At 34.7% G+C, this 190,698-nt stretch carries 170 protein-coding genes, 2 tRNA genes, 1 pseudogene and 2 riboswitches; of the genes and pseudogenes, 64 read left to right on the top strand and 109 right to left on the bottom strand.

The window, feature by feature from the left end:
* Positions 1-2,893: SusC/RagA family TonB-linked outer membrane protein (locus H7350_RS16550; protein WP_204347036.1), on the bottom strand; the 2,893-nt coding region annotated here is incomplete at its 3' end.
* 203 nt (positions 2,894-3,096) lie between these two features.
* Here H7350_RS16550 and H7350_RS16545 point away from each other — a divergent pair.
* The 5 genes from H7350_RS16545 (at position 3,097) to H7350_RS16525 (ending at position 9,480) form a co-directional block, all read left to right on the top strand.
* Entirely contained in the window at positions 3,097-3,678 is a 582-nt protein-coding gene (locus tag H7350_RS16545) for a ribonuclease HII (RefSeq protein ID WP_204347035.1), read from the top strand.
* A gap of 48 nt (positions 3,679-3,726) precedes the next feature.
* A complete protein-coding gene (locus tag H7350_RS16540) occupies positions 3,727-6,162 on the top strand; it encodes a ribonuclease HII (RefSeq protein WP_204347034.1) in 2,436 nt (811 codons plus the stop codon).
* A gap of 121 nt (positions 6,163-6,283) precedes the next feature.
* Positions 6,284-7,840 carry an OmpA family protein gene (locus H7350_RS16535; RefSeq protein ID WP_204347033.1) on the top strand — a complete coding sequence of 519 codons (1,557 nt, stop codon included), beginning with the start codon at positions 6,284-6,286 and terminating at the stop codon, positions 7,838-7,840.
* Between the two features lie 121 nt (positions 7,841-7,961).
* The gene (locus tag H7350_RS16530; RefSeq protein ID WP_204347032.1) at positions 7,962-9,011 is read left to right on the top strand and encodes a nucleoid-associated protein; all 1,050 of its coding nucleotides are present in this window, start codon (positions 7,962-7,964) and stop codon (positions 9,009-9,011) included.
* Between the two features lie 85 nt (positions 9,012-9,096).
* The gene (locus H7350_RS16525; protein WP_204347031.1) at positions 9,097-9,480 is read left to right on the top strand and encodes a hypothetical protein; all 384 of its coding nucleotides are present in this window, start codon (positions 9,097-9,099) and stop codon (positions 9,478-9,480) included.
* On the opposite strand, the gene lipB is transcribed toward H7350_RS16525, so the two are convergent.
* Genes lipB through H7350_RS16510 form a run of 3 tightly spaced genes read right to left on the bottom strand, consistent with a single transcriptional unit; the run spans position 9,481 to position 11,144 of the window.
* Positions 9,481-10,179, bottom strand: a complete 699-nt coding sequence (gene lipB / locus H7350_RS16520) for a lipoyl(octanoyl) transferase LipB (RefSeq protein WP_204347030.1) — start codon at positions 10,177-10,179, stop codon at positions 9,481-9,483.
* A gap of 2 nt (positions 10,180-10,181) precedes the next feature.
* Positions 10,182-10,946, bottom strand: a complete 765-nt coding sequence (locus H7350_RS16515) for a hypothetical protein (RefSeq protein WP_204347029.1) — start codon at positions 10,944-10,946, stop codon at positions 10,182-10,184.
* Positions 10,947-10,985: 39 nt separating this feature from the next.
* Entirely contained in the window at positions 10,986-11,144 is a 159-nt protein-coding gene (locus H7350_RS16510; protein WP_204347028.1) for a YqaE/Pmp3 family membrane protein, read from the bottom strand.
* A 161-nt stretch (positions 11,145-11,305) separates the two neighbouring features.
* On the opposite strand from H7350_RS16510, the gene H7350_RS17145 reads away from it, so the two are divergent.
* The 5 genes from H7350_RS17145 to H7350_RS16485 all read left to right on the top strand — a co-directional run bounded on the left by H7350_RS17145 (position 11,306) and on the right by H7350_RS16485 (position 16,471).
* Entirely contained in the window at positions 11,306-12,364 is a 1,059-nt protein-coding gene (locus H7350_RS17145) for a helix-turn-helix domain-containing protein (RefSeq protein ID WP_338105787.1), read from the top strand.
* A gap of 110 nt (positions 12,365-12,474) precedes the next feature.
* Positions 12,475-12,930, top strand: a complete 456-nt coding sequence (locus H7350_RS16500; protein WP_204347027.1) for a DUF1573 domain-containing protein — start codon at positions 12,475-12,477, stop codon at positions 12,928-12,930.
* 5 nt (positions 12,931-12,935) lie between these two features.
* Complete coding sequence (locus H7350_RS16495) at positions 12,936-13,823, top strand: tetratricopeptide repeat protein (protein WP_204347026.1); 888 nt, start codon at positions 12,936-12,938, stop codon at positions 13,821-13,823.
* 104 nt (positions 13,824-13,927) lie between these two features.
* Positions 13,928-15,619, top strand: coding sequence for a lysine--tRNA ligase (gene lysS, locus H7350_RS16490; protein WP_204347025.1), 1,692 nt, complete (start codon positions 13,928-13,930; stop codon positions 15,617-15,619).
* Positions 15,620-15,724: 105 nt separating this feature from the next.
* Positions 15,725-16,471, top strand: a complete 747-nt coding sequence (locus H7350_RS16485; protein ID WP_204347024.1) for a glycosyltransferase family A protein — start codon at positions 15,725-15,727, stop codon at positions 16,469-16,471.
* Here the strand turns inward: H7350_RS16485 and H7350_RS16480 are convergent.
* Both H7350_RS16480 and H7350_RS16475 read right to left on the bottom strand, forming a co-directional pair.
* Positions 16,461-18,530 (bottom strand): glycosyltransferase family 9 protein, encoded by a 2,070-nt coding sequence (locus tag H7350_RS16480; protein ID WP_204347023.1) that lies wholly within the window; start codon positions 18,528-18,530, stop codon positions 16,461-16,463. The two genes, H7350_RS16485 and H7350_RS16480, sit on opposite strands and share 11 nt — an antisense overlap.
* A gap of 42 nt (positions 18,531-18,572) precedes the next feature.
* Positions 18,573-18,791, bottom strand: a complete 219-nt coding sequence (locus H7350_RS16475; protein WP_204347022.1) for a hypothetical protein — start codon at positions 18,789-18,791, stop codon at positions 18,573-18,575.
* Between the two features lie 287 nt (positions 18,792-19,078).
* Here H7350_RS16475 and H7350_RS16470 point away from each other — a divergent pair, with 287 nt between their 5' ends.
* Both H7350_RS16470 and H7350_RS16465 read left to right on the top strand, forming a co-directional pair.
* Positions 19,079-20,614, top strand: a complete 1,536-nt coding sequence (locus tag H7350_RS16470; protein ID WP_204347021.1) for a fibronectin type III domain-containing protein — start codon at positions 19,079-19,081, stop codon at positions 20,612-20,614.
* 166 nt (positions 20,615-20,780) lie between these two features.
* Positions 20,781-23,273, top strand: a complete 2,493-nt coding sequence (locus H7350_RS16465; protein ID WP_235989377.1) for a zinc-dependent metalloprotease — start codon at positions 20,781-20,783, stop codon at positions 23,271-23,273.
* Positions 23,274-23,323: 50 nt separating this feature from the next.
* On the opposite strand, the gene H7350_RS16460 is transcribed toward H7350_RS16465, so the two are convergent.
* The 6 genes from H7350_RS16460 to H7350_RS16435 form a co-directional block, all read right to left on the bottom strand.
* Positions 23,324-24,148 carry an alpha/beta hydrolase gene (locus H7350_RS16460; RefSeq protein ID WP_204347020.1) on the bottom strand — a complete coding sequence of 275 codons (825 nt, stop codon included), beginning with the start codon at positions 24,146-24,148 and terminating at the stop codon, positions 23,324-23,326.
* Positions 24,108-24,986, bottom strand: a complete 879-nt coding sequence (locus H7350_RS16455) for an alpha/beta hydrolase (RefSeq protein WP_204347019.1) — start codon at positions 24,984-24,986, stop codon at positions 24,108-24,110. Before H7350_RS16455 ends, H7350_RS16460 begins: the two co-directional genes overlap by 41 nt.
* Before the next feature lie 93 nt (positions 24,987-25,079).
* Positions 25,080-26,729, bottom strand: a complete 1,650-nt coding sequence (locus H7350_RS16450) for a dipeptidyl-peptidase 3 family protein (protein ID WP_204347018.1) — start codon at positions 26,727-26,729, stop codon at positions 25,080-25,082.
* 183 nt (positions 26,730-26,912) lie between these two features.
* Positions 26,913-27,395, bottom strand: a complete 483-nt coding sequence (locus tag H7350_RS16445; protein ID WP_204347017.1) for a hypothetical protein — start codon at positions 27,393-27,395, stop codon at positions 26,913-26,915.
* A 41-nt stretch (positions 27,396-27,436) separates the two neighbouring features.
* On the bottom strand, positions 27,437-27,904 hold the full coding sequence (locus H7350_RS16440; protein WP_204347016.1) for a hypothetical protein: 468 nt from the start codon (positions 27,902-27,904) through the stop codon (positions 27,437-27,439).
* A 1-nt stretch (position 27,905) separates the two neighbouring features.
* Positions 27,906-28,064: a hypothetical protein gene (locus H7350_RS16435; protein WP_204347015.1), complete on the bottom strand. Its 159-nt coding sequence runs from the start codon at positions 28,062-28,064 to the stop codon at positions 27,906-27,908.
* 149 nt (positions 28,065-28,213) lie between these two features.
* Here H7350_RS16435 and H7350_RS16430 point away from each other — a divergent pair, with 149 nt between their 5' ends.
* The 3 genes from H7350_RS16430 to H7350_RS16420 all read left to right on the top strand — a co-directional run bounded on the left by H7350_RS16430 (position 28,214) and on the right by H7350_RS16420 (position 30,738).
* Complete coding sequence (locus tag H7350_RS16430; RefSeq protein ID WP_204347014.1) at positions 28,214-29,725, top strand: hypothetical protein; 1,512 nt, start codon at positions 28,214-28,216, stop codon at positions 29,723-29,725.
* Between the two features lie 104 nt (positions 29,726-29,829).
* Entirely contained in the window at positions 29,830-30,297 is a 468-nt protein-coding gene (locus H7350_RS16425; RefSeq protein WP_204347013.1) for a Spy/CpxP family protein refolding chaperone, read from the top strand.
* Between the two features lie 111 nt (positions 30,298-30,408).
* Positions 30,409-30,738, top strand: a complete 330-nt coding sequence (locus tag H7350_RS16420) for a hypothetical protein (RefSeq protein WP_204347012.1) — start codon at positions 30,409-30,411, stop codon at positions 30,736-30,738.
* Positions 30,739-30,789: 51 nt separating this feature from the next.
* Here the strand turns inward: H7350_RS16420 and hemL are convergent, their stop codons facing one another.
* Genes hemL through H7350_RS16405 form a run of 3 tightly spaced genes read right to left on the bottom strand, consistent with a single transcriptional unit; the run spans position 30,790 to position 33,786 of the window.
* The gene (hemL, locus tag H7350_RS16415) at positions 30,790-32,076 is read right to left on the bottom strand and encodes a glutamate-1-semialdehyde 2,1-aminomutase (protein WP_204347011.1); all 1,287 of its coding nucleotides are present in this window, start codon (positions 32,074-32,076) and stop codon (positions 30,790-30,792) included.
* Between the two features lies 1 nt (position 32,077).
* Positions 32,078-32,893: a glucosaminidase domain-containing protein gene (locus H7350_RS16410; protein ID WP_204347010.1), complete on the bottom strand. Its 816-nt coding sequence runs from the start codon at positions 32,891-32,893 to the stop codon at positions 32,078-32,080.
* A 5-nt stretch (positions 32,894-32,898) separates the two neighbouring features.
* The gene (locus H7350_RS16405; protein ID WP_204347009.1) at positions 32,899-33,786 is read right to left on the bottom strand and encodes a 1-aminocyclopropane-1-carboxylate deaminase/D-cysteine desulfhydrase; all 888 of its coding nucleotides are present in this window, start codon (positions 33,784-33,786) and stop codon (positions 32,899-32,901) included.
* A 277-nt stretch (positions 33,787-34,063) separates the two neighbouring features.
* Between H7350_RS16405 and H7350_RS16400 the strand changes: the two genes are divergently transcribed.
* Both H7350_RS16400 and H7350_RS16395 read left to right on the top strand, forming a co-directional pair.
* Positions 34,064-34,495 (top strand): hypothetical protein, encoded by a 432-nt coding sequence (locus tag H7350_RS16400; RefSeq protein WP_204347008.1) that lies wholly within the window; start codon positions 34,064-34,066, stop codon positions 34,493-34,495.
* A 72-nt stretch (positions 34,496-34,567) separates the two neighbouring features.
* Positions 34,568-39,316 (top strand): CUB domain-containing protein, encoded by a 4,749-nt coding sequence (locus H7350_RS16395; protein WP_204347007.1) that lies wholly within the window; start codon positions 34,568-34,570, stop codon positions 39,314-39,316.
* On the opposite strand, the gene H7350_RS16390 is transcribed toward H7350_RS16395, so the two are convergent.
* Positions 39,317-39,619: a hypothetical protein gene (locus H7350_RS16390; protein WP_338105786.1), complete on the bottom strand. Its 303-nt coding sequence runs from the start codon at positions 39,617-39,619 to the stop codon at positions 39,317-39,319.
* A gap of 68 nt (positions 39,620-39,687) precedes the next feature.
* Here H7350_RS16390 and H7350_RS16385 point away from each other — a divergent pair, with 68 nt between their 5' ends.
* The 3 genes from H7350_RS16385 (at position 39,688) to H7350_RS16375 (ending at position 44,238) form a co-directional block, all read left to right on the top strand.
* A complete protein-coding gene (locus H7350_RS16385) occupies positions 39,688-41,859 on the top strand; it encodes a urocanate hydratase (RefSeq protein WP_204347005.1) in 2,172 nt (723 codons plus the stop codon).
* 20 nt (positions 41,860-41,879) lie between these two features.
* Complete coding sequence (locus H7350_RS16380; RefSeq protein WP_204347004.1) at positions 41,880-42,431, top strand: DUF4136 domain-containing protein; 552 nt, start codon at positions 41,880-41,882, stop codon at positions 42,429-42,431.
* Between the two features lie 130 nt (positions 42,432-42,561).
* Positions 42,562-44,238, top strand: coding sequence for a SulP family inorganic anion transporter (locus tag H7350_RS16375; RefSeq protein ID WP_204347003.1), 1,677 nt, complete (start codon positions 42,562-42,564; stop codon positions 44,236-44,238).
* A 51-nt stretch (positions 44,239-44,289) separates the two neighbouring features.
* On the opposite strand, the gene H7350_RS16370 is transcribed toward H7350_RS16375, so the two are convergent.
* The 17 genes from H7350_RS16370 to H7350_RS16290 all read right to left on the bottom strand — a co-directional run bounded on the left by H7350_RS16370 (position 44,290) and on the right by H7350_RS16290 (position 62,090).
* Complete coding sequence (locus H7350_RS16370) at positions 44,290-44,661, bottom strand: hypothetical protein (protein WP_204347002.1); 372 nt, start codon at positions 44,659-44,661, stop codon at positions 44,290-44,292.
* Between the two features lie 66 nt (positions 44,662-44,727).
* A complete protein-coding gene (locus H7350_RS16365) occupies positions 44,728-46,800 on the bottom strand; it encodes an alpha-ketoacid dehydrogenase subunit alpha/beta (protein WP_204347001.1) in 2,073 nt (690 codons plus the stop codon).
* Positions 46,801-46,868: 68 nt separating this feature from the next.
* Complete coding sequence (locus H7350_RS16360; protein ID WP_204347000.1) at positions 46,869-48,182, bottom strand: dihydrolipoamide acetyltransferase family protein; 1,314 nt, start codon at positions 48,180-48,182, stop codon at positions 46,869-46,871.
* A gap of 136 nt (positions 48,183-48,318) precedes the next feature.
* On the bottom strand, positions 48,319-48,915 hold the full coding sequence (locus H7350_RS16355) for an acyltransferase (RefSeq protein ID WP_204346999.1): 597 nt from the start codon (positions 48,913-48,915) through the stop codon (positions 48,319-48,321).
* A 268-nt stretch (positions 48,916-49,183) separates the two neighbouring features.
* A complete protein-coding gene (locus tag H7350_RS16350) occupies positions 49,184-49,936 on the bottom strand; it encodes an enoyl-CoA hydratase/isomerase family protein (RefSeq protein WP_204346998.1) in 753 nt (250 codons plus the stop codon).
* A 56-nt stretch (positions 49,937-49,992) separates the two neighbouring features.
* Positions 49,993-50,277 (bottom strand): GIY-YIG nuclease family protein, encoded by a 285-nt coding sequence (locus H7350_RS16345; RefSeq protein WP_204346997.1) that lies wholly within the window; start codon positions 50,275-50,277, stop codon positions 49,993-49,995.
* A 59-nt stretch (positions 50,278-50,336) separates the two neighbouring features.
* Positions 50,337-52,874, bottom strand: coding sequence for a phenylacetic acid degradation bifunctional protein PaaZ (gene paaZ, locus H7350_RS16340; RefSeq protein WP_204346996.1), 2,538 nt, complete (start codon positions 52,872-52,874; stop codon positions 50,337-50,339).
* 232 nt (positions 52,875-53,106) lie between these two features.
* Positions 53,107-54,318, bottom strand: a complete 1,212-nt coding sequence (pcaF, locus tag H7350_RS16335) for a 3-oxoadipyl-CoA thiolase (RefSeq protein ID WP_204346995.1) — start codon at positions 54,316-54,318, stop codon at positions 53,107-53,109.
* 245 nt (positions 54,319-54,563) lie between these two features.
* Positions 54,564-54,968, bottom strand: a complete 405-nt coding sequence (locus H7350_RS16330) for a PaaI family thioesterase (RefSeq protein ID WP_204346994.1) — start codon at positions 54,966-54,968, stop codon at positions 54,564-54,566.
* A gap of 81 nt (positions 54,969-55,049) precedes the next feature.
* Positions 55,050-56,225, bottom strand: coding sequence for a 3-hydroxyacyl-CoA dehydrogenase NAD-binding domain-containing protein (locus tag H7350_RS16325; protein WP_204346993.1), 1,176 nt, complete (start codon positions 56,223-56,225; stop codon positions 55,050-55,052).
* Positions 56,226-56,278: 53 nt separating this feature from the next.
* The gene (locus H7350_RS16320) at positions 56,279-57,061 is read right to left on the bottom strand and encodes an enoyl-CoA hydratase-related protein (protein WP_204346992.1); all 783 of its coding nucleotides are present in this window, start codon (positions 57,059-57,061) and stop codon (positions 56,279-56,281) included.
* A gap of 302 nt (positions 57,062-57,363) precedes the next feature.
* Positions 57,364-57,864: a 1,2-phenylacetyl-CoA epoxidase subunit PaaD gene (gene paaD / locus H7350_RS16315; protein ID WP_204346991.1), complete on the bottom strand. Its 501-nt coding sequence runs from the start codon at positions 57,862-57,864 to the stop codon at positions 57,364-57,366.
* Between the two features lie 51 nt (positions 57,865-57,915).
* A complete protein-coding gene (paaC, locus tag H7350_RS16310) occupies positions 57,916-58,671 on the bottom strand; it encodes a 1,2-phenylacetyl-CoA epoxidase subunit PaaC (protein WP_204346990.1) in 756 nt (251 codons plus the stop codon).
* A gap of 52 nt (positions 58,672-58,723) precedes the next feature.
* On the bottom strand, positions 58,724-59,014 hold the full coding sequence (gene paaB, locus H7350_RS16305; protein ID WP_204346989.1) for a 1,2-phenylacetyl-CoA epoxidase subunit PaaB: 291 nt from the start codon (positions 59,012-59,014) through the stop codon (positions 58,724-58,726).
* Between the two features lie 95 nt (positions 59,015-59,109).
* A complete protein-coding gene (paaA, locus tag H7350_RS16300; protein WP_204346988.1) occupies positions 59,110-60,066 on the bottom strand; it encodes a 1,2-phenylacetyl-CoA epoxidase subunit PaaA in 957 nt (318 codons plus the stop codon).
* A 311-nt stretch (positions 60,067-60,377) separates the two neighbouring features.
* Positions 60,378-61,451 (bottom strand): FAD-binding oxidoreductase, encoded by a 1,074-nt coding sequence (locus tag H7350_RS16295; RefSeq protein ID WP_204346987.1) that lies wholly within the window; start codon positions 61,449-61,451, stop codon positions 60,378-60,380.
* Positions 61,452-61,520: 69 nt separating this feature from the next.
* The gene (locus tag H7350_RS16290; RefSeq protein ID WP_204346986.1) at positions 61,521-62,090 is read right to left on the bottom strand and encodes a TetR/AcrR family transcriptional regulator; all 570 of its coding nucleotides are present in this window, start codon (positions 62,088-62,090) and stop codon (positions 61,521-61,523) included.
* Positions 62,091-62,136: 46 nt separating this feature from the next.
* On the opposite strand from H7350_RS16290, the gene H7350_RS16285 reads away from it, so the two are divergent.
* A complete protein-coding gene (locus tag H7350_RS16285) occupies positions 62,137-62,442 on the top strand; it encodes a rhodanese-like domain-containing protein (RefSeq protein ID WP_204346985.1) in 306 nt (101 codons plus the stop codon).
* Here the strand turns inward: H7350_RS16285 and H7350_RS16280 are convergent.
* From H7350_RS16280 to gldB, 3 genes are all read right to left on the bottom strand, one after another.
* The gene (locus H7350_RS16280; RefSeq protein WP_204346984.1) at positions 62,437-63,051 is read right to left on the bottom strand and encodes a DUF4230 domain-containing protein; all 615 of its coding nucleotides are present in this window, start codon (positions 63,049-63,051) and stop codon (positions 62,437-62,439) included. The two genes, H7350_RS16285 and H7350_RS16280, sit on opposite strands and share 6 nt — an antisense overlap.
* Before the next feature lie 143 nt (positions 63,052-63,194).
* Positions 63,195-63,533 (bottom strand): gliding motility protein GldC, encoded by a 339-nt coding sequence (gene gldC / locus H7350_RS16275; RefSeq protein WP_204346983.1) that lies wholly within the window; start codon positions 63,531-63,533, stop codon positions 63,195-63,197.
* On the bottom strand, positions 63,533-64,492 hold the full coding sequence (gene gldB, locus H7350_RS16270) for a gliding motility lipoprotein GldB (RefSeq protein ID WP_204346982.1): 960 nt from the start codon (positions 64,490-64,492) through the stop codon (positions 63,533-63,535). Before gldB ends, gldC begins: the two co-directional genes overlap by 1 nt.
* A 105-nt stretch (positions 64,493-64,597) precedes the next feature.
* Between gldB and nadE the strand changes: the two genes are divergently transcribed.
* Positions 64,598-65,386: an NAD(+) synthase gene (gene nadE / locus H7350_RS16265; RefSeq protein WP_204346981.1), complete on the top strand. Its 789-nt coding sequence runs from the start codon at positions 64,598-64,600 to the stop codon at positions 65,384-65,386.
* A 135-nt stretch (positions 65,387-65,521) separates the two neighbouring features.
* Positions 65,522-66,151: a response regulator gene (locus H7350_RS16260; protein ID WP_204346980.1), complete on the top strand. Its 630-nt coding sequence runs from the start codon at positions 65,522-65,524 to the stop codon at positions 66,149-66,151.
* Here H7350_RS16260 and dnaG read toward each other — a convergent pair.
* The gene (gene dnaG, locus H7350_RS16255; RefSeq protein WP_204346979.1) at positions 66,148-68,115 is read right to left on the bottom strand and encodes a DNA primase; all 1,968 of its coding nucleotides are present in this window, start codon (positions 68,113-68,115) and stop codon (positions 66,148-66,150) included. The genes H7350_RS16260 and dnaG overlap by 4 nt on opposite strands.
* A 171-nt stretch (positions 68,116-68,286) precedes the next feature.
* Here dnaG and H7350_RS16250 point away from each other — a divergent pair, with 171 nt between their 5' ends.
* The gene (locus H7350_RS16250; RefSeq protein ID WP_235989375.1) at positions 68,287-69,576 is read left to right on the top strand and encodes an aryl-sulfate sulfotransferase; all 1,290 of its coding nucleotides are present in this window, start codon (positions 68,287-68,289) and stop codon (positions 69,574-69,576) included.
* 73 nt (positions 69,577-69,649) lie between these two features.
* Here the strand turns inward: H7350_RS16250 and H7350_RS16245 are convergent, their stop codons facing one another.
* From H7350_RS16245 to H7350_RS16230, 4 genes are all read right to left on the bottom strand, one after another.
* Positions 69,650-70,726: a hypothetical protein gene (locus H7350_RS16245; protein ID WP_204346978.1), complete on the bottom strand. Its 1,077-nt coding sequence runs from the start codon at positions 70,724-70,726 to the stop codon at positions 69,650-69,652.
* 27 nt (positions 70,727-70,753) lie between these two features.
* Positions 70,754-71,548, bottom strand: a complete 795-nt coding sequence (locus tag H7350_RS16240) for a hypothetical protein (protein ID WP_204346977.1) — start codon at positions 71,546-71,548, stop codon at positions 70,754-70,756.
* Positions 71,535-72,101 carry an RNA polymerase sigma factor gene (locus H7350_RS16235; RefSeq protein ID WP_204346976.1) on the bottom strand — a complete coding sequence of 189 codons (567 nt, stop codon included), beginning with the start codon at positions 72,099-72,101 and terminating at the stop codon, positions 71,535-71,537. Before H7350_RS16235 ends, H7350_RS16240 begins: the two co-directional genes overlap by 14 nt.
* A 73-nt stretch (positions 72,102-72,174) precedes the next feature.
* Positions 72,175-73,152: a polyprenyl synthetase family protein gene (locus H7350_RS16230; RefSeq protein ID WP_204346975.1), complete on the bottom strand. Its 978-nt coding sequence runs from the start codon at positions 73,150-73,152 to the stop codon at positions 72,175-72,177.
* 157 nt (positions 73,153-73,309) lie between these two features.
* Here H7350_RS16230 and H7350_RS16225 point away from each other — a divergent pair, with 157 nt between their 5' ends.
* Positions 73,310-74,974, top strand: a complete 1,665-nt coding sequence (locus tag H7350_RS16225; protein ID WP_204346974.1) for a T9SS type A sorting domain-containing protein — start codon at positions 73,310-73,312, stop codon at positions 74,972-74,974.
* A 46-nt stretch (positions 74,975-75,020) separates the two neighbouring features.
* Here the strand turns inward: H7350_RS16225 and rlmN are convergent, their stop codons facing one another.
* From rlmN to H7350_RS16140, 17 genes and pseudogenes are all read right to left on the bottom strand, one after another.
* A complete protein-coding gene (gene rlmN, locus H7350_RS16220; RefSeq protein WP_204346973.1) occupies positions 75,021-76,061 on the bottom strand; it encodes a dual-specificity RNA methyltransferase RlmN in 1,041 nt (346 codons plus the stop codon).
* Positions 76,062-76,288: 227 nt separating this feature from the next.
* Positions 76,289-77,338, bottom strand: a complete 1,050-nt coding sequence (queA, locus tag H7350_RS16215; protein ID WP_204346972.1) for a tRNA preQ1(34) S-adenosylmethionine ribosyltransferase-isomerase QueA — start codon at positions 77,336-77,338, stop codon at positions 76,289-76,291.
* Between the two features lie 155 nt (positions 77,339-77,493).
* Positions 77,494-78,720, bottom strand: coding sequence for a 3-phosphoshikimate 1-carboxyvinyltransferase (locus H7350_RS16210; RefSeq protein ID WP_204346971.1), 1,227 nt, complete (start codon positions 78,718-78,720; stop codon positions 77,494-77,496).
* A gap of 27 nt (positions 78,721-78,747) precedes the next feature.
* Positions 78,748-79,074, bottom strand: coding sequence for a nucleotide pyrophosphohydrolase (locus H7350_RS16205; RefSeq protein WP_204346970.1), 327 nt, complete (start codon positions 79,072-79,074; stop codon positions 78,748-78,750).
* A 1-nt stretch (position 79,075) separates the two neighbouring features.
* The gene (locus H7350_RS16200) at positions 79,076-81,001 is read right to left on the bottom strand and encodes a DUF3857 domain-containing protein (RefSeq protein ID WP_204346969.1); all 1,926 of its coding nucleotides are present in this window, start codon (positions 80,999-81,001) and stop codon (positions 79,076-79,078) included.
* A 114-nt stretch (positions 81,002-81,115) separates the two neighbouring features.
* Positions 81,116-83,065 (bottom strand): DUF3857 domain-containing protein, encoded by a 1,950-nt coding sequence (locus H7350_RS16195; RefSeq protein WP_204346968.1) that lies wholly within the window; start codon positions 83,063-83,065, stop codon positions 81,116-81,118.
* A 2-nt stretch (positions 83,066-83,067) separates the two neighbouring features.
* Positions 83,068-84,972, bottom strand: coding sequence for a DUF3857 domain-containing protein (locus H7350_RS16190; protein ID WP_204346967.1), 1,905 nt, complete (start codon positions 84,970-84,972; stop codon positions 83,068-83,070).
* A gap of 91 nt (positions 84,973-85,063) precedes the next feature.
* Positions 85,064-85,586: pseudogene (locus H7350_RS16185) on the bottom strand (metal-dependent hydrolase).
* Positions 85,587-85,588: 2 nt separating this feature from the next.
* Complete coding sequence (gene dtd / locus H7350_RS16180) at positions 85,589-86,038, bottom strand: D-aminoacyl-tRNA deacylase (protein ID WP_204346966.1); 450 nt, start codon at positions 86,036-86,038, stop codon at positions 85,589-85,591.
* A 1-nt stretch (position 86,039) separates the two neighbouring features.
* Positions 86,040-86,990 (bottom strand): ribosome small subunit-dependent GTPase A, encoded by a 951-nt coding sequence (gene rsgA / locus H7350_RS16175; RefSeq protein ID WP_204346965.1) that lies wholly within the window; start codon positions 86,988-86,990, stop codon positions 86,040-86,042.
* Between the two features lie 83 nt (positions 86,991-87,073).
* On the bottom strand, positions 87,074-88,588 hold the full coding sequence (locus H7350_RS16170) for a DUF6770 family protein (protein WP_204346964.1): 1,515 nt from the start codon (positions 88,586-88,588) through the stop codon (positions 87,074-87,076).
* Between the two features lie 19 nt (positions 88,589-88,607).
* Positions 88,608-89,966, bottom strand: coding sequence for a M48 family metalloprotease (locus H7350_RS16165; protein WP_204346963.1), 1,359 nt, complete (start codon positions 89,964-89,966; stop codon positions 88,608-88,610).
* 66 nt (positions 89,967-90,032) lie between these two features.
* Positions 90,033-90,683: a carboxypeptidase-like regulatory domain-containing protein gene (locus tag H7350_RS16160; RefSeq protein ID WP_204346962.1), complete on the bottom strand. Its 651-nt coding sequence runs from the start codon at positions 90,681-90,683 to the stop codon at positions 90,033-90,035.
* A gap of 131 nt (positions 90,684-90,814) precedes the next feature.
* Positions 90,815-91,897 (bottom strand): bifunctional 3-deoxy-7-phosphoheptulonate synthase/chorismate mutase type II, encoded by a 1,083-nt coding sequence (locus tag H7350_RS16155; protein WP_204346961.1) that lies wholly within the window; start codon positions 91,895-91,897, stop codon positions 90,815-90,817.
* A 9-nt stretch (positions 91,898-91,906) separates the two neighbouring features.
* The gene (locus H7350_RS16150; RefSeq protein ID WP_204346960.1) at positions 91,907-92,758 is read right to left on the bottom strand and encodes a prephenate dehydrogenase; all 852 of its coding nucleotides are present in this window, start codon (positions 92,756-92,758) and stop codon (positions 91,907-91,909) included.
* A gap of 3 nt (positions 92,759-92,761) precedes the next feature.
* Complete coding sequence (locus H7350_RS16145) at positions 92,762-93,907, bottom strand: pyridoxal phosphate-dependent aminotransferase (protein WP_204346959.1); 1,146 nt, start codon at positions 93,905-93,907, stop codon at positions 92,762-92,764.
* A complete protein-coding gene (locus tag H7350_RS16140) occupies positions 93,904-94,731 on the bottom strand; it encodes a prephenate dehydratase (protein ID WP_204346958.1) in 828 nt (275 codons plus the stop codon). The genes H7350_RS16145 and H7350_RS16140 overlap by 4 nt, the downstream gene beginning before the upstream one ends.
* A gap of 369 nt (positions 94,732-95,100) precedes the next feature.
* Between H7350_RS16140 and gldA the strand changes: the two genes are divergently transcribed.
* The gene (gene gldA / locus H7350_RS16135; RefSeq protein WP_204346957.1) at positions 95,101-95,994 is read left to right on the top strand and encodes a gliding motility-associated ABC transporter ATP-binding subunit GldA; all 894 of its coding nucleotides are present in this window, start codon (positions 95,101-95,103) and stop codon (positions 95,992-95,994) included.
* A 4-nt stretch (positions 95,995-95,998) separates the two neighbouring features.
* Here the strand turns inward: gldA and H7350_RS16130 are convergent, their stop codons facing one another.
* The 17 genes from H7350_RS16130 to H7350_RS16050 all read right to left on the bottom strand — a co-directional run bounded on the left by H7350_RS16130 (position 95,999) and on the right by H7350_RS16050 (position 113,845).
* Complete coding sequence (locus H7350_RS16130) at positions 95,999-96,748, bottom strand: head GIN domain-containing protein (protein ID WP_204346956.1); 750 nt, start codon at positions 96,746-96,748, stop codon at positions 95,999-96,001.
* A complete protein-coding gene (locus H7350_RS16125) occupies positions 96,745-97,842 on the bottom strand; it encodes an acyloxyacyl hydrolase (RefSeq protein WP_204346955.1) in 1,098 nt (365 codons plus the stop codon). Before H7350_RS16125 ends, H7350_RS16130 begins: the two co-directional genes overlap by 4 nt.
* A 78-nt stretch (positions 97,843-97,920) precedes the next feature.
* The gene (gene metF / locus H7350_RS16120) at positions 97,921-98,877 is read right to left on the bottom strand and encodes a methylenetetrahydrofolate reductase [NAD(P)H] (protein WP_204346954.1); all 957 of its coding nucleotides are present in this window, start codon (positions 98,875-98,877) and stop codon (positions 97,921-97,923) included.
* A gap of 173 nt (positions 98,878-99,050) precedes the next feature.
* Positions 99,051-101,735 (bottom strand): methionine synthase, encoded by a 2,685-nt coding sequence (gene metH / locus H7350_RS16115; RefSeq protein ID WP_204346953.1) that lies wholly within the window; start codon positions 101,733-101,735, stop codon positions 99,051-99,053.
* Positions 101,735-102,736, bottom strand: coding sequence for a homocysteine S-methyltransferase family protein (locus tag H7350_RS16110; protein ID WP_204346952.1), 1,002 nt, complete (start codon positions 102,734-102,736; stop codon positions 101,735-101,737). Before H7350_RS16110 ends, metH begins: the two co-directional genes overlap by 1 nt.
* A 51-nt stretch (positions 102,737-102,787) precedes the next feature.
* A riboswitch (SAM riboswitch) is annotated at positions 102,788-102,907 on the bottom strand.
* A gap of 76 nt (positions 102,908-102,983) precedes the next feature.
* Positions 102,984-103,277 (bottom strand): rhodanese-like domain-containing protein, encoded by a 294-nt coding sequence (locus H7350_RS16105; RefSeq protein WP_204346951.1) that lies wholly within the window; start codon positions 103,275-103,277, stop codon positions 102,984-102,986.
* Between the two features lie 24 nt (positions 103,278-103,301).
* Positions 103,302-104,351 carry an NAD(P)/FAD-dependent oxidoreductase gene (locus H7350_RS16100; protein WP_204346950.1) on the bottom strand — a complete coding sequence of 350 codons (1,050 nt, stop codon included), beginning with the start codon at positions 104,349-104,351 and terminating at the stop codon, positions 103,302-103,304.
* A 1-nt stretch (position 104,352) separates the two neighbouring features.
* A complete protein-coding gene (locus H7350_RS16095) occupies positions 104,353-104,928 on the bottom strand; it encodes a precorrin-2 dehydrogenase/sirohydrochlorin ferrochelatase family protein (protein ID WP_204346949.1) in 576 nt (191 codons plus the stop codon).
* Positions 104,929-104,934: 6 nt separating this feature from the next.
* Positions 104,935-105,702 (bottom strand): uroporphyrinogen-III C-methyltransferase, encoded by a 768-nt coding sequence (gene cobA, locus H7350_RS16090; RefSeq protein ID WP_204346948.1) that lies wholly within the window; start codon positions 105,700-105,702, stop codon positions 104,935-104,937.
* A gap of 8 nt (positions 105,703-105,710) precedes the next feature.
* Complete coding sequence (locus H7350_RS16085; protein ID WP_204346947.1) at positions 105,711-107,801, bottom strand: HEPN domain-containing protein; 2,091 nt, start codon at positions 107,799-107,801, stop codon at positions 105,711-105,713.
* Between the two features lie 9 nt (positions 107,802-107,810).
* Positions 107,811-108,431, bottom strand: coding sequence for a phosphoadenosine phosphosulfate reductase domain-containing protein (locus tag H7350_RS16080; protein WP_204346946.1), 621 nt, complete (start codon positions 108,429-108,431; stop codon positions 107,811-107,813).
* Positions 108,428-108,688 (bottom strand): DUF2061 domain-containing protein, encoded by a 261-nt coding sequence (locus tag H7350_RS16075; protein WP_204346945.1) that lies wholly within the window; start codon positions 108,686-108,688, stop codon positions 108,428-108,430. The genes H7350_RS16080 and H7350_RS16075 overlap by 4 nt, the downstream gene beginning before the upstream one ends.
* Positions 108,689-108,814: 126 nt before the next feature.
* Entirely contained in the window at positions 108,815-109,225 is a 411-nt protein-coding gene (locus H7350_RS16070) for an RrF2 family transcriptional regulator (protein WP_204346944.1), read from the bottom strand.
* A 23-nt stretch (positions 109,226-109,248) separates the two neighbouring features.
* Positions 109,249-110,418 (bottom strand): trans-sulfuration enzyme family protein, encoded by a 1,170-nt coding sequence (locus H7350_RS16065; protein WP_204346943.1) that lies wholly within the window; start codon positions 110,416-110,418, stop codon positions 109,249-109,251.
* A 3-nt stretch (positions 110,419-110,421) separates the two neighbouring features.
* Positions 110,422-111,495 (bottom strand): homoserine dehydrogenase family protein, encoded by a 1,074-nt coding sequence (locus tag H7350_RS16060; RefSeq protein WP_204346942.1) that lies wholly within the window; start codon positions 111,493-111,495, stop codon positions 110,422-110,424.
* Positions 111,458-112,477: an alpha/beta fold hydrolase gene (locus H7350_RS16055; RefSeq protein ID WP_204346941.1), complete on the bottom strand. Its 1,020-nt coding sequence runs from the start codon at positions 112,475-112,477 to the stop codon at positions 111,458-111,460. Before H7350_RS16055 ends, H7350_RS16060 begins: the two co-directional genes overlap by 38 nt.
* A 75-nt stretch (positions 112,478-112,552) precedes the next feature.
* Positions 112,553-113,845, bottom strand: a complete 1,293-nt coding sequence (locus tag H7350_RS16050; protein ID WP_204346940.1) for an O-acetylhomoserine aminocarboxypropyltransferase/cysteine synthase family protein — start codon at positions 113,843-113,845, stop codon at positions 112,553-112,555.
* A 121-nt stretch (positions 113,846-113,966) separates the two neighbouring features.
* A riboswitch (SAM riboswitch) is annotated at positions 113,967-114,091 on the bottom strand.
* 391 nt (positions 114,092-114,482) lie between these two features.
* Between H7350_RS16050 and metK the strand changes: the two genes are divergently transcribed.
* Positions 114,483-115,739 carry a methionine adenosyltransferase gene (gene metK, locus H7350_RS16045; RefSeq protein WP_204346939.1) on the top strand — a complete coding sequence of 419 codons (1,257 nt, stop codon included), beginning with the start codon at positions 114,483-114,485 and terminating at the stop codon, positions 115,737-115,739.
* Between the two features lie 150 nt (positions 115,740-115,889).
* Here metK and H7350_RS16040 read toward each other — a convergent pair whose 3' ends face one another.
* From H7350_RS16040 to H7350_RS16025, 4 genes are all read right to left on the bottom strand, one after another.
* Positions 115,890-118,640: a carboxypeptidase regulatory-like domain-containing protein gene (locus H7350_RS16040; protein WP_204346938.1), complete on the bottom strand. Its 2,751-nt coding sequence runs from the start codon at positions 118,638-118,640 to the stop codon at positions 115,890-115,892.
* 69 nt (positions 118,641-118,709) lie between these two features.
* Positions 118,710-119,624: a GLPGLI family protein gene (locus H7350_RS16035; RefSeq protein ID WP_204346937.1), complete on the bottom strand. Its 915-nt coding sequence runs from the start codon at positions 119,622-119,624 to the stop codon at positions 118,710-118,712.
* Positions 119,625-119,746: 122 nt separating this feature from the next.
* Positions 119,747-120,595 carry a GLPGLI family protein gene (locus H7350_RS16030; RefSeq protein ID WP_204346936.1) on the bottom strand — a complete coding sequence of 283 codons (849 nt, stop codon included), beginning with the start codon at positions 120,593-120,595 and terminating at the stop codon, positions 119,747-119,749.
* 11 nt (positions 120,596-120,606) lie between these two features.
* Positions 120,607-120,975 carry a hypothetical protein gene (locus tag H7350_RS16025; protein ID WP_204346935.1) on the bottom strand — a complete coding sequence of 123 codons (369 nt, stop codon included), beginning with the start codon at positions 120,973-120,975 and terminating at the stop codon, positions 120,607-120,609.
* 123 nt (positions 120,976-121,098) lie between these two features.
* Between H7350_RS16025 and H7350_RS16020 the strand changes: the two genes are divergently transcribed.
* The 4 genes from H7350_RS16020 (at position 121,099) to H7350_RS16005 (ending at position 124,901) form a co-directional block, all read left to right on the top strand.
* On the top strand, positions 121,099-122,664 hold the full coding sequence (locus H7350_RS16020) for a sensor histidine kinase (protein WP_204346934.1): 1,566 nt from the start codon (positions 121,099-121,101) through the stop codon (positions 122,662-122,664).
* Positions 122,657-123,334, top strand: a complete 678-nt coding sequence (locus tag H7350_RS16015) for a response regulator transcription factor (RefSeq protein WP_204346933.1) — start codon at positions 122,657-122,659, stop codon at positions 123,332-123,334. Before H7350_RS16020 ends, H7350_RS16015 begins: the two co-directional genes overlap by 8 nt.
* A gap of 167 nt (positions 123,335-123,501) precedes the next feature.
* Positions 123,502-124,284, top strand: a complete 783-nt coding sequence (locus H7350_RS16010; RefSeq protein WP_204346932.1) for a hypothetical protein — start codon at positions 123,502-123,504, stop codon at positions 124,282-124,284.
* Positions 124,285-124,286: 2 nt separating this feature from the next.
* Entirely contained in the window at positions 124,287-124,901 is a 615-nt protein-coding gene (locus H7350_RS16005) for a deoxynucleoside kinase (protein ID WP_204346931.1), read from the top strand.
* Positions 124,902-125,022: 121 nt separating this feature from the next.
* Here the strand turns inward: H7350_RS16005 and H7350_RS16000 are convergent, their stop codons facing one another.
* The 5 genes from H7350_RS16000 to H7350_RS15980 form a co-directional block, all read right to left on the bottom strand.
* Entirely contained in the window at positions 125,023-126,018 is a 996-nt protein-coding gene (locus H7350_RS16000) for an App1 family protein (protein WP_338105785.1), read from the bottom strand.
* Between the two features lie 54 nt (positions 126,019-126,072).
* Positions 126,073-126,591, bottom strand: a complete 519-nt coding sequence (locus tag H7350_RS15995; protein WP_204346930.1) for a hypothetical protein — start codon at positions 126,589-126,591, stop codon at positions 126,073-126,075.
* A gap of 114 nt (positions 126,592-126,705) precedes the next feature.
* Entirely contained in the window at positions 126,706-129,441 is a 2,736-nt protein-coding gene (locus H7350_RS15990) for a T9SS type A sorting domain-containing protein (protein WP_204346929.1), read from the bottom strand.
* A gap of 146 nt (positions 129,442-129,587) precedes the next feature.
* Entirely contained in the window at positions 129,588-132,008 is a 2,421-nt protein-coding gene (locus tag H7350_RS15985; RefSeq protein ID WP_204346928.1) for a sodium-translocating pyrophosphatase, read from the bottom strand.
* A 116-nt stretch (positions 132,009-132,124) separates the two neighbouring features.
* A complete protein-coding gene (locus H7350_RS15980) occupies positions 132,125-132,652 on the bottom strand; it encodes an inorganic diphosphatase (RefSeq protein ID WP_204346927.1) in 528 nt (175 codons plus the stop codon).
* 292 nt (positions 132,653-132,944) lie between these two features.
* Between H7350_RS15980 and H7350_RS15975 the strand changes: the two genes are divergently transcribed.
* Positions 132,945-133,568 (top strand): hypothetical protein, encoded by a 624-nt coding sequence (locus H7350_RS15975; protein ID WP_204346926.1) that lies wholly within the window; start codon positions 132,945-132,947, stop codon positions 133,566-133,568.
* Between the two features lie 120 nt (positions 133,569-133,688).
* Here H7350_RS15975 and H7350_RS15970 read toward each other — a convergent pair whose 3' ends face one another.
* Both H7350_RS15970 and H7350_RS15965 read right to left on the bottom strand, forming a co-directional pair.
* Positions 133,689-136,199, bottom strand: coding sequence for a DUF5686 and carboxypeptidase-like regulatory domain-containing protein (locus H7350_RS15970; RefSeq protein ID WP_204346925.1), 2,511 nt, complete (start codon positions 136,197-136,199; stop codon positions 133,689-133,691).
* 154 nt (positions 136,200-136,353) lie between these two features.
* Complete coding sequence (locus H7350_RS15965; RefSeq protein ID WP_204346924.1) at positions 136,354-137,331, bottom strand: pyruvate dehydrogenase complex E1 component subunit beta; 978 nt, start codon at positions 137,329-137,331, stop codon at positions 136,354-136,356.
* Between the two features lie 320 nt (positions 137,332-137,651).
* Here H7350_RS15965 and H7350_RS15960 point away from each other — a divergent pair, with 320 nt between their 5' ends.
* The 6 genes from H7350_RS15960 to H7350_RS15935 all read left to right on the top strand — a co-directional run bounded on the left by H7350_RS15960 (position 137,652) and on the right by H7350_RS15935 (position 143,560).
* Positions 137,652-138,398: an electron transfer flavoprotein subunit beta/FixA family protein gene (locus H7350_RS15960; protein ID WP_204346923.1), complete on the top strand. Its 747-nt coding sequence runs from the start codon at positions 137,652-137,654 to the stop codon at positions 138,396-138,398.
* A gap of 22 nt (positions 138,399-138,420) precedes the next feature.
* Complete coding sequence (locus H7350_RS15955) at positions 138,421-139,383, top strand: electron transfer flavoprotein subunit alpha/FixB family protein (protein WP_204346922.1); 963 nt, start codon at positions 138,421-138,423, stop codon at positions 139,381-139,383.
* A gap of 115 nt (positions 139,384-139,498) precedes the next feature.
* The gene (locus H7350_RS15950; RefSeq protein WP_204346921.1) at positions 139,499-140,107 is read left to right on the top strand and encodes a bifunctional nuclease family protein; all 609 of its coding nucleotides are present in this window, start codon (positions 139,499-139,501) and stop codon (positions 140,105-140,107) included.
* 10 nt (positions 140,108-140,117) lie between these two features.
* Positions 140,118-141,929, top strand: a complete 1,812-nt coding sequence (locus H7350_RS15945; protein WP_420825372.1) for a NupC/NupG family nucleoside CNT transporter — start codon at positions 140,118-140,120, stop codon at positions 141,927-141,929.
* Between the two features lie 282 nt (positions 141,930-142,211).
* The gene (locus tag H7350_RS15940) at positions 142,212-143,036 is read left to right on the top strand and encodes a thymidylate synthase (protein WP_204347038.1); all 825 of its coding nucleotides are present in this window, start codon (positions 142,212-142,214) and stop codon (positions 143,034-143,036) included.
* 8 nt (positions 143,037-143,044) lie between these two features.
* Positions 143,045-143,560, top strand: coding sequence for an energy transducer TonB (locus H7350_RS15935; protein ID WP_204346920.1), 516 nt, complete (start codon positions 143,045-143,047; stop codon positions 143,558-143,560).
* Positions 143,561-143,617: 57 nt separating this feature from the next.
* On the opposite strand, the gene H7350_RS15930 is transcribed toward H7350_RS15935, so the two are convergent.
* Positions 143,618-143,917, bottom strand: a complete 300-nt coding sequence (locus H7350_RS15930) for an isoamylase early set domain-containing protein (protein ID WP_204346919.1) — start codon at positions 143,915-143,917, stop codon at positions 143,618-143,620.
* 300 nt (positions 143,918-144,217) lie between these two features.
* Between H7350_RS15930 and H7350_RS15925 the strand changes: the two genes are divergently transcribed.
* From H7350_RS15925 to lspA, 5 genes are all read left to right on the top strand, one after another.
* On the top strand, positions 144,218-145,147 hold the full coding sequence (locus tag H7350_RS15925) for a dihydrofolate reductase (RefSeq protein WP_204346918.1): 930 nt from the start codon (positions 144,218-144,220) through the stop codon (positions 145,145-145,147).
* Positions 145,148-145,669, top strand: a complete 522-nt coding sequence (locus H7350_RS15920; RefSeq protein WP_204346917.1) for a hypothetical protein — start codon at positions 145,148-145,150, stop codon at positions 145,667-145,669.
* A gap of 91 nt (positions 145,670-145,760) precedes the next feature.
* Positions 145,761-147,320 (top strand): NAD(P)/FAD-dependent oxidoreductase, encoded by a 1,560-nt coding sequence (locus H7350_RS15915; RefSeq protein WP_204346916.1) that lies wholly within the window; start codon positions 145,761-145,763, stop codon positions 147,318-147,320.
* A 76-nt stretch (positions 147,321-147,396) separates the two neighbouring features.
* A complete protein-coding gene (gene fabD / locus H7350_RS15910; protein ID WP_204346915.1) occupies positions 147,397-148,290 on the top strand; it encodes an ACP S-malonyltransferase in 894 nt (297 codons plus the stop codon).
* A 5-nt stretch (positions 148,291-148,295) separates the two neighbouring features.
* Positions 148,296-148,796 carry a signal peptidase II gene (gene lspA, locus H7350_RS15905; protein WP_204346914.1) on the top strand — a complete coding sequence of 167 codons (501 nt, stop codon included), beginning with the start codon at positions 148,296-148,298 and terminating at the stop codon, positions 148,794-148,796.
* A gap of 31 nt (positions 148,797-148,827) precedes the next feature.
* Here lspA and H7350_RS15900 read toward each other — a convergent pair whose 3' ends face one another.
* From H7350_RS15900 to H7350_RS15885, 4 genes are all read right to left on the bottom strand, one after another.
* A complete protein-coding gene (locus tag H7350_RS15900) occupies positions 148,828-149,019 on the bottom strand; it encodes a hypothetical protein (RefSeq protein WP_204346913.1) in 192 nt (63 codons plus the stop codon).
* Between the two features lie 169 nt (positions 149,020-149,188).
* Positions 149,189-150,466 (bottom strand): metal-dependent hydrolase family protein, encoded by a 1,278-nt coding sequence (locus tag H7350_RS15895; protein ID WP_204346912.1) that lies wholly within the window; start codon positions 150,464-150,466, stop codon positions 149,189-149,191.
* 10 nt (positions 150,467-150,476) lie between these two features.
* On the bottom strand, positions 150,477-151,499 hold the full coding sequence (gene galE / locus H7350_RS15890) for a UDP-glucose 4-epimerase GalE (RefSeq protein ID WP_204346911.1): 1,023 nt from the start codon (positions 151,497-151,499) through the stop codon (positions 150,477-150,479).
* A gap of 1 nt (position 151,500) precedes the next feature.
* Positions 151,501-152,655, bottom strand: a complete 1,155-nt coding sequence (locus H7350_RS15885; protein ID WP_204346910.1) for a DegT/DnrJ/EryC1/StrS family aminotransferase — start codon at positions 152,653-152,655, stop codon at positions 151,501-151,503.
* Between the two features lie 89 nt (positions 152,656-152,744).
* Here H7350_RS15885 and H7350_RS15880 point away from each other — a divergent pair, with 89 nt between their 5' ends.
* The 3 genes from H7350_RS15880 to H7350_RS15870 all read left to right on the top strand — a co-directional run bounded on the left by H7350_RS15880 (position 152,745) and on the right by H7350_RS15870 (position 154,716).
* Complete coding sequence (locus tag H7350_RS15880) at positions 152,745-153,971, top strand: 3-deoxy-D-manno-octulosonic acid transferase (protein ID WP_204346909.1); 1,227 nt, start codon at positions 152,745-152,747, stop codon at positions 153,969-153,971.
* Positions 153,972-154,082: 111 nt separating this feature from the next.
* A complete protein-coding gene (locus tag H7350_RS15875) occupies positions 154,083-154,454 on the top strand; it encodes a hypothetical protein (protein WP_204346908.1) in 372 nt (123 codons plus the stop codon).
* Positions 154,455-154,461: 7 nt separating this feature from the next.
* Positions 154,462-154,716, top strand: a complete 255-nt coding sequence (locus tag H7350_RS15870; RefSeq protein WP_204346907.1) for a hypothetical protein — start codon at positions 154,462-154,464, stop codon at positions 154,714-154,716.
* A gap of 63 nt (positions 154,717-154,779) precedes the next feature.
* On the opposite strand, the gene H7350_RS15865 is transcribed toward H7350_RS15870, so the two are convergent.
* The 4 genes from H7350_RS15865 to mutS form a co-directional block, all read right to left on the bottom strand.
* Positions 154,780-155,439 (bottom strand): hypothetical protein, encoded by a 660-nt coding sequence (locus H7350_RS15865; protein WP_204346906.1) that lies wholly within the window; start codon positions 155,437-155,439, stop codon positions 154,780-154,782.
* 378 nt (positions 155,440-155,817) lie between these two features.
* A tRNA-Leu gene (locus tag H7350_RS15860) sits at positions 155,818-155,901 on the bottom strand.
* A gap of 22 nt (positions 155,902-155,923) precedes the next feature.
* Positions 155,924-155,995: transfer RNA gene (locus tag H7350_RS15855), tRNA-Gly, on the bottom strand.
* A gap of 103 nt (positions 155,996-156,098) precedes the next feature.
* A complete protein-coding gene (mutS, locus tag H7350_RS15850) occupies positions 156,099-158,711 on the bottom strand; it encodes a DNA mismatch repair protein MutS (protein WP_204346905.1) in 2,613 nt (870 codons plus the stop codon).
* 109 nt (positions 158,712-158,820) lie between these two features.
* Between mutS and H7350_RS15845 the strand changes: the two genes are divergently transcribed.
* On the top strand, positions 158,821-159,363 hold the full coding sequence (locus H7350_RS15845; protein WP_204346904.1) for an RNA methyltransferase: 543 nt from the start codon (positions 158,821-158,823) through the stop codon (positions 159,361-159,363).
* Positions 159,364-159,398: 35 nt separating this feature from the next.
* Positions 159,399-160,013: a class I SAM-dependent methyltransferase gene (locus H7350_RS15840; RefSeq protein ID WP_204347037.1), complete on the top strand. Its 615-nt coding sequence runs from the start codon at positions 159,399-159,401 to the stop codon at positions 160,011-160,013.
* Here H7350_RS15840 and folK read toward each other — a convergent pair.
* Positions 160,008-161,153 (bottom strand): 2-amino-4-hydroxy-6-hydroxymethyldihydropteridine diphosphokinase, encoded by a 1,146-nt coding sequence (folK, locus tag H7350_RS15835; protein ID WP_204346903.1) that lies wholly within the window; start codon positions 161,151-161,153, stop codon positions 160,008-160,010. The two genes, H7350_RS15840 and folK, sit on opposite strands and share 6 nt — an antisense overlap.
* Positions 161,154-161,223: 70 nt before the next feature.
* Between folK and H7350_RS15830 the strand changes: the two genes are divergently transcribed.
* The 5 genes from H7350_RS15830 (at position 161,224) to H7350_RS15810 (ending at position 166,619) form a co-directional block, all read left to right on the top strand.
* On the top strand, positions 161,224-161,928 hold the full coding sequence (locus tag H7350_RS15830) for a queuosine precursor transporter (protein WP_204346902.1): 705 nt from the start codon (positions 161,224-161,226) through the stop codon (positions 161,926-161,928).
* Between the two features lie 101 nt (positions 161,929-162,029).
* A complete protein-coding gene (locus H7350_RS15825) occupies positions 162,030-164,669 on the top strand; it encodes an AsmA-like C-terminal region-containing protein (RefSeq protein WP_204346901.1) in 2,640 nt (879 codons plus the stop codon).
* Positions 164,670-164,811: 142 nt separating this feature from the next.
* Positions 164,812-165,675 carry a sigma-70 family RNA polymerase sigma factor gene (locus tag H7350_RS15820; RefSeq protein WP_204346900.1) on the top strand — a complete coding sequence of 288 codons (864 nt, stop codon included), beginning with the start codon at positions 164,812-164,814 and terminating at the stop codon, positions 165,673-165,675.
* Between the two features lie 28 nt (positions 165,676-165,703).
* Positions 165,704-165,898, top strand: coding sequence for a 30S ribosomal protein S21 (gene rpsU / locus H7350_RS15815; RefSeq protein ID WP_033957818.1), 195 nt, complete (start codon positions 165,704-165,706; stop codon positions 165,896-165,898).
* Between the two features lie 100 nt (positions 165,899-165,998).
* The gene (locus tag H7350_RS15810; RefSeq protein ID WP_204346899.1) at positions 165,999-166,619 is read left to right on the top strand and encodes a LysE family transporter; all 621 of its coding nucleotides are present in this window, start codon (positions 165,999-166,001) and stop codon (positions 166,617-166,619) included.
* Here H7350_RS15810 and H7350_RS15805 read toward each other — a convergent pair.
* Entirely contained in the window at positions 166,616-167,410 is a 795-nt protein-coding gene (locus H7350_RS15805) for a DUF2797 domain-containing protein (RefSeq protein WP_204346898.1), read from the bottom strand. The genes H7350_RS15810 and H7350_RS15805 overlap by 4 nt on opposite strands.
* A gap of 43 nt (positions 167,411-167,453) precedes the next feature.
* On the opposite strand from H7350_RS15805, the gene H7350_RS15800 reads away from it, so the two are divergent.
* On the top strand, positions 167,454-168,974 hold the full coding sequence (locus tag H7350_RS15800; protein WP_204346897.1) for a GH3 auxin-responsive promoter family protein: 1,521 nt from the start codon (positions 167,454-167,456) through the stop codon (positions 168,972-168,974).
* A 320-nt stretch (positions 168,975-169,294) separates the two neighbouring features.
* Here H7350_RS15800 and clpX read toward each other — a convergent pair whose 3' ends face one another.
* The 6 genes from clpX to H7350_RS15770 all read right to left on the bottom strand — a co-directional run bounded on the left by clpX (position 169,295) and on the right by H7350_RS15770 (position 174,628).
* Positions 169,295-170,527 carry an ATP-dependent Clp protease ATP-binding subunit ClpX gene (gene clpX / locus H7350_RS15795; protein ID WP_204346896.1) on the bottom strand — a complete coding sequence of 411 codons (1,233 nt, stop codon included), beginning with the start codon at positions 170,525-170,527 and terminating at the stop codon, positions 169,295-169,297.
* A 56-nt stretch (positions 170,528-170,583) separates the two neighbouring features.
* Positions 170,584-171,258 carry an ATP-dependent Clp endopeptidase proteolytic subunit ClpP gene (gene clpP, locus H7350_RS15790; protein WP_204346895.1) on the bottom strand — a complete coding sequence of 225 codons (675 nt, stop codon included), beginning with the start codon at positions 171,256-171,258 and terminating at the stop codon, positions 170,584-170,586.
* A gap of 88 nt (positions 171,259-171,346) precedes the next feature.
* Entirely contained in the window at positions 171,347-172,669 is a 1,323-nt protein-coding gene (gene tig / locus H7350_RS15785; RefSeq protein WP_204346894.1) for a trigger factor, read from the bottom strand.
* 107 nt (positions 172,670-172,776) lie between these two features.
* A complete protein-coding gene (locus H7350_RS15780) occupies positions 172,777-173,127 on the bottom strand; it encodes a phage holin family protein (RefSeq protein WP_204346893.1) in 351 nt (116 codons plus the stop codon).
* A 17-nt stretch (positions 173,128-173,144) separates the two neighbouring features.
* The gene (locus tag H7350_RS15775) at positions 173,145-173,918 is read right to left on the bottom strand and encodes an alpha/beta fold hydrolase (protein ID WP_204346892.1); all 774 of its coding nucleotides are present in this window, start codon (positions 173,916-173,918) and stop codon (positions 173,145-173,147) included.
* Complete coding sequence (locus H7350_RS15770) at positions 173,915-174,628, bottom strand: pyridoxine 5'-phosphate synthase (RefSeq protein WP_204346891.1); 714 nt, start codon at positions 174,626-174,628, stop codon at positions 173,915-173,917. Before H7350_RS15770 ends, H7350_RS15775 begins: the two co-directional genes overlap by 4 nt.
* Positions 174,629-174,717: 89 nt before the next feature.
* On the opposite strand from H7350_RS15770, the gene H7350_RS15765 reads away from it, so the two are divergent.
* From H7350_RS15765 to murI, 8 genes are all read left to right on the top strand, one after another.
* On the top strand, positions 174,718-175,374 hold the full coding sequence (locus tag H7350_RS15765; protein ID WP_204346890.1) for a CBS domain-containing protein: 657 nt from the start codon (positions 174,718-174,720) through the stop codon (positions 175,372-175,374).
* A 2-nt stretch (positions 175,375-175,376) separates the two neighbouring features.
* Entirely contained in the window at positions 175,377-176,252 is an 876-nt protein-coding gene (locus tag H7350_RS15760) for an NAD kinase (RefSeq protein ID WP_204346889.1), read from the top strand.
* Positions 176,253-176,387: 135 nt separating this feature from the next.
* Positions 176,388-177,056, top strand: a complete 669-nt coding sequence (gene porG, locus H7350_RS15755) for a type IX secretion system protein PorG (protein ID WP_338101651.1) — start codon at positions 176,388-176,390, stop codon at positions 177,054-177,056.
* 1 nt (position 177,057) lies between these two features.
* A complete protein-coding gene (locus H7350_RS15750; RefSeq protein WP_204346887.1) occupies positions 177,058-177,798 on the top strand; it encodes an isoprenyl transferase in 741 nt (246 codons plus the stop codon).
* Positions 177,770-180,352 carry a BamA/OMP85 family outer membrane protein gene (locus H7350_RS15745; RefSeq protein ID WP_204346886.1) on the top strand — a complete coding sequence of 861 codons (2,583 nt, stop codon included), beginning with the start codon at positions 177,770-177,772 and terminating at the stop codon, positions 180,350-180,352. Before H7350_RS15750 ends, H7350_RS15745 begins: the two co-directional genes overlap by 29 nt.
* 165 nt (positions 180,353-180,517) lie before the next feature.
* Complete coding sequence (locus H7350_RS15740) at positions 180,518-181,561, top strand: OmpH/Skp family outer membrane protein (RefSeq protein WP_204346885.1); 1,044 nt, start codon at positions 180,518-180,520, stop codon at positions 181,559-181,561.
* Between the two features lie 33 nt (positions 181,562-181,594).
* The gene (locus H7350_RS15735) at positions 181,595-182,104 is read left to right on the top strand and encodes an OmpH/Skp family outer membrane protein (RefSeq protein ID WP_204346884.1); all 510 of its coding nucleotides are present in this window, start codon (positions 181,595-181,597) and stop codon (positions 182,102-182,104) included.
* A gap of 69 nt (positions 182,105-182,173) precedes the next feature.
* Positions 182,174-182,953: a glutamate racemase gene (murI, locus tag H7350_RS15730; RefSeq protein WP_204346883.1), complete on the top strand. Its 780-nt coding sequence runs from the start codon at positions 182,174-182,176 to the stop codon at positions 182,951-182,953.
* Between the two features lie 41 nt (positions 182,954-182,994).
* Here the strand turns inward: murI and H7350_RS15725 are convergent, their stop codons facing one another.
* From H7350_RS15725 to H7350_RS15710, 4 genes are read right to left on the bottom strand one after another with little or no spacing between them, the layout of a single operon-like run.
* Positions 182,995-183,507, bottom strand: a complete 513-nt coding sequence (locus H7350_RS15725) for a gamma carbonic anhydrase family protein (protein ID WP_204346882.1) — start codon at positions 183,505-183,507, stop codon at positions 182,995-182,997.
* Between the two features lie 12 nt (positions 183,508-183,519).
* Positions 183,520-184,050 carry a hypothetical protein gene (locus H7350_RS15720; protein WP_204346881.1) on the bottom strand — a complete coding sequence of 177 codons (531 nt, stop codon included), beginning with the start codon at positions 184,048-184,050 and terminating at the stop codon, positions 183,520-183,522.
* A gap of 1 nt (position 184,051) precedes the next feature.
* The gene (locus tag H7350_RS15715) at positions 184,052-184,786 is read right to left on the bottom strand and encodes a LytR/AlgR family response regulator transcription factor (protein ID WP_204346880.1); all 735 of its coding nucleotides are present in this window, start codon (positions 184,784-184,786) and stop codon (positions 184,052-184,054) included.
* Positions 184,787-186,955, bottom strand: coding sequence for a histidine kinase (locus H7350_RS15710; RefSeq protein WP_204346879.1), 2,169 nt, complete (start codon positions 186,953-186,955; stop codon positions 184,787-184,789). It lies immediately after the preceding gene.
* Between the two features lie 213 nt (positions 186,956-187,168).
* On the opposite strand from H7350_RS15710, the gene H7350_RS15705 reads away from it, so the two are divergent.
* Entirely contained in the window at positions 187,169-188,185 is a 1,017-nt protein-coding gene (locus H7350_RS15705) for an SIMPL domain-containing protein (RefSeq protein ID WP_204346878.1), read from the top strand.
* Between the two features lie 38 nt (positions 188,186-188,223).
* On the top strand, positions 188,224-189,378 hold the full coding sequence (locus H7350_RS15700; protein WP_204346877.1) for a vWA domain-containing protein: 1,155 nt from the start codon (positions 188,224-188,226) through the stop codon (positions 189,376-189,378).
* A gap of 178 nt (positions 189,379-189,556) precedes the next feature.
* On the opposite strand, the gene H7350_RS15695 is transcribed toward H7350_RS15700, so the two are convergent.
* A complete protein-coding gene (locus H7350_RS15695) occupies positions 189,557-190,564 on the bottom strand; it encodes a PorP/SprF family type IX secretion system membrane protein (protein WP_204346876.1) in 1,008 nt (335 codons plus the stop codon).
* A gap of 7 nt (positions 190,565-190,571) precedes the next feature.
* On the bottom strand, positions 190,572-190,698 hold a 127-nt coding region (locus H7350_RS17190), incomplete at its 5' end, for a T9SS type B sorting domain-containing protein (RefSeq protein WP_204345722.1).

Here is a 190,698-nt window from a genome sequence, read left to right as displayed (position 1 = left end):
ATCCGATTTTGTCTAATACTTTTTTAGGTACATTGTATCCAAACTGGATAAAACGTAATCTTAAGTAATCTGACTCTCTAATATTTCTATCAGATAAGAATTCATCACTTGCATTTGTTGCATTAAGTGAAGGAACATCTGTAATATCTCCTGGTTGTGACCAAGCTCTTAAGATATCTCTTGAATGTCTAAACTGACCAATCGCTGTTGGATCTAAGAATCCGTTTAAATCAAAATCTGAACGGTAAACACCTATCGTATAATTGAACTGTGTTGTAAAGAAGAAATTCTTATAATCAGCATCAAATCCGAAACTACCCTGATAATCTGGGAAGATATTCTTTCCTGTTGCTCTTTGATCGTTTGTTGTGATATCTTCTGTTAAGTTTCCATCAATATCTAAGAACAATAAGTTACCATTTGCTGGATTAACACCCATATATGGCGCTACGAAAAGCTCTCCAATAACACCACCTTCTCTAATTGTAAGTGGTACATCACCTCCAGCACCTAAACTGATAATCTCTTGCTTGTTGTAGTTACCTACTAAGTTAAGTGTCACATTTAAACCGTCTTCTTCTTTAGACTTGAAAAGATCATAGTGTAATTCTAAATCAAAACCACTGTTTTTTAACTCACCTACGTTTGCACTTAAGTTTGTTACACCACCATTTAATGATGGAGCAATTGGAGTTCCGAAGAATAAATCTTCTGTGGTTCTTTCATACACATCAAAAGCACCTCTTAATCTATTATTGAAAAGCGCGAAATCTAATCCGATATTGGCCTGTACAATAGTTTCCCATTTTAAGTCATTGTTTCCAATCTGACCTACTGTTAAACCATTTACACCACCATACTGTCCTCCTGTATTGAAGAAGTTCTCTGTTAAATCTGGTGCAGCAAAGTATGCAAACTGTCCTGCTACTGCGATAATTCTCTGGTTACCTGTTGTACCATAAGACGCTCTAAGCTTTAATTGATCGAAGACTGAATCTTCCATAAACGCTTCGTTTGAAATATTCCAACGTCCTGCAACAGACCAGAATGTTCCCCAACGGTTTGACGCTGCAAATCGGTAAGATGCATCTCGACGTAAAGTTGCTGAGAATCCATATTTTGAATCGTAATCATAATCCACAAATCCAAAGTATGAGAATAAACCAGCATCTCTTACTGTTGCTCTACCTGTATCTACATAGTTATCATTATCTGCATTATCATTTACAAACGATGCTCCATCTCCTGGTGAGAATGTTGCTGGATCAAAACCTAATTGTCTAAATCCGAAACTACGTCTGTGTGCTTTAAAGTATTCTGAAAATAATGATACCTCTAAAGAGTGCTTATCTGCAAATACTTTACTCCATGTTAATGAGTTATTGAAGTTCATCGCTACAGATCTGAATGAATCCTGATCTGAGAATCCTGGCGTATTATCTCCATCTGCAGCAAATAATGCAGCATTAAATGAGAACGGAGCCTCAACACGTAATAATTGCTCATCTGTAAAATCACCACCAAAAGAAGTTCTAAAGGTTAGGTTATCTGTAATCTTATAACTTGCATTTACGTTTGCGATAATTTTAATCTCATCCTCACGTCTTGTATAAGTATCTCTTCTATCTAATAAGAATAAAGGCGTATTTGCAAATACAACTGGAATGTTAGCACCTTCTCCTGGCACATAAGATGCAGGTGAAATGTAAGGTACCGATTGGTTGGCTCCTAATACGAAGTTTCTGTTAATTGCTCCTGAACCAATACTGTTTGGCTCATTAGACTCAGAATAGTTTAAAGTAAATGATGTTCCGTAGTTGAACTTATCATTACTTGACTTACCAGAAATATTACTTCTGAAGTTAAAACGCTTAAGCGTACTTGCCTTCTTTAAGATACCTTCCTGATCTGTATATCCAAATGATGTGAACGAGTTAATGTTCTCTCCACCTGAAGCTAAATTAAGCGTATGACTCTGTGTTAATCCTGTTCCAAAGAATACATCTAACCAATCTGTGTTAGTTTGTTGTGCTCTTATCTCAAGCTCTGCATCTGATAACGTTGCTCCAAATCCTGATCCAAAATCTTTCTCTAACTGTAACTGCTCTCTCGAGTTCATTAAGTTATAATCGTGATTTTGTAATGTTGAGAACGCCGTTGTTCCAATGTAGTTGATTTTAAGCCCAGAGTTATAAGAACCTCGTCTTGTTTTAATAAGTACAACACCATTTGCACCTCTATTTCCATAAATAGCAGTTGCTCCAGCATCTTTTAAAACAGATAATGACTCGATGTCATTTGGGTTTAAACTTCTAAAGTTATCCTCATCTACTGGCACACCATCGATAATGAATAAGGGCTCAGTATTACCTGATAACGAAGATACACCACGTAAGTTAATGGTACTATCTCCACCTGGCTGTCCATTTCCTGTTGTAATGTTAAGTCCCGCAACCTGACCTTGTAAGGTCTGTGCAAAAGATGCATTTGGTCGGGCTTCAACCGTTTTTGATGTAATCGTTGTAGAAGAAATATTTGATTTCTCTGCTGTTGAAGTCCTGTAGGCTTCAATTACAACTTCATCTAAAACACCAAGATCTTCAGCCATTGCGACATTGATAGTAGCGTTACTTCCAACAAGTCTTTCAACTGTTTTGTTTCCTACATAGCTAAATACTAATGTTTCGTTAGCACTAGCTTTGATAGAGTAATTACCATCAAAATCTGTTTGAACTCCACGCGTAGTCCCTTTTACTATAATACTTACACCTGGCAACGGTAATCCGTCAGCCTGAGATGTAACTGTTCCTGTGACTGTTTTCTCTTGCGCGAAAGAGAACTGCATCACAAACGCCATAAAAAGCGTCATTAACCATGTTAACTTTAATTTCATAAAACAATTATTTGAGTTAGTCTAGCGCAAACATCTTAATAATATATTAAATATACAAGTATTTATAATAAAAAAATGTTAACAAGTAATTAATGGCTGACAATCGATTTTTTGCATGCTAAGCCTTGTAATTACTAGTTATTAGATACATAAACACTTCATTGGTTGCGTTAAAATTTTAACTTTGTTCAAACTTTAACATTTTGAGTCTAAAATCATCATTTTCAAATTTCAAACTAGAATGTGGCACAGACGAGGCTGGGCGTGGCTGCTTAGCTGGTCCAGTAACAGCTGCAGCAGTCATTTTGCCTGAATCATTTAGCAACAGCCTATTAAATGATTCTAAGCAACTTTCAGAAAAAAAGAGAAACACTTTACAACCCATACTTATTAAAGACGCCGTCTCTTACGCCTTTACACATATTTTCCCTGAAGATATAGACACTATAAACATTTTAAATGCCTCAATCCTGGCAATGCACAAATCTATTGAAGCCCTTAAAACTGCTCCTGAATTTATAATTGTAGATGGTAATAGATTTAAACCTCTAAATGACATCCCGTTTAAAACTATTGTAAAAGGAGATAGTAAATACTTATCAATCGCTGCTGCTTCTGTTTTAGCAAAAACTTTTAGAGATGAGTATATGGATCAAATCCATTTAGAGTTTCCTATGTACAACTGGAAACAAAACAAAGGGTATCCAACTAAAGAACATCGTGCAGCAATTAAAAAATATGGTCCCACAAAATACCATAGAAAATCTTTTAGATTGTTACCCTAACAATTTAAATTAGATATATAACTTTTTATATTTGTAAAAACCTTTTAAATGAAAAACATTTGGTGTATAGTTTTCTGTTTGCTTTGCCTGTATAATTGTGAAAACTCCAAGTCATCATCGACTAACCCTTTATCACTTGTTCCTGACCAATCTGAAATCATTATTAAAATAAACTCTGCCGAAGGACTTGAAAACGGATTAAAAAACAATGCTTTAATCAAAGCAATCACCTCTTACAAGCAAGTTGAAGGTATCAACGATTTAATTCTTCCTGTACACCATATAAATAAGGACTATAGTTTAATCACATTATCTAAAGACAAGAATGATAGTCTAGCCATTTGTTTTATCGTTCCTTTGTCTCAAAAGAAATTACAACTGGATTCCATTTCAGGCTTAAAAATTGACACCATATATAATAACAGAAATGGCATTTCTAAATTATACTATAAAGGCAATCCTTTTTTCTCTAGAATTATAGACAGCACTTTTTTTGTTTCTAACACACTGAAATTTACTCAAAATGCTACTGCAAACAAAGCCATGACCTCTGGATTAGAATTACTTGAAGACATCTCTAATACTGACAAAATGGTTTCAATTTATGTAAATCACACACGTAAACAATTTAACCCTGTAATATTTAAAGATTCTACACTAAATCGTACACAATTTTCAAATTATACCATTCTTGATAGTGACATCTCTCAAAACGCTATATATATTAATGGTGTAACAAAGGCAATTGATTCAACAAAAAGTTTAATTAATGTTTTCAAAAACACTATTCCTCAGGAGAACAAAATTGCTTCTATAGTACCAAGCAATACCGAAAGTTTTAAAAGCTTAACGTTTAATGATTTTGAAATATTCAGACAAAATTTGATTCGTCATAGGTTTCAGGATTCTACGACAACTCAGCACAATACATTTCAAAATACTGTTGAAATCGGACAAGCCAGCGTCGATAATCACAACATCTTCCTTTTGCGCTCAATTGACCCTGAATCGATGTTAAATAGCTTTGACACTCAAACTGTTGAAGATGAATTTAGGTCTATAAACATTTATACACTTAAAGAAATAGACGTCCAAAATCTTTCAGAGTTTACGCCTTTTATGAGCAATATAACGGCCACAAATTTTATTCAAATAAATGATTTTTTTGTGTTCTCTGATAACAGCAATATTTTAAAACACTTCATCACAAATTACCAAAACAAAACCACACTTACCAGCACTGAAGATTACCAAGACTTACAATTAGAATTGAGCGATGAAGCGTCACTACTTTTATTTGGAAATTCTGATGAACTAAACGCCTTACTCAACCTGAATTTTACTGACGATAAAAACCTGAACATTTCTGATTTTAAAACATCAGTTATTCAATATGTTTACGATACAGATTTCGCCCATATCAATGCCATATTTAAGACTTCAAAAGGCAGAAAAACCAAACATTCTGTAGCAGAAGAATTTAATATTTCAATCGATGCCAACCTGGCTACTAGTCCGCAGTTTGTAAAAAATCATACTACAAATCAAATGGATATTGCAGTACAAGACATCAATAACAACCTTTACCTCATTTCAAACAAAGGCAAGGTGTTTTGGAAAAAACAAATAGACGGCAAAATCCTGGGAAAAATAGAGCAAATTGACACTTACAAAAACGGTCGATTACAATTGGTCTTTAATTCTTCTAAACGTCTCTATGTTTTAGATAGAAATGGTAAAGACGTCAATAATTTCCCTCTGACATTTAATGATGACATTACACAACCCGTCTCTGTATTTGATTACGACAAAAAGAAAAATTACAGATTGATGGTTACTCAAGGAAAATCAGTTTTAATGTATGATAAAAACGGTAAAATCGTAAAAGGGTTTACCTATACATCTGCCCCAAATACCATTACATCACAACCTAAACATTTTAGAATTAACAGAAAGGATTTTATTGTGTTTTCATCAGGAAATCAGCTTGAAATACTGGATCGTGTTGGAAAAACAAGAGTCAAAGTCAAAGAGAATATAAGCTTCTCAAACAACAATATTTACCTATACAATAATAAATTTACAACATCTAATACTAACGGTGAACTTTTGGAGGTAAATCAGTCTGGTCGTATAGACCATAAAAATTTAAATGTAAATTCTGATCATAAGTTAGCAACCACAAGTAAAACACTTGTAGTCTTAAATGACAATAAACTCACGATAAAATCAAAAACTATTGAGTTAGATTTTGGTGATTATACGGCTCCAAAGATTTTTTATATCAATGATAAAATCTATGTTACGGTTACAGATTTACAATCTAAGAAAGGCTATCTTTTTGACAGTCAAGCTAAACCTATTGCAAATTTCCCTGTATATGCCAATTCTGAATTAGAATTAAGTAATATAGACAAAGACAATGCCTTGGAGGTCGTCACCAAAGGTGATGATAACTCTGTAATTGTGTATGAAATTCAATAAATAATTATCGGTAACAACTAGCCAACTACACATTTAAAGTAACAATCTATACATCATTCTTTGCCAATTGAATAGGATTATTTACCTTTAAACAAGCTATTAATCAACACATTAAATCTTCATGCATTGTAAACCTTCATATGCTAAGCTTGTAGCAATTGTTTTCGCTATTCTCATATTTTGCCCACAATTACATTCACAAACAAAAAAATTAAAACGTCCGAAAAGCCGAGTTGGTATTTCAAGTGTAGATACTTTTGTAGGAGAATCTTTTGATCTCTATGATAAGGTTTACAAATATGATGGATATGCTCAAGCAGGAACACCATTAGATGATGACGATATTGATGTACTTGAGGAAGCACTTGTTGAAATGACTGCTCTAAGCGAAAGTGCTCCAGAAATAATTTCCGATTTAGATGGTGTTGGTGTTCTAAAACAAGGAAAAGCCACGCTTCAAATTAATAAAGCAAAAAAAGCTCTAAAATATAGTATTAAGACTGCTAAAGAACTTCTTTTAGGTGAACGAGAACGAAAAGATAATGATGATAATGAATCAGAATCTTCTACTACAAAAGACGAATCATCTGAAGATGAAAATGACAGCACTACTGATGATAGTGATGACAATCAACAACCTGAAGATTCTAAAAACATATCTGACGACTTAGAAATACTTAGTAAATATGATTTTGTTCCAGGAGATGAACTTATTTTCTTTGATGATTTTTCTCAGGATTTCATTGGTGACTTCCCTTCAAAATGGAATACTAATGGATCTGGAGAAACTGTCAAAATAAAAAATGAAAATTGGTTAGAATTAAAATCAGGATATGGTATTTTTTTCATTCCAGATGTGAACCAACTTCCTGAAGACTACACTATTGAATTTGATATTCTTACAAGTGGCATCTCACAGCAAACTTCGTCAACAGCACGATTGCATATTTATTTGAGTGATAATTTAAAGTTTAACGCAGGCTCAGAGCACCATGTGATGACATCGCTTCCGTTTGGACAATATTCGGCTTTTGCAATTAAAAACATGAATTTCTTTAACCGAGGAGGAGGAGATATCAATTCTTCTATTGAAGCAGATATTAGAGATGAAGTGTTAAACCAGCCACACATTGCAATTTCTGTAACAAAAAAGCGCTATCGCTTATGGGTAAACGAGGTGAAATATGTAGATATTCCTCGATTTATTGAAGTTCCTAATGTATTAAATCACATCAAGTTTCACATTAATAATTTCAAAGATGGAAAAGAACGTATTTTCATCAAAAACCTTAAAATTGCAAAAGGTGGTGTAGACCTTCGTCGCAAACTATTAGCTGAAGGTAAGATTTCAACTAACGGCATATTATTTAACTCAGGTTCTGCTACTATTCAATCACAATCTTATGGTATAATCCGTCAAATTTCACAAGTATTGCAACAAGACAATACCATTAAGCTTAAAATTGTTGGGCATACAGATGCCGATGGAGGTGATGATACAAATATGAAACTATCAAAATCGCGTGCTGAAGCAGTTAAACAGGCTCTTATTACTGTTTATAAAATAGATGCAAGCAGGCTCATTTCTGAAGGAAAAGGTGAAAGCGAACCAGTAGCTGATAACACTTCCGAAGAAGGTAAAGCACAAAATCGACGTGTAGAATTTATCAAGCAATAAGATATTTACAGCAACCAAATCGATGCCTCAGTCTAAATGAAGGCGCCAAAGAGTTTTCTTTGGCGTTTTTTTTATATAATGAAGTCAAAATTTAGTAGTATTGTGACTTTAATTTTTCATCATGATTAAACGTAATAAAGCCTCCATATCTAAGTGTATTCTCCATAAAGTAGGCAACAAATTTAACAGTACAAAAAATGCTTTTTCTGAGCAGGTCATCGACTTTGAAGAAATTAGTTATGACCTGATACTTCCGTATTTATTACGACCATTTACCAGCCTGGCAGAATCCTACAGATTTAACCATCATTCTAATGTTGATCTCAACGAAATTAACAGTTACAGCTCTCAACTATTGAATGACGACAGTAATTTTGTGGAAGTTTCAAAACATATCGTCACACATTTATTTGAACAATCAAATTCTGCTCAAATCAAAACCGGAGATGTTATTGTGTGTATGTTTCACGACATTCAATACGAAGATTACCAAACTGATGCAGTAGGTATATTTAAAATTGAAAATAAATCTCATTTTTTTCAGACGTATTTAGAAAATGGCAGCTACGATATCATCACTCAAAAAGGGATTGCAACAAAAAAAGTAGATAAAGGCGTACTCATCTTAAATGCTGCTGATACTGAAGGTAAGATTGTGTTAAGTGTTGATAATAATAACTACGACGCCCAATATTGGATTAAAAGCTTCTTGAATGTTAAATATCCTGATGATTCTAATCAACACACCAAGAATTATATTGAAATGTGTCGAGAATTCTCAAAAGAGGTTGTTCAACCTCAGTTTGGCGGACAAGAACAAAGTCAGTTTTTATCTAAAACCGTAGATTTCTTTAAAGAAAATGAAGTCATAAATATCGAATCTTTTAAAGAGGAAGTTTTTGAAAAAGAGGATGCGCTTCAGCTATTCGAAGACTATAAAAAAACCTACGAAAATGACCATAACATCCTCATTAGAAATCAGTTTGATGTTTCTGAAATAGTCTTAAAAAAGCAAAAACAAAAAATTAAAACTGAAATAAAACTCGATACTAATATTCAGATAAAACTCGATGTTGATGCTCCAGATGCTTCCGCAGAATATCTAGAACGCGGCTATGACGAAGAAAAGAAAATGCATTATTATAAAGTATTTTTTAATCAAGAAGGCTAGGATTCATATCTTACAACTTTATTCATAATTTAACGCAACCATTTCGAAAATTTGCATCTTATAATTACACCTAACAAAGTAAGAAATGAAAAAAACACTGTTTTTAATATTTGTAATCGGCTTTTTATCTTCTTGCAATAACACTGATGAGTCAAGCAATACAATAACAAATGAATTAAATGGAGAATGGAATTTAGTTGCGGTAAGCTGTTTTTGCGAGCCTATTCATTTAGAAGCCGGTGATCATATCTGGACTTTCAATCTTTCAGCCAATATGCTCAATATTCTAAATAATGTCACAGAAGACCTTCATACCATTCCTGATACGGGAGTATACGAGATTAGTTTTTCTGAAAACACAGTTACTCTGCTTGATGTAGAATACGATTACTATTTTGAAAATGACAGGTTGTATCTAGCCAATCAGCCAGAAGCAGATGGACCATTAATTGAATTTATAAGAGAATAATTAGATAAACTCTGCCTCAAAAAGCGATTTAAAATGCTTAAGAAGTTTGGTCTTGACCTCTTGCTCATCAATAGTTTCAACACCAAGCTCAACATGTAAAGACGTTACAGCTTTTCCTCTGATTCCACAAGGAATAATATTATCAAAATACCCCAAATTGGCATTGACATTTAACGCAAATCCATGCATAGTTACCCAACGGCTTGCACGAACTCCCATAGCACATATTTTACGTGCAAACGGTGTTCCAACATCGAGCCAAACTCCTGTCTCTCCTGGGCTACGCTCAGTTTTTAATCCATATTCGGCTAGTGTGAGAATAATCACTTCCTCTAAAAAACGCAAATACTTATGAATGTCAGTAAAAAAATTGTCTAAATCTAAGATTGGATACCCTACAATCTGCCCTGGACCGTGATAGGTGATATCTCCTCCTCTATTAATTTTATAAAATGTTGCTCCCTTTTGAGTAAGCTGTGATTCTGACAGAAGTAAATTAGAAACATCGCCACTTTTACCAAGCGTATATACATGAGGATGCTCTACAAACAGAAAATAATTATCTGTTTCTAATCCAGCATCCTCACGTCTATTTTTGATTTTAGTATCTAAAATACCTTTAAATAATTCTTCTTGGTAATCCCAAGTTTTTTTAAAGTCTTTAGTTCCTAAATCTTCAACTTTTATTTGTTTATTCAATACTATTTATCTTCTAAAACGACTTCAAAATCTAGTAATTCAGGATCTTTAAGCACGTCCATAAATCCAACTTCGAGTGTCACTGTTTTGCGATCTTCACTGTACATCGCACCTTCTTTTGATATAGACTTAATTGCCCTCGGAAAATGATAATTGATTTTATATTTTGAAGACCCAAACATCATTGCAGCTTGACCCAAACTATCGACAGTTTGTGCATGTTTTTCACTATCAATAATCTTTGCTGATCGCTTAAAAACTGATCCGTCAAATGAATACTGAACATCTGTTGTGCCATCGGCTCCCATTCCAGCCATAGGATTACCTCCAGGGCTTGCTGCACCTTTCCCATTCAAATCACCAACTTGATTCATCGCTTTAAACATATCCTGAAGTTCATTGGCATTTTTAAAATCGGTAGATAAATCAAAGACCATTTTCTTGGTCTCAGGATTCATTACCATATGCATTTTAAAATCTTCTAGTGCTTTAATTTTTTTCTGATCTTCAGCAGATAATTTAGAAATACTATCTCTATGTTCTTCTATAAAATCTTTAAAAACAATAGTAGAATCCATGGCCTTATCCATTCCTTTTGAAGTTTCCCCATCTCCCATTTCAGCGACCATTTCCATCATTTCAGATGCATCCATAGTAAATTCCATTTTACCACTTCCATCTTCATTTATATAGATGTTTTCAGAAAATTGGCAACTGTTTAGCAGTATCATTAAAGCACATGCTATTAGCGTAAAAAATTTTTTCATGTTAAATAAGTTTAATTTTAATAACACAAAGATACGCTTTTATCTTTCAGGATTATTAAGAATTACCAGTGCAGCGATTACGCCAGGAACCCAGCCACAAATCCATAATAAAAAGACAATAAAAAAAGATCCGCAACCTTTTCCTAAAACAGATAAAGGCGGAAAAATGATAGCTAGAACAGCTCTCCAGAAACTCATGATGTATATTTTGATTGATTGATGTACTTATAAGACCTCATATTTTTCAAGATGTTACACTTTAAACCAGACTTTAACACTTTATTTCTATGAGATACATTTAAGGCTCAGTTTTTAGTCTGAAATAATCAGATTAAAATAAAAAATACTAGTTTAGTGCTGTGAGATTTTATAAATACATTATAGCCTGTATTCTCGTTGGAAATTTTACCAATGCGCAACATCAATTTAAGGGACATATTGATAATGAGCGCTGGCAAAATGAAGTATATTTATCTGTAATTGAAGATTATCGCACACTTGAAGGTATAAATGATGAGCAAATTATTTCGAAAACAACGACAAACAGCGAAGGCTTTTTTCAATTTGTAGGCAATCAGTTAGAACCAGAGCAAAAAATATATAAACTCCACGTTGATAATTGTACGTCTTACAATCAAGGTAGCAATCATTTTGAAGGGCATTGCGAAGACAGCAAAGACATTTTATTTATCGCCAAAAGCACTGACACTATAACCTTTCCGTTATCCTTTGATGCACAAATGTTTTGTGATATTATATCTAATAATCCAAAAACCGCTGCGTTTATTAAAATCGATTCTCTAAAGGAGGAAATGAAGTTCGCTTTTTCAGAATTTAGAAGTCAGGCCAACCGTCAGCTCAACAATAAAAAGTGGTTTAAAAAGCTCCAAGATTATGGTGAAAACTTAAATGAACCGCTGGCCGAACTGTATATTTACACCTTTTTATCAGACCGAAGCCATCAGTTCCATAACTACTACCTTAAAGATATAGAAGATAATTCGTATTATGACGACTTATTAGATCGCCTGAAGTCCAGCTATCCTAATTCGAGCTACGCTAAACAGTATGAAGCCGAATTAACTTCAGATAAATTTATTGTCTCATCTACCGACAAACACAAGGATGAGTTCTGGATTTACATGCTGATCCTACTAACTCTCGTGTCTTTACTTCTTAACCTTTGGTTTCTATTTTCTGCTATGAAAAGAAAGAAAAAAAAGCATTCTAACGCCATAGAGCAATTGACCAAACAAGAGCAAAATGTATTAGACCTCTTATTGACTGACAACACCAATAAGGCTATTGCTGAAACTCTTTTTGTAAGTGTGAGTACTGTAAAAACACATGTAAATAATATATACAAAAAACTTAATGTCAATTCCAGAGACGAATTAAAGTCACTGTTTAACAAGTAGTTACAAAATTCAACCTAAGGACTAGTACTCATTTCCAACCGTAAATAAACACTGTTTTTACTTACTTATCATGATGTTTGTGATTGTATTAATCATAAAAATAAATCATCATGAAACATTTTACATGTCATCACAATCCATCAAAAAAGAACAGTCTAATTTTATCAATCGCTCTATGCATTGCACTATTATACTCAGCTTTTAGTTTCTCTCAGGAACTATCGTCAAATGACGCTGTTGGTGTATTCGTTTTTGAAAGTGAAACCATAGATTATGGTACGATTCAACAAAACGACAATGGGATAAGGACCTTTAAGTTTAAAAATAGAGGTCGCGCACCAATAGTGATTTCTAAAGTAAAAACAACGTGTGGATGCACTGTACCAACCTATCCTAAACAAGCTATTTTACCAGGAGAATCGGCAACAATAGATATCAAGTACGCAACTAGCAGACTTGGTAAATTTTCAAAGTCAATTACTGTGTTTTCTAATGCCGACCAGCCTCAAAAACGTCTACAAATAAAAGGCAATGTTGTTGCCAAAGCGTCTAAAACCATCAAGTAAATCCTATGAAAAATTATATTATTTACATGGCTTTCAGTCTATTTTCGATAACCGCATTTGCACAAGACATTAATACTGAAATTGCGTTAGATGGCGAAACGCCTTTCTTACTGGGAAAAATTAACAAAGCAGGTTTGATGTCAGAAAACTATAAAGAATGGTTTATAAAAAACTATAAAGCTTATGATCCTGACCAAACTACAATAGATGCAATTGGTTCTCAACTTAACAACTATCAAATCACGCTTTTTATGGGTACTTGGTGTGGAGATAGTAAACTAGAAGTACCACGATTTTATAAAATTTTAGAAGCTTGCAAGTTTCCTGAAGCCCAGCTAAAAGTCATAGCGCTAAGTCGAAAACCTGACATGTACAAACAGAGTCCGAAACATGAAGAAGCGGGTTTAAATATTCATCGTGTACCAACGTTTATTTTTTACAAAGACGGAAAAGAAGTTAATCGCATTGTTGAACATCCTGTTAAAACTTTAGAGGCAGACCTCTTAAACATCATCACGTCAAATGACTATAAATCAAATTATCAGATTGTTAGTAAAGTGCATTCCATTTTAAAAGAAGACGGATTAAATGGTTTAAGAAAACGAAGTCGAAAATTGATTAAAAGTTTTGACGGAAAAGTCTCCAGCATGTATGAATTAAACACCTACGGTCGCATCTTGTATGGCAACAATGAGATAGATGAAGCCATAACGGTTTTTAAACTCAATGCGAAATTATTTCCAGATCAACCAAGAGCATATATGAGTTTGGCAAACACTCTAGGTATCAATGGCAATTTTGAGGAAGCTGTAAAAACCATTGAAAAGGCAATACAGCTATTTCCTGATAACGAGGACTTGGTCAAAAATCTCGAGGCTTTAAAAACAAGATAGATTCAACTTTAGTTATTTATACCGTTAGGTTGATAAAACCTAGCGGTTTTTTTGTTCTAATTCTTGTAAATAATGTAATTTTGCACCTCAAAATACATTTTAGCATGCAGCTTTCAGAACAAGAACAAGTACGACGCGAAAAACTCGCCAAATTAAGAGCCTTAGGTATTAACCCTTATCCTGCAGATTTATATCCTGTAAATCATACTTCTAAACAGATTAAAGACATGTTTGAAGAAGGTAAAAAGGTGATTATAGCTGGTCGATTAATGTCTCGTCGAATTCAAGGAAGTGCAAGTTTTGCTGAATTACAGGACAGTGCTGGAAGAATACAAGTGTACTTCAATAGAGATGAAATCTGTTCGGGAGACGACAAAAGCAAATACAACGATGTTTATAAAAAACTACTAGATATTGGCGATTTCATAGGTATTGAAGGTGAACTCTTTACAACTAAGGTTGGTGAAAAAACGGTTATGGTAAAAGATTTTACACTGCTAAGTAAAGCTTTAAAACCATTACCTCTTCCTAAAACAGATGGAGAAGGCAATACTTTTGACGAATTTAATGATCCTGAATTGCGTTACAGACAACGTTATGCCGATTTAGTTGTAAATCCGCATGTAAAAAACGTATTTATTAAGCGAACAAAGCTTTTTAATGCCATGCGTGAATTCTTTAATAATTCTGGATATTTTGAGGTCGAAACGCCAATACTTCAACCTATTCCTGGAGGTGCAGCAGCACGACCGTTCATTACGCATCATAATAGCTTAGACATTCCGTTATACATGCGAATTGCAAACGAGTTATATTTAAAACGTCTTATCGTTGGAGGTTTTGATGGTGTTTACGAATTCTCTAAAAACTTCAGAAATGAAGGCATGGACCGCACACACAATCCAGAGTTTACTGCCATGGAAATCTATGTATCCTACAAAGACTATAACTGGATGATGGATTTTTGTGAACGACTCCTAGAACATTGCGCCATGGCTGTTAATGGAACAACCGAGGCTACGTTTGGTAAACACAAAATCGACTTTAAAGCACCATATGCTCGTGTGACTATGGCTGACTCAATAAAGCATTTCACAGGATTTGATATCACTGGTAAAACTGAAGCTGAAATCCGCCAAGCTGCAAAAGACTTAGGTGTTGAAGTTGACGATACTATGGGTAAAGGAAAATTAATTGATGAGATTTTTGGTGAAAAATGTGAAGGCAATTACATTCAACCGACATTCATCACTGACTATCCTAAGGAAATGAGCCCGTTATGTAAAGAACATCGCGACAATCCTGAATTAACAGAGCGTTTTGAATTAATGGTCTGCGGAAAAGAGATTGCCAATGCCTATTCAGAATTAAACGATCCGATAGACCAACGCGAGCGCTTTGAGCACCAGCTAAAATTAGCGGCTAAAGGTGATGATGAAGCTACAGAGTTTATAGATCATGATTTTTTAAGGGCTTTAGAATACGGAATGCCTCCTACTTCTGGTATGGGAATCGGTATGGATAGACTTATCATGTTTTTAACCAATAATCAATCTATACAAGAAGTATTGTTTTTTCCGCAAATGCGCCCAGAAAAAAAGCAAGTTGAAATGACTGAAGAAGAAAAAGCAGTGTTTGCCCTATTAAAATCTAATTCTCCAGTTAATTTAAACGATTTAAAAACACAATCTGGATTAAGCAATAAAAAATGGGATAAAACCATCAAAGGTTTAACTGGAAAAAAAGTTGCTAAAGTTTCAAAAACTGAAGACGGCTTATATGTAGAAATCATGTAATTCTGGAATTACATCAGAATCATACTATAAAAAAAAGGAATTGCAGAAATGTGATTCTTTTTTTGTTTCTAAAACTTATCTTTAGAAGCTTAATTACGAATCTAAATGCTGAAATACCAACAAATACAATTAACTTATATAGTACCAGTCTATTTAGACAAAAATCTTGATGCACTTTATCATCTAATTAAAACCTATGAAGGCTACGATTTAGAGACTCTAAAACAGATTCATTTTATCTTTATAGACGATCATTCACCAGTAGATGTAAAGCTCCCTAAAAACTGTCAGCTCAATTACTCTCTAGCTAAAATTTCAACACATATTATGTGGAATCAAGGTGGCGCAAGAAACCTGGGAGTACACCTTGCCAAATCTCAAAAGATGGTGCTCACTGATTTGGATCACACATTTCCTGAGTCTGTATTTCAATTTTTGATACAAACTAAAACGCCAAATCAAATATTTACGTTTAAAAGAATTAGAGACAATGAAGTTGCAATGCCGCATTACAACACCTTTTTTTTAAGTAAAAGCACCTACTTTAAATCACTTGGTGTTGATGAAGAGTTCTGTGGGCACTATGGTCATGAAGATGTGTTTTTTATCGAATTTCAAAAGCGTGTAGGAACTAAGTTATATACTTACAGAGATCAAACTATCTTCTCTCATGAGCATAAAAACTCCAAACAACCACAACATCAATTACATAGAGATTCTAGCATCACAAAACCATTATTTGATGCTAAGTATCGTATTTTAAAGGACAAGAACAGAGATCCATTTGATGCGCATAGTCGTTTATTTTTAAATTTTGAGTGGCATCAGGTTGAAGAATCTATTAAGCTTTAAAAGGAATTCCAAAAACCAAATCTTCATTAACTAAAGCAGTAATTAGAGGCTTCAGATTGGCTTCTTTAATTTGATCTTCAAATAAATCATTTTGAACCAAATCTTCAAATTCTAATTGCTCAGCAGCCTCTTTAAACTCAAGTAAAAGCTCTTTATCTTTCATCTTAAGCGTAAAACCTTGGTCTGTTTTATGGATTAAAACTTCAGGATTAAATATGTATTTTATTCGTGTATTTTTAGTTGATTTCATACTTTTTTGAAGTAATTTATAGACAGCAGAAACTGCTCTGTTAACACTAATAGAATGTAGACAAATTCGATGTTCACAAGCTATAGCAATATCATATTTACACGTGATACTGCAATGTCCTGGTTTTCCCCATACTACTTCACGATTTTCAGCCAATGTCGACCAAGAACCTGGCCCTGTTAATCCGTGAAACGCAACTGAAGGTACATTATAAACACCTGCAAAATGCGTAATCCCAGAATCATTTCCTATATGAAATGTAGCACCAGAAAGACAAATAGCAACCTCATCTAAATTTCCAGTTTCAATGGTAACCTTATCTATATGCTTAAAATGTTCAGGGTCTGGATCATTAGGACCTAAAATTACTGTACATTGAAAGGATGGAAACTTTTTTAGAAGCACTTCTATCAATTCTACATAACGTTCTGTTGGCCACCACTTAGGTTTGAAGCCTGCTCCAGGATGCACTGTAAAATAAGGTTGTTTTGTATTGGTATCACTTTTAAAATAAGGAAACCCAGAATACGAATTATCGGCTTCAGGATGCATTGTCGCTATCGCATCAATATAATGCTTTAAAGCGTGCTGCCGCAGTCTGTGATGTGTTTCATAATTAATAACTCCTATATTCCTAAAGCGCCTGCTTTTAGGGTAATTTCCTAAATTAATGACCTTGTCAAATTGAGACATGTCTATTGTTTCAACAGTACTAATAGGTATTAAATTTAAGCCCTTGGTATTAGTTTTAAACACATTAATCAAGTTATTAGGTAATGCTACAGTGACTTGTTCAGAAACATCTTGAAGTTTATTAATTGCCGGAATGGCGATAAACTGATCTCCTAATCCTCCATAACTTTTATAGATTAAAGCGTGCTTAAATTTGGGAGTAGTTACCGTTTTATGCAAAGCTTCACAAACCTGCTCCCAAAAATAATTCGGCGCGTTCTGCATGAGCTGTTTACCTTGCTCAAGGTGATTAGGATAAAAATCATAGGAAAACGTCCCTACTCTGTCGTTTGAAATTAGCTTAGCTCCAGACAAAAAAGCTTCTGCAGCAACTCTTCCTGAAGGTTCAGGCCATCGAGGCTTAAAGAAAAAATATTCCGTTTTACCTAACACTTTTAATATTTCAGCATTATTGGTTTTATCTTTGAAACTGACATTTTTTGAAGGCTCTCTTCGCAACCGGTTTTTACCATAAACCGTAATTTGCTTTTCTGGGTGTGCTTCGGCATAATCTAATAACTCATATCCACCTTTAATAAACTTAATATCTCCTAAAAACAATACATGATCTTTATGTTTGTCTTCGGAAACAGATAAATCTTCAACATTTATAGGCGGCGGAAGAACTATATGATTTTTTACTGCCTCTCCATATAAACGCTTATGATAATCATAATGCATTGGTGATTGAAAAACATTGAGTTTTGAATTGACAAATAAATTACGATAATGATGAAATCTATTGGTATTACAACAATTTTTTACCTTAGAATCAACATAACAATACACGCTACGTTTTTCGCATAATCCATAATCATGCTCCCATTTCACATAAGGAATATCGTGTTTAATCAAGTGAGAAATCAATTCAAACTCATAATCGCATGAGACAATGTTATTGACTATAGCGACATCGCAATTGGAAAGTTGTTTTTTAGTGTATTCAAAATCTGTTAAATCATCGTAAATAACAGAATAACCTAGTGATATGGCTTTGTCAATAATTTTCTTATTTGACAATTCGGCACCACCAATATAGTCCATTTCTACATCGTGTAAAAATGCAATGTTCAGCATAAAAAAGGATTTAAAAAGGAGTAGTTGACAATGAAATGACTGTTAGTAGCCGTCATCGTAATAACCATCATCATAATAGCCATCATCGTAATAACCGTCATCATAGTAGCCATCGTCGTAATAGCCATCGTCATAGTAGCCGTCATCAAAAGAATCATCATCACTAGAACTACAAGAGTTAAAAATGACACCTGTTAGTGAAATAGTTGATGTTACTAAAATAGCTTTACCACTATTTTTTAAAAAATCTCTTCTTTTCATATGGTCTTATACTTAATAAGAGAACAATATAATAAAGTTTTAGCTTAAAAAAAAGTACATGAGGTTTTTATAACAATTACAGATACTATGTAGTGCACTTCATTGATTTACAAAATGACCCATTACATATAACAAACACGATTAATTCAAACAATTTGACAGCTGTAAATCAAAGAATTATAATTCTTTTAAAAGACGAAAAACAACTTCATATCGATTTATTCTTTCAATAAAAAAGAATTTTATTACATTCGCAATCAGCTATTAATCAGAAAAAAACAACCCAAATGTTAAAAAAAACCGGTCTACTATTAATGCTCATCATTTTTGTGCTAGCATGTAATAATGATGATGATTTAGTCGCAGCTTGTGATGCTGTCTCCAATGTTTCTGTAAATGACGTTACAGATAATTCTGTAACTATTTCATGGGATGATGCTAATAACACAGGATCTTACATACTGGAATATGGTATAGCTGGATTTCCTCTTGGCAGTGGCACGACGCTTTCAACAACCAATACCAGCACAGTACTTACTGGTTTAAACGACAATGCTACATACGATGTATATATTCAAACCATTTGTTCTGAAACCAATGTGAGCATGTATACAGATGTATTTACTTTTACAACTTCAATATTACCTTGTGAAGCTGTAACCAATTTAAATGCTAGTATGATTACAGACACTTCAGCTCTTATAGCCTGGGAAGACACAGTTAATGTCACAGGTACTTACGAGTTAGAATATGGTGCTTCCGGATTTACTGTTGGTTCTGGAACTTCAGTTTCGGTTACTGAAACTTCTATCGAAATTACAGGTTTAAACCCATACACAGATTATGATGTGTATGTAAAAGTGATTTGCGAAGTTGGTAATGAGAGTTCAAACTCTGATGTTTTAAGTTTTACAACCTTAGCAATTCCTGTTATTCCTGAATTTAGACCAACACTTTCTGAATTAAACTTATTTAATGGCGACCTTGAAAACTTAGAAATAACACCTTACGGATTTGAGTACGATTTAAGTACAAAATTGTTTACGGATTATGCTCACAAACAACGCTTTATTGTTCTTCCAACTGGTGAAAAACTAACTTATGTTAATGATGGTTTACCATTATTTCCTGACAATACTATTATTGTTAAGACATTTTTCTACAACAATGATGAAACAGACTTAACATTAGGTAGGAACATCATAGAAACCAGAATTCTTATTAAAATTGATGGCTCTTGGGAAACTGGAAATTATATCTGGAATGCATCGCAAACCGAGGCTACCTTAGATTCAGATGGCGCAACAGTTCCTGTTACTTGGGTGGATTCTGAAGGAGAATCACAAAGTATAAATTATGAAATTCCATCAAGTGTTCAGTGTTTTATTTGTCATAGTAACAACTCTGAAACCACTCCGATTGGACCAAAACTAAGAACGCTCAACTTTGAAGTTAATGGCTCAAATCAACTACAAGCATTAATTGACAACGAGATGATTAATGGACTATCTGATCCTACATCAGTAAATACATTACCAAATTCTGAAGACACCTCTTTAACACTTGACCGTCGTGCTAGAGCTTATATGGATATAAATTGTGCACACTGCCATACCCAAGGCGGATTTTGTGAAGAGCAATCTACATTAAGATTATCTTATGAAACAGCTTTTGGTGAGTCTAATATCTTAGAACGAAAAAACAGTATCTTGACCAGAATACAAAATACAATTCCTGAATATGGAATGCCTTATATCGGAACGACTATTCTTCACGATGAAGGTGTTGCTTTATTATTAGAATATTTAGACACACTCGACTAAGCCATTTTAATTATATAACTTCTACAAAGAAAGCCACATAAAACCTGTGGCTTTCTTTGGTTTTATACGCCATATATTTAAGTTAAAATAATATTAAAACCTTGTGATATTTTTAACACTCTTTTAGATTTCTTACTTTAGAAGACTAATTTAAAATTCAACCACTTTGAAACAATTTTCTTTAAAACTACTCTTAGTAGTTTCCGTATGCTTTATTGCTTTGTCATGCTCGACAGCTAAAAAAGCCAATAAAGCAAAAGCAGCTACAGCTGCAGCCAAACCACCTGCTAAAAAACCAGGTAAAAATGACCCAAAACCTTATAACAAAGTCATTACTAAAGATGCTAAAAGCGATGAAGGGTTATTCACAGTTCATACCTTAGACGATAAATATTACTACGAAATCCCTGACTCTCTTTTTGACAGAGAAATGCTCATGGTGACTCGTATTTCTAAAACTGCAAGCGGATTAGGCTTTGGTGGCGGAAAGCAAAATGAGCAAGTCCTGCGTTGGCAGAAAAAAGGAAAGAAAGTTATCCTTCGTGTCGTGTCTTATAATGTAGTCGCAGCAGATTCTCTTCCTGTAAATGAAGCTGTAGAAAACTCAAATTTTGAGCCTGTACTCTACACATTTCCTATTAAAGCATTCAGTAAAGATTCTACAAGCACAGTGATTGATGCTACACCTTTATTTGAAAAAGATGTAAAGTCATTAGGATTACCACAATTTAGAAGACGTCCTTTTAAAGTTACCCGATTAGAAAGTGATAAATCTTTTATAGAAAACATAAAAAGTTACCCACGAAATATTGAATCAAGACATGTAAAAACTTATGCTGCTGGTTCTCCTCCATCAAATTCGAGTACTGGAAGTATTTCTATTGAGATTAATAACTCCATGATTTTACTCCCTGAAAACTTAATGAAACGCCGCTATTTTGATGAGCGTGTAGGTTGGTTTGCCAGAAGCCAGACAGATTATGGTTTAGAAGATCAAAAAAGTAAGTCGCTTACGTTCTTAGACCGTTGGAGATTAGAAGTAAAAGATGAAGATATTGCAAAATTTAATCGTGGTGAATTAGTTGTTCCTAAAAAGCAAATTGTATACTATGTGGATAGAGCAACTCCAGAAAAGTGGCGTAAATATATCAAACAAGGTATCGAAGATTGGCAGGTAGCTTTTGAAGCTGCAGGATTTAAAGATGCAATTATTGCAAAAGATCCTCCAACTGTTGAAGAAGATCCAGAATGGACACCTGAAGATGTTCGTTATTCTGTTGTACGTTACTTAGCATCTCCAATTCCTAATGCTAACGGACCTCACGTAAGTGACCCAAGAACCGGAGAAATTTTAGAAAGTGATATCAATTGGTATCACAATGTAATGTCATTATTACGTGGCTGGTTTTTTGTTCAAACTGCAGCTATTAATCCAGATGCACAAAGCCCACAATTTAAAGATGAAGTTATGGGACGTTTAATTCGTTTTGTATCTGCTCACGAAGTAGGTCATACACTTGGATTACCTCATAATATGGGAAGTAGTGTTGCTTATCCTGTAGAAAAATTACGTGATGCTGAATTCACTCAAAAATATGGTACAGCACCTTCTATTATGGATTATGCTCGTTTTAACTATGTGGCTCAACCTGGTGATGAAGGTGTAGCATTAATGCCGAATATTGGTATTTATGATAAATATGCTATTTCTTGGGGTTACAGACCTATTTTAGGAAAAACTGCTGAAGAAGAAAAACCAATACTTAATCAATGGATTATGGAACATGCTGGAGATCCAATGTATCGTTTTGGTCACCAACAAGTAGGCGATGTACATGATCCTAGTTCTCAAACTGAAGATTTAGGTGATGATGCTATGTTAGCAAGTGAATACGGTATTAAAAACTTAAAGCGTATTGTTCCTAATTTAATTAGTTGGACAACTGAAGCTGGTGAAGATTATGATGATTTACAGGAAATGTATGGTCACGTAGTTTCTCAATTTAATCGCTACATGGGACATGTCTCTAATAATATTGGTGGTGTTTATGAGCATTATAAAGCTGCTGATCAACCTGGAGCTGTCTACACACCTGTAGCAAAAGATCATCAAAAAAGAGCCATGAAATTTATTCAGGAGAATTTATTTACCACACCAGAGTGGTTGATTGATAAAACTATTTTTGATCGTATAGAATATTCTGGTTCTGTAAATCGTGTTCGCGGCTTACAAGTAAGAACATTAAATAACATTATGAGCTTAGGTAAAATGCAACGTTTAACCGAAGCTGAAACATTTAATGGTAGCGAGGCTTATGCACTTACAGATATGATGAAAGATCTTCGTCAAGGCATTTGGAGCGAATTACGTACAGGAAAGAGAATTGATACGTACCGACGTAATTTACAACGCGCTCATATTGATAGATTAGCGTATTTAATGACTGCTAAAAATCAAGGCAAAGCTCCTGCGTTTGGAGGTTATCAAAAATCGACTGCTGTAAATACCAGTCAGTCAGATATAAGAGCTGTTGTAAGAGCCGAATTAAAAACATTACGCAGTCAATTGCGATCTGCTCGTGGAGCTGACTCTATGAGTAGAATTCATATCGCTGATGCTTTAGAACGTATTGATGCAATTTTGAATCCTAATGGATAATTAATTAAACATACATGTATAAAAAGCTCTGGAATTATCTGGAGCTTTTTTTATTCTAACACCTTATCAATTGCAGTTCTGTATGCATCAAATTCCACCAGGTCATTATGGCTTCCTCCTTCAATTGTAATAAATGTTGTTTGACTAACAGGAGCAACAGCGTTTAATTTTTCTGCGGAAGCATAAGGAACAACACCATCGGAAGTGCCATGAAACATCGTAATTGGACATTTGACATTACCAATAAATTCATTAGAAAGAAATTTATATTTCAGTAAAGACGATACTGGAAAAATTGGAAACCGATGTCGCGCTACATCCAAAATGCTATAATATGGAGTTTCTAAAACAAGCTGTTTTGGCTGATTTTTTGAGGCTAGAAATGTGGCTATTCCCGTTCCTAAAGATCGACCATAGAGTGTAATTTCTGCTTCAGCATATTGCTTTAAGAGATAATCATAGCAATATTGCGCATCGTCATAAAATGCTTGCTCGCTCAACTTGCCTTTACTTTTTCCGTAGGTACGATAATCCATAATAAACATGTCGTAATGTTTGGCTACAAAAAATTCGGCAATGGTTCCCCATCGGCTCAGGTCGCCTGCATTTCCGTGGAAATACAAAATTACACCTTTGGGGTTTTCAGATTTAAAATGAATGGCATTAATGCTAACATTTTCAGAAGGCTTTAAGAACACTTCTTCAAATGGATAAGCAAACTGATATTGATAATCCTGTTCTAAAACCGTAGGAAGGAATAGTAACTTTTCTTGTAAAAAATAGAGTGATGTACCTATCATAACATATAAAATCAAAAAAACTTTAAGTCCTTTTTTAAGCTTTTTTCTTAGTCGGTTTTGAGGTGTGAATGACATTAATACTTGTGGTTTCTAAATCGATGAGTTTTGGTGTGTTATTTAAAATATCATCTAACATGCTATGGTAAGATTCAAAATTATTTAAGTTCTTGTGTCCGCCTCCAATAACGGTATGCAGCTTTGTAAGTTTAGGGTTTACCTTAGATAACTTTACACTTGTTTTAAACGGAATCAAGGTATCGTGAGTACCATGAATGATATGAATTGGGCATTGCACATATTTTAACCATTTATAAGTTGGCAGCGGATATTTCATCAATAAGGATAATGGCATAAATGGAGCATAGCGCGCTGTTACCTTGGTTAAACTATAATAAGGCGCATCGAGAATGAGCATTTTAGGATGGTTCATCGATGCCAATTTTGCTGCAAACCCAGATCCTAAAGATCGTCCATAAAGGATGATACGATCTTCACTGGTTTTCTCTTTGACTTTATTATATACTAACTGTAAATCACGTTTTATCGCTTTTTGAGAGCGTCTACCTGTACTTTTTCCGAAGCCACGATAATCAACCATCAACACATTATAACCATGTCTTGTGAAGTCGACTGCAAATTTACCCCAGCCTTTAATACTTTTTGAATTGCCTTTGAGGTAAATTACCACACCTTTACTTTCACCTTTAGGAAAAAATCGAAGTCCATTAATTATAGCACCATCACGCGTTTCGAGATTGTACTCTTTTGTCTCCTGATTTTCGTAATCAAACTGAAAATCGGCAGGCAACTTTTCAGGTTTAAATAACATATAATCTTGTAAATAATACAACGCGATACTAATGGCAATGTAAACAACAAGAATAGTAATAACAATGGATAACCAATAGGCCATAAAACATAGTTTGTTCTAACAAGATATAAAATTTAAACCAAAAAAGGCTCTAGCGTATGCTAAAGCCTTTGTAATTATATAGGTGATGTCAAACTATAAACCCAATACTTTTGTGCCTTGTTCAAAAACGACATCTACAGGAATACTAGCGTCACTTAAACGATCTAAATCTGCTTGTAACTCTTTAGAAATAATTCCTTTTTCAGCGACCAATTGGGCAACACCATCATAATCACCATTGCCTTGTAATGTAAGAATGAGGTTTGACAAATCACGCATAGCAGTTTCCATTTTATCAAAATTAACTTTATAGGTACCATCAGCATTTCTTGTAAACGCTCCTTTTTCTTTGAAAAAATTAAAACGAATCATATTTGCTTTTCCGTGAGCTGAAGAGGCTCCAAAACGTACTGAACGGAAAATTCCTGCCATGAAAGTGACCATATTATCTTTTAAATCATCGGTCAATTCTCCTTTAGCATTTAATTGCTGAATCATATATAACCCAAGTATATCTGCCTTACCTTCTTCTAAAGCACTGGCATGTTCTTTTAAGGCAGTTCGTACGGTTCCTTTTCCATTAATTGTATTTTTAATACCTAAACCATGTGCTACTTCATGAAACATCGTATTTGAAAAAAACGCGTCAAACGTAATGTGCTTGCGCTGACTTTCATCGATTAGAACTTTTGAAATTGGCACAAGTATTTTATCAAATTTAGCACGCATAGCATTTTTAAGCTGTAAGCGTCGTGTTCCTTTTTGCAATTGAACTTCTTCGTCATTTGGTAAATTAATGGCTATGGTTTTACTTCCAGAATTACAATCACCAGCATAAAAAACCACATCATAAGCATTGAGATCACTATCGGTTCCTGGTGTTTCTTTTTTATAAGCTTCATCAACAGGCAATCCAACTTGAAGCTCTGGTAAATAAGCACTAAACTTTGCTAAACGCTTACTCCACTCCTGGTCTTTAATTAACACATAACCTTCGTGTGCCGCTTTGTTACCAAATAGTTGATCTTCGTAGGTTTCAATTGGACCGATAACAATATCAATAGTATTGGTTTTCATATCCATCCACGCTAAATCACTAGGCTGATAATTATCATCTAAGAGCGCTTTAGCTCTTAATTCCAGATACGTTTTGAGTCCTTCATCTTCGGCCAATTCAGATGCTTCAATTAAAAGTTGTGAGACTTCTTTTAACTTACTTTCAAACTGTTTGTGATACGGAATAGAGTATAATTTCCCACTTTCATCGCGACGTACAAAATTGTATAGACTCGATTTGTTTTCGATGTCTGCAGCTTCAAACTCTTCCTTTGTCATATCTTTAGGATAGAAATTTGCACCAGCAGGTTTAGGGCCAACACCTTTAACAAAAGGCACATTTCCGTCTAAACGATCCCAAGGTCCGTAATTTATCTCAACAAATGCTTTGGTTTTTTCATCGGAAATCGACTGTAACAATTCACTTTTGTCACCATAAGATTCATACCAAAATAAATCGTTCATCATGTTAGCTGCTTCAATTAAATAAGGCAACATTTGACGTTCTTTTTCAGTGAGCTTAGACACATCTGCCGTTAATTTAAAATTCACATATTTGCTCAGGTTTTTTTCCATATTGCTGACATCTTCTGTAGTGGTTTCCGCTTCAGTAACAACATCTTTTTTATCATCTTTACAGCTGTAGAAAAACGAAGCGACTACCAATACTATTATTAGTTTTTTCATTAGAAATTAGTGTTTATTGATTCTATCCAAAGTTAGCAAATTTCGACTTTAATTCAACCATTTCAGAAAGACATCTGAAAAAGAGTCCATGAAAGATCTTGTGAATTGAAATTCTGTAGTTCTGTATTTAAAACCTCGCAACTTTAAAAGCTGCGAGGTCTTGGGTTACTTACTAACCAATCATCAAAACAAAAAAATCATGTAGACGATAATACCTTCGGCTATTCCTGTAATAATACTCATTCCTAGTATGTCTTTAATTTTGCTTCTTAAAAAGAAAACTATACTTAATATCGCCATAATGGCTGCTAGCAATATTTCTAAAGCATCTATTTTGGTCAGTAAAAATGTGACACAGGTAAATGCTATTGTAATTCCGATCGTAATAAGGCAAAACTTAATAATTTCATTTTTGCCATAGTTGCCTTCTTTAAAACCTTGTCGTAAATCTCTCAGAATAGATAGCACAAACAATAGTGGTACAACTGATAAAAAAGGAGCAAAAATAACTTTGATGCCTTTTTCTATTCTTAAATTAAAATGCAGAAAAAAAGCAATAGCAGTAAATGCCAGCAAACCTGTGACAATGATGGATTGAAACGTGAATAACAATTCGCGTTTATTAGCATTTGTTCTTGGTTTTGGAGGTTGAATAATTGGATTCATAATTTTAAATTTTTGATGATTATATTTTTGTATGTATTGTATTAAGCGGTTAGAAAAAAGACATGTATTGCCAGTGAAAGCAGTACACCACTTAAAATTCCGTTAACTCTTAAGTTGTTGTATAAAATATAGTTAAGCACATAACTACTTATGGTTGTAGAATTAATGAGGTGTGCAAAAATAAGATGGTCTTCTAATTTCTGACCTGTTACCCACTCTACACCTTGCATAGACACAACTCCTATAATTATGGTAACTACAAGTAATATTGTTGCTGGCTTTTGATGTTGCAGTTTATACGCATCTGTGTTTTCTGGTAAAAAATGCTCTATTAAAATAAAGCGTACAAAAAACAATAATGGAATTGGAAATAAGATTGATGCAATAATTTTAATCACATCTTTTAAGGTTTTAATCTCATCATATCCCAGAAACACCAAATAGACAAATACAATTACAGAAACACCTATAGTGATTATAAATGCTGTATTTAATTTCTTGAGCTGCATTTTAAACACCTATGTAAGCCTGGTTTGACATTGAATAACTAGTTAGCTGAGCTATGCAATGATTATAGCCTTCTATGATTTCATTTTGTATGCGTTTTGAAAACACGATGAGTAAGCTCATAGCGATTATAAAAAGTGTGGTTTTAAAAAACTGTTTCATTGGTTTGTTTTGTTGATTACTCTACAAATGTGCAATAGTTTGAACGTTCTCAAAACACTCATTATATTAAAAACTGACGATTATATTTATTAAAAAATTATATTTAATACTATTTTTACTAATATTTAAATTAATTTACTGACGATTAAATGACAGACTTAAAAGCTATAGTAGCTACGTTTTCTTCGGAAGACAAGCAACAATTCACCTCTTATCTAGAGCGAAAGAACAAACGAAATGACACAAAAAACATTCAATTATTTAAACTGTTGTCGCAAAACGAACTATCCTCTAAGGACATCTGTCAAAAATTATATGGCGCTTATCGCAAAGACGCTTATCACGCACTGAGAAAACGGCTGTACCAATCGCTTATTGATTTTATAGCTAATAGTAATTTAGAAGAAGAGAATTCGGTTGATATGCAAATCATCAAATATATACTAGCCTCACGAACCTTTTTATTTTACAAAAAACCTAAGATCGCTTATCAGATCCTAGACAAAGCTGAACGTTTAGCACAAGAACACCATCTGTTTCCTATTTTAAATGAAATATATCATACTAAAATTCAATATGCTTATACAAATCCTTCAGTAGACATAAATGCGGTTATTGCCAATTTCCGAAGTAATCAAAAACAACATTATCTTGAAGAAGAGCTCAACATGGTGTATGCAAAAATCAGGCAAACACTTAGCGACATGACTTATAAAGGAAAAATTGTTGACTTTAAAACCATACTCCATACGACACTTGAAGAACACAATATCAGTATAAATGAAGCCTTATCATTTAAATCACTTTACCAATTAATGACCATTGTTAGTTTATCGGCTTTTGTTACTAATGATTACTTAAAAATCGAACCTTTTTTAATCGAAACCTATCAAAAAATCTTAAACCATAAAAGGAAAGACAAACAGCTGGTTCACCATATCAAAGTGGTATATATGATTTCTAACACTTTATTTAGGAATAAAAAATTTCATGATTCATTAGACTATTTAGATCACATGCACACCCTTATGCAACAACAGAGAAAAAAACATTATGCCAATTTTAAACTAAAATATACTTTACTAATGGCGCTTAATCTTAACTATATAAACAAACAAGACGATGCTATATCATTATTAGAATCTACAAAACAAACCAAGCATACCGATTTAGAATCGCTATTAGATATTCATTTAGCCTTGGTTATGTTTTATATGCAAAAGCAAGATTTTAAAAGTGCTAAAACCATATTTTCAAAATTTTATCACACTGATAAATATTACATCGAAAAAGCAGGAAAAGAATGGATTATTAAAAAGAATATTGCTGAAATCATTCTTTATATAGAGCTTAGTGAATTTGACCTGGCCGAATCCAGATTACTGAGTTTTAAGCGCTCATATTTTAATTATTTGCGTCAGATTGACCAAGAAAGAGCTATTATTTTTATTAATTTAGTGATGGCGTACTTTAAAAACCCTGAGCAGATTACAACTCAAGCGTTTAAAAATAAGGTTGAAAATGCATTTATTTGGGTTGATGAAAAACAAGAAGATATTTTCGTAATGAGTTTTTACGCATGGTTAAAAAGCAAAATGGAATCTAAACCTTTATATACAACAACCTTAGGGCTCATTAAAAAAGCGCAAACTGTTAATTAGGAGTTAAAATTCACATCTGCATTAAACCAATCACAACTAATGTTGTCCAAAAACCATCAATTAAAAACATTGAAAAACCTATTAAATTTTAAACACATTGTATTATGAAAAAATTAATTTTAATCGCAATAGCTTTTATTAGTCTGAATGCTGTAGCGCAAGACAAAGACAAAAAGCAAGACAGAAAAGCCAGAGCAGAGCAAATGAAAAACATGTCTGCCGAAGATCAAGCCACAATAGCAACAAAAAAACTCACACTTGCATTAGACTTGACTGAAAAACAACAATCACAAGTCAAAGAACTCATGTTGGAGCAAGCGATTCACAGAAAGGAAAAAATGGCTGAAAGAGCAAAAATGAAAAGCGATACAGAAAACGACACTAAATTAAAAGTTGAAAAAACGGATGAACAAAAAATCAAGGCCGTAAACGAACGCTTAGACCGTCAAATAGAGACAAAACAAAAAATGAAAGCTATTTTAACGTCTGAGCAGTATGAAAAATGGGAAAAAACTCAAGGTAGACGTCATGGAAAAGCGAAATCAAAACGCAAAATGAAAGGTGATCATTAATTTGAGTTAACAAATAAATTGCATTAAAGCATCGATTTTTAAGGTTGATGCTTTTTTTTATAATAAAAATCGTTAATTTTAAACCTGTTGAATTATTTACATCAAAAGACAATGAAAAAATTAATTACACTTTGCCTATTTTCAGTAGCTCTGCTATTTAACACTCAAAGTATTACTGCTCAGAACACTTTAGAAATCAACGCTCAGGCCAACATAAAAACTAAAGAGCTAAGGAAGATTGTTAAATTTGAAGACTCCAAAAAGCAAGATGTATATAAAGCGTACCAAGACTATGGTATTGCCTATAAAAAAATAAGTTCCAATTTAACCGAAAACACGGAACGTTTTGAAAAAATAAATACAGCCTTAGACGAAAGATTAAAAAACATATTAACTGAAGAAGAATATGTTTTGTACTTAAAATACTTTAGAGATAGATAATTATTAAATCTCAAATAAAAAAAGCGACTGTTATAAGTCGCTTTTTTTATGCTATAAATTTTGAGCCACTTTAGCAACAGCGCATATAGTGTCATCTAAATCTTCATAAGAAAGCGCATCGGTTATGAACCAGGTTTCAAAAGCACTTGGCGCAATATATATCCCTTCATTAAGCATCCCATGAAAAAAGGATTTAAACCGCTCATTATTACCTTTTGCAGCACTATCAAAATCGATAACTTCATCTTCAGAAAAATGAATAGATAGCATAGATCCTTTACGATTTATAGTATGTGCTATATCATATTTATTTAGAGCTTCGGCGCAACCTTTATGCAAATATTCTGTTTTTTCTTCAAGACGCTTAAACAAGTCCGTATCACTCTCTATAGAATTCAGCATCGCCATTCCAGCAGCCATAGCCAACGGATTTCCACTTAGTGTTCCTGCCTGATACACACTCCCTAAAGGTGCCAGGTGACTCATAATTTCATGTCGAGCTGCAAATGCACCAACAGGTAAGCCGCCTCCTATCACTTTTCCGTAGCAAACAATATCAGCATTAATATTGTACAATTCTTGAGCACCACCTTTAGCCAATCTAAAACCTGTCATAACCTCATCAAAAACAAGTAAAATTGCATGGGCATCACACACCTCTCTGAGCTGTTGTAAAAAATTATTTTTTGGCGGAATACATCCCATATTACCTGCCACTGGTTCTATAATAATACATGCAATTTCATCTTTATTTGCCTCTACTAATGCTTTTACATGATCGATATCATTATACTTTGCCAGCAATGTATCTTTAGCTGTACCTTGTGTTACTCCTGGACTGTTTGGACTACCAAACGTTACGGCACCACTTCCTGCCTGAATTAAAAACGCATCACTGTGACCATGATAACATCCGGCAAATTTGATGATCTTTTCTTTTCCCGTAAACCCTCTTGCTAGACGAATGGCACTCATACAGGCTTCGGTTCCAGAGTTTACAAATCTGATTTGATCTATATTTGGCACCATTGAAACAGCCAGCTCAGCTATTTTAGTTTCAATTTCTGTAGGCATTCCAAATGATGTTCCATGTTTAGCTTTTTCTATAACCGCATTTACGACTGGTTCATAAGCATGTCCTAGTATCATTGGACCCCAAGAATTTATATAATCGATATAACGATTATCGTCTTCATCATATACATAAGCACCCTTTGCTGATTTAGCAAAAATTGGTGTTCCTCCAACAGCTTTGAAGGCTCGAACTGGAGAATTTACGCCTCCAGGAATAACAGCTTCAGCTGCCTTAAATAACGCACTACTACGTTGATATAACATGTTAATTGGATTTAATAATAAGAATTTGACCCAAAGAAAGATCATTATTTTTTAGACCGTTAAGACGTTTAAGCACATCTACAGTTGTATTGTATCGTTTTGATAATGAGTATAGTGTATCACCCTTAACCACTTTATGATGAATTGAAACATCTGCCTGTGTCACTTCTGTTTTTGAGGACTTATGACCTAAAACCATATCATCATATTTATCGAGCTGATAGCGTTCTATCAAACTAATAAGTTTTTGAGGATACCTTTTATCAGTAGCATAGCCTGCTGCACGTAAGCCTTTTGCCCAACCTTTATAATCATTAGGTCGTAAATCAAATAATTTAGAATATCGACCACGACCTGTTAGAAACTCCGAGTGATCTTCAAAAGAACTAAATGCATGTTTGTATTTTCGGAAACACTCTTGCGATTTATCATCGTCATGATAGATTTTTGCACCAGTCCACCCATGACATTTGATACCAAAGTGATTATTGGCCTCAACCGATAATCTACCTTTTCCAGAACCGGATTCTAAAATACCTTGTGCCAATGTAATACTGGCCGGAATTTTAGATTTTCGCATTTCATCCATTGCAATGGCGTTATAGGTCAGGATATAGATTTCAGTAGAATTTAAGTTAGAATGCTCAGGTATGACAACAGGTTCTTTAGGTAATTCCGTTTCCGAAGCTGGTTCAGGTACTACTACAACTGTTTCAGTTTTTTGCTTTGTCTTTCCTTTTTTTGTGACTATTTTCTTTTTTGAACCACAACTCAAAGCAATTAAGCCTATAAGTGCAACGACAAGTAATTTTTTCATAAATTTTAAACGATTAAAGGCTTCTTTTGTTGTTTTAATTTTAAATTCATCCCTTCTATGCCTTGTAAACCTCCTGTATGAATTGCTAAAATTTTTGCATCCTTCGGAAAATAGCCTTTTTCAATTAAATCATAAATACCATACATCATCTTTCCTGTGTAAACAGGGTCTAATGGAATATCGTATAGGTGCTTAAATTGGTTGATAAAACCAATCAATTCATCATTAATTTTTGCATAGCCTCCAAAATGATAATCGGTTTGTAACTCCCAATTTTTATCAGTTACAAATTTAGTGATTTCTTCTTTTAAAAAATCACCTTTTAACGCAGGAAAACCTATAATTTTTTGATGCGATGCTGCAGAATTTATAAGTCCGGAAATCGTACCTCCTGTCCCCACCGAACAGCAGACGTAATCAAATTGATGGTCTTCTTTGGTAAGAATTTCTTCACACCCTTTGACAGCTAAAGCATTTGTACCGCCTTCTGGAATGACATATAAGTCACCAAATTCCTGTTCTAAATCTGATATAAAGTTAATATCAGCTTTATGTTTATATTGGTTACGTGTGATAAATTTCAAATGCATACCACATTTTTTTGCGTAGCGCAATGTAGGATTGACATCAACCTTAGACTCCAACTCTTCTCCTCGAACTATGCCTATGGTTTTAAAACCAAACTCTTTGCCTGCTGAAGCCACTGCTGCTAAATGATTAGAAAAAGCTCCACCAAACGTTAATAAGGTATGATGTGTTTCCTTAGCTGAAATGATATTATACTTCAATTTTCGATATTTATTCCCAGAAATATATGGATGAATTAAATATTCAGGCTTGATAAAAACCTGATTATCGATACTTAAATTTTTATTGAATTTTATCTGAAACATACAACCCAATATAAGGTAATAATTACACATATAAACTAAAAGAAAAACCTTTAGCAATTCGACATTTACATTCTGACATTTAAATAGTTAACCACACAAAACATGAATTTTAACCACTATTTTACTCATGTTAACTAAATCTTTAAATTTAATTTAAAAAAATTGTTAATATTATGATAATTTTAATACATTACTCTACCAAATCTACTTTCTGAATAAAACTTACTACAATGTTTAGCAAATATTGTGATGTAGTATTAATTAAGAACGATAGATTATGACTAAAAAATTACTTCTTCTAGTAATATCAACTTTTATATATACTTATGCTTTCAGTCAAGACTTAACGTCTAGCCCAAGCGATTGTATACAAGACTTCACTTTTAACTCTAAAACGGTTTCTGGAGATAACCCACGAGTTAATGATATAATAATCTCATGGGATTTTTCACAGACAACCAATTCTGAAAACTTAGAATTAACTCTTCAGATTCAACCGCTTAATTCCTGCTGGAAGGGTGTTGAAGGCACATTACGTTCAGAAATTAAAACAATCAAAATAGCAAACTTTTCAGATAACTTAATAGGAAATCAAGAATTACTCTATAACGATTTGAATTGTAAATGTCTCAAATGGAAAGCAATAATTATAGATACAAATACTAATTGTCAGGTCAAAACCGAATGGCAATTTATTAGTTTTCTATAAGAAGTAACCAACTAGAATTATGTCGATATGAAAAAAATTACTCTTTTACTTATACTGTTCCTTAGTCTAAACATGTCTTTTTCGCAAGGAACTGACATCCTAAGTTCTGAACAGTTTTGCTCAGGAACTTCCGAATTAACTTTCAATAATGTATATGGTGGTACTAACCTGACAGCTGTTGGTTGTTTAGGTTCAATTCCAAATGCGAGTTATTTCTTTATGGAAATTGACTTGGCAGGTGATTTAATATTCACAATAAGTCAAGAAACTACAGCGGGTACGCCTATTGATGTCGACTTTATCGCATGGGGACCATTTGTAGATCTTAATGATGCTAATGCTAGTATAAGTTACACCGATTGCCCTACATGCCCAAATAATACTACAGATCCAACATTTTATCCTTATGCTCCTGATTTTATAACAGATTGTAGTTTTGATATAGCTCCAACAGAAACCATGAACATTTTAAATGCCATGCAAGGAGAAATTTATGTTGTACTTATTACCAATTATGATGGTGCTCAAGGTACTATTAGTTTTCAGCAAACTGGTGGAAATGGAACAACAACCTGTGCAAGTGTACCTGTATGTGGGAGTCAGTATTTTGATGGAGGTGGTCCAACAGGTCCATATTCTGGTAACGAAACCACAACCATCAACCCTTATTTTGCTGGCGGAACAGTTACTGTAGATTTTACAACAGTTAATATACCTGATGCTGGTGATGTTTTAACGGTTTATAACGGGCCAAATAACACTTTTCCTGTACTAGGAACTGTAACAACTACTGGGTCATTTACCTCTACAACTGTCGGAAATCCTACTGGAGCAATTACATTCGAATTGATTACTGATGGAGATGCTAATACTGGTACTGGCTGGGTAGCTGATATTACCTGTACTGCACCACCAACACCACCAACATGTGGCTTTACATTTTATGATAGTGGTGGTGCAGGCGGCAACTATTCCGCTAACGAACTACAAACCACAACATTTTATCCTGATACAGCTGGAGATGTCGTTACAGCTACATTTACGGCATTTAATTTAGAAAATACCTGGGATGATTTAACAGTCTATGACGGACCAAATACAACTTATCCTTCCTTAGGTACTTTTACAGGTACTACGATTCCGGGACCATTCACATCTACTGATGCATCTGGAGCCTTAACTTTTGTATTTGACAGTGATTCAACTACCCAATTAAGCGGTTGGGCTGCAGATCTTACCTGTAGTACACCTGTATGTGGCTCTACATTTTATGATAGTGGAGGTTCTGGCGGAAATTATGCAGCAAACGAATCGCAAACCACAACATTTTTTCCAGATACTGCTGGCAACTTAATTACAGCTACTTTCACAGCTTTCAATACACAAAACGGTACTGATGAATTAAATGTTTATGATGGTCCTGATGCAACATACCCTTTATTGGGAACATTTTCTGGCACTACCATACCCGGTCCGTTTACATCTTCTGATGTATCAGGAGCATTAACTTTTGTGTTTACCAGTAACGGATCTGTTCAAAACAGTGGTTGGGTCGCTGATATCACATGTAGCCCCTCTACATATGTGTGTGGATCTATCTTTTATGATAGTGGTGGTGCATCTGGAAACTACGCTTCAAATGAATTAACGACTACTACGTTCTTCCCAGATACTGCTGGACTTGCTATTACTGCGACCTTCACGATGTTTGACACTGAAGGGACATATGATGAATTAAGTGTCTATGATGGTCCTGACGCGACATACCCATTGTTAGGTATTTTTTCTGGGACAAGTATACCTGGTCCTTTTACATCTTCTGATGCAAGTGGAGCACTAACTTTTGTATTTGATAGTGATTCATCCGTAGAATATGATGGTTGGGCAGCTAATCTTTCTTGTGCACCTTATGTGCCTCCTGCAGTATGTGGAAATACATTTTACGACAGCGGAGGTGCTGGAGGAGACTATTTTTCTAATGAATATACCACCACAACACTAATACCAGATGTCCCAGGCACTTCAGTTACTGTGACGTTTACAGCATTTGACTTAGAATCGTGTTGCGATGAGTTATTAGTATATGATGGTCCAGATGCAACATATCCATTATTAGGCACTTTTACAGGCACAGCTATTCCAGGACCATTTACTTCTACAGATCCTTCAGGAGCATTAACATTTGTGTTTGATAGTGATTCATCTGTAGAATATGAAGGATGGGCAGCAGATATAACTTGTATAGACAACTGTAATATGAGTATTACAGATACGATTTATCCTATTGGTGCAGACACATGTTCTTTAGACTATACAGAGCTAGTAGCAACAACTAATAGCCCATCTTCCAATCGTACTACAGTGTTTTCAGAAACTTTTGATGGCGCAGGTTTTCCAGCAGGCTGGACTACAGCAAATGCTACAGTAAATACACAATGGATTATTTCTAATACAGCTAATGCTGGAGGTACAGCACGTGAAGCTATGCTTGACTGGGACAGTGGATTTGACAATGGCACTTGGACACTAACATCTCCTCAAATAGATATTACAGGAGAAACAAATCTTGAATTAGATTACAGGCAAGAACTTGACCATTGGAGTGCCTCGTATTCTTATTCAGTTTATGTTGAAACTTCCACTGACAATACGAATTGGACTGTAAGATACTCTGTGATTAATGTTTCTGCTAATATACCAGCAAGTCTTATGAACCATGATATTTCTAGTCATGATGGCAATACATCACTTTATGTTAGATTCAGATTTGCTGGAGAAACCTTTGGAATATTAGACTGGTCCATTGACAATATATATATAACAGCTGATGGAGCACCCGCTACACCTCAAATAACATGGTCTCCGACAACAGGTTTATATACTGACAGTGGTTTAACAACCCCATATTCTGGAGGTTTTACTGATACTGTTTATGCAGTACCAAATGGCATTCAAACTTATACCGCTACAGATCAGAATAGTTGTACTGAAACTGTAACAGTTACTCATAATAAAAAAGTATGGAATGGTTCTGACATTTCTGATGGCACAAATTGGTATGTTGGAAATAACTGGACACCTTTTGGAGTTCCGAGCATTAATAGTTGTGTCGTCATTCCTGACAATAGCACAGTCCCTAATAATCCCATTGCTGACAAAACTCAGGTACCTATACCATTACCTCCACAACCTGCTACAGCCAGAAATTTAACTTTAGAAGCTGATGCATATCTGGAAATTGATACCAATACCGAGATAATTGTTCAAGAATGGGTCAATGTCCAAAATACTGGAATATTAAATCTTAAAAGCAGTTCCAGTTTAATACAAGTTGATGATAGCGCAATTAATACTGGTGAGATTCATATGCAACGCTCTCCAAACTTTGACGAAAGTGCAGTTGCCAATTCAGAGTATGTGTATTGGTCGTCTCCAGTAGCTAGCTTTCAGGTAAGTGATATTTCTCCTGGATCAACACAAATGTATTATTGGACTCCAACTGTAGCCACCAATGTTCCTGGATTTCATGGCGAATGGTATCCTGCCTCAGGAAACATGACCGATGGTACTGGTTATATCGTAAGAGGGCTTTCAGGAACTCCAACGAATATACCTGCGACAACTTATACAATTCCTAATAATACGGCATTATTTAGTGGCGTACCAAATAATGGTATTATAACCAAGCCAATTTCTCATGGAAATTGGAATGGCGGAACCTATGCTGGAAATGGAAATACAGCGACTAATGAAGATGACAACTGGAATCTTATTGGAAATCCTTACCCTTCGGCTATCTCAGCTAATGCTTTTGTTAATCTTAATACAGCCATTAACGGAACCGTTTATGTTTGGCCTCACGACTCGACATATTCTGACCTCACAGCAGATCCTTTCTATGAAGATTATGTATACAATTATGATGGCAATGATTATATCGAACATAACAATACAGGATCAAATCCACCAGGTACAAATGATTTATTTATAGGATCGGGTCAAGGGTTCTTTGTCTTAATGAATCACAGTGCTCCTGTGTCATCTAATGTTACATTTAACAATAGTATGAGGCAGGTTCTTTCAAGTTACAACAACAATACTTTTTTCAGAACTGATGGTTCTGGAAACAACAGTACTGTTGAACGTCATAGAATTTGGTTAGATTTACTTTCACCTAACGACATTACTAACTCAATACTTGTTGGCTATGTAGAAAATGCAACCAATGATTTTGACCGTCTATATGATGGATATGATTTTAGTGAAGGATCTAATGGGTTTTATTCTTTACTAAATAACCAAACCCTGTCCATTCAAGGTCGATCATTACCATTTCTTCAAGAAGACACTGTACCTTTAGGCTTAATTGCAAATGAAACAGGCGTGCATACCATTGCCATAAATACACTCGATGGATTGTTTTTGAATGAAGGTCAAAACATCTATATTGAAGACACTGAACTCAACATCATTCATGACATTCGTAATTCACCTTACAATTTTTCAATAGAAGAAGGCATACATGACACCCGCTTTATATTAAGATATACTTATGACACGCTTGGTGTTAATGATTTTGACAATGGTGATATTTCAATTATTGCACCTAATAGTGACTATATAAAAATCAAATCTGAAATTGGATTGATTGACAATATTAACGTATATGATATTTTAGGTCGAGTAATCTTTGAAAAAAATGAAGTCAATGACACCGAATTTATTCTAAATGAAACCCGATTATCTCATGGTGCTTATATTGTAAAAGCTGTACTTGTAAACGGAAAACAAAAAATTCAAAAAGTAGTTATAAGACAGTAATTACATATACTTAAGAAATTTAAAAAAAGGCCTTGAATTTAAATAATCAAGGTCTTTTTCATTTTCAAAGGCTTCTCTTTCAAATGAAATATTCTGATATGCTACATATTTATTTTGAGTTCGTATAAACCTAATTAAAAACTCTATTCCGTAAAACACATAAAAAGGAACAATCAATAATTCAAGTTGTTGTCTTAAATGAATGCGTTCATGATTAATTAAAAAACGATTGGCTTTTAAACTACCATATTTCAGAAATATAAACGGATACAAAGTAATTCCTACAAATCCTTTTGGAACCAAATATTTAGATATTAAAACCATATGAAACAACAATCAAAAATCTTTCCAATTTACATTATCTTTGTGTAATGAAGAAGATAATTCCGGTAGAAGAAGGAGATTATTACCTAACACCTGAAGGTTACCGCTGTTTTACAGAACAATACCACTTAAAAAGAGGCTATTGTTGTGAAAGCGGCTGTAGACATTGTCCCTATGGTTTTAATCCTTCTACCACACTGAAGTCAACTAAAAAGAAAATAATGCCAGCAACACTATCATTTCAAGATCAAATTAAAGAGGGAATCCCTAAGGTTTTACCACAACCAAAACCGTATGACACTTCAATAAATCATGCACCAAAACGCAAAGCTATTTTGTCTTCAGAAGAACAAAAACTTGCCTTAAAAAATGCCTTGCGTTATTTTGATAGTTCAGATCACAAAGCACTAATATCTGAATTCAAAAATGAATTAGATACTTATGGTAGAATTTACATGTACCGTTTGCGCCCAGATTACAAAATGTATGCAAGACCTATAGAAGAATATCCAGCAAAATCTAAGCAAGCTGCGGCTATTATGTTAATGATTCAAAACAACTTAGATGATGCCGTTGCTCAACATCCACATGAATTAATCACATATGGTGGTAATGGTGGTGTTTTCTCAAATTGGGCGCAGTATAGACTCACAATGAAATACCTTTCTGAAATGACAGATGAACAAACATTGGTCATGTATTCTGGTCATCCAATGGGATTATTCCCGAGCCATAAAGAAGCGCCACGTGTTGTTGTAACCAATGGTATGATGATTCCCAATTACTCTAAACCTGACGACTGGGAGAAATTTAATGCGCTAGGCGTAACCCAATATGGTCAAATGACAGCTGGAAGTTATATGTATATTGGTCCGCAAGGCATTGTTCACGGAACAACAATAACCGTTTTAAACGGTTTCAGAAAAATAAAAAAATCACCTAAAGGACACCTTTTTGTAACTTCAGGACTAGGTGGGATGTCTGGTGCTCAACCAAAAGCTGGTAACATCGCTGGTTGTATTACAGTTTGCGCTGAAGTCAACCCAAAAATTACTCAAGTACGATTAGACCAAGGATGGATTGATGAAAAAATCACCGACTTAAATGCGTTGGTTGCCCGTGTTAAAAAGGCAAAAGCTGAAGAAGAAACCATCTCCATAGCCTACTTAGGAAACATTGTTGATGTTTGGGAAAAATTTGATAAAGAAAATATACATATCGATTTAGGGAGTGATCAAACCTCACTTCATAATCCTTGGGCTGGAGGTTATTATCCTGTCGACATGACTTTTGAAGAGTCCAATAATATGATGGCCAACAAGCCTAGATTATTTAAGGAGAAAGTCCAAGAGACCTTACGCAGACATGCTGCTGCAATAAACAAGCACACAGCAAAAGGCACTTATTTCTTTGACTATGGAAATGCTTTTTTATTAGAAGCTTCCAGAGCAGGAGCCGATATTATGGCTGAAAATGGTATTGATTTCAAATATCCGTCTTATGTTCAAGACATTATGGGGCCAATGTGCTTTGATTATGGGTTTGGTCCGTTTCGTTGGGTATGCGCTTCAGGACAACCAGAAGATTTAGCAATAACTGATGCTATTGCATGCGAAGTATTGGAAGCTATCAAAAAAGAGTCTCCTCAAGAGATTCAACAACAAATGGACGATAATATCCAATGGATAAAAGGCGCTCAAGAAAACAATTTAGTTGTGGGCTCGCAAGCAAGAATTCTTTATGCAGATGCTGAAGGACGAATGAAAATAGCAAATGCTTTTAATAATGCAATAGCTAAAGGCGATATAGGAACTGTTGTCCTAGGTCGAGATCATCATGATGTTTCCGGAACCGATTCGCCTTACAGAGAAACTAGTAACATTTACGACGGCTCACGTTTTACTGCCGACATGGCTATTCACAACGTAATTGGTGATAGTTTTAGAGGTGCAACATGGGTAAGCATACACAATGGTGGTGGTGTAGGATGGGGTGAAGTTATAAATGGCGGTTTTGGTATGGTTCTTGATGGTAGTAAAGAAGCCTCAAAGCGTTTAAAATCAATGCTTTTTTGGGATGTCAACAATGGAATTGCAAGACGAAGTTGGGCTAGAAATCAAGGTGCAGAGTTTGCAATCAAACGCGCTATGGACATTGAGCCAAATTTAAAAGTTACACTTCCAAATAAAGTTGATGATGACTTATTGAACTCGTTATAACTATAATAAAAAAAATGACTATGAAAAAACTACTCAAATTATTACCAGTTGTGATAATGGCCTTTATTATCACATCATGCAGCTCAGTAAGAGTTGCTTCAGATTACGACAAAGAAACAAATTTTAATGATTATAAAACATTTGCCTTCTTTAAAACAGGAATAGACAAAGCTGAAATTAGTGACCTTGATAAACGTAGAATTCTTCGTGCTATTGAAAGTGAATTACTTGCTCAAGGCTATACAAAATCTGAAAATCCAGATTTACTAGTTAGTATTTTTACGAAATCAGAACAACGTGTTGATGTTTATAATAATTCCTGGGGCGTTGGTGGCTGGGGCTGGGGAGGCTTCGGACCAGGTTGGGGCTGGGGTTGGAATCAACCAACAGTATCAACAAGAAATCAAGGTGTTTTATATGTTGATTTAATCGATGCCAACAAAAAAGAATTGGTATGGCAAGGTATGGGTTCTGGTACTTTAACACAACGTAGTGTAGAAAAGAAAGAGGAAAAAATCAAAGAATTTGTATCTAAGATTATGGAAAAATACCCTCCAGAATTGGCTCAATAAACATTTATATAAATTAATTAAAGCATCTATAATTTAAAATTATAGATGTTTTTTTTATCTTATAAATCCTATGTAACTTTACTCTTCATTTCTAAAACCTTATATTTGCCGCCTTTTAAAGGCAATCATTATGATATTAGGTCAAACAACTAGAAAAAACTTTACCCAAAATCCGAAAAATGATATTCTTTCTGGTTTAACTGTTGCACTAGCATTAGTTCCAGAAGCAGTGGCATTTGCTTTTGTTGCAGGTGTCGATCCATTGGTTGGGCTTTATGGAGCCTTTATGATGGGAATTGTTACTGCCCTTTTCGGAGGACGTCCCGGAATGATTTCTGGAGCAACTGGAGCCATGGCTGTTGTGATGGTTCATTTAATCCAAAAAGGAAATGAAGTTGGCTTAAATTTAGAAACACCTATTGAAAATCTCGGACTTCAATGGTTGTTTATCACTTTACTTTTCGTTGGTGGAATTCAGATATTAGCAGGAATTTTTAAACTGGGAAAATTTGTTCGACTTATTCCGCATCCTGTTATGATGGGGTTTGTTAATGGTCTTGCCATTGTGATTTTTCTATCTCAATTAGGTCTATTTCCAAATGCAGTACCTAAAGATATTTCGATATGGAATAATACTTCAGAATGGTTTTCATACTTATTCTCTAACACCGATTTATGGAAAATGTTAGCCTTTATTGGCTTAACTATGGGTATTATGTTTGGACTCCCAAAACTCACTAAAAAGATACCTGCAGCTCTAATTGCAATTATAGTAGTCGCTTGTATTACTATTTTTGGAGGTATTGAAATGAGTACTGTTGGTTCATTTATTCAAGATGGTGGTGGTAAAGGACTAGAAGGTGGACTTCCCACATTCCAGGATCAAATATTTGGTCTTTTTGGAACATTAGCTGGTCATTGGGACCTCATTATTTCTACGGCGTTTATTCTTGCAGCTGTTGGTTTAATTGAATCTCTAATGACACTTAATCTTGTAGATGAAATTACCGAAACCAGAGGTAATGGAAACCGAGAATGTATTGCTCAAGGTAGCGCCAATATGCTGAATGGCCTTTTTGGCGGAATGGGCGGATGTGCGATGATCGGACAATCAATCATTAATGTAGATTCTGGTGGTCGCGGACGATTATCAGGAGCAGTTGCTGCTGTAGCGTTGCTATGTTTTGTATTATTTGGAGCTCCTTTAATTGAACAAATTCCTATAGCGGCTCTAGTTGGCGTGATGTTCATGGTTGTTATCGGTACGTTTGCATGGAGTAGTTTCAGAATTATAAGAAAAATACCTCTATCAGATGCCTTAGTATTAATCGCAGTATCGGCAATTACTGTATGGAAAGATTTAGCAGTGGCTGTTATTGCAGGTGTTATCATTTCTGCACTTGTATTTGCATGGAAAAATGCAACTATGATTAGAGCCCGCAAACGCATTCAAGCCAATGGTACTAAAACCTACGAAATTTGGGGCCCTTTATTTTTTGGTTCGATACAAAATTTTAACTCCAAATTTGATGTCAAAAATGATCCAGAACATGTTGAAATAGATTTTGTAGAATCTCGTGTTAGTGACCATTCTGCTTTGGAGGCGATCTTTAATTTGGTAAACAAATATGAAGCTGAAGGTAAAACCATCAAATTAAAGCACTTAAGCAAAGACTGTAAAGAACTGATGTATAAAGCCAGTCCGAAGTTTAAAGAAGTCATCATAGAAGATATTGATGATCCAAGGTATCACTTAGCGGCTGATCCGGAAAAGTTTACGAAACCACTTTCTGAGTACAACATATAAAAAAAAGCGACCAAAATTTGGTCGCTTTTTTTTGTATGATATTAAGCATCTCTATTTAGCTGCCATTTTCTTAGTATACAATGCATATTGCTCTTTTGTAAGTACCTGTTGTAATTTTTGATCAATATAAGCTTGCATTTTTTCCTTTTTAGCTTTACGCTCAGAAGTATCTTTAATAGCATCAATACCTTGCATCTTTTTATCGACTCCCACGAAAATGTCATAAATCTTATTTTTTTGAGCTGCATCTAACTTCGCCTCTCTCTCTAATAAGTTAATCACTTTTTGTGCATTCTTTTTAACAGAATCATCCGCATTTTTAATTGCATGTTTCTGTGTTTCCATTTGTGATTGAGCAAATGATAATTGATTACCAGCAAATAAAAAACATGCGAAGCTCAAAATAAGAAGTTGTTTTTTCATGATATTAGTTAATGTATTAAAGGTTCAATATACAAAATTCAAAGAATTAATTTAAATTAAATTGCTTTAATAGTTTAATAATCGTTCAATCTTAGCTTTTACTTTTTCTGTTGAAGGAATCATAGTTTCTTCTAAAGTGGAATTTAAAGGAATAGCAGGCATATTTTCACTACCAATAGTCATCACAGGTGCATCTAAATACTTGAAGCACTCTTCCTGTATTTTCCCAGCTAAGGCTCTAGCAAAACTGTTATTTGAAGGTTCTTCAGTAACTACTAAACATTTGCCTGTTTTCTTTACAGACTTCATAATCGTGTCTTCATCTAACGGAAATAAAGTCCGTAAGTCAATAATCTCAATCTGATCTCGCATATCGAGTTCTCCTGATGCATTATACGCCCAATGCACACCCATTCCGTAGGTTACAATCGTTAGCGTTTCTAATTGCTCCTGCTTCCAGATTTCCTGCAACACCCACGCTTTACCAAACGGTAACACATAATCTTCGCTAGGCTCTACTGAAGTTGCGCCTTGAGTGCCTTTCACTTTAGACCAATACAAGCCTTTGTGCTCTAATATCACTACCGGATTAGGATCATAATATGCCGCTTTCATCAAGCCTTTTAAATCTGCGCCATTACTCGGATAGGCAATTTTAATCCCTCGAATATTGGTAATCACACTTTCTACCGATGACGAATGGTAAGGGCCACCACTTCCATAGGCTCCAATTGGCACACGTAAAATCATACTTACAGGCCATTTTCCGTTGGATAAATAACAACTGCGACTGACTTCAGTAAACAATTGATTTAATCCAGGCCAGATATAATCGGCAAACTGAACCTCAACGATTGGTTTTAATCCAACAGCACTCATACCTACAGTAGAACCTACAATAAAGGCTTCTTGAATAGGTGTATTAAACACGCGTTCATCTCCAAATTTTTGAGCTAAGGTAGCCGCTTCTCTAAAGACACCTCCCAAACGACCACCAACATCTTGTCCGTAGAGTAAGCATTCTTTGTGCTTTTTCATCAACTCTTCAACGGCAAACAAAGCACAATCAACCATCACGACTTTATCTGCACCTTCTGGTGTACGCTCACCTAGTTCTTCTGTAATTGGCGTTGGTACAAAATCGTTGGTAAATAAATCTTCTGGTTTTGGATCTTCAGCTTTTAAGGCTTTTTTGAAGTCTGCTTCTACTTTCGCTTTCGCAGAATTTTCTATCGTTTCAATTTCAGTTTCCGTACAACCTGCATCAAGTAATTGCTGCTTCAAAACTGGATAAGGATCACGTGAACGTGCCTCCTCTAAATCATCTCGATACCATTCCATGCGAACACCAGAGGTATGATGATTTAATAAAGGTACTTTCGCATGAACCAGAAATGGTCGTCTTTCCTCACGAATAGTATTGATAACGGTTTCAAGGGCTTCATAACTTTCGGTAAAATTAGCACCATCAATAGAAATGGCTTCTAAACCATGAAAACCAGCAGCGTATTCTGCCGCATTTTGTGCTCTGGTTTCGGCTTCATTTGCCGAAATATCCCAACCATTATCTTGCACTAAATAGAGAATAGGCATTTGCTTTAAGGCAGCCATCTGAAAGGCTTCAGCAATTTCTCCTTCGGTTACAGAAGCATCACCTAAACTACAAACAGTAATTGGCTTTTGAGCATCCTTGCTATTGCTCTGAATGACATTGGGATTTTTTAAATTCTGTTGTTCTAAGTATTGCATACCCATAGCCACACCAGTTGCAGGAATAGTTTGCATGCCTGTTGCAGAGGATTGATGTGGAATTTTTGGTTTATCGTCGTCCTTTAAACTCGGATGCGAATAATAAGTTCGTCCTCCAGAAAACGGATCGTCTTTTTTAGCTAAAAGCTGCAACATGAGATCATAAGGCTCTAATCCAAATGCCAATAACATGGCGTCATCTCTGTAATATGGAAATGCGTAATCCTGAGGCTTTAGCTGTAAACCTAAAGCAACCTGAATTGCCTCATGACCTCGCGAAGTCGCATGCACATATTTTGAAACCTGTTTAAAATTAGCTTCATATAATTCGGCCATAGCCTTAGCTGTGCAAAGTTTTGAAAATCCTTTTTTAAGTATGTTTTTGTTCATAGTTATCTTTCCTGCTAGGCAGGTATATTTATGAAATCCTGAACAATGTTCAGGATAGTAATTTCATTTTAAATTGTTCTATTTACATCAAATTGTTCGAAATAATCGGCAACACGACGTACGAAGCTTCCGCCTAAAAATCCGTCGACCACACGATGGTCAAAAGACAAGGATAGATACATCATACTGCGTATGGCGATTTCGTCACCTTTATCGGTTGTGATAACTTCAGGTCGCTTTTTAATAATCCCAAGCGCTAAAATCGCCACTTCTGGCTGATTGATAATTGGCGTTCCCATAACACTACCAAACGTACCTACGTTTGAAATGGTAAATGTGCTTCCTTTGATGTCATCACCAGCCAATTTATTGTCTCTCGCTTTTCCGGCGAGTTCATTGACATTTTCAGCTAAGGTTTTTAAATCTTTAGTATCTGCATTTTTAACCACAGGCACTATTAAATTCCCACTTGGCAATGCGGTTGCCATGCCGATGTTTATGTCTTCTTTTACGATGATAGTATGACCATCGACTGAGGCATTAATATTTGGAAAATCCTTAACCGCTTTAGCGACAGCTTCTACAAACAATGGTGTAAAGGTTAATCGCTCACCATATTTTTCCTGAAAAGCCTTTTTGTTGGCACTTCTCCAGTTGACCATATTAGTCAAATCGGCTTCTACATACGCCGTAACGTGAGGCGAAGTATGCTTAGAATACACCATATGATCGGCTATCATTTGACGCATGCGATCCATTTCAATCACTTTCCCTTTACCTTTATCGAACGACAACTGCGGAATGCGATAGGCTGTTGGATCTTGTGTTACTGGCTGTGCGAATTTATAAGGTCGTCCGTCTTCTATATATTGAAACACATCACTTTTACGCAAGCGACCTTCATGTCCTGTAGCTGGAATTCGTGCTAGCTCTTCAAAGCTGATGTGATGTTCTTTTGCGATTTTAATAATTAATGGTGAAAAGAAGGTATTAGAATTTGAAACCGAAAATGACTTTGAAACTGAAGGTTTTTTTCTCTTTTCACTAGGCTCGTTTTCAGCTGCTTTCGAACTGACCGTTTTAGATGTCTTTTGAGTTTCCGATGTCAAATTTGGTTCCGACTTTAATTTCGTATCCTCTTCTGAAACTTCCAGAATCGCAATCACTTCACCAACAGGAACGACATCTTTTGCCTGAAACATTGTTTTAGTGAGTGTCCCTGAAGCTGGTGCTGGCACTTCATTATCTACTTTATCGGTAGCGACTTCAAGGATGATATCGCCTTCATCAAAAGTATCGCCTTCATGTATCAACCAATTAATAATGGTTCCTTCTGTTATGCTTTCGCCCATTTTGGGCATTTTAAGTTCGAATTTCGACATTTGTATTAACTAGCGTTTGTTAGTTTGTTCTATCTTGAAAGATGGTTCCATTTGCGTTAGCGATTGAAACGGCATCCTTTTTTATTTTTCTTAAAAAAGATATAGTGTAAAGCGCGACCCTTGCGGTAACGCCCAACTACGTCTTAAATGTATCTCTTAAAGTTTTATAAGCCTCTTCCTGCATTGTCATGTTTTCTGGCACTTCTCTCAACGGCTCGACGGCTTTTAAAGTGTCGTGGCAATCTTTGGGTAATTGCTGATATAATTGCGTTCCTTTTGTTTTCCAGGCAATCATCTCGTCGCTTACTTGCTTGATGACTTTTGCTGGATTCCCAACCACTAAACTACGCTTTGGGATTATCGTTTCGGCCTTTATAAATGCCATAGCACCTACGATAGATTCGTCTCCAATTTCGGCATCATCCATAATGACGGTGTTCATACCGATGAGGCAATTTCTCCCCAAATTAGCACCATGAATAATGGCACCATGACCGACGTGAGCACTAGCTTTAAGCGTTATCGACTTTCCTGGAAACATGTGAACGGTACAGTTTTCCTGAACGTTGACACCATCTTCCAAAATGATTTGTCCCCAATCGCCACGAATGGCAGTGCCTGGACCGATATAACAGTTTTTGCCAATAATGACATTTCCTGTTACTGCAGCTAGTGGATGCACGAAACTGCTTTCGTGAACAACTGGTGTGTAGCCTTTAAATTCGTATATCATACTATTTATTTATGTTCATTTTGTCTTGAAACACTATTCTAGAATTATGTCTTGTAGACATGATTTTAGAATACAAAACCAAAAGTTCAAGTTGAAATGAGGAATTTTTCAATCTCTTACCGAGTTTGAAAACCAAAAATAAAACCTAAATTTCTTCCAAGGTTTCAGAAATTCTTAACGATTTGATTTTTATATTCTGCATTTCAACGGTGACCTCCTGCCATCTTAATTCTTATCTCTAACAGCGTAACGGTCTAATTTCTATCTCTTATTTAAATCCTTTCAATTTCTCTTTAGTAAAGTCTGACAATACTAATCGTCCGCTGGTTTGCGCGCGTTCGGCTAACAGTTCGTCCCAATCATCAGTGCCTTTCCAGAAGACTTTTTTCATTTCCAGCATTGCTTCGGTATTGTAGGTACACAAATGCTCAGCGGTTGTTTTTACAGCCTCATCTAAGGCTTCAGTGCTTTCATAAACATGCGTATAGAGTCCTTTTTGTTTCGCCCATTCTGCTGGATAAAACGAATTCGCATCGATAGCGATTTGTGACATGGCGCTTAATCCCATTTTGCGCTCAATTGCTGGTCCGACCACAAATGGTCCGATTCCAATATTTAACTCACTCAGTTTGATGGCTGCAAATGTTGTCGCCATACAGTAATCGGTTGATGCGGCTAATCCAACTCCTCCTCCAACAGTTTTTCCCTGGATGCGCCCGATGATAAATTTCGGACATTTACGCATGGCATTGATGACGTTCGCAAATCCAGAAAAGAAGACTTTTCCTGTTGCTGCATCATTAATACTGATGAGTTCTTTAAAGCTTGCGCCTGCACAAAATGTTCTGTCGCCTCCACTTTTAAGAACGATAACTTTAATAGCGTCGTTTTGTCCGGCTTCTGTAATTGTATTTGCTAATTTCGCCAATACATCTCCTGGCAAAGAGTTGTGTGCAGGATGAAAAAACTCGATGTATCCTACTTCGTTTTTAATATCTAATGTTACGTATGGTTGTGTCATCACGCTTGCGTGTTCCCGTGAAAGCGGGAATCTCTTTTAATATGTTATACTTAGTTTTATAAATCTTCGTACAAATCCTTCCAATCTGGATTTGTTTTTTTTATCAATTCAATTTTCCAACTTCTGTTCCATTTCTTTATTTGCTTTTCCCTTAATTTAGCTTCAGCTATTGTTTCATGCTCTTCAAAAAAAATTAACTTATCTAAATTATATCGTGCTGAAAAAGCAGTAGGATGTGCTTTAGTTTTATGTTGATATATTCTCTTCTTTAACTTTTTTGTTTCTCCTATATATAAAACACCATCTATTTTATTTGTAATCATATAAACGTAATGTTTCATATTTTGAACTTCTTTTAAGAGATTCTCACTTTCGTGAGAACTTTGAACAATTCAATTTTTTATAAAAGATTGAATTGTTCAAAATGATGGTTCAGATGTTTTCTTTCAAGCAAATACGATTCGTATTTATTTAATTCTCCGAACACTAAATTCTTGAGTTTAGCTTCAGGGTGTTCTTTGAAAAATTGAATATACTTTTCCCTTTGTGCTTTAAACTTTTCTATGGCTGTATCTAAGTCTGGATGTTTTAAATCATCTAAGGTGTCTTTTTCCAAATGTGGAAACTGACTATTTTTTGGAAACTTATCATAGTTATACAGACTATAATGTACCTTTTCTAATATCTTTTCAGGGGTTGCGATTTCAAAATCCTGAATCTCACCTGACGTAATTTTATATGTGTATTCTAAATGCTCGATCATGTGTTGGGCTGTCATGATTCCCCATTTTGGTTTTGTATCTTTAGAAAGCTTAGACAGACATTCATTAATTTTAGTTTCAGTCATCTCCACAAACGTTTCTTGCTTTTTTTGAACCATCGTCAAAATAGTAGCCACAGCAACTAAAGGACTATCTTTTTCATTTTTTTGACTTTCAGGTCTATTCTCAAAGTTGGCATCAAACACTTCGACATGCCATTTTACAATACCGCTTGGATGTTCGGCTGAAGCGACATCACGATCTACTTTTTCCTTACAGGTGAGTCGCACATCAATGGTGTCGTTATGATACAATGGTCGTAAAAAACGAATACTATCTAAACCGTAATTTGCGGCTACTGGACCTTTATTTGGGTAGACAAATAATCCTGCAGCTGCAGAAATAATGAAATAGCCATGCGCTGTTCTTTTTTCAAAAATACTTCCGTCGAGAGACGTGATATCGGTATGCGCATAAAAATGATCCCAGGTGACATTGGCAAAGTTGATGATATCGGTATCGGTTATCGTACGCTTATGGGTTTTTAGCGACATACCTGGCTGAATGTCTTCCCAATGGTATTTAAATGGATGCTGTTCAGCTTCCTTATACTTTGCATTTTGCTGGTAAATCCCAGTGATTTCGGTAATGGTTGTTGGAGACCCTTGAATGGCTGTACGTTGTAGATAATGCTTAATACCTCGCATGCCTCCCATTTCTTCGCCTCCACCAGCACGTCCTGGACCACCATGAACTAAATATGGTAATGGTGAACCATGACCAGTACTTTCTTTAGCGCTTTCTCGGTTCAATACTAAAATTCTTCCATGATGACTGGCAGCATTAACCACATAATCTTTAGCAATTTTATCATCGTTTGTTGCGATGGAAGACACCAAAGACCCTTTACCCATTTGCGCTAAGGTAATCGCTTCGTCTAAATTTTTATAAGGCATGATTGTACTTACTGGTCCGAACGCCTCACGTTCATGAATCACTGTATTTTGGAACGGATGATCAGCTCTTAATAAAATCGGACTTATAAACGCACCCTTTTTAGCATCTGCACCAATCGTTTTAATGTTGTCTAAATCGCCATATACAATTTGTGCTTCTTTTGCTAAATCGTTTACAGAATCTCTAACCGCCTGAACTTGTTGACGGCTCACAAGCGATCCCATTCTGACTTCTTTTAATCGTGGATCTCCAATAGTGACTTTATCTAAAGCGTTCCCTAGAGCTATTTGTACGTCTTCAACTACGTTTTCAGGGACAATAATTCGGCGTATCGCTGTACATTTTTGTCCGGCTTTAACAGTCATTTCTTTACGGACTTCTTTGATAAATAAATCGAATTCTGGTGTACCAGGAACGGCATCTTCACCTAAAATAGAAGCGTTGAGTGAATCAGCTTCCATAGTAAAAGGTACAGATTCCTGAATGAGTCTAGGATGCGCCTTTAATAAGCGTCCCGTTTGTGCTGAACCTGTGAAGGTCACAACATCTTGAGATTCTACAGTATCGAGAATTGTTTTAACCGTTCCGTTTATAATTTGCAAAGCACCTTCAGGTAAGATTCCTGAATCGATAATCGTTCGAGCAACAGCCTCCGCTAAATAAGAAGATGAAGGCGCTGGTAATACCACTGCAGGAACACCTGCCATCCAGTTGACTGCACATTTTTCTAACATGCCCCAAACCGGGAAGTTGAAGGCATTAATATGTACGGCAACACCCTTTTTAGGCACCATGATATGATGCGCCATAAAGCGTCCGCCACGAGATAAATCGATAGCATCCCCTTCGACATGAAAGGGTTGGTTTGGAAATAATTTTCTTAGTGAAGCATTGGCAAATAAGTTTCCGAAACCACCTTCGATGTCTATCCAGCTATCTACTTTAGTCGCTCCAGTCCTGTAACTCAAGTCATAAAATGCATCTTTACGTTTGGTCAGATACAATGCTAACTTTTTGAGCATATTACCTCTCTCCTGGAAGGTCATTTTACGAAGTTGCTCACCTCCTTTGGTTCTTCCGTAGTTTAGTATTTCGGGAATATCTAATCCTTCGATAGCGACACTTGTAAATGCTTCACCAGTGATTGCATCTAGAATTGGTGTTCCCTCTTCGTTTCCTGTGGTCCAGTTTCCTTGGACGTAGTGTTCTACTTTTTTCATTTATTTCTTCTTTATGTTCATTTTGTCTTGAAACAAAACGAACCAAAAATTCAAGTTGAAATTGAGGAATTTTTAAATCCTGTTTCACGGATTTAAAACCAAAAGTAAAATCTAAATTTCCTCCATGGCTTCGGAAATTCTTGACGATTTCATTTTTTATTCTGCATTTCAACGGCGACTACTTGCTATCTTTTTTCCATTTCTAACAGCAAAGCAGTCTATATTCTATTTTCTAAATCACATTTTCAATTATCGCAGCATACCCTTGTCCGACACCAATACACATGGTTATCAAAGCATATTTTTTATGTTGTTCTTTTAATTCTAAAGCGGCTGAATACGCAATTCTTGCTCCTGTGACTCCTAAGGGATGACCAATAGCAATAGAGCCGCCATTTGGGTTTAATCTTGGATCGTCATCTGCTAATCCCCAAGCTCTTGTACACGCTAAGGCCTGAGCAGCAAAAGCTTCATTTAGCTCGATTACATCCATATCGTCCATGGTCAATCCTGCTTTTTCCAAAGCTTTGTTTGACGCTTGAACAGGACCAATACCCATTATTCTTGGTTCTACACCTACCACAGCAGAACTTACAATTCGGGCTAAAGGATTAAGGTTATATTTTTTAACAGCATCTTCGGAAGCGATAATCGTAGCGGCAGCACCATCATTCAAACCTGATGAATTGCCTGCAGTGACGCTTCCGCCATCTTTTTTGAACGCAGGACGTAATTTCCCTAATACTTCTAAAGAGGTTGTAGGTTTTACAAACTCATCTTTTGAAAATAGGATTGGATCTTTTTTACGTTGTGGAATTTCTACGGTTACAATTTCTTTTGCTAAGCGACCGTTTTCTTGAGCTTTGGTAGCTTTCATTTGGCTCCAATAGGCAAACTTATCCTGATCTTCACGTGATATATTATATTTTTCGACCAAGTTTTCTGCGGTGTTTCCCATCCCATCTGTACCGTACATTTCGTGCATTTTCGGATTTACAAAACGCCATCCAAAACTTGAGTCGTACATTTTAGAATCGTTGCCAAAAGCACTTGACGGTTTAGCAATCACGTAGGGTCCACGTGTCATGTTCTCCACACCTCCAGAAATAAACAGATCACCATCGCCTGCTTTAATCGCCCTGTTGGCATGTATGATTGCAGATAATCCTGAACTACATAAGCGGTTTACCGTTTCTCCTGGGACTGTAAATGGCAATCCTGCTAACAGTGAAGACATTCGTGCTACGTTACGGTTGTCTTCTCCTGCTTGATTGGCGCAACCCATAATGACATCGTCATAAGCTTCTTTTGGGATGTTCGGATTACGTTTTACGACTTCTGAGATGACTAAAGCACCTAAATCGTCTGTTCTCACAGCAGATAAAGTGCCTTTATAGTTTCCTATTGGCGTTCTTATGCCATCAATGATATATGCTTCTTTCATTTTAAATGCCTGCGAAAGCAGGTATCTTTTAATTATTAATATTCTTTTTAGCGTTCCCTAAAGGTCGGGCTTTCCGTTATATCTTTTTTACTTGTTCTCAATTCAAAATTGCTAAAAGCAATTTCACTCGAACGGATGTAAAAAAGGATGCCACATCAATCCCTAACGCACCTACTTGTTATGTTTTTTTTCTTAGTCAAAATTCATTTTCTTTCTACTAAGAGATTCCTGCCTTCGCAGGAATTTTATTCCCAATCTTTTTGAGTTCTATAGACAACCCCTTTAAAAAGGGCTACTAATTCTTCTCCACGTTTCACTTCTATGATATTAAAACCAAGCTTATTATTTACTTTCTCAATTACTGATTCTGCAACGATATAATCACCTTCGTCTAAAGCTTCAATATGATTGATACTGGTTTCAATAGATACCGCATATTTACCATGCGTATTAGCTGCAAAACCGAAAGCCGTATCTGCTAATGAATAACTAATTCCGCCATGTGCTTTATTCATACTATTCAACATGTCTTTTCGAATGGTCATAGCCACTTTACAACGTCCGATTTCACATTCTAGAATTTCAATCCCCAACCATTGGCTGTAGGCATCTTGAGATAGCATTTTATATGGAATTTGTTCTCCTTTCATGTTTACCTTCCTCTACTATAGCAACTCAGTTTTTATTACTTATTTGATACTGAAACACGTTCAGTATGACCTTATGCTTTATTAAAAAAATGTTTTGTTTTCTCTATGCATTTTACGTAACAACGGACTACAACGGTAACGATCTTCGTGATAGTCGTTATATAATTCATCCATGGTATTGACACACCAATCGATTCCTTTTTCATCTGCCCAAGCCAATAATCCTTTTGGATAATTGACGCCTTTAGTCATGGCATTATCTATATCTTCTGCGGAAGCGATATTCAAAAACAACGCATCGGCAGCTTCGTTGATGAGCATCACCAAAACACGGTTGAAAATTTGTTCTGCCAACTCAGTATTATGAGATTCTGAAACACCTTCAGCATGACGTGATATTAGCTTTCCATTGGCATCGTAGTCATAATAACCTTTTCCAGATTTACGTCCTAAGTAACCAGCTTCAGCAAAACGTTTTTGAGTGAATGCTGGCTTGTATCTCGGATCGAAATAAAAGGCTGTAAACACGGTTTCCGTAACGGTATAATTCACATCATTTCCGATAAAATCCATCAATTCAAAAGGTCCCATTCTGAAACCTCCTAAGGTCTTTAAACTATAATCAATAGTTTCAAAATCGGCAATTCCTTCTTCATAAATTCTTAAAGCTTCACCGTAAAAAGGTCGCGCCACTCTATTGACAATAAAACCAGGTGTGTCTTTGGCTACGGCTACCACTTTTTTCCAATCGGAAATGGTCTCAATTGATTTTTGTAGCACCTCTTTAGATGTTTGAATCGCAGGAATCACCTCAACTAATTTCATTAAAGGCGCTGGATTAAAAAAATGAATTCCGATACAACGCTCAGGCTTCTTCAGTGATGCAGCAATAGATGCAATGGACAAACTGGATGTGTTTGACGCGATGATACAATCTTCAGACACATAGCCTTCAAGTTCAGAAAAGACTTTTTGCTTGATGTCTAGATTTTCAATAATGGCTTCGATGGTTAAGTTAGCATCACTTAAATCTTTTAAGCTGTTTACATAATTGATATTACTTTGGATTCTCGTTTTTTCATCACTATCAATTCGTCCTTTTTCAATTAAACGTGATAAAATGTTTTCCAATGAAGCTTTTGCCTTGTCTAAAGCCGCTTGATTGGTGTCGTATAATTTCACTTGACAACCAGCAGTGGCTGCCACTTGTGCGATGCCACTTCCCATTGTTCCACTTCCTATAATTCCTACGTTCATGTGTTTTCTTATATATTGAAATCCTGAATCAAGTTCAGGATGACGATTCAATGTTATTTGCCTTTAAAATTAGGTTTACGTTTTTCTATAAATGCAGCAACACCTTCGGCATAGTCTTCGCTTTGTGCTGCCTCTATCTGCAATTTAGATTCTAAAGCCAGTTGCGCCTCTAAATCATTGGTCATCGATTGATTGAACAATTCTTTAATCATACCCAATGCTTTGGTTGGCATGTTGGCTAGTTTTATTGCTAGTTTATTTACCTCATCTTCAAAATTTTCTAGTGGAATCATTTTATAAATCATACCTAGTTTTTCGGCTTCTTCAGCAGACACTTTATCTCCTAACATCGCTAAGGCTAATGCTTTTTGAAATCCGATTAATCTCGGCAAAAAGAACGTTCCTGCACTATCAGGCACCAAACCAATTAAACTAAACGCCTGAATAAAACTCACCTTTTCATCCGCCACGACAATATCACAAGCCAATGCAATATTTGCTCCTGCTCCAGCTGCTACGCCATTGACTGCTGCAATAACAGGCTTTTTTATAGCACGGATTCTGGTAATGATTGGATTGTAATGTTCGTCCAGAATTTTTTTAAATCCGGGATTTAACTCTGGGTCTGTGACTTCTTTTAAATCCTGACCTGCACAAAATGCTTTTCCGTTTCCAGTGAGCACAATGGCTCGCACCTCTGCATTGGTTTTACAGTCATCTAAAACAGATTGAAGACTAAATGCCATCTCCCGATTGAAGCTATTAAAAACTTCTGGTCTGTTGAGCGTGATATACGCTACTTTGTTTTCAATTTTTAATTGTATTGAATTACTCATACCTATTATTTCTTTTTATTCATTTTTGTCTTGACACAAAAACGAACCAAAAAAGTCAAGTTAAAATGAGGAATTTTCCAACCTCCACTTCTTTCGGTTGGAAACCAAAAAATAAAATCTAAATTTCGTCCAAGGTTTCCGAAATTCTAAACAATTTTATTTTCTTATTCTGCATTTCAACAGTCTTACCTTATTTAATTATGATGTCAATTTGCGTTAAGGATTGAGGCTTTGTTGAAGCTCCTTAAAGTTTTTACTTTAAGAGCGACTGCCGAAAGCCTGACCCTTGGGTAACGCCATACTTACTTTAAACATTTAAAATAGTCGAAAGGTTCCTGGCAATCGTCGCACTGAAATTGTGCTTTGCATGCTGTTGAACCAAACTGACTGACGAGTCGCGTGTTTTGTGAACCACAATGGGTACACTTTACGATTCGTTTACCGTTTAACAACACCTCTTTATCTGCTTCGGCGTCTAAAGGTGCTGCTATACCGTAATCTTCTAATGCTTTTCGCCCTCTTGGAGTGATCCAATCGGTTGTCCAAGCCGGATGCAAAATCAAATCAATTTCAGATTCATAACCTGCATCTTTTAGTGCTTTTTTTATATCATCGCCTATCACATCCATTGCTGGGCAACCACTGTAGGTTGGTGTGATTTCGACTTTAACTTTATTATTTATAATCACAGCAGAACGAACAACTCCCATATCCATAATAGATAATACTGGAATTTCTGGATCTGAAACCTGTTCCAGAATTGGAATTAAGATGTTGTCTATATTTTGTTCTGTTGTTGTCATAACTTAAAATGAGATTCTGAAACACGTTCAGAATGACGTCTCAAAGATTAATTACCATTCCATATTTGGATAAGTGCGTTGCATGTATTGCAAGTCGCTTAATAAATATCCTAAATGCTCTGTATGAATACCTTCTTTACCTCCTTTTTGGAACCATTTCGATTCGGGAATTTCGAGATTTGCTTCTTTTAGAAGCTCATTTACCTGTTTATAATACTTCTCTTTTAATTGAGTTACATCGACGCCAACGCCTTCTGCAACCATGGCTTTATCGGCTTCGGTTTGGTGAAATAATTCGTCTGTATAAGTCCACAAATCGTCGATAGCTGCTTGCATTTTCTGGTTACTTTCTTCGGTACCATCACCGAGACGCTTTACCCAATCTGAAGAAAAACGTTCATGGTAACTCACTTCCTTTATACATTTATTAGCAATGGCAGACAGGGTCAGGTCATTACTTTTTTGTAATTCTGCAAGGAATGCTAAATGATAAACATCAAATAAAAATTGGCGTCCGATCGTATAGGCGAAATCCGTATTAGGTTGTTCTACCAGCAATACATTTTTGTACTCGCGTTCTTTACGAAGCATGGCAATATCATCTTCGGTTCTATCATCTCCTGCAATTTTGGCTGCATACTGGTAATAGCTGCGCACTTGCCCAAATAGATCTAAAGAAATATTGGTGCAAGCGATGTCTGTTTCTAAAGTTGGTCCATGTCCACAGAGTTCACCCATGCGCTGACCAAGGATGAGGCTGTTATCGGCTATTCCGAGGATGTAGTTGTATAAGTTTTCGTTTTTCATATTTAATCTTTAAATAATGAGATTCTGAAACACGTTCAAAATGACGTTAGCATTACATATGTTTTACTTCATCTGGTAAATCATAAAATGTTGGGTGACGATACACTTTATCCTGAGCAGGCTCAAACAATTCGCCATTATTTTCTGGATTGGACGCGGTAATGTGTTTGGATTCTACAACCCAAATACTCACACCTTCATTACGTCTTGTATACACATCTCTTGCATTTTCGAGAGCCATATCAGCATCTGCAGCATGAAGGCTACCAAAATGACGGTGTTCTAATCCGTTTTTACTTCTGACGAAGATTTCCCAAAGTGGCCAGTTTTTTTTATTTGACATGATGTTTATTGTTATTCCTATTTAATAGGAGTCTGATTTATTATTATTTTTTCTTAATGAGATACTGAAACAAGTTCAGTATGACGTCTCTTGAACTAAACGGCTTGTTTTTCTTTGCGTTCTTGTTTCTTTTCGGCGTGAGCCATAGCGGCATCACGAACCCATTCGCCACGTTCCCATGCGCCTACTCTGGCTTTCATTCGTTCTTTGTTGCAAGGTCCATGACCTTTAACGACTTGCCAGAACTCATCCCAATCAATTTCGCCAAAATCGTAGCTTTGACGTTCTTCATTCCATTTTAAATCGGGATCAGGAATTGTGAGTCCGATTAAATCCGCTTGGGGAACCGTTTGATCTATAAATTGCTGACGTAAGTCATCGTTTGATTTACGTTTCAATTTCCATTTCATAGATTGTTCTGTATGTACCGACACATCATCTGTAGGACCTAACATCATTAAACTTGGCCACCACCAACGATTGAGAGCGTCTTGAGCCATTTCCTTTTGCTCAGGAGTTCCGTTGGCTAATTTCATCATGATTTCATAGCCTTGACGTTGGTGAAAACTTTCTTCTTTACACACACGAATCATAGCTCTAGCATAAGGGCCATAAGAAGTGTTACAAAGCGGCACCTGATTGATAATCGCAGCACCATCAACCAACCAGCCAATAGCTCCCATATCGGCCCAAGTAATGGTTGGGTAATTAAAAATGGATGAGTACTTGGCTTTTCCTGAGTGTAATTGTTCGTAAAGTTCGTCTCTGGACACACCTAAGGTTTCGGTGGCGGAATACAGATAGAGTCCGTGACCAGCTTCATCCTGCACTTTTGCAAGCAAAGCGACTTTACGTCTTAAGGAAGGTGCTCTAGTAATCCAGTTGCCTTCGGGTAGCATTCCAACAATTTCAGAATGCGCATGCTGTGACATTTGTCGGATATGGGTTTTACGATACTTTTCGGGCATCCAGTCTTTAGGTTCGATTTTTTCGTCCCTTGCAATTCGTTCTTCAAATTGCTTTTCTAGATTTTTGATTTGTTCTTCACTCATTTTTTTAGCTTTTAGCTATTGGCGTTTGCCTTTAGCGTGTTGAACTTTTAGTTTTCTTTTTCAATATATTTTAAGGTTCCACTCAATTGTAGAACCAGTTCTTTTTATAAATAATGTGATTCTGAAATCAAAGATTCATGAATACCTTAATTTACAATAGATATTTATGAATAAACAAGTTCAGAATGACGTCTTAGTTTTTTTTAAGGTTCAAAGGTTAGTTTATAACAAACCATAATAGATTCTTGTTTTTTTTATTCTTATAATGTGATTCTGAAACGAGTTCAGAATGACGTTCTTAACAAACACGTTTACACATCAAAATCGACCACCACTTTATCTGATGTTGGTACAGCCTGACAGCTCAATACCAGATTCTGACTCACTTCTTTATCATCTAAAGCATAATTGATTTTCATTTCGACAGCACCTTCTTTCACTTCACATTTACAAGTGCTACACACACCTCCTTTACACGCAAAAGGCAAATCGGCTCCAGCGCCTAAAGCTGCATCAAGAATATTGTCGTATTCTTTGGTCATGGTGAACACAAATTCTTTTCCGCCATCTACAATCGTAACTTCAATACCTTCGACATTTTGTTGCGCCAGACGTTCGGCACGTTTGATATCCTCTTCTGACAATCCGGTAACAAATAATTCAAAATGTACCAATTGTTTTGGGAGTCCAGCATTTATTAAATACTCACTTACATAATTGACCATTTGTTCTGGTCCGCAAAGAAACACTTCGCTGGTATCGGGAATATCGATAAATGTTTTGGTGAGGACTTTCATTTTTTCATCATCAAAACGTCCATTAAACAGTTCGATATCACGACGTTCTTTGGTTAGGAAATAATAGATTTCCAGTCGTCCGAAATAGGTGTTTCTAAGTTGTTCCAGTTCTTCTTTAAAGATAATGGATTTTGCTGTTTTATTGACATAAAACAATTTGCATGTCGAATTGGGCTCAGCTTTAAGATGCGCTTTTATCATTGACAAAACAGGTGTAATCCCACTTCCAGCAGCAAAAAACAAGTAATTTTTTGACGACTCAGGTTTCACCTCAACACCAAAAGTTCCGCTAGGTGTCATGACCTCAAGTTGATCTCCAGCTTTTAATGTATCGTTGATGTACGTTGAAAACTTTCCGCCTGGAATTAATTTTACGGCAACTTTCCATTGATTTTCAGATGGACTAGAACACAAAGAATATGAACGACGCACATCTTCGCCATTTATATCGGCTTTAAGAGTAAGATGTTGCCCTTGTCTGAATTTAAAGGTTTCTTGTAATTCAGATGGAATATCGAAAGTTACTACTGAGGTATCTTCAGTTTCTTTGTAAATATCTGCAATTGTTACATTGTGAAATTCTGCCATAACTTGTACTTAAAACAACAAACTAACAATTGTTAGTTTCGTTTACAAATTTACAAAATTATTTGATAACTATTTGTTAATTCCTTCAATGAGAACTTCACTTAAATTATCAGCCAAATCGTTTGACTTAAGATCTTCTTTTTTGGGAATCCACAAATACAATGAACGTAAAGTGGTTAGCATAGAGAACATGATGATTTCGGGATTACTATCTTTAATTTCTAAGGAAGAAACACCCTCTTTTATGATGTTAAGAAAATTAGCCTCGTAGTCATTCCGAAGTTGAAGATAGTAGTTCAATTGATCTTCAAGATGCATCCAGTCATTATTTAAAGATGCCATCCCATTAGTGTTGTTTGCTGTAATATTCACATGAAGTGTGACGACGCTTTTGAGTTTGGAAATACTCGAATCCTGAGACTGGATAATTGTTTCCATGCCGTTTGTAAACTCTTCAGCAATAGAAATGATAATTGCTTTTAGGATGTCTTGTTTAGAATTGATATGATTGTACAGACTTGCGGCTTTAATTCCCATAGCTGTTGCCAGGTCGCGCATAGTAACAGCGCTATACCCTTTTTCTTTAAAGAGTTTTGCTGCGGTATTTATGATTTCGTCTTTACGTGTTTCCTGTTTCAAAAACTAAGTATTGTAATTCTTCGTAAATTTAAACAAAAAAGACACTATGGGATTTTTAAGTTTCATATTTGGGGCGAAAAAGCGTCAGGTAGAGCAATATATTGAAAATGGAGCCATTATTTTAGATGTAAGATCACAGCGTGAATGGGATCAAGGTCATGTTGAAGGTTCGGTTCACATTCCTTTAAATGAGTTAAATAATCGTGTTGGGGAAGTTAAAGCGCTTAACAAACCTATTATTGCTTGTTGTGAAAGTGGTGTCCGTTCAGCAAAGGCTGCAAAGTTTTTAAACCTCAATAATATAGACGCCATTAATGGTGGTGGTTGGGTAAGCGTCAAGCACAAACTATAATTTTAGCGACTGCAGTTCTTCGGAAGACTCAATAGGGTTTTGGTTATATTCTAGTGTCCAGCCCATAGAGTTGGTCAGAATATAAAATTTAGCAAGCTCACTAATGAGTCGGTTTTGGGCATTTGATTTTAAATCGGAAGCCTCAATTTTTTTCATGAGTGATTTGTTGACGGTTTCTTTGATGGCGTTATAATCTTTGGCTTCAAACTGATTGAGAAAATCGGCTTGAATATCGTAGTATTCAAAATCTGGATTGATTTTAATTTCTTCCTTTGGAATACTTATAATACGAAGTGTTTTGTTGAGTTCGTCAATTTCATATTCTATTAAGCTTAAGTCGTATCCGATAGTAACATCGGCATTCACGATAACAATAGCTTGCTTTTTAGCTTCAATTAAATCTGCAAAAACAGCCTTAGAATTTTTATAGGTAAAAACTTCACTAAAATGGCCTTCGGTAACGACCAGTTTACCAACATTTTTAATCTGTTCTCTGATGAGTGCTGTGTTTTCCTGAAGGGTGATTTTATCTTCTTTTTGATCACCACAATATTTAAATGTGAAGAGTATAATTAATGTTACAACAACTCCAAATAGTATTTTTCGCATGTGTTAATATACATAAAAAAAACATTAGTTTTCTTCGACAGAGAAGCCTAACTAATGTTATTTAGATTGAATTGACAGCAGGTCAAATATAGTCGATTTCATCTGCTACTATATTACCTAAGCTTTAACCAATGATTAAATAATTACTTTTGTTTTAATTCTAATTTTTCAGCAAAGTAATCGCAAAAATCTTTCATTGTCGCTGTCATTTTTTCATCTTGAGTTGCTCTATGAAAGGTATTGCTCATTTCGACAAGGGTTTGATGAAAAAACTGTTTCATCTCATCGACAGGCATATCTTTTGTCCATAAATCGATACGCAACGTTTCTTTGGCTTTTGCATCCCAAACGGCAAGCATCATCGCTTTAGCTTCTTCATTTGAAATTCCGCCATCTGCGGCTGTCCAATGCAATTTTTCGGGAACTCTGTTTTCATCAAGCTCTACGTTTAATTCTATTTTTGAAGTATGTGTATTTGCCATTATTTTGGTGGTTTATAATTAGATTTATTAAATATATCAACAGCGTCAGTTTGCAACATTTCTTTGAGAGACGTATCATTATTTTCCATATAAGCTCTCACAATTTGCCATCCTATATATTGTCCGAGTCGCCCAGGAGTTTGACTGTCTAATTCTAGATAAAACTTAGAAAACGGAGCGTCAGCAATAAATCGTGCCGGCAAACTGCTATCAGTATCGTAGAGCATTTCATTTTCTACAAACTCAGTCCAGATCATTGCTTCATTCGCTTTCGCAAATTCTAATTGTTCTGGTCTATAGCCAATCTTTTCAGCATCTGTTTTAAATGGAATCATAACATCTTTAAAGTACAGTTGTTTTCCGAAGTAAATCATCTCATCTAAAAGCGTCTTTTTTTGAAGTTGAAAAATTTGTTGTTCACTATACGCTTTGGCCATATCCACAACAATTTGTGAAGGCGTCATATTATCTGCTAAATACCTTTGAATACCCGAATAAATCTCATGATCGCTCCCTAAATAATTATCAATTGCAATCAAAACAATGGTATCGGTTACGATTAATTTTTCTCTGTAGTTTACAAAATTTGTCAGCGTGATGATTCTTGGCTCCTTAAAGGTTTTATCATAATATTTTAAATGCTGAAAGAGGCTACGAATCTCATGAGTTTCTTGTTTGAAATCACCAAATTTTTCATGAGTAGCGGTATTGAGATGTATCTGATTAGTATCACGCATACGTTCTATCCAGAAATCATCAGGAATATTTCTAGAAAATAAAAACGGAAAAGCGTTTTTTAATTCTGATAAATCTTCAGGTTTTGCATTAGCGAACGCTCTATCAAAACGTTCTACTGTGACATTGGTTTCTATTTTAGAAATTTCAGCTTCAATTTTATCGTCGTCTTTACAACTATAAAGGGACATAAACAAAAGGCTGAAAATTATGATTTTTTTCATAGGTTTATTTACAAAAACTTAATCGTACTAAATTTTTATTACTAACGTGTTTAGGTTATTTTTGTTACGCAAAGGTACTACATTAGATAAAAAAACTCATTAAAAATGCAAACAGAAAAAGTTGTTGATTATATTGTAAACTGGCTTAAAGATTATGCGACCAACGCAGGCGTAAATGGATTTGTTATTGGTATTTCAGGCGGAATTGATTCTGCAGTAACCTCAACATTATGTGCAAAAACAGGTTTAGACTTGCTTTGTATAGAGATGCCAATTCATCAGGCTGCCAGCCATGTAAGTAGAGCTCAGGAACATATTACTCAATTAAAACAACGATTTTCTAATGTTAAAGACACGCGTGTTGATCTGACTCCAGTTTTTGAAGAATTCAAAACAGAAGTTTCACTAGAAGGCAAACAAGCCACTGTAGATATGGCTTTAGCAAACACCAGAGCTCGGTTACGTATGACCACTTTATATTATCATGCTGGATTACTTGGTCTTTTAGTTGCTGGAACCGGAAATAAAGTTGAAGATTTTGGGGTTGGATTTTATACCAAGTATGGTGATGGTGGTGTAGATTTGAGTCCGATTGCTGATTTGATGAAATCAGAAGTTTATGCTATAGGTGATTATTTAAATGTTCCAGAATCTATTATGAAAGCCGCACCAAGTGACGGACTTTTTGGTGATGCTCGTAGCGATGAAGATCAAATTGGTGCTTCTTACCCAGAATTAGAATGGGCTATGCAAATGAAAGATGAGGGTAAAACAGATGCTGATTTTGATGGACGCCAAAAGGAAGTGTTTCAAATATTTATGAGGTATAATCGCTCAAATACACACAAAATGATTCCGATTCCAGTTTGCGAAATTCCTAAAGATTTAAAATAATTGTTGAGTTTATCACTATAAAAAATCGATTATGTTGATTTTTTTACTAATTTTGCATTGCAAATCTCCACATTCTTGAACTTATTAAGTAAGTTCTGGCACTCTATATACTAACTAACCAATTAAAAATGTATTATGATTAAGGTATTAGTCGTTGACAATCATCCTATCGTAACTACTGGCTTTCAACTATTGTTTGAAAACCACGAATCTATTAATGTCGTGGGAACTGTTGGCAGCGGAGTGGAAATTTTCGAGTTTGTAAGACGGCATGACGTAGATATTATTATTTCTGAAATTGAACTTCCGGAACTTAATGGAATCACTGCACTAAGAGCTATCAAAAAGGAGCATAGCCACATTAACATCATCATGTTTAGCTATCATCCTGAAGAAATTTATGCGATTAGCACGATCAAAGCAGGAGCTTCGGGTTATGTTTCGAAATCGGAACCTATAGATGTAATCATTAAAGCAATTAATGCGGCACACAATGGTGATATTTATTTAAGCAATAAGATGTCTAAGCATCTTAACTACAATGACACTAAAAATTCTAAAAGCAGAATTTATAAACGTTTGTCCACTCGTGAAGTCGAGGTTTTAAAATTGTTATCTTCTGGGAAAAAGAATAAAGAAATAGCAATCGAACTTAATATAAACGAAAAAACGGTTAGCACATATAAAGCGAGACTATTCAAAAAGTTGAATGTCAACAATCTTATCGACCTTGTCAATCAAGGAAAACAATTAGATTTAACTTAAACTTTTCCACCGATAACTTTTCCCAGTTTTCGTGACAAGAGCATTTTTAAACCTAAATAATCTTTCACATCTTCAAGGATACTTCTGGAGTTTACCTCTTCTTTAAGTGTTTCACTCTGGTATTCAGCTACTTTTTTATCAATTAAATAGCATCTTAAAGTTAAGATTGTTTGTGTGACTAACTGTGAGATTGTATGTTTCTTTTCTTTCGGAATGATATGATTTCGTTCCCAATCATGCAAATTATAACGTTCATCATTCATTAAAATTGTTGTGACATTATTAGCCAAATCCTGATCTAATTTATTAACCAAATTTTTTGTTGAAAATTCTGGTTCCTGATGTAAAGTATCTATTATGGTATAGTACAATGCTTTGAAATTTGGATTAGAAAACTGCATTTCATCCTCTTGCAAATCGAGGTATATTTTTTCAAATACTTTAGCGTTGTGTATCACAGGTTCTAATTGTAATTCGCCATCTTCAGTTTCTTTTAAAACCAAGTCTTCAAAGTCTTCAGTTTCTGTCCCATAAAGCAATAAGATTTCTATAATTTTTCGCTCTAATTCGTATTGCAAATCTACTTTAGGTGCTTTAGGCTCAGGCTTTACAACATCAAAGGCTTTTTGTTGTGTTTTATAGGTTTTAGAAGCTTCTTTTATATCTTTCTTATTAATCTGGGCAAGTGTTGAAAACAGAACCTCTTCGCTTATGTCCATGATGCGAGAACACTCCTGAATATACACTTCCTTTTTAATTTGATCAGGAATTTTAGAAATACTATTAACTATTTCTCTAATCGTTTCTGCTTTTTTTATAGGATCATTATTAGCCTCTTTAATTAATAACGAGGCTTTAAACTGTATAAAATCTTTAGAGTTTTCGTTGAGATAAGTCGTTAATTCTTCAAGAGTATTTTGTTTAGCAAAACTATCGGGATCTTCGCCTTCAGGGAAACCACAAACCTTAACATTCATGCCTTGCTCCAGAATCAAATCAATGCCTCGAAGTGATGCTCTTACACCAGCTGCATCACCATCAAAAAGCACAGTAATATTATTTGTTAACCTATTTACAAGTCGGATTTGCTCTGGAGTTAAAGCTGTACCTGAGGAAGCGACAACATTTTTAATTCCGGTTTGAAAAAACTGAATTACGTCGGTATATCCTTCAACCAGATAGCAGTTATCTTCCTTAGCAATAGACTGTTTCGCATGATAAATTCCGTAGAGAATTTTGCTTTTATGATAGACCTCACTTTCGGGAGAGTTTAAGTATTTGGCTGCTTTTTTATCTGAGGTTAAAATTCGTCCTCCAAATCCTAAAATTCGTCCGCTCATACTATGAATCGGAAACATGACACGACCTTTAAATCGATCGAACTTTTTTTCTGGTTTAACAATGGTCAGCCCTGTTTTTTCAAGAAATTCTAACTGGTAGCCCTGTTTTAATGCTTCATCTGTAAACGCCTGCCACTCATCTAAGGAATATCCTAAATTAAATTGTTTTATCGTCTCATTGGTGAATCCACGCTCTTTAAAATAACTTAGACCTATTGCCTGCCCTTGATCCGTTTTAAACATGATACGCTCGAAGTAATCTTTAGCAAACTCATTGACTAGATACAAACTTTCGCGTTCATTAGCTTCAGCTTTTTGCTCATTAGTTTGTTCGGTTTCTTCAATCTCAATATTGTACTTTTTTGCCAGATATTTTATAGCTTCAGGATAAGTAAAATGCTCATGTTCCATTAAAAATGTCACAGCATTACCACCTTTCCCACTAGAAAAATCTTTCCATATCTGTTTTACAGGCGACACCATAAAACTCGGAGAGCGTTCATCACTAAACGGACTTAATCCTTTAAAATTACTTCCTGCTTTTTTTAATTGCACAAAATCACCAATAACCTCCTCAACACGAGCGGTTTCAAATACTTGTTCTATAGTAGATTTTGATATCAAAACGATTAATAAATTAATTTGAAGATGCTAAAAGCGCTACAAATTTAAGGATATTAAACTTATCGTATTATTTTAAATTAATAAACATATAAAAGATAGTAAATGATATAATTAAACAGAATTTCAAAGTCAACTTATTTTGTTTACATTTATGATTCAAAAAAAATGAAAATGAAAAACCCAATGCTACTAAGACTATGCTTTGTGCTTAGTTTAATTTGTTTTGCTTGTAACAATGATGATGATATTTCTACACTTGAAGAAGAGGAAGAAGAAGTTATCCTTACAGATAATATTGAAATATATGTTGCCAATTTAATTGATGACAGTTATACATTTGCCATTGAAAATGGTGGAACAGCCTCCTATCTAATCGATAAAGCTGGTAACAAGATTAAAGAATGGTCCTTTGATACCAGTCTTGGAAATGATTTAGAATTATTACCTGACGGAAAGTTATTAGGGATTTTTAAATCCAGTAGTCCTGCGTTTTCGTTTGGTGGTTATGGTGGTATTGTTAGAATTATAAACAGTGATGGTTCTGTGGACTGGGAATTTGAATATGCTGACGAGAACCATATTTCGCATCATGATGTCGAACTTTTACCAAATGGAAATGTTTTGTTTATTGTCTGGGAAAAAATAGACGCTGATGAAGCACAAGCCAATGGCGTTAATACTGTGGGACCAATTTACCCTGAAGCCTTAGTAGAAGTTAACCCCTTAACAGATGAAATTGTATGGGAATGGCACAGTTTTGATCATATCATACAAGATCAGGATGACACCGCATTACACTTTGGAAATGTGAGTGCTAATCCGCAATTAATCGATATTAACTACGATGTTATTGATAATGGTGATATTATGCATGCCAATGGAATCGATTATGATGCCGAAAAAGACATCATTTATTTAAGTGTCAATTATTACAGTGAAATCTGGGTAATAGACCATAGTACTACAACGGCAGAAGCAGCAACTAACTCAGGTGGTAATTATAACAAAGGTGGCAATTTACTTTATAGGTTTGGAAATCCTTCAGCATATAAAAATACAGAAGGCACTCGCTTATTTTTTAATAATCACTTCCCTAATTTACTTGAAGATGGTGAGCCTGGTGAAGGCAATGTTCTAGTGTATATGAACGGGGCAGATTCAGGCCAGTCGGTAGTTTACGAACTCAGTATGCCTGAAAACTATAATCTTACACCAAACACAAATAATGAGCCTGGTATTGTTTGGAGTTATACAGATGCAGATTTATTTCACGGTAGAATTTCTGGTGCAGTTAGATTAAAAAACGGAAACACCTTGATTACCGAAGGCGATTATGGGTTCTGGGAAGTTACAACAGATGGAGAAATTGCATGGAAATACAATGGCAATGGAACAAATTTCTGGCGTAGTTATGCCTATGACATCGACGACCAAGAAATCATAGATTTGAATTTAGAATAAATAGTCTCATTTAAAACAATAAAAAATCCGATGCCTTAGTGGAGACATCGGATTTTTTATTGATATATTTTAATTAATCTAAATCAAACCTGAATCCCATAGATAAATTATGTTGATCAAATGATTGATCTTTAAACATCGGGCTTAAATCATACTTAACATATAATCCAAGTCCGCCATAACCTACATAGCCACTTAAGCCATACACAAAAGGAGAAGCATTGTAGTTGCGTCTGATTTTTTGTTTCACACGATCTCCACCTTCTTCAAATCTGAGTTTTTGCTGTGTTCCAATATTAAAACCGGCATATCCTCCAATACCCACTTTAAAATGATCTGAAGTACTGTATCTAAAATAATCTTTTCGCTCAATTTTTTTTGATGGCCCAAATTCAAAGTGAATAGGCACAACGAGATTTGTAATTCTAAACTCCGACTCTTTTAATTCGCTAGGAAATACCTCTAAAGTTGTTGTATTTCCGTTTTGAACAAAATACTTGTCATTTTTTGGTGTTAATTTATTCCATTGAAATGAAAAACCATATTTTAAACGTACTGTATTAGACTCCTTAAATACTCTGGTTTTCCATGCCCATCCTAATTCTACAAAACCAGACGTTAAAAACGTGTAGTTATCTCCTATTTTTTGATCGTCTCCGATGGCATTATTAAATCCTATTGCAAAAACGAGATCACTTGTTGTACGTTTATCGTATTTTTTAGGCTTGTTTCTAGGACTAATGCTTATTCCAGTAAATTTTCCAAAGCTAATTCCAAAATTCACCGATTCTTCCAGACCATCATTATATTCGGCTTCATTACGTTTTAATAATTCAATTTTATTATCGATTATCGCTATTCGATTTTCAATATTTAAAGCGCGTTTTTTAGCGGCTTCTTTTTTAAGTTTATCTGCTTCAGACTCGGTAATTTCTCCCTTATCCAGACGTTGATTGATAAACTCAACTTCCTGCTTTAAAAATTCACGCTCTTCATCTTGAATGGTCTGTTTTAAATTTTTCAGAGCCTCAATTTTATAATGACTGTGTTCGCTAGGAATTGAATCCTTAATTTGATTGTCTTGTGCATTCACATTAGTACCAATTAAGCATAAGGTGAGTAGCACTACATACTTAGTAATAGTGTTCATAATGTTTGTTTTTTAATTGATGATTATTTAATTATTACGCTCGGCTACTGCAGTTTTAACCGTTTTGTAACTAGATTTTAAAGTTTCAAATACACGAGTTCTGAACGATTGTTCGAGGTCATCTTCAACGTCTTGAAGTAAGGCATCGGCATCAACCGTTCGGGTTGTCTCATTATATATACGTTGTCTTAAAATTTCTTTTTCAGCTTGCTTTAGAAGATTTTCAATTTCGGCATCGGTCACTGTTCCATTTTCTACTTCAATGCTTTTAATACGCTCAACAACTTCGATCGCTTTCGCTTCTTCAAAAGTTAGTTCATTTATAGATACTGGTTCTTTTACAGTTTCAACGGGAACATTGGCAACAATTCCTGTATTATGTGTTTTTATAGTAGTAATCGATTGATTTGTGTGTTTATCTTCGGAAACATTAGCCACATGCTTATTCTGAGCTGACGATTCTTTTTGAGGTATCATATATCTTTGGTTCACCTCCATATCGATTTGTTTTGAATCTGCCGTTATCACAACATCGTTTTCTGAAGTATGAGTCATTGGCTCTTGTTGTTTTACTTTAACTGGTGTTTCAACAACTTGAGGTATTATTGTTTGGTCTTCCGATGATTTAAAAAATAAAGTCGTCACTACTAATACTCCTACGATACTTGCTGCAATTCCAAAATAAAAGTACATGCTGCGCTTTTGTTTTTTGCTTTCAGTATTGAGTTGTGAAGAAAGTGTATCCCAAGCAGCATCAGAAGGCTGTATTGTACGTGTTTCTAATTTATCTTTTATCTTATTTTCAAATTTAACTGGTGCCATAACTTGTGGTATTTATGTCCGTAATTTTTTTCTGAAGCATTTGTCGTGCTTTAAATAATTGCGATTTTGAAGTTCCTAAAGATATATTCAAAGCTTCTGCTATTTCCTGATGTTTATAGCCTTCAATCGCGTACATGACAAATACCAGTTTATATCCCTCAGGAAGCTCATCTATGAGTTGTTGAATTTGAGCAACTTCCATTTGAGAATCGATATTATTATACTGCTCTTGATGAATGAGTTCATCTTCAACCGAAAATTCTATTGTTTTTACTTGTCTTAAAAATGATATTGATTCTCTTACCATTATACGCCTTAACCAGCCTTCAAAAGAGCCTTCATTTTTAAAATTTTTAAGGTGTGTAAATGCTTTAAAAAATCCTTTCAACATCACAGACTCTGCATTTTGCATGTCTTTGATATAATAACGACATACACTTAGCATTTTTGGTGCATGAATCTCAAACAATGTATGTTGAGCATCGCGCTTGCCTTTTGCTGCTTTTTTTATAAGCGTCGTATTATTCTTATGATGTAGTTGAATAACTTTCAAAATAGCTTTCGTTTGGTCTTCTATTTATAAAGACGCCATATATATACTAATGGTTGCCTGGAGATAAAAAAAATTATTTTTTTCTATCAATAACGTAATTTACCATTAATTCTAATGACCTCCTATATGTAGAATCAGGGTACGTATTTAATAAGTCTAAGGCTTCTTTTTGATATGCTTTCATTTTTCCGATTGCGTAATCCAAGCCGTTATTGGTTTTTACGAAATTAATAACCTCTTTGACTCTTTTTTTATCTTTATTATGGTTTTTAATTGAATTGATTAACCACGACTTTTCTTTTTTAGAACACGAATTAAGCACATGAATTAAAGGCAATGTCATTTTTTGTTCTTTAATATCAATTCCGGTAGGCTTTCCAATGGCTTCCTCTCCATAATCGAAGAGATCATCTTTAATTTGAAATGCCATACCTATAAGCTCACCAAATTTACGCATGACTTCAACGTGATCTGAATTAGGCTTTACTGAAGCGGCACCTAAACTACAGCATGCCGCAATAAGGGTTGCTGTTTTTTGCCTTATGATATCATAATATATATCTTCGGTAATATCCAGCTGTCTTGCTTTTTCTATTTGGAGTAATTCTCCTTCGCTCATTTCACGAACTGCAACAGATATAATTTTAAGCAAATCAAAATCATTATTATCAATAGAAAGCAGCAAGCCTTTAGACAAAAGAAAATCTCCAATTAGTACAGCAATTTTATTTTTCCAAAGGGCATTAATAGAAAAGAAACCGCGTCTTCGGTTACTATCATCAACCACATCATCGTGTACTAAAGTTGCGGTATGAATTAATTCTATAACAGAAGCTCCTCTGTAAGTGCGTTCACTCACCTGACCATTATCGATCATTTTGGCTACCAGAAACACAAACATTGGTCGCATTTGTTTTCCTTTACGATTAACAATATAATGTGTTATACGATTTAACAAAGCCACCTTACTAGACATAGAGAGTCTGAACTTTTGTTCAAAAAGTTCCATCTCATAGGCAATAGGTTGTTTTATCTGTTCGGTAACTTTCAAGGATACTTAGTTTTTCTCATATATTTTACAAAATTACTAATTAAGTCTCTAACACTTTAGGTTGCTATTAATAAATCCTTAAATCTGGAAGCTTTAACTTTTTGCCTTACGTTTTTTTTGTATATTTAATCTTCAATTAATTTAAAATCCGAACTTTATGAAAAAAATTACTTTATTACTTTTAATATTAACTGCTTCGTTTTCTTTTGGCCAAGTGCTGAGTGAAGACTTTGACGCGGGTCTAACCATTCCTGCAGGATGGACTAACAACGAATTATCCCTTAGTGGAGAAGTGTGGATTATAGAAAATACCGGAGAGGCTATTGGCTACAACGATCCAAACTCAATCTATTATGACGATGGATTACTAACTAATAATTATGCTGTATTTGACAGTGATGGTTATGGTGGTGGAACCTCTGCAGAAAATACAGCTTTAGAAAGCCCTGTATTTGATGCTACAACTATTTCTGGACCAGTTCAATTATCTTTTAACCACTTTTTTACTGCTGGATATGGTGGTTTTGGTTATGTAGAAGTTTATGATGGTACGAGTTGGATTGAAGTTGCTTCGTATACAGGAGCCTCTCAAACAGATTCTTCATTTGGGCTTGTTGAAATCGATGTTACAACAGAACTAGCAGCTGCTACTAATGCTCAAGTTAGATTTAGATGGGTAGGAGATTACTCATGGGGATGGGCCGTAGATAATGTTGTTGTTGATGAAGGTCCTTCTTGTTTGGTACCAACAGATTTTACTGCTGGAGCAGTTACTACAACTAGTTTTGAAGTGACTTGGACAGACACAAATACAGGAACACCTAACTGGGAAATTGAATGGGGAGCAACTGGCTTTACTCAAGGTGGAGGAACATCGGTTACTGGTTTAACTACTCCTGCATATACATTCCCTGGACTTTCTCCTGACACAACATATGATTTCTACATCAGAACAAACTGTGATGGTGGCTTTGGAGATAGCGAATGGGTTGGACCTATTGCGTTTACTACAGCGTTTGACTGCTCTACACTTGGAATACCTTATGCTGAAGACTGGTCTAATCAAAACTTATACTTCTCTTGTTATACAAATGAAGATTCTAATGCAGACATGCTCGCTTGGACATTTAATACCGTTAATGATTTAGATGGCGATGGTACTGAAGATACAATTGTTAATATATTCCCACAAGCAGCTAACGTTGCTAAAGATGACTGGTTATTTACACCAGCGTTTAGCGGTGTTAATAATACTGAATATACTATAACTGTAGTTTATAATAGTGTTGATTTTAATAATGTAGCAAATGAATCATTTGATTTAGTGATCACAGATGCAGCATCATCTACAGCTACTAACCAAACTGTTATTGGTTCTTACTCAGGAATTACACAGTCAGGTGTGTTTGGAGACACTATGGGTAATGATTTAATCACACAAGCGTATACAAGTACTGAAACTTATACACCTATAGCAGATGGCGATTTCCATGTTGGTATACATGCAAATACTACAGCATTAAACAGTGATGTATTCTTTATTTTAAGTATTGAAGTTACTGCTGCATTAAGTGTAGACGAATTTGATAGTGATAACTTTAAATATGCTTACAACAAAACTACTGAGCAATTAACACTTGAATCGTCTAATTTACCTTTTGACAGTATAGAATTATACAGTATTCTTGGTCAAAATGTGATTACACGTGAGTTATCGCAAACGAATGAAACGGTTAATATGTCAAGCTTAACCGATGGTGTTTACCTTGCTAAGATTACTATAAACGGTAACAGCAAAACCGTCAAGGTTTTAAAACAGTAAATCACAACATACATTAACAAAAAAAGCGACCAAATGGTCGCTTTTTTTATGTCTTATTGGCGAGCTGCCCACAAGCAGCATCTATATCTTTTCCTCTAGATCGGCGTACAGTAACTGTAATATTTTCTGCTTCCAGCATTTTAACATACATATCAATTGCTTTTGAATTTGCCTGTTGAAATTCGCCGTCATCGATAGGGTTATATTCAATTAAATTCACCTTACTAGGCGCAAATTTGCAAAACTGAATAAGCGCTTCCACATCCTTTTTGGTATCGTTAATACCATCCCAAACGACGTACTCATAAGTGATTCTATTTTTTGTTTTAGCGTACCAATATTCTAAAGCTTCTCTTAAATCTTTTAACGGAAAAGTGGCATTAAAAGGCATAATCGACGTTCGAATCTCATCTATTGCAGAATGCAGAGATACTGCAAGTTTAAATTTCACCTCATCATCTGCCATTTTCTTGATCATCTTTGGTACACCTGACGTTGATACAACGATACGTTTTGGTGACATGGCCAAACCATCAGGCGCTGTAATTTTATCGATGGCTTTAAGCACATTATTATAATTCATAAGTGGTTCACCCATACCCATAAATACAATATTGCTAAGCGGTCGGTCATGATACAATCTACTTTCTTTATCAATAGCGACGACCTGATCATAAATTTCGTCTGGATTGAGATTTCGCATGCGCTTTAATCGTGCAGTGGCACAAAATCGGCAATCTAAACTGCAACCAACCTGACTTGACACACACGCTGTGGTTCTATTTTTTGCAGGAATTAAAACCGACTCTACTATGAGTCCGTCATGTAAACGCACTGCATTTTTAATCGTGCCATCGGCACTCTTTTGCATTTGATCGACTTTGATATGATTGATTACAAAATGATCTTGAAGTTTTTGTCGCGTCTCTTTTGAAATATTGGTCATATCCTCAAAATCATGCGCACCTTTACTCCATAACCATTCGTAGACCTGATTACCTCGGAATGCTTTATCGCCTTCATTCACAAAAAAGTCTCTTAACTGTTCCTTGCTGAGTGCTCGTATGTCCTTCTTTTTAATTTCCATTGGTGTATTACATTCCTTTTGCAAAAGTAATGAAAGGATTAGCGAAATATCATATTCGCTATATTATTTTACAACAGACCTTGTTGCATTAGTGATTGCAACGGCATCCTTTTGTGCATTTTTAATGTGCAAAAGATATAGTGGAAAGCACGACCCTTTAGGGTAATGCCCAAAATAAAAAAAGCCCTATTTAAACAATAAGGCTTTCGTATTTTTCTTGTATCGCATTAGATAATTAACATCGCATCACCATACGTGTAGAAGCGGTATTTTTCTTTAACGGCTTCTTCGTAAGCTTTTTTCATGAAATCGTGACCAGCAAAAGCAGAGACCATCATCAACAATGTTGATTTTGGCGTATGGAAATTTGTGATCATACTATTAGCAATACTGAACTCGTAAGGTGGAAAAATAAATTTATTAGTCCATCCCGAAAATTCGTTTAATGTACCACTTGAGGACACCGAACTTTCGATAGCACGCATAGCAGTTGTACCAACTGCGCACACACGTTTTTTATTAGCGATACCTTTATTGATAATATTCACGGCAGGCTCATTAATAAAGATTTCTTCGCTATCCATTTTATGCTTTGATAAATCTTCAACTTCGACAGGGTTGAAAGTTCCTAAGCCAACATGTAAGGTCACTTCTGGCAATTGAACTCCTTTAATTTCTAAACGCTTAAGTAAGTGTCTTGAAAAGTGTAAACCTGCTGTTGGCGCTGCTACAGCACCTTCATTTTTTGCAAAAATTGTCTGGTAACGCTCTTCATCTTCAGGCTCTACATCTCTTTTGATGTATTTAGGAAGTGGCGTTTCACCGAGTTCGGTTAATTTTCTACGGAACTCTCCATAAGAACCATCGTATAAGAAACGTAATGTTCGTCCTCTTGATGTTGTATTGTCAATTACTTCAGCCACTAAGGTTTCATCGTCTCCAAAGTAAAGTTTGTTTCCAATTCTAATTTTACGAGCAGGATCAACTAATACATCCCAAAGGCGTTGTTCTTCATTAAGTTCTCTTAATAAAAACACTTCTATTCTAGCACCTGTTTTTTCTTTATTTCCGTAAAGACGTGCTGGAAATACTTTGGTATTATTTAAAATCATTACATCATCTTCTTCAAAATAATCGATAACGTCTTTAAATAATTTGTGTTCGATAGTTTGATTTGCTCTATCCAAAACCATTAGTCTTGATTCATCTCTGATGTCTGCTGGATGTTCGGCTAATAATTCTTCTGGAAGGTCAAAATTGAAGTGTGATAATTTCATTTGTTATTTTTTTGAATTTTAATTTATGTGGCAACATTTGCCGCTTAAGCAATTGGGTTAATACCTACAAATTGCTATCGCTCATTTTCTTGTATGAGTTTTGAAGTGGCAAATATACAATCTCAAGATAGGCGTTGTCAAGTAAAACGCAGTATTTATTTAGAAAATTTAAAACCAAGTGCTTTTAAATCATCCCAAAAGGTAGGATACGATTTAGAAACCACCATGTGATCTTCAATATTTAGACTCGTTCTTAAAGCGATTGGCGCAAAGGCCATTGCCATTCTATGATCATTATATGTGCAAATAGAAATATCATCGTTTATGATAGATGTTGCATATAATGTTAACGTATCATTTGTTATATCAACTTTAGCTCCCAGTTTTTGAAGTTCGTTTTGGAGAGCTACCAGGCGATCGGTTTCTTTTATTTTCAGGGTATGTAATCCTGTTAGATGACACTTAACACCTAATCCCAAACAAGTAACTGCAATAGTTTGAGCAATATCTGGCGAATTATTAAGCTGAAATTCAAGTGACTCGCTGGTAACATCTTCTATTTTTTTGAGAACAATAGAGTTTGTATCAAACTTAGTTTGCACACCAAAGGCTTTATATATTTCGACCAATACCGAATCGCCTTGCAACGAATTTTGTTTATAAGACGATAGTTCTATTTGTGTACCAATCGGACTTAAGGCTACGATACTAAAAAAGTAAGATGCAGAAGACCAATCGGATTCTACCGTTAAATGCTTAGTTTTAAGTCCGTTTATTTTAGGATTGACTCTAATGACCTGATTTTTAAATGACGTTTCAACACCAATTTGATTTAACAAATCGAGGGTCATATTAATGTAAGGAATGGAAGTTATTTTTCCATCTAAGGTTAATTCTAGACCATTTTCTAAACGTGGTGCGATAAGAAGTAATGCTGAAATATACTGACTACTTACATTGGCTTTTAAGGTCACTTTATGCTTTGACAGTGTTTTTCCTTTAATTCGTAAAGGTGGACAACCATGGGTTTCCTCGTAAGTAATGTGTGCTCCTAATTGATTTAAAGCATCAACTAAAATCTCAATAGGGCGTTCTTTCATTCGGTCTGAACCTGTAAGTAACACATCGCGACCATCTCGACTGGCAAAATAGGCCGTAAGAAATCGCATGGCAGTTCCGGCGTGATGAATATCGATTTCAACTGACGACGAAGATAATGCCTTAGACATGACCATACTATCATCTGAGTTAGATACATTATCAATCGCTAATTCGGGATACAAGGCCTGCAAGAGTAGTAATCGATTTGATTCACTCTTAGAACCAGTAATCGTAATTTTTGAGTGCTTTTGTATTGAGGATTTGTGAAGTTGTAATGTCATAAAAATTCCTGATAAAGCGGGATTAGATTATTTTAATTTATCATTATTATGATGCCTATCGTGGTCCCGTTTAGTTTTTTTATCCAGTTTTTTATCGAAAGCACTTTGTAAATCTATACCTGTTTGATTTGCCAAACACAAAACTACAAAAACGACATCAGCCAGTTCTTCTCCCAGGTCTTTATTTTTATCGCTTTCTTTTTCGCTTTGTTCGCCATAGCGCCTTGCAATTATACGAGCGACTTCACCTACCTCTTCTGTAAGTTGGGCCATATTGGTAAGCTCATTAAAATATCTCACTCCATGAGTTTTAATCCATGAATCGACCTCTAGTTGTGCATTTTTAATATCCATATCATATCTTTTTTAAGACTATTTTTTCAGATTGCTTTTCAATCACTTTGGAATAAAACTCTTTAAATGTTTCATAGTCTTGCGCTAAGATAATTGATGTTTTCATATTAAGCGATACCGTTAACTGTAAAAAGCTCCCGTTTTGTTGTATCAAATACGTAAAGTCACCAGCATCATTGAATTGTATCATTTTATTTTCTGGTATTGTCTCAATACTATAACCTTCGGGTAACTTAACATTAATCATATACTTATCTAAAAATGGATACGTTAAATCTATAGGGAATTTTCTTTTTTCCAATTTAAACGGATTATCTTCGGAAGCAAAGAACAGTAATGGTGAAAAATATAAATAATCACCAATTTCTTCAATACCATCCTCTAATGTATAATCATAAGTTAACTTGAATGGCTTTGTACAATCTTTATTGTTTTCGATTTCAACACCAATAACTTCTAATTCTCCATGGTCACTTTCTATACTTTTGATTAATTCATCTCGGTTTAGGTTTGCATATCTATTTCTATAACTCATTGCGACATAATCTGTTTTTTGTTGACGCACTTTACCTTCTAAGGTGAGATCTGAATTAATTTTTACATTCAAGGATGTAATATCTTTTGACTGCATTTTTGGTGTTAAATCAATCCAAGCGGAGCTTCCGTTATCGCGTACCACTCGCCCTTGCCAATTTAGCACACGCGTTGGCAATACGTTGAATGTACTATAATCTTCAGTAGCATCTAAAAGGACATTAAAATCCTCACTTTCAATCATACAAATCACATAATTAAAACCTTGTCGTGTCGGAAATAGTGGTATCCCATTATTTTTAGTACTTACCAAAACAGGATTCGCTCTTAAACCAGCATAACGAAGCATGGAAACAAGCATCAGATTTATATCTCCAACATTTCCTACGCCATCCTTATAAGCCTTACGAACTCCAGTCCCACTGGTATATCCATAATAATCATTCCACTTTATTTTAGATTTAACGTAGTCAAAAATCAAAGAAGCTTTTTGTTTCGGATCTGTTACACCTGAAATTATAGCATCAACATCTTCTTTAAAATATGAAGATTTATTAAGCTGCTCTCCAAAATATGGGTGTTTATATATACCTTGTGTAACTTTATCCCAGCCAGTAGAAAAGTATTGCAGTTTACTATTAGGGAACTTAGTCATGCTTAATTCCATAATTAATTTAGCTGCAAAATTATTGAGATTAGATACAAAAGGCTCATCTATAAGCGCTGGTACATCTTTTAGGTTTGCCGAAACTATGTCAATACCATTTGCCCCCGAAAATTCAATTTGAGGCTGATAAACTGCTCTAGGATTCAGCAGTTTATTGTAAAGATAATATGCTGGTGTGATAATTTTTAATTCGAATACTTTAATCGGAATTGGGTATTGCAAATAAATATCATCAATTTGCATATAAGGCGAAATAATTTCATAATTAAATTCTATGATACTACCTACTTTTACATTAGGCATGGTAAAGGATTTAAGCCTCCAGTATTCATTAGCGACTTCATCAAAAACACCATCACTTTTAAGCTTGTCTTTGACCAACTCATTGTTTTCAATATTATAGGTATAGCCCTTTAAAAATTGAACCTTCTCTTTACTCCCTGAAAATCTTTTATATAATCTAATTTGTTGTGTGGCCCAATCTAAACCATCTTTGCTAAGAATTTTAATACGTTGCTGTACTTCGATAATCAAACAACGACCTTTACCTGATCGTATCTCACTAGAAATATGATGTTTTCTGTACAACATAACAGCACCTAAAGCAGAGTCATTAGAATCTGCTGATTGCAGTAACTCTTCTTTCGATACTTTTCCAAATTTATAGTCTTGACTATAAATAGAGCATGACAAAAAGATCAACAATAATGTAAGGCAGGTTTTCACTTCTTGAATTTTAAAATAGAAATAGCATTAAGGACTGTAGCCTTTTTAAAGTTCTTAAACCAAAATAAGTATACAACCTTTTACTGTTAAATTTTACACCTAATTTAGTTATTATCATATCTTTTTTAAGACTATTTTTTCAGATTGCTTTTCAATCACTTTGGAATAAAACCCTTTAAATGTTTCGTAGTCTTGCGCTAGGATAATTGATGTTTTCATATTGAGCGATACGGTTAACTGTAAAAAGCTTCCATTTTGTTTTGCCAAATAGGTAAAATCACCAGCATCATTAAATTGAATCTTTTCACTTTGCGGTAATGATTCTATAGCATATCCTTCTGGAATCATAATATTTATCATGTATTTATCTGAAAACGGATAGGTTAAATCTATAGGGAAGTTTCTTGTTTCCTGTTTAAACGGATTTTCTTCAGAAGCAAAAAACAACATTGGTGAGAAGTATAAATTCTCTCCTATTTCCTCAATACCATCAGCTAAATTATAGTCATAGGTCAATTTTAAAGGTTTTGTATAATCTTTATTGTTTTCAATTTCAATATCCATTATTTCAAGCTCACCATTGTTACGCTCTATACTTTTGATATGCTCATCGGTACTCAAATTGGCATATCTGTTTCTGTAGTTCATCGCTACATAATCTGTTTTTTGCTGACGCACTTTACCTTCGATAGTTAAGTCTGGATTAATTTTTACGTTTAGCGATGTTACATCTGTAGATAACGATGAAGGCGATAGATTGATCCATGCCGAACTTCCATTTTCACGAATCACTCGCCCTTGCCAATTTAGCACACGAGTTGGCAACACGTTGTATGTACTATAATCTTCGGTAGCATCTAAAAGGACATTAAACCCTTCGTTTTCAATCATACAAATCACATAATCAAATCCTTGTCGTGTTGGAAATAGTGGAATCCCATTATTTTTAGTACTAACCAATACAGGGTTTGCTCTTAAGCCAGCATAACGTAACATTGAAATGAGCATCAAGTTGATATCTGCTACATTTCCTACGCCATCCTTATAAGCTTTACGTGCTCCATTTTCGCTGGTATAGCCGTAAAAATCATTCCAGTTAATTTTCGATTTCACATAATTAAATATCAAAAATGATTTCTCGATAGGGTCAGTTACTCCAGCCAAAATAGCATCTACATCATCTTTATAATAGGATGATTTATCTAATTGATCTCCGAAGTCTGGATTTTGGTAAATACGTTCTGTTACTTTATCCCAAGACGTCGAATAGTATTCCAGATTAGACCTTGGCATTCTAGTCATACTCAATTCCATTATAAGCTTGGACTTATAATTATCAATATTATTTACAAAAGGTTCATCTTTAAGTGCTGGAACATCTTTAAGATCGGCTGATATTACATCTAAAGAATACGAAAATGGTATGGTCACATTAGACGACGATACATCTAGCTTTGGAATATAGGATGCTCTAGGGTTAAGCAGTTTATTATATACAAAATATTCTGGTGTGCTCACTTTTAGTTCAAATACTTTAGTAGGAATTGAGGTTTGTATATCTATCTCATCAATTTGTATAAATGGTGATAAAATTTCATAGGTAAATTCGACAATGCTTCCCACTTTTACATTTGGCATTGTGAAGGATTTATACCTCCAGTATTTATTAGCTTCTTCATCAAAAACACCATCATTTTTAAGTTTATCTTTTGTAACATCACCATCTACCAAGTTAAACGTGTATCCTTTTAAACTCTGAAATCGCTCACTACTGGCATTAGATCTATTATAGAGTCTTACCTTATTTGTAGCCCATTTTAATCCCTCTTTATTTAAAATTTTAATACGCTGATGCACTTCTACTTTTTGCATAAAACCACCATTGTTTTCACGATATTCAAAATCTACACGGTGTTTTCTATACAACATTATGGCTCCAATTGTAGAGTCATTAGAATCAAATGTTTGAGCTAATTCCTCTTCGGATACTTTTCCAAATTTATAATTCTGGCTTTGTATGGAAAATGAAATTAAAAGCAGTAATACGGTAAATTGTGTTTTCATGGTTAGGTTTTAGAAATCAGTACTATTTTAGTTTTGTCGTGTTTGACTATTTGAGATATAAACGCTCTAAAGGCTTTATAGTCTTCTTTAGGGTAATAGCCTTTATTAAGAACATATTTTCGTTTGTAAAGTAATTCGTTTTCAGAAATTTTTTCAAGAGAAAACTGATAGCTTCCATAAGCATTAGATATGGATACATCATCTGGCATCGCTTCAATTTTAAGCGTAGGATCAATTTTAATTATAAACTCATCGGTATCTGTAAATCCGCGATCAATCTCAAAATCCAGTGTTCTATTTTTATATCGTGTAGGAATGCCAGTAACTCTATTAAACGCATTGGGCTGAACTAAAAACCGTTTCCCACTTTTTGTAGCATAACTACTTGAAGTTACTTTTGCTGTTTCGGTAAACACAACATTATCTTTATCGTTATCATAGACAATCGCATCTACAGATAATCCATTAATATAATCCCAGTATTCTTTTAAATTAAGTTTTTGATCACGTAATGGCTTGTTTTGAACACCTTCATGAAGAGCATATTGATATCCATAGGTTTTTATAACCACATCTGCAGAAATCGAACCATCATTAGTAAGGTTAATGGTCGCTTTAGTGTCTTGCAAATTAGTTTCTGTAGGATACACTGTTGTATGTACTATCTTTCCACCTTCTGGAGTAATAAGTAAGGCGTCTCTGTCGTCTGTAAATCCTGCTGTAAATCCAAAGGGATTGGTTTGACTTGTACATTCTAACCAAATATCTTTTTCATCATTAGGAATACATAATACAGCATGATTTCCTTCAACCGATGAAAACTCTTTGTCGATATTTCTAATACCTCTGTCTCCATAAATAATAGCGTAATTAGACTCTACACCTATTTCTTTAAGTAGTGCTTTTGTATAATTAGATAAGCCTTTACAATCTGCATATCCCAAACGGTCTACTTCTCCTGCCAACATGGGTTTCCAGCCACCAATACCAACCTGAACACTGATATAACGGGTTTTGTTTTGCATGTATTCGTAAACGAGTTTTGCTTTATCATAATCAGTAGTAGCATCTTTAGTTAGTTCTTTAACTTCAGTAATCACTTCAATTGGCAATACTTCGGTTTTGGCAAGTAGTTCATCATGAACCCATTTTCCAAAGTCTTCCCATGTGTTGTTGGCCCCATCGACACCTTCCATACGAAATTTAGTTAATGCAACTTTGACTTTGGGAGCAAAGGTTTGAAACGACGGACTATATGCTTCTGGCTTAAGTGATTTTAAATTCTTTGCTGAAAAATGATAATCGCTATGCTGTTCGATATCAAAATTATCAACATTTGATGATTTCACTTTAATAGCAACATCAGACTCATTAATGATTTTATACTCGGAAAACTCTGTGCTACAGTAAAATCCGTCGATAGGCATCCAGCTAGGTAAAAATGCTGTAGAATGATACACAACTTCAGTTTCAAAACGTATGGTATACGGATAATTAATTGGTGTATAATCTAAATATTTTACACGACTGTCTGAATAAAGTGTCCCACCACTTACTGCACTGACATCTAGAAAATCATTTTTCCGTATTTTCTTTATTTCTTCACCTCTTGAATCATACACTCTTGCTTCTAAAGAATTGACATCAATATTTTTATTATAATGCACATAAGTACCAGGTTTCGAATCCCCTTGAGCATTTAAAACCGTAACTATTTGTGTTTGTTTATAAATGAATTTATCATAAGACTTAACTTCAATCGTAACCTGATCATATCGAATGACTGCATTTGCTTTAATTTTTAAATCTAAAGGTATCGTTGAAGCATCGAGAAGCGCATCATCTTGAGCTATTGCAATTGTAGAAAATGACATCAAAACTAATGTCAGTAATAATCGTAAGGGCATTTCAGCAGTTTTTGTTAGGTATGAGTCAAATATAAATTTTTTTCTAAGAATCAACGGTGTAAAAAATCGTAAAAAGCAGCAGTCCTTATTGTTAGTCAGTTTTACTCTTTTTCAACAACAGTAACACAGTTAGTATAATACCACAAGGAACAGCGATATATTTAAGCTCACTAACAATGACATTAACTCCCCATTCTGAAAAGAATTTTTCGATTCCAATGGGTGATACTTTTATAACTCTTAATGGGAAGAAGAATCTGGAATTATCAAAGGGAATAAAGAATCCCACGCCTTTCCCTCCTGTAGTTATGGCATCTAAAAGTCCGTGAGACAATGTAGACAGAAACAAGATTGTCATAACTACTAATTTTCTTTTTTTTTCCGAAAATCATTGACAATAAACCACTCCAAACGAGTGCAAATACAATTGAATGTGTAAAGCCTCTATGTCCAAATGGATGCATATAATCAATACCAAATCTAAACCCAAGCACGTCTATGTCTGGCAAAATTGCTGAGCCTATTGCTAAAAACACCACTAATTTACTGGTATTCGAATCGATAACTTTAGCTGTGGTATAAGCCACTAAACCATGTCCGAAAATCGATGCCATGGCTATTTGTTTTTAGTATCTATAATAATAGTTACAGGACCATCATTAATCAATTCGACTTTCATATCTGCTCCAAATTGACCTGTTTGAATGGTTTTACCTAAATCTGCTTGAATCTGATTTACAAACATTTCATATAAGGGAATAGCAACATCTGGTTTTGCTGCCTGAATGTAGCTTGGACGATTTCCTTTTTTTGTATTGGCATGAAGTGTAAACTGACTTACGACAATAACATCTCCCTGAATTTGAAGTAAAGATTCATTCATGACTCCAGTAGCATCAGAAAAAATACGAAGGTTTACTATTTTGTTAGATAACCATTTGATGTCATCTTCAGAATCGTCATTAACAATTCCTAGAAGAATAAGTAAACCCGAATTAATACGAGCCACTTCCTGTTTATCAATTGTTACTGAAGCTTTTGATACACGTTGAATAACTGCTTTCATTTTATTGTTCTTCCCAATTATCAGTTCGATAGTGTTCTTCTTCACCATCTAATATTTGCAAATAGCTACGATATCTCGAATACGAAATTTCATCTTTATCTAAAGCCTCTTTTACAGCACACTTTGGCTCTTCAACATGTAGACAGTTATTAAATTTACAGTCTTGTTTCAGTTCAAAAAACTCAGGAAAATAATCTCCTACTTCTTCCTTGTCCATATCGACAATTCCAAAGCCTTTTATCCCAGGAGTATCAATAATTTTGGCATTAAAGCTCAAATCAAACATTTCGGCAAAAGTAGTGGTATGCTGACCTTGACTATGTTGCGTTGAAATGGCTTTTGTTTTTAGATCTAAGTTGGGTTCAATGGCATTGACTAATGTAGATTTACCAACACCTGAATGCCCTGCAAACATACTTACTTTGTCTACCATTAAAGCCTTAACCTTATCTACGTTTTTTCCAGTTTCAGCAGATATACCAATGCATTCATAACCTATTTTTCGATAGATATGAGCTAAATATTTCACTTCTGCTAGAGTGTCATCGCTGTAGGTATCTATCTTATTGAACAATAAAATAGTTTTTACAGCATAGGCTTGTGCAGTTACAAGAAACCGATCAATAAAACTTGTAAATGTAGGTGGATTATCGATGGTTATTAATAAAAACACCTGATCGATATTAGAGGCAATGATATGAGTTTGCTTAGACAGGTTTACCGATTTACGAACGATATAGTTTTTACGATCATGAATGGTATGAATAACTCCTGTGACATTGTCGTTGTTGGTTTCGAGTTCAAAATCTACAACATCACCTACTGCGATTGGGTTAGTACTTTTAATCCCTTTTAATCTGAATTTCCCTTTGATTCGGCATTGATAGGCTGCACCTAGATTAGTTTTTACGGTGTACCAACTTCCTGTAGATTTATAAACGAGTCCTGTCATTATAGCAAAGATGCTAATTATTATAGCATTTACCAATAAAAAAGACCGTCTGTTGACGGCCTTTAAAATTTACTGCTATAATTTTAGAGGTTTAGCTTTTCTAGATGAATATCTAATGTTTTCTCTTTTCTGTTGTATTCTAAAATCATGACGTGACCCAGTTTAGCTGGCAACACTCTAAAACTCACTTTACCTTTAGACTCTTGAAGATATATTTTATCTTCGGTAAGCTCACCATCGCTATACATTACAGCTTTGAAAGCAAGTTTGTTTTTTTCACCTTTTAATCGTTCATAATCGATGAACGTAGAATAAAAACGATCGCGATCCTGATCAATTTGTGTAAACTCATAATCGAAAGCTCCATATGCCGCTAAAGCATGAGCATTGAGTTGTGGGCTTCCAAAATCAGTAATACTAGGAGCACGAGACTTTCCTTTTTCAATTTGTTTGATATTTTGCAATTCAAAATTATTATTAAATTCAAAAATTACAGCATCAGTTATAGTAAGCTGTGTTGCATTACCTCCTAATAACATTCCTCCAGCACTAATCGTTTTTCTATATTTTTCACCAATACAATAGTAAGAACCTGTCTGAGTTCTGATGATATCATGAAAATATACGTAAGTACTTTTTCTTTTCTTTCCATCAGAATCTGCTGGCATCATTTTATCGATTTTATGCTCCCAACTTACTTTATTATCTGATATCTCACTTCCTGTTAAATCGACCACTTGAGCAAACAAACCTTTACTATCATCTTTAGCGATATTGTCTCCCTTATCAAAATATTCACCAAGTAAGACCACATTATCATCTTTAGTTAAAAATGCATTTGTTATTAATCTTGGATTATCTTCTCTACTAAAATCTTTTTCGAACAGACGCTTTCCCGTTTTAATATCGATAACCACAACCTTCATATCTATGGTCTGACTTAGCATTGATTTTTTTGAGCCTTCCATTGCTACAACGACCTTATCGTTAGCTTCTAATGGATTGAGGAACAACAACTCCTTCGCATCTTCTGGAGAATTAAAATCCCAAGACGCTCCACCGTTTGTAGACACGTATTTTAGTCCATACCCAAGCTTTTTATTATTTTTTACGTAGTTGAATAAAAACCCGTTATCATCAACAGGAAACAATAAGTTAAAGTCACCACTTTTCATCATCATACTTAACCAGCGTAGTTCTTTTTTGGAGACTTCAATTTTGATATCTTCTCCTTGATTTCCTGACTTATCAAAAGTTACAAGTTTATACATACGCTCTTTTAAATTTACCATTGCAAACATTAATGCCTGATTGTTAAATTTACTTTGGGCTAAGATGGTATTTTTGTCGTCAATATAAGATTTGGTAGCAATATCATTAAGATTATTATCTAACATTTTAATCGCATATTCACGTTTTCCTTTTTTAAGCTTATCGACTTCATAATAAAAATAATAACCATCAACGTCTTTATTTTTATCTATAAAAGTTCCTGAGTTTTTTATTTTAAAAGAGGTGATTTCATCAAGTGATTTTTGTTGTGCATAGACACCAATACACATAGCACAAAGTAGTGCTGTTGTTAGTAGTTTTTTCATTTTAATTTGTTGTTGAGGATTATTGATTAATAGATTTAAAAAATTCGTGTATTGCTATCCCACTGTCACTGGTTTTAAGACTTTCCTTGTGCGTTTCACAAAATGCCAAGCCCATTTTTTTTGTTTCTTTAAGTTCTAGGTTATGTAAAAACAAACGTATGACATTGAGGTGTTTTTCATCAGAAAAATTATTTTTTGGAGGTACATATTTCCCCAGTTCATGCTTTCTTTTAGCTTCATATATTTGTTTGATGACCTCAGCCATTGTATGGTAATAGTAGGTAGCTGTAATGCGATTATTTTGAAATTTCTCAACCAATTGGTAAATCGCAAAATCTAATAATTTACGGTCAATAGTACTCTGTATAGCTTTTTGATGAGAGACATCTTTTATAAACTTCATTTGATCTTTTGTTCCAGCAACATCAAGATTAACGACTCCAAAATCATCCTTCAACTTGTTGACTCTAAATTCTATTTCCGGATGTGTTTTAAGTGTATCTGAACTTAATTCAAATTCGTTTATTTTCTCTTCGGTATCAAATATTGATATGGTTTCTTTTAGCCAGTAGGATTTAAAGGGATAGCTTTCAAAATCAAAAACACTATCGACTTTCACATGGTGATTGAGCAGCATATCGTCTTCAACTTTTAATTTTTCCAGAGCACTAATAGCTTTTGATTTATGGTAGATGGTTTTAGAATACAATATAAAACCAAGTGAATCTGCTTCGGCTTCTTTTTCTTTGGAATGATCGAGAATATCAATATTTAACTCATCAATAACTGATAGAGCGGCTCTTGTTTGCCCATACTTTTGGCGTTTAATGTGCCTTACTTTTTCTTTAGTTTCTTTAGAATTAATTTTAGAAATAGCATTGGTTACGTGATGCAGAGAATGGTCTAATAACTTATGAGCAATTTCATGACAAATCACAAATGCGACTTCATCGTCACTGGTAAAAGTATTGAACAAACCTAGGTTAACCTCAAACATTCCGTCACCATAGCAAGCTGCATTAGGGATAAACGAATTATTTATAAAAAACCGGTAGTTTGTTTTATCTATTTCAGGGTTCGCAGCATAGACATTTTCTAGAATTTTATAAAAAGGGCCATCAATTTCGGAGCTAAAAATATAAGCACTATCCTTAATAGATTTTACAACTTTTTCATCGCGATCCTTAAATATCTTTTTGACTTTTGAAGCGTAATCCCCTTTAATTCTTTTGATATAGTCTGAATTGATTTGTTCCAAATAGTCCTCTACAGCTTCAATATCTTCAGGAAGATAAGCGTTAGAAGTGCTTTCTTGTTGTGCAAAGATTTTAGCGGAAATCAAAACACAAACAATACACAACAGGTAATTTTTAATCATAAATAGGACTTAGTTCAATATCAAAAATAACCTTTTTATTTATCTATCAAAGTTTAATCTTCATATCTAGATTTTAATTGCTTTTTTAGACGCAATTTTTGTCCCATTAGACATTAAGTTGATTATATATAATCCTGAAGGCTGGTTAGACAAATCTACAACAGCATTTGAATTAAGTTTTGTTTGGGTTGTGTTTACAATAATTCGTCCCGAAATATCAGCAACAACGATATGCAATTCAGAAACATCTTCCATTAATTTCAAATTGAAAACACCTGATTTTGATGGGTTTGGAAATAGCTTGATACTTTCAGAGGTTTCAATGATTTTTTCTTTCAGCATATCTTCATCATCGAGATAACATTCGGTCATTGTGCAAATCACACCACAACTTATACTTTTGTGTTTGTAGCCATATAACAACACCGTGTCTAATTGTTCGTAGTCATTTAAAATTACCTCGATTTGAGTTTTCTTGCCTACAACAACAGATTTTGATTTATAACCTAAATAAGACACTTGTAAGGTATCTGTTGGTTTTGCTTCGATAGTAAAATTTCCGTAATCATCAGACATAACACCTTTTGTAGAATTTTTTATACAAATTGTAGCAAATGGTAAAGCTTCTTTATTATCTGAAATTGAACCGTGTATCAGTTGTTGTCCAAAAGATATCAAGGACATCAAAGTTGTAAAAAATAGTAATAGTGATTTCATAATTGGATGTGTTTCGTTTGAAATCAAACCTAATTGAAATCGTCTAACATTGAAATCAGCAATGAGTGAACGGTATATTTCACTTAGTAAAGTGATAAAAAAAGCCTCACAAATCTGTGAGGCTCTAATAATTATCCGTTAATAATCTTTTCCTGATGATTAATCGATTCCTGATGAATCGCTTTAAACATACGTAAGATAAACTCTTCACTTAATCCTTTTTCCTCGCCTTCAAGCACCATTTTTCCTAAAATTTCGTTCCAGCGTTTACTTTGTAATACAGCAACATTTTTTTGTTTTTTCAAAGCACCAATCCCATCAGCAACTTTCATTCGTTTGCCTAGTAATTCGATAATTTGATTGTCAACCACATCAATTTGAGCTCTTAAATTATTAAGCTCTGTATTGTACTCGGCTTCAGGATCTGTTTCTTTTCTAATTCTCAAATCTTTCATGATTTGCACTAGAGTATCTGGTGTGACTTGTTGAGCAGCATCACTCCATGCTTTATCAGGATTTGTATGAGTTTCAATCATCAATCCGTCAAAATTTAAATCTAATGCGGTTTGAGACACGTCAAAAATCATATCTCTTTTTCCTGTGATATGAGAAGGATCATTAATAAGCGGTAAATCAGGAAATCTATTCTGAAATTCAATAGCTAATTGCCATTCAGGAATATTTCTATACTTCGATTTTTCATAGGTTGAAAACCCTCTATGTATGGCTCCCAAATTCTTGATTCCTGCTGTATATAATCGTTCGATACCACCAAGCCATAATGCTAAATCTGGATTGACAGGATTTTTTACCAATACCGTTTTATCGGTTCCCTTCAGTGCATCAGCTAGTTCCTGCATGATAAAAGGGCTAACTGTTGAGCGCGCTCCAATCCATAATAAATCGATATCATGTTCCAATGCCAATTCTACATGGTTTCTGTTGGCAACCTCAGTTGCCGTTTTTAAGCCTGTTTCAGCTTTTACTTTCTGTAACCATTTGAGACCTAATGCACCTACACCCTCAAAATTTCCAGGTCGTGTTCTCGGCTTCCAGATACCCGCTCGATAATAATTAACATCGGTATCTTTTAGCTCGTGAGCAATTTTTAACACCTGTTCTTCAGTTTCTGCACTGCATGGTCCTGCAATGACCAGTGGATGATTTAATTTTAAATCATCTAACCATGTTCTCATTTCTTTCTTATTCTCCATAATATTCTATTAAACAATTCCTTTTAGTATATCCTTTATATGATTAGTATTTTCCATCTCATTGTATATTTCTTCAAAATCATCAGCCTCCATCAATGCTTTAAACTGTTTTAAATTATTGATGTATTCATCGAGCGTCTCTACAACATTGGTTTTATTTTGTTTAAAAATAGGTGTCCACATTGCTGGTGAACTTTTTGCCAACCGCACAGTACTTTCAAAACCACTTCCAGCCATATCAAAAATATCCCGTTCATTTTTTTCTTTTTCTATAACTGTTTTACCTAGCATAAATGAACTGATATGTGATAAGTGCGACACATAGGCAATATGTTTATCATGAGCTTCAGGATTCATATAACGAATGCGCATTCCTAAGTCTGAAAACAACTGTAAAGCTTTCTCTTGTAATTTGAACGTTGTTTTTTCCACCTCACAAATGATGTTTGTTTTCTTTTGAAATAAATCACGAATAGCTGCTGAAGGTCCTGAAAATTCGGTACCAGCGATAGGATGCGTTGCTAAAAAATTGCGACGTTTTTCATGATGCTCTACAGCGTTACAGATAGGCAGTTTTGTTGAACCAACATCTATAACTAAGGTCGTATCTGAAATCGCATCTAACACCTTAGGAAGTTCTGCTATAGCTTTATCTACTGGGATTGCAAGCACCACTAAATCGGCATCTTTCAAATCATCATAAGTCGCTTTCTCATCAATAATTTTGAGTTCAATAGCTTCATCTAAATGTGTCGTGTTAGAATCAATGCCGTAAAGTGTTGCTTGTGCATTATTAGACTTCATGTCTAACGCCAAACTTCCGCCAATTAATCCTACGCCTATGATATATATATTATTCATGTTTTATTTCAATCTAGCTAATGCTTCTTCCAAATCATCTTGTGGTGCACAAAGTGATATTCTTATGTATCGATTTCCATTAGATCCAAAAATGGTTCCTGGAGTAATAAAAATCGATTTTTCTTTTAATATTAAATCTATGTATTCTTCAGCGTTCAGGTAGTCGGGTAATTTTGCCCAAACAAACAATCCTGTAGCCATTTTATCATATGTACAGTTAAGTGCTTCGGCAATTTGCCATACAATCTCACGACGTTGTTCGTATACGCTATTTAAGCTAAGAAACCACATATCTGAACAATTTAAAGCTTCAATAGCACCTTTTTGAATACCTAAAAACATACCAGAGTCCATATTACTTTTTACACGCAAAACAGCCTTAACATACGCTTCTTTACCCAATAACATCCCAACTCGCCAACCTGCCATATTGAAAGTTTTACTCAAGGAATTTAATTCTAAACACACGTCTGCAGCACCATTATATTTTAAAATACTTCGAGGGTATTTATTTAAAATAAAACTGTATGGGTTATCATTAATGATTAATATATTGTTGCGTTTTGCGAATGTGATTAAATCTTCAAATAATTTATTGGTTGCCTGTGCTCCAGTTGGCATATGCGGATAATTTACCCACATTATTTTTACCTTTTCAAGACCTCTTTTTTCGAGTTCAATCAAATTTGGAAACCAATTGTTATCTTCCGTTAAATCGTAAAATACAGGTGTAGCTCCTACGAGTTTTGTAACCGATTGATAGGTAGGATATCCAGGATTTGGAATCAAAACCTCATCGCCTTCGTTTAAAAATGCCATTGAAATATGCAAAATCCCTTCCTTGCTTCCCATAAGCGGTAACACTTCAGTTAACGGACTTAAAGGCACATTAAAATGTCGTCTGTAAAAATCTGCAATCGCTTCTCTCAACTCTAAAATACCTTGATAGCTTTGATATTTATGAGCGCCCTCTTCATTGAAGGTTTCTACCAATGCATTGAGAACACGTTCTGGCGGATTCAAATCTGGGCTCCCAATACCTAAATTAATAATAGGTTTGCCTTGTGCCTTTAACAAGCCTACTTCTCTCAATTTTTTTGAGAAGTAATATTCTTCAACGTTTTGTAATCGGTTAGCAATCTGAATCATAGTCTTGCGTTTTTATATTCTCCCAGTATTTTAAAATCTTGAGCCATAATTGCCATAATTGATTTAGCCTTTTCGAAATCTTTGTAGGTTTCAAAAGTTAAATCCACAAAAAAAGCATATTTCCAAGGGGTTTCAATTTTTGGGAGTGATTGAATCTTAGTCAAATTTAACTTACAATCACTTAAAACGTTTAAAATAGTCGCTAAACTTCCTCTTTTATGGTCTAATTCAAATTTTACTGAAGCCTTATTGATTTGTGCTTCGGAAATTTCAGAATTCTTCGTTTTCACTATAACAAATCTAGTTTCGTTATGCTTTATGGTTTGAATACTTTCAGAAATGATATGGAGTTCAAATAGATTTGCTGCTAATCGAGAGGCTATAGCCGCAACATGCTTTAGCTGATGTTTTTGAATGCGCTGAGCGACCTCGGCTGTATCTTTATCTTCAATAAGTTTAATATGCGGATATTGTTTAAAGAACGCTTTACATTGTAATAGAGCCATAGGATGTGAATACACTTCTTTAATATCACCAATTGATTGATTGGGCAATGCCATTAAATGATGTTGAATAGCTAAATAATGCTCACCAACAATATGCAAATTATGAGAATCGATTAAGGCGTAATTCGGAATAATAGATCCTGCAATAGAATTCTCTATAGCCATAATAGCTGCATCACTTTGTGCATTTAAAATACTATCGACTACGCCGTCAAATGTGAGGCATTCGTTAACATCTACCGTATCTTCAAAAAATTGCTGTGACACAATGTGATGAAACGACCCTTTAACTCCTTGTATGGCTACCGATTTTATCAAACTTTTAATTTATATTCCGAATGGCATTCGGGATTTTCTAAACAATTATTTTATACTTACTATAGACATTTCAAAATAAAGTTTTACAAAAAAAAGTCCCGATTTACATCGAGACTCATATTAAATTTATTTTGAATAAATTATACATATAACGTCTCTTTCTTTTCGCTAAAAAAGAAATAAAACCAGTTGTAATATGTATGATTTAATGTATTCATAGTTGTAAATGAGGTGCTAATGTAATTATTATTTTAAGAAATCAAAATTGTTATAAGATATTTTTGAATTTTTCGTTTCAGTTTTAAAGAATTCATAATTTAAATAAGGTCATAGGTAATAATTGCTATTTTTGAATAAATAAATTGATATATGTCTATTGAGGTTGAAAACATTTCTAAAGTATATGGTAAACAAAAAGCGTTAGACCAGATATCTTTTGCTGTAAACAAAGGTGAGATTGTTGGATTTCTAGGTCCGAATGGCGCTGGAAAATCTACACTAATGAAAATCTTAACCACTTACATCAATGCTACTGAAGGGATAGCTAAAGTAAGTGGCTTTGATGTCATAACAAGCAAACAGGATGTTCAAAATAATGTTGGTTATTTACCTGAACATAACCCTCTGTACCTAGATATGTATGTTAAAGAGTATTTGACATTTAATGCTAATGTTTACAAGACTCCTAAATCTAGAATTAATGAGGTTATAGAATTAACAGGCCTTACACCTGAAGCTCATAAAACCATTGGTCAATTATCTAAAGGTTACAGACAACGTGTTGGTCTCGCCAATGCGTTGCTGCATAATCCTTCCGTTTTAATTTTAGATGAACCTACAACGGGATTAGACCCAAATCAACTGGTTGATATCAGACATTTGATTAAAACAATTGGTAAAGACAAAACCGTGTTTTTATCGACGCATATTATGCAAGAAGTAGAAGCTATTTGTGATCGCGTGATCATTATAAATAAAGGTCAAATTGTTGCCGATAAAAAACTAAAAGACTTAAGAGACGAAAAAGAACAAACGGTTATTGTCGAATTTGATTATCGTGTTGAAGATGCCTTTTTACTGAAATTACCTAAAGCCAAAACCGTCAAAAACACTCATGATTTTATTTATGAGATTACTTTTTCAACAACTGAAGATATGCGTTCTCATGTGTTTGATTTTGCTCATGACAATCAATTAAAAATCTTACAGCTCAATCAAAAAAATGCAAGTTTAGAAAGTTTGTTTAGGGAATTGACGTCATAAATCTCTATTCGAAAATTAGCGTTCCTGTGTAAAACTCTTCTACCGCAACCACAACTGGAGTATTAACTACAATAACATCGCCTGTACTTCTAATTTCACCAGTAAGAGATTGCTGAGCATTAATAATCATATCATTACTGCTTCGTTGAAAAATATTGACATTTTGAGCGATTAAATCTCGACCCTCAAAGCGTGCATCTCCTGAGAAATACCCAATATATAAACTGTCTACTTGTCCATTTATGAATATGGTCGACAAGTTATTTACAACAATATCAATAGCATTGCAATCAACATCTAAGTAAAAATTCCCGTCAGTGTTTACTTCATCTTCAGAATTAAAATCTTCTGAAATCAATTTTAAACTTTCATAACTCAACACCCCTTGGCTTCTTACAGAAAGCCCTGACCCATTTCTAATTTCAGTAAGATTTGGAGCACTTACGAATACTTTAGTAATCCCATAATCTCTTGAAATATTGCAAGCGTTATTGTTAAATAATTTCAACACACCATCATCAACCCTTACATCAATATCACTCATCAGGTATTCACCGGTTTGAACCGTTACCTTTTGAGTTGGTGCATCGGTAATAATTAATTCTATTCGAGGAAATGTTGCAATTTTAGTAAAATCATCTACTACAAACTCTTTCTCAATAACACTTCCAGCATTTTGAAAACAATCAGGAACGTTCTCTCCATTACAGGAAACGAATACAATTGCTACTATAGTAATTAATAGATGTCTCATAGTCTAATACCTATTCCAAATTCTACTGCTTCTGCTTTGGCGCCATGTGATTTTAGGGTAACTGCTCCAAATAAATGCTCTCCAAAATAACGTTTTAATCCAATTCTGTTATACATCTGTCCTTCAAAATCATAAGGATAATACACATAATAGCCTAATTGTGTAATGAACGACATTTTATTTATAAATAATTCATGTCCCACAAAAACACCAACACGTTTCCAGTCTTCATCAGCAGAAATATTGCGCTCAGGAAATGCCACAGAATAAAAATAAATCAATTCTTTTAAAAATTTCGCAAAGAAGACATCGGCTCCCAGCTGAATAGCGCTTTTCCGATTTAATCGTTTATCGGCATAAGCTGAAACAATATAAAAAGGATATTGTCCTGTATCAATGATATCACTTTCATTAACTCCAGACCTGAATACTAAGTTGTATTTGATACGTTCTTTATAATCTTTCTCATCTGAAGTTGTGATATATTCGGGCTTACTTTCATAATCAAACAGATAGCTGGTTCCTACATTAAATGCAAAGGTATTCGTAGACGTATTTGGCGCTCTAAAATTGGCATTCGAATAATGTATAACTGAAATACCTGCTTGCAGTCCAAAACCTTTAATAATATTCTCCTTTTTATAGTTAAGCATAATATAAGTAGAACTCAACAAGTCTGACCCATAGGCATTGTTCCTGAAATTATCGACCTTATCATAAGGATTTGTGGTGTAGGCAATACCCTGAGCGATTCTAAAATTGAGGTGACGCTTAAAAAAATAAAAATTGTAGTGTGCGTAAAGCCCATAATTTTCTCCTAGGGTTTCATTTTTCATATCCTGATAAATGAACGAAAATCCCCAATCTGGATAATTATACTGACGTTCCCATTCTTTAAATCCGAAGGTTTTTTTATTGTAACTTAAAATTAATCCGGTTGGATGATCTACAATTAAATGCTGTATATCTGGATTGTGTTCCAGGATGGTTCCGTAGAAAACATTGGCATCTAAACTAAATAAATTAGGGTCTTCATCTTGCGCAAATGAAGATATACTAAACAAACAAAATAAGCAGGCAAAAAAACGAATCATAAATCTAGATAGAGCGTAAAAGTATGTAATTAATTTTAACGCTTTAAAATCTATACGTAAAAATAAAAGCCTGAGTTTTTAAAACAATGCAGACGCCACTGCTTTTATATTATCGCTTTTCCCCATTGAATAATAATGTAAGACGGGAATTCCTGCTTTTTGAAGCGCTTTAGATTGTGTAATACACCATTCGATGCCTACTTGTCTTACCTGACTGTTATCTTTGCATTTTACGATTTCGATGATTAAGTCTTCAGGCAAATCGACATGAAAGCGATGCGGAATTAAATTCAATTGCTTTTTCGTCGCTATAGGCTTTAACCCAGGAATAATTGGCACTGTTATGCCTTCACCTCGGCATTTTTCGACAAACTTAAAATACTTTTCATTGTCAAAAAACATTTGCGTCACGATATAAGACGCTCCGTTTTTTATCTTCTTTTTTAAGAAATGAATGTCGCTATCCAGACTTGGAGCTTCCATATGTTTTTCTGGATAAGCACCAACACCAATACAAAAGTCCATTTCAGATGTATTCTTTAATTCTTCATCGAGATAATTTCCATTATTTAATTCGGAAATTTGACTTACCAATTCACTGGCATAAGCATGCCCTTCCTTCTCAGGTTTAAAATAAGTTTCCGTTTTGACAGCGTCTCCGCGTAATGCCATCACATTTTCTATTCCTAAAAAATCGAGATCAATTAAGAAGTTTTCGGTATCTTCTTTTGTAAATCCGCCACATAATATATGAGGAATAGCATCCACACCATATTTATTTTGAATGGCCGCACAAATTCCAACCGTACCTGGACGTTTTTTTACTATTTGCTTTTTTAACAAGCCATTGCCAACGTCTTTAAAAGTATATTCTTCTCGATGATATGTCACGTCAATAAAAGGTGGCTTAAATTCCATCAAGGGATCTATATTATCAAATATGGATTGAATATGCTGCCCTTTTAAAGGTGGTAAAATTTCAAATGAAAACTGCGTATTTCCATTAGCTTGTTTTATGTGTTCTGTTACTTTCATATCATTGTTTTGCCATAAAATGCGCTATCAATAAAGACACCATTGTAAGGGCTAATAATTGCAAAACAAATCTAATTTCTACTTTATACTTTTTCATAATTTAGGGTCTTGATTTTTTTTGCAAGAATACGACTTCATCTGATTTTTATCACGCTTTATATTCTAAGAAATTGTTAAGTTTCTGCTAAATTTGGATTTAGCCATTTTCGGGCTGTATCTTCATCTATAGCTCTTCGTTTTGCATAGTCTTTTAATTGGTCTTCAGTAATTTTTCCTAAGCCGAAATATTTAGCCTCCGGGTTTCCAAAATAGTAACCACTTACCGATGCTGCAGGCCACATCGCCAGACTTTCAGTTAATTGCACACCTATATGTTTTTCGACATTTAACAGCTGCCACAACGTGCATTTTTCTAAATGATCTGGACAAGCAGGATAACCAGGAGCTGGTCGAATACCCTTATAGCTTTCGTTAATTAAATCGTCATTAGTTAAGTCTTCATTTTTAGCATAAGCCCAATGTTTAGTTCGTACTTGTTTGTGTAAATATTCGGCAAACGCTTCCGCTAAACGATCGGCTAATGCTTTAATCATAATCGCATTATAATCGTCATTATCGGCTTCAAACCGTTCTGCTAACTCTTGAGTACCAAAACCAGTAGTTACACAAAATGCTCCGATGTAATCTTGGATTCCGGAATCTTTTGGTGCAATAAAATCACTTAAGGCATAGTTTGGAATACCGTCTCTTTTCTTTAATTGCTGACGAAGCGTAAGAAAGGTTGCCTGAACATCTTGTTTGTCATCGTAAACTTCAATATCATCATCATTAACTGTATTCGCTGGAAACAATCCAAACACCGCTTTGGCTTTTAACAGTTTTTCATCAAAAATGCGTTTTAATAATAACTGAGCATCATTGAATAACTCTTGTGCTTGAACACCAACAATATCGTCTTTTAAAATGTCTGGATATTTTCCGTGGAGATCCCAGCTTCTAAAAAACGGACTCCAATCAATAAAGGCTTCTAATTCTCGAATATCAAATTTATCAATCACCTGAATTCCTAGTTGCTCAGGTTTTACTATTTCAGAAGTCGCCCAGTCTATTTGAAATTTATTCGTTCTGGCTGCTTCGATAGACCTGTATTCTTTACGTTTTCCTCGTGTTAAAAATTGCTCACGAAACTTATCATACTCTGTTCTAATTTGTGCTTTGTAAACACTATTATCGTTTTGAAGCAAATTCCCAACTACAGTTACAGCTCTGGAAGCATCATTGATATGCACTACAGTATGATCGTAATTTGGTGCGATTTTCACAGAGGTATGCGCTTTAGATGTGGTGGCACCTCCAATGATTAACGGAATGGTTAAATTTTCCTTTTTCATCGCTTTTGAAAGGTATACCATCTCATCAAGTGATGGTGTTATCAAGCCACTTAAACCAATCACATCAACCTGTTCTTTGACGGCTGCTTCTATAATTTTTTCTGGCGGAACCATCACTCCTAAATCGATGATTTCATAGTTATTACATCCTAAAACAACACTAACGATGTTTTTTCCAATATCATGTACATCGCCTTTTACCGTTGCCATTAAAATTTTACCTGCAAACTCTTGTTTTCCGTCTTTTTCAGCTTCAATAAAAGGTTGTAAATAAGCCACTGCTTTTTTCATCACACGTGCCGATTTGACTACTTGAGGCAAGAACATTTTTCCGCTTCCGAAGAGATCACCAACTACATTCATTCCAATCATAAGATGACCTTCTATGACTTCAATTGGCTTTTCAGATGTTTTACGAGCCTCTTCAACATCTTCAATAATAAAAGTATCAATACCTTTAACAAGACTGTGTGTAATTCGGTCTTGTAAAGTTTCGTTTCTCCATTCTAAAACCTTAGCGTTATCCTCTTTTTTATTCCCTTTTACGGTTTCGGCAAAGTCTAAAAGGCGTTCGGTAGCATCGTCCCGTCTATCGAACAAGACATCTTCGACGTGTTCTAATAAATCCTTCGGAATTTCATCGTAGACTTCCAGCATCGTCGGATTCACAATACCGAGATTCATGCCGTGTTGAATAGCATGATACAAAAATGCAGAGTTAATCGCTTCTCGAACTGTGGTGTTTCCTCGAAATGAAAAAGACACATTACTTACACCGCCAGAAACATTAGCATAAGGCAAATGCTCGCGAATCCATTTCGTAGCCTTAAAAAAGTCTAAGGCATTTAAGCGATGTTCATCCATCCCTGTAGCCACAGGAAAAATATTGGGATCAAAAATAATATCCTGAGGTGGAAAACCAACACGATCAATCAACAGCTTGTACGAACGCTCACAAATTTCAATTCTGCGTTCATAGGTATCAGCTTGACCAACCTCATCAAAAGCCATAACAATTACTGCGGCGCCATAGCGTTTAACAAGTTTTGCTTGACGTATAAATTCGGCTTCGCCTTCTTTTAAACTAATTGAATTAACAACACATTTACCTTGAGCAACCTGAAGTCCGGCTTCAATAATCTCCCATTTAGAGCTATCAATCATTAATGGAATACGAGCAATATCAGGCTCGGAAGCAATCAGATTTAAGAATTTAACCATGGCGTATTTGCCATCGAGCATGCCTTCGTCCATATTGACATCAAGAATTTGTGCACCACCTTCAACCTGATCTCTGGCAACACTTAAGGCTTCGTCGTATTTTTCGTCTTTAATTAATCTTAAAAATTTTCGTGAACCTGTCACATTTGTGCGCTCACCTACATTGATAAAATTACTTTCTGGCGTTACCACTAAAGGTTCTAATCCAGATAAGGTTAAATATTTTTTACAGTCAGATTCTGCCATTATGCGTAAACTTTAGTTGATCGTGGTTGATAATTCTGAGCGACTTCTGCAATCGCTTTGATGTGCTCAGGATTGGTTCCGCAGCAACCTCCAATAATATTAATCAATCCGTCTTTAAGGTAATCTTCAATTAATTGTTGCATATGTTTCGGACTTTGGTCATACTCCCCAAAAGCATTAGGCAAACCAGCATTTGGATGTGCTGAAGTGTAAAAATCGGTTTGATTAGACAAACGCTGTAAATAAGGTTTGAGTTGTTCAGCACCAAGTGCACAGTTAAACCCAACACTCAATAAAGGTACATGTGAAATAGATGTTAGAAAAGCTTCTACGGTTTGGCCAGACAATGTTCTTCCCGAAGCATCCGTAATCGTTCCTGACACCATAATTGGAATATCTATTTGACGTTCTTCTTTAACTTCTTCGATCGCAAACAAAGCGGCTTTAGCATTGAGCGTATCAAATATGGTTTCTACTAAAAGCACATCAACGCCGCCATCGATTAGAGCTTCAACTTGTTGTTTGTAAGCGATGCGTAATTCTTCAAACGTAATGGCTCTATACTCGGGTTTATTGACATCGGGAGACATGCTTGCCGTTTTGTTAGTTGGACCAATACTACCTGCGACAAATCGAGGTTGATTTGGTGTTGCTTTAGTAAATTCTTCAGCTACTTGTTTGGCAATTTTTGCAGATTCATAATTTAACTCATAGACCAAATCTTCCATATTATAATCTGCCATAGCGATTGTAGTTCCAGAAAAGGTATTGGTCTCTACAATATCGGCTCCAGCTTCAAAATAAAGCCGATGCACATCAGCAATAGCTTGAGGTTGGGTTAGAGACAATAAATCGTTATTCCCTTTAAGAGAGGTTGGATAATCCTTAAAGCGTTCGCCTCTAAAATCTTCTTCAGAAAATTTATAGCGTTGCAACATGGTGCCCATGGCGCCATCTAGGACTAAAATACGTTGTTGTAAACTTTGTAATAAATCTGACATTTTAATATGCTATAAAATGTCATCAGGAAAGTAAGAGAATTACTTCTGTGTTGTTTATCTGTCCTAAATTTCTGAATCCAATCAGATTTAGGTAGAATTTAGCACCTTCTTTAAAATAAAGGGTTGCTAAGGCTTCACTGGGTCTATTCCCTCTGCCTTTCATGATAACAAATCAATAATTATATGAACTGAGGTGTAAATTAACGCATTAAATTTTAAATATAAAAATTTAAAAGTCTAAATAAATTTAGAGATAACTTTTCACATTTTGCCAAGGTCCTCCATTAATTGCATCGATTTCATAATCCAGCAGGAGATCCTTTGCGTGTTCGCTTCGTGCGCCACTTCTACAACAGGTAATAATTGGTTTTTGTAGCGCTGTTAATTGCTCTATTTCATCTTCCAATTCATCTAAAACAATGTGTAAGGCGCCATCTACGTGACCTTCATTATATTCGGCTTCTGTTCTTACATCTAAGACAATAGCACCTTTATCTAAGTATTCTTGAATATGTTCAAATTCTTGATTTGGTATGTTCATGATTTTACGATCTGCTTTATGAAATTAGACTATGGCTTTTACTACGGCTTTAGGTGCTTCTTTTTTAGAACCATCAAATCCGTTAATACCACTTACGGTTGTATATTTTAAGACAAATTTCTTATTGGGATGAAGTCGTTTATACGCTGACTGACACATTAGGGTCGCTTCATGGAAACCACAAAGAATGAGTTTTAACTTCCCTTCATAAGTATTAACATCGCCTATGGCATATATCCCAGGGATATTGGTTTGATAATCTAAAGTATTAACTTTTATGGCATTCTTCTCGATATCCAATCCCCAATTTCCTATAGGTCCCAATTTTGGTGAGAGTCCGAATAGTGGAATGAAATAATCGGTTTCAAGTAAAGTTTGCTGAGTATCTTTAGTAACAGTGACTGCTTCCACATGATTATCACCATGAATTGCGGTAACTTCAGCAGGAGTAATCACATTAATTTTACCCAGTAATTTTAATTCTTGAACACGTTCTACGGAATCTAATGCACCTCTAAACTCGTTTCGTCTGTGAATCAATGTGACTTCTGAAGCGATATCAGCTAAAAAAATACTCCAGTCTAATGCAGAATCACCACCTCCAGAAATCACTACACGTTTATTTCGGTAGCGCTCAGGGTTTTTAATGAAATAAGCCACGCCTTTATCCTCAAAATTTTCGATACTATCAATTAGTGGTTTTCGAGGCTCGAAACTACCTAAACCGCCAGCAATAGCAACTACTGGTGCTTGATGTCGCGTTCCTTTATTGGTCGTAACCACAAAACTCCCATCGGCTTGCTTTTCAATGGTTTCAGCACGTTCTCCCAAGGTAAAACCTGGCTGAAATTGCTTTCCTTGTTCTAAGAGATTTTTGGTTAAATCACCTGCTAAAATTTCTGGCAATCCAGGAATATCATATATAGGCTTTTTGGGATATAACTCTGAACATTGACCTCCGGGTTGCGGTAAAGCGTCTATAAGATGACATTTTAACTTTAATAAGCCAGCTTCAAAAACTGTAAATAAGCCTGTTGGTCCGGCACCAATAATTAATATATCTGTATGTATCATTTTACTTTTTTATTAGGTTTTCAGTAATTTTATTTAAAGCCGAAACTTTAGCCTCAAAATTCCCTTTGATTGTTTTTCGATATGCATTTAAATTTTGAACCATATGATTAATATCTTCCGGAATAACTGCTTCAAAAAACTGCCTTAAGCGTTTGGCTGTAGTTGGCGATTTTCCGTTGGTAGAAATAGCAATTTTCACATGGCCTTTTGTTACAATTCCTCCGAGATAAAAATCGCATAACTCTGGCGTATCTGCCACATTAACTAGCAAATTTCTACGTTTTGCATCTTTATAAATTTGATGATTCACCTCAGGTCTATCAGTGGCAACAATCGCTAAATCCTTATCGCATAAAAAGGATTCTTCATAAGCGAGATGGAATAATTTAATATGATAGGCTTTAGCAATGGTTAGAACTTCATCTTTAAAAGATGGTGCAACCATTGTGATGTTAGCTGTAGGGCTTGATTTTAGCAAAAATGTTAACTTCTCCAAAGCCACGTGTCCTCCTCCAACAATAAGTACTTCTAAGGCGTGCATTTTTAAAAATATGGGATATAAGTTGTTACGCTCCATGGAATTTTATTTAGTTACTTGTGTTTCAAATTGTTTACAAATCGAACTGAGTGCTACACGTTCATTCACGACGGCTCCAATAACAATAATTGCAGGTGATGACAATTGTTTTTGAGCAACTATTGATTCAATGGTTCCTATGGTTCCAATTCCGACATTTTCACGTTCGGTCGTTCCATTTTGAATCACAGCCACAGCCGTATCGCTTTTATTTTCCGAAGAAAAAATCTGAACAATTTCAGTCAATTTTCCCATGCCCATCAAAATCACTACTGTTGCAGATGACTGTGCTGCTAATGCAATATCTTTCGATATTTGATGTGATTTGGTCGTTCCGGTGATGACCCAAAAACTTTCTGATGCACCACGTTTTGTTAGAGGAATTCCCTGATAAGCCGGAACAGCTATCGACGATGAAATACCGGGAACAACATGGGTTTCGATATCAAATTGTCTGGCGTAATCGATCTCTTCGGCACCACGTCCGAAAACAAACGGATCGCCTCCTTTTAGTCTTACAACATGACCATGACTTTTGGCTCTGCTTACAATAAGCTCATTAATTTGATCTTGTTGATAGGCATAACATCCCTTTCGTTTACCTACAAAAATGAGCTCAGCACTAGGCGAAGCATGGTCTAATAAATCGTTATTTATGAGTGCATCATATAAAATCACATCAGCAGATTGAATAGCCTTAACACCTTTGATTGTGATGAGTTCTGCATCACCTGGACCTGCACCAACTATGGTTAATTTTGCTGTAGTACTCATAAGATGTCTCATTTTTCACTAAGGTCTTGAACTCTAAACGCTCGTACGACCTCTAAAAATTCTTTCGCATTTTGAGTGTATGCCTGTGCAAACTTTTCGGTAGGTGCATGTACTTTAATTTGATAAATCACATCTGAAAATGGCAGACCTAAATTCACTTTTTTAGTAGCAACAAAACCGTCGTCAAATTGTTTGATTATTGCTGCCTGAGAATTGGTTGTAATACCTTCAGATAGTAAAACCGCCTTAGCAGAATTCACCATAGAACTGTAAGCATAATAAATGGCACTTGAGTAAACTTTATTAGAAAATGCTTGTTTTGCAGCATCGATTTTCTCTTCGCTTTCTAAAAACAACGTCGCAATAAGATCTATGACAACACCAGCACATTCACCAATTCCGATAGCTTTGACATAAGCTGTTTCGCTACCCCAATCTATAAAGTCATCTTGTGTTAGGTTTTCTATACTGGACAAATCAGTCAGGAGCTCGTAGAAGTATTTTTCGCCTTTCTCAGCATAGTAATCTTCGAACTTTTTATTGCTGGCGAATTGCTCATAATCATTGAGAATTCTGCGTAAGGCTTCCGGACCTCTTTTACTCGGCACTTTAACAACTTTATCGGCAAAAACACCATGTCCGTTTCCTTTATTACCACCACCCAATAAGACCTGAAGTGCTGGCAAAACTAATTTATCTTTAGTACGAATAGACATCCCTTGAAAGCCAATATTTGCCATATTATGCTGTCCACAAGCATTCATACAACCACTAATTTTAATGACTAAATCGTCGTTGTTTAAATAGTGAGGATATTCCGTTTTTATGATACGCTCTAACTCTTCGGCAATTCCTGTACTACTTGCGATTCCCAGGTTACACGTATCGGTTCCTGGACAAGCTGTAATATCAACGGCTTTATTATAGCCCAATTCTGTAAAGCCAAGTTTTTTTAATTCGGTATAAAACAGAGGTAGTAAATCTATTTTTACAAACGGGATCAAAATATTCTGACGTAAGGTCAATCTAATTTCACCAGCAGCGTATTGATCTACCAGATCTGATAATAATCTGGCCTTGTCTGTATAGAAATCGCCAAGTAACACTTTGATTCCTATGGCTACGTATCCGTTTTGTTTTTGCGGAATGGTATTCGTTGCTTTCCATAATTCGAAATCAGATGAATCATCTATTTCTATGTTTGGAGCACTAACCGACACTGGCGTTGAAGTCTGATAAGCCTCAGCATCAATGGCTACCGACTTAAATTCAATGGCGTTTTGTTCCGCTTCGACTAAAGTTTTAAAAGCCTCTAAACCTATGGATTTAATTAAGAATTTTAATCTAGCTTTCGCCCTACTTTTTCGTTCACCATGCCGATCAAAAATTCTCAAAACACCTTCCATCACAGGAATAATTTTATCACTAGGTAAAAATTCATATAATACATCAGCATGTCTGGGCTGTGATCCTAAACCACCTCCTAACATGACTTTAAAGCCTCTTTCTTCATTTTTGATTTTGGCAATAAAGCCCAAATCATGCATATAAGAAAGTCCGGTATCTTCATCTGAAGCAGAGAAAGACACTTTAAACTTTCGGCCCATTTCCTGACAAATCGGATTACGCAAAAAGAAACGAAATAAGGCATCGGCATATGGTGACACATCAAAAGGCTCGTTAACATCTATGCCTGCAGTTTCACTTGCGGTTACATTACGAACCGTATTGCCACAGGCTTCTCTTAAAGTTACCTGATCACGTTCTAATTCGGCCCAAAGTTGTGGTGTACGATCTAAATCGACATAATGAATTTGAATATCCTGTCGAGTGGTAATATGTAAGCGTCCGCGAGAGTACTCATCAGAAACATCTGCAATTCTTCGCAATTGATTGCTTAGAACCTTACCATAAGGCAACTTGATGCGAATCATTTGCACACCTTGCTGTCGTTGCCCATACACACCTCTTGCCAATCGAAGACTTCTAAACTTCTCTTCATCGATTTTACCATTATGAAACAGCTCAATTTTGTGAGCCAGTTCGATAATATCTTTCTCTACAACAGGGTTTTCTATTTCGGTTCTAAAACTTTGCATACCATTAATTTATTGGAGATGAATCCCACACTCTCTATTTTTCAAGGCTTTTATCGGATCAAAGTAGCTATGATTTTTAGGTAAATTATGTGCTTCTAAATAATTGTCTAAATCATAGTCGGTCCAGTAGTAAAACGGACTGATTTTTAAAATTCCGTCTTTGCTATAACTTAAAATATCTTTTTTATTTCTCAACTCGGTTTGGCGTACTCTAATATTTGTAAACCATAAATCTGGTTGATGTTCCTGTAAAGCGCGCCTGAAAGGTTCTAGTTTTACAACTTCGGAAAACTGCGCATGATTATCGTCTTCTAAACTAGGTAAACCAATAGTGGCATCAATATCTTCTTTACTCATTAAAGATTGATACTGATGTATATTCAAATCATATTGATTAATCAAGTGAGCAGCATGTTTGTAGGTGTCTGGTGAATTATACAAAGTATCACACCAAACCACTTTTATCGCCTTATCATGCTTGCTCATAGTACTGAGCAAAATAGCAGAATACACCCCAAAACTTGTGGTTACGATTCTGTTTTCTGAAAGCGTTAAAGCCCATTTAATAATTTCGTCGGGCGTTTTATCTCTTAGCGACTTATTTAAAATTTCTAGATCTAAGTGTTTCATTTTCCCCATGTTATTTTATTCCATGTACGTTCATGAACATAGTACAACACTAATTTTGAAACCAACTCTATAAAGCCAATTGAAAATGCCAACGCCAAGGTGCCTGTAATGATATAGGAAATCACGACTGTTGAAAGTGTTCCTAAAGCTCTCCAGCTTATAGTTTTAGCTAAAGTTCGTTTTATTTTTTCTCCAGAACCAGTGTCTTTAACCTGGTTCTTATTTACAATTTCAGTGTTTTGTATAACTGTATTCATAAGTAATTTTATCTGTTATTATAATTATCCTATCGATTTAGTAGGATACTAATACAAACCTATAGCATATTATTTAAAAAACTAGTGTTAATCTGTTAAAAATTCTTGGTTTTTATTGCGAATATGCTAATTCGCAAGATCTGCTAATGTGGTATTTCTGAACACTTTAAGTGAGTTATCCCGTATCTGAATCATTAGTCGATGTACAGCACATGTACCTTCATCTGGACAATCATCACATTTTTCATAATAGTTTAAACTCACGCATGGCACCATCGCAATAGGTCCTTCTAAAACACGCATTACTAAAGTCATAGGCACATCTTTTGGGTCTTTAAGTAAATAATAACCGCCTCCTGAGCCTTTTTTTGATCCTAAGATGCCATTTTTTTTAAGCGTTAATAATATACTTTCTAAAAATTTCACCGAAATATTTTCACTTTTTGAAATCGTAGCAATCTGAACAGGCTTCCGACTATTTTGTCTAGCCAAAAAAGTTAGTGCTTTGATACCGTATTTTGTTTTCTTTGAAAGCATATGTCCAAAGATACTTTTTTAAATTAGTATTCTAAAGCCTGATTTAAATCGGCAATAACATCTGTAACATTTTCCAAACCAACCGATATACGCACCAAACCATCTGTAATGCCAACTTCTAAGCGATCAGCTTCGGTAAGTTTAGAGTGTGTCGTTGATGCTGGATGTGTTACAATGGTTCGTGTATCACCCAAATTGGCCGACAATGAGCACAATACAATTCTATTTAAAAACTCACGCCCTGCTTCTAAGCCACCTTTAACTTCAAAAGCGACCACATTACCTCCTAATTTCATTTGCTTTTTCGCGATGTCATATTGTGGATGTGATTTTAAAAATGGGTATTTTACCAGATTAATATTAGGATGCTTTTCTAAAAACTCGGCTACTTTTAAAGCATTCTCACAATGTTTTTCTAATCGTACGGCTAAAGTTTCTAAACTTTTAGATAACACCCAAGCATTAAATGGTGACAGAGCTGGTCCAGTATTTCTTGAAAACAGATAAATTTCCCGAATCAAATCTGCTTTTCCAACGGTAACACCTCCTAAAACGCGACCTTGACCATCAATTAATTTGGTTGCAGAATGAATGACCAAATCGGCTCCAAATTTTATCGGATTTTGCAAATATGGTGTTGCAAAACAATTATCAATGACTAGTAAAATATTGTGCTTTTTGGCTATCTGACCCAAACGATCCAAATCGAGAATATCGACAGCTGGATTGGTTGGACTCTCAGCATAAAGTATTTTGGTTTGAGGTTGAATTAGCGCTTCAATACTATCTAAATTATTGACATCAAAATAACTTGTTTCAATATTCCATTTGGGTAAAAACTTAGTAAAGAGTCCGTGAGTCGAACCAAAAATACTTCTTGCCGACACAATATGATCTCCAGCATTTAATAAAGCCGCAAAGGTTGAAAACACGGCAGACATTCCTGTCGCAAAGGCATAACCTGCTTCGGCACCTTCCATTTTACAAATCTTTTCAACAAACTCAGAAGTATTTGGGTTTGTAAATCGGCTATAAATGTTTCGTTGCTTTTCTTCGGAAAACGATGCTCTCATATCTTCGGCATCTTCAAAAACAAAACTTGACGTCAAATATAGCGGTGTAGAATGTTCTAAAAACTGAGAACGTTCCGATTGTGTTCGTATAGCAATAGTCTCAAAATTTTCAGTACTCATAACTTAATGTAATTGGTTAGAAAGCTTAATAATATCAGATAGTAATCCTCTTGCGGTGACTTCTTTTCCGGCACCAGCACCTTGAATCACTAAAGGTTGATCGCCATAGGCTTCAGTAAAAATTTCAAACAGTGAATCAGAACCTTTTAATTGTCCGAGTGCCGATTCCTTTTCTTCAGAAACAAGCTTCACTTCTAAGGTTTCATCAGCAACATTTAATTCGCCTATATAACGCAACACCTGATCTTTTTGCAAACTTAATTTTCGTTCTCCAAACGGTTGGTCTAACTCCTTAATTCGTGATTTAAACTGATTCAAACTCGTCTTTCCGTTGAGTTGTTTTGGCACTAAGGATTCTATATGAATCTGCTGAAACTCTACCTTTAAGTTGAGTTCTCTAGCAAGAATGAGCAATTTTCTGGCAACATCATTTCCTGAAAGATCTTCACGCGCATCAGGTTCGGTTAAGCCTAAGGCTTCTGCTTTGGAAAGCACTTCTGAAAATGGCACATCTTCCGAAGAAAACGTATTAAACATGTAACTCAATGAACCAGAAAACACACCTCTAATCTTTGAAATTGTATCTCCAGAATTATAAACATTTCTGACGGTTTCTATGATTGGTAATCCAGCACCAACATTAGTTTCATATAAAAACTTTTTATTATTGTCTTTTAAGTTTTGACGTAAAGCATCATAAAAATCTAAGGCTAAAGTATTGGCAATCTTGTTAGCTGAAACGATGTGAAACCCATTTTGGATTAAAGCATTATAATGCTGAACAAAATCAGAGCTAGCTGTAGCATCTACAGCAATGACATGATCATATTTATTTTCATTTATATACTGAATAATCTCATCCAATTGATACGGATTTGAAAATCTGCTAAAATCACTTTCCCATGTATTTGTCATGGAGTTATCCTCAAAAAACACCAACCTTGAATTGGCTACAATAGGAATATATACATCTATAGATTGCTCGCTTCTAAGTCGAGATTTTGCTTTATTAATCTGATCAATTAATGTGCTTCCAACATTACCTATTCCGAATATGACGATGTGAATTTTTTTCATTTTTGATATAAGTATTAGATTCGAAAATGGGTTTTAAAAACTTGATAAGCTGTTCGTATTCGATTAAAAACGCATCGTGACCATGAATAGATTTAATTTCAGAAATGCTGACATTATCTTTTATAAGCTTGATATCTACATAAGTTTCCCAGTTTTCTTCAGATTTAAAAAATAAATCACTTGGAATTGTTATGATATGAATATGCGAACTTATGGTTTTAACAACGTCATCTAGAGCGCCTCTGTTTTTAGTAATATCAATGGTTCTTAAAATCTGGTTCATCAGTTTGTAAGCCGATAAATTAAAGCGTTTGTTAAGTGCTTTCCCGTGATAATCCAACCAGCTTTCGACATTAAAACGTGCTTTAGAAACTTCGGTACGTTGAAACTTTTGAGTTAAAGATTCTGGTGTTCTGTATAAGGTCATGGCATGCATACGAGCATCGGCTAAGGGCGCTTCCGAATGATTTAAAATCGCATCCTGAATATGACAATTAGCAATAAGCCAGTCGGTAGATTTCCAATCGCTAGCAATCGGAATTAAATGCGTAATCAAATTAGGTTTTAAAGCTGCCAGTTCCCAGGCAATTCCACCACCAACCGATCCGCCAATCACAGCAAAAAGTGATGTAACATTTAAGGTTTCTAATCCGATTGCAAAAATTTCGGCAATAGTACGTGCTGTAAAATCTTTATAATTGTCGATGAGATGGGCTTCAATATTATCAAATCCATTTCCAGGAATATTAAACGCTAAAACGGTATAAACATTAGTATCGATACATTTGTTACTACCGATTAAATCATTCCACCAACCCTCTTTTCCGCAGACATTAGAATTTCCCGTCAACGCGTGATTGACCATCACAATGGGTGCCTCATGTAAAGGTTGCCCAAAAGTTTGATAGGACAATTCAATCGTTTGATGCTCACCAGACGGGAGTTCAAATTCTGAAATTGATATGTATTGTAATGCTGCCATTCGTAAATTTTAAAAGGTATAGATGCCACGCACTAAAATCGTACGTAGCATCAATTGAACACAAACAAATATGTTTTAAGCTAATACTGTTTTTTTAACGACTTCGAAAGCTTCTTTTAAATCGGCTTTTAAGTCTTCGATATTTTCAATACCAACCGACAAGCGAATTAAGTCTTTAGTCACACCTGTAGTTTCCTGAGCTTCATCACTCAACTGCTGATGCGTTGTACTTGCCGGATGAATAATTAATGATTTGGTATCGCCAATATTAGCTAAAAGTGAAAATAGCTTAGTCGTATCGGCAATAGTTTTCGCCGATTCGTAGCCGCCTTCAACACCAAAGGTCACGATACCACTTTGTCCGTTTGGTAAATATTTTTCAGCCAAAGCTTTGTATTTACTGGTTTCTAATCCAGGATAATTGACCCAATTGACTTCAGGTTGTTCTTGCAACCATTGGGCTAATTCGAGGGCATTTTCACTATGCTTTTTGATGCGTAATTCTAAGGTTTCAAGCCCTTGAATAATTTGAAAGGCATTAAACGGACTCAAAGCTCCGCCATAATCACGAAGACCTTCAATTCTAATTTTTGCAATAAACGCGGCATCTCCAATAACTTCACTGTAAACTAAACCATGATAGCCAGCTGAAGGCTCAGTAAACTCTGGAAATTTACCGTTGGTCCAGTCAAACGTACCTGCGTCAACGATGATTCCGCCAAGAGACGTTCCGTTACCATTGATATATTTGGTTAACGAATGAATAACAATGTTAGCGCCATAATCAATTGGATTCAGCAAATATGGTGTTGCTACAGTATTATCAACAATAAAAGGCACTTTATGAGCTTTGGCCTGACTAGCAATAGCTTCGATATCTAATACATCTAATTTTGGATTACCAAGGGATTCTACGAAAAAAGCTCTGGTATTTTCCTGAGTCGCTTTTTCGAAATTTTCAGGGTTAGATGGGTCTACAAAAGTTGTTGTAATCCCATGTCTTGGTAAGGTTACACTTAATAAATTATAGGTTCCACCATACAAACTATTAGAAGCTACAATATGATCACCAGCTTTTAAAAGCGTTAATAATGTGGTTGAAATTGCTGCAGTTCCTGAAGCTGTAGCAACGGCTGCAATTCCACCTTCGAGAGCGGCAATACGCTGTTCTAGAATATCATTGGTCGGATTATTTAAACGCGTATAAATAAATCCTGGAACCGATAAATTAAAACGCCCAGCGGCATCATCTGAATCATCAAAAACGTAAGCCGTAGATTGATAAATTGGAACCGCTCGTGTTCCTCCTGTTTGATTAACATCGTGTCCTGCGTGCAACGCTTTTGTTGCGAATTTTTGTGTACTCATTTTTCTAAGTTTTTGAGTTAAATACTAATTAAAACAAAAGCCAAATAAGCCTCATGAGAAGCGTACTTAATAGAAAAATGTTAAAAAGAAAACCGTAAATTACAGAAGAGTAATTACGTTTGAGTTATCTATCCGATTACACGATAAATGAATCGTGCTTTCAAGTAGAATTTAGCACCTTCTTAATAAATTTAAGGGTTGCTAAGGTTTCAGCGAGTCTAATCTCTCCACCTTTCTTGATAACATTTCAGTAAGTTATTGAACTTTGTGAGCACAAATATTGCAACATAAATTTCAATAATCCAAATCAAACCGAAAATTTTTCTAAATAATTAACATAATCGCAATAAAACAGAAATATTTTCTATAATTATGATTTTGAAGGCTTTTTTATTCTAAAAATTAGATACTTGTTATTAATCTCATTTTTAGCAGGTGTAAGTGACAAAAGTCTTATTTGTAAAACATTCTTTTCTAGTTTCAATAATATCTGTACTTTTGTTGCCGATTAAAGAGGAAAAATTTGTTCTGATTGCAACCTCATAAAAAAATGCTAAAGCAGTTAGTTTTCAACTTCTCTAGCGACTGAGCAATCTCAATTAATTTTTCTATAACTAATAAAAATTTAAAGGGATTTATGGCATATTTATTTACTTCGGAAAGTGTTTCTGAAGGACATCCAGATAAAGTAGCAGATCAAATTAGTGACGCATTAATAGATAATTTTTTAGCCTTTGACCGCGAGTCAAAAGTGGCTTGTGAAACTTTGGTCACAACAGGTCAAGTTGTATTGGCTGGTGAAGTAAAATCGAACACCTATTTAGATGTTCAAAAAATCGCCAGAGACACCATTAATAAAATTGGTTACACCAAAAGTGCTTATATGTTTGATGGCAACTCTTGTGGTGTATTTTCGGCCATTCATGAGCAATCTGAAGACATCAATCGTGGCGTTGACAGAGCCAGTAAAGAAGAACAAGGTGCTGGTGACCAAGGAATGATGTTTGGTTATGCCACTCGTGAAACCGATAACTACATGCCTTTGGCTTTAGATTTATCGCACCGTATTTTAAGAGAGCTTGCCGACTTAAGACGTGAAAATAAAGACATTACTTATTTACGTCCCGATTCTAAAAGTCAGGTAACCATTGAATACAGTGACGATAATGTGCCGCAACGTATTGATGCTATTGTGGTGTCGACGCAGCATGACGAGTTTGGAGATGATGACACTATGCTGGCTAAGATTAGAAAAGATATTGTTGAGATTTTAATTCCAAGAGTTGTAGCTAAATTACCAGAGCACATTCAAGTTTTATTTAATGATGATATCACTTATCATATCAATCCGACTGGTAAATTTGTGATTGGCGGACCTCATGGTGACACTGGCTTAACAGGACGAAAAATTATAGTCGATACTTACGGAGGAAAAGGTGCACATGGTGGTGGTGCGTTTTCAGGTAAAGATCCAAGTAAAGTAGACAGAAGTGCTGCCTATGCGACGCGTCATATTGCAAAAAATATGGTTGCTGCAGGTGTTTGTGATGAAATTTTAGTACAGGTAAGTTATGCTATTGGTGTGGTAAAACCGACCTCTATTTTTGTAGACACTTATGGCACTTGTCCGTTTAATATTACCGATGGTGAGATTGCTGAAAAAATAGCACAACTATTTGATATGCGACCAGCTGCCATTGAAGAACGTTTAAAATTACGTCAGCCTATGTATAGCGAAACTGCGGCTTACGGACATATGGGACGCGATAGTGAAACCGTTACCAAAACTTTTGAGCAACCTAATGGCGATCCAGTTACTCTTGATGTTGAGTTATTTACCTGGGAGAAATTAGATTATGTAGATAAAGTAAAAGCTGCTTTTGAAATAGCATAGTTTTAAGATTATAAAATAAAAAAGCCATCTTTAACAAGATGGCTTTTTTATTTGCGTTAAGGATTGAAAGGTTTGTTTGAGCTCCTCAAAGAGAGCGAGCCTTGAAAGCCTGCCAACCGTTGCTAAAGCGATGGTTGGAACGCCCAACTTCTATAAGGTATAAATCACTCTGAAGGTCACAAACCTAGGTTGTATAAAGGTTTCGGAGTTAAAGACAGAAATATTACTCGAACTGTTACTCACATTAGAATCGATATCTAATAAGTTTGACGCCTTGACTTCGTATTCCCACTTGGCATCTTTATCTTTTCTATAGGCCAAACTCGCATCCCAGGTTTGGAACGACTGCGACGGCATGACACCATCATCTTGATTGGTATAGGTGTAATCGGTTCTAAAGGTGACTGATTTCCATAAATAAGCATCAAATTCGATAGAAGGCGAATTGGTCACAAATTTTGTTGAAGACGTCCCTTGATCGTTGTTAGAAACCGAATAAGTATATCGTAAACGTACGTTTGGTGCTTCTCTAAAATTAGTACGCAATTCTGGTGAGTAGCGCTGTGTAAAACTCTCGCTTACGGTACGTATTCCTTGTACAAATTGATTACGCTTAGCATATGAAAAATTAACACCTAATCGCGCTCTTATCTTTTTAAATGTACGCTCAACACGTCCGAAAACACTCGCAGATTCGTCTGCAAAATTAGAGTTGAAATAGGAGCTTGTTCGTATGACATTATCAAAATTTGTTAAACTTCTGATTTGATCAATATTTTTACTGTAATTAGCAAATGCAAATACGTTAGTATAGTTAAACAGGTTAAAACTGAAATATCTTAAACTCAAATTGTGAGATAATGAATTTTGCAATTCTGGATTACCATAACTGATATTATTGTAGCTGTTTAGCACTAAACCTTCGGCAAGACTCGTCACATCTGTAAAGGCATTAGTCATGTTGTAACGGAAGGTTAAACTTTCACTCTTTTTAAACTGAATGAGGGTTTCAAATTCTGGTAAGGCTCTAAAGAAGTTGTCTTTATATTCTGTTCCAAATTGTGTGTTTTTGTTTCCGTAGGAGTGTAATGAAAATCCTGGAGTGATAGTAAACTTTCCTGTTTTAACTCTATAACGAAATCCTAAATACACATCACTAAAATTGTATTCTGTATCATTTTCGTTGGCAAGTAGGTTTCCATCGTCATCGGTTAAGGTCGCCACAGGATCAAAAAATGAACCGTCATCTAAAAACTGAAAGATATTAGAGTTAAATTTTTGATTACTTAGAATTGTTCCTAAGGTGAGATTGATATTACTCTTATTATTTAAGATGTAGTAATAATCTAATTTGGCATCTAATTGATTGGATTTGATTCGTCTATCCTGATTGAGATTGTAGCCAAACTGGTCTCTATCAAACCCTAAAGCTGAAGCTGTATTATCAAAAGCGTCTTGATCCTGAGGATCGTCTTCATTATTTGTTGGATCGTTTGCTAATAAGGCATTGTAAAATGGATCTTCATCTTTAATTAAATGTTGTGCTTCTAGAGCAAAAATATTTTTATCATTTAAGGTATAGTAATAGTTAAGATTTTGATTGACACTAAATGGCGTAACTTCGTCTAACTGATTGGTGCTTCCAACAACTGAAGACACTAAATCTTGTCGTTCGGAATCTTTGGAAAGCCGTCCCAGCAAATCATAATTTAACTGATTATTAGCATTGGGTTTATACGATGCACTTAGCTTTGCAATTCCCTGATTTGAAGCTTCTCGCCCAGTTTGAACGGTTTCTTCATCAGGAATTCCCAGATTAGGATCAATATATCTAACAAAGCTCTCTTCGCGTGTTCTTAGTCGACTACTGTTGTAAATTAAAAATCCGCTAAGGTCTAAAGCTTTATTTGGAGAATAACTAAAATTAGCAGCACCAAGTTTTGTTTCGATCTCCTGGGCATTTCCTAAATTAGTTAAACCTCCCAAGCCGTTATCGCCTAAATTGATACTGGTTCCACTACTTTGACTTGGTAATCTAAATCCGCCACCAAAGTTTCTAATATCACGATTGGTCAAAGCCACTTCGCCAATATTATTCATATCACCAATAACATTCACGCTGTATTTAGGGCTGTAGTAAAAGAGTTTAGGTTGTACTAAATATAATTCTTTATCTGGAGCGGTTCCTGCACCAGCAGTAATGTCGCCAAACCAGAAATTTTCCTTTCCTTCTTTTAATTTGATATTAATGGCTACATTATCCTGATTGTTTTGAACACCACTTAATTGTCCGACTTCAGAATAATTACGTAACACCTGAATTTTATCAACGGCATTCGACGGAATATTTTTTGTTGCTAGTTTAGAATCGCCATCAAAAAAATCTTTCCCGTTGACCATCAATTTATTGACGACTTTTCCTTCAACTTCTATTTGTCCGTCATCATTAATTTCGACGCCAGGTAATTTTTTCAGGACATCTTCGAGTTTTCGTTCGGAGCCATCTTTAAAAGAATCGGCATTGTAAACCAGCGTATCGCCTTTAATGGTCACAGGCATTTCGTAGGTTAATTCGACTGCTGCTAATGCATTATCATTTTGAAGTGTATAATCCTTTGAAATATTTTCTTCTTTGGTAGAAATCTCTTCAGAAAGTGTTTTCATACCAATGTAACTCACTTGAACGGTATAGGTTTTATTTTTTTCTAAATCGAGTTTAAAACGTCCTTGGTCGTTGGTAATGGCATAGGAAGCCATCGCTTTAGTTTCTTTATTAATGGCTATAACATTTGCCAATTCTAAAGGCGCTCCAATACTGTCTTTAACGACACCTTGAACTGTGATTTGAGCACTAGCTATGCTCGTTACAAGCAGTAACGCTAGTAAATAAATATTTTTCATTTGGATTGGGTTTTGTTTCAATATTGCTTTTCGTTTTGAAAAACTGAAACTTTAATTGTTGATTATGTTTTAATTTCGGCGACCACCTCTGCCGCTACCACGTCCGCCATACATTTCTCGCATTTCTTCGATTTTGTCTTTCATGATTTGATTGTATTCATCACGAGTAACCACTTCTCCTTTTTCTGGTTTTTCGATGGTTTCTTTGTCTTGCGGATTCATTATAATTTTAGTGCATAACATCACTGTTTTATCGGCTTGAACTTCTAAAATTAAACCTGGTAATCCATGATAATCGGCAGGTCCAGCACTAACAGGAATTTGTGGTGTATACCATGCCGTTACGATAACAAACTTAGGAACTTCTACGTCGTCAAAAATATTGGTAGATGTTGATTTTGTTGAATCGGCAGTAGTTTCTCCCTCCTTTTTTTCGTCATCTTTTTTATTGTCATTATCTCGTCCGCCACGTCTACGCATTCTCATAAAGTCCATTTCATCAACAGGCTTTGTTGTTGTAGCCTTAAAGCAGGTGTATTGTCCGATTTGCTTGGTTTCATTTTCTAGTTTCCATTCCAGTTTTGGAAGTGAATCTCTTACCAAAAATGATTTCCCGAAAAACTCTTGTTCTTGTAAGATCACATTTTCTTTGATGTTTTTGTATTGTGGTCCACCTGTAAAACTACTCATCATACCTCTCCAACGACCACCTCCAGCACCAGGAGCATCGAGTTTTTCTTCTTCTTTATAAGTTGATTCGCTACGATTAAAGTTAAGTATGTATGTTTTTTCTAACATACTCTTCATTCGCTCTGCAATTTGCTTTTTTTGCTGGTCGCTCATTTGCCCTCCACCAAAATTACTCATATCCAGAGTGGTTTTGGTTTGGTAAATAGCCTGACCTTGAAAATCTTGTGCAATAAGGTTTAGTGATACAAGCAACATGAATAGAATGCTACTTATTTTGATGGTTACATGTTTCATTCGGTTTTGAAGTCTAAATCGTTATAAAGTTAAAATTAACTCTTTCTATGCTATAATAGACTTTAAAACCATTAAATAGTTAAATCTTAAAAGGTTAAAATTTTCTTAAAGTACGACTTATATTAGCCTCCAATTCTAATCTCAATATTTTCACCATCTCTATCTCTACCATTGGATTTGAAACGCTCTTCCATTTCTTTTAGCTTTTTCTCCATGATTTTATCATAAGCGTCCTGAGTGAGTTCCTTCCCCTTACTAGGCTCAACAATGTTTGATGCATTTTTAGGATTGATTACAATTTTACTACAAATAACCGTTTCGCTACCATCATTCACTTCTAATATCAACCCAGGCAAACCATGATAATTTCCTGGCCCAGCACTTACAGGAATTTGAGGTGTATACCAAGCAGTGATTGTTATTTCCTTCATTTCTGGTTCTTTATCTGCAGTACTCAAATCCTTATCTCCATTGATACTAATACCACTTTCAACAACTTCAACTTCTCGTGTTGTTGTAGCTTTAAAGCAGGTATAATCTCCAATATTTTTGGTTTCCGAAGCTAAAGTCCATTCAATAGCTTTTAAATCATCTTTAATTAAAAACAGCTTACTAAAGGATTCATTTTGATTGGTGTATCGCTTTTCCTGAATGTTTTTATAAAGCACATCAGATCCTCCGCTTGACACCATAACTACTTCCATTCCCTGAGGTTGTGGTGCCGATAATGCTTCGTCTTCCTTGTAAACAGATTCCTCTTTATTAAACGTTAGTATATAAGTTTTCTCAAACTGCTTTTTAAGCATCTCCATCATTTGTTCGGCCATTCCTGATGCCATTTGCGTGCTATCTAATTTGATATCTACTTTACGTTTAGATTTATATGTGGCTACACCTTGAAATTCTTGCGCATTTACTTTTGTTACACATAAAAGTGTTGATACGATTATTAATTTGACTAGTAGTTTCATCTGTTTTAAATTTATTTATTGTTGTAATATTTGATTGCCGCCTTTCTAATTTTCTTTACACTTTTTAAAAACCCTTTTATGTCTTTAGTGTTTCCGTTAACGCGATATGACACTGTACTTTTTGCTCCGTTTGACATGACATCGCCATTACACGTAATTTCAAATGACACGTCTTCGTTATCTGCGACTTCATTTAAAATGGTTTTGATGTCTTTCATATTAAATGTAGAGGCAACATCTTCAGCAGAATCAACAGATACAGAGACGTTCAAATTTCTTATTTTAGTGTCTTGTGTTGTAAAATTAGCTTCAATGTTATTCGTTTGACTAAAACCAAGTGTTGTAATTAGAAGTCCGATAATTGTAATAACTGTTTTCATGTTTTTTGATATAATGATTAATACTTCACAAATTTAATAATCACTGTTTCGCTTTTTAGTTAACCAGTGTTAACGTGTGTTAACCGATTAGTTTTTAAGGGTTTTAACATTTACTTTTGACTTATGAACGATTCGAAATATAGTTATATCCTATATGTGATTATTATAGTTATTATATCCACTATAGGTATTCAAGCTTACTGGAATTACAAAAACTATCTCACTAGCAAACAACAAGTCATTAATGATGTACAGGTAAGTTTAGATAAAGCTGTAGATGATTATTATGCCAATCTCGCAGAAAATAGCACCATAGGATTTAGTATTAAAGAGATGTCTCAAAAGGATTTTTTGAGCACAGGACGATTTGATAGCATCTTAAAATCTATTGAATCTAATGATACGGATGGCTTTGGAAGTATTGACTCTATACCTACAAATCTTATGGAAGGTATTTCAATAGTTAAAGGCGTAAAAGCTGATTCTATTTTAGAGGAGATGCACCTGAAAAGTCAGATACATTTTAGTAATGAGCAACATCCGCAGCTTAAAAGTATTGAAATAGATTCATTTTCGACCTATTCAAAAAAAGAAGGTGTTATAGATTTATCTGAAAAAGATTTTAAATTCTTAACCTCTAAAGTCATTATTTCAATGACGACCGATTCATTGTCATTACATGGTCTCGATACACTTTTGCAATCTGAATTCCGACGAAAAGACATCAATATCGATTATACCATTAAATATCTTGATCCTTCAAACGATATTGACTATTACAATACTCATGAAAAAAATATTGAAGTATTAGATCCAAAAACCTACGCCAACCATTTGGTGACAACATCTAAGTCAACTTTTTTACCTAAGCACAGTGAACTCAGTCTTTTGTTTAGCAATGTCTCTAGCGACATTTTTAAACGCATCATTTGGGGCATTCTAATTTCTTCACTATTAGTACTTGCCGTCATTAGCTGCCTTTTTTATTTATTAAGTATTATTAAACACCAAAAACAACTCGCTGAAGTAAAAAACGACCTCATCAGTAATATCACACATGAGTTTAAAACACCTATAGCAACTATTGGCGTGGCATTAGAAAGCATTCAAAATTTTAATGCAATTGAAGACAGAGCCAAAACCAAAACCTATTTAGATATGTCTCAGGATCAATTATCTAAATTAAATACTATGGTAGAAAAGCTTTTAGAAACCGCAACATTAGATACTGATAATCTGAAGCTCAATATTGACAATTATAATATTTCAGATGTAATAACAAACATGACTACAAAATTTAAACTACAGCATTCTAACAAGACCATTACGACTCGTATAGCGCCAGATGTTTTTGCCAATGTTGACATCTTTCATTTTGAAAACGCTATAAATAATATCATTGATAATGCGTATAAGTATGGTGGTGATACTATACAAGTGTCGCTTAAGTCTAGTAAATCTCAAATTGATATCGCTATAACTGACAACGGAACCTCCTTATCAAACGCCAATAAAGATCAAATTTTTGAGAAGTTTTATCGGGTTCCAAAAGGAAACACGCATGATGTGAAAGGTTATGGTATTGGTTTATATTATGCTAAAACTATTATTGAAAAACACAATGGCTCTATCGGTTTAGATCTAAAAAACAAACTAACAACTTTTAATATTTCGCTACCAAATGTCTAAGACTACCATTTTACTTGCTGAAGACGAACCTGCATTAGGGCAAATTATTAAAGAAAGTTTGGAGACCCGAGACTTTACTATACTACTCTGCGATAATGGTGATACTGCGCTACAAACATTTCAAAAAGAAACCCCTGAATTATTGGTACTTGATGTCATGATGCCTAAAAAAGACGGATTTACTTTAGCCAAAGATATCAGAGCGATTGACGACACAGTTCCCATCATATTTTTGACGGCAAAATCTCAAACCAAAGATGTTGTTGAAGGATTTTCAGTTGGCGGAAACGACTACCTCAAGAAGCCTTTTAGCATGGAAGAACTCATTGTCAGGATTAATAATTTACTCAATCGCAGTCGCGTTCAGAAAACAGCCGATGTGATTCAAATTGGGGCTTACACTTTTGATTTCCCTAGGCAATTGTTACATTTTGAAGACAACACTCAGCAACTCACACACAGAGAATCGCATTTATTATTTCATTTGGTAAAAAACAAAAATCAGGTTTTAGATCGTTCACTTATTTTGAATAAACTCTGGGGAAATGACGACTTTTTCTCAGCTCGTAGCATGGACGTTTTTATCACTAAACTTCGTAAAAAACTAAACAAAGATACTTCGGTGCAAATCATTAATGTGCGCGGTTATGGCTACAAACTCATAAGTTAATTAGATTTTATTGATTAAAACTAGAGCGCCTCTGTACTTTTTTACATATCATGATATAAGTGAATGAAATTATAACCCTCAACGAAATATCGCTAAGGTGTTTTTATTTTATATAGATTGGTTCAATTTTTGTACTTTTCGATTTCATCATCCGTTCTATTGCATATATGACATCTATTAGAAGTTTCATTTTATTAGTTACAACTCTCAGCTTTGCACAAACACAAATTGAGCTCACTGCTGTTGACTCTACTGCAATCCAAGCCGATCAAATCATTGCTATAGATAATTTTGAAACTGTTTACTATACCTACAATACTGCATTGTATAAAAAACCAAAAGATCAACCCACTATAAATTACAGCAACGTACAGTTGGGTGTACCGACATCGGTTAATGCTTTCAATCCTTTAAAAATTAATTTGTTTTATCAGGACTTTAATACCATCATCATCCTGGATAATCGCCTTGCAGAAATTTTCAAAGTCGATTTCAACACCAAACACCCTTATAAAAACATATCGCATGTTTCTACGGGTTACGACAATACCATCTGGATTTTCAATCAAGACCTTCAGCAGTTAGAGCTGTATGATTATAAAAACGATAAGATTAGAGCAACAACAGTACCTGTACAATCTAATGTTCTGGATTTAAAAAGTGATTACAATTATTGCTGGATGCTCACCGAAAAATATGTATACCAGTATACATACTTTGGAAGTTTAATATCAAAAATTGAAAACAAAGGCTACACAGCATTAGCAACACATAATGAAAATATCATTTTAAAAGCAGACACATCTCTGTTCTTCAAATCGAAAAAAAGCCAAGATATCCTTCCTTTAAATACGCCTAAATTGTTAATAAATCAGTTTTTACTAACCAATGAAACCTTGTATATTTACGATTCTAAAAAACTTCATAAATACCAACTAAAAATCAATTAAATATGCACGTTGCTGTCGCAGGAAATATTGGTGCTGGAAAAACCACACTCACAAAGTTACTCGCTAAACACTTCAGATGGGAACCTCAACTTGAAGATGTTGTAGACAACCCTTATCTAGATGATTTTTATAACCAAATGGAACGCTGGAGTTTTAATTTGCAAGTCTATTTTTTAAATAGCAGATTTCGTCAAGTATCACAAATTCGTCAAAGTGGGAAAGATATTATTCAAGACCGAACCATTTATGAAGATGCTCATATTTTTGCACCTAACCTTCATGCCATGGGTTTAATGACCAATCGCGATTTTGAAAATTACAGGTCCCTTTTTGACCTCATGGAAAGTTTTGTTGAAGGTCCCGATTTATTGATTTACCTACGCAGTTCTATTCCTAATCTGGTTTCTCAAATTCACAAAAGAGGCCGCGACTATGAAAACTCTATAAGCATCGACTATCTGAGTCGCTTAAACGAGCGCTATGAAGCCTGGATTCATGGATACAACAAAGGTAATTTATTAATTATTGATGTAGATAATTTAGATTTTGTAGCCAATCCCGAAGACCTTGGTGGTATCATCAATAAAATTGATGCTCAAATTAACGGTTTATTCTAAAATATTGATGGCGTTACCAAGACCTGCTGCTGGCACGTCTTAGTCAGGCTCTCGGCAGTCGCTTCCTAACACACCTGTTAGGAGAGCTCCAACAAAGCCTCCATCCTTAACGCAAAACTTGCTATTTTATAAATCCATTTTGCCTTGCATGATCTATAGCTTGCGCACTACTTTCAACCAATAATACGGGTGTTTGATTATAGTCTTCAAAAAGAGATTTCACACGAAGCATTTTCTTTTTGTGCTTTACACTTCTCAAATAAATAGCAGCAACCTGAGATGGAAACTCATGAGCTACCTGAATATAAATATCGGCATCATGTTCGCCACTATCACCAATTAAAATAAATTTCAGTTTAGGATACGTCTTTAAAATATTGATGATCTCTATGTGCTTCTGTGGTAAATCACCTGCTTTCTTTTTAAAAATATCCTTAAAACTTCGTAATAAAATAGGACCTTTAGGAAACTTATTCTGCTTTAAAAAAAATTCGAGATATCGGTATAAATTCCATGGGCTATGACTTACGTAAAAAATCGGATTTGCATTTTTTCCCGAAACACCGCGATGTAATTGATGATAAAACTCGGCAGCACCTTCTAAAGGTATACGGCTTTCGGCACTTTTAAATATACTATTGAGTAATACTTTCCATTTAAGCGTAGACACCACTCCTGTATGAATAATGGTATCGTCAATGTCACTAATGACACCAAAATCGGAATGAGGACTCGGAATTAATAATTCTCCTGGAAAACGATTGGCATTTTTAATTTCCCTTTTAATGTTTACATCATTATAAGCGACTTCAAAATTAAGCCAGCCTTCTTCATTTGCCAGATCACTTAATCCGTTAATTTGCTCATCAATCTTAAAGTAGCCATGATCATCTGTAAATGTTTTTAAGATGGTTTTATTAGGAAGAGAAATTTTGAGCTCGGTATGTTTAATTTCATCGGTTTCAAATCGTTTCCACGAATTAATAAATAAACCAAATAAGCCCTTTTGTTCCAGATTAATAGTTTCATCTTCTAAAGCTCGTCCTCGCATATAAAAGTGCGTATCTGTTCCGTAACTTTGAAATGTAATTACTTGTAAAGAATCTTTTTTGAACACTAATAGATTGTATTAGAGGTTCAAGATACTAAAATCATAAAAATTATAGACTTATTAATTACTGTAATTAAGATCAGCCACTATAAGTCCCTCTATATCAGACTTAATTTCCGAAAGACGAGTCATAAACAATCGATGTTGTACTTTTAAATCTTCAAGATTCCTATTAAGTTTTTCTTGTTTTGAGTCATCTGAATTTAACTTACACATTGCCAAATCACGCTCTATATGACCAACATTATGATCCAGCATGTAAATTTTACTAACGACAGTTTTAAACTGTGATGTAAAATTTAAAATCTGATCTTGAAGTTCAGGCAGTTCAGCAGCTAAACATTTTAAGTGTCGCTCAAAATTTATATTCACAGGTGAATGTGCACAGCCTAATCGCAGTTTTCGATCTTTCATCGGACATAAATTAACACGATCAAAAATTATAGTATCATCTTGTTTCCTATACATCGGATTGTTGCTCAAGTCGGTAAGCACACGTTCATGATGCATATTACATTTGACAACCTGAAAATCTTGTAGTGTTTTTAAAAGTTGCTGTACAGTATTTGAATCCTCCATTTGATTCATAAAATTATGGGAATTAAACAAAATACAACTAGGTAAAAACACCTGATTATAACACAAAAAAGCCACGATGTTCGTGGCTTTTTTTATATGTTATAGGTCAAATATCTATTGTTTAATCAATCTCTTGATAATAGAATCACCAGTATCTACCGTTATATTTACAAAATAAACACCAGAAGAAAGTTCGTTTAAATCTAGTTGGATACTAGAATCAATGCCATCTACGACCTGTCTGGAAATGATTTTTCCACTCATATCCAACACAGTTATACTTTTAAGCGATTGTGTTCCACTGTAATCAATTGTAACTGGTCCATGACTAGGATTTGGATACAAAGCCACATTCTTATCAGTAATAGCGCTTTCATCAACACCTAAGGTCGTTAAATCTGATTGGTACATCCCGTTTCCATGTGTACCCACAAGTAGAATATTATCAGATGGTCTATATACTAAACTACTCACCACAGCTAAACCTATTTCATTCGGACTCTCTAATTGCCAATCGGTTGTTGTTGGATCTTGACTAGCATATAAACCTCTAGCTGTACCTACAAAATAACCTACTTGACCATTAACCTCAGCGATAGCTGCAGACCTGATAGAATAAGTCGCTAAGTTGCGTTCTACTAAATCCCATGTTGGAGATGCACTTGTAGCATTAGAAGTAATAAAAATATTATCAATACCATAGTTAGAATATACAACCATAGCAATATCTGGATTTGTTGGATGTATTGCAACACCACTTACAAGAGAACCACTAAATACCGTTGCTCCTGATGGTGTAATATTTACAGCTGAAGCAAGAGTTGTATTACGAGGATCATCAAGTCTAAATACACCACCATTTTGACCTCCAATAAGTGTATAACTCGCTGAAGAATATGTGCCTCTTGTAGACGCCATGCTTCTGATATTTTCATTAGTACTTAAAGAACCAATATCTTCCCAGGTTAAAAATTGGTCAGCAGTTGGTGCATCAAGATTTCTATATAAGTCATTACCATTAACGTAGTATAATGTATTCGTTTCGACATCTAAATAAAAATAGGTAATAAATATACTTTTATTACCATTTCCTGTAGTAGCAGAGGGTCTAATGTCTGAAAAACCACCATTAACGAGAGAAAATAACGGACCATTTTGAGTTCCAAGATATAATTGTACATCATTAAAGTTAACTCCTGTTCCTGTACGACCAACAGAAACAGCAACACCATCACCTCCAAAAACGGATATCATATCTGTACTGCCACTTACACCTGTGATTCCTGCTGCGCCTCCAGCTGTTGTTCCATTATCCTGTGCACCACCAATAACTAAGTCAGATCCAGATTGAGGATCCATAGCAACGTGATAATATTGATAAGTCTGGTAATTATTATTTAAGTTCGTCCAACCCACTGTAGGTACTGTAACATCTGCACTATGTACGCCGCCATCTGTACCTGAATACATCAAATTGCTATTAAACGGACTAAATACAAGGTCATGAATATCTGGGTGATGTGTGTCTCCACCTCCTAAATTATACAAACCATAGCTAGAGTTACTTACATAACCACCTATACGATCAAAGGTCGTATCGGTTATAATATTATTAATACGATAGATATTGGTTCCGCCGATAACAACAAAATTTTGATCATCAGGTTTTACGGAGACTTCTAAATCATAACCTCCCTGAATAGCAAAAGGGTCATTTCCCGCTAAATCTCCACCTGGCTCGTCAGGCAACTTACTAGAAAAATCAGTCCATGTATCAGACCCTAAATCATACCTCCATAAATCGGCTTCAATACCACCACTACCATTGCTCATTAGCGCATAAACAATATTCGGATTTGAAGGTGCGATACCCAATACTATTCGTCCATTAGAAAACCATCCAGCTGGAGAGGAGTTTTGAGCAATATTTACATAACTTCCATTACCAGTATCTGAGGTATACACACCATTAAGCAATCCATTTCCTGGAAATGCCGCAAAAACTCTACCTGTACTTGTCACTTTAACATCAGTATATCCATTTCCGTTTGTATTTTGAAGTTCTACAGTAAAATTAGAACCATCATATCTCAAAAGCGTACGATAAGCAGCAACAAACAAATCACCATTAACTGGGCTTACAGCTAAAGAATGGATGATATCAAACTCACCCTCAAACGTTTCGTATGGTGTATTGGTTTGAGGTATTTGTTCCCATGTAAGACCACTGTCTATTGAGCGCCATATACCTTGTCCGTAATAAAACGCGCCAAATGTACTGGCACTGTTTCCTGAGTTTTCACCAGTTCCATAGTACCAAATATTTTGAAAGCCTGGTCTTGGATCTTGAGCTATAGCAGTCACATTATGAATTTCGTCATTTGATGACACCTTTACCCATGAAGCACCACCATCAACACTTCTAAAAAGTCCGCTACTCACACCACCAGCTAACATTGTATTTCCCGATGTATCACTAATATCTATTGCCACAGATCGTGTTCTTCCTCCTAAATTTGTTGGCCCTCTGGAGACATAAGCACTTGAAAAGCTTCTGGCTTGAAAATTCAGCTCTTGCTTTAGTTGAAGCGCTAAGTTTAATTCACTCTCCTTTTCATCAAGAGGAATCAAACCTGTGTATGGATTTTTTTGCATATCATATTCAAATTGAATACGATCTTCAATAGCCTCCATTTTTTCAGACATAGTCTTTTTACTGGTTTTTTCTTTTTTCATATCAGAAAGTGTACGGACTTGTTTTTCATTAGTCGCTGTTTCTGAAGTCAAAGGAATAAAGTAAATTAATAGTGCAGCCGATAACAGACCAAGTAATAGCAATTTTCGTTTCATAATACTTAATTTTTATTTTTCATTTACTAAAATACCACATTAACATGCTATATCGAAATAAACGAGTCATTTAAGTGTATAAAAAAAAGTCATGAGATCCATTATTTAGGAGTCGCATGACTTTTTTAATTTATATTATAACGGAGTTATTCTTTAATAACCTCCATTTTTTTTATCACCTTTTTAGCGTCACCTTGCACTTTAGTCGTAGACGCTTCAAAAGCTTTCAATTTTGCTTCAATTTCAGCTTCTGTACCAGAAAATGTTTCTTCCTTTGTAACTTCCACTCCGTTTTCAAGCGTAGTATAAGTTATTGTAGCTTCAGCTATATCATTGGTAATGGTAATGTTTTGCTCCACTGTTTCAAAATCACTATCAGCAAGACCAGTTTCCGTAGCATGTCCACCTAAAATCGGCGCAATAACTAATCCAATAAGACAAGTTAATTTGATTAAGATATTCATTGAAGGACCAGACGTGTCTTTAAACGGATCACCAACAGTATCACCAGTTACAGCAGCTTTATGCGCATCTGAACCTTTATAAGTCATCTCTCCGTTAATCTCTACACCGGCTTCAAAAGATTTTTTAGCGTTGTCCCAAGCTCCACCAGCATTATTTTGGAAGATAGCCCATAACACTCCTGAAACGGTAACACCAGCCATATAACCACCTAACATTTCGGCAATAGCTAAATGATTCATTCCAAATAGCATTGGTATGAAAGCAATAATTAAAGGAAAACCAATAGTTAATAAACCTGGTAACATCATTTCTTTTAATGATGCCTTAGTAGAAATTGCAACACATTTATCATATTCAGGTTTCCCTGTACCTTCCATAATCCCAGGTATATCTCTAAACTGACGACGTACCTCTTGTACCATTTCCATAGCAGCTTTACCTACAGCGTTCATTGCTAATGCAGAGAATACTACTGGTACCATTCCACCAACAAACAGCATTGCTAATACAGGTGCTTTAAAGATGTTAATTCCGTCAATTCCAGTAAAGGTTACGTAAGCAGCAAATAAAGCTAATGAAGTCAATGCTGCAGATGCAATAGCAAACCCTTTTCCGGTTGCAGCAGTTGTATTTCCTACAGAATCTAAGATATCTGTACGCTCTCTAACGATTGGTTCTTGTTCGCTCATTTCAGCAATACCACCAGCATTATCAGAAATTGGACCAAAAGCATCAATCGCTAATTGCATAGCTGTTGTCGCCATCATAGCAGAAGCCGCTAAGGCCACACCATAGAAACCTGCAAAAGCATAAGATGCCCAAATTGCTCCAGCAAATAATAATACTGAAGGGAATGTAGAAATCATACCAGTTGCTAAACCAGCAATAATATTTGTTCCAGCACCAGTAGATGATTGTTGTACAATTTTTAAAATTGGGCTTTTACCTAAACCGGTATAATATTCTGTCACAGAAGATATCACTGCGCCTACAAATAAACCAACTAAGGTTGCGTAAAATACACGCATGCTTGAAATTTCCTGTAAGCCTTCTCCGAAAAATTCCATTTTCATTGTATCAGGAAGCATGTACATACATAATCCGAAACAAGACGCTGCTACTAAAATAATAGAGGTCCAGTTTCCAACATTTAAAGCGCCCATTACCTGAGCTTCTTTAGCGTCATTATTTTTAATTTTCACCAACATGGTTCCGATGATAGAAATAATAATTCCTGCACCAGCAATTGCCATAGGCAATAAGATTGGACCAATTCCACCGAATAAATCGTCGATTGCTCCACCCATATCTTTAATCACATAGTTACCAAGAACCATAGCCGCTAAAACGGTAGCCACATACGATCCAAATAAATCGGCACCCATACCTGCAACATCACCTACGTTATCACCAACGTTATCTGCGATGGTAGCAGGATTACGAGGATCATCTTCAGGGATACCTGCTTCAACTTTACCAACTAAATCGGCTCCAACATCTGCAGCTTTGGTATAGATTCCTCCACCAACACGAGCAAACAAAGCAATAGACTCAGCGCCTAAAGAGAATCCAGCTAATGTTTCTAATACGATGGTCATGTCCATTGTATTTGTCCATGCTCCACCCATAAAAAAGTGAAAGAAGAATATAAAAAATGCCGTTAACCCTAATACTGCTAATCCAGCAACACCTAGTCCCATTACGGTTCCACCTCCAAAAGAGATTTTAAGAGCATTTGGTAGGCTTGTACGAGCTGCTTGAGTTGTACGTACATTCGTTTTGGTTGCAATTTTCATTCCTATGTTTCCTGCAAAGGCAGAAAAAATAGCTCCAAAAATAAATGCGATTACGATTAACCAATGTGTTGTAGGGACTACGACAGACACTATTGCTAATAGAATAGCTACGATTACCACAAAAACTGCAAGTAATCTGTATTCAGCATTTAGAAATGCCAAGGCACCTTCGTAGATATGATCTGAAATTTCTTTCATTTTACCATCTCCTGCGTCTTGTTTCATAACCCATGATTTTTTAATAATCATGTAAATTAATCCTAATAACGCCAAAGCTATTGGCATGTAAATCATCAGTGATTCCATATTTTTTATTGTATTTGATTTGTTAATTAGCTGGGCAAAAGTAGTGAAAAGCATTAAAACTAAAAAACCCTTCACGTTTAATACGGAAGGGTTTTAATTTATAATCAACTAAATAGCTATATCGTGAAGTCACCATTGGTTTTATGCTCACTGTTTTCATAACGATCGATACACTTGTTTAGAATATCGTAAGCTTCCTCTGCATTTCCCCATCCACCAACATCAACTTTCTTTTTTTCTAAGTCTTTATAGACCTGAAAGAAATGTGTAATTTCTTTTTTTCTATGCGGATTTAAATCTCCAATATCGTTGTATGAATTCCAAATAGGATCAGTAACCGGAACGCAAATTAGTTTTTCATCTGGTCCTTTTTCATCTGCCATATGAAATACTCCTATAGGCTTCACTTCCATAACACACATTGGAAAAGTTGGCTCTGTTCCCATAACCAATACGTCTAATGGATCTCCATCTAAAGCTAAGGTTTCTGGGATAAAACCATAGTCTCCAGGATACATCATTGACGAAAATAACATACGATCAAAGCGTATCTTATTTAATTCAAAATCGTATTCGTATTTATTACGGCTTCCTTTAGGGATTTCGATTAGTACATCAAATGTTAATTTTCCAGTTGCAGTCATATTTTTTATAATCTTAATTTCGGGCTGCAAAGATAATGTATTGTTTGAGTCTGGCAATTAAAATGTGTTATGTTTCGTTTAAATTTTTCAAGTTTATTATATTCACAATCTCATTCTATAAATCACCAATTTGATGTACAAACACCTTTTAATCATTAGCTTAATTTTATCGTCAATTTATGCAACCTCCCAAGAAAAGTTTAAGATTTTTCGAGAAAATGAAACGTCTAAACATGAGCTTGGCATAAAGCCGTTTTATTTTGTTCATCATACTTTTGCAGATTCATTTTTTATGACTGACCTCTACAAACAATTAACTTATGATGACATGACAAGCATACTAACAGAGGTTTACAACGGTGTTACTGAAAAAGACAAAGTAAATGTAGAGTTTCATATCGATAAGCCTTCAGACGCCAGGATAGCTTATTTTTTTAATGAGCATGACACTAATGGAAAACAGTTTATAATGTTAACCAACTTTGACAACTCTACTCGAAGATTTGCATCAAATCCTGACCCTAAAAATCAATTAGCGCGATGGTACTTTATCAAAGATGACAAAATGGTTTACAGAAAGGATAAATACACAAAAGAAGAGGAAGCCAACAAAATGAAAGGTGAGACTTTTAAAATTATAGATTATTATATGTTTGATGATAATTTTGATAATGACAAAAAAGTCAAACCACTTATTGATAATTTATTATCATCTCCCAATGAAAGTAATTTAAATAAAATGTATGGGTATTTGTATTTAAGTGAGTATTATCTATTAAACAATGATTTTGAAAATGCTGAAAAAGCATTATTAAAATTATCTAATGTATTCGAGAAATCAAGCGACATACCCAGAGGCTATGCTTTAATCGTTGATATGGCTAGAACAGAATATGAAATCTTAAAACGATTTTAGTGAAAATGGAACAAACTCAACTCTATTAAATAACACTTTAAATTGGCAATATTCACCAATAGTATCTTAACTTTAAGATACGCTACTTAATTATGAGTCTAATATTTGAATTTTTGGGGTTTAAAAACTAAACCCAAAACTGCCGGTTACTCCAAACGGTCTTGCATCAGGATTATTTAGATAGTTCCCTCTAAAGTTAAAATCTATACGTAGAATTTTAAAAATATTTCCCACACCAAAACTATATTCATAATACATCTCATCATTAGGTGCAACTAAAGGTGTTTCAACAGGATTCCCAGTAGTGTTTAATGCAATATTTTCACGAGACAAATCTCCCCAAACACCTCGTACTCCAACTATAGCTCTTAAATTATACTTTTTCAAAAATGGAATACGTGAAAAGATGCGTCCGTTAAAGTTATGTTCAAGGTGTAAAGACGTGTACGTGTCCGTAACAAATTCGTAAAAATCGAGTTGAGGAAATGTATTATAAATTGAAAAATACGATTGATTTCCCGGAACCACACTTAACAAAGCTAATGGTACCTCTCCAAAAGTTTTTCCTGCTTCAATAGTCGTTGTTAAGCGTCCGAAACCTCCAACCTGCCATGGCTGGATATAAGAAAACTGAACTTTAGTATAATCAAAATCGCTATTAAACACATTTTTATCACCTCTGGTTATTTGCGCAAATAAGCTCGCAAAACCATCGTTTGCTGTACGGCGTTCGACACCAAAGCCTGTCATTTTTCGTTTTGGATAGTAGGATAATGATAGAGCTGTTTCAAATTGCTTTACTTCGGAAGCTATACCTGTTGGTGAACTTGGGTCATTATAATCCAGACTAAAGGTTGGCGATGCCGATTCTAAAGTTTTATAGGTTCCGCTGGTTCTGATTACAAAATTCTTAGAAGGCTCTATTTCAAAAGCCATGGTCGTTAAATTAATGGTAGTTAACTTGTCATTAGTCGCCGTACCAACAACAGCAGAAGAAGCCAAACTTCTTCCCAGAACATCAGTAGAAGCTGTCAAATTAGCGCCTATTTGTTCTACATCTCTCCTGTTTCCACCAGAAATGATAATCCGTCGTTTTTTGTCAACTAACCATTTTCCGGAAATTCCATATTTAAACTTGTCGTCTCTAAACCCATAAGCCAAAAACCCTTCAACGCGCCATAAATCGTTTGGCCCAAAGTAGGTTCGACCACCAGTTCTTAATCGTAAACCTTCAACTTCATTGGCTCCAAACGTAGAAAATATTGGACCATAATCGAAATTTATACTTGGGAATTCAATATAACCTGAAGCCAGAATACTTCCTATATTATATAAGCGTTTAAATTTTTTAACGGTCTTAAGCGTGTCTAACATTTTATAGACACCACGTTCATCTTTATTGAGCGATTCCATCCGGTTTTGAGCCCAAAATTCGTCATCCCGATTGTAAGCATCTTCATTATAATTGTATACCTCAACATCATAAAACTTTTCAGTCTTAGGAATATCGAATTCATAATTATCATACAAGGTTGTTCGCTTTCCGTAAACACCACGAGATTTCTCCTTTTTATTAAGTGCAAAGTCAGACAGCATATAATCCCTCTTAATCAGAAATACAGAATCGTTTAAAACTTCAAACTCTTGTTCTATATAGATTTCTTTTACCCAGTTGATATTAGCACTTTTAGACGCCTGAAGATTGATGTCTTTTATGGCATAGGTCGAATCATTTACCCAAAAGTCGCCTTTAAAAGTCAATTCATTTTTTCGCCTTGGATAGTATACAATATTATAACACCATTTATTATCTATAAACGCACTATCAGAAAGTACGTAATTATACGTTTGAACTCCTGTTCGTGATAACGGACTCACAAAACTCTTGTCAAAAAACTTTAAATAGTTATCATAAATATCAAAATCGGCATAAAGGTCATCAACAAAATCGATGATAACCTGATTATTACTAAATCCTGAGTTTTTATTTCCTTTAAGATCCTCTTTTTCTTTCTTCAGTCTATTATCACCATACACTTTACTCACAGCTTCATTGAGAAAAATTGGCAAATAGGTTTTACCTGTAACACTTGAGGTATCGACTTCTTCAAAAACAAACTCCATGCCTCTAAACAACTTACTTTTTATAAGCGCGCTATCAATCGTATTTAAATCAAATTCAACTTTTTCGTACTTGTCATACTCGTACTGCTTAAACTGTCTTAACCCATTTTGTCGTTTACGTTCCCATATTTTCTTAAGAATTCTAATGGCTGGATTTTCAGAAGCTTTTTTAGATTGTTTTCCTGTAACAATTACAACCTCATCTAATGCTCCCGTTTCCTCTTTTAAAATAAATTTTAAATCGTAGTTGACTTTTTTTTCGAGTTTAATTTCTTGAAGTTCATAACCCAAAAATGAAACGATTAAAGTTTCCCAAGTATTATCAGATTCTAAATAGAAACGGCCATCTTCATTAGTAATGGTACCTTCTGTAGACCCTTTAAATAAGATATTTGCAAAGGCGACAGGTTCGTTTGACTCATCAAATACATAACCGCTGACTTTAGTTTGCGCGAATGCAAATGAAATTCCGAAGAACAAAAATAAAATGAGGAGCTTTTTTTTCATTAACATAGATATTCGCAATTTACTATTATTTAAAATTAGTTCTTAGACAATTGAAATAGTAGTTGCTAGAACACACCAAAATGGCTTTATATGTAAAAACTTCATCAACAATCATGCTAATGAAGTTTTGATAACGCAAAAAAATGCGAAATATTTATTTATACATTACTTTTTTTACCGCTTTGATGACCTCATCTTTATTTGGTAACCATTGCTCTAATAAAACAGGCGAGTAAGGTGCAGGTGTATCTGCAGTATTAATTTTTATAATTGGAGCATCTAAGTAATCAAATGCTTCAGATTGTACTAAATATGTGATTTCAGTAGACACATTTCCGAATGGCCATGCTTCTTCCAATATAATGAGTCGGTTGGTTTTTTTAACCGATTCTAAAATCGCTTTTCTATCCATCGGACGTACCGTACGCAAATCGATTATCTCACAAGAAATACCTTCTTTTTCTAATTCGTCGGCTGCTTTATAAGCTTCTTTTATGATTTTCCCGAAAGATACAATAGTGACATCAGTACCTTCTCTTTTAATTTCAGCTACACCTAAAGGAATCGTATATTCTCCTTCAGGGACTTCACCTTTATCACCATACATTTGTTCACTTTCCATAAAAATTACTGGATCGTCATCGCGTATTGCCGATTTTAAAAGACCTTTAGCATCGTAAGGATTTGAAGGCACAACTACTTTTAAACCAGGTGTATTGGCAAACCAGCTTTCAAAAGCCTGTGAGTGTGTTGCTGCAAGTTGACCAGCAGAAGCTGTTGGTCCACGAAATACAATCGGACATTTAAACTGACCACCAGACATCTGTCTGATTTTAGCTGCATTATTTATAATTTGATCAATACCAACAAGAGAAAAGTTGAAGGTCATGTATTCTACTATAGGACGATTTCCAGTCATTGTAGAGCCAATAGCAATACCAGCAAAACCTAACTCAGCAATTGGTGTATCAATGACACGTTTATCACCAAACTCGTCTAACATTCCTTTAGAAGCTTTGTATGCTCCATTATATTCAGCAACTTCCTCACCCATTAAATAAATGCTTTCATCTCTGCGCATTTCTTCACTCATGGCTTCACAAATCGCTTCTCTAAATTGAATTGTCTTCATGTATCAGTTTTTTTAACGAATAGCAAAAGTAATAATTATTGCTCATAAAATACCATAAAATTAAGGTCGAAAAAAGGATACAAAGTATACACTAGCTCAGTTTTTAAAGTTTTTATTCTGAAATGTGCTAATCTCAATAGGTCACATTGTCAAAAAATTGAGTAATTACTAATTTTACTGTTTTTTAATGAGAATTTAATAATGATTTTTAGTTTTACTGAAATTTTTACAATTTTACTATGCGCGCATAGTAAAATTCAAATTATTATAATTATCTTCGTGCTTTAGAAAAAATATACACTCAAATAAATAATTTCGATATGAAGATATTAGTATGTATTAGTCACGTTCCTGATACGACTTCAAAGATTAATTTTACTGATGGCGACACAAAATTTGATACAAATGGTGTACAGTTTGTGATTAATCCAAATGATGAATTTGGTTTAACGCGTGCCATGTGGTTTAAAGAAAAACAAGGTGCTAACGTTACTGTTGTTAATGTTGGTGGACCAGAAACTGAGCCTACACTTCGTAAAGCTTTAGCTATTGGAGCCGATGCTGCTATTAGAGTCAACACTGATGCAAAAGACGGGTTTCAGGTTGCTAAAGAATTAGCGGCTGTTGTTAATGACGGAGGTTTTGATTTAGTTATTGCAGGACGAGAGTCTATTGATTATAATGGCGGAATGGTACCAGGAATGCTTGCAGGTTTAATCAACGCTAATTTTGTAACTAACTGTATTAGCTTAGAAATTGATGGCACTAATGCAACTGCCATGCGTGAAATTGATGGAGGAAAAGAAACTGTATCTACAAGCTTACCTTTAGTTATTGGTGGTCAGAAAGGATTAGTTGAAGAAAGTGACTTACGTATTCCAAACATGAGAGGAATAATGATGGCGCGTCAAAAACCTTTATCGGTTGTTGAACCAACTAATGCTTCAGTAGAAACAACATCGGTAAAATTTGAAAAGCCTGCTCCAAAAGGTGCAGTAACTTTAGTTGATCCGGATAACATTGATGAATTAATCAATTTACTTCACAACGAAGCTAAAGCGATTTAATAACTTATTTAAAAGAAAAAACATGTCAGTTTTAGTATATACAGAATCAGAACAAGGAAAATTCAAAAAAACAGCGTTTGAAGTGGCTTCTTATGCCAAAGCTGTTGCCGATCAATTAGGAACCAGTGTCACAGCAGTAACTATCAATGCTGGCGATGGTTCAGAATTAGGACAATATGGTGTAGATAAAGTTTTAAATGTTAGCAATGGTGATTTAGATAAATTTAATGCTAATGCCTATGCTAGTGTTATTGAACAAGCTGCTAAACAAGAGGGTGCGAATGTTGTCGTATTAAGTTCAACAGCAGACAGCAAATACATAGCGCCATTAGTTGCTATAGGCTTAGAAGCTGGTTACGCATCTAACGTCGTTGAAGCGCCATCGAGCACTGCACCTTTCACTGTTAAACGTACAGCATTTACTAATAAAGCTTTTAATTTAACATCAATTGACACAACTAACAAGGTAATTGGAGTATCTAAAAATGCATTCGGACTCGTAGCATCTAGTGGAAATGCAACTTCAGAAGATTTTTCACCTTCGATTCCTTCGTCAGGAGTAACGGTTCAATCTGTGGATAAAGCCACAGACAAAGTTACCATAGCTGATGCAGAGATTGTAGTGTCAGGTGGTCGTGGTTTAAAAGGTCCTGAAAATTGGGGAATGATTGAAGAACTAGCTGAAGTTCTTGGTGCAGCAACAGCATGTTCAAAGCCGGTTTCAGATTTAGGATGGAGACCACACAGTGAACACGTTGGTCAAACAGGAAAACCAGTAGCCTCTAACTTATATATTGCAATTGGTATTTCTGGTGCAATTCAGCATCTTGCTGGAATTAATTCTTCAAAAGTAAAAGTTGTTATCAATACCGACCCTGAAGCGCCTTTCTTTAAAGCTGCAGACTATGGTGTTGTTGGTGATGCCTTTGAAGTTGTACCTGTTTTGATTGAAAAATTAAAAGCATTTAAAGCTCAAAACGCATAATTTTTTATAAATTGTAGTTTGAAAAGGGCTGTTTTGATTTGGTTCTTTATACATAAATCTGCATTTTGCAGTTTGTAAAGTCCAAATTAAAACAGTTCTTTACATTTTATAAATTATGAGCCTAGTTAAATTAAACATAAAAGGAATATCATATAGCCAAACCCAAAATGGTGCTTATGCTTTAATTCTTAATGAAGTTGATGGTGATCGCAAATTACCTATTGTTATTGGTGCTTTTGAAGCACAATCTATAGCCATAGCTCTCGAAAAAGAGATACGACCACCAAGGCCACTCACTCATGATTTATTTAAAAACTTTGCTGACCGCTTTGATATTGTTGTCAAGCAAGTCATCATTCATAAGCTAGTTGATGGTGTATTTTACTCCAGTTTAATTTGTGAGCGAGACAAAATTGAAGAAATTATCGATGCCAGAACCAGTGATGCCATCGCTCTTGCCTTACGTTTTAAGGCGCCTATTTTTACTTATAAAAACATCTTAGATAAAGCAGGCATCTACCTTAAGGTAAATCCTAAAAAAGAAACTGAAGATCAAGACTCCATTTTAGTTGACGATATGGTAGCAGAAGAAATTGAAGCTAGCATACAAGACAACTATATGGATAAGTCGCTTCAGGAATTACATACCCTTCTAGATGAAGCTGTAAATAATGAAGACTACGAAAAAGCAGCCAAAATTAGAGACGAAATTTCCAAACGCTAATCCTTTTCTCATGAGACATTTTTTACTAGCTGTTACAGCTATTTTTTTTGGAATTACACTGACTTTCAGTCAAGATACTAACAACAATATAGACAGTTTACCAACAGTTGAACAATTTCAAAAAATCAAAGACAATGTCGAATCATTAAAGGTTGAATTAACAAACACCGTTCTCAATAATTGGCAATTATTAAAGCATGAATCTTTTGACAACTACCCTGAAGGTAAAACTGGAGATGTCGATTTTATTGAAGGAAAAGAGTTTTTAAATCTTGGCGAAGATGGTGAATATGAATCCATATTAAACAACAATTTCAATAAGGGGTTTTGGTTGCAAAACAATAACCTATTAGTATTCAAACAAAAAGCTCCAACCACAGTAGATGTTTATTACGAGATTGTAAACAAAAGCGACTCTGAATTAATTTTAAAAAACGCAAACGATGTTTACACATTCGTATCAGATAAACATCCTAACTACATTCCGCAAGGTGAAGCCATTGATGATATTATTAAAAGTGAAGGCTATAGTTTTAACAGTATTTGGAGAGGTGCTTTAGGTATGATTACACTTTTAATCATTGCGTTTTTATTTAGTAGTAATCGTAAAGGCATCAATTGGAAAACAGTAGTGATAGGATTAGCGTTTCAACTGATTATTGCTATTTGTGTTTTGCAAGTTGACTTTGTAAAAGACATCTTCGAAGCCATAGGTCAAGTCTTTATAAATATATTGGATTTTACCAGAGCTGGAAGTGAATTCCTTTTTAGCGGAGTTATGGATGTTAATTCTTACGGATTTATATTTGCTTTTCAAGTGTTGCCAACCATCATCTTCTTTTCTGCGTTAACTTCTGTGTTGTTTTACTTAGGAGTAATTCAAAAAGTAGTTAAAGCTATGGCGTGGTTACTATCCAAAGCACTTAAAATTTCTGGAGCTGAAAGCTTAAGTGTTGCCGGCAACATCTTTTTAGGACAAACCGAAGCTCCTTTGCTGATTAAGGCCTATCTCGAAAAAATGAATAAATCCGAAATTCTATTGGTCATGATCGGTGGTATGGCAACCGTTGCAGGCGCTGTATTAGCAGCTTATATTGGTTTCTTGGGAGGAGAAGATGAAGCCCTAAGACTATTCTACGCAAAACACTTATTAGCGGCTTCTGTAATGGCGGCTCCTGGTGCTATTGTAATTTCAAAAATACTATATCCTCAAACCGAAAAAGTAAATACAGACGTTGCTGTTTCTAAAGAAAAAATAGGTTCTAACATTTTAGACGCGATAGCCAACGGTACAACTGAAGGTCTAAAACTTGCAGTAAACGTTGGAGCAATGTTACTCGTTTTTGTCGCTTTTATTGCCATGATTAATGGTATTTTAGGTTGGGTTGGTGATGTCACTACCCTCAATGAATGGATTGCAGGAAATACAAGTTACCAAAGTCTATCTCTGGAACTTATTTTAGGATACCTTTTCGCGCCATTAATGTGGCTCATTGGTGTCGCCACCGAAGATATGGCTCTCATGGGGCAACTGCTTGGTATCAAATTGGCAGCTAGCGAATTTATTGGTTACATTCAATTGGCAGATCTTAAAAATGCTGCAAATGCGACACATTTAAAATACGAAAAGTCAATAATAATGGCGACCTATATGCTTTGCGGTTTTGCAAACTTTGCTTCTATAGGTATTCAAATTGGCGGTATTGGGTCTTTAGCGCCTGGACAACGAACACAATTATCAAAATTTGGAATGAAAGCTTTAATTGGTGGTACCTTAGCATCACTAATATCTGCTACTATTGCCGGAATGATAATTGGCTAATGGTATTATCACAGATATGTTAACTAGCCCAAATGTATAAGCAAACTAGTCTTGGTTATTAGTTAATAACTTTTAATATAAATCAAAGCCATTAGAATTACTTTTTATGGCTTTTTTTTATTTTCGCTAAACGTCATGCTGAACACGTTTATTCACAACCATCTATTTTTTATGATAGAGCTTATGAATCTTTGATTTCAGCATCTCACCCATAATTTAAGTTTAATGAAAAAGATTCCCGCTGGAGTTTATCTTGAGCGGAGCCGAAAGGCGGGAAATATTATGAAACAATACCACGACTTAGTAAAACATGTCTTAGCAGAAGGAAATGTAAAAGGAGATCGCACAGGAACAGGAACCAAAAGCGTGTTTGGATATCAAATGCGTTTTGATTTAAGTGAAGGTTTTCCAATGGTAACAACCAAAAAACTACATTTAAAATCGATAATCTACGAATTGCTTTGGTTTTTAAATGGTGATACTAACACGAAATATTTAACTGAAAACGGTGTACGCATCTGGAATGAATGGGCAGACGACAATGGTGATTTAGGTCCCGTGTATGGTCATCAATGGCGTAACTGGAATAGTGATGACATCGATCAGATTAAAGATATCATTGAAACATTAAAACACAACCCTAATAGTCGTCGCATGCTTGTTTCGGCTTGGAATCCTTCAGTGTTACCCGATACTTCAAAATCTTTTGCTGAAAATGTAGCTAATGGAAAAGCAGCATTACCACCTTGCCATGCTTTTTTTCAGTTTTATGTAGCTGAAGGCAAGTTATCTTGTCAACTTTACCAACGTAGCGCGGACATTTTTTTAGGCGTACCATTTAACATTGCTTCCTATGCTTTATTCACCATGATGATGGCACAAGTTTGCGGCTATGAAGCAGGAGAGTTCATACATACTTTTGGTGATGCTCATATTTACAGCAATCATTTTGCACAATTAGAACTGCAATTATCCAGAGACATCAGACCCTTACCAACTATGAAACTAAATCCTGAAGTAAAAGACCTCTTCGCATTTAAATTTGAAGACTTTACTTTAGAAAATTATAATCCGCACCCACATATCAAAGGTGTTGTAGCTATTTAAATATTTATATGAAAACTACTTTTAGTATAATGATGCTCTTTATGAGCATGATGGTTTTTGCTCAAGTGCAGCCCAATTCAGAAACAGAGGTTATCGAAATCGAAACCATAGAAGAGCATTCAGAAAAAGAAACAGAAGTTCCATTTGTAGTCGTTGAAAATGTTCCTATTTACAAAGGTTGTGATGACAAACTATCTAATGCGCAATTAAAAAAGTGTATGAGTGACAAAATAGGAAGGCTTGTGGGTACAGAATTTGATTCTGGCTTAGCCTCCAGATTAGGCTTACCTCCTGGTAAAGTGAGAATTATCACCACTTTTAAAATAGATAAAGAAGGAAAAGTGATAAATATTCAGGCAAGAGCAGCTCGTAGAGAACTAGAAAAAGAAGCAAAGCGGGTTATAGCACTAATTCCAGACTTGGAAAAACCTGGAATTCACAAAGGAGAACCTGTAGTCGTCTCCTATTCATTACCAATTGTATTTGCTGTAACTGGTAATAACACGAAGGAGAAAAAAAATTAATAAAAAAAGCGTCTCGAAAATTCCAGACGCTTTTTGTTGTTCTTTTAAAACGGTTAACTATACATTTAAGACACCGTTTTCGGTAGCAGCAAAATCGCTCCATGCATAAGCATCAGCCTGGTCATCATTTACCCATTGACCATCTACTACATATCTAAACTCATAAGAGTTGTCTTTTTCTAAATCTACAGTACCTTTAAAAGTTCCGTTTTTTAATTTTTTCAATTTAACAGCTTTCTTTTCGTTCCATTCATTGAATGTTCCCACAACTGCTACCTTGTTAGCTTCTTCAGCAGGCACAGAAAATGTAACCTTACAAACTGGTTTGCTTTTTAAGTATTGTTTTTTAATTGCCATAATAATATGAATTAATTTCTGGGGTCAAATGTATAAAAGAATATTTCACACTCAAATGAATAATCAACTGAAAATAAAAGAATTATCATTTTAATAAAATTGATATAACTTTAATTTAAATTATGTAAAAAAGATTAACATTAATTACGAGATTCTCAATTCAAATACAAGCGTTTAATCTCTGATTTTCATCAAGTTAAAGACTATAACGTTTTCGTATTTTCCTGATTTATCCAGAAAAAAATAATTACATCGTTTGCGTTAAAAAGATTAACTTTACCATTAGAAACTTTTTGATTTATGTTCGGAAAAAAGAAATCCATTCCCCAAATAGACAAGGCACAATTAGAATTAATAAAATATGCTGAAAAACGTATTCGGCAAAAAAAACGTGTTTACATTCATTTTGTTATATTCTTAATTGGCTCTGTAATTTTAATCTTAGCGAATACTGTTTTAGGCATTGGAAAAGACTTTAAAATAGCAGGACTGGATTGGTTTGTGATTGCAATTGTATTATGGCTTGCTCTTTTCATCTATCATTTCATAAGTGTTTTCATTACACACAGTTTTATGGGTAAAGACTGGGAAGATCAACAACGTGAAGCTTTAGTCGCAAAACAGCAAGAACGCATTGACGCCCTAAAACAAAAATTTCTAAATGAAGAAACTGAAATAGCCAAGTCTCAAGCCTATAATGAGACTGTAGATAGTATGGTTTCTAATCAAAAAAAAAAAACTGAATTAACCATTATTGTTGCAGCTGGTGAAAACAATGCCATTGGTAAAGACAATGATTTAATCTGGCACTTAAGTGATGATCTCAAGCGTTTCAAGTCATTAACAAATGGTCATCATATTATTATGGGACGCAAAACCTTCGAAAGTTTTCCTAAGCCATTACCTAACCGTACACATATTGTCATTACAAGGCAAGATAATTATCAAGTACCCAATGGTGTGATTGTCGTTAACACTATGGAAGATGCACTAGATGCAGCTCGAAATGACAAGCAACCATTCATTATAGGAGGTGGTGAAATTTACAAACAATTTATGATGTTAGCTGATAAAATTGAAATCACGCGTGTGCATCACAGCTTTGAAAATGCTGATACTTTTTTCCCTGAAATTGATAGAACCATCTGGAAAGAAACTTACAGTGAGTTTCACGAGAAGGATGAGAAACATGAATATTCGTTTACATTTATGACATTCAAGAGATATTAAATGAGGAACATCCTATTCACTGTTTTTATCTACTTAATTTGCAGTATATCTGTTTCTTCTCAAGAATCTTCAGGAATTCAGTTTAAATCAATCACTAATGGTCTTGGGTTTTACAAACTTGAAAAAATCAAAGGTAAATCGGGTGTTTCTGCTTCATTTCAAATTACTTTTCAAATTAATAATCATTTATTAGCCTCAAGTTTTGCTGTTGGTTATGGCGTTTTAAATGAGAACGAAGTACTTAAAAATACTATTCATGCATATGTAGATATTAATGCATTGTACGGAAGAGCATTTGAATTATCTGATAATTTCGCATTTGATCTGTTCTCAGGAATTGGTTACATAGAACAGACCAAACTTAAAAGCGATAAACAGGGAGTAAGTTTGAACATACCAGTTCGTGCAAAATTTATGTATGTAGCATCTCAAAGAACTCAGTTAGGAATACTATCTCAGTATAATTTCAATAAAAAAAATAATATCTATATGTATCAGTTTTTTCTTCAGTTTCAATTCTGAAAATCTATACATAATAATTTTATCAGTTAGAAACATATTCTTAGAAAATTCTATAAATAATATTTAAATTGAATCACTTTAAGTTTAACTTATGATCAAACAACTCCAACTTCGAATTACACTCCAAGAAGAGCGACAGACTGGTATTTTGGTCAATAAAGCTTCTCAACTTTTAAATGTTAAATCTGAAGACATTTCGGCAGTAAAAGTGCTTCGAAAATCCATAGATGCTAGAAAAAAACTGATTATTATCAATTACAAAGTTGACGTTTATATCAATGAACCAATTCCTGAACATTCAAACTATGTTTTTGATTATAAGGATGTATCTCACGCCAAACCCATTCATATTATTGGCTTTGGACCCGCTGGCATGTACGCTGCTCTACGCTGTATTGAACTCGGATTTAAACCTATCGTTCTTGAACGTGGCAAAAATGTTCAAGACAGACGACGTGATTTAAAAGCAATCAATCAAGACCATCTCGTAAATGAAGATTCTAATTATTGCTTTGGTGAAGGTGGTGCTGGTACTTATAGCGACGGAAAATTATATACTAGAAGTCTCAAGCGTGGTGATGTGAGAAAAATATTTGAAAACTTAGTATTTCATGGTGCAACAGACCAAATATTAGTTGATGCTCATCCACATATTGGAACTAATAAACTTCCTAAAGTGGTAAAAAATATACGTGAAACCATTTTAAAGTTTGGAGGCGAAGTACATTTTGAAACACGCGTTACCGATTTTAATATAAAAGACCACAAGATCACATCTATTATACTTAAAAACGGTCATGAGCTTGATACTGAAAACGTAATTTTAGCTACTGGACATTCGGCTAGAGATATTTACTATCTATTACACAATAAAGGCATCCAACTAAAAGCCAAATCGTTTGCAATGGGTGTTCGTGTAGAGCATCCACAAGACATCATAGACGGTATACAATACCACTGTAAAGGCGAAAAAAGAGATGAACTTTTGCCAGCCGCAGCTTACAGTCTTGTGCAACAAGTAAACCATAGAGGTGTATACTCGTTTTGTATGTGTCCAGGCGGTTTTATAGTTCCGGCAGCTACAGCTAATGGTGAGGTTGTTGTCAATGGTATGTCTCCGTCAAAACGCAATAACGAATATGCTAACTCTGGAATAGTTGTTGAAATCAACTCAGATAAAGACCTCTACAAATATGAACAATATGGTGCTCTGAAAGGATTAGAATACCAAAAGGATTTAGAGCGCTTAGCTTTTACTGCTGGAGGACGAACACAAACAGCACCTGCACAGAGGCTCACCGATTTTGTTGAAGGCAATCTATCTTCAAGTTTGAATCCAACCTCATATCAACCCGGATTAAAATCGGCGCCATTACATTCCCTTTTCCCAAAACTTATCGGTAGTTCTCTTCGGAAAGGATTTAAGGCTTTTGGTGAAAAAATGAGAGGATATTACACCGCTGAAGCTAATATTATAGGTGTTGAGTCCCGAACCTCGTCACCAGTAAATATTCCGAGAAATGAAAATTTAGCCCATCCAGAAATCACAAACTTATTTCCTTGTGGTGAAGGTGGAGGTTATGCTGGAGGCATTGTTTCGGCGGCTATGGATGGTGAGCGTTGTGCTGAGGCTGCTACTGGGCATTTATAAATATCTTCAGACTTCTCAAACAACCCTTTATCATTAAGATATTATTCCTATTTTTGTCGCATAAAAATTGATAACAATGAACGCATATATTTTTCCAGGTCAAGGAGCGCAATTCTCAGGAATGGGTCTTGATCTGTATGAAAACTCCCCTTTGGCACAAGAGTATTTTGAAAAAGCTAATATCATTTTAGGTTTTCCTATAACAGATATTATGTTTGAAGGCTCTGCTGAAGACTTAAAAGAAACTAAAGTAACACAGCCAGCCATCTTTTTACACTCTGTAATTTTAGCAAAAACTTTAGGTGATCATTTTAAGCCTGATATGGTTGCAGGTCACTCTTTAGGTGAATTCTCTGCTTTAGTTGCCAATGGAACTTTAAACTTCGAAGATGGCTTAACGTTAGTCTCTCAACGAGCTCAGGCCATGCAAAAAGCATGTGAGTTACAACCAAGTACTATGGCTGCAGTTTTAGGATTGGAAGATGACATTGTTGAAAAAGTATGTGCTACTACCGACGGTATCGTGGTAGCTGCAAATTATAACTGTCCAGGACAATTGGTGATTTCTGGCGAAGTTGATGCAATTAATAGAGCTTGCGAAACTTTAAAAGAAGAAGGTGCTCGTCGCGCATTGGTATTGCCTGTTGGTGGCGCATTTCACTCTCCGCTAATGGAACCTGCTCGTGAAGAATTAGCTGCTGCGATTGAAAACACATTATTCAACAAGCCAAATTGTCCTATTTATCAAAATGTCACTGCCTCTGCAGTGATTGATGAAAATGAAATTAAGGCTAATTTGATATCACAATTAACAGCTCCTGTACGTTGGACACAATCTGTTCAGCAAATGATTGCTGATGGCGCTACTCACTTTACAGAAGTTGGCCCTGGAAAAGTACTACAAGGACTAGTTAAAAAAATTAATAGAGATACTGAAACAGCTTCTGCTACTTTAGAATCTAACGCATAGTTTACATGAAATTATCTAGAACTACAGGAATTCTTTTACTTATAGTATTTAATATTGCTATAGACCAAATTTCAAAAATTATCGTTAGAGCTAACATTGACCCTACCGATCGTATACATGTTATTGGTGATATGTTTTTAATGATGAATGTTGAAAATACGGGTGCTTTTTTAGGCATGGGAAGTGACATGAATCCGACATTAAAACTAATATTCTTATTAATATTACCGGTTTTGGTTTTAGGTTACCTAATCTACTATATCATTACCAACAAAGCCTTAGACAGATTGAGTTTAATTGCTTTATGTTGTATTGCTGGTGGTGGAATTGCAAATGTTTTTGACCGCATCGCTTTTGGGTCTGTGACTGATTTCTTTCACTTAGATTTTGGTGGTATATTTAGAACGGGAATATTTAACGTTGCAGATATGTCGGTAACCTTTGGAATGTTCGTGCTGTTATACACAACGCTATTCTCTAAAAAGATCAAAAAACAAACCGTATAAAAAAGCCTTTCATCTACTGAAAGGCCTTTATTTATCTTGCTAAATTAATGTTTTCACAATCTTTAACTTCACCGTAATACGTTTCTCTGTATTTATGAAGTGTTTTGTATGGAATACTAAGAAATTGTTTCTTAATGTAGGTCACATTAGTTGATAATGCTCCCATTCGTTTTGTAAATCTAACTTCAGGTTTTGTTTCTCTTTTAATACTAATCAGTTTCATTGGTTTTCATTTATCATTAACTCCAAAGAAACAAAGACCATTAACCAATCCCAAATTTAAAACATTAAATGATTGTTAATCAACCCCATAAATCACAAACCCTTAATAAAAGACGACTTTCATTATTAGTTCAATAACGATATCAAGCTTCTGTTAACAGATTAACAATCTATTTTTTATACACTTTTCCTTCTTTCATCACAAATACGACTTGTTCCATAGTAGATATGTTTTTTGTTGGGTCATCATCGACAGCAATTAGGTCTGCAATAAACCCTTCTTTTATTTGTCCCAATTGGTTTTCCATGTCTAATAGCTTAGCATTGGTAATTGTAGCACTTTGTAAACAAAACATAGGTGTCCATCCCGCTTCAACCATGTATACAAGTTCTTTAGCATTTTCACCATGAGGAAAAACACCAGCATCGGTACCAAAAGCAATAGGAACACCTTCTTTGATAACCATCTCGAAGGTATCATCCAAAACAGCCATTGTGCTGGCAATCTTGGGTAAAATCACTGGAGGATAATAATTAGGAATTTTAGCTTTCTCTTCAACATATCGTCCTGCAGAAAGTGTTGGCACAAGATATGTATTGTGTTGTTTCATTAATGTAGCGACTTCTTTATCCATAAATGAACCATGTTCAATAGTTTGCACTCCAGCAAGTACAGCTCTTTTCATACCTTCTTTTCCATGCGCATGAGCAGCAACCACCATTCCATATTCTTTAGCTGTTTTTACGATTTCATTGACTTCTTCTTGAGTAAATTGAGCATTTTGCCCATTTTTTGCCACACTCAAAACACCTCCTGTAGCAGTAATTTTTATGAGGTCTGCACCATTTTTATAACGCTGTCTAACCGCTTTTCTGGCTTCCTCAGGGCTATTAATAACGCCTTCAGCTGGTCCTGGATCACCCATTAATTCTTTACTTCTTCCGTTTGTTGGGTCGGCATGTCCACCTGTGGTACCAATTGCCTTTTCAACTGTAAAAATTCGTGGACCAGGAACTTTTCCTCTGGCTATTGCATCCCTTAAAGAAACATTTACACCACTACCTCCAAGATCTCTTACTGTTGTAAATCCAGCCATTAATGTTCTATTAGCGATTTCGGCAGCATTGAATGCAACATCTGCATCGTTTTTTGTGAATACATCCAAATATCGTGTCGGACTCGTTTCACTTTCAATATGAACATGCATATCAATAAGACCTGGCATAACCGTTTTATCTTTCAAATCAATAAGAATATCGTCTGATGATTTGGTGGGCACATACCCATTCTCAACAGCTGAAATTTTATCACCAACGACAATTATCGTTTGTTCTGATACAACTTTACCTGTTTTGGTATCGATTAACTTTCCGCAATGCAAATAGGTGTTTTGTCCAATTACTAGACTTGTTAGTAAAAGGAATGTGAGTTGAAGTGCTTTTTTCATTATGGTTGATTTATAAATTTCTTATATGCTTTTCCCAATCCCAGGCAGATTGCATGGCCTCATCGAGTGTTGATTGTGCTTTCCAACCTAAAACTGTATTTGCTTTATTAGTATGAGCAAAAGCTTCAATAACATCTCCTGCACGCCTTGGTGCCATTTTATAATTTAGAGACTGTCCTGATACCTTTTCAAAAGATTTTATAACTTCTAAAACAGAACTACCAACACCTGTTCCTATATTAAATGTTTCATAATTAGAATTATTTTTACGCTCCAGCAACCTCTGAAGTGCTACAACATGGGCCTTAGCTAAATCCACAACATGTATATAATCTCTAATACAGGTGCCATCTGGTGTAGGATAATCATCTCCAAAAACAGACAAACAATCTCGTAATCCAGCTGCTGTTTGAGTGATGTAAGGGACTAAATTTTGAGGAACGCCTATGGGAAGTTCTCCAATTTTAGCACTAGGATGAGCTCCAATTGGGTTAAAGTATCGCAAAGCAATAGCATTCATATGCGGCATTACTTTACATGTATCTCTTATAATTTCTTCACCTATTTGCTTCGTATTTCCATATGGAGACTCTGCGGGTTTAACAGGTGCTTTTTCTGTAATTGGCATTTCATCTGCTTGTCCGTAAACCGTACATGACGAGCTAAATATGAAATTAGAAGTCTCTAAACCAGACACCTCTTTAAGGATATAAATTAATGTATTGAGGTTGTTCTCGTAATATAATAACGGTTTTTCAACACTTTCACCAACCGCTTTACTGGCTGCAAAGTGTATAACACCTGAAATATCATGATGCGTTCTAAAAAAAGTGATCACCTTAGATTTGTCCTTTAAATCTAAGTTTTCGAATTCTGGTTTCTTGTTTGTAATATCTTCGATACCTTTTAGCACCTCCAAGGAAGAGTTTGACAAGTCATCTATAATTACAACTTCAAAACCTGCATTTTGTAGTTCTACAACGGTATGAGAACCTATAAAACCAAGTCCGCCAGTTACAAGAATTTTCTTCATTTTAAGAGTTCACAAAGTTTATAACAGTAGATGTTATGAACTCAATCTGCTCATCATCTAATTCGGTATGCATTGGTAATGAAATCACTTCTTTTACTAATTGATTAGTGATTTTAAAATCTGCTTCGTTATATCTTGAATCTTGATATGCTTTTTGACGATGCAATGGAATTGGATAATATACACCACAAGGAATCCCATTATCATTTAAATGCTTAACTAAAGCGTCACGATCACTATCTATAATACGCAAAGTATATTGGTGAAATACGTGGCAATCACAATCATTGCAAATCGTTGCGCAACCAGTTTTGCCTGAAGGTACAACAATATGTTTCTGACCTTCAAAAGCTCTACTATATGCTCTTGCAGCTTGCTGTCTGGCCTGATTATAACTATCTAATCGTTTTAGTTTGATATCTAAAATCGCAGCTTGTATCGAATCTAATCTTGAATTAACACCAACGACATCATGGTGATAACGCTTGTACATTCCGTGATTAACTATGCCTCTAATTGTATGGGCGAGATCATCATCATTAGTGAAAATAGCTCCTCCATCACCATAACATCCTAGGTTTTTAGAAGGAAAAAATGATGTTGATGAGACATGACCAATTGTACCTGCCTTAGCCTTTTTTCCGTTAGTATAAGTGTAAGTAGAACCTATGGCTTGGGCATTATCTTCAATAACATAGAGATTATGCTGTTCGGCAATTTCCATAATAGCTTCCATATTGGCACACATTCCGAAGAGATGTACAGGAACAATCGCTTTAGTTTTTGGAGTTATTGCATTTTTTATAGCTTCAATATCTATATTAAATGTTACAGGGTCAACATCAACCAAAACAGGAGTAAGCTGTAATAAGGCAATTACTTCTACTGTAGCAGCAAAAGTAAAATCTGCAGTAATAACTTCATCACCTGGCTTTAAACCAAGTCCCATCATTGCAATTTGTAAGGCGTCTGTACCATTAGCACATGGAATCACATGCTTCACATTTAAGTAATGCTCTAAGTTTTTCTGAAATTCATGAACTTTTGGTCCATTGATATAAGCTGTAGACTCTAAAACTTCTAAAACAGAGCGATCTACTTCGTCTTTTATTTTGGCATATTGACCTTTGAGGTCAACCATTTGAATTTTTTTCATATTGTACGAAATTACGAAATTCATCAGCATTAAGCAATGAAATTATTACAAAGAACCCTATTTTAGCAAGACCGTAAAACCTTTGATTTTTGTATAACCTCGGAATACATATACTGTCTTTTATTTTAAAGCTCATTTCACCATTTAATAAAAAAATACAATTGGGTGTTAAGGGCAGGAGAAGTACCTTTAAAGTTTTAAAACAAAAACTAAACTCAAACGAACGTACCTTATGGTTTCATTGTGCCTCATTGGGTGAATACGAACAAGGTTTGCCGATTTTTGAAGCCTTAAGAGATCACTATCCTCAATATAAAATTGTACTTTCTTTTTTTTCACCATCAGGTTATGAAATACGAAAAAACACAAAGGTTGCAGATGTCGTTGTCTATCTCCCATTGGACACTAAAAAAAATGCAAAACGTTTTTTAGATCTTGTCAATCCTGAATTTACAGTATTTGTTAAATATGATATCTGGCCACATTTTCTGCTAGAATTACAGCGCAGAAAGGGAAGAGCTATTTTGATATCGGCATTATTCAGAAAAAATCAATCTTATTTTAAATCTTATAATAATAAGCGGAAATCTGCCTTATTTGCCTTTGAGCATATTTTTGTTCAAAACGAAAGTTCTAAAGCTTTGTTAGAATCTATAAATTATAATCAAGTTACAATTTCAGGGGACACAAGGTTTGATCGTGTTAATAATCAATTATCACAAAATAATACTTTAGATTTTATTTCTGAATTTAAAGGAAACAGCACCTGTTTTGTTATTGGGAGTTCCTGGCCAGAGGATGAAAACATTTTAGCACCTTATATAAATGCTAATGCTTCTGAAGATTTAAAATTCATCATTGCTCCACACGAAATAAGTAATAAACATATCAAATCTTTAATTTCCAGTTTGCACGTTGATGTTATTAAATTTTCTGATAGTAAAGGGAAACAACTGAATGAATTTTCAGTTTTCATAATTGACACTATAGGACTATTAACAAAAATATATAGTTATGCAGATATTGCTTATGTAGGTGGTGCTATGGGACAAACAGGTTTACATAACATATTAGAACCTGCTGTATTTGGAGTCCCAATAATTATTGGTAAGCATTATAGTAAATTCCCTGAAGCTTCAGCTATGATTAAGCATGCTGGTGTCACTTCTGTAAGGAGTGAACAGGAGTTAAAAACCGTATGTGATACCCTTATAGATTCGGTTGAATTTCGTCGTAGTGAAGGTTTGAAAAATGCTGCTTTTATCTCCAATAATAAAGGCGCAGTAGTCCAAATCATGAATTACATTCGTATATAAAACATAATTTGAATGAGGAGAAATCTTAATAAATGTTAATTTTTTTAACATAAATTCAATTTAAGTTATTAATTTCGTGTATTAACAACAATTAACACTAAAACTATTACAATGAAAAAACTGATTTTAAACATCGCATTGGTATTGGCACTTGTTGTGTCTGTAACATCATGTAGAGAAACTAAAGAAGGTGCTGAAAAAGCTGGAGACGCTGTTGAAAACGCAGCTAAAGAAGCAGGAGAGGCTATCGAGGATGCCGCTGAAGCAACAGAGGATGCTTTAGAAGATGCTGCTAATGAAGTTGAAGAAGCTATTGATTCTGCTGGATCTGCGATGAAAGAAGGCGCTAACAAAGTACAAGAAGGTGCTAAAGACATGGCAAATGACGCTAAAAACGCAGTAAATGAAGCTGCAGACAAAGCTAAAGAAGAAGGCGCTAAAGCTTTAGACAATGCCTCTAATAAATTAAAAGAACAAAACTAAATTCACAATGAAAAAGATAATTTTAAATATTGCATTAGTATTGGCACTTGTGGTGTCTGTAACCTCATGTAGAGAAACTAAAGAAGGTGCTGAAAAAGCAGGAGATGCTGTTGAAAATGCAGCTGAAAACACTGCTGATGCAGCTGAAGGTGCATTAGAAAAAGCTGGTAAAGCTATTGATAATGCTGTTGAAGAAACTGAAGAAGCTGCTAAAGCTACTGAAGAAGCTGTTGAAGAAGTGACAGGAGACGATGATAACTAGTCTTTCTAATCATAAATAAAAAAAGGTCTGATGTTTATCAGACCTTTTTTTTGACTTAATTCCTTAATTACAATTAGTATTGTAGTAATTTACAATTGTATTTAAATCATCTTTCTCCAATTGTTCTGTTTTAATTTTTTCAACGAGGTCAGGACAGTCACTAAAAAATTTTGCTATTGCCTTTCGAGTGTACATAACCTCAGCCAAATCAGATCCTTTAGATAAAAATAAACGGTTGTGTCCTCCATAAAATCGAATCATTGGTGCATTTGGAATATGACCCGCAGAAGTTGGAGTTGATCCCATAGGCACGAAACTCATACCTCCACCTCCGCCAAAAGATTGACCATAAAGCTGGACTTTCCCTGTTTTTAATACTTCTAAAAAATGTAGTCGTTTTCTATCTTTCTCCACATACATGGTAATAAAAGTTGCTTTACGCTCTTTTTTTACTTTACGCTTATTACCCTTTTCTGTATAACTTACTGTAAAAACTATTGAATCTATATCAGACGCTTCAATTTTTTGAGCCTTATCTTTTTTATGAGCTCTAAAACGTAATGATTCTTTAGGCAATGTTCTAAACCCTCCACCTTGCTTAATGACTGCCTCGCCTTGCAAAACTCTATCAGCATTTAAATATATTGTTGCTGGAGACCAGGTGTACTGTGCATAAGACACTGTAAAACAAAGAAATATTAATAATTGAATACATACTTTCATAGTAGTGATTATCTTAATCTGAAATACTTAGTTAAACGAAAATAACGTATTTATTTATAAAAAAGGAATTGAACGTATGTACTTAAATGTATTAAGTAAAACCTATTAACTACAAGACGTAGTTTATTGTAGTACTGAAAATAACTTTGAAAATAAATCTCCAGCTATTTTCAAAACAAAAAAGCCGAAACTTTCGTTTCGGCTTTTCATCTGTACTGAAGACGGGAATTGCCAATGGCGAGTCCAATATCAACATTGTGAGAAAAGCCAATCCAAATACTTGGATTTCTTTTTGGTTTTCAAAATCATTTCTGAAGTAAACTTCCAACGATTTTGAAAACCAAAAAAGCCGAAACTTTCGTTTCGGCTTTTCATCTGTACTGAAGACGGGACTTGAACCCGTACGTCCTAATGGACATTGGATTTTAAGTCCAACGTGTCTACCAATTCCACCACTTCAGCTTGGTATATTTTTAAGATGCAGAGCGAAAGACGGGATTTGAACCCGCGACCCTCACCTTGGCAAGGTGATGCTCTACCCCTGAGCTACTTTCGCATTATAGCAATTATTTAAATGAACGTTTGTTGTAATTGCGAGGGCAAATTTAAGACTTTTCTTAGAAATGCAAAGCCTTTTAATAAAAAAAAAATGAGTTTTTTTATGCACGCTTCTTTTTCAATAACATACGCTTAATCTCATTAAGTTTCATAAGCGCTTCAACAGGTGTTAAAGTATTGATATCAATATTGACGATTTCATCTTTTATTTGTTCCAACAAGGGATCATCTAAATTAAAAAAGCTCAATTGCATTTCACTGTTTAGAGTCTTCACTTTATCTGTTAACTCTTCACTAGAATGCGATTTCTCCAGCTGTTTTAGAATCTTATTAGCGCGATGAATCACTTGCTGAGGCATTCCTGCCATTTTAGCCACGTGTATACCAAAACTATGTTCACTTCCTCCTTCTACTAACTTTCGTAGAAATAGCACATTGTCTTTCAACTCTTTAACCGATACATTAAAATTCTTAATACGTTCAAATGTTTCGGACATTTCATTGAGCTCATGGTAGTGTGTTGCAAATAAGGTTTTAGCCTTACTTGGATGTTCATGTAAGTATTCACTTATAGCCCAGGCAATAGATATGCCATCATAGGTACTAGTTCCACGACCAATCTCATCAAGTAATACGAGACTTCTATCTGAAATATTATTCAAAATTGAAGCCGTTTCATTCATTTCAACCATAAACGTTGATTCTCCCATAGAAATATTATCACTTGCACCAACTCTTGTGAAAATTTTATCTGTGAGACCTATTTGAGCTGATTCTGCAGGAACAAAACTTCCCATTTGCGCCAATAAAACAATTAATGCCGTTTGACGCAAAATTGCCGATTTACCAGACATGTTAGGTCCTGTAATCATAATAATTTGCTGTTTGTCTCTATCCAGATACACATCATTTGCTATAAAAGGCTCTCCATGTGGTAATTGCTTTTCTATAACAGGATGTCTTCCATTTTTAATATCTAACTCAAACCCGTCTGTAAGTATTGGTCTAGAGTAGTTATTTTCTATAGCTAGCTGTGAGAACCCAATCAAACAATCTAATTGCGCAATAAGTGCCGAATTTTTCTGAACGGGTTTAATAAACTGACTTATCCAACCTACTAGCTCAGCAAACAACTGTTGCTCAATGGCCAGAATACGCTCTTCTGCTCCTAATATTTTGGTTTCATATTCTTTTAGTTCTTCTGTGATATAACGCTCAGCACTTACCAATGTTTGCTTTCTAATCCACTCTTCAGGAACTTTATCTTTGTGTGTGTGACGTACTTCAATATAATAACCGAACACATTATTAGAGGCAATTTTTAAGGATGTAATTCCTGTACGCTCGCTTTCACGTTCTAACATTTTATCGAGGTAATCTTTTCCGGAAGCAGAAAGGTCACGTAATTCTTTTAATTCTGAAGAAAAATCGGAAGCAATCGTATGTCCTTTTAAAATATTAACTGGAGCATCTTCATTTAATGTGGCTTTAATACGTTCACGAAGCGCTTCGCAAGCATCCATTTGCTCTCCCAAATCTTGCAATGCTTTGTTTTTAGTTTGAATCGCCAAAGCTTTAATTGGTACAATCGCTTCCAGAGCATTTTTGAGGTGAATCACTTCACGAGGTGTGATTTTGGCTGTTGCAACTTTAGAAATAAGGCGTTCTATATCTCCTATTTGTTTTAATTGAAGTTGTAGTTTCTCTAATAAAAGAGTATCATTTTTCACATACTCAACCACATCATGCCGATAATTAATCTGATCTAAATTCACCAATGGTAATGCCAACCATCTTTTAAGTAATCGCCCACCCATTGGAGAAATTGTTTTGTCAACAACGTCAATCAAGGTTACAGCATTTTGGTTAGTAGACTGATATAACTCTAAGTTTTTAATGGTAAAACGATCCATCCAAACATGCTCTCCTTTTGTTAAGCGTTGAATCGATGTTATATGCTGTAATTTATGATGCTGCGTTTCTCCTAAATAATGCAAAATTGCTCCAGAAGCGACAATGCCTTCATATAAATCATCAATTCCAAAACCCTTTAAAGATTTTGTGTTGAAATGTTTCAACAACGTTTCATTAGCATAGTCATCCTGAAATACCCAATCTTCGAGGTAAAAAGCATGAAAATCATTTCCAAAAGCTGTATCGTACTTTTTCCTATTAGGCTTAGCTACCAAAACCTCACTTGGTCTAAAGTTTTGAAGCAGTTTGTCGACATATTCAGTATTACCTTGAGAGATAAAAAACTCTCCTGTAGATACATCTAAAAAAGAAACACCTACCCATTGCACACCAAAACAAACGGCTGCTAAAAAATTATTGGTTTTAGAGTTTAATATATCATCATTGAGTGCTACACCTGGAGTTACTAATTCGGTTACTCCACGTTTAACAATCGTTTTTGTTTGCTTCGGATCTTCTAATTGATCACAAATAGCAACGCGTTCTCCTGCTTTAACTAATTTAGGCAAGTAGGTATTTAAGGAATGATGAGGAAACCCAGCCAGTTCGGTTTCTGTTTTACTACCTGCTCCGCGTTTGGTTAAAATGATATCTAAAATTTTTGACGCTTTTACAGCATCTTGTCCAAAGGTCTCATAGAAATCACCTACTCTAAATAATAATAACGCATCAGGATATTTAACCTTGATGGCATTATACTGTTTCATTAACGGTGTTTCTTTTTTTGCTTTTTTAGCCAATGGTTTACGTATTTTTGTGAAAATTGTAAGACTGCTAAAGTACTTATAATTTGAAGTTTTATAAAGCTCAAAAGGCATAAGTTATCTACAAAACGTATAAGATTTTAACATGCGAAAACTAAAAAACAGTGAACTCGACCGATTAAATATTGAGGAATTTAAGTCTGCCGAAAAAACACCACTAATTATTATTCTGGACAATATCAGAAGTTTAAATAATATTGGTTCGGTATTTAGGACGAGTGATGCTTTTTTAATTGAAAAGATATATCTCTGTGGCATTAGTGCAACACCTCCTCATAACGATATTAGAAAAACAGCTTTAGGCAGCACCGAAACAGTTACTTGGGAATATGCCGAACACACCATGGACGTCGTTAAACAATTACAATCAGAAAATATTAAAGTCATTTCTATCGAGCAAGCCGAACGTTCGACGATGCTAGATACTTTTCAGCCTAAAACTAATCAAACCTACGCCTTGGTTTTTGGAAATGAAGTCAAAGGCGTTGCTCAAGATGTTGTTGATGCCAGTGATATTGTTATTGAAATCCCACAATTTGGAACCAAACATTCATTGAACATTTCAGTAAGTTGTGGTGTGGTTATCTGGGATATGTTTAGCAAGCTCTCTAAAATCCAAAGTAGTTGAAAAAAACGAAGACACCTTGGCCAACAAAAGCTGCCATGACTCAAATTTATGAGCAATACCTTTGGGGCGGAAAAGCATTTGATTTTTATTCTGGCGAAGGCTCTCATGATCCAAAAATTGTCGTTCCTTACCTTGAAGCTATAACCACATTTTTTAAATCTCATAATAACACTTTAACTGTATGCGATTTGGGTTGTGGTGATTTTAATATTGGAAAGCATCTGTTTAAATACACTTTAAAATACGATGCAGTTGATATTGTTGAGCGTCTTATAGAAAGAAATAAAATTACCTTTAAAGAAGACCATCTTCAATTTCATTGTTTAGATATTGCAAAAGACCAACTGCCTGTTGCAGATTGCGTCATCATTAGACAAGTGCTTCAGCATTTATCGAATGTAGAAATTAATTCGGTAGTCAAAAAACTAAGCGATTACAAATACATTATTATTACCGAACATATTCCTAACGAAGATTTCATTCCGAATAAAGATATTATTTCCGGACAAGGCATACGGCTAAAACATAAAAGTGGTGTTGACTTACTTAAAGCGCCTTTTAACTTAAAGGTTACTGAGCAATCTATTTTACACACCTATGTTTTGGAAGGGAACAAAGGTCTTATTTTAACCTCACTCTATACCTTATAACTTCTTTTGATCAGAGTCACATATCTCACCCAATAACCACAAATAATCGGCTCGATTTTTCACAAAATCTTTATCTGATATGTCAATAATTTTGACATTGAGTTCAGATTGTTTTTTTAAGAAGTCCAGATATCCTGAATTTATTTTTTCCAGATATTCATCATCAATATTCTGCTCATAATCACGACCACGCTTTTTTATATTTTCTTGCAAACGTTGTGTGTTTTGATATAAATAGACATATAAATCAGGCTTGGCTATGTCTTTATACATCAAATAGAATAGCTTTCGATAGAGTTTGAACTCATCTTCAGGAAGTGTGATTTTTGAGAAAATCAAAGATTTATAGATATCATAATCACTAACCATAAAGTCTTTAAACAAATCTAATTGTGATAAATCATCACTAATTTGTTGATAACGATCTGCTAAAAACGACATTTCTAAAGTAAATGCATAACGCTGTGGTTCCTCGTAAAATTTGGGTAAAAAAGGATTATCAGCAAAACGCTCTAAAATGAGTTTCGCATTAAAATCATTAGAAATCTGATGCGCTAAACTTGTCTTTCCTGCTCCGATATTACCTTCTATAGCAATATAATTATAAGCCGAAAAATCAAACTGTCGTGATGGATTCTTTAACCATATCTTAATGGCTTCAATATCGCTTGTATCCTTACATTCTAAATGCAGCTCATCAACGGTTTTCTTTAATTTTGGATGCTCAAATTTTGACGCAATATCTTTTAAAGGTTGTAAAACAAATTGTCGGTTTTGGAGTTCAGGGTGTGGTAGTTTTAAAGTTTCCGAAGAAAAAATATCTGAATTAAAAAACAACATGTCTAAATCTATAGGTCGCGACTCATAAGTCTGAGATTGTGACTTCTCACGACCTAATCTGGTCTCTATCGTTTGTAATTTTTCAAGAACATCATCTGCCGAACACATCGTTTCTACATGAATACATGTATTTAAAAAATCGTCACCTTCAAAACCTATGGCTGGTGTATTGTAAACCTTAGCAATACTGCCTACTTTACCAATTTTGGCATAAATTAAATCTACAGCATCTTGCAGATTTTTTAATCTGTCACCTTTATTGCTTCCTAGAGCGATGTAAACTTGGTTAGTTGAATTCATATAGAATGTCAAAATAATGAAAAGAAATCCATTTTAGCTTATATTTACGCTAAGTATTTATTCACAATTTATGACCTTAAAAGACAAACTTGTTGCTCAGAAAATTTATTTATTTCTCGCTGCCTTGTTTATCACGTCTTTAGTCGTTTCGAATCTTATCTTTAAGAAGTTTTTTTATTGGCATCCATTTGATGTCGAAATTTTTGGAGCTAAACTTTTTGAAATATCTGTTGGAATTTTACCATATCCCATTACTTTTTTAATTACAGACTTAATTAGTGAAATCTATGGAAAAAAGCGCGCCAATCAAGTCGTTGTAGCTGGTATTTTTGCGTCTATATTTTCACTACTCATCATAGTAGTTGCCGATAGCGCTCCTGCAATAGAAACATCTCCGGTAAAAGACGACTTGTTTTCGACTGTGTTTGGCAGTTCGGCTATAGCTGTATTTGCCAGTATGACCGCTTATTTATTTGCTCAATTTATTGACATTCAAATTTATCACTTTTGGAAACGGCTTACTAAAGGCAAGCATTTATGGCTTAGAAATAACTTTTCGACCTGGTTTTCTCAATTTATAGATACATTATCGATTGTGACGCTATTATGCAGCTTCGACATCTTGCCTTGGAGTAGCTTTAAAGGACTACTAATAAGCGGTTTCCTTTTTAAAGTTCTCGTTGCAGCTTTAGATACACCTTTACTATATCTAGGTGTATATATATTTAGAAAACGTTTTAATTTAAAAATCAATGAAGAGATCGAACTCATCTAAAGCACAAAAAAACATATCAAATGGGTTAAAGTTTTACTAAACTTTTGTTTTAATTAACCTTAAATTATATTCTAAACGTATATAGCATACAAAGCAACCCTATGAAAAAAGTACTTAAAATTACTGGAATAACTATTCTTATCATTTTTTTCTTGCTCATTGCCATTCCTTTTGCCTTTCAAGGACAAATAAAAGATATGGTTAAAAGCTTTATTAATGACAACTTAAATGCTAAAGTAGAATTTAGCGATTTGAGTTTGAGTTTTATCAGAAGTTTTCCGCAGGCACATGTAACTGTAGATGATCTGGTAATCACCAATTATAAGCCTTTTGAAAACGAAACTTTTGCTACGGCAAAAAACATAGCATTTACAATGTCGGTAAAAGAGCTTTTTAAAAGCGCTGATGAAGACCCAATTGTTGTTAATTCTATAGCTATTGATGAAGCTTTGCTAACTCTAAAAACTGATGCGTTTGGAAACAATAATTACGACATCACTAAAGAGAAGGCAAATGCATCGGTAAGTGCCGATTCATCTGGAGGCTTTGCGTTTGACATTGAAGATTATAAGATTAACAATAGTGCCTTTACTTATATTGATGAAAAATCAAATACTCAGATATATATTTCAGAATTAAACCATTCTGGAAATGGTACATTTTCCGAAGAACAATCACAACTCGATACCGAAACTTCAGCCAATATTAGCATGAGTATTGACAGTACTCAATACCTCAATGAAAATGCTATAAAATTAGATGCTCTTATTGGTATGAATCTAAAGGAGCAGAAATACACCTTCATGGAAAATAAAGGCTATATCAATCAATTGCCACTCGTATTTGATGGTTATGTACAACAACTTGAGGACGGTCAGGATATTGATATCACGTTTGAAAATCCAGAATCGTCATTTAAAGATTTTTTAGCCGTCATCCCTGAAGCTTATTCTAAAAATATGTCATCGGTAGAAACCACTGGTGATTTTAAAGTTAACGGTATTATTAAAGGAAAAGTGACCGAAACAACTATTCCGACATTAGACATTAACATCGTATCTAATAATGCGTCTTTTAAATATCCCGATTTACCAAAACGAGTTAATAACATTTCAATTAACACCTCAATTAAAAATACCAGTGGTAATGTTGACGACACTTTTGTAGATATTAAAACACTCAATTTTACTATCGATGATGATGTGTTTAAATCGAATGCTGTTATTAGAAACTTAACAAAAAACATGCTGGTTAATGCCAATATTGATGGTACTTTAAATCTAGCAAACATTACAAAGGCATATCCTATAGATTTTGACAAACAATTAAGCGGAATTTTAAAAGGGAAACTCAATACATCTTTTGATATGAATGCTATTGAAACCAATGCCTATGAACGCATCAAAAATAATGGTAGTGTGAGTTTAACCGATTTTGTATTTTCTTCGGAAGACATTGTCAATCCTATTCAAATTAATACAGCAAACATGACCTTTAACCCAGGAAATGTGTCATTAAATAGTTTTGATGCCAAAACGGGAACCAGTGATTTCAAAGCCACAGGTACAATTAAAAATTTACTCGGGTTTTTATTAAGCGACAAAAAATTACAAGGAAACTTTAATGTGAATTCAAATAATTTTGTCCTAAGTGATTTTATGGTCGAAGATGAAACAGCTACTAAAGATTCAAACAAAACTACATCTGAATCAGAATCTTTGAAAATTCCTGATTTTTTAGATTGCACTATCAATGCCAATGCAAAAACAGTAGTTTATGATAATCTAACTTTAAAAGATGTAAATGGTACGCTTGCTATTAAAGATCAAGAAGCTAATTTGCAAAATCTGACGTCAAATTTATTTGATGGTGTACTAGCCTTAACAGGAACGGTATCCACCAAAACTGATGTTCCGGTTTTTAATCTCAATTTAGGCGCCGAAGACTTTGACTTATCAAAATCTTTTAAAGATTTAGAATTACTTCAAAATTTGGCTCCAATTGCCAAAGCATTACAAGGAAAATTAAATACAGTAATCAAACTACAAGGAACACTAGATGAGGAGTTCTCACCTAACCTTAGCACAATTTCTGGTGATGCTTTTGCCGAATTATTAACAACAAGCATTAATAAAAATGAAGCCTCAGTTTTAAATAAACTCAATGGTGCTTTAAACTTTATTGATTTTGATAAAATAGATTTAAAAGATATTAAAACCCGATTAGATTTTTCAAACGGACTCGTTAACGTAAAGCCTTTTAATCTAAAATATAAAGATATAGGTATCGTTGTATCAGGAGCGCATGGTTTTGACAAAACCTTAAATTATAATGCCGTTTTTGAAGTACCTGCAAAATATTTAGGTAGTGAAGTTAACCGTTTAATTGGAAAGATAAATGACCCTGAAGTCAATAAAATCACAATTCCTGTCACGGCAAATATTACTGGAACATATTCGAGTCCGAAAGTACAAACCGACCTAACAAGTGGTGTTTCAAATTTAACCAAACAACTCATTGAAATTGAAAAACAAAAATTACTAGATAAAGGAAAAGATAAAGTCAGTGATATATTAGGCGGAATTCTCGGTGGCACTAAAAATGAAACGACAAAAGATTCAACATCTGTAAAAACAGACACCACAAAAACTTCAGATCCTTTAAAAGAAGGCGTAAAAGATTTACTGGGAGGCTTACTTAAAAACAGGAAAAAGAAGCAAGATTCAACTAAAAATCAGTAAGGTTTTATTCTGAAAAGTTAATAAAACCTTAAAAAATCGACCTTTTTAATATTTTTTTGTAAAGAAGTAGCTTTTTATTTGCTTTTTTCAAATTAAAAGTTACATTACATTCTTGCGAACTATTTAAAACAAGATAGAATATATGAGGCAATTAAAAATTACCAAACAAGTTACCAACCGTGAATCTAAATCCTTAGATAAATACCTACAAGACATCAGTAAACTTCCAATGATTACTGCTGAAGAAGAAGTTGAACTCGCACAGCGAATAAGAGAAGGCGATCAATTGGCTTTAGACAAACTCACGACGGCAAACTTGCGTTTCGTAGTTTCTGTTGCTAAACAATACCAAAACCAAGGGTTAACGCTTCCTGATTTAATTAATGAAGGTAATGCTGGATTGGTTAAAGCAGCTAAGCGTTTTGATGAAACGAGAGGTTTCAAATTCATTTCTTATGCTGTTTGGTGGATTAGACAAGCAATTTTACAAGCTTTAGCAGAACAATCTCGAATAGTTAGATTACCTTTGAACAAAATTGGTTCAATTAATAAAATCAATAAGACGTTCTCATTTTTAGAGCAAACCCATCAAAGACCTCCTAGTGCTGAGGAAATCGCACAAGAATTAGATATGACAGTTTCAGAAGTGAAACAATCATTAAAGAATTCTGGGAGACATTTATCAATGGACGCACCTTTAAAAGAAGGTGAGACCTCAAGTTTATACGATGTTGTAAAATCCGGTGAGTCACCAAATCCAGATAGAGACTTGATGAAAGAATCGCTTAATGTTGAAATTAATAGAGCGCTAGACACTTTATCACAAAAAGAAAGTGATGTGATTCGTTTAAATTTCGGATTAAGTAATGAGCCACCAATGACATTAGATGAAATTGGAGCGACATTTGATTTAACAAGAGAGCGTGTAAGACAAATTAGAGAAAAAGGAATCAAGCGTTTACGCCAAGATTCAAAAAGTAAAATATTAAAAACGTATTTAGGATAGCCCTAAACCAATAACTACAAGTATTACAATGATTAAAATTTTAGTAAAAGAAGGAGAAAGCATTGAACGTGCTTTAAAACGTTACAAAAGAAAACACCGTAACGTTAAGACGATGCAAAACATTCGTGAGAACCAGTTTTTCACAAAGCCGTCAGTAAAAAGAAGACGTGAAATTCAAAAAGCCGGTTATATCCAAAACTTGAGAGATCAAGAGGATATTTAGTGGTTTTTCACTTGATATAAAAAAAGCATCCCGACATTATCGGGATGCTTTTTTTATGTTTTAACTGTAAGTTTTTTAAAACAAGGCCTACAAACTCCACATGATTCTTTTGTATGTATTCATCGGATTATTAGCAAGTAGCATTGGAGCTCTACCTTTAGGCGCTTCCAACATTGCAGTAATAAATACCACCATAAAACAAAATGCAAAACAAGCGCTTAAAATTGCTATTGCAGCAGGTATAGCCGAAGTTCTGCTCTCCTACTACGCATTGCATTGCAACATAGTCATTAGAGACTTCTTTGATCGCAATATGTGGATTCAAATTCTTGTCGTAGTCGTTTTAATGACTATTGGTAGTTATCTGATTTTTAAAAAAACGACTGAGAAAATGCAAAAAAAGAATGCAATCATCTCTTCAAAATATGTTATAGGTTTTCTTTTAGGACTCTTAAATCCTCCAGTACTCATCTATTGGATTGTTGCTTTTGGCATCATTAACAATTATGATTTAATGCTATCAATTGGATCACCATTACCAGTATTATTCTTATTTTTTTCAGGAGTATATATAGGTAAACTAATAACGCTTTATACCTACAGTAAATTTAGTATTGCCTTAAAAAACAAGGTGCATAACATCACTTTTGTGATGAATAAAATCACAGGTGTTTTACTAATTATTATAGGAATTACTCAGGCAATTACGATATCACTTTAAGCTATAGTAAACTTTATAACAAGCCCTTCATTAGCTCTTACATTAAAAACAGTATCATCATTAAATATGAGATACTGGCCTTTAACACCAACTAATATACCTGTGTACGATTGCTCCTTAATCATATTAAGGCTTTTAGGTTTTACAGGGTATTTTTGCACAGGGAATTCAAGATGAGTTTCAGAATTAGACGCAATGTAATACTCTTGCGCTTCGTCAGGAATATGGCTTTTTAAGCGCTCTCGCCACTCTACTAAATTTTCATCCTCTATATCATTCTTTAGCATTTTCCTCCAGTTGGTTTTATCTGCCACATAATCTTTTAGCGCAACTTCAGTAATACCAGCGAGGTAACGATTTGGCACCTCAACAATTTCTATAGCTTCATGCGCTCCTTGATCTATCCAGCGTGTTGGCACCTGAGCCTTTCTGGTCACTCCAACCTTAATGTTGCTTGAGTTGGCTAAATACACAATATGTGGTTGCAATTGCACTTTTTTTTCATACTCCAAATCACGATCTTCTTTTCCTAAATGTGCTGTTGACAATTCTGGTCTCATAATCCAATCACCAGCTTGAGGAATATCAAAAAAATCTTCTTTACAAAACCCTTGGCGATAAATAGGTTTATCTAATCCGCATTTTAAACATTGGTATTTTACAAACTCCATAGTTATCGTTTTACCTAATAACTGGTTCATATTCAGGAAGTCATTTTCTAATATCAAATAATATTGTATCGGCTCAGCAAACTCGGTTTGCATCTTTGTTAAAACACCTTGATAAAACATATAAAAAAAAGTATTATTTTTAAAACTTAAAGATACTATAAAAATGCCGATTCCATTAGTAAATTCTATTGCTTCGTGGTTTTTAAAAAAGCGATTTCATCAAATTGAATTGTTTTTAAAATATCCCAATGAAGTCCAAAATGAATTACTATTTCAGCTCCTTTCTACTGCAAAGGATACTGAAATCGGTAAGACTTACGACTTTAGCTCAATCACCAATTATAAGACCTTTTCTGAACGAATTCCTATTTCCTCGTATGAAGATTGTCAGCATATGATTGAACGCTCTCGTCGAGGAGAACATAATATTTTTTGGCCGCATCCTATACGATGGTTTGCCAAATCTAGTGGAACCACTAATGCTAAGAGTAAATTTATTCCCGTAAGTACAGAATCGCTCGAGGATTGTCACTATGCTGCCAGTAAAGATTTGCTGTGTATGTATTTAAATAACAATGAAGATTCCCAGCTGTTTACAGGTAAAAGTTTACGATTGGGAGGCAGTAAAGAATTGTATAAAGAAAATGGCACTGCTTTTGGTGATTTGTCTGCAATATTAATTGACAATATGCCTTTTTGGGCTGAGTTTAGTAGCACACCCAGTAGCAAAGTCTCTTTAATGAGCGACTGGGAAATTAAGATGCAAGCCATCGTTGAAGAAACAAGAAATGAAAACGTGACCAGTTTAGCTGGTGTACCTTCTTGGATGCTTGTACTACTTAATAATGTCTTAGATGCTACAGGACATGAAAGTCTTTTTGACATCTGGCCAAACCTAGAAGTTTACTTCCATGGAGGTGTGAGTTTTGTACCTTATGTGGATCAATATAAAGCCATTTTGCCTAAATCTAATTTTAGATATTATGAAATTTATAATGCTTCGGAAGGCTTTTTTGCTATACAAGATCAAAATAACAGCAGCGAGTTATTACTGATGCTAGACTATGGCATTTTTTACGAATTCATACCAATGCACAGTTATGGATCACTTGATCAAAAAGTGATTCCGTTAAGTGAAGTAGAGGTTGGTATTAACTATGCAGTAATTATTACCACCAATGCTGGGCTCTGGCGTTATAAAATTGGGGACACTGTTCGCTTTACATCTATTAACCCTTATCGAATTAAAGTCTCTGGTCGAACCAAACATCATATCAATGCCTTTGGAGAAGAGCTGATTATTGAAAATGCTGAAGATGCGCTTAGAGAAGTATGTTGTTCTACAAATGCTGAAATCGTTGATTATACAGCTGCTCCAATTTTTATGAACGGAAAACAAAAAGGATCACACGAATGGTTAATTGAATTTAAAAAACCACCTCAAGATCTTGAGACATTTAATACCTTATTAGATACAAAGCTAAAGTCATTAAATTCAGATTATGAAGCCAAACGACTTAATAATATGACTTTAAATATGCCTACCATTCATATTGCCAGAGAACATTTATTTTATGACTGGCTAAAACAGCATGACAAATTAGGTGGTCAACATAAAATTCCCAGATTATCAAACAGCAGAGAGTATATTGATGAATTACTAAGCTTAAATACCAGCTCTTAATAAAGTGATTTTATAGTTGACACCTTCAATTGGATAAAAAATTCTTTAAAAATCCGATGAATGGTAAAGTATTTTCCCACACAACGAGTATTTACTGTTGTTTATCCAAAACAGGGGAAAGTGGTTTTTATTATGGAATTATTGCACCTATATTTACGAAGTCTTAAAGCAAAAGATAGTGTAAAACATCTTTTATAAGACTCAAAATTGATAAAAAATATTTTAGATATTGTTTAGCAATATTAGTTTTTAAATCCAAATAAAAAACCACTCCTGGGAAAGAGTGGTTTTATTTTTTTATAAGCATTTGAGCAACAAACTTAAGACACAGCCTTTAACTTTTTAAGCGTAGTCTTTGTTAATTTACTTTCAGCATAAGATTTTGTGACATTAAGTTTCTTATCACCAGAACTTGGCATTTCAAACATCGCGTCTGTTAAAATTTCCTCACACAGCGAACGCAGTCCTCTAGCTCCTAACTTGTATTCTATAGCCTTGGTAACGATAAATTCTAAAGCACCTTCAGTAATTGAGAATTCTATATCATCCATAGAAAACAACTTCTTATACTGCTTTATGATTGCATTTTTAGGCTCTGTTAAAATAGCACGTAAGGTATTAGCATCTAAGGGATCCATGTAAGTCAATACAGGAAGTCTACCAATAATTTCGGGTATCAATCCAAAATCTTTTAAATCTTTAGGAATGATATATTGCAACATATTGTCAGGATCGGCTATTTCATCATCATGAGACGCTTTATAACCAATGGCTGCCATATTTAATCGTTTCGATATATGACGATCTATACCATCAAAGGCACCTCCAGCGATAAATAAAATATGTTCGGTATTTACTTCAATAAATTTTTGATCAGGATGCTTACGACCGCCTTTTGGCGGCACATTAACAACAGTACCTTCTAACAATTTTAGTAAGGCTTGTTGTACACCTTCTCCAGACACATCTCTTGTTATCGAAGGGTTATCACTTTTACGAGCGATTTTATCAATCTCATCGATAAAAACGATTCCTCTTTCTGCTTTTTCAAGATTGTAATCTGCAGCCTGAAGCAAACGTGTCAAAATACTTTCAACATCTTCACCAACATAACCAGCTTCGGTTAAAACTGTAGCATCAACAATGGCCAAAGGCACATTAAGCATTTTTGCAACGGTTTTTGCAATTAAGGTTTTACCAGTACCTGTTTGACCAACCATGACGATGTTTGATTTCTGAATTTCAATATCATCTTCAGATGGCGGTTGTAATAGACGCTTGTAGTGATTATATACAGCAACAGACATCACTTTCTTGGTGTGTTCCTGTCCTATAATATATTCGTCAAGAAATGTTTTTATTTGTTGTGGCTTTTTTAGCATCAACTCTGAAGACAATTCTGCATTATCAGATTGCTTAGATTCTTCTAATACAATACCATGAGCTTGCTCGATACATCGATCACAAATGTGTGCATCTAAACCAGCAATCAACAGATTGGTTTCAGGCTTTTTTCGTCCACAAAACGAACATTCTAATTCTTCTTTTGCCATAAATCAATTTAAAACTTAATAGTTCCGAAGCGAAACCATAAGCATATATTCTTTTTTTATCCTCTTGATAGTACTTCGTCTATCATTCCGTATTCTTTAGCTTTATCAGCTCTCATCCAGTAATCACGATCACTATCATTATAAATTTTGTCGTAATCCTGACCCGAATGCTTACTAATAATTCTATATAACTCTTCTTTAAGTATCAATATTTCACGAGCTGTTATTTCAATATCACTCGCCTGACCTTGTGCACCTCCTAAGGGTTGGTGAATCATCACACGAGAATGCGTTAGCCCACTACGTTTTCCTTTTTCACCAGCACACAATAAAACGGCTCCCATTGAAGCTGCCATACCAGTACATATTGTAGCAACGTCTGGCTTAATTAATTGCATGGTATCATAAATTCCTAAACCTGCATACACACTTCCTCCTGGAGAGTTGATGTAAATTTGGATGTCTTTAGAGGCATCTGTACTTTCTAAAAACAGTAATTGTGCCTGAATAATATTGGCAACCTGATCATTAATTGCAGTGCCCATAAATATAATACGATCCATCATTAAACGCGAAAACACATCAAAAATAGCGATGTTCATTTGGCGCTCTTCTATAATGTTAGGCGTTAAACTTGTTGGATACATACTACTGATAATCTTATTGTAATATGTACTGCTGATACCTTGATCTTTTATAGCGAATTTTTCAAATTCTTTTCCGTAATCCATAGATTTTTATTAAATCATTTATTGTGAAACAAAAAGCGTAAGACTTCTCAGTCTTACGCTCAAATATACTAATTTATACTGTAAACGATTAACTGTAGAACTCTTTTACAAAATCATCGTAAGTTATCTCTTTTGTCTTAAGATTAGCTTCAGATTTGTAAAGGTTTAACAATTTAGTACTCATTAATTGTTCAGACAAACGTTTAACCTCATCTTTATTAGATAAGATTCTTGCTGCAATACCTTCTAATTCTTCATCAGATGAATTGGTTTGACCAAATTGAGCCATTTGTACTTTAATCATTTCTTTAGCGTGATCTTTTAAATCATCAAATGATACCTGAAGGTTATGTTTTTCGATAAGTTTACCTTCAATCAACTGGTAACGCATGCTTTTTTCAGACTTTTCATATTCCTCTTTAGCTTGCTCTGCATCCATTTCAGTTTCACCTGCCGTTTGCATCCATTTTTGTAAAAATTCTGCTGGTAAATCAAACTTTGTGTTGTCAACCAAATATTCGGTAACATCGTTTAATAATTTTTGATCGCCTTGTTGAGCAAATTGCTTTTCAGAATCTTCTTTAATTTTTTCTTTTAATTCGGTTACAGACGTTACAATCCCTTTTCCAAATAATTTATCAAATAATTCTTGATCTAAATCGGCTAACTCTCTTGAGTTGATTTCAGTGATCGTGAAGGTTACTTCAACATCTAAACCATGCGCATCATCATGAGACACTTTTAAAAAGGTCATTAGATCATGATCATCTTTAAATAATCCTTTAGTTTTTAAAGTAATGACATCTCCAACTTTAGCACCAATAAATTTCTTCTCGGTTGCTTTACCTTTAAATTTATCTAAAGTAATGGTTGTTGAGTTATTGATTGCTTTCTCTTCATTAGCAAATACACCTGTAATTTCAGAATCTTTAGACACTTCTGTTTCAGATACTATTTTACCATATTGCTTTCTGATATGCTCAACTTGATTGTCTAGCATTTTATCATCGGCAACGATATTGTAATGTGTGATTGCTTTTTTACTTTTTAGATCGACTTCAAATTCAGGAGCTAAACCTAATTCGAATTCAAAAGAAAAAGCATCGGCATCCCAATCTAAATCATCTTGAGGTTTTGGTAACGGATTACCTAAAACGTCTAATTTTTCTTCAGTTAAATACTTTCCTAAAGCATCTTGTAAAAGCTTATTTACCTCATCGACTAAAACAGCTTTTCCATATTGCTTTTTTACCATAGTCATTGGCACATGACCCTTTCTAAAACCAGGTATGTTAGCCGATTTACGGTAATCGCTTAAGATTTTTTCTACTTTATCGCTATAATCTTCTTTAGCGATGTCTACTTTTACCACTGCATTTAATGCATCGATATTTTCTCTTGTAATATTCATTGTATCTACTATAAACCCAAAAGGGCATTTACTTTTACGTTAAAAAGGGCTGCAAAAATACGCTTTTTTTTGCAACCCAACAAGATTTTAACTCACTGTATTTGAGACTAATTTTTCTTCCCTTCCTTTAAAAACGAATAGGCTATAGATTGTGAAATCGATAAAAGAATACTAAACAGTAAAGCTGTCCAAAATCCATCAACTCCAAAACCATCTATAAATTTGTCAGCCAGTAAAATAATACACGCATTAATGACGAATAAAAAGAGGCCCAAAGTAAGTATAGTAATAGGAATTGTTAAAATGACTAAAATGGGTTTTACAATTGCATTAAGCAATGCTAAAACAATGGCTACGATAATAGCAGCAGCAAGACCACTAACTGCAACTCCTGGTAAGAAATGCGCAAGTAACATTACAATTCCTGCGGTAATTAAAAGTCGGATAAGGAGATTCATAATTAAAGATATTTTGATTAAGTGTTTAAAGTAATGAATTTAATCACAGCTTCATAAAAATCGGTTGGATTTTCAGCATGTAACCAATGGCCAGCATTGCTAATGGTTACGATTTCTGCCAATGGAAAATGCTGCTTAATTAATTTTTCATCATTAGGCATGACATACTCGCTTTTATCACCTCTTAAAAATAAAGTTGGATTTTCAAACTTTGCATGTACTGGTAACGCTTCTCCAACTTCGGAAACATGATTTTTCAGCACTTCTAGGTTAACTCTTAATCCGAGTTGCCCTTTCTCTACCCAATACAAATTCTTTAACAAAAACATACGGGTTCCTATTTCAGAAACATATTGTGATAATAGTGTATCTGCTTCACCTCTACTTTTAATTTTAGAAAAATCTAACGCATCCAATCCTGCAAGAATAGCATCGTGGTGTACCGGATAAAAACGCGGACTAATATCTGCAACGAGTAATTTAGACACGAGTTCAGGATATTCGGTAGCGAAAAGCATAGCCGTTTTCCCACCCATAGAATGGCCGAGCAAAACAATGTCTTTTAAATCATGTTCATCACAATACTGTTTTAAATCATCGGATAACACATCATAATTAAACGTATCGGCATGAAAACTGCGACCATGATTGCGCTGATCGACCAGATGCATTTGAAAACCAGCTTCACTAAACTTTTTTGCAAGGGTTTTCCAATTATCGCTCATTCCGAGAAAACCGTGAAGAATAATAAATGGTTGACCTTGACCTATAATTTGAGAATGTAACTTCATTGTAATCGTTGTAAATACATTTGTATAACATTTTCAACGCCCAGATATAAACTTTCAGATACTAGAGCATGTCCAATTGAAACTTCTAATAAGCCAGGAATATGTTGTTTAAAAAATTTAATATTGTCTAATGACAAATCGTGTCCTGCGTTCACTCCGAGTCCGATACTATTAGCTAATTCAGCAGCTTTAGTAAAAGGTTCAATTGCTTTTTCATTACCTAATCCGTATTGATGTGCAAAAGATTCGGTATATAACTCAATACGATCTGTACCTGTAGCTTTAGCACCTTCAACCATTTGCAAAACAGGATCTACAAAAATGGATGTACGAATACCATTTGATTTAAATTCTGATATGACTTCAGTTAAAAAATCTTTATGTTTAATAGTGTCCCATCCTGCATCCGAAGTTAAAGCATCAACAGCATCTGGCACCAAAGTTACTTGCGTTGGTTTGACCTCTAAGACCAGATCCATAAATGATTTAATAGGATTTCCTTCTACATTAAACTCTGTATGCACTACGGGTTTTAAATCCCGAGTATCCTGATAGCGAATATGTCTTTCATCTGGTCGTGGATGTACGGTAACACCCTCGGCTCCAAAACGCTGGACGTCTTTTGCAAATTGCACGACATTTGGTGTTTGCCCACCTCTTGAGTTTCGCAATGTGGCTATCTTATTAATATTTACACTTAGCTTAGTCATATATCTATAATTTAGATTACAAAAATACAAAGTCCGACATGCTTATTGTGGTTATTTTTAATTAATTTGCATTAGAATTCAGAACACCTATGCCTTTAAAAGAATACATCATCAACGATATAAAACCACTCAATATTAATGACAAAGTGAGTGATGTCCAACTTATTTTTAATGAGTTAACCTATTCTCACATTCCTGTAGAAAGCAACGGGATTTACCAAGGCTGTATTTCTGAAACCGATGCCCATTGTTTTGAGTCACAAAAAACTATAGCTAATTGTAATTATGCGCTTGATGGCTTTTTTGTTAGACCAGACACCAACTGGCTTGATGTACTTGAAACATTTGCTCAAAATTCATGCAATATTATGCCTGTTTTAGATAAGCATAATAATTATTTAGGATATTATGAGCTTGGAGATATTATTGGTTTATTTAATGAAACACCATTTTTTGCTGAGCCTGGAGGCATTTTAATTGTTGAAAAAGGTATTCAGGATTATTCGTTTAGTGAAATTAGTCAAATAGTAGAATCAAATGATGCTAAAATCTTAGGCGCTTTTGTATCTAAAATGGAAAGTGACCTGATACAAATTACATTAAAAATTGGAAATGCTGGTCTAAATGATGTTATCCATACCTTTAGAAGATACAGTTATAATATTATTTCAGGACATGAAGAGGATACGTATGTAGAAAATTTGAAGGAGCGATCAGATTACTTAAAAAAATACTTAGATATTTAATTATGAAGATTGCGGTTTACAGTCAATATTATCCTGAGAAATCTTCAAAATCTTTTGATGAGCTTATTAGCGTTCTTCGACAAAATGAGGTTGACATTTATATAGAAAAGTCCTTTTTTGAGCATATTTCTGAAGATTTAAAAGCTCAGACATCGATACATTCATTTTCAGAATTAAACGAAAGTTTTGACCTTCTGATTAGTATAGGCGGAGATGGTACTATACTAAGAGCTATCACCTATGTAAGAGATTTTTCGATACCAATAGTAGGGATTAACACAGGTCGTCTTGGTTTTTTAGCAACCATACAAACTGATGAAATAGAAACTGCAATTAGCCACATCCTTAACGGCAACTATAAGACTTCTGAGCGTACCTTATTAAGTGTAGAAACGCATCCTGATAATGACGATTTAAAACAAACCAATTTCGCACTCAATGAAATTGCTGTAAGTAGAAAAAATACCACCTCAATGATTATCGTTGAAACACACCTCAATGATGAGTATTTGACTTCGTATTGGGCTGACGGACTTATTGTCGCAACACCTACAGGATCAACAGGTTACTCTTTAAGTTGTGGCGGACCAGTGATTACTCCTGATGCCAACAGTTTTGTACTAACACCTATTGCTCCTCATAATTTAAATGCCAGACCTCTTGTTATCCCTGATGACACAACAATTAAACTAAAAGTGGATGGTCGCGAAGACCAACATTTAATGTCATTAGATTCGAGAATTATAACCTTATCAAACGCAACTCTTATTACAATTAAAAAAGCAAACTTTAAAATTAAGATGGTAGAGCTTTTAGACGAGAGCTTTATTGATACTTTAAGAATGAAAATGCTTTGGGGAGAAGACAAGCGAAATTGAGCCTCAAAATAATGCAATAAATCCTTATAAAATCAGTTTTCTGTAAGACAATATGCCACAAATTACCAAAGGCAATTCATATTTATTATATTTGCAAACTTTTAAAAATTTATGAGGTATTTAATCTTATTTTTATTGAGTACATTTTTCGTACAAACAAGCCACTCTCAAATCTATGAAGTTGGTGTGTTTGGCGGTGGAAGTAATTTAATAGGTGATGTAGGTTCTACAACTTATATTGCTCCCAATGCTCCAGCTTTAGGACTGATGTTAAAATGGAATCGAAGTCCGAGACATTCATGGAGGGTTTCTATTATCTATTCTGATTTAAAAGGGAAAGATTCAAAATCTGATGACCCAAGACGCTTACAACGCGATTATAGTTTTGATGCAAACCTTTTGGAAATTTCGGCAGGAATGGAATTTACCTTCGTAGAATTTGACTTACATAAAAGTGGTATTCAATTTACACCTTATATCTTTTCAGGAATAACATCAGCAAAACACCCTAACTACTATTTTGATAATTCGGGAGACTATATTTCAGAAGGTACCGATAGCTGGGCTTTTGGAATCCCAATAGCGCTTGGATTAAAAAGTAATATCACCAACCATTTAGTATTAGGTTTCGAAATTGGTGCGCGTTATACATTTTCAGATGAACTGGATGGTAGCGTACCTGATTCTGAACAAAAACAACCCATATTTAGTTTTGGAAATATAAATAGTAATGACTGGTATGTTTTTACCGGCTTTACATTAACCTATACCTTTGGTCAAAGACCCTGTTATTGTAATTTTTAAAATGAACTTGAAAGACCAAATACAAATTAATAAACTTCCAAACCATGTTGCTATCATTATGGATGGTAATGGGCGTTGGGCTAAACAACAAGGTATGCTTAGGGTAATTGGTCATGAAAATGGTACTAAATCGGTAAGAGATGTTGTAGAAGCCAGTGCCGAAATTGGCATTAAACATTTAACGCTCTATGCCTTTTCTACTGAAAACTGGAAACGCCCAAAATTAGAAGTGCAAACTTTAATGAAACTATTGGTAAAGTCATTAAAGAAAGAAATTAAAACCCTTCAGGATAATAACATACGCTTATTGGCTATTGGAAATCTTAAAGATTTACCAAAAAAAGCACATCAAGAATTATTAGAAGTTATAGATAAAACCCAAAACAATACACATATGACACTTACTCTGGCTCTGAGTTACGGATCTAGAGAAGAAATTGTTAAGGTTATTAAAGAATTAACAGATAAAGTTAAAAATAATATAATTTCCGTAGAAAGTATTGACGAATCAATTATAAATAAGCATCTTTACACGCAAAATTTGCCAGATGTTGATCTATTGATTAGAACTAGCGGAGAGCAAAGAATAAGCAACTTTTTATTATGGCAAATTGCTTATGCAGAATTATATTTTACAGACATTCTTTGGCCTGATTTTAAGAAGAAGGACCTTTATGAAGCTTTGATTAATTATCAAAATAGAGAACGACGATTTGGAAAAACAAGCGAACAACTTAGCTAACAATTTACTTTTGAAAACCTATATCAAGTCATTACTAATAGCATTTACTCTTATTGTATCTACTGTAGTTACTGCACAACAATCTGATTTTAATCAAGGTAAACGATATATCCTAGAAGATATTCAAATAACAGGGAATACTAATTTCAATCCTGGAACGATTATTACCTTTTCACGCCTAAAGATTGGAGAAGAAATTATAATTCCTGGAGAACAAATTAGTAATGCTATTAAAAAGCTCTGGGATTCTAATTTATTTAGCAGCATTGATGTTTATCTTGCAAAAACTGAAGGCGACAAAGCTTATCTTGAAATCAACCTTATTGATTTACCCGAATTAAATGAAGCTACGATTCAAGGTGTCAAAAAAGGTAAAATAGAACAACTCAAAAAAGACAACAACCTTTCTAAAGGTGTTAAAGTTACTGAAAACTTACTCACGACTACACGTAACTATATCACCAATAAATATAAAAAGGATGGGTTTTTAAATACTAAAGTTACAGTTAGCACAAAAGAAGTCATTGACTCTATAGAAAAAAGTAGGGTGAATATGCTTGTGTATATTGATAAAGGTGAAAAAGTAAAAATTGACAAAATTATTTTTAATGGTAATGAAAAAATTTCTGATAAGAAACTCAGAAAAGCCATGAAAAATACCAAGCAAAAAAATCCGATACGTATATTAAAGCGTTCAAAGTATATCAAAGAAAATTTTGAAGAAGATAAAGTAAGTGTTATCGATGCTTACAAGGAGAAAGGCTATCGTGACGCCAGAATTATATCAGATTCTATCGTCTATAGAGATGACAAAACAGTCACACTTTATGTTGATGTAGAAGAAGGTGAGCAATACAAGTTTGGTAAAATTACTTTTGTTGGCAACAGTGTTTATTCTGACCAGCAATTACATTCTATTTTAAAAATTAATGAAGGTTCTACGTATAATGGTGTTGAATTAAGAAAGCGTATTGCCGATGATTCTAAACCAGACGCTGTCGATATTACCAATCTCTATCAGGATAGTGGTTATTTATTCTCAACTATCAACCCAGTAGAAATTAGTGCCGAAGGAAATGTCATTGACATGGAGATTAGAATTTCTGAAGGAAAACCAGCATACTTCAATAATGTTTCGGTTTCAGGAAATGACAAAACCAATGACCATGTAGTTTACAGAGAGCTAAGAACCAAACCTGGCGGGCTCTATCGTAAGAGTGATGTGATTAGAACAATTAGAGAACTTGGTCAACTAGGTTTCTTCGATGCTCAGCAGTTGACACCTAATATGAAGAATTTCAATACTCAGGATGGTACTGTAGATATTGAATATCAAGTTGTAGAACGTGGATCAAGCCAAATCGAACTTCAAGGAGGTTATGGTGGCGGAGGCTTTATTGGTACCTTAGGGCTATCATTTAACAATTTTGCGATTAAAGATATTTTTAAGAAAGAAGCATACAAGCCTATTCCTTCAGGAGATGGACAAAGTCTGGCATTACGTTTACAGGCATCTCAGTTTTTCCAAACTTATAGTTTCTCTTTTTCTGAACCTTGGTTAGGAGGTAAACGTCCTGTTCAATTATCAACATCATTATCGCATACACGACAATTTTTATTTGATCCTATATCGAGAAATGCTGACCGAAATAGACGTTTTAATATTACTGGGATTTCAGTTGGTATTGCAAAACGATTAAAAGTACCGGATGATTATTTTCAATTATCTCAGGCTGTCGCATTTCAACATTATAATTTGAAAAACTACAACACTGGGTTATTTACATTTGGTGATGGTTATTCTAATAACCTATCCTACACAGTTGCCTTAACACGAAATAACACTCGAACTGACCCTATTTACCCAATGGGAGGTTCAAGCTTCTCGATAAGTGCTAAATTATCTTTACCATATTCATTATTTAATGATGTCGATTATGAAGCTTTAAAAGAAGAACGTGACGGATTGGATGCAACTGATGCTGATGACCTTGAAAGAATTGGAGAAATAGATCAAGAGCGTTATAACTGGCTCGAGTTTTACAAAGTGAAATTTAAAGGAGATTGGTATACCCGATTGGTTGATAAATTAGTATTTAAGTCTAGTATCGAATTTGGTTTCCTAGGCGCTTATAATCAAGACAGAGGTGTTATTCCATTTGAACGCTTCTTCTTAGGAGGAGATGGTTTAGGAAACTTTGCTCTTGACGGAAGAGAAGTTGTTCAGCTACGTGGTTATCCTAACCAATCATTATCTTCTCAAGATGGTGGTACTATTTATAATAAATTCTCATTAGAATTACGTTACCCTATTACTTTAGGAGCTCAGGCAAAAATTTATGGATTAACGTTCCTTGAAGCAGGATCTTCTTATGATAACTTTAGAGATTATAACCCGTTTGCTCTTAATCGTTCGGCAGGTGCTGGTATCAGGATTTTTATGCCAGCCTTTGGTTTATTAGGTATTGATTTTGGTTACGGATTCGATGCTCTTCCTGGTCAAACAGTAAGAAACGGATTAGAAACTCACTTCATAATTGGACAACAATTTTAATTTTGGCACGATATTTTCTATTAACAATACGACGATTTAATGTGTGTGTTGAAATTTTTCTAAATATATTTCGTTAATTTGGAAAACTAAACACAATGACAGAATCGTAATTTAGTCTGTCGTTTTATAATTTATAATAGATATCATAAATCAAAAATAATACAGATGAAAAGTAAAGTTCTTTTTTTAGTGACCATCATAAGTCTAATGAGCTTTGTTTCTAATGCGCAACGAGGTGTTAGGATAGGTTATATAGATACCGAATATATTTTACAAAATATACCAGAATATCAACAAGCCTCCTCTCAACTGGATCAAAAAGTACAGCAATGGAAAACAGAAATTGAACAACGATTAACTGAAATTGATTCTAAAAAGAAACAATTAAATAGTGAAAGTGTTTTATTGACAAAAGAGTTGTACGAAGAGCGCTTAGAAGATATTTCGTTTGAAGAAGCCGAAATTCTAGATTATCAACAAAAGCGATTTGGACCAAATGGAGATTTGATGATTCAAAAGCAACAATTGATACAGCCAATTCAAGATCAAATTTTTGCTGCAGTACAAGAAATTGCCAGTGGGAAAAAGTATGATTTCATATTTGACAAATCTGCTGATGTGGTAATGCTGTTTTCTGCAGAACGTTTTGACTTAAGTGAATTAGTTATCAGAAGTATAACACGTTCTTCTAAACGTACACAGGCAAAATCTAGATCTGAACGTAAACAAGCAGAAAAAGAAGATGTTGTTCCTGTAGTTAACAAAGAACTAGATGAACGTCAAAAAGCAATTGAAGATAAAAAATCGGCAAGAGAAGCAGAGATAGCTGAGCGTCAAGCTGCACAATTAAAGCGAAGAGATTCACTCAAAGCAGCTGCAGCAGCAAAGCGTCAAAAGATATTAGATGACAGAGCTAAAGCAAAAGCAGAAAGAGATAGTATTAATGGAAAATCTAATACACCTCCTACCGAAAAAGGTGCTAATGCTAAAAAGCAAGATTCTACCTCAGCAAAAGCTGATTCGGGAACTAAAACACCAGCTCAAATAGCTGAAGAAAAGAGACAACAAAAAATAAAAGATCGTGACGCAAGAAAAAAAGCTCTTGAAGAACGAAAAAAGAAAATATTAGAAGAAAGAAAAAAAGCAAAAGAGGAACGTGAAGCTCAAAAGAAAGCTAATGATTCGGTTCCTGATGATGACGATAACTAAAAACAATAATTATAACACGTAACAAATTTAAAAATGAAACATTTAAAAACCCTTTTATTAGCAGCTATACTATTTGTTGGAACAACAAGTCTTGCAACAGCACAAAGTAAAGTCGCTCATATAAACACTACTGATTTAGTACAAGCTATGCCAGAGATGAAAGCCGCTCAGGCCGAAATTGAAAAGCTTTCTAAAACTTATGATGCCGATTACAAAACAATGGTTACCGAGCTTCAAAATAAAGTGAAGCAATACAGAGCTGAAGTCGATACTAAGACAGAAGAAGAAAATACTAAACGTGCTCAGGAAGTTCAACAAATGGAACAGAGTATTCGTGAGTACCAAGCTGGAGCTCAGGAAGATTTAGGTAAAAAAGAAGCGGCTTTATTAAAGCCAATCTTTGAAAAAGCTAAAGCAGCTATCACTAAAGTTGCTGCTGCGCAAGGTTACCAATACGTATTAGACTCTACTCAAGGTGGTGGTGTAATCGTTGCAACAGGAAAAGACCTTTTAGCTGACGTAAAGAAAGAATTAGGATTCTAAAAAAAGAATACGCAAATAAATAGTTAAGAAGCCACTTTTAATAAAGTGGCTTTTTTATTTTTGTAAGGCATGAGTAACAAACCTATAGGCATATTTGATTCTGGTATTGGAGGTACGTCTATCTTCAAAGAAATTCACACGCTCTTACCTCATGAGCATACCATTTATTTGGCAGACAGTAAAAATGCGCCTTATGGTGGCAAAAGCAAAGATGACATTATAGCGCTAAGCAAAAAGAATACGGAGCTTCTTTTAGAGCACAACTGTAAACTGATAGTTGTAGCTTGTAATACTGCTACAACAAACGCTATAAAGGTATTGAGAGCTTCATATGACGTTCCTTTTATAGGAATTGAACCTGCTATAAAACCTGCCGCTTTAAATACCGAAACTAAAGCTATAGGCATTCTTGCTACTAAAGGCACCTTGAGCAGTGAGCTTTTCCATAAAACTACCGACCTGTATAGCAATGGTATTAGAGTGATAGAGCAAGTTGGAGAAGGCATTGTCCCACTTATAGAAGAAGGTAAAACACAAAGTGATGAAATGAAAGCACTTTTAGAAACCTATATACAACCTATGCTAGATGCCAATATCGATTATTTAGTGTTAGGCTGTACACATTACCCTTATTTGATTCCGATGTTGTTAGGCATGCTTCCTAAGCATGTGAAAATTATCGATTCTGGACTAGCTGTTGCAAAACAGACAAAATCTATTTTAGAGCAACATGACTTATTAAACTTCAGCACAAAACCTCCTGAAAACACCTTTTATTCCAATGGAAACAAGACGGTTTTACAGTCTATTTTAGATCAAAAGTTTGATGTGAAAGCACTAGAATTTTAAGAGTTGATATATCCAAAGTGATTAAAAAAACTCATAATAACCTATTTAAACCAACTGGAATACTGGACGTAGTTGTCTGCAATACGATTAATCTCTCCTGAAATTAACGCCTTACTGATGTCTTTTACTTTTTTAGCTGGTACGCCTGCATAAATGCTTCCGGACTCCACATGTGTGTTTTTAGTTACTACAGCTCCTGCTGCTATAATACTATTACTTTCTATTATACAATCGTCCATAACAATACTTCCCATACCAATCAATACATTGTCTTTAATTGTACAACCATGCACAATAGCGTTATGACCTATAGATACATTATTGCCTATCGTTGTTGGTGATTTTTGATATGTGGCATGAATAACGGCTCCATCCTGAACATTCACCTTATCGCCCATTTTTATAAAATGTACATCACCTCTAACAACAGCATTGAACCAGATACTGCAATTATTACCCATAGTTACATCACCAACTATTGTGGCATTTTCGGCAACGTAACAATCGTTAGGTATTTGAGGGTGTTTCCCTTTTACTGGCTTTATAATTGGCATATTAATATGGTATTAGTTGTTGTCTGCTTTGAGTAATATTTTATGGTCTAAATACCAGGCTTTTCCATGTACTCCTGTCTCGAAGAAAACATCGGGATGACCTTTGTAATTCGCTACGTTATGTTGTTCTAATTCTCGACGCACATCTTCAGGGAGCCATTCAAAATTGAATTCTTCTTTACTGTGATGCTGTTCAATCCATTCTAGATTTAATTCAAAATCTTCTATTGCTCTAAACGTTTTTTTATCAAAATATAAAACTGCTTCTAAACTAGAGTCAGATGGTCCAGAAACCGAAAGTCTGTCATTTTTACCCGAATTGTCAATTAATGTATATCTAAATTCAACCCTAATAGGTTTATGATTACTAAAGTCTAAAATTTTGCCTAAAGTATCAATATCAGTAGATATAATTTTAGTGATATTATTGTCTTTGCTGACATGTGTTTCTGAGGGCACTTTCTCTTTAGTTGTATGTTGATTACAAGACACTAAAAGTGGTAACATTAATAGTAATAATTGAAGGTGTTTAAAGAGTTTCATACTATTTAAAATAAGATAACAAATCTGATTTTTTAGACGCAGATACCATAATTTGTTTGCCATTGCTTAATACCACACTACCTCCTTTGCCTTTTATGTATTTCTTAACTTCATTGACATTAACCAGATAACTTTTATGAACACGCGCAAAACTGCTATCGCTCAATGCTTCTTCAAAATATTTTAACGTTTTACTTACCAGTTTCTTTTTATTGGTATTGAGATAAATTTCGGTGTAATTATCATCAGCTTTGCAGTACAAAATATCGGCAGTTTCCAAGACTTCAAATCCATCTTGTTGCGGAATGGTAATCTTCCCATTAACACTATTCGTTTTAGGCACTAAAACCTGATCTTGTAAAGCGTCTTCTTTTGTTCTGATTTCAGTGACATAATCAACAGCTTTGATGAGTTCATCAATTGAAATGGGTTTCATTAAATAGTAGGAAGCGTGTGCGTTTAAAGCATCAATAGCATAATGGTTATAAGCGGTAACAAAAACAGTTTCAAAACTAATATCACCCACTTTATCTAATAAATCGAATGCATTACCATAAGGCATTTCAACATCTAAAAAGACCAAGTCCAATTCGGTATTACGAATCAAAACCAAAGCTTCTTCGATATTAGCGGCTTCACCCAAAACTTCTACATTTGGACAGTATTTAGCAATGTAATTTTTAAGGATTGTCCGGCTTGTTTCTTCGTCTTCAACGATTATAGATTTTAGTTTCATCTAGTCTTTTTTTAGGGTTACAACAACTTTTGTTCCAGCATCTTCTGCATCTTGATAATCATCAATAAACACATCTACTTTATCCTTATACATATTATTTAAAATGGCGACACGCTTTTTAATATTACCCATTCCTTTTGACTTCTGCTTAAGTTGATGTGAGGTTTTTAATTCCTTTGATCGTGTTCTACCTATACCATCGTCGGCAACGGTGATCGTTATTTCAGTTTCACTTTTTTTGGCTATGGTGATTTTTAAATGTCCTTTTTCAGTTTTATAACGCAAACCATGCCATACCGCATTTTCGATATAAGGTTGTAATAACATCGGTGGAATTTGATATTCGGTAACCGCAACATCTTCATTAACAATAATGCTATAGTCAAACTTATCCTGAAATCGAAAGTGCTCTAATTTGGTATATAAATCCAGTAAATCTATCTCCTTTTCTAAGGGTATAAAATCTTCTTCGCTATTCTCTAGAACCGCTCGCATCAAATGTGAAAAATCTGATAGGTATTTATTTGCCGTACGCTCATCATTATTTGCAATAAAACTATTAACAGAGTTTAAAGCATTAAAGATAAAATGTGGATTCATCTGACTTCGCAAGGATTTCAGAGCTAGTAAATTATTTGCTAATCGTTGTTGTTTGATATATTTAAACATAAAAAATGCCATGATCAACAATAAAATGAGTCCAGTAACTAAGGAATAAATAATTAACTGTTGATTTTTATCACGTTCGCTTGCCAAACTTGTGGTGAGTTCACGATCACTTTCTAAACTTGTAATTCTGTTTTGTTGCTGAATAATATTTCGTCTAAACCGATCGGCTTGCGACAACTCCTGTTCGCGTTTGATATAGAGTTCATCTACAGTATTTTTATAAGACTCAAAAGTTGCTTTGGCTTTTTCAAAATCACCAGCATCGACATAGACATCTGATAACTTTTTGGTAGCATCCTTTTTTACTACTAAATCCTGGTTGGCTTCAGCCTCTTCAATACTTTTCTCTAAATACGGAATAGCATTGGCATAATCTTTCTGTAAAAAATAAGCGTTTCCAATTTTATAATTTTGTTTTTGAAGTGTTAACGGACTCTCATTAACAATAACAGAGTCTCTTTGTACATCTTTTACATCTTCTACAATTTCCTTTCTTAATTGTATTTCTTCAGAGTAATTTCGATTGGTATTCTGGAAATCGGCTACAGTGACCTTTTCTTCTAATGCTCTCTTTTTAGTTTCCTTTTCGGCTAAACCAAGTGAATTTCCGAAGAACGTTTCCGCTTTATCAACCTTACCGCTAGAATTATAACCTTGAGCGATTTTAGAGTTTAGATCTACTATTTTGGGTTTAATTAAATGCTTGTTTGCAATAGTAAGCCCTTGCTGGTAAGCCTCAATAGATGCGTCATAGTTTTTAATACTAAAATACGTATCACCAAGCCCTTCATATAATGCTACTAACTGATAGTTACTCAATATTTTTTTGTTGATTGCATTATAGGTGTCAATACTTTCTTGATAATTTTTATTGAGTCCGTAAGCTTTCGCCAGTCCCAATTTAGCATGATTGGTCTCAACATTTTCGAGGCTTACTCTAAAATTAGCCACTGCTAAATCATATTGTTTCCAATGCATATACACTTCGGCCAAAACCAAATAGGCTTCAGCATTTTGTTTCTTAGAGTTGCTTTGTGACAGTGCTTCTCCTACAAAACTTATACTTTTCTCAACATCGAGTTTTTTGTACTTCGTCACCGAATCAATTAAGCTATTAAACCGTTTGATATCTCTTTTAAAAGTAGTCTCCGTTTGCAATTTTTCTTTAGCAGGCTCAACTTCTACTGTAATTCGTTCATTACTTTGAATGGTGTAATAAACCGTTTCAAAATCTTTGTGCCTAATTACCAGTTCGTCTCCTTTACGTGCTTGTATTAAAAAGGAACCATCTAAATCGGTACGCGTGTATGCTCCTCCATTAACTTCAATATTAACTTTTGAAATTGGCTTATAGGTGTCGCTTTCTCTTACCGAACCTCTAATAGTAAACAATGGGGCTGCCTTTCGCTTTTCAATAGCGTCTTCTCGTTGCTGAGCGCTTAGAATTTCTGAAGGAAAAAACAGCAGTAATAAAAGACTATATGTAAGTAATTGCTTCATTAAAATATCTTGAACGGAATAAACTTACATACTTTAATTGATTAAATAAAATAGACCTTCTCGATATAGTAAAAATTCACCCGTTAAATAACCTGCTTTACTCATTTGACGTTCTAGCTTACTCAACCAACACATGACTTTACTCATTGTCGTTTTTTATTAAAAAAAGTTGCCAATAGATTTACAGCATTAATCAAAAAACAATCGAAAATAATGAAAACTAAAACACTTAGTCTTTTGCTAATTTGTGTTTGCTTCTTTACCTCATTTGCTCAGCATAAAGGTAACTATGATCAAATCTCAAGACAAAATATCCTACTATCTGGTAATGCCACCATTTACAATCCAACAGTACAACAAAATATTAATAAGGTTCTGACACCTAGCACTCATGTGTTTATTGATGTAAAGGCCTTACAAAATGTACAGGCAACAACATATACCGCAATTTTTAACGTATCCCAAATTGGACCTACGGCAGACAGTACAGCTCTACTTATCAATCAAAGAATCCAAAACATAAAAAGTCAATTGAAACCCTTAGGAATAACCGATGATGATGTTGCTGTTGATGTTATTTCATTTGTTCCAAATTATGAAATTGAAGTTCAAAAAAAACTCTTCAGTAAAACATATACAGAAGTGCCAAACGGATTCGAACTCCAACAAAACCTCCATATTCAATTTACTAAAACAAGTCAATTTGAATCCATTTTAACAGCCTGTGCCAAAAGCGAAATCTACAATTTGGTGAAAGTGGATTATTATATAGAACATATTGCTGAAGTGTATAAAAACCTTCAAACTAAACTTTTAAAACTCATTGAAGAAAAAAAGGCATATTACAAAGTATTAGGTTTTGATTTAGCTAATTATAATGTAGCTATTGCAGATGACCAGTATTGCTATTTCCCAAAAGATTTTTATCAAAGTTATCAGGCTTTTAACAGTGTGTCATTTGAAGCTATTAAAAAAAACAGAGGCATTACAACGGCTAAAAAACAAACATCGTATTACTACCAGCCTTTATCCTATGAAAATTATGATGTGGTTGTCAACCCATCTATTCTAGAACCTGTAGTTCAGATAGGCATGAACATCAGGCTACAATATTCGCCAAAACCAAAAGAAGTAAAACCAGAACCCGTGGTTAAAACTGAAATTAAGCACAAATATTACGTCGTATCTCCAAATGGAACTATCGACATCAAAGCATTACAAACCAATTAGACAATTGTAAAAACAGTAATAATTTAATACATATTAAAATGAAAACAATAATTAAAACACTCGTAATCTCACTTTGCATGATGAGCTTTTTGTCCTGCAATGCCAAAGAGAAAAAAGAAACTAAGCCTCTGGCATTAGCTGAAACAAACGCACATAAACCCAACCATCAATTTATTAAAGTGGCATTGTTATTAGATACCAGCAATAGTATGGACGGACTTATAGATCAAGCAAAAGCCCAGCTTTGGGATATTGTAAATGAACTTTCCTATGCAAAATGCGGTGATGAAAAACCAAATCTGGAAATCGCTTTATACGAATACGGAAATGATAATTTAAATAGTGATGAAGGCTACATCAGACAGGTTTTAGCATTTAGTAGCGACCTTGATGAAATTTCAAAACAATTGTTTTCACTGACAACCAATGGCGGAAACGAATACTGTGGTCATGTGATTCAAACCTCTTTAAATCAACTTAAATGGGGAAACAATCCAGACGACCTTAAACTAATCTTTATTGCAGGAAACGAACCTTTTACGCAAGGTAAGATTAACTATCAAGATGCTGCAAAACAAGCACATAAAAACGACGTGACTGTCAATACTATATTTTGTGGTGATTACAACCAAGGTATTTCAACCTACTGGAAAGATGGAGCAACTCTGGCACATGGTGATTACATGGCTATTAATCATAATCATGCTACAACTTATGTCGCATCACCATACGACGATAAAATTCTAAATTTAAATCAAAAACTCAATAAAACTTATGTGGCTTATGGTCAAGTTGGACATCAAAAAATGGCATTACAAGCAGAGCAGGATGTTAATGCTATGGGCTACAGTCAAGAAAATGCTGTGAGTCGTACAGTAAGTAAAAGTTCACATTTATATACCAATTCAACTTGGGATTTGGTCGATGCCGAACAAGAAAAAGATTTCAAATATGATAGCTTAAAAAAAGAAGAACTCCCAAAAGAATTGAAAGGCAAAAGCATATCAGAAATAAAAGCTTATGTAGCTAAGAAGCGTCAGGAACGTGAGACCATACAAAAAGATATTCAGGAATTAAACGAAAAACGTAGAGCCTATATCAAAGCGCAGCAAACTACTGATGATAATGGTCTGGAAAACGCCATGATTAAAGCCATTAAAACACAAGCTAAGCAGAAAAAGTATACTTGGTAACTTGGTATTGAGGGCATTACCCGTTTTAAATTCTTATCAATTTAAAACGCGTCGTGCTCTCGGTAGTCGCTTCCAGATAAAATATATCTGGAGAGCTCCAACAACTACCTCCATCACTAATGCAAAAAGTCTCGATACTTAGCGTATCGAGACTTTTTAATTATCTGTTTATATAGTTTTAGTTAATTGCCGGACAATTACATTCGTATTTCTCACGTCTGCAATTAAAGTTGTATCCTAGAGTAATTTGATGAAAGCCTCCATTATTAAATACAACAGAATTCGCTTGATAAGAATAGGTATAAGCAAATACAAAATTATTATAATCAACACCTAAAAAAGGTGTGAAATACTGTAGTTTTTGGCTGCTTACTCCAGAGCCTTCTTGAAATTCTGCTCCATCTAAACTTCTTCTGTAAGATAATCCGCCCCAAAGTGTACCAAATTCCATTTCTTTATAAGCTTTGGCATTGATATCAATTGAAGCCTCTTCAGTAGCATCTCTATACATGAACATAATTGAAGGTTCAAAACTCCAGTCACTATTATACTTGCTAAATGTGTTTCCTGCTGTGAACAAATAAGTTCTTAAGTTATCATAACTCAGTCCTTGTTCGTTAAAGTTAATTCCCTCGTTACTTAAAATATTTTTCACAGTGGCATGCGCATAAAAGTCAATCAAATGGTATGAGAATCCAAAGTCAATATTAAAATTAGTTGCACTTTGTTCAACACCTCCAATAATAGGATCAAATCCGTCAGCTAAAAACTCTGTCTCATCCAGTTTATACTGAATTAACCCTGCGCTTAAACCAAAAGATAACATGTTCAAATCTATCTCATTACGAGAAAACATAATGTGATGTGCATACGTTAGGTAAGCACCTGTTTGTGAATGGTACCCATTTTTATCATTATATACTATACCTCCAACAGCAGATGGCGAGTCTCCAATTCTACCATTAACACTCAACGTTTGTAAATTAGGCGCTTCATCTTGTCCAAACCATTGTGCTCTAGCTGTCAATCTTACTTTAGCACAATTAGCAACTCCAGCCATTGATGGGTGAATGAGATAATAATTATCTGTTAAATAATCTGCGTAGATGGGCAATCCTTCTTGGGCTGTCCCAATAATTGAAAATAACGCTATACTAGCTATTAAACAATACTTTTTTAAATTCATACGATTTTTATCTTTTCAGGGTAAAATGGGCTTTAAATTCTTTACGATTTTCTAAATTATTAGGATCATTGTACTCTACAACAAACCAATAATCGCTGGTTGGCATCTCATTACCATTATAGGTACCATTCCAA

The organism is Psychroserpens algicola, assembly GCF_014526325.1.
Classification (GTDB): domain Bacteria; phylum Bacteroidota; class Bacteroidia; order Flavobacteriales; family Flavobacteriaceae; genus Psychroserpens; species Psychroserpens algicola.
The sequence above is the reverse complement of the archived record's forward strand: the minus strand, read 5'-3'. Positions and strand labels throughout refer to the sequence as shown.

Coding starts and splice junctions, on each gene's coding strand:
- H7350_RS16540 (WP_204347034.1), top strand. CDS start 3,727: ATGAAAAACATTTGGTGTATAGTTTTCTGTTTGCTTTGCCTGTATAAT.
- H7350_RS16535 (WP_204347033.1), top strand. CDS start 6,284: ATGCATTGTAAACCTTCATATGCTAAGCTTGTAGCAATTGTTTTCGCT.
- H7350_RS16530 (WP_204347032.1), top strand. CDS start 7,962: ATGATTAAACGTAATAAAGCCTCCATATCTAAGTGTATTCTCCATAAA.
- H7350_RS16525 (WP_204347031.1), top strand. CDS start 9,097: ATGAAAAAAACACTGTTTTTAATATTTGTAATCGGCTTTTTATCTTCT.
- H7350_RS16515 (WP_204347029.1), bottom strand. CDS start 10,946: ATGAAAAAATTTTTTACGCTAATAGCATGTGCTTTAATGATACTGCTA.
- H7350_RS16510 (WP_204347028.1), bottom strand. CDS start 11,144: ATGAGTTTCTGGAGAGCTGTTCTAGCTATCATTTTTCCGCCTTTATCT.
- H7350_RS16500 (WP_204347027.1), top strand. CDS start 12,475: ATGAAACATTTTACATGTCATCACAATCCATCAAAAAAGAACAGTCTA.
- H7350_RS16495 (WP_204347026.1), top strand. CDS start 12,936: ATGAAAAATTATATTATTTACATGGCTTTCAGTCTATTTTCGATAACC.
- lysS (WP_204347025.1), top strand. CDS start 13,928: ATGCAGCTTTCAGAACAAGAACAAGTACGACGCGAAAAACTCGCCAAA.
- H7350_RS16485 (WP_204347024.1), top strand. CDS start 15,725: ATGCTGAAATACCAACAAATACAATTAACTTATATAGTACCAGTCTAT.
- H7350_RS16480 (WP_204347023.1), bottom strand. CDS start 18,530: ATGCTGAACATTGCATTTTTACACGATGTAGAAATGGACTATATTGGT.
- H7350_RS16475 (WP_204347022.1), bottom strand. CDS start 18,791: ATGAAAAGAAGAGATTTTTTAAAAAATAGTGGTAAAGCTATTTTAGTA.
- H7350_RS16470 (WP_204347021.1), top strand. CDS start 19,079: ATGTTAAAAAAAACCGGTCTACTATTAATGCTCATCATTTTTGTGCTA.
- H7350_RS16460 (WP_204347020.1), bottom strand. CDS start 24,148: ATGTCATTCACACCTCAAAACCGACTAAGAAAAAAGCTTAAAAAAGGA.
- H7350_RS16455 (WP_204347019.1), bottom strand. CDS start 24,986: ATGGCCTATTGGTTATCCATTGTTATTACTATTCTTGTTGTTTACATT.
- H7350_RS16450 (WP_204347018.1), bottom strand. CDS start 26,729: ATGAAAAAACTAATAATAGTATTGGTAGTCGCTTCGTTTTTCTACAGC.
- H7350_RS16445 (WP_204347017.1), bottom strand. CDS start 27,395: ATGAATCCAATTATTCAACCTCCAAAACCAAGAACAAATGCTAATAAA.
- H7350_RS16440 (WP_204347016.1), bottom strand. CDS start 27,904: ATGCAGCTCAAGAAATTAAATACAGCATTTATAATCACTATAGGTGTT.
- H7350_RS16435 (WP_204347015.1), bottom strand. CDS start 28,064: ATGAAACAGTTTTTTAAAACCACACTTTTTATAATCGCTATGAGCTTA.
- H7350_RS16430 (WP_204347014.1), top strand. CDS start 28,214: ATGACAGACTTAAAAGCTATAGTAGCTACGTTTTCTTCGGAAGACAAG.
- H7350_RS16425 (WP_204347013.1), top strand. CDS start 29,830: ATGAAAAAATTAATTTTAATCGCAATAGCTTTTATTAGTCTGAATGCT.
- H7350_RS16420 (WP_204347012.1), top strand. CDS start 30,409: ATGAAAAAATTAATTACACTTTGCCTATTTTCAGTAGCTCTGCTATTT.
- hemL (WP_204347011.1), bottom strand. CDS start 32,076: ATGTTATATCAACGTAGTAGTGCGTTATTTAAGGCAGCTGAAGCTGTT.
- H7350_RS16410 (WP_204347010.1), bottom strand. CDS start 32,893: ATGAAAAAATTACTTGTCGTTGCACTTATAGGCTTAATTGCTTTGAGT.
- H7350_RS16405 (WP_204347009.1), bottom strand. CDS start 33,786: ATGTTTCAGATAAAATTCAATAAAAATTTAAGTATCGATAATCAGGTT.
- H7350_RS16400 (WP_204347008.1), top strand. CDS start 34,064: ATGACTAAAAAATTACTTCTTCTAGTAATATCAACTTTTATATATACT.
- H7350_RS16395 (WP_204347007.1), top strand. CDS start 34,568: ATGTCTTTTTCGCAAGGAACTGACATCCTAAGTTCTGAACAGTTTTGC.
- H7350_RS16385 (WP_204347005.1), top strand. CDS start 39,688: ATGAAGAAGATAATTCCGGTAGAAGAAGGAGATTATTACCTAACACCT.
- H7350_RS16380 (WP_204347004.1), top strand. CDS start 41,880: ATGAAAAAACTACTCAAATTATTACCAGTTGTGATAATGGCCTTTATT.
- H7350_RS16375 (WP_204347003.1), top strand. CDS start 42,562: ATGATATTAGGTCAAACAACTAGAAAAAACTTTACCCAAAATCCGAAA.
- H7350_RS16370 (WP_204347002.1), bottom strand. CDS start 44,661: ATGAAAAAACAACTTCTTATTTTGAGCTTCGCATGTTTTTTATTTGCT.
- H7350_RS16365 (WP_204347001.1), bottom strand. CDS start 46,800: ATGAACAAAAACATACTTAAAAAAGGATTTTCAAAACTTTGCACAGCT.
- H7350_RS16360 (WP_204347000.1), bottom strand. CDS start 48,182: ATGTCGAAATTCGAACTTAAAATGCCCAAAATGGGCGAAAGCATAACA.
- H7350_RS16355 (WP_204346999.1), bottom strand. CDS start 48,915: ATGATATACGAATTTAAAGGCTACACACCAGTTGTTCACGAAAGCAGT.
- H7350_RS16350 (WP_204346998.1), bottom strand. CDS start 49,936: ATGACACAACCATACGTAACATTAGATATTAAAAACGAAGTAGGATAC.
- H7350_RS16345 (WP_204346997.1), bottom strand. CDS start 50,277: ATGAAACATTACGTTTATATGATTACAAATAAAATAGATGGTGTTTTA.
- paaZ (WP_204346996.1), bottom strand. CDS start 52,874: ATGAAAAAAGTAGAACACTACGTCCAAGGAAACTGGACCACAGGAAAC.
- pcaF (WP_204346995.1), bottom strand. CDS start 54,318: ATGAAAGAAGCATATATCATTGATGGCATAAGAACGCCAATAGGAAAC.
- H7350_RS16330 (WP_204346994.1), bottom strand. CDS start 54,968: ATGAAAGGAGAACAAATTCCATATAAAATGCTATCTCAAGATGCCTAC.
- H7350_RS16325 (WP_204346993.1), bottom strand. CDS start 56,225: ATGAACGTAGGAATTATAGGAAGTGGAACAATGGGAAGTGGCATCGCA.
- H7350_RS16320 (WP_204346992.1), bottom strand. CDS start 57,061: ATGAGTAATTCAATACAATTAAAAATTGAAAACAAAGTAGCGTATATC.
- paaD (WP_204346991.1), bottom strand. CDS start 57,864: ATGACAACAACAGAACAAAATATAGACAACATCTTAATTCCAATTCTG.
- paaC (WP_204346990.1), bottom strand. CDS start 58,671: ATGAAAAACGAAAACTTATACAACTACATCCTCGGAATAGCCGATAAC.
- paaB (WP_204346989.1), bottom strand. CDS start 59,014: ATGTCAAATAAAAAAAACTGGCCACTTTGGGAAATCTTCGTCAGAAGT.
- paaA (WP_204346988.1), bottom strand. CDS start 60,066: ATGAGTGAAGAACAAATCAAAAATCTAGAAAAGCAATTTGAAGAACGA.
- H7350_RS16295 (WP_204346987.1), bottom strand. CDS start 61,451: ATGGCAGAATTTCACAATGTAACAATTGCAGATATTTACAAAGAAACT.
- H7350_RS16285 (WP_204346985.1), top strand. CDS start 62,137: ATGGGATTTTTAAGTTTCATATTTGGGGCGAAAAAGCGTCAGGTAGAG.
- H7350_RS16280 (WP_204346984.1), bottom strand. CDS start 63,051: ATGCGAAAAATACTATTTGGAGTTGTTGTAACATTAATTATACTCTTC.
- gldC (WP_204346983.1), bottom strand. CDS start 63,533: ATGGCAAATACACATACTTCAAAAATAGAATTAAACGTAGAGCTTGAT.
- gldB (WP_204346982.1), bottom strand. CDS start 64,492: ATGAAAAAAATCATAATTTTCAGCCTTTTGTTTATGTCCCTTTATAGT.
- nadE (WP_204346981.1), top strand. CDS start 64,598: ATGCAAACAGAAAAAGTTGTTGATTATATTGTAAACTGGCTTAAAGAT.
- H7350_RS16260 (WP_204346980.1), top strand. CDS start 65,522: ATGATTAAGGTATTAGTCGTTGACAATCATCCTATCGTAACTACTGGC.
- H7350_RS16250 (WP_235989375.1), top strand. CDS start 68,287: ATGAAAAACCCAATGCTACTAAGACTATGCTTTGTGCTTAGTTTAATT.
- H7350_RS16245 (WP_204346978.1), bottom strand. CDS start 70,726: ATGAACACTATTACTAAGTATGTAGTGCTACTCACCTTATGCTTAATT.
- H7350_RS16240 (WP_204346977.1), bottom strand. CDS start 71,548: ATGGCACCAGTTAAATTTGAAAATAAGATAAAAGATAAATTAGAAACA.
- H7350_RS16225 (WP_204346974.1), top strand. CDS start 73,310: ATGAAAAAAATTACTTTATTACTTTTAATATTAACTGCTTCGTTTTCT.
- rlmN (WP_204346973.1), bottom strand. CDS start 76,061: ATGGAAATTAAAAAGAAGGACATACGAGCACTCAGCAAGGAACAGTTA.
- queA (WP_204346972.1), bottom strand. CDS start 77,338: ATGAAATTATCACACTTCAATTTTGACCTTCCAGAAGAATTATTAGCC.
- H7350_RS16210 (WP_204346971.1), bottom strand. CDS start 78,720: ATGACATTACAACTTCACAAATCCTCAATACAAAAGCACTCAAAAATT.
- H7350_RS16205 (WP_204346970.1), bottom strand. CDS start 79,074: ATGGATATTAAAAATGCACAACTAGAGGTCGATTCATGGATTAAAACT.
- H7350_RS16195 (WP_204346968.1), bottom strand. CDS start 83,065: ATGAAAACACAATTTACCGTATTACTGCTTTTAATTTCATTTTCCATA.
- H7350_RS16190 (WP_204346967.1), bottom strand. CDS start 84,972: ATGCCCTTACGATTATTACTGACATTAGTTTTGATGTCATTTTCTACA.
- dtd (WP_204346966.1), bottom strand. CDS start 86,038: ATGAAAGCAGTTATTCAACGTGTATCAAAAGCTTCAGTAACAATTGAT.
- rsgA (WP_204346965.1), bottom strand. CDS start 86,990: ATGACAGGACTCGTTTATAAATCTACAGGAAGTTGGTACACCGTAAAA.
- H7350_RS16170 (WP_204346964.1), bottom strand. CDS start 88,588: ATGAAAAAACTACTAACAACAGCACTACTTTGTGCTATGTGTATTGGT.
- H7350_RS16165 (WP_204346963.1), bottom strand. CDS start 89,966: ATGATTAAAAATTACCTGTTGTGTATTGTTTGTGTTTTGATTTCCGCT.
- H7350_RS16160 (WP_204346962.1), bottom strand. CDS start 90,683: ATGAAATCACTATTACTATTTTTTACAACTTTGATGTCCTTGATATCT.
- H7350_RS16155 (WP_204346961.1), bottom strand. CDS start 91,897: ATGGAGAATAAGAAAGAAATGAGAACATGGTTAGATGATTTAAAATTA.
- H7350_RS16150 (WP_204346960.1), bottom strand. CDS start 92,758: ATGAATAATATATATATCATAGGCGTAGGATTAATTGGCGGAAGTTTG.
- H7350_RS16145 (WP_204346959.1), bottom strand. CDS start 93,907: ATGATTCAGATTGCTAACCGATTACAAAACGTTGAAGAATATTACTTC.
- gldA (WP_204346957.1), top strand. CDS start 95,101: ATGTCTATTGAGGTTGAAAACATTTCTAAAGTATATGGTAAACAAAAA.
- H7350_RS16130 (WP_204346956.1), bottom strand. CDS start 96,748: ATGAGACATCTATTAATTACTATAGTAGCAATTGTATTCGTTTCCTGT.
- H7350_RS16125 (WP_204346955.1), bottom strand. CDS start 97,842: ATGATTCGTTTTTTTGCCTGCTTATTTTGTTTGTTTAGTATATCTTCA.
- metF (WP_204346954.1), bottom strand. CDS start 98,877: ATGAAAGTAACAGAACACATAAAACAAGCTAATGGAAATACGCAGTTT.
- metH (WP_204346953.1), bottom strand. CDS start 101,735: ATGGCAGAATCTGACTGTAAAAAATATTTAACCTTATCTGGATTAGAA.
- H7350_RS16110 (WP_204346952.1), bottom strand. CDS start 102,736: ATGTCAGATTTATTACAAAGTTTACAACAACGTATTTTAGTCCTAGAT.
- H7350_RS16105 (WP_204346951.1), bottom strand. CDS start 103,277: ATGAACATACCAAATCAAGAATTTGAACATATTCAAGAATACTTAGAT.
- H7350_RS16100 (WP_204346950.1), bottom strand. CDS start 104,351: ATGATACATACAGATATATTAATTATTGGTGCCGGACCAACAGGCTTA.
- H7350_RS16095 (WP_204346949.1), bottom strand. CDS start 104,928: ATGGAGCGTAACAACTTATATCCCATATTTTTAAAAATGCACGCCTTA.
- cobA (WP_204346948.1), bottom strand. CDS start 105,702: ATGAGTACTACAGCAAAATTAACCATAGTTGGTGCAGGTCCAGGTGAT.
- H7350_RS16085 (WP_204346947.1), bottom strand. CDS start 107,801: ATGCAAAGTTTTAGAACCGAAATAGAAAACCCTGTTGTAGAGAAAGAT.
- H7350_RS16080 (WP_204346946.1), bottom strand. CDS start 108,431: ATGAAACACTTAGATCTAGAAATTTTAAATAAGTCGCTAAGAGATAAA.
- H7350_RS16075 (WP_204346945.1), bottom strand. CDS start 108,688: ATGAATACAGTTATACAAAACACTGAAATTGTAAATAAGAACCAGGTT.
- H7350_RS16070 (WP_204346944.1), bottom strand. CDS start 109,225: ATGCTTTCAAAGAAAACAAAATACGGTATCAAAGCACTAACTTTTTTG.
- H7350_RS16065 (WP_204346943.1), bottom strand. CDS start 110,418: ATGAGTACTGAAAATTTTGAGACTATTGCTATACGAACACAATCGGAA.
- H7350_RS16060 (WP_204346942.1), bottom strand. CDS start 111,495: ATGAAAAAAATTCACATCGTCATATTCGGAATAGGTAATGTTGGAAGC.
- H7350_RS16055 (WP_204346941.1), bottom strand. CDS start 112,477: ATGGCAGCATTACAATACATATCAATTTCAGAATTTGAACTCCCGTCT.
- H7350_RS16050 (WP_204346940.1), bottom strand. CDS start 113,845: ATGAGTACACAAAAATTCGCAACAAAAGCGTTGCACGCAGGACACGAT.
- metK (WP_204346939.1), top strand. CDS start 114,483: ATGGCATATTTATTTACTTCGGAAAGTGTTTCTGAAGGACATCCAGAT.
- H7350_RS16040 (WP_204346938.1), bottom strand. CDS start 118,640: ATGAAAAATATTTATTTACTAGCGTTACTGCTTGTAACGAGCATAGCT.
- H7350_RS16035 (WP_204346937.1), bottom strand. CDS start 119,624: ATGAAACATGTAACCATCAAAATAAGTAGCATTCTATTCATGTTGCTT.
- H7350_RS16030 (WP_204346936.1), bottom strand. CDS start 120,595: ATGAAACTACTAGTCAAATTAATAATCGTATCAACACTTTTATGTGTA.
- H7350_RS16025 (WP_204346935.1), bottom strand. CDS start 120,975: ATGAAAACAGTTATTACAATTATCGGACTTCTAATTACAACACTTGGT.
- H7350_RS16020 (WP_204346934.1), top strand. CDS start 121,099: ATGAACGATTCGAAATATAGTTATATCCTATATGTGATTATTATAGTT.
- H7350_RS16015 (WP_204346933.1), top strand. CDS start 122,657: ATGTCTAAGACTACCATTTTACTTGCTGAAGACGAACCTGCATTAGGG.
- H7350_RS16010 (WP_204346932.1), top strand. CDS start 123,502: ATGACATCTATTAGAAGTTTCATTTTATTAGTTACAACTCTCAGCTTT.
- H7350_RS16005 (WP_204346931.1), top strand. CDS start 124,287: ATGCACGTTGCTGTCGCAGGAAATATTGGTGCTGGAAAAACCACACTC.
- H7350_RS15995 (WP_204346930.1), bottom strand. CDS start 126,591: ATGGAGGATTCAAATACTGTACAGCAACTTTTAAAAACACTACAAGAT.
- H7350_RS15990 (WP_204346929.1), bottom strand. CDS start 129,441: ATGAAACGAAAATTGCTATTACTTGGTCTGTTATCGGCTGCACTATTA.
- H7350_RS15985 (WP_204346928.1), bottom strand. CDS start 132,008: ATGGAATCACTGATGATTTACATGCCAATAGCTTTGGCGTTATTAGGA.
- H7350_RS15980 (WP_204346927.1), bottom strand. CDS start 132,652: ATGACTGCAACTGGAAAATTAACATTTGATGTACTAATCGAAATCCCT.
- H7350_RS15975 (WP_204346926.1), top strand. CDS start 132,945: ATGACTGACCTCTACAAACAATTAACTTATGATGACATGACAAGCATA.
- H7350_RS15970 (WP_204346925.1), bottom strand. CDS start 136,199: ATGAAAAAAAAGCTCCTCATTTTATTTTTGTTCTTCGGAATTTCATTT.
- H7350_RS15965 (WP_204346924.1), bottom strand. CDS start 137,331: ATGAAGACAATTCAATTTAGAGAAGCGATTTGTGAAGCCATGAGTGAA.
- H7350_RS15960 (WP_204346923.1), top strand. CDS start 137,652: ATGAAGATATTAGTATGTATTAGTCACGTTCCTGATACGACTTCAAAG.
- H7350_RS15955 (WP_204346922.1), top strand. CDS start 138,421: ATGTCAGTTTTAGTATATACAGAATCAGAACAAGGAAAATTCAAAAAA.
- H7350_RS15950 (WP_204346921.1), top strand. CDS start 139,499: ATGAGCCTAGTTAAATTAAACATAAAAGGAATATCATATAGCCAAACC.
- H7350_RS15945 (WP_420825372.1), top strand. CDS start 140,118: ATGAGACATTTTTTACTAGCTGTTACAGCTATTTTTTTTGGAATTACA.
- H7350_RS15940 (WP_204347038.1), top strand. CDS start 142,212: ATGAAACAATACCACGACTTAGTAAAACATGTCTTAGCAGAAGGAAAT.
- H7350_RS15935 (WP_204346920.1), top strand. CDS start 143,045: ATGAAAACTACTTTTAGTATAATGATGCTCTTTATGAGCATGATGGTT.
- H7350_RS15930 (WP_204346919.1), bottom strand. CDS start 143,917: ATGGCAATTAAAAAACAATACTTAAAAAGCAAACCAGTTTGTAAGGTT.
- H7350_RS15925 (WP_204346918.1), top strand. CDS start 144,218: ATGTTCGGAAAAAAGAAATCCATTCCCCAAATAGACAAGGCACAATTA.
- H7350_RS15920 (WP_204346917.1), top strand. CDS start 145,148: ATGAGGAACATCCTATTCACTGTTTTTATCTACTTAATTTGCAGTATA.
- H7350_RS15915 (WP_204346916.1), top strand. CDS start 145,761: ATGATCAAACAACTCCAACTTCGAATTACACTCCAAGAAGAGCGACAG.
- fabD (WP_204346915.1), top strand. CDS start 147,397: ATGAACGCATATATTTTTCCAGGTCAAGGAGCGCAATTCTCAGGAATG.
- lspA (WP_204346914.1), top strand. CDS start 148,296: ATGAAATTATCTAGAACTACAGGAATTCTTTTACTTATAGTATTTAAT.
- H7350_RS15900 (WP_204346913.1), bottom strand. CDS start 149,019: ATGAAACTGATTAGTATTAAAAGAGAAACAAAACCTGAAGTTAGATTT.
- H7350_RS15895 (WP_204346912.1), bottom strand. CDS start 150,466: ATGAAAAAAGCACTTCAACTCACATTCCTTTTACTAACAAGTCTAGTA.
- galE (WP_204346911.1), bottom strand. CDS start 151,499: ATGAAGAAAATTCTTGTAACTGGCGGACTTGGTTTTATAGGTTCTCAT.
- H7350_RS15885 (WP_204346910.1), bottom strand. CDS start 152,655: ATGAAAAAAATTCAAATGGTTGACCTCAAAGGTCAATATGCCAAAATA.
- H7350_RS15875 (WP_204346908.1), top strand. CDS start 154,083: ATGAAAAAACTGATTTTAAACATCGCATTGGTATTGGCACTTGTTGTG.
- H7350_RS15870 (WP_204346907.1), top strand. CDS start 154,462: ATGAAAAAGATAATTTTAAATATTGCATTAGTATTGGCACTTGTGGTG.
- H7350_RS15865 (WP_204346906.1), bottom strand. CDS start 155,439: ATGAAAGTATGTATTCAATTATTAATATTTCTTTGTTTTACAGTGTCT.
- H7350_RS15845 (WP_204346904.1), top strand. CDS start 158,821: ATGCGAAAACTAAAAAACAGTGAACTCGACCGATTAAATATTGAGGAA.
- H7350_RS15840 (WP_204347037.1), top strand. CDS start 159,399: ATGACTCAAATTTATGAGCAATACCTTTGGGGCGGAAAAGCATTTGAT.
- folK (WP_204346903.1), bottom strand. CDS start 161,153: ATGAATTCAACTAACCAAGTTTACATCGCTCTAGGAAGCAATAAAGGT.
- H7350_RS15830 (WP_204346902.1), top strand. CDS start 161,224: ATGACCTTAAAAGACAAACTTGTTGCTCAGAAAATTTATTTATTTCTC.
- H7350_RS15825 (WP_204346901.1), top strand. CDS start 162,030: ATGAAAAAAGTACTTAAAATTACTGGAATAACTATTCTTATCATTTTT.
- H7350_RS15820 (WP_204346900.1), top strand. CDS start 164,812: ATGAGGCAATTAAAAATTACCAAACAAGTTACCAACCGTGAATCTAAA.
- rpsU (WP_033957818.1), top strand. CDS start 165,704: ATGATTAAAATTTTAGTAAAAGAAGGAGAAAGCATTGAACGTGCTTTA.
- H7350_RS15810 (WP_204346899.1), top strand. CDS start 165,999: ATGATTCTTTTGTATGTATTCATCGGATTATTAGCAAGTAGCATTGGA.
- H7350_RS15805 (WP_204346898.1), bottom strand. CDS start 167,410: ATGTTTTATCAAGGTGTTTTAACAAAGATGCAAACCGAGTTTGCTGAG.
- H7350_RS15800 (WP_204346897.1), top strand. CDS start 167,454: ATGCCGATTCCATTAGTAAATTCTATTGCTTCGTGGTTTTTAAAAAAG.
- clpX (WP_204346896.1), bottom strand. CDS start 170,527: ATGGCAAAAGAAGAATTAGAATGTTCGTTTTGTGGACGAAAAAAGCCT.
- clpP (WP_204346895.1), bottom strand. CDS start 171,258: ATGGATTACGGAAAAGAATTTGAAAAATTCGCTATAAAAGATCAAGGT.
- tig (WP_204346894.1), bottom strand. CDS start 172,669: ATGAATATTACAAGAGAAAATATCGATGCATTAAATGCAGTGGTAAAA.
- H7350_RS15780 (WP_204346893.1), bottom strand. CDS start 173,127: ATGAATCTCCTTATCCGACTTTTAATTACCGCAGGAATTGTAATGTTA.
- H7350_RS15775 (WP_204346892.1), bottom strand. CDS start 173,918: ATGAAGTTACATTCTCAAATTATAGGTCAAGGTCAACCATTTATTATT.
- H7350_RS15770 (WP_204346891.1), bottom strand. CDS start 174,628: ATGACTAAGCTAAGTGTAAATATTAATAAGATAGCCACATTGCGAAAC.
- H7350_RS15765 (WP_204346890.1), top strand. CDS start 174,718: ATGCCTTTAAAAGAATACATCATCAACGATATAAAACCACTCAATATT.
- H7350_RS15760 (WP_204346889.1), top strand. CDS start 175,377: ATGAAGATTGCGGTTTACAGTCAATATTATCCTGAGAAATCTTCAAAA.
- H7350_RS15750 (WP_204346887.1), top strand. CDS start 177,058: ATGAACTTGAAAGACCAAATACAAATTAATAAACTTCCAAACCATGTT.
- H7350_RS15740 (WP_204346885.1), top strand. CDS start 180,518: ATGAAAAGTAAAGTTCTTTTTTTAGTGACCATCATAAGTCTAATGAGC.
- H7350_RS15735 (WP_204346884.1), top strand. CDS start 181,595: ATGAAACATTTAAAAACCCTTTTATTAGCAGCTATACTATTTGTTGGA.
- murI (WP_204346883.1), top strand. CDS start 182,174: ATGAGTAACAAACCTATAGGCATATTTGATTCTGGTATTGGAGGTACG.
- H7350_RS15725 (WP_204346882.1), bottom strand. CDS start 183,507: ATGCCAATTATAAAGCCAGTAAAAGGGAAACACCCTCAAATACCTAAC.
- H7350_RS15720 (WP_204346881.1), bottom strand. CDS start 184,050: ATGAAACTCTTTAAACACCTTCAATTATTACTATTAATGTTACCACTT.
- H7350_RS15715 (WP_204346880.1), bottom strand. CDS start 184,786: ATGAAACTAAAATCTATAATCGTTGAAGACGAAGAAACAAGCCGGACA.
- H7350_RS15710 (WP_204346879.1), bottom strand. CDS start 186,955: ATGAAGCAATTACTTACATATAGTCTTTTATTACTGCTGTTTTTTCCT.
- H7350_RS15705 (WP_204346878.1), top strand. CDS start 187,169: ATGAAAACTAAAACACTTAGTCTTTTGCTAATTTGTGTTTGCTTCTTT.
- H7350_RS15700 (WP_204346877.1), top strand. CDS start 188,224: ATGAAAACAATAATTAAAACACTCGTAATCTCACTTTGCATGATGAGC.
- H7350_RS15695 (WP_204346876.1), bottom strand. CDS start 190,564: ATGAATTTAAAAAAGTATTGTTTAATAGCTAGTATAGCGTTATTTTCA.